The sequence below is a fragment of the Streptomyces sp. NBC_00376 genome (genome assembly GCF_036077095.1).
GTDB lineage: Bacteria > Actinomycetota > Actinomycetes > Streptomycetales > Streptomycetaceae > Streptomyces.
In genome coordinates, this window is sequence record NZ_CP107962.1 from 170,649 (window position 1) to 401,334 (window position 230,686).

Sequence of the window (230,686 nt, forward strand, 5' to 3'; positions counted from 1 at the left end):
GTGCGCAGGTGCGAATTTGCGATAGATGTGGGGGCCTCGCGTCGGTTCCGATACCGGCGCGCCTCAAGGGGGTTGTTCATGCCGAAGGTGCTTGATTACCGCGCATGGCGCGGACGTGCTTGGGTCGCATTGGCGACCGCGGCCATGATTTCGGCCGGCTTGCCATCTGCGGCAGCAGCCGACTCTGACAGTAGCGTTGAAGTGATCTCCTCCACGCTTCCCGCAGGTATGCCGGTTCCGTCGCTCGGTGCGCTGCAGGCTCTGGGCAGCGGATGGAAGGCCGGGCTGCCGGTACAGGAGACGGCGGCGGGCAAGCTGCCGCGTGAGGCCATCGTCCCTGCCGGTTCCGGTCTGCCGAGGGCGTCCGCGTCGTCGTTCCTCTCGGACGAGATGGCCGGCAGGATGCCGTTCGCGGCCACTTATCCGGAGCCGCCGCGGACGATGACGAAGGACGACTGCAAGAAGGGCCTTCAGGGCGGCCGGCTCTTCGCGGTCAAGTCCCGGTACGCGATGTGCACGGGGACCCAGTTCGTACAGACCTGGATGCAGCGTTGCCGGCCTGTGGGGCAGAGCTCGTTCACGCTGTGGGTGATCGACACGGTTCCGAAGAAAAACGACCGCACGATTCAGATCCGGTACTTGTTCACGGACTTCGCCAAGACCGGCACTACGCGAACGAGCGGCCTGAAGATCGACACCGACGGTGATGTGACGACGTGGCCGAAGCAAGCAGCGAGGAAGTACGGCGGGCAGGTACCGCCCACGCAGAGCTTTGACACGCTGAAGGCCAAGCCCGAGTACGTCCACACGATGCTGGTCGAGCCCGGGCAGGGCACCGGCAAGGACGACCTGGTACAGATGGCGTACGAGCCCTTTGTGAAGCTCACCTTCCCCTCCCCGTACGCCTCGCCCAACACCGGCCGTGTCAGCGTCGGTTTCCTCGCCGGCCGCTGGGACACCGCCTCCTACCTCTTCAACAAGACCGGCGGCGGAAACCCTAAGAAGAAAGGCGGCGCGGCCCTGCCGGTCGTGCCCACCCTGCCTTACAGTTCCAAGACCGGGGCTCCCGAGCGCGCAGTGGCCCAGCACCTGCAAGACGCCCACACCAAGCCCGGCGTCACCAAGCCGGTGAATACCCGCAAGGCGGTACCGGGGTTCGACCTGAAGCACACGCTGCACCGGCTCCAGAACGACGGCGACCGCGTGAAGGCCAATCGCCGCGCGGCCATCGCCACCTGCGTCAAGTACTGGGGGGCCAACTACGCCACGAGCGTTCCAGGAGTCTCGCGGGAATGCGACGAGTATCCCTTCGCCAGCACCTACGAAGGCGCAGCTCAGAGCAAGTACGACAAAGCGAAGCCGAAGGACAACTTCTCTGCCAGGCCTCTGCCCAAGGCTGACAACGGGGCCGGCGGGAGCATTCTGAAGATTTTCATGGACCGGAACCGCATTCTGGACGGGTTCAGTAGCGGGGCCGACGTCGACGCCTACGTCGTCTCGATCTCCTGATGCGCCCTGTGGGCAGAGCCCGGTGCTCTGCCCACAGGTTCTCAGGTGCCAGCCGGCCAGAACTGCACCAGGTACCGCTCCACCCCGACGGGCACGTCCACCGCCGCAAGCCTGGCAACCTCGGCCCGGCCCGAACAGGAGGCGCGGACCTTGCACAGCGTGTCGGGGCGCCCGAGCTCCACCCGGCCTTCGCCGACCCCTGACATCGTCTCAACCGACAGGTTCCCAGTAGTCGAAAAAATCTCTGCCTCGCCCTGGACTTCCCAGCGGACATCGCCGGTCACGGACGGCTCGCTGCTCCACACCTCGGCCGTCAGGACTGCCTCGTGGGTGTGCCCGGCGCTCTCGAAGTCGAGACGCTTGTCGTAGGCGGTCAAGAAAACCGCCCCTGGAGCCTCTGCCCGCTCTTCGGGGAAGGGAGCGGCGACCTCCATGTCGTCCTCCTCCTGAAGGGCGAACGCATGGAACTCCACAGACACCCGAATCTCTTCGCGCATCACCAACTCGGCCACAGAGAACTCCCGTATCTCCCGCTACCGTCACAGAAACTCTATCCGGCGGCGACGGCCGCGCTGCCATCTCCGCCTCACGCAGGACCGCGCCTGCCTGCCTGCAGACAGGCTGCGGCCTACGACCTGCAGCACCTGACCGTCACTGCTGGATACCGGGCCCGGGCTATGGGGGCGAGGCAGCGCGAGGACACGTGAGGTCTCCAGCTGGTCGAGGCCGATGAGCCCTCATGATCGCAGCAGGAAACCAGAACCTGACATCCAGTCATGTGCGCTGGTCATAGCCCCGCAGCCAACAGGCGAGACCACGTTCAGCACAGGAAAACCCGCGATGCGCCGGATCACCGTAGCCGAGGCCCGGGTGAACACATATGCAGCAGCTCACCAAGCGGCGAACCGCCGCAGCTCGTACGGTCGGACATGGGTGCCCTGACACGACGGCGCTCACGGGCGCCCCGCGGTCCCTTCCCCCCTGTGCGGTCACATGCCCGGGCGCAAACCCCTCGGGCGCGCAGCGGCGGCGCGCTGCCGTGGCCGGTCCCCGCACGCCGCTGATCTGCGGCGGGAGTACTGACCGCCTCAGCTTGTCGCGCGGTTCTGCCTATGCTGCCGCTATGGGTCTGGACATCACTCTGCTCATGGCGGACTGGGAGCAGTTGAGCGCTATACCTGTCGAGAGCCGGGTCCGCGCACTGGATGACACGACCTGGCCACCAGAGACCGACGGTGAGCACCCCCAGCGGTACGGACTGGCCGGCGGCTGGCTGTGGCCCCCGGATCGGGAGTCTGCATGGTGCGCCGAGTACGACTTTTCCACCACCACCGGCTCCTATAGCCCGCACGCCCGCGCGGGCGATGCATGGGACGACATACGGCTCCTCGTCGACGCATCCGTGCGTGAGGCGATCGATGCCTTTCTCGTCGGTCTGATCTGGGATGCGGACCCGGCCGACGATCCTGCGCTGACGGGCGGCGGAGGGTTCTTCCCGCCGGCCACCGACCGCGGGCTTGTACGCGTCCTCCTGGTGTGCCCGCCTGAGGCAGTAGCCGGCAAGGCCCGCGCCTGGAAGCGAGCGTCGTCCCACCTCGATGTGTTGCGCGAGCCGTTCGCCACCGAGTGTGAGGGCTGGGCAGGACGCCCGGACACCTTCGAGGACTTCACCGCGCTTCTGCGTGAATGGGGCGACGTGATCACAGCGGCCGCCCGCCGCAGTTGGGGACTGGTGGGTCTGCCCTAGCGGTCCGGGACAGGAACGGTTGAACAACCCCGTCTGACGCCGCATCGGCACCCGCACGATACTCACCAGGCCCTGAGTAGCGGACGTGCGGGTATAGGCGTAATGCGCTTTCGAGCAGTACCCAAGCGCACTAGTACTGCAACGGTGTTTGCTGTGACGGGTAGGCAGGTCGATCGTTGGTGTTGTCATGGGTGGGGATCTTGCTGAGGTCAGGTCGTGGGCCGGTGAGTTGGGTGCGGTGCAAGGGCGGTTTCTTCACCGATTCGGCAGATCGGAGCCTCGTGAGTCAGCTCTTGCCTATATGCGGGGACTCGTAGCCCCGTTGCAGCGGAAGAACGGCTGGACGCTGGCCGAAGAAGCCGGCCACGCAGGTCCGGACCGCATCCACCGGCTGTTGAACCGGATCGAGTGGGACGCCGACGAGGTTCTGGACGATGTGCGTGACTACGTGGTCGAGCATCTCGGCGATCCTGGTGCGGTGCTGATCGTGGACGACACCGGCTTCCTGAAGAAGGGCACCGGTTCGGCCGGGGTGCAACGGCAGTACTCCGGCACCGCGGGCCGCACGGAGAACTGCCAGGTCGGTGTCTTCCTCGCCTATGCGGCCCCGCTCGGACGAACGCTGATCGACCGCCGTCTGTATCTGCCTGCCTCCTGGACGGACGACCGAGAGCGGTGCCGCCGGGCCGGCATTGACGACGAGGTCGGCTTCGCGACGAAGGTGGCGATGGCCAAGGTGATGGTCCGCCGCGCGATCGCCGGCAAGATCCCGTTCCGCTGGGTGACCGCAGATGCCGGCTACGGCTACAGCAAGGGCTGGCGCTCTGAGCTGGAACAGGCGGACGTCTTCCACGTCATGGCCACCACCCGCCACGACACGGTCGTCACCCGCTGGGCCATCGACCACCCCGTGAGCGATCTATTTCCCGCCCTGCCCCGGCAGAAATGGAAACGCCGCTCGTGCGGCCAGGGCTCCCACGGGCCCCGCGTCTATGACTGGGCACGCGTCGAAGTCCGCCCCTGGCACCGGCCCGACCGCCGGCATTGGGTGATCGCCCGTCGCAGCGTTGCCCGTCCCCAAGAGCTCTCCTACTACATCGCCTACGGCCCGGCCGACGCCACCCTGGACGAGCTGATCCACATCGCCGGGAGCCGCTGGGCGATCGAGGAATGCTTCCAGACCGCGAAGCAGGAGTGCGGCCTGGACGACTACCAGGTCCGCCGCTACCCCGGCTGGCACCGCCACATCACCCTGGCCATGGCCGCCCACGCCTGCCTCACCGTCCTGCGGGCCCGCCAGCTCGACACCGGGAAAGCAGAAACGGATCCTCCCAGCTCATCCACCTCAGCCTCGCCGAGATCAGACGCCTGATCCACCGCCTCACCAACCGACGGCACGCACCCGTCGACCACATCCTGCACTGGTCGACCTGGCGCCGAAAACGACAACACCAAGCCCGAACCAGCCACTACAAACAACGAGGCCACGCCCCACCGACTGACCACCCGTCACGACAAACACCGTTGCAGTACTAGGTTGTAAATGGTTGCCGCCGCACCCGGAGCCACGGGGGTCTTCCGGGGGAAATGCGGTGGTCAGGAAGGACCGGAATGACTGAACGGTCCATTGCGGGCGGTCACGCCTGCGCCTACCGCCGGATGGGCGCCGATCCGGTACGGGGTCTATGGAAGCTCAGAAGGCTGACGGACCGCGAACGGGAAGTGTTCCTTCTGGTGGGCACGGGTGCAGGAAACCGGCATCTTGCGCGGGAGCTGGGGATTACGGAGCGCACAGTGAAGGCGCATATTGCGCGGATCGTGGAGAAGCTGGAGCAGCAGACGCGGCTTCAGGTTGCGGTGCTGGCTGTGCTTGCCCACGAGCAGCTGTGCTCTGATCTGCGGTGCGAGTGCCGTGAGACTGGTGTCCCACCGGGGTTCTCGGTGACGGCGGCTGCCTGATGAGGGTGTCCGTGCCCGTGCGGAACGGGTACGGACACCGCTGTGTCAGTACTGTCAGTAGTGCTCTTCCCGGTAGACGCCGTCGGCGTCGACACTGCGGCCCCAGTCACCAAAGCTCGTGTTCGCCAGCTCCAGGTTGACGAGGAGGGATCCGGCGGCTGCGAGCGTGATCCTGAACGGATCGTCGTCTTCGTCGGGGAGGTTGTTCACGGCCAGCAGCGGGAAGTCTGCGGAGGTCAGGGTTCGCTCGTCGGCGATGAGGACGAGCGTGCTGTTGGGCCAGTCCTCGTCATCTCGCCCGATCCGTGCCTGGATCTGATTTGCCGTGATGCCCGCGTGGGCGGGGTTGTCGATGACGGTGATCGGCTTGTAGTGCTCCGAGGCTTCTTCGAGGGCCTGGAGCAGGCGTGCCCACTCGTCTGGTTGCTCGAAAGATGTCCGCACCAGGAGCGGGCCGGCGGACTCCTCGATCGTGGGGGAGGGCGGCTCGGGCTCGGCTCCCGTACGTTCGCCGGGGATGATCTGGATGAGGAAGCGGGGCTTCTTGCCGTCCGACGACCGGTCACTGGCATGTACGCGGATCAGGTAGGGGCCGGCTCCCGCGGTGGCGAGATTCTCTTTGCGTAGTGGCTCGTATCCGCTGTCGCACAGGGCGAGGAAGCCGGTCGTGGAGATCACGGTGATCTCTTCGACCTCGTCCCAGCCGCTTTCGGTTCCCGGGTCGTCTCCGGTGTAGAGGGTGACGATGGGGTTCTCCAGGGCGTTTCCGGCGTCAATGTGCAGCCAGTCCTTTTCGGCCGCCAGGAACCCGCGTCCGCGCGGCTGCTTGCCGGCGTCGGGGTCCATGATGGCCAGGTCGCCCCATTCCTTCATCTTGAGCGGCCGGGTGCGGCCGTCGAGGAGCGGCCAGTTGGAACGCTGCATGGAGAACCCCCATCGTGCTTACTGTGCCTTCCGGTTACGTCCTGGAAGGGTAGACGGGACCTGTGGCAGGCGCGTTGCGCGTTCTACTTGATGTTGACGTAGTAGCCGTCGCCGTTGAGGACGCGCTGGGCCTTGTAGAAGCCGCCGAGGCGGGCTCCGGCGCTGCGGTTGTCACCGGCGGAGATGATGCGGGTGCTGCCGCGGGCCGGGTTGCCGCCCTCCTTGCTCGCGGCGAACGGGTACTCGTCGCAGTCGTACTTCGTGGGGTCGGGGTTGTGCACCTTCGCGCACATGGCCTTGCGGTGGGCGTTGATGGTCTTCTCGTCGGTGATGCGGTGCAGCGGGGTGGCGGCGCCCGGGTGACCGGTGATCTTGCGCTGGGCATCGAGGATGTGGTTGGCGGACTGCTTCACCTTCGCATCGCTGCGGGAGAGGGAGAAGACCGGGGAGTAGGACGGGAAGACGCAGCCAGGGTTCTTGGTGCGCTTCTTGGGACCCCAGAACGTGTCCCTCCCCTCGTAGCGTGGAGTCCGTGATTGCAGGGGAAGTTGAGGTTCATGGGAACCGACAAGCGGACGTACGACGCCGAGTTCCGTGAGGGTGCTGTACGCATCGTGATCGAGACGGGGAAGCCGATCCCGCAGGTCGCTGAGGAGCTCGGTGTCCATCCGGGCACGCTGCACAGCTGGGTCTCGCGGTGGCGCCGCAACGGGTCGGCATCGTCCGACCGGCCCGCGGCCGCGGAGAGTGGCGGGCGGGTGCGGGAGAGCGAGCGCGCGGAACTGGAGCGGCTGCGGCGGGAGATGGGCGAGAAGAACAAGCGCATCCGGGAGCTGGAGATGGAGCGTGATGTCTTCAAGCGATGCATGGCCCTCTGGGTGAAATGACCGAGTCCGATCCCGCGGCACTGGCCGCGTTCATCGGTAACCAGAGGGCCGAGCACCACGTCCCGCACCGCCTGGCCTGCCGGGTTCTTGGGGTGTCGGAGTCCTGGTTCTACAAGTGGCGCGGCAAGCCCATGACAACCCGCGAGGTCCGGCGCGGGAAGCTGGCCGAGGCCATCAAGCAGATCTTCGAGGGCTCGGGCGGCACCTATGGCTCACCGAAGGTCTGGATCAGGCTCCTGCGGGAAGGATGGCGCGTCTCGGTGAACACCGTCGCCAAGATCATGGCCGAGCTCGGCCTGGCCGGACGCAAGATCCGTCGGCGCCGCGGGCTGACCAGGCCCGGCAAACGGGCCGCGGCTCCGGACTTCGTGCGCCGGGACTTCACCGCGGACGCACCCGACCAGGTGTGGGCCGGCGACATGACGGAGATCGTCACCGGTGAGGGCAAGCTGTATCTGGCCACCGTGATCGATCTGTTCTCGCGGCGCCTGCTCGGCTATGCGATGGGCGAACGACACGACGCCGAGCTCGTCGTCGCGTCCATGAACATGGCTGCCGCCACCCGCGGTGGCGACGTGAAGGGCGTGCTCTTCCACTCGGATCGCGGCAGCGAATATGTGTCCCGGCGGTTCAAGCGCGCCTGCCGGCGCCTGGGCGTGACGCAGTCCATGGGCCGGGTCGGGTCATGTTTCGACAACGCCGTCAGCGAGGCGTTCAACAGCGTGCTCAAGGTTGAGTACGTCTACCGGCACACCTTCGCTACCCGGGCCGAGGCCCGGCTGAGGATCGCCGCCTGGATCACCGGCTTCTACAACACCCACCGACTACACAGCGTGTGCTGATACCACAGCCCGATCGACTACGAACACGACCACCGAGCCAACTCCGCCTTGGGGCTGGCCGCATAGAAGATCTCCACAGAACGAGGGGATTGACAACAGCGCGCTGATCAGGATCAACCAGATCCAGCGTGGCTGGGCCAACTACTTCAAGCACGCGGTCGCCAAGCACACCCTGTCGCGCCTTGCCACCTTCGTCTGGTGGAGGGTCGTGCACTGGGTGATGCACCGCAACCGCATGACGTGGAAGGCCATCCGGCGATGGCTCCACACTCCGCAAGGATGGGGAGCGATCCGCTTGGACGGGATCGAACTGTTCAACCTCGCCACGGTGCCGGTCACCCGCTACCGCTACCGAGGCAACAGCATCCCAACACCCTGGCCGGAACTCTGACCGAGCCGATCCTAACGGCATGATCTCGTGGAGAGCCCGGTGCGGTGAAAGTCGCACGCCGGGTTCGGCGGGCGGGTCCGGGAAACGGTCCTGGAGCGATCCAGGAACCGCGCCCGGGCCCGACCCGACAATCTGGCCGAAGCAGTCGAACGCGTCGTGGGCCGGCACCGCGCCGTACTGCGAGAACGCCTCACGTCCTACGACGACCGGACCGAAGACGGCCAGACTCAGGAGAACCCAGGCCGCGCGGAGCTGGACATCCATGGACGGCCGCGGCCTCTGGTCGCCCGCACTCGTGAACGCCACCAACAGGTCCACGAACGCATCGAACGCGGCGACAGCCTCCGTGCCATCGCACGCGATCTCCACCTCAGCCGCGGCACGGTCGACCGCTTCGCACGGGCCGCCGACGTCACGGAACTCCTCTTTGCCGCCACCCACCGCCCCACGCTGATCGACGATTACCGCCTCTACTTGCACCACCGCTGGATGGAGGGCTGCACCAACGCCTCCGCTCTTGCCCGGGAGATCCAGCAGCTCGGCTATCGCGGCGACGTCAACACCGTCCGCCGGCACTTGAAGCCTTACCGCCACGGAACGATCCCACAAACCGCCCCCTTGCCTCACATGACCGTCCGTCGGGTCACCGGCTGGATCATGAGACGCCCCGAGCACCTCACGGACACCGAGCGCAAATGCCTCACCGAACTGTGCGAGCACAGTCCTGCGCTGGCCACGACCACCACATACGCTCGCCGTCTGGCACTCATGGTGCGCGAACGACGCAGCGAACACCTGGCCCTCGATGTCTGGATCGCCGACGTCCGCCTCGACGGCCAACACGAACTCCGCACCCTGGCCAACGGCATACGACGCGACCACGCAGCTGTCCAGGCTGCCCTCACCACCACCTACACATCGGGAGCAGTCGAAGGAAACGTCACCAGGATCAAGCTGCTGAAGAGACAGATGTACGGCCGAGCCAACTTCGATCTCCTACGACGCCGCATCCTGCTCTCACCGTGATCAACCAGCCGCCGCCACCCCCAAAATAGCGACAGAGCCCGGAAAGTGGACCAGAACCGCAACTCGTGAACAAAGCCATGTGGCCGAAGGGCTGCTTACGCAAACGGGAACGAGGGCGCACTCGGCCTGGACATCCCGGACGGCGACGAAGACCTGCGGGACGTCGTCGAGGCCGACGCCGAGCAGGTCTTCACCGACTGGCGCTTCCGCCGAAGCCGGCCGAACGGAGCGCACGAGCTCACCGACTGGTACATCGAGGCCGTCGTCGAGGTTGTCCGAGCGAAGGCCGAGTTCCGGGCGCCCGCGCTCGACCCGGGCGAGGCGCAGGCGGCGCGGGACCGTGATCGCGGCCAGCGCCTCGCGGACCTCGGGGTCGACCTCGGCGAGCGCGGCGGTCAGGGTGCCGATGGCGACCAGGGCGTTGTCGGCGGCGGTCGCGCTTCGGGCGTGCCCGGTTGTGGCGTCCGCGAGCTCGAACGCCACGGTGGTGCCCATGACGACGGCGCAGTGGCGGGCGCGGGCTGCCTCCAGGGCGCCGAAGTCGACGACGTCAGGATCGCCGGGCAGCCTCTCCTGGGCGATCTGCAGGAGCCAGACCAGGTCCACGGTCAGGTTCACGCGGCCTGGTCCCCGGCGGCGGGGTGGGGGCCGAAGTGCTCGGCGAAGCCGAGGGCGTGCTCGGTGACGAACTGCTCGGCGCCGGCAAGGAACCGGGCGCGGGTCACGTCGTCGGTGAGCATCCGCGCCGCGTACTCCTCGGCCGGGACGCGGCTGTCGGCCGCGAGCGCCTGGAGCTGCTCGTAGACCTCGTCGGTGCGTGGTGCAGGGCGAGCGCGTGCCGGAAGCCTGCGGAGACGGTCTCGCGGGTCTTCACCGGACCGGCGGGCTCGTTGCGCGGCCGGGGGGGCGGGCAGCGGAGACCGGTGTGTCGGAAGGGCGCCGGGGCGGCGGCCGGTACGCCGACCCGGGCTTCGTACGCTCCGCGTGGTTCCCGTGGCTGTTCACGACTATGCAGGGCGTCGCCTACAGCTCCCCGTGAAGCAGGAGAAACCTCAGCGCGGCGCCCTGCCATGACCGGAGCACGCCTCCCTGGCCAAGAGGGCAGGGAATCCGGCCCCGGACGGCACCGGATGCTGCCCGCGGGTCTGCCCTGACGATCATGCCGGTCACTCCGGAGCGCAGGGCAGATTGTGTGCCGTCGACGGCCGCCCTGCGGAGGCTACGAGCGTCCGACTTCGTTGCCTCGCCTCATTCGACAAGGAGTAGCGGTACAGCCGACCGGTTCGGCACGAACGGTTTCGCACCCACCTGTGCCGTGCCCGGCGAACGATCGACTCGTTCCGGTGCCGACCAGATCCCGATGGGCCCGCAGATCGTCCGGCCGATACGCCTGAACCCCAACGATCAGCACAGGAGTCCACCGATGCTCAACGGTCTGTCCGAGATCCCGGCCAAGCGCGCCGCCGCCCTGCTCGCACTCGGCGCTGGGTTGGCCGTCGCCACCGCCGTGGCCGTCACCCCGGCACCCGAGACGACGACGGAGGCGCTCTGCCGTGCCGTCGCCGTGTACCCGGCCGAGGTCGCCCCGCAGCAGGCGGGCGAACTGTTCGTCACGCCCACCTGCCGCTGACCCGTCCACGGCGGTGCGCCGTGGACGGTGAGCCCCCGGCACAGCGGGCCGTACATCGCCCCGACGGAGCGTGTACGGCCCGCATCCGACCACCCATCTCCCAGGAGACGATCCCGTGCAGCCCACCCTCACCGAGCAGCGCCTGATCGGCCTGGCCCGGACACTGACCCACGTCCGGGAGCACAGCCCCTTCTACCGCGGACTGATCTCAGCCGGGGAGATCGGCCCCGCCGACGCTCCGGCCCTTCTGCGCGCGCTGCCCCGGCTCGACCCGCACAGTTGGGCGTCGAACCGCGCGCGGTTGCGCACTACCTCTCCCGGCAGCGTCGTCACCGGATTCACGAACGGTACGTCCGGTGTCCCCAAGGCGTTCTGCTCGACCGAGACGGAGCGGGCGGCCCTGAGAGCGAGCCGAAGGGACGACGGCCGTCGCCGACTGCACCTGGCGGGCGTCAGCCACGGTGCCGTGGTCGGGCTCGACCTCGCGGAGGAGGGCGACTTCGTCCCGCTGCTGTCGATGCGCTACGCCGACATGGCGGCCGACCTCATCGCCCACGGCGCCGCCGACGGCACGCGCATACGCGTCCTGGTGGGCACGACACGGCACATCAAGATTCTGACCCTGCACATGCTGCGACGCTTCGGCGACCTCTCCGGCTTCGGCATCGAGACCGTCGAGATCGGACGCGACTTCCTCTCTCCCGCCTGGGAGACCCGGCTGCGGACGTGGTGGGGAGCGGACGTCGAGAACGTCTACGGCTTCTCGGAGCTCCGCATGTGCAACGCGCGCAAGTGCCGCACCTGCGCGCACCACCACTTCCCGCCCTCCTGCGTCGCGGAGGTCGTCGACCCTACCGATCCCGACCGGTACGTCCCGCTCGGCGGGCGTGGCAGCCTGCTGGTGACGGCCCTGCACCCGTACGTGGAGTTCGAACCCCGGATCCGCTACCGGCCGGGGGACATGGTCCAACTCGCCCCCCACCCCTGCCCGCAGTGGGGCGAACCCGGCTTCCTCCCCCTGGGCCGGGAAGCGCACTGCGTGACGGCCGACGAGAACGGGGGATACCTCACCCCCGCCGACTGCGTGTCCGTCCTGGCCGACCTGCCCCAGGTCGCGGTCGCCTTCGACCACCTGTACCCCGACACCGACCGACACCACTACGAGGCGGGCAACCCCCGCTTCAGACTCGTCGACAACGGCTCCGGACCCGAGGTGCACGTAGAGCTCCGTTTCGACCCGCTGGTCTGGCCGGACCGGGCCGACGGCGTCTCCGCCACGATCCGTGACGCGCTCACGGTTGACGCCCGAGTCGTCCTGTACGGCCCGGACCGACTCGACGACCCCATCCTCGTCTGACGCCCGCCGAAACGGGGCCCACCGGACGGGGGTACTGCGTCGGATGACGCGGCGGCCGGACCTTGCGGATCGCGGATGGTGCGGATCTCGTACGACCACAGGGCCCGCTGCACCTGGTGGCTCTGCCGGTCGTGGCCAAGGAGGTCCGCCAGCTGCGCGGGCGCACGCGTGGACGTCGCGCCGGTAGGTACGAACAGCAGACGCGGCTTCAGGTTGCGGTGCTGGCTGTGCTCGCCCACGAGCAGCTGTGTTCCGATCCGCGGTGCGAGGACCACGAGACCGGTGTCCCACCGGGGTTCTCGGAGACGGCGGCTGCCTGATGGGGGTGTCCGTGCCCGTGCGGAACGGGTACGGACACCACCGGGTCGGCACTGTCAGTAGTGCTCTTCCCGGTAGACGCCGTCGGCATCTACGCCACGGCCCCAATCGCCAAAGCCCGTGTTCGCCAGTTCCAGGTTGACGACGAAGGATCCGGCCGCTGCGAGGGTGATCCTGAAAGGATCGTCGTTCTCGTCGGTGAGGTTGTTCACGGCCAGCAACGGGAAGTCCGCTGAGGCCAGCGTCCGCTCGTCGGCGATGAGGACGACAGTACTGTTGGGCCAGTCCTCGTCATCTCGCCCGATCCGTGCCTGGATCTGCTCCGCCGTGAAGCCCGTGTAGGCCGGGTTGTCAATGACGGTGATCGAATCGTAGTGCTCCGAGCCTGCTTCGAGGCACTGGAGCAAGTGTGCCCATTCGTCTCGCCGCTCGAAGGACGTCCGTACCAGGAGCGGACCGGCGGACTCCTCGATCGTGGAGGAGGACGGCCCGGTCTCGGCCCCCGTACGCTCGCCGGGGATGACCTGGATGAGGAAGCGGGGCTTCTTGCCGTCCGAGGACCGGTCACTGGCATGGACGCGGATCAGGTAAGGGCCGGCTCCCGCGGTGGCGAGGTTCTCTTTACGCAGTGGTTCGTATCCGCTGTCGCACAGGGCGCCGGCAGCCTCAGGCGTGCGCGTTGCGTCCCGTCACGTGGAACGCACTACGCACCTCGACCGCGCAGGCCGCGGCGACGCACAGGGCGACCGCCACCATGCCCGAGCCGATCACGGTGTCCGGGCCGGGATTCTGGCCGAGGACGGTGACCAGCGCCTTCGCGGCGATGGCGACCTGTCCCAGCCCGACGACCGTCAGCCAGGCGACGCGCAGGGCCCGCGGGCTGCGGGTGCGTGCCTTCTCCAGCCCCAGCAGCGCCGCCGCACCCGCCAGCGCGACCACGACTCCTAGCGTGACGGCGACGGAGAGCATCGCGTCTACGGCCGGGGCGTCGGTGTGGTCGAGTTCCGCCGTGTTTGGCGGGAGAACGGTGAACGCTGCGGTCATCAGGGCGAGGTAGGTGACCTGGAGGAGGAGAAGGACGGGCACCACTCGCCGGCAGAGCGTGGATGTCATGCGTTGCTCCTCACGAGCTTGCCTGATGAGAATTGCCTACTTGTACCAGTAGCGGACACCGCCGTGGTGGCTGCAGGTGCCGCGAAACGTCTTCGAGGAGCTGGCGGTCCCGTCCTTGCATTCGGCGGTAACGCCCGCCGGGTGCGCGCTGCCTGCCCTGCACACCCCGGTCGTGTGGGGCGCGCACGCGGCCGTCGCCTCGGCCTGGAAGGCCGGAACGAAAAGTGCAGCGGCGACGGCGAACGCGGTAAAGGTGGCTCGGACGAGTCCGCGGCGGACGGGGGCTGTCATGGTGCGGGTCACGATGCGGTGCCCTTCCTGGGGCGAGCCCTGTGCTACTGCACGGGGTTCGGGTCTGGGTGGCGGGGCGCTGCGAGGGAAGACGGCTGGGGCAGGGTGTCCTGCTCTCTTCCCCCACGGCGGGTCGGACCCGGACAAGATTTTGTCCGGAGTACTCGGGCGGTTCCCCGGAACGATTCACGATTCCGGCTCACAGCCGCCCGGATGACCTGTCCGGGGTCAGGTGCCGCAGGTGTCGAGCATCTCGGACAGGGCAGCGGTCTCGGCCGGGTTGGCGGTGAGCTGGTAGGTGGCCTTCACGGCGGAACGTGATGCGGTCGGCGATGGCCGCGCAGAGCCGGCGGTCGCCAAAGCTCTTGTCCCACTCGGCGAACGGGGAGTTCGTGGCGACCGCGGTGGCCTTGCGTTCCTCGCGGTCGGTGAAAATCTGGAACAGCAGCTTGGCGCCCTTCTAGTCCAGGTTCGCGTAGCCGAACTCGTCCAGGCAGAGCAGGTCGACCTTGGTGTAGCGGGCCATGAGCGAGGACAGCCGCCTGGCCGCCTCGGCTTCGGCGAGCTCGTTCACCAGGGCCTGGGTGGTGATGTAACGGACGGTCAGTCCGGCCTCCGCGATCGCGGTACCGACCCCGATCAGCAGGTGGGACTTGCCGGTGCCCCCGGCCACCGCACGCTGCGCCGCGTTGTGTTTGCCGACGAGGCCGTCGAACCCTCCGCCGGAGAAGCAGGCGATTCCGAAGCCGGAGCCGAGCCGTGCGAGTTGCGGCACCATGCCGGCTGTCTCGCACCACAGCTCCAGCCGGACCGGCTGCCCCGCCTGCCGGTCGGCCCGGTAGCCGTCCGCAGCCGCTTTCACGGCAGTCCAGAAGTCGGGCGGGCCGGTGAACGATTGTGGGGCCTGGACCGCAACCTGGGTGTCGTCCCGGATCGCTTCCCAGCCGATCCGGCCCGAGCGGCGGGTCCGGCCCGCCCTCCGGAGATCTCTTGCGCATGTACCCATGGAAAATGCCAGAACCGCCACCTGGGGCAAGCACGTTGCGTAGCCTCTGGGTCACAGCCGTACGCCACGTCGGGAGGGGATTGCGCGTGCCCGGAATCGACGAGTGCCTGCTCGAAGTCATGAGGCTGCCCGGCGCCCGCGGCGCCGCGGTGGTCGACTGGACGAGCGGCCTCGCCCTCGGCACCATCGGCGAATCGCCCAACGGCGACCACGAGGCGACCGCCGCGGAGACGGCCGAGGTCGCGCGGATGGCGGCCGAGCAGCCCGCCTTCGCACGGGAGGCCACCGAACCGCCCACCGCGTTACCCGAAGGGGCAGTCGAGGGAGCGCCGCCCCCGGTCGAAGACGTCATCGTCACCACCCGGGCCGGGTACCACATCCTCCGTTTCGTCGAGACGGCCTTCGACAGCAGCGTCTTCGTCCATCTCTGGCTCGACCGCGCGGAGGGCAATCTGGCCCTCGCCCGGATACGGCTGGGCGAGATGGCCCAGCGTCTGGTCCTGGCATGAGAACCGCCCCCGCCCCGGTCGCGCCCCTCTCCCCCATGCTGCAGCGCCTCGCCGCCGAACGCGCCACCGGCGCCCTGATGCGCGACCGTGGCACCCTGTACCTCGCCGAGGGCCAGGTGGTGCACGCCGAAAGCCCCGCGACACCCGGTATCGACGTCCTGCTCACCACGGGCGGCGCCCTGCACCGCGACGGCTGGTGGGAGGCGGTCGCCAGGGCGGGCGCCGGGCAACGGGTCGGCCGCTATCTGGTGGACAGCGGGCGGGTGCCGGGCGGGGCGCTGGAGCTGTGCCACCTGGGCGCGCTGTACGACGCGGCGTTCTTCGCACTCGCCCCCACCCGGACCCCGGCCCGATTCCGCTACGGGGTCTCCCACTGGATCGGCCCCGTCCGCCCCGTCCCCGTCGATGCCGTGCAGCGCGAGACGCTCCGGCGCCGGGAGCTGCTGGAACGGATCTGGCCCGACGCGGTGACCGACAGCGCACCGCTCGTACGGACGGGCCGCTCCGTCGACGCACCCGTTCCGCCGGGCCGGCGCCGCGTGCTCGATCTCGTGGACGGGGCACGCACCGCATCGGACATCGCCCAGGAGCTGGGCAGGCCAGCGTTCCATGTCCTGGTCGATCTGCACCGCCTGGCCGCGGCCGGACTGGTCGAAGCGGTACGGGAGCTGTCGGCCGCGGCCGCCCCCGGCCGGATCGCGCTTCCGGAGGTCACGGCCGACCCCGACGTCGCGCTGCTGCGCCAGCTCCGAGACGCATTGGAGGCCCTGTGATACGCGCGCTCAGACAGCGTGCCGGGAGGAGACAGCTGATGGTGCCCGAGGCCGAAGCGCAGGATGTGCTGGCCGAACTCCAGAGACTACGGGCCCGGGTCCCGCTCCTCTCCGGCGCTCTGGCGGCCAGCACCGATGGTCTCGTCCTGGCCCATGACACGCCGGGCGTGGAGGCGGAGGGCGTCGCCGCACTGACCGCGGCCGCGCTCGGCGTCGCGATCCGGATGACGGACGCGACCGGCCGGAGCGGCTTCCGCGAACTTCTCGTACGGGGCGGGACCGGCTACATCGCGACGTACGCCGCAGGCTCCTCGGCCGTCCTCACGCTGCTGGCCGAGGACCGGATCAACGTCGGCAGGCTCCATCTGGAGGGCCGCCGGGCAGGCACCCGCATCGGCGAACTGATAGACGCCGCGCTGGAACGCGCCGCACACCCGGCACCCCCGGCCCACGCCCCCGAGCCGCCCACCCCGCGGCCCGGCCCGCTGCCGCGCCGCACGTAACACCACATGCCCCGCAGACAACCCAAGGATCCGGTCGACCCGGCCGGCCAGGAAAGGAAACGAGCACGCATGTCGAACACCGAAGCGTCACTCAAGGAAGCGATGACGTCGATCGAGGGCACCCTCGGTGTCGCCCTCGTCGACTACACCAGCGGAATGGCGCTGGGCACCCTCGGCGGCGGCAAGGACTTCAATCTGGAGGTCGCGGCCGCGGGCAACACCGATGTCGTACGCGCCAAGCTCCGCACCATGGAACACCTCGGCCTCCAGGACGAGATCGAGGACATCCTGATCACACTCGGCGGCCAGTACCACCTGATCCGGCTGCTCAAGGCCCGAGGCAGCAACGGCCTTTTCCTGTACCTGGTGCTGGACAAGGGCCGCGCCAACCTGGCGATGGCCCGCCACCAGCTGAAGCGGATCGAGGCCGAACTGGAGGTCTGACCCGGCGGCCTCAGCGCCGACGCCGCGCCCCGCCGGGCGCGGCGTCCCCCGCCATCGGCCCGGTCGTCCGATACCCGGGCCTGGACATCGGCCGACCGCCTGAACACGATCTGCGCCGGTGGGCGAAGAACGCCCGAGCGGCAGCCCGGAGAGGTCGGGAGAACGAGGAGCTGCGCGCGGACGGCGAACGCGCCGATCACTCTCTTGATCTCAACCATACTTGAGGTTGCACCATGGTCCACATGACTACGGAACCCACGGCGTACGCCGCAGACATCGAAGCCGTCAAGCAGGTCGTTGCCACCGTCGAGCACTCCCAGCAGCACAAGGACCCCGACGAATTCCTCGCCCTCTTCCACCCCGACGCGGTCTGGACGACGGCCCACGGCAAGGTTCTCATCGGCCTCGACGCGATATCGGAGTTCACCCGCCAGGTGCTCCCTGCGGCCAACTGGGACGGCAAGGTCAGCTACGAGGTGGTTCACGTGCTCTTCATCCGCCCCGATGTCGCGGCGGTCAAGGTCCGTCAGCGCTACCTGAGCCCGGACGACGAGAGCGAGGGGGCCCCTCTGTATGTGATGACCAAGCAGGACGACGGCCGCTGGCTGCTGACCGCCTGCCAGAACACGGGGGTCGTCGCCGACTGATCGATTCGGACGGATTCGCTGCGCGCACGCGGCAATGGTGTCCAACGTCAGTGTGTGATGAGAGTTGGACACCCGCTCACTGACCGTCTATGACCACTGACCCTTGGAATCGATCATCTAGGGCGGCAGCGCTTCACCTGCCTCGCCCTCTTCATGCTGTTTTCTCCTCCCCCGCAGCGGGCCGACCGCTGATGGGCCGTCCGGCACGGCTCATCAGGCCGGCGTACCAGTCAGCGCCGCCCGTCAGTGGGATCAGCTGGCGCAGGTGTCGAGCATCTCGGAGAGGGAAGCGGCCTCGGCGGGGTTGGCGGTGAGCTGGTAGGTGGCCTTCACGCTGATCCAGGCCCGGCTGTAGGTGCACCAGTACGACTTGAGCGGGGGCTTCCAGTTCCTGGGGTCCTTGTCGCCCCTGGCCCGGTTGCTGCCGGCCGACACCGAGATCAGCTGCGAGTCGGTCAGGTCGTTGGCGAAGGCGCGCCGTTCGGACGTTGTCCACTGCGATGCGCCGGAGCGCCAGGCTTCCTTGAGGGGGACGATGTGGTCGATGTCGATACCGGAGGCGGAGGCGACCGTCTTCCCGTCGCACTCGGAGTACCAGGTGCCGGACACGGCCCGGCACTGGTCGTCCTGGACCACGTCCTGGCCGTCCCGCTGGAGCGTGACCTCGCGGGTGTCGCAGGTGCCGTACTGAGTGATCCAGTGCGGGAACTTCGCCCGGGAGTAGCCGGGGACGTCGTCCTCGTCGGCCACGACCAGGTCCGCGAGCAGCTCGCGGGCCTTGACCGCGTCGGGAGGTTCGGGGAGTTCACGCAGGGATGGGGCCTGGCCGGTGGAAGCTCGGGGGCCGGTGTCCGGGGTGGCGGTGGCGGGGGCGGCGGTCAGCGCGAGCCCGGCGAGAGCCGAAACGGTTGTGAGGAGCGCGGTTCGGTGCAGATGACGAATCACGCCGATCATGCTCCGGCCCCTGATCGGCGAAGAATCGTTGCTGCCTGGCGGGTGTCACCCGCGTGGGTGGGAAGTCGTACCGGGTGTGTGGCGGCGGGCTGCGGGCGGTTCCGGTCCACCCGGCCCCCCTTGGTCCCTGCTCGTACACAAGGCCGCCCACGGCCCCGGCCGGCGTCTTCGTGATGCGATCACTCCCGCCCCGCACAAGGATCGGACTACGGGCGGTGGCCCGGCCGCGCGCTGCCCCCGGTCTCGACCGGAAGCAGCCTTTCTCCTGGCGCGCCGGTCCGCTTCCCGGCCATGCCCGTCAGGGGGGCCTGGAGGTGCGTATGCCGCGGCCCTTGTGGACCGGAGCTATCAGTTTTGGCCTGGTCACGATCCCGATCAAGGTCGTCAGCGCGACCGAGGACCGATCGGTCCACTTCCGGCAGGTCCATCTGGAGGACATGGGCCGGGTCCGCACCCGCAAGATCTGCTCGATCGATGACGAGGTCGTGCCGCAGGAGGAGATCGGCAGGGGCTACGAGCTCACCAAGGACGACGTCGTCGCGGTCACCGACGAAGAGCTCGACGAGATGCCGCTGCCCACCGCGAAAGCGATCGAGATCGTCGCGTTCGTCGACGCCGACAGCATCGACCCGATCCGGATCAGCGACAGCTACTACCTCGCGATCGACGGGCAGGTCGCGGCCAAGCCCTACACCCTGCTCCGCAAGGCGCTGGAGCGGTCCGACAAGGTCGCCGTCGCCAAGTTCGCGTGGCACAACCGCGAAAGGCTGGGGCTGCTCCGGGTGCGGGAGGGCGCGATCGTGCTGCACGCGATGCGGTGGCCCGACGAGATCCGCAGTCCCGAGTCCCTCAGGCCGAAGGACGTCGACCTGGACGAGGAGGAGATCGAGCGGGCCGTCCAGCTCACCGACACCATGGCCCTCGACGACATCACTGGTTTCCGGGACGAGTACCGCGACGCCCTGGAGGAGCTGATCGAGGCGAAGTCCGGGGGCGCCGAGCTCCCGGAGCCTGCTGAGGGCGAGGAGCGGAAGGCCGGGAAGGTCGTCGACCTGATGGCCGCCCTGAACGCCTCCGTCAAGGCGGCCAAGGAGAGCCGCGGCGAGCACGACCAGGACGCCACCGTCCACACGATGCAGCCCCGCAAGAAGACCACGAAGAAGAAGACCACCGCGGCCAGGAAGACCACGAAGAAGACCACGGCGAAGAAGAGCGCCACGAAGACCGCGGCCGCGAAGAAGCGCAGCGCGTCCTGAAGGCGCGGAGCAGGACGGTCATGGTGCGCTTGCCGCGGATCGCTCCGATGCTCGCCACACCGGGCGCCCTGCCGGCTGCGGCCACCGAGGACCACTTCGCGTTCGAGGTCAAACAGGACGGTCAGCGGGCCATGATCTATCTGCCGGGCGACGGGACGACGGTCCTGCGGTCCCGGTCCGGGGCGGACATCACCGCCGTCTACCCGGAGCTTGCCGGGCTCGGGTCCGTGCTCGGCCGGCCCGCGGTCCTGGACGGCGAGATCGTCGCACTCGACGAGGAGGGGCGCAGTGACTTCGAGCGGCTGCAGTCCCGCATGGGCCTGACCTCGGCGGCGAAGACTGCCCGGATGGCGCGGCTGGTGCCAGCGCATCTGGTCCTGTTCGATGCGGTGTATCTGGACGGGCGCGGCCTGACCGGGCTTCCGTACACCGAGCGTCGCGCCCTCCTGGAGGGCCTGGGGCTCGACGGGGAGTACTGGTCGACGCCTGCGGCGGTCGTCGGGCACGGGGCGCAGGCCCTGGAGATGACCCGGGCCGCGGGGCTGGAGGGTGTGGTCGCGAAGCGGCTTGCGTCGGTGTACGAACCGGGTGTCCGTTCCCGCTCGTGGGTCAAGGTCCGGAACGTGCGGACCGTTGATGTGGTCGTGGGCGGGTGGGTACCCGGCCGCGGCCGGTCCGCTACGCGACCAGGACCCGGGCGGGGCTGCTGCGACACCCTTCATGGCACCGGCTGCGCCCCGACCTCGCACCGGACGACATCACCTGACCCTGGGCGCGTCCTCTGCCGAGGTTGCAGTCCCATCTGCGGATCGCATGCTCAGGGCCGTCACCATGCCCAGCACCGTGCCGATGCCCACAGCGGTGCCCAGCGGTTCCCGCACGGCCGGGTTGGCGTAGACGAGGAACGCTCCGAATCCGCATGCCGCTGGCGGCGAGCGGAGCAGCACCGGATGGCACCTGCGGCACCGGGGCTCAGGTGCGGGCTGGCCCCACCGTCTTCGGCCCGTCCTCAAGGTTGGGAGGACCCTGTTCAGGTCCTGGTGGGTTGCTTTTTCGGGTGCCAGTCCGCCTCGCCCCAGTCGTAGCCCACAAAGCCGTCGGGAACCTTCCCGCAGGGCGCGTAGACGCTGATGAACAGAGTGGTGGTCAAGTCGTTCCACCGCACGTCGATCTGGTCGCCGCCTTCCGGGTCCTCGAATCGGAAGCCCAGTTCGTGGAAGCTCGCGCCTGCGCGATCGCCTTCGAGGGTGAGTGTCCAGCCTTTCCGTGCCAGTTGCCGGCGCACGCGCCGCTGCGCGTCCCGGGCAGCAGCTTCGGGGACGCCGGGCACGCTCCAGTCGAGACCGAAGCTGCGGACGTCCCTTCGTCCCCTGTCAATGTGGGCGATGCCCCTCAGCCCACGGTAGTAGCAGGCGCCGGTATCGAACCTGCCGCTGTCGGCTGCGTACTTCTCAGGAAGCCCGAAGCCGCCGTACACCTCGTCGGACCGTGCCTTGAGCCGTTGGGCAACCACGTCGGGGTCGGCCGTAGGGTACGGAGCGCCGTTCCACACGGCGTTTCCCGCCACCACGGAGGCGGCCAGCAGCGCCACCGTCACAAGCCCTATAACGGCATACAGGACGGACCGCCCGGAGACTCGTGTTCTGCGTACAGGGCTCTTGGACATGCGTGTGACGGTAGATGTCGACGTTGCGTGCCGCATGAGTAGCCGTACCCAGGCACCATGAAGCGCTACTCAACCGTGCGGGGTACGGCACGAAGTCCTTCGCCTGCGGCGTCGCGGGTTCAGTCGAGCAGGTCGTACTCTCCGGGCGTCCAGTCGGCAAAGAGAGCGGTGGGCGTCGACAAGGACGGATTCGCGGTACCCGCCGAAATCGCCGGGGTCTTCGGCGACACCGATGTGAATGGGGGTGTCGCCGGGCAGGCCCTCGAGTGCTGCGCGGAGCTGCGCGGCGTTCCATACCTGCGGGGCGTGGTCAAAGACGTCGGTCATGCGCACAGAGTGCCGAGCCAGGCGGTGTTGCTGGTGGAGACACGGCTGTACCCCGGGCCAGAGCGCTGATCCGGGGTACAGGGGTCTGGGTCGAAAAGCTGATCACCAGTGGTGAAGCAGGCCCAGCCGGTGGATACCGTACCGGGCGCCCGCGCGGTCAGTCAGCGTCAGGGACGGCCCAGCCCTCACCATGTGCCCGGCCAGCATTCTGCTGGCCGGGCACATGGTGGTCTCGTCGTGTTCGCCTCGGATGTTCAGCCACAGTCGTTGCGGTTGATCTTCAAGGAGCGGGTCTGGTCGTTGAGGTTGTAGCCGCGCAGGTGCCCGGTGCCGGGACAACACGCGGCTGCGAGGCTGTGCCGGGCCTGGGCCGCGGGTAGGTCGGTGCGGGCACGCCGCTGCCGTCGGCCAGGTCGAGCAGGTGCTGGTCGTGCCGGGTGGGCGGCACTCTGGAGGAAGAGAAGGCGTGAGGGCGGGAGAGGAGGCGTGATGCGAACCAGCGGCGAGATCTATCACCGGGTCCGCTGGGACCTGCGGTTCGACCCGGCTCGGTTCGTGCTGGGGATCAGCCAGCGCGGGGATGCCTTCAAACGCATCTCGCTGGCTTCCTTCGTGCCCGGGGGCGACATCCCGTGGCACCGGGTGGTGTTCATCGAGGCGGACGGCGAGGTGGTCTGGGACCGGGCCACGGGCGTGAACCGCATCGACGCGTCAGGCGTCGGCCGGGTGCCGGACCCGCAAGCGGACCCGAGCTTCGACATGAGCTCCGGCAGGTCGGCGGCCTCGACGTGTCCCCCGACAGCCCGCACGGCGGTGGCGTGGATCCCGCCTGCCGAGCTGTGGCCGCCGATCCAGGACATCCGCCGGGATCACGATCCGCAGATCCACCGGTGGCCGCCGCACGTCAATGTGCTCTTCGGCTTCGTGCCGGAGTCCGGCTTCGTGCGGACACGGCCGCCAGCCAGACGGCATCGTCTTGCCAAAGACCGGACCCATCCCCTGATCTGACGATCTCTTCGAAAGGCAACCCTGTGAGCGTGCAGAACTGGAACCCTGCCCGGATGGCCTCGCACCCCGATCACCCCTGTGTGCTGCCTGCCATTCCGTCGTGGCTTCACGACGTGCACGTACTCGACACCATGGTGCTGCCCCAGCTCGCCGACGCCGTCGAGGACGAAACCGAGACCGGCAGTGCGGCCGGACTGCCCGATGCCCCGTACCGGGCCGCGGCCGACGCCATCAACAACCTCGCCACGGCCCTCCCCCAGCCACCCGCCAGCCCTTCTGCCGCCGGCATCGGGGTCACTTCCGACGCGGTGTTCCTCCGAGCGGTACCCGCGTGGGAGACCGAGGCCCTGTGGCAGGTCCACACAGCCTGGGCCACAGCCGGCATCCACTGACCGGCACCATGTGCTCCGCCCGGCCCCTGGCGGGGGCGATCCGCGTGAACGGGCAGGGGCTGGAAGTCGGCCGGCGCCGGGACGAGCCTCAACCAGAGGGTGAGGCGGAGTATCAGCGGCTGCTGACGCTCGTCCGCTCGCCGGTACTGCGCAGCGGAGCCTGGGCCCGGGCGCGGATGCAGCAGCTCACCGGGCGGTGACCCACCGCGGCTCGTACGGTCGGACATGAGTGCCCTGACAGGACGGTGCTCCTGGGGTGGCCCCTCGGTCGCTTCGCATGTTCCGCAGGGCTACCCCGCCCCGTCAGGTCAGAGCATCCAGCCGTGAGCGCCGGTCACCCTGGCGGCGACAGCCCCCGCCAGCAGGACGAGGCCCGTCCACGGGACCTTGTCCATGCTGATTTCGCAGGGCTGCGAGGACGGCATCCTCGTCCTTGCGGCCTGGGCACTCGCCCGTTCACCACCCTGATCAGCTCACCGGAGGCGTCGGCTTTCGGCCGAGTGGGGCTACGCGGCGAAGCCGATGTTGGTGACGTACTCGTACTGGCCCCACTGGGAGCCGAGGTCGGGCAGAACGTCGGTGGTCCACTCGTCGTCAAGGCCCTGGACGTCGCCTGCGGCCCAGGCCTCGACGATGCGGTCCCAGCGGCGGACGTTCATCGTGCGGTACTCCACCATCCGCTGCAGGGGCCTGGCCACCTGCGACTGGTTCAGCGGGTGGATCTCCACCCTGGTCCCGCGCCCTTCGCGGTTGAGACGGGCCAGGAGATGCCGGGCCACGTTGCGGCGGCGCACAGCCTGGTAGGCGGCGTCGCGCTCGGTGGGGACTGTCTGGCCGATGTCGGGATGCTGCGGGCCGAGCCGGCAGTGTTCGGTCCGGTGGCCTCCGATCCGACCGTCTCCCGACTCGTCGACACCCTCGCCGCGGCCGGACTGAACGCTCTGGCCGCGATCCGGGCGGACCGGGGTGTCGGCGGTGAAGCTGTTGTGCGCGAGGCAGCTCCCGGCGCGCAGGGAACTTCTGGCGGCCATGAAGGCGCTCAGGGCTTCGCCGGCCATGCCGAGCATGCAGCCGGTCAGGGCGGCGTTGCCGACCTGATGGTCGCGTTGGCCGCCACCGTCCGGCGCATCTCCCGTGACATCACCGTGACGTCCGTCGTACCGAACGTCGTCATACCGACAGGGCGAAGTACACGTAGTCGGCCCAGGCCGGCGCCCGGCCACCCGGGAAGTCCAGCGCCGCCTCTCGACGAGGCGATCGGCGCCTGGCTCGCCGCCCGCGACCCCGACCGCCCGCCACCCGACCATGAACTGGGCAGACGCGCCCGCCGCTCGCTGGCTGTGGACGGCAAGACCGTTCGCGGCGCGCGCCGCGCCGACGGCACCCGGGTCCACCTTCTGGCCGCGATGACCGGGACCGGCCTGGTCACGGCCCAGCGTGAGGTCGGCCCCAAGACCAACGAGATCACCGTCTTCCGGCCCATGCTCGCCGACCTCGACCTGGCCGACACCGTGGTCACTTTCGACGCCCTGCACTCCCAGACAGCCCATGCCCGCTTCCTGGTGGAGGAGAGGAAGGCCCACTACATCGCCGTGATCAAGGGGAATCAGCCGCTGCCTGCACCAGCACCTCAAGCAGCTGCCCCGGCGGGAGGTTCCGCTGCTGGACAAGACCCGCGCCACGGAGCACGGCCGTGACGAGATCCGCCGCGTCAAGACCTGCACCGTCACCCGCGGCCTCGACTTTTCCCACGCCGCCGTCACCCTGGAACGCGTCTACGCGGTCACCGACCTGACGGCCGAGCAGGCCGATGCTCCCGAGATCGCGCACCGTGTACGCGAACACTGGGGCATCGAGAACAAGATCCACCACGTGCGCGACACCACCTTCGCCGAAGATGCCTCCCGGGTGCGGACCGGGACCGCGCCCCGGGCCATGGCGGCACTGCGCAACCTGGCCATCGGCGCCCTCCGTCTGACCGGCTGCGACAACATCGCCGCCGGCCTGCGCAAACACAGCCGAAACGCCACCCGGCTGCTGGCCACCCTCGGCATCACGTGATCAAACCGGACAGAACCCCTGAACGACGCCGCCCTGGGCCTCCTGCTGCGTCTCCCGGCATAGCGTGGAACCCGCGGTATTTCTGGGCTTGGCCTTTCAGCGACGGGTCCGCCGCTTTGCGGCGGCGGACCCGTTGTTCTTCTAGAGCTGGCGCCATTCGTCGCCGACCTGGTCGGTCTGGCGGATGATCCGTTCTCCGGCCGCGGGAGCGGGCCACACCTGAAGCAGGTACACCTCGACCGGGTCGTCGTCGGGGCCGAGACTGTCCTTGGCGCGTCCCTCGTCACGGCCGCGGGCATGGACACGCACGCGGTAGGTTCCCGGTCCGTTGGGGGCAAGGTCGGGCAGGTCCTCGGCTTCGCCGTCCTCCCAGGAGGTGACAAGAGCCGAGCCGGTGGTGGAGATGAACGACGTCTCCACCGCCTCGTCCCAGCCACCCTCGTGGAGCGATGGCTCGGACACGTGCGTGGTGACGGTGACCTCGACCGGTCCGACGGTCAGTCCGGTCAGAATGCTGGCCCCGTCCTCCTCGACGGCGATCAGCCCATTGCCGGCGTCCGCGATGTCCGGTGCCTGGTCGGTACCGAGGTCCGGGTCGACGATGTAGAACTGACGGGCATACACCCACACACGGGTACTCCCGCGTTCTTCCGGCATACCGGGTGCCTCCTCGGCGTCAGGAGATGGCGACCCAGAAGGCGTCGCCGTTCAGGATCCTATTGTCCTTGTACACCTTGAGCAGGTACTTGGATCCACCGGCGGTGCTGTTGTGCTTCTCGTTGATCATCCTGCGGCTGAAGACACCCGTCGCTCCGCCTTCCTTGGTCGAAGCGAAGGGGTACTCGTCGCAACTCTTGCCCGTCGGGCGGGGCAGACTGCTCGGGCAGGCCTTGCCACGATTCTTCTTAATCAGCGCCTTGTCAGTGGTGCGGTGCAGGGGCTTGCCCACGCCGGGCAGCCCCGGATGCCCCTTCAGCTTGCGCTGCGCGTCCCAGACATGCTGCGCCGCTTCCTTGACGTTCTTGTCGGTGCGGGACATCGCGAAGACAGGAACATACCCGGGGTGAACACACCCGCCTGCCTTGGTCGTGATCCCCTTGACAGAGTCACAGCGCACGGTGGCGGCCTGCGCGAGGCTGCCGGTGGCAGGTGACCCGACGGCCGCCTTCAGGGTGACGACGGGTGTTTCCTTGTGCTTGAGCGTCTTCGACCCGGGTGATTTCAGGGCGAACGGGAAGCTGGTTTCCTTCTTGACCGACAGCCCCTTGGCACCGGGAGCGGAGGTCACCGTGCACTTGGTCTTCGCGGACTTGCCGCAATTCAGCTTCAGGCTTGCGACCACGCCCCGCGCCGCCCCGCTGGCGCTGGTCGGGTAGAGACCGATGGTGTGCTTCCAGGTCCGTGAGTCCCTGGCCGCCAGCGACGTGCGCTGAGTGACCCGGATGTTCATCGTGCCCAGAAGCTTCCCGCTGGGCACCTCAATGATGTCGAACCGCAGGCTGCTCACCGAGCACGCCTTGTGCCGGTCATAGGTGAGGTAGCCCGCCCTGCAAGTCAGCCCGGCCGCCGCTGACATCGCGGTAGACGTGACGGCCGTTGTCCCGGTCGCCTGGGTACAGGTGACGGTGTGCTCGCCGCGCGCGGCGGCGGACTGAACGGCCTTGTGGCAATCGGCATTCAGTGCTTGGGCGGTTGGCTGCGCATGGGCGGGTGCTGTGCCGGTCATGAGGGCAGCTGTGATGCCTGCCGCGCCGATGCCCGCCGCGATCCGTTGACGTGTGATGCTCAATTGATTCCCCCTCCTGACGGCCCGGAACGCAGCAGGGCAGGGCTGGAGGTGTCAACTGGCTCCCCCGAGCGATGCGCTGTGCTGCGGCCAGGCACACGTACGACCGACGCAACAACCTTGGCTGCTGCAACGTGAGCAAACGTATAGACAGACCCCCTCCCCATCAAGCGAATTGCAAGTTTCCAGACAATAGGCTTATCGAGCCGACCGAAAGTCACCTGAGGAGCCAGGTCGCAATCGAACTCTAGAAGCACTATTGCAAAGTTGCTGGCGACTCGAACGGCATCGCGGGGTAGGCGGCGAAAGCCTGCTGACGCCGGGCGCCGTGGGCTGCAGAGCGCCGTGCGAGGAGGGCCCTTCCGTACCGCGCCTCGTGTGCCTGGTGCAGATCCACGCACAGGATCCGCCCACCATCCCCAGAGGGCGGAAGGCGGGCGCGGTCTACTTGGAGGCCGCCGCGCGTGGCGGGTACGGCCCCGCCGTACCGTCGGCCGGTGAACCTACTTGAACCAGTAGCGGACGCCGCCGTGGCCGCTGCACGTGCCGCGGAAGGTCTTCGAGTAGCTGGGGGTGCCGTCCTTGCATTCCGCGGTCGCGCCTGCCGGGTGGGGGCTGCCGGCCCTGCACACACCGGTGGTGTGCGGTGCGCATCCGGCGGTCGCCCCGGCACGGGCGGCCGGGACGAGGAACGCGGCGGCGACGGCGAGCACGGTGACCGCGACGCGGGCGATGCCGCCGCGGTCGGGTGCTGTGAAGGTGAGGGACACGGTGTGATGTCTTTCGGGGTCGATTCCCGCGCCCGCTGTCACATGGTCCGGGCCCGGGGACGGGTGGGCGCCGCGGGGGAAACGGGCCGGGGAGCGGGTTCCTGCGTCGCCTCCCCCGCGGCGGGTCAAGCGCGGGCGGGCGCGGCTGGGTCCGTCCGGCGCTTCGGCGGCGGTTCACCGTGGGCCAGGTGCCCGGTCGGTGCCGCCCGGTGTGCGGCCTGGTGGGGTCAGGTGGCGCAGGTGTCGAGCATCTCGGCCAGGGCAGCAGCCTCGGCGGGGTTGGCGGTGAGCTGGTAGGTGGCCTTCACGCTGATCCAGGCCCGGCTGTAGGTGCAGTGGTACGACTGCAGCGGCGGCTTCCAGCTCCCCGGATCCTTGTCGCCCTTCGACCGGTTGCTGGCGGCCGACACCGCGATCAGCTGCGAGTCGGTCAGGTCGTTGGCGAAGGCGCGGCGTTCGGGCGTCGACCACTCGGACGCCCCGGAACGCCAGGCTTCCTTCAACGGGACGACGTGGTCGATGTCGATACCAGAGGCGGACTCAATCGTGCGGCCGTCGTACTCCGAGTACCAGGTGCCGCTGGTGGCGCGGCACTGGTCGTCCTGGACGACGTCCTGGCCGTCGCGCTGGAGCACGACCTCGCGGGTCTCGCAGGTGCCGGACTGGGTGATCCAGTGCGGGAACTTCGCCCGGGAGTACCCGGGGACATCGTCTTCGTCGGCCACCACCAGGTCCGCGAGCAGCTCGCGGGCCTTGACCGCGTCCGGCGGTTCGGGGAGTTCACGCAGGGACGGGGCCTGGCCGGTGGAGGCTTGGGGGCCGGCGTCCGGGGTGGCGGTGGCGGGGGCGGCGGTCAGCGCGAGCCCAGCGAGAGCCGAGAGGGCTGTGAGGAGCGCGGTTCGGCGCAGATGACGAATCACGCTGATCATGCTCCGGCCCCTGATCAGCGCAGAATCGTTGCTGCCTGGCGGGTGTCACCCGCGTGGGTGGGAAGTCGTACCGGGTGCGTGCATGGCGGGCCGCGGGCGGTTCTGGTCCACCCGGCCCCCCTTGGTCCCTGCTCGTACACAAGGCCGCCCACGGCCCCGGCCGGCGTCTTCGTGATGCGATCACTCCCGCCCCGCACAAGGATCGGACTACGGGCGGTGGCCCGGCCGCGCGCTGCCCCCGGTCTCGATCGGAGGCAGCCTTCTCCTGGCGCGCCGGTCCGCTTCCCGGCCATGCCCGTCAGGGGGGCCTGGAGGTGCGTATGCCGCGGCCCTTGTGGACCGGTGCCATTTCGTTTGGCCTGGTCACGATCCCGATCAAGGTCGTCAGCGCGACCGAGGACCGCTCGGTCCGCTTCCACCAGGTCCATCTGGAGGACATGGGCCGGGTCCGCACCCGCAAGGTCTGCTCGATCGACGACGAGGTCGTGCCGCAGGAAGAGATCGGCAAGGGCTACGAGCTCACCAAGGACGACATCGTCGCGGTCACCGACGAAGAGCTCGACGAGATGCCGCTGCCCACCGCGAAAGCGATCGAGATCGTCGCGTTCGTCGACGCCGACAGCATCGATCCGATCCGGATCAGCGACAGCTACTACCTCGCGATCGACGGGCAGGTCGCGGCCAAGCCCTACACCCTGCTCCGCAAGGCGCTGGAACGCTCCGACAAAGTCGCGGTCGCCAAATTCGCGTGGCACAACCGCCACCAGCCCACCCGCCAGCGCGAACGCGCCATGAAAGGCTTCCGTAGCGTCGGCGGAGCCCAGCAGTTCCTGTCCGCGTTCAGCGGCATCTCACCCCACTTCCGACCACGCCGCCACCTGATGACCGCCCCCGAATACCGCACCGAGATGACCACCCGCTTCGCCATCTGGGACCAGATCACCGGCGCTGCAAGCCGGCCCACCACGGCCTGAGCACGGAGCCGGAACCCGACCCCACCACACCCGACACACCATCAGGCACTCACACACCCAACAACGTGACAGCGCCGTCGGCTGGGCTGCGGTCGGCCAAGGACCGTATAGGTGACGAAGACCCGCATACCTGCAAAGCTGCGGGAACCGGCCGTCGCGGGGGGTGGCAGGCGCCGCCGATACGACGTATAGGGCGGACACCCAGCTTCATTGGTGGCCACCCCCACGCGACGTCCCGGTGGCCAGCCCAGGGAATGTTCGGCCGCGCAGGGTTCCAACTTCTCCGCAAACGGGTCCTGCTGTCGTGACGCAGAGTTGCCGCTGCACGGAAGCTGAGCCAGAACCCCAGAAGATGAACGAAGCCAGTCTGTGCTCCTGTGCCGTGGCCGTATGCGCGAGGGGTGGGATCCGGTGCCGCGGGGCGGTGGCCGAGCACTCCGCGGGCCCGCATGTCGGCGAGCGAGCGAGGTCGGGGCAGTACAGCGTGCCCCTGTCCAGATCCGCGTCGGCCGCCTGGACCCGGGGATGAACGGGGCCGGTGACGGTGGTGTCCGCCGCGGCGGAGGAGCGGTGTTCGGTGGGGGCGGGGCCGGAGCCCGGTCGGCGGCGGGTCGTCATGGTCCCCGATCGTACGGACCACTGCCTCGTACGGCACCAGCCGCTCAACAGTGGTGCATCGGTGCCCCGAGCACCCGCCCGGTCAGGGGGAAACAGCGCGTCCGCGCAACGCTCTCCCCGTGATCGACGGCTCCTGATCTCAAGATCCCCGACAGCAGCGCGTGCTGAACGGCGGGCTCAGGGGCCGGTGTGGGTGTAGGGCGCCCAGAGCACCGGGGATTCTGGACGGGCGGCACGGAGGCCGAGGACTGCGGTGCGCAGGGCCGCGGCGGCAGGAAGCCGGCAGTCACCGGAGGGTGGTTGGTGCTGGAGGGCACGATAGAAGTGCCGTGCGACCTGCGGGGCGCGCAGGTCGCTGATGGACCACTGGGTCGCAATCACATGACTGAAGCCGGCGATGTTGAGTCCACCGGCCAGGTGAACGAATTCGTCGGCCAGGTCTGCGATGCCTCGGGCCGTCTCGCATGCGGAGAGGAAGGCGAGTTCGGCGCCGGAGAGCCGGAGGGCGGTCACGTCGCGCAGGCTGATCGACGCATCCGTGCAGTGCAGTGCGCCACCGGTGAGCGAGTACTGCGAGCCGTGGCCGGCGAAATGAAGTCGGCTGTGGCACTGGAGCTGTTCGAGGACCGACGCACGGGTGGCCAGGGGGCCGACCAATGCGGTCATGGTGGGAAACTCCTCGCGCAGTGAGCCGACTTCTGGCACCGCGTGACTCAGCACGGTCATGCCCGGGGCGCTCGGCACGGCGACTCCGAGCAGTCTGCCGACATCGGGGGCCAGGTGGTCCCGCGCGGCCACGAGGGCGCGCAGGGTCGGAGCGTACGAGCAGACGGCACGGTCGAGGAGGCTGGAGGCATCCGGGGCAGGGCCGGCCTGGCCGCCCCCGGCAGTCGGGTATTCGCCTGCGGCATGGAGCGGGAGCAGGGTGAGTGCGCCGGTCGGGCACCACCACAGGCGAGGTTCCTGTCCTCGCTCCGGGTGTGTCGGCCAGTCGAGCGCGGTGAGGACCGGCTCGACGATGTCCGTCCAGAGCCACGCGAGAACTGCTCCCAGAACCTCGTTCTGCTCCTGCGCGGCGGTGTCCGCATCACTACTGAAGACGTTGATCAGTTCCCGGGCCCGGCTGTCGACCGCTTCGCGCGTGATCCTCTTCAGCGGGACGAGTCGGGGTGGCGCTTCCTCCTCGGCGGTCACGATCAGGGCGTCGCAGCGGTGCCGTCCGATGTTGACGATCACGACCGGGCCGTCGCACGCGGCCTCCCGCAGACGGTGGTAAGGGGGTGGCAGCAGGAACTCCGGGATCAGCGCCCTGGCCCGTACCAGCAGACGGTCCCATTCGGCGGCGGCTTCGCTTCTCCCCTGCGCCCTCAACGCCTGCGCAACTGCGGGAACCTCCCGCATGTCGGTGGTCGTGCTCGTCCGGTCGAGCAGATGCCGGACCTCCTCCATGCGGTCGGCGAGATCGGTGTCCAGTTCGCGGAGTTCGTCGAGTTCGGTGCGGGCGTCGAGGGCCTGGGCCAGCAGGACGCCACGCCCCAGTTCCAGCAGTTCCACCGCGGAGACGAGGTCGCCCTGCTCGATGGCGATGGCTGCGGCATCCGAGGCGAGGCCGTTGGCATCCGCCAGAAACTGGGCCCGGTCGTCTCGGTCCAGACCGTGCCAGGCCGCCTGGGGCAGCAGTTCGACGGCGTATCCGTAGCCCTGCCGGGCCTCGGTCCACCGCCGGTCCGCTGCGGCGAGCCCGCCCAAGCGCAGGGCTGCCCACAGCCGTACCGACATCGGTCCGGTCAGAAGCCGGGCAGCCTCGCGGAAGGCGTCCAGCGCCTCGGCCGTCAGTCCCGCCTCGCGAAGCGTGTGCCCCAGGTCGAACAGGCACCCGGCCCTGCTCGCATGGTCGGCGGGGCAGCGCGCGACCGCGTCGCGGCCCCGGTCCAGTGCCTCGCGCAGGTCGTGTTCCCGGCCGGGGAGCCGGGAACGGCGGCGGAGCATCCCGGTCAGGTTCGACAGGAACTTCACCTGGTCGGGATGGTCGTTCGAGGCCGCATCCGACGCCTCCCTCATGGTCCGGATCGCGGTGTTCAGGTCCTCCTCGTCCCCCGCCTCGTCGAAGCGGTTCAGCAGGGCGACGCCGAGGTTGGACAGGTTCATCGACCGCCGGTGCGAACCGGGCGGGGTCGCGGCGATTGCGCGCCGGGCGGCCTCGACGGCCCGGTCCAGGTCACCGGGCCGCCGGCGGTGCTGGTGGGCGCTCAGCAGCGCCAGGCTCAGATTGGCCAGATACCGGTCCTGAAGGGGGTGGTCGGGCGGGACGATCCGCACCGCCTCGTCGCAGACGTCCACCGCGGCCGCCAGGTCGGTGCCGTCCCCGGTGCGCTCGAACCGGGCCAGCAGAGCGAACCCGAGTCCATTGAGACACATGGCCCGGAGTGCCGTGTGGTCTCCGCTCATCCGCGCTGCCTCGCGTTTGGCGTCCACCGCGGCCTGTAGGTCCTCAAAACTTCCGCGGTGTTCATACCTCGCGTGCAGCGCGCTGCCCAGACCGATCAGTGCGTCGGCTCTTTCCCGGCCCTCGCCGGGCGTGATCGCGACGCATTCGGTGATGGCGTCGACGGCGCTGTCGAAATCTGTCCGATCGCCCGTGTACAGGGCGCGCGTCCGCAGAACGCTACCCATCGTGCGCAGGAAGAACGGGCGGTGGAAACTCCCTGTGGGTGCGCCCCGCTCGGCCCGGAGACAGGCCTTCAGCGCCTCGTCCAGGTCGTTGCGGTCCCCGAAGTCGTCGAAACGGCGGCACAGCAGCTCGCCGAGCATCGCCAGGGCGAAGCTGCCCTCAGCACCGCCGCCGCTCAGGGCCTCGCCCCGCCGCACGGCCCTGATCGCCTCGTCCAGGTCCGTGACGTTCCCGGTGTGGTCGTCGTAGAGCGTGTAGAGGCTCGGCCCGAGGAGCAGCAGTGCATTCGTCTGTTCGTCCGTGCCGGACAAGTCCTGGACGGCGAGCCGGAGGAGGTTGACGGAGGCTTGGGCATCATGGATGTCACCGGTCCGGTGGTGGCGCAGTACGAAGCACGTGGCGAGCTCCACCCGCACCGATGCCTCCTGGCCGGTCCCGAAGGACTCCACCAGAAGCTGCTCGTACAAGGCCGTCGCCTCGTCCAGGTCTGCTCGGGCCAGGGTGGGTTCGGCGCGGAAGTGCAGGCTCTGGGCGAGCAGCAGCCGACAGCTTCCGGACTCCGGGTCATCGGGGGCGCCCAGTTCGACGGCTCGGCGTGCCGCCCGAACCGCGTCGTCCATGTCGTCCGCCGGGACGTCGTCCCCGGAGCGCCGCTGCAACTGCATCCTGATCAGCAGCGTCCGGGCCAGTCCCGCCCAGGCCAGAGGGTGGCGGGGTTCCTCCGGGCGGGTCAGGCCGATCACGTGGCGGGCCGCCTCGATCGACAGGTCGAGATCGCCGGGGTCGTGCGTCTTCCCGTAGCCGACCCTCGCGAGTTCGCTGAGGTGGAAGTAGGTCACCTGAGCCTGCGGGTGTCCTGGTGGCATGGCTGCGGCGGCGTCACGGGTCGCGGCGAACGCCTCCTCGTAGTGCGCGGCCGACCCGGTGCGGTCGAAGCGGTTCAGGAGCATCTGGGCGAGGTTGTCGAGGCGGCTGGGGCGCCGCTCCGCATCGGGGGCGGTGAGGGTGATGCTGCGCCGGGCCGCGGTGATCGCCTCCTCCACGTCGGACATGCGGTCGGCGACCTGGAACCTCTCCCAGAGAGCGAGGGCCAAGTTGGACAGTTGCTCGTTCAAGTAGGGGTGGTCCTGTTCCTCGCCCTCCCGCACCGCGTCGGTGCTCGCCTCCACGGCTGAGTCGAGCCATCTCCGGTCGCCGGTGAGCCGGGCCCAGCCGCGCAGCGCCCGGCCGAACTCGGTGAGGAGCGGGGGGCGGAGGGCCGATCCGCGCGGTACGACCTCGTTGAGCGTCGACCACGCTCGTAGCGAGGTCCGCAACGCTTCGGGGTCTTGGTGGTCCTGCCAGTTGCGGTAGTTCGCAAGGCCGGTCTCGAACAACTGACGTATCGTCATCGGAGTGTCCGCCACGCCCGCCATGAACACTTCCCGTCACTGGTGGATGAGTGCACGATCGACCGTAACTTCCTTATGATGGCATGCCGTTACAGTTCGGAAGAATGACTGGGAGTTGCGTGAACGGCTGGTTGGACGCCTTGGAGGAAGCGGACCCGCTGCTGGCTGCCTTGGGTGCGATCGAGTCGGTGGGTCCTCGCGTCTGGGACCGGGTGGGTCTGGCCCTCGACGAGGTGGACACCGCCCTGGACGCCGGGGACACCGCCGCCCTGCGGCGCGCGTTGTACGCGTTGGAGGACTCCCTGCCGTCGAAGCGCATGCGGATGCTCGGCGGGGCCCATGCTCCGGTCCCGCCGCCGACCGGGCTCGCCGACCGGGTCGAGCGGCTCGTGAGCCGTATCCGGGGAGCTGCCGCGGACGACGAGGACGCCCCGATTCCGGTCGATTCTGCCGAGTCGCCGAACGGCCATGCCACGTAGCCGCTTCGAGGGCCGCGCCCTGATCGTCCACGTTTTCGTTCCGCTGGCCGCGGCGGTACGGGACGAGGAGAGCGGTCACTTCTCCGTGCGTCGGTTGTGGGAGCGGCTGGGCAACCGGTTGGGCGTGACCGATCCGGTCCCCGGCTTCGGCCCCTCCCGACTGCCCGCCCTGGCACCGCCGACCGTGACGGGCAGCGCCATCGGCCACACGCTGCTCGCGGCGGCCCAGCGCACGGGGCCGTCGCCCGCGCAGGCCTTCGCGTACCGTCGTGGCGATGCCATCGGCATCGCGGTCGTGCTGTTTCCGGGCCCCGGCGTCTCCTGGGAGGACCTGCGCCGCCGCTGGGACAGGGTGGCGCCATTGCCCGAGCGGCTGGGTTCCTCGACCACGTACGTCCACCGCGTGCTCGACAGTGGGCGGACGCCACCCGGCACAGGTCGGCTGAGCCGCCTGCTCACCTCGGTGCCGGCGGTCGGAACGCCTGTGCCGCCGGAGGGAAGTTGGCGGCGGTCGCCCGACGGGTACCTGGTCCGGTTCACACGTTCTGCGGGGCCGGGGGCGGTCGGTACGGCCGCGGTAGTGGGGCCGGTATCGCGCGAGGCGGAATTCGATGCCTGGCTGTGGCACATCGACCCCTCGGGTGCTGTCGCCCCCTTCCTCCGCTGTCTGGAAGGGATGGCCAGGCTGCGGCACCACGCGTCCGTGCACCGCACGCACCAACCAGCCCTCCACTCCCTGTGCGAGCGCCTTTCGGCCGCGTCGGAACGGTTGGCCGGGCTGTGCGGCAGCGTACTGGCCACCGGTTCCGGGCCGGACGAGCTGATCGCCGCAGACGCGTCCATCGCCGCTCTGTACGTCGGCGACCAAGGGCTCAACCAATCGCTGAGGGACCTCCGCGACATGCGCCAGTCGGTGCGGATCACCTCGGATTCCCTGGCGGAGCTGCTGCCGCCTCCGGCCGGAGCGGGCGCCGACCCGGACCAGGACCTGGCCCGCTCGCTCCTCGCCCTGATCGACGACGACATCGCCCATGCCGAATCCGTCAAGCGCGAGGCCGACGAGATCTCCCGGACGACCGAGTCGATCGTGCGGCAGCGACTGGCGCTGCTCCAACAACGCACGACCGTCGTACAGGGAGCAGTGCTCGGGTCGCTGCTGACGGCGCTGGCCGCAGTGCAGTCCCTCTCCTACAAACTGCCGTTGCCGGGTGCGCTGCACGCGCCATTGATCACCTGGCTGTCCGTGCTCGCCCTGCTGCTGCCCGTTCAGTTGATGCGCTGGCGGCGGGCCGACGGAAGGGCCCGTCGGCCCGCCGGGTTCGACCGCCTGTCCGTCCTGTGCATGGGCACGGCAACGGGCTGGCTCGGCGCTTCGGTGCTCTCCGTCACCGCCCTGCACGTTCCGGCGCGTCCGGTGGTGAGCGTGGGCTGCGCGATGGTCTGCGCTCTCGGCTTCGTGCTGGCGGACCGGCGATGGGTGTCACGCGCAGTCTGAGAACCTGTCAGACGGCCTGTGATCAGTCGTGGATGAGGCTCCACGATCGGCCCCTGCGGACCGCGTCCGCGCCCTGGCGCCGCAGAACCGTCACCGGCTTCCCGAAGACGCAAGGGCTCGGCCCGGAGAACGGAGCTGTCCGGGACTGCTCCGGCGCCGTGATCACACCAGCCACACCGTTGAGCGAGCTGGTGCCGTGCGGGCCCAAGGCACGGGCGAACGCCGTCAAGAAGTTGGGGGTACGGGTGGCCGAGGCGGTGGGCCCGGTGGCGGAGGGACCGATGGCGGGGGCGGGAACCGCGGCCGGGCCAGGGCCCCGGTTGCGGGCGGTGGGGGCGATGAACTACGAGGCCGCCAAGCAGTTCTTCGAGCGCGGGGGCACGTTCGGGTGCCGAGGAAGCACGTCGAACGGATCGTTGGCGAGGACCAGGAGGAGCGGGAGCTCCGGCTCGGGGCGTGGATCGGGAACCAGCGGGAGCAGGGCCGCGACGCTGTCCCCGGAGCGGGTGGAGCTGCTGTCCGCGATTGGCATGCGGTGGGTGTAGGCGGCGAGCAGGGGGCCGTGCAAGGTGATCTGCACGGTCCCAGAGCCGGACGGTGGTGCGACGGGGGCGGAGATCAGGACTCTGTCTGCGACGGCTTCCGGCGGCCAAGGTGATGCGTGTGAGGGCTCCGAACCCTATGTTCTGGGGCTGATAGTGATGGTGAGATCGACCCGGTCGTAGCCAGCCATCTGGTTGGTGCCCCTGGTGTCGGCGAAGGACCGGGTGTCGGTGTGCAGGACGGCTGTGACCAAGGGGGCGGGCCGGTCGTCGAGGGCCAGCGCGAGCGGCCGGGCTGTGCCCTTGGCGATCCAGCCGAGAGGGAGGCCGTTGTGCTCGACCCGGATGGCGTTTGGGTCGTCGGGTTGTCGTAATCGCGGACGAGGGGGGCTCACACCGGACCTTCGCCGGTCGACCGCGCGAGGCTTGGCAGCAAGCACCACCTGATCACCGACCGCCACGGAACACCCCTTGCCGTCTCGCTGACCAGCGGAAACCGGCACGACGTCACCCAGCTCATGCCCCTGCTGGACACCATCCCCCGCATCCGCGGCCTGATCGGCCGGCCCCGTCACCGGCCACGGCGGCTGTTCGCCGACCGCGGCTATGACTACGACAAGTATCGACGCCTGCTCCGCGCTCGCGGCATCACACCGAAGATCGCCCGCAAGGGCACCGCCCACGGATCCGGCCTGGGCAAGACCAGGTGGGTCGTCGAGCGCACCTTCGCCTGGCTCCACCAGTTCAAACGCCTCCGGATCCGCTACGAGATACGAGCCGACCTCCACCTCGGACTACTCCAACTCGAATGCAGCATCATCTGCTTGCGACGACTCCGAACCTCATTCTGAAATGATCAGTAAGGGCCTGCTGGGAAATAACTTGTGTGTTCTGGCTCTTGACATCCCAGCGCAGTCAGGGTGTTCGACAGCAAGTTATTTTCCGGCAGGCCCTAAGGCGGTGCCCGGTAGGGCGGGCGCGCCTCGGCCGCGCAACCAGGACACCACGAGGCTAGGGCCCCGGTCGACACGCCCGGGGCCCTGGGCGCTTGGGGTTCGGGCGAGGAAATGCCCCTGATCAGCGGCGGTCAGGGGCATCGGGTACAAACAGGTCCGAAGCCGGGCCCAGGGCCGGGGGCTGCAGCCGTTGTTGGGGCCATGGACGACGAGGACGACGGTGCCTTCCCCGGTGGCGTGGGCGGCGCCGCGGAGGGCGCTGGAAGGCACGACGCTGTTGCTCGGCAGCGAGCCGCTTGGCCTGGACTGACGACGCAACAGGGCTGCGACGAACTGGGTGCCCTCCAGGTGTCGGTGCCGCCGACCGGTTGTCTCAGGGGCGCTGCTGGAGCCAGAGTGCGATGAGGCTGGCGGCCAGGGTGCCGGCGCCGTAGCACAGGCCGCCTACGAAGTGGCTTGCGGCAGGGCGCCGCTGAGCGAGGGCCCATCTGCGCAGGCGCGACAGGCTTGGGGGTCTTTCCGGGCAGGGCTTTGCAGTGCTCATTTCGGGATCCTTGGTTCGGGGCAGGCCGGTTGGGCCCTGTGGCTGGTTGCCGGACAGGGCGGGACGGGGATCGGCAGGGTCGTCAGCGGCGGACGAGTGCGGTCTTGGGCAGTCCTTCGGGCAGGCGGTCGTTCAGGACGAAGGAGGCCATGGCCTCATTGGTCGGCGTTGGTGCGGAGCTTGCGATGTCGCGGTCCGGGGGGGTGGCTCGGGCGAGGTGTAGGGGGAGGGGCAGGTGCTTGTCGGCGGTGAATCCGAGGAGTCGGGAGTGCGCGCACCAGACTCTGGCTTCCGGGACGGTTCCGTTGGCGGCGTGGTAGAGGGCCAGGACGTGGGCGGCGAGGGCGTTTTCGGCACCGGCTGCGAAACGCCACCAGTAGAGGGCGCTGTCGCGCCGGCCGAGGATGTAGAGCAGGCAGGCGAAGGCGCAGGCTCCGGTTGCGTCGTAGTCGAGGTCGAAGGCCGCCATGAGGGTGGCGGCGTTCTCGGCGCTGAGGATGGTTTCGCACAGCTGCCGGAGGTGGGCGAGCGTGACCGCCGGCTGGTCCGCTGGGTTGCGCGTGACGACCGGAAGAGGGCGGCGTCGGAGGCCGCGCCGGATGGCGGGGCGGGTGAAGCGCTGACGCTGCGGGGTGAAGGAGGGGGGCGTGCAGGTGTCCGCGGAGAAGGAGCGTGTGGGGTCGTCCTGGACTCTGGGAGGGCGGGTCGCGTGTTCTTCGATGCGTGTGGAGAGTCGGTTCATGAAGTCGTCGGTGTCGTGGGTGCTGAGCATGTCGTGCAGGACCTGTGCTTCGGCGCGCAGTGTCTCTTCGAGCATCAGGAATCTCCTCCGTTCCTCGGTTCGGGGGAAGTCATGAGGGCTTGCAGGGCTTTGAGCCCGAGATGGACGTTGGTCTTGGCGGCATTGGGCGTGATGCTGAGCTGGTGGGCGATCTCGACGAACTCCATCTCCTCGATGTAGCGGAGCCGGACGCATTCCGCCTGCTTCGGTGCCCGGTCCTGAAGGATGGCGCGGGCCCGGTCAAGCCGGTCGTATCCGCGAAGCTCCAGCAGGTCGTCCGCGGTTGGGGCGTGCAGGAGCCCGGAGTGGGGGATCTCCCGGCTGACGAGACGGGCGCGACGTCGGTAGAAGTCGATGCTCGTGGCGTGCACGATTCTCCGGGCCAGGGCCAGAGGGTTGTTGTGAGCCTTGATCTTGGGCCACTTGTTGTAGATCTTCAGTGCTGCGTCGAGGACTGCTTCGTCCGCGTCGAACAGGTCGCGAAGGTGGCTGATAGCGATGCGCAAGAACTCGTCCTTGTGCCGGATGAGGAAGTCGCGGAAAGCGGCGTCCATCGGCTGCTGTTCCGGGGCGAGTTCGTGGCTCTCGTGGGGGCCGCCGTTCACAGTGCCCCCTTGTGGGCAGGCGGGTGGGACGGCCGTGGGCACGCGGTGCGGTAGGACGCGCGAGCCTGCGAGGCGGTCATCTGGTAGGCGCCGGGTTGTACCAGCGGCGTGTACCAGGCCCTGAAAAGCCTCACGGACTCCTCCTCTTCTTCCAGTTCGAGACCCGGCGTGCGCCGTTGCGCGCCGGGGGCTTTTTGCACCCCTACACCGATCGGGAGCCCCCTCAGAGTTAGGCGTGGGACGCACGTTCGCTCATGTTGTGTGATCAACCAGTTACTTAAAGGCATCTGACCTGCGTATCTACTCACGTGGCATGACCTATCTCACACGCTCCGTAGGTGTAGCGGGAGGTCTCGGCGTCATTCACCGTGCGCACCGGTCAGGGAAGCCAGGCATCTCCGGACAGGCCACCAAGGCTGCTGGCTGAGCACCGGGGTCTCCATCCAGGGGGCCGGTGACCGGCTTCATGGTGACGTCGAAGACGCCGGCCTTCTCGAACGCGCGCATCCCCGTGCGCCACCGCAGCGTCAGCCGTCCCGTCGCTGAATGCCGTGCTGTGGCAGCAGGGCTTACCACCTGCACATTTGATCGTCTGTCACCAGCTGTCCACTCCTGCCATCATGAGGGCGCACCAGCCCCTGACCTGCCGGAGTACCGCTGTGACAGCACGTCGCCTCGCCCCGATCGCCATCGCCCTTCTCATCGCGGCCCTCGCCGGATGCAATCCCAGCGCGGCCAAGTCCGAGTCGGACTCCAAGCCCTCGGCCCCTGCCGCCTCCCAGCCGGGCAAGGAGTCCCCAGCACCCGGCGCACCTGCGGGCGGCAGCGACCTGTCCCTGGCCGAGGCCATCGCAAAGATCCCGGCCGGTGTCGAGGACCGCACCGGGTACGAGCGCGATTCCTTCCGCCTGTGGGTCGACGCCGACAAGGACGGCTGCGACACCCGGAAGGAAGTCCTGATCTCCGAGGCGGTCAAGGCTCCCGAGCAGGGGGCCCGGTGCGCGCTGAGCGGGGGCGAGTGGCTGAGCTACTACGACGAGGTCACCGTGAACGCGGCCACCAAGCTCGACATCGACCACGTCGTCCCGCTCGCCGAAGCCTGGGACTCCGGAGCCTCGAAGTGGGACGCGGACCGGCGCGAGCAGTACGCCAACGACCTCACCGCCGACCGGTCATTGGTCGCCGTCACCGCGAAGACCAACAGGAGCAAGGCCGACCGGGACCCGTCCGAATGGCTTCCCCCGGCCGCGTCCGCACAGTGCACCTACGGTGCCGACTGGGTGGGCACCAAGCTCCGCTGGAAGCTCACCGCGGACGACAAGGAGCGCACGGCCCTGGAGAAGCTGGCCAAGAACTGCGCGGACACCGTCGTGAAGTACGAAACCGCCCCCTGACCAGCAGTCAGGCACGGCGTCCTCACCGTATCCGGACCACGGTGAGGGTGCCGTGCCGGCCGGACCCGGCCAGTACCTCCACGACCAGATCCGTCTCCACCCGTGTGTACGGCTCGCCCTCCGCCCGCCGCTCCCCCACCACCGCCGCGCCGCTCAAGGCCTCACCGACACGAGCCGCGAGGACCGGCTCCAGGCGGGCGGACACCCGGGCCGGCCCGCCCTCGTCCCCCACCGCCAGGACCAGATGGTGCGGCCTGAGCCGGGGGCCGGTGACTCCCAGCGCCAGGGCGTCCACGGTGTCCGCGTGCCGGCGCTGTCACGTTGTTGGGTGTGTGAGTGCCTGATGGTGTGTCGGGTGTGGTGGGGTCGGGTTCCGGCTCCGTGCTCAGGCCGTGGTGGGCCGGCTTGCAGCGCCGGTGATCTGGTCCCAGATGGCGAAGCGGGTGGTCATCTCGGTGCGGTATTCGGGGGCGGTCATCAGGTGGCGGCGTGGTCGGAAGTGGGGTGAGATGCCGCTGAACGCGGACAGGAACTGCTGGGCTCCGCCGACGCTACGGAAGCCTTTCATGGCGCGTTCGCGCTGGCGGGTGGGCTGGTGGCTGTTCTCCGCCCGGTTGTTGAGGCCCTTGTGGGCGCGGTGTTCTACGGAGGGCATGACCTCGCGGTGGGCCGCGCCGTAGGAGCGGAGCTTGTCGGTGACGATCACCCTCGGCACCGAGCAGGTTCTCTTGAGCAGTTTGCGGAAGAAGCGCCGGGCCGCGGCCTTGTCCCGGCGGGACCGGACCAGGATGTCGAGCACGTTGCCGTCGGCGTCAACGGCCCGCCACAGGTACTTCTGCTCTCCGTTGATCTTCACGAAGACCTCGTCCAGGTGCTTCCCAATGCCGATGTCAAGCCGCCGTCGTCACTGAGGGTATGACCTGGTAGCACCGTCGGTCACGGATCAGAGCCCACAGGACGTTGACGCGACGGCGTGCGAGCGCGAGGACGGCCTGGACGTGCCGTTTCCCCTCGGCGCGCTTGCGGTCGTAAAACTTCCGTGAGTTGGGGTCTCGTTGGACGCTGACCAGCGCGGAGATGTAGAAGACGCGCTGCAGGCGACGGTGGTATCTCGTCGGTCGGTGGTCGTTACCGCTGACCTGGCCGGAGTCGCGTGGGGCGGGGACCACGCCGGCGAAGGCCGCGAGCCGGTCGGCCGTGGGGAAGGCGTCCAGGCTGCCGCCGACGGCGACGAGGAACTCGGCACCGAGGATCGTGCCGATGCCGGGCATGGACTGGATCACGTCGGCCAGTTCGTGTTCGCGAAACCGGCCCTCGATGAGTTTGTCGGTCTCGGTGATCTTCTCGTTGAGGACCATCACCTCCTTGGCGAGGGTGTGCACCATCTTCGCGATGGCCTTCTCACCCACGACGGCGGTGTGCTGGCGCTCGGCGGCCTCAACCACCTTCTCGGCGAGGGCAGCAGCGTTGCAGACCTTGCGGTTGCGCAGCCAGGCGGTCAGCCGCCGACTGCCCGCGCGGCGGATCGCTGCCGGTGTCTGGTAACCGGTTAGCAGCACCAGCGGGCCGACGTTACCCAGGTCGAGGGCCCGTTCCAGGGCCGGAAACATGCTGTTCAGCAGGGCCTTGAGCCGGTTGGTGGTGCGGGTGCGGTCGGCGACCAGATCGACGCGGTGGTCGGTCAGCAGCCGCAGCTCGAGCGTGGCTTCGTCGCCGGGGCGGATCGGCTGGAGGTCGCGGCGCATCCGGGCCTGGTCGGCGATCACGCGGGCGTCACGGGCGTCCGTCTTGCCCTGGCCGCGGTAGCTGTCGGTGGCCCGGTTGACCGCGATACCGGGGATGTAGACGAGCTCCTGGCCATGGTTGACCAGAAGGGCGATCAGCAGGCCGGGCTCGCCGCCGGTCATGTCAAGCGCCCAGGTCGTCTTGCCGCCGTCGGCGAGGTCCAGGACGTCACCGATCAGCTTCAGCAGTTCCGGCTCGTCGTTGGCCACCCGACGCGACAGCAGCGTGTCGCCCTCGCTGTCCAGGACCAGGCAGTGGTGGTGGGTCTTGCCGCAGTCGGTTCCCGCCCATATCCGGCTCATCGTGCTCCATTCGGTCGTACATGCCTTGCGTACCACGGACGACCTCGCCGGCATTGCTCTACACAGCGACTTGTTCGCACTTCCCAATCGGCGGCCGAGTCGTCGTGGGGAGCCAGGCGGCCAAGCACCTGAAGCCACGAACGGCAGCCACTTGTCAGCCACACCCAGCTCCCCTGGGTGTCCTCACCCTACGAACGGGAGGACCAACCCGTTCAAGAAGGTAGAGCCACTTGTCGCCGGGCCGGGGCCGCCTCCGGCGCAGGCCGTTGGCGTAGGCCTGCCCGAACTTCGCACACCAGCGGCGGACCGTCTCGTGGGAGACGACCACGCCGCGCTCGAGCATCAGCTCCTCGACCTCGCGGAACGACAGCGGGAAGCGGTGGTACAGCCACACACAGTGGGCAATGACCTCGACCGGGTACCGGTGCCCCTTGTACGACGGCGATGCGCTGTCCACGGACGACCCCTCCCAGCATGACCAACCAGAAGATCATCCCACCCGGTCAGTCAACGTGACAGTGCCTCCCGCAGGAGCTGGTGCCGCACTGCCTGCGGCATTCGTACGTCACCCACAACATCGAAGACGGCGTCGACCCGAAGTTCATCCAGGAACAGGTCGGCCACCTCTATGCATCCACCACCGCCCTCTACACCGCGGTCAGCGACGACTTCGCCAACGCGATGATACTCAAGGCCATCGACCTGGCCTTCGAAAGCGATCCCGGCCCCAAGGCCCCAGAACGGAGCGGACGATCATGACGGCCAAGCTCGACTACAAGTGGCTCTACCTTCTTGAACGGGTTGGTCCTCCCGTTCGTAGGGTGAGGACACCCAGGGGAGCTGGGTGTGGCTGACAAGTGGCTGCCGTTCGTGGCTTCAGGTGCTTGGCCGCCTGGCTCCCCACGACGACTCGGCCGCCGATTGGGAAGTGCGAACAAGTCGCTGTGTAGAGCAATGCCGGCGAGGTCGTCCGTGGTACGCAAGGCATGTACGACCGAATGGAGCACGATGAGCCGGATATGGGCGGGAACCGACTGCGGCAAGACCCACCACCACTGCCTGGTCCTGGACAGCGAGGGCGACACGCTGCTGTCGCGTCGGGTGGCCAACGACGAGCCGGAACTGCTGAAGCTGATCGGTGACGTCCTGGACCTCGCCGACGGCGGCAAGACGACCTGGGCGCTTGACATGACCGGCGGCGAGCCCGGCCTGCTGATCGCCCTTCTGGTCAACCATGGCCAGGAGCTCGTCTACATCCCCGGTATCGCGGTCAACCGGGCCACCGACAGCTACCGCGGCCAGGGCAAGACGGACGCCCGTGACGCCCGCGTGATCGCCGACCAGGCCCGGATGCGCCGCGACCTCCAGCCGATCCGCCCCGGCGACGAAGCCACGCTCGAGCTGCGGCTGCTGACCGACCACCGCGTCGATCTGGTCGCCGACCGCACCCGCACCACCAACCGGCTCAAGGCCCTGCTGAACAGCATGTTTCCGGCCCTGGAACGGGCCCTCGACCTGGGTAACGTCGGCCCGCTGGTGCTGCTAACCGGTTACCAGACACCGGCAGCGATCCGCCGCGCGGGCAGTCGGCGGCTGACCGCCTGGCTGCGCAACCGCAAGGTCTGCAACGCTGCTGCCCTCGCCGAGAAGGTGGTTGAGGCCGCCGAGCGCCAGCACACCGCCGTCGTGGGTGAGAAGGCCATCGCGAAGATGGTGCACACCCTCGCCAAGGAGGTGATGGTCCTCAACGAGAAGATCACCGAGACCGACAAACTCATCGAGGGCCGGTTTCGCGAACACGAACTGGCCGACGTGATCCAGTCCATGCCCGGCATCGGCACGATCCTCGGTGCCGAGTTCCTCGTCGCCGTCGGCGGCAGCCTGGACGCCTTCCCCACGGCCGACCGGCTCGCGGCCTTCGCCGGCGTGGTCCCCGCCCCACGCGACTCCGGCCAGGTCAGCGGTAACGACCACCGACCGACGAGATACCACCGTCGCCTGCAGCGCGTCTTCTACATCTCCGCGCTGGTCAGCGTCCAACGAGACCCCAACTCACGGAAGTTTTACGACCGCAAGCGCGCCGAGGGGAAACGGCACGTCCAGGCCGTCCTCGCGCTCGCACGCCGTCGCGTCAACGTCCTGTGGGCTCTGATCCGTGACCGACGGTGCTACCAGGTCATACCCTCAGTGACGACGGCGGCTTGACATCGGCATTGGGAAGCACCTGCGCGAAGTCATGGCCACCAAGGGGATGTTTTCCACGACTGACCTGCGGCCGCAGCTTGCCGAGCGGGGCATCAACCTGTCCCCCAGCCAGATCTACCGGTTGGTGGTCGAGGTGCCGGAACGGCTCAACCTCAAGGTGCTGATGGCTCTGCTGGACATTCTCGAATGCTCCATGGACGACCTGATCGAGCCGGTCGCCGCGGGCAGGCCCCGGGCCAAGAAGGCCGCGGACGGCACCGAGACCACAGGGGTGGGAGACTTCCGGCCCAAGCGGGCCCGGATCGTTCGGCCGTCATGACCACCGTCCCGAGGGCCGAAGCGGACCCGAACGCGGTGATCGTCGATCTGATCGCTGCGATCGAGCCCGGCTTGCCGCCGGATACGGTCCAGCGCGCGATTGCACAGGCCGTACACGCCAAGCCGCGTGCTGTCCTCTTGGCCCGGACACTGGAGCGCGATCCCGGGCTCCTCACCTCGGGCCGGGCCGAAGGCCCGGCTTCGGTTGAGCGTCTGATCCGCTCTCTCGCCCAGGTCGGCGCCACCAACGTCGTTCGGCCGCCGTGCTCGCGCTGCGGCAGGTTGGAGCCGCTCACGAACACCGATGGATCCGGCCTGCGGACGTGTGCCTCATGCGGTCGCGCGCGCCCGAATGGGGGATGGACCTGCAGCGTCTGCGGCAAGCGCAACACTCCGCGCTACGGGCTGGACCGCTCTGGTCGTGAAGCCTGCCGCTCCTGCTACAGGGCCGAGTGCACCGAGGACCCGACCGCGGACCTCCTGAACTACCTCAACACCCTTGCCTTCGGACTCGACGAGTCCGTGCTCCAGGACGTAGTCGCCGAGGTCACCAAGGGCAGCAGTCCGATCACCCGGCGCCTGCTCTGGGACATTCAGAACCAGCCGGGTCTGCTGGCCGGGCAGGCCCACCACTACGGGCCCCGAACCCTCCTTCTGGCCGAGCGCCTGCACCAGGCCGGAGCCGACGGCGTCCCGGCGCCCAAGTGCCCGCACTGCGACCGCGCGATCCGACTCAGCCACTCCATCAAGCGGTTGCGGGTCTGCGGCACGTGCTACAACCGCTCGACTGCCCAGCCCTGCACGCACTGCGGTCGCACCCGGCCCGTCGCTGGCCGCACCACCGAGGGCGCCCCCTTCTGCAGCGACTGCCGCAACAAGGACGTGACCTGCCAAGAGACCTGCGTCAACTGCGGCCGCCATCGGGCCGTCTCCGCCCGGACCGGGAACGGCCCGCTCTGCTCGTCCTGCCGTAAGCCACCCAGGATGCAGTGCAGCACCTGCGGCAAGGTTCGCCCCTGCTTCCACAGCGCCGCCGGCACACCACGCTGCCGGGCCTGCCTGACAAAACTGGAGCCCTGCACCGACTGTGGACGTCCCTCCCGCGTTGTCGCCCGCACCCCTCGGGGACCGTTCTGCGAAAACTGCTGGGAGGTCGCTCCCGAGGCCCGCAAGCCGTGCCAACAGTGCGGCACCGTCGAGAAGCTCTTTCACTTCGGCCTCTGCCAGCGATGCGCTGGCGAACGTCACTTGCGACAGCTGCTGACCTCGCCGAACGGCGAGCTCCGTCCGGAGCTCGACCGGGTCGCAACCGCCCTCCTGGACTTCAATTCCCGCCGAACCCTGCTCTATCTGCGCGAATCGGCTACGGCCAAGGAACTGGTCACTGACCTCGGCACCGGAGCCTGCGACCTCACCCACGAGGACCTCGACGCACGGATGTCCGGCCCGAAGGATCTGTCCGTCGACTACTTCCGCTCCGTCCTGGTCTCGGCCGGCGTCCTGCCCGTCCGTGATGAGTACCTGGCCCGGCTGGAGCGGTGGGTCCAGTTCAAGATCGAGGCTTTGGACGATCCGGAAGACCGCCAGCTGATCACCGCGTTCGCCCGCTGGGACCGTGTCGTCCGCATCAGGCGCCGGGCCCGGGGCAAACCGATCTCACCAGCGGCAGTCGATGTCGCCCAGAGCCAGATCGCCAAGGCCGTCACCTTCCTGACCTGGCTCAAGAAGCACGATGCGACCTTGGCGATCTGCGATCAAACGCTCATCGATCTCTGGCTCACCTCGGAGAACCACCAAGGCCCCTATATCGCGCGCGCATTCGTTGCCTGGGCTGTTCGCAGCAAGTACGCCTCCGGCATCAGCATCCCCAACCGGCCCCAGAGATCCTTCTACCGGCCGCTCGACGCCGACGAACGCTGGACGATCGCCCGCCAGCTCCTCAACGACGACTCCTTCGAAACCAGAGACCGCGTCACCGGGCTCATGGTCCTGCTCTACGGACAGACTCCCGCCAAGATCAGCCAGCTGACTACCTCGCACGTCATCCACGACGACAAGGGGGTCGCCATACAGCTTCACAAGACACCACTGAGGCTCCCGCCACCCCTGGACGAACTCGTGCTTCAGCTCGTCGAGATCGCCCGCAGCCACGAACACATGGTTATGTCCAACGAGCAGAACACGCCCTGGCTCTTCCCGACCCAGCGACCCGGGAAGCCGCTGACGAACCGACGGCTCACAAGAAGACTCCACAACATCGGGCTTCCCTCCGAAGCCGCACGATGCGCCGCCCTGCTCGACCTCTGCATCCAGATGCCCCCGGCCGTGTTGCAACGGCTCCTCGGAGTCAGCTCCTTCGCCGCCGAACGGTGGGCGGCAGGAGCCGTCAGAACCGCCTACGCGGCCGAGGTGGCCCGTCGCTCAGATACGTGAGAGTCATGCAGGAAGGAGCTGGACGACCCCCACCCACGGAAAGTCGCCCGTCTTATGAGTCGCGCGAACGCTCCAGCGTCCTGCGGGCACAGGAATCTGGGCCTGCTCCGGAAGACCTCCCTGGTCCGGGTACTCCACAGCGAGGTCCGCTCCGGCTACGGCGGAGTCCAGGAGAACCGCCGATCCATCGGTCTCCCACACCCCACAGTCCTCCCAGCCGGTGGCGGGATCGTCCAAGACGGTCCTCGCGGCCTCAAGGAGCTCGGCATCTGAATCAGCGGCGAGCCACCGCACGAAGACGTTCTGCTCGGAGAGGTAGCAGGTCGTGGCTGGTTCGTCCGCCAGCACCAACCCCGAGGCTTCGGCACCAACGCCGACGATCCCGGCCCAGCCCTCTACGTCGCATGCGCGGTCGTAATCGTCGGCAACTTCAGTCCCGCCGACGATGATCCCGTCCTCCGTGCAGCCACCCCACTGGTCCACAGCAGAGGTCGGGATAACGATCAATGGGCCACCCATCGACCGCACCCAAGCGAGGTCGGCGTGGAGGTACCGAGAGCTGTTGCGAGACGTCGTCATGCGATCAGTCTGCACACTCCCACCGACAGCGGCTGGGGAGCTATTCCGCACCAGCCAATATCCGAACCTACCGACACTCGCGAACAAGGCAGGCAAGAGCGGCTACATCAAGCACGCCACCGTCGTCCGCAAGGCCGGCGGCGAGGACACCGAGTACCCCAAGGCCGTCCAGGACGCCTCCGGCCCCGGCACCGCGCTGATGGAGCTGGACCTTCTCTGCACCAACTCAGCGGGTAGGAAGTGAAAGCCCGGTTCGCTTCTCAGGTGATCACTTGCACGCCATCCGGCTTGGGAAACGGCATCATGTCCCAGTCGGAGGGCCAACCCCGTTCGCGGCGTTCTCCGGCTTCAGCCTCAAGCAGTCGAGGGATGCGCCACTTCCACCACTGGCTCTCTCCCTCCCCCCGGCCGGGCCACTGGATCGTTGCCGCGCGGAACCGCTCGTCGAGTTCATGCAGTGCTGATTGCTGGATGAACTGGACGCGTGGGGGCAACAGGGGCCAGACGCGCGCCAGCGCACTCCGACACCAGATGTCGTTGTTGAGCTCTGGCGCGCACTTTGAATAGCCCTCTTCCAGCTCTGCCACAACATCACTCCACCGCGTGAGCAATGAGTTGAGCGTGCATGGCTGTCCGCCAGCCCAGCGGCCAGCACCAGCAGATACCGCGGCATGCACTGCCTCGTACTCCTCCTGAGACATGCGCATCCCGTCGCTGTGCTGGGGCGTTCGATCCATTCGTCGACTATCCCAGGGATGTCAATGTCGTTGAGGCGGGATAGAGGGAATGCCCAGGTGTCAATCCCCTCGTTCTGTGGAGATCTTCTATGCGGCCAGCCCCAAGGCGGAGTTGGCTCGGTGGTCGTGTTCGTAGTCGATCGGGCTGTGGTATCAGCACACGCTGTGTAGTCGGTGGGTGTTGTAGAAGCCGGTGATCCAGGCGGCGATCCTCAGCCGGGCCTCGGCCCGGGTAGCGAAGGTGTGCCGGTAGACGTACTCAACCTTGAGCACGCTGTTGAACGCCTCGCTGACGGCGTTGTCGAAACATGACCCGACCCGGCCCATGGACTGCGTCACGCCCAGGCGCCGGCAGGCGCGCTTGAACCGCCGGGACACATATTCGCTGCCGCGATCCGAGTGGAAGAGCACGCCCTTCACGTCGCCACCGCGGGTGGCGGCAGCCATGTTCATGGACGCGACGACGAGCTCGGCGTCGTGTCGTTCGCCCATCGCATAGCCGAGCAGGCGCCGCGAGAACAGATCGATCACGGTGGCCAGATACAGCTTGCCCTCACCGGTGACGATCTCCGTCATGTCGCCGGCCCACACCTGGTCGGGTGCGTCCGCGGTGAAGTCCCGGCGCACGAAGTCCGGAGCCGCGGCCCGTTTGCCGGGCCTGGTCAGCCCGCGGCGCCGACGGATCTTGCGTCCGGCCAGGCCGAGCTCGGCCATGATCTTGGCGACGGTGTTCACCGAGACGCGCCATCCTTCCCGCAGGAGCCTGATCCAGACCTTCGGTGAGCCATAGGTGCCGCCCGAGCCCTCGAAGATCTGCTTGATGGCCTCGGCCAGCTTCCCGCGCCGGACCTCGCGGGTTGTCATGGGCTTGCCGCGCCACTTGTAGAACCAGGACTCCGACACCCCAAGAACCCGGCAGGCCAGGCGGTGCGGGACGTGGTGCTCGGCCCTCTGGTTACCGATGAACGCGGCCAGTGCCGCGGGATCGGACTCGGTCATTTCACCCAGAGGGCCATGCATCGCTTGAAGACATCACGCTCCATCTCCAGCTCCCGGATGCGCTTGTTCTTCTCGCCCATCTCCCGCCGCAGCCGCTCCAGTTCCGCGCGCTCGCTCTCCCGCACCCGCCCGCCACTCTCCGCGGCCGCGGGCCGGTCGGACGATGCCGACCCGTTGCGGCGCCACCGCGAGACCCAGCTGTGCAGCGTGCCCGGATGGACACCGAGCTCCTCAGCGACCTGCGGGATCGGCTTCCCCGTCTCGATCACGATGCGTACAGCACCCTCACGGAACTCGGCGTCGTACGTCCGCTTGTCGGTTCCCATGAACCTCAACTTCCCCTGCAATCACGGACTCCACGCTACGAGGGGAGGGACATCAGCGGGATCGACTCGATTCGCGTGGGCGGCGACTACGCGGGATGGGGGCGCCGCCCCGAGGGTGAGCGGCGCCCGGCCGCCGGTGCGGATCCGGTCAGGACGCCGGGGTCTTCCACAGGTACACGACACCGTCGGAGCTCGTCGTGGCGACCTGCGTGCCGTCGGGGCTGAACGCCAAGGTCCGGACGTTCCAGTGGTTGCCGACCAGCCGGTACGTCAGCTTGTGTTCGGCCGTGTCCCAGAGCCGCACCGCATCCCCGTCGAACACGGCGAGGGTGGAGCCGCGAGGGCTGTACTCCACGCTCTGGACCGGCACGCCGGTCGTCTCGTCGACGCTGCCCGTGGAACGGCCGTCGGTCGCGTTCCACAGCCGGACCGTCCGGTCCTTGGCGGCCGTGACGATCCTTGCCCTTTGGCGCGTACCTCGGTCACACCCCGAGAACGCGCCGCCGTGGATGCGCAGGGCGAGACGGTCGCGGTGCAGGACATCAAGCACGTCAAGGATGTGCCCGGTGCCGCGCACGAGGCGGAACATCTCGGAGATGTGCACGGAGTCGCCCGGCCGCGCGTAGGTGAGCAGGTCGCCGAACTTCGGGCGCTCAAGCGGGTGGAGGCGACTGGAGGTGCCGGCCTCCTCCTCGAAGACGACCGGGTCCTCGATCCCGGCCTCGTCGAGGACGAGGTTCTGACGGTCGGTCGACTGCTGGTCGGTCGACACCCGCTTGTAGACCAGGTTGGCCATGCCGCTCCCCGTTGTGGCGGTCGCATTCGACCCTAGCTGTCAGCAAACCCTGTCATCAGCCGCCATCGGATCTGATTGGGACCGAGCCGCCGTCAGGCCCCTGAAAGTCCGGGTTCATTGGACGCCAGTCGCGCCTGTCGTCATTCGTTCGTTTAACGACAGGCGAGCAGGCTTCGATCCTCGGTCGCAGGGTTGAACCCTGGTGAGGGTGTCCAGCCTGCCCGCTTCCCACCACCCCGTTCGGCCCTACGCCCTCGCGGCCGCCAGAGGCCGACGACGGCGCCGGCCTCGGTACAGCGGCTATCGGTGAGATTGATCATGGCCCGGGCGGTACGAGCGTAGTGCCGCGGTTCTCGTACTTGCGGCGGGCTTTGTGCTGAGCCGGGACCGCCGGGGCGAGTGCTGATCTGATCCCTCAGCCCGAACCGGCGACCAGTGCCTCGCCGAGCGGGGTGCGCCGGTAAAGCACCGACCGTCCGGACCGGGCGCGGACGAGCAGCCCCGCGCCTCGCAGGATGGCGAGGTGGTCTCCTACCGCGCCGGGTGCCATGGCGAGGCTTCGGGCGAGGTGGCTGGTACTGGCCGGGGCGTCCAGCGCTAACAGCAGCCGGGCTCGGGCCCGGCCGACCAGAGCGGTCAGCGTGTCCGGTTGGGGGACGGTTTCCTTTTCGCCCCACAGAGCAGCGGTGCCGCGGGCACGATAGACCAAGGTCCTGGGCCAGGGGTCTTCCAGGTGGGCTGCGATATGCCCGACAAAGACCGAAGGGATCAGCAGGAGCCCGTCGCCGGTGAGGCGGACTGTTCCGCCTCGGAAGAAGTCGATCTCGATACCGCCTGCGTGCCAGGCGATGCCCGGGTGCAGGCTCTCGATGGTCGTGGCCCATCCGTGTTCGCCGATCACACCCACCCGGTGCACGACATCGCGCTCACAGATCGCGCGCAGTTGCGGCCAGTCGGCGGCGAGCAGTTCGTGCCATGCCTGGTCCATCGCCTCGGCGATCCTGGAGACGGCGTCCGGCGAGTCCAGCACTGCGCGTACGCGGGGATCGCGGGCGGACGGGCCGGTCGCGGTGGTGGCGAATTCGTGGCGGGCCGCTTCCAGCGGCGTGGCCCTGATCATGGCCAGGTCGTCCGCCCAGGTCTGGTTGAGACCGCGCGGGGGCGGGGCGACGAAGTTCGGTCCGCCGTGCGGGGCCTGCAGAGCGAGGGCGGCGTCCAGTTCGGTGTCGCGGCGCAGCCGTTCAAAGGCCGGCAGGAGCCGGGCGGCCCAAGCTCGCGGCAGCGGCTGGCCCTGGCCGATGAGCGAGCGCAGCAGCAAGCAGAGGTCCAGCGCGGGCGACAGCGCGAAGCGGCTGCGCAGCAGGTCCTCGACGGAGACTTCGAAGCGCAGCACCCTGCCAGGCTACCGCGGGACGTCGTTCCGATTCGTCGAGCGACGAATCATTGGTGAGTGGCGTGGGCGCACGGCGAGGCTGCGCGTCATGACTCCAACCGCCGAACCCGCGCAGGGCAACCACCGTGCCACCTACCGGGAGGTCCTGGCCGAGCCGCGATTCCGGCTGCTCTTCTCAACCCGCGCCGTCGCGATCACTGCGGACGCGCTGCGGATCACCACGTTCTCGGTTCTGGTCTTCTCGTCCACCGGCTCCGCGCTGCTGAGCGCAGTGGCCTTCGGCATCGGCTTCATCCCGCAGCTGTTCGGTTCGCTGTTGCTGGGCTCACTGGCCGACCGACTGCCGCCACGCGCGCTCATTACCGGCGGCTACGCCTTGACGGGCGCCACCGCCCTGCTGCTCGCCCTGGTGCGAATGCCGGTCGCGGCAAGCCTCGGTGTCGTGGCGCTGGTCTCCCTCGTAACACCGGTGTTTCACGGCGCGTCGAGTCGGCTGGTCGCGCAGTCGCTGGAGGGCGACGCCTATGTACTGGGCCGGTCACTGAACAACATCGCTGGCGCCGGCGCGCAATTGTTCGGCCTGGCGCTGGGAGGTACGGCCGTCGCGGCACTTGGCCCGCGCCGGGCGCTCGCGGTCAGCGCTGTCCTTTACCTCGGCTGCGCGCTTGCTATCCGCATCCGGCTACCCCGGCTGCAGCCGGGAGAGTTCGGCGGCATACCCGGCAGCGATGGGGGCGATAGCGGGGCCGTCCGTGCAAGCCTGCAGGGTGCATGCCTGCTGCTGCGCGGACGCAGGGTGCGACGACTGATGCTGGCCCAGTGGCTACCCGTCGCGTTCGTAGCGGGCGCGGAGGGCCTCATCGTCGCCTACGCGGGAGAACGCCACTTCGCGCCCGGCTGGTACGCGGTGCTGATGGGCTGTCTGCCGGTTGGCATGCTTGTCGGTGACCTGCTGGTGGGTCGACTGCTACGGCCACGCGCCCGGGAGCGACTGGTAGTCCCGTTGGTTGTGCTGGCGGGGCTGCCGCTGGTCGGCTTCGCTGCCGAGCCCGGAGTGGGCGTCTCGTCCTGTCTGCTGCTGGTCAGCGGCCTCGGATACGCCTACGCTCTCGGCCTGCAACGCCCGTTTCTGGACGCCCTGCCGCAGGATGGCCATGGTCAGGCCTTCGGCTTGCTCGGCTCCGGCAGCATGACGCTGCAGGGCGTCGGGCCGGTTTGCTTGGGCTTGGCGGCCGCAGGCATTGGAACAGGCGGCGCAATTGCCCTGGCAGGCGGCGCGGTGGCGCTCACCGCCGGCTGGATTCTCACCTGGCACCTGCCCACATCCCCGGCCCCCGTCCCGAACTACTCAACGGGACCTGGGCGGCAGGCTTGAGCATCTCCAGCATCGGCGTCTCCCCGCGACACGGCCCACCGGCCGCACCTATTGACCCGGATTCAGCCAGCATATGCTGCCGTCCTCGCCCCCGAGCCGGAACTGCCTGGCAGGGGCGGCCAGTTCGGCGGGATGAGGCGGAGGCTCAGGGCGCGGTGTCGGGGATCGCCACCAGTCGAGCCCCCTCGTCCGGCCGCCTACCAGATGCGGTGATGGTCCGGACCGGAATGGAAGATCACCGAACAAACGGCCGGAGGGGCTGGGAACGTCACGCGCGAGTCACGTTAACGATCAAGGAGCGCGCGGTGCCCACCAACTTTCTGAGCGAGGACCAACGACGGCGCTTCGGCCGGTTCGCGGAGGACCCAGACGAGGACAGCTCGCCGGTTCCTTCCTGCTCGATCAGACCGCGCGGCGCCGGGCGATGGCCGCCAAGGGCGTGCGGAACCGGATCGGCTGGGCGGTCCAGCTCGGGACCGTCCGCTATCTGGGGACGTTCCTGAACAACCCTGAGGACGTACCCGCCGTGGTGGTCGACTACGTCGCCGAGCACCTGGGACTGGACCCCGCGGAGTTCGCTGGCTACGGCACGAAAGAGGCCCGCTGGGGCCACCAGGACCAGATACGCGAGGGGTACGGGTACACGAAGTTCGAATTCGACCAGTGGTTCGCGCTGGCCCGCTGGATTTACCAGCGGGCGTGGATCGGCTCCGAGCGCCCCACCCTGCTGTTCGACCTGGCCACCAAGCGGCTGGTCGACAAGAAGGTGGTGCTGCCCGGCGTGACTGTGCTGGAACGCCTTGTCTCCGGCTCGCGCGAGCGCGCCGAGGAACGCCTGTGGGCCACACTCGCCGCCGCCTCCACCAAGGTGCAGGCCGCCGGGTTGCAGGGCCTGGTCGTCGTCCCCGCGGGCCAGGACCTCGCCGGGCAGGTCCGCCTCCTGAAGAAGGCCGGCTGCGTACGCATCTACGTCGAGAAGATCGGCACCCGCGAGAAGATCCACCCCGAGTGCAACGCGGCGCTCGCCGACCTGCGCCCGGCCGACACCCTGACCGTCACGATGCTCGACCGGCTCGGCCGCAACATGATCGAGCTCATCACCTCCGCACAGGACCTCGCCGAATGCGACCACCGCCTGGAGATCCTCAGCGGCCCGCTCGCCGGGATGTACGACCCGCAGGGCGCGGGCAAGGTCCTCTTCGTGGTATTCGCCGCCATGGCGGAAGTCGAGCGGGAGTTCATCCACGAACGGACCCTGATCGGCTTGGACACCGCGGCCGCGAACGGCAACCACGGCGGCCGCCCGCCGGCCGTCGACGGCGACATGCTGGCCGTCGCCCTGCGGCGCCGCGACGCAGGCGAACCTGTCACCTCGATCGCCCGGCACCTCGGCATCGGCCGCTCCACCCTCTACCGGACGCTGGCCGCGTACGACGAAGCCGTAGCCGCTCGCTCCGCTCCATAGCAAGGCTGGCCTGAGCTGCGGCAAAGCCGTTTGGCACACTCACCGGATATGACCAACTCCGACACCACCTTCCAGCAGCTCAGCACCCCGGGCGACCTCACCCCAGAACTCAGAAGGTCACTGGTCGACTGTTGGGTCGAGGTCAGCAATGCGGGCGGCGCAGCTGGGTTTCCTTTCCTGCCGGTCGACCCGGAGGTCGTCGACGCGGCAGCCGACCGGATCGGCCGAAGCCTTGATCCGCAGCACAGCCGCCTGCTGCTCGTCCATGTCGGAGACTCTCTCGTCGGCTGGATGAATCTCCGCCGCAGTAATGACCTTCTCACCGCGCACTGGGGCACCGTTCACCATGTGCAGACCCGACCCGCCGTACGCGGACAGGGACTCGGCGCCTCCTTGATGCACCGCGCCCGCGAGATCGCCCGTGACGAGATGGGGCTGGAACAACTGCACCTCGCCGCCCGGGGAGGCGTCGGACTCGAAGGCTTCTACGGCCGACTCGGCTGGAAAGAGATAGGTCGCTGGCCAGGCGCCCTGCGACTGACACCCGGAGATGACCGCGACGAAGTCCTCATGCTCCTGGCACCTCTGTAGCTCCCCGCGCTCAGAGGCAAGCCGAACGCCGACGCCCCCGCTCACTGACAACGCTCATGTCGCCGGGCACTGACACTCGTGTCGTCCGACACCGCTGGCAGTACAACCCTGACGAGGGGCGTCGTCCCGGTCACCACCGGGACGACGCCCCTCGTCATGCTCTCCGGTGACTGGGCCCAGCCGCCGCGACTGTGCGTTCAGTGGCGCCACATCAGCCCGACCAGCTTCCGTGACGTCTACCGAACCGCCCCCTTTTCGATAAGCGCCCTACGGTGCGGGCACTTCAGGGCAGTGGTGCGCCGGCTCCCATGGCGACGGGACGTCGACGGTCGCCGTCAACGGCGAACTGGGCCGGTTCACCACCGGCTGTGCCAGTACAGCGCGTTCATCGCCACTCGCAGGGGCGCGGCACCATTCCTCTGGCCTCCCCAGGCGCCACCGTTGTTGGTGTATCGGAGTGGGAACGCGCCGGCCCGGCGGATCGTACGCAGCTGGCTGTGGCCAAGGTCCGCTCGCTCCGAGTACCGCACGAGGTGCTGCGCCCCGACGTCGGTGGGGGCGCCGTTCCCCGCGCTGACGGAGAAGTCGGCATTCGAGCTGACAAGAGTCCAGTCCGTTCCGCCCTGCGCTTGGGAGAGCTTCGGTCCGAGCCAGCTCCGGAAGGCTCCGCGCGGGTAGTACATCTCCCGGCATTGCAGGTTGGGGAGGCAGACTGCGCCCAACCAAGCAGCCTTGTGCGGAGTGCCCAGGGTGACGACATCCTCCACGTACAGCGTGTCCGGCCAGGTGGGGTCGCCCTTCGCGTATCCAGCCAGCGCGGCACGGATGATGAGCCCTCCCATGGAATGCCCGACGAGGTCGACGGTCTGCCCCTTGGCGGAGTACATGTCGTGGATCTTCCACGCCAGCCCGCGCCCCAGATCCTTCAGGGACGTGTCGACGGTGCCCTTCCCTTCCGGGTCGATGCGAACGTCGCACTCCGGATCGTCTTCTTCGTAGAAGCCGACACGGTGTAACGGGCCCTCCCAGCCCGACCTGTTGAACAGCTTGGCCGCGGAGTTCCACTTACTGCCGCACGCGGCGCCGGGTGTGTATCCCTTGACGAAGAAGACGGGACGCTGCGTGCTGTTCTTGCGTGGAGGCGGTCCGGCCTCGATCGCGGCCTGGCTGGGTGCAGTTGCTTCTACCACTGGCGCCGCAGTGCACCGCTGCGGGCAGCCCGCCAGGCTGCCGACGCCCAGCTCGCCGCCCGGATACGCGTGATCCACCGGGCCTCGGACGGCACCTACGGCGCCCCCAGGATCACCGCTGAACTCCGCGAGGACGGCGAGCGCGTGAACCACAAGCGGGTCGCCCGCATCATGCAGGCGATCGGGCTGGCCGGCCTCCGCCTGCGCAGGAAGCATCGCACCACCATCCCGGACCCCGCCGCGGCGAAGGTGCCGGACCTGATCGGCCGTAACTTCACCGCGGACGAGGTCAACCGAAAGTACGTCGGCGACATCACATACCTGCCGCTGGCCGGCGGGACGTTCCGCTATCTCGCGACCGTGATCGATCTCTGCTCACGGCGCCTGGCCGGGTGGGCGATCGCCGACCATATGCGCGCCGACCTCGTCGTCGACGCCCTGAAAGCAGCCGAGCGGACCCGCGGCAGCCTCGCCGGCGCCGTGATGCACACCGATCACGGGGCCCAGTACTGCAGCCGGGCCTTCGCCAACGCCTGCCGCCAGGCTGGCGTGACCCAGTCCATGAGCGCCATCGGCAGCTCGGCGGATAACGCCCTGGCGGAGTCGTTCAACGCGACCTGCAAACGCGAGACCCTCCAGGGCCGCAGGGCCTGGAACGACGAACGCGAAGCCCGCCTGGACCTCTTCCGCTGGCTCCACCGCTACAACACCGTCCGACGCCACTCCCGCCTCGGACACCGCAGCCCCATCGCCTACGAACAAACACTCCAAACAACATCAACTACGCTGGCCGAAGCCACATAACCCGTGTTCAGAATCAGGGGTCAAGGCCCGTCGTTGACCGCGCGGGGAAAGCCGCGTGCAGTGGTGTGGACGAGCGTGATGGCGTCCTCGGTGAACAGTTGGTCGGCCCGGCCGGCGAGTCCGTGGTGGTGCTTGATGTAGCTGGCGGTCTCGGTCGCGGTCATGCCGGGCATCGTGTAGCGAAGGGCTGTCCGCTGTTCGAGGGCCGCAAGGACAGCGAGTTTCATCGTCCGTCGCAGGGTGGGCTGACCCACGAGCAGACAGGACAGCGGCGAGTCCTGGTCCATCGCGGTGTTGGTAAGCATGCGGATGGCTTCGAGCTGTTCGTAGCTGAGTAGGTGGGCCTCGTCCAGGACCAGGACAGGAGTGCGTCCGCGTTCCTCACGTTCGGCTGTGAGGGCATGGCCGGTCTGGGCGGTGAGCCGGGAGCCGAGGTGAGAGGGCTACTGGCCGAAGGCAGTGACGATCGCTTCATGGATGCCACGGACCCCGATCACCGGGTTGGGCAGGTAGATCACTGTGTGTTTCGACGGGTCGAGGCTGTGCAGGACGGTGCGGACGGAGACGATTTTGCCGGCGCCGACCTCGCCGGTAACGACACCGATGGAGCGTTCCGCGATGCACCAGCCGATCCGGGCGACGGCTTCGTTGTGGGACGCGTGGCGGTGGAGCATGCCGGGGGCGAGGTCGCGGCCGAAGGGCATGCGGCTGAATCCGTAGTGGGCCTGGAGCTTGTCAATCACGGTGTTTCTCCTGGTCAGCGGCTGGACATGTTGGATCGATCACTGCTCGGGCTCCGTGTCGGATTCCAGATCGACCGCGAAGGCCGCGTAGTTGACTTTCTCGGCGACAGTGCGGGTATGGGCAGTGTCGATGAGGCCGAGGTAGTCGATCCCGGTCGTGGGACGGGGAAGTTCGGCCGGTATCTCGGGCCGTGCTTTCGGATGGGAATGGCGGCTGATCTGGTAGGGCAGAGCGGTCCCGGCGTCCTGGCCGTTCGCTCTGACCCGCAGGAAGGACAGGTCAAAGGGGTCGAAGACGAGCTCGACTCGTTGGCCGCTCAGCAGCGGGTCGACCTGGTAGCGGTTGCCGTGCAGGGAGACCAGCGCGGTCTTGGTCACGGTGCGGTGTTCGGACCAGCGGAAGGCTTCGGCCAGGTCGGACGGGTTGGGAACTGCGAAACCGGTCATCCACCGCCCGAGCGGGGCGGCGCCGGTCTCGGAGTGAACGCGCCGGTGGGCAGTGGTGCCGCGAGACGAACCCGCAGAAAAGCTGTTTGCAGACTTGGCGAGGTAGTCGGCGATCTCGTCGCCGCAGTGGTGCTGCGGGACGAACCCGCAGAGACGCCTGGATGGCCGACGGAGCTTGCCAGACCTGTGATCGCTAGGAGGGCGCCGTCTCTCAGTGTCCGCCCGACGGCGAGGTGGCGGCATCGTTCAGGCAGCGGTCGAGCAGTGCGTGCATGCGGGGCACGGGGAGAGACGGGTTGGCCACGGCGCCCTCTGCGGTGCGCGAGTCAGCGAGGAGAGCATCCAGGGCTTCCGGCGTCAAGCTCGGGTTGGCAGCGGCTGCCAGGCACACCAACTCGTCGGGGTCTTCCACCTGGGCCTCGGCCAGGGTGGGATCGGCTGCGGCCAGGGCCCGTACGTCGGGATCCGGGTGGCCGATGAGGTGGGCCCAGCCGGTGCGGGGGAACGCGGGCAGGGTCAGCAGGTGCGGTCGGTGGGCCGGGCGGGTGACGAAGACGTCCAGGAGGAGGCCTGGCGGAGCCAGCGGGTGGTGGCAGGCCAGCAGGATCCGTACCTCCTCGTCGTCGTCCTGCGCGAGTGTCGCAGCAAGTTCCGCGGGCAGGCCGGGGAAGCGCGCCGCGACCCGGCGAAGCACTGGTTCCTCGGACGCCGCGCAGGCGGCGAACCAGTCGGGCGACGGCTCGCCAGTCGGCTCGGTGATCGGACAGGTGCAGTCCGGGCCGTGCCCGATGACCCTGTCGATCGCCCAGCACTCGGCCCAGGTACGGGGGAAGGGGTGGAGGCTCGCGCGCATCCGCACGTCCTCGTCCGGGTCCTCCCTCAGCTCCGCCACCAGGTCCAGTCCCAGGTCGGGCCGGGCGGCGACCAACTCGCGGATCCCCGCCTCGGGGTGGCGGGCGAGCCGGGCGACGGCGTCGGCCGGGATGTGGGGATTCCCGGTCAGGGGGTGCACCGTGCCGTCCGCGAAGCACTGCTCGACGAGCGCGGGGGACAGGGCACACCTGCCGAACACGAACGGCTTGCCGCGGGAGCCGTAGGACGGCAGCCTGGCCTCCACCCGTTCCGGATCCAGCACCCAGCTGTGCTCCTGCGCCGCGTTCCGTACCGCAGGGTCGGGGTCGTCGAGCAGTGCCTCCCGCTGCGCGGCGGTGAGCGACTGCCACTCCCAGGTGGCGCGTTCACGGAGCCCGGGGTGCTCGTGCCCGGCCATGGAGCGGTGGAAGGACAGAGGGATCTGCCGGGAGGAAATGAGCTCCCCCACGATCTCGTTCGCGGTGAGCGTGCCGTCTTCGCCCCCGTCCCGGGCGGTCAGGAGGGTGACGAGGATGTCGTCCGGCAGTGGTCGGACCCATCGCGGGCGGAGATGAGCAGGGGCGCCGCCGGCGAGCCACCCGCGGACGATCCCCGACGGGTCCGTCGCCAAGGGGGCTAGTCGTGCGGGGTCGATGTGCCGGTTCTGCGCGAGCGCGCGGCGGATCACTCTGTCCGGGTGGTTCAGGGCCGCGTCGATGACGGCGTCGGGCAGGTCACGACCCGCGCACATCAGCAGGCCGGCCTCACCGGCCGCTGGATCCACCAGGCGTATCAGGACGTCGGAGGGCGCCGCCGGATTGAAGGCGATGCCGCGCAGCCACGGTTCGTGCAGAGAGTCGGACACCGCGTCATCCTCCCACCTCGCCTCCTGAACCGGGCCGCCCGACGGCTACCTCGCTGGCGCTTACCGGCGTCTCCGTCCGCAGGACTTTTGGACCACGTGGCGCGGGCCTTGCTCATCATGCGCACGCTGACCGTACGCGGCACAACGCCAGGCTCCGCATCCACCCCCGCCGGGGTACGCACGACATCCGGGGCAAGTCAAGCAACCGGGCGTTGCTGAAACTCGGCTACATCGTCTTCCGTGCTCACAGGGTGTTCTCGCTCTTGGGCAACAACCGCTCTCGCTACTGCGCTACTGACCGACAAAGCCACTTGGTCAAGAAGGATCACAAGCGTGCACTTGCGGTCATGCCGAAGGGCGGTCTCGCCCCGGCGCTTAGAGTGCGATCGCGTGGTGTCCCGCTTCGTGGGATTCCCTCCGGACCGATCGGCCGGAGGGAGGAAGTGCCTCTCCCGGCCTTGTCGAGGAGGCAGATCATGAAGTGGGACGATGCGCCGGACTACGCCGCGTGGAGCTTCTACCTGAGTGCAGTCGAGTTGCTTCTCGACTTACTCAGTCGGCTCCCGCTGTAGCCCGGCGACCGCTCCACGGGGCCGTTCCCTTCGGGGACGGCCCCGTTCCTGCGTCTTGCGACGACACCGCCGATGCTACGCACGCCCCACGAGTCAAGAAACCGAATCCTCGCAAACGGGATATGCCAGTGGCATATCTCGTTCATTCGACTTGGCCTGCGAACCGGGCCGTTCCCCAAGCAGAAACAGGGTCAGGGGCGGGTGGCGGGCCCGAACGGGTGAACCCAAGGGCTCGCGTACGCGGGCGGGGATCTAGTCGAGTACGTCCAACTGTTTCCGCAATAAGGGGAGTTGACATGTTTTGTAGTAGTCTGTCACGGTGCGGTGCGTCGAGTCGGGCCGGCCGGGCGCCCGGCCGTTCAGTCCCTGCTGGAGAGAGGGGTCCGCAGCTCGACGCGAAGCCGGATGGAAGTGTCGATGGGCAACCCGAGGCTGGAGTGCCGGAGCTCCTTCGCACGCTGCGCGATGAGGTCAAGATCCCGCAACTGGCGCCGGAGCTCGGCGACCAGTGCTTCGTCCGGGTCGGGAAGGTCTTCCTCTTCCTGCTCGGCCAGGTATTCAAGACGCTGATCAACAGCTTCGACGGCCCGGCCGCTGGTCCAGACAGCGAACTCGCTGACCCCGAAGAGATACGCGTGCGCCGCATGCAGCACAGCAGCCGCAGCGGACTCGTCCGCGTCGTCCGGCCCGTCCTGGCCATCGTTGTGGCAGTAGTCGCTGAGCATGTACTCGGCCACCCCGCGATTGACGGCGGTGAAAGCCGTCGAATCACCAAGTACGCCCTCCCAGACGGAGTTCAGCAGAGGGCGCAGGCTCAGGGTGAACGACGCCTGCTCATCTTCCGGCAGCGTCTCGTGCCAGCTCATAAGCCGTTCCGCGACGCCGGCGGCGAACACCTTCAGCTCACTGGATGACGCGGCTACCAGACGCTCCTGCACCAGCGTCGAAAGCTCCTGCCACGTTTCCATTCGAGCCCCACCCCTGAATCAAGATTTCGACGTGCTCCTGCCCGCCTCGGGGATCATCGCACCCACCGCCGACAACGCTTGAAGCGGTGGCCAACAGGACGGGCCAGCCATCAGCGAGGAGGGCCCTTCCGCACCGCGCCTCGTGTGCCTGGTGCAGATCCACGCACAGGATCCGCCCACCATCCCCAGAGGGCGGAAGGCGGGCGCGGTCTACTTGGAGGCCGCCGCGCGTGGCGGGTACGGCCCCGCCGTACCGTCGGCCGGTGAACCTACTTGAACCAGTAGCGGACGCCGCCGTGGCCGCTGCACGTGCCGCGGAAGGTCTTCGAGTAGCTGGGGGTGCCGTCCTTGCATTCCGCGGTCGCGCCTGCCGGGTGGGGGCTGCCGGCCCTGCACACACCGGTGGTGTGCGGTGCGCATCCGGCGGTCGCCCCGGCACGGGCGGCCGGGACGAGGAACGCGGCGGCGACGGCGAGCACGGTGACCGCGACGCGGGCGATGCCGCCGCGGTCGGGTGCTGTGAAGGTGAGGGACACGGTGTGATGTCTTTCGGGGTCGATTCCCGCGCCCGCTGTCACATGGTCCGGGCCCGGGGACGGGTGGGCGCCGCGGGGGAAACGGGCCGGGGAGCGGGTTCCTGCGTCGCCTCCCCCGCGGCGGGTCAAGCGCGGGCGGGCGCGGCTGGGTCCGTCCGGCGCTTCGGCGGCGGTTCACCGCGGGCCAGGTGCCCGGTCGGTGCCGCCCGGTGTGCGGCCTGGTGGGGTCAGGTGGCGCAGGTGTCGAGCATCTCGGCCAGGGCAGCAGCCTCGGCAGGGTTGGCGGTGAGCTGGTAGGTGGCCTTCACGCTGATCCAGGCCCGGCTGTAGGTGCAGTGGTACGACTGCAGCGGCGGCTTCCAGCTCCCCGGATCCTTGTCGCCCTTCGACCGGTTGCTGGCGGCCGACACCGCGATCAGCTGCGAGTCGGTCAGGTCGTTGGCGAAGGCGCGGCGTTCGGGCGTCGACCACTCGGACGCCCCGGAACGCCAGGCTTCCTTCAACGGGACGACGTGGTCGATGTCGATACCAGAGGCGGACTCGACCGTCTTCCCGTCGTACTCCGAGTACCAGGTGCCGCTGGTGGCGCGGCACTGGTCGTCCTGGACGACGCCTTGGCCGTCGCGCTGGAGCACGACCTCGCGGGTCTCGCAGGTGCCGGACTGGGTGATCCAGTGCGGGAACTTCGCCCGGGAGTACCCGGGGACATCGTCCTCGTCGGCGATGACCAGGTCCGCGAGGAGCTCGCGAGCCTTGACCGCATCCGGCGGCTCGGGCAGCTCGCGGAAAGTCGGTACCTGCGTGGTAGTGGTACGGGGGGCCGCTGCCGCGGTGGCGGTGGTGGGGGCGGCAGTGAGCGCAAGACCGACGAAAGCCGAACCGGCCATGAACAGCGCGGTACGGCGCAGATGACGAATCATGCCGCTCATGCTCCGTGGCCCTGCCGGGCGCAGAATCGTTGTTCCTGTCTCCGGGTCACTCTGGCGGGTGGGAAGTCGTACCGGGGTGGCGGGGCGTGGCAGTGCGTGAGGCGGGTCTCGCGCAGGCGGTGCTGGTCTTGCTCGGCGCGCTCAGCTCGCAGGTCGCCTGCCATGTCACCCTTGTCCAGCGGGGTGACGGCGCGACGGTCGGCGTCGTAGTCCAGGATCAGCATGTTGGCCGTGGCCTGCGGTGGTCGGGCCTGTGGTCGGCCTACGTCGGCACTCGCTGGCTTCCCCTGCAGCACCGAAGCACGAACGAGGTCCGATCGGCCGTCAGGGCGGCTCTTGCGAGCGGCCGTTGCCTGCGCAGCTCGTTGAGTCGGCTGCGCATTAGCAGAGGTCCGGGGCCGACGACATGCTCGGCTGGCGGTCAGGATGCGACGCGCTGCTCTCCTGCTGGAGGCACGGTGTGTAGCAGTTCCAGGCGGCGCTGAGCAGCTGCGACCGCTCCGGGACGTCGGCCGGGAACATGGCGGCGCAGCGCGACCAGAGAGGGGCCGAGGTCGCGGGAGCGCTGCGGGTCCTGGGTCTTTAGCCACTGATGGTGTGCTCGGTCGACAGCGCCCTCTACTCCGGGGTCGTCCGGTGCCTGCTGGCGGGCGAGCCGCGCATCGGCGGCCGTCATCCACAGCTCGCAGCTGCGGCCTGGGTCACCGGCCAGGTGGGCCAGGTCGGCCCGCACTTCCAGCCAGTGCACGGCCTCGCGGGAGCCGGATCCGTAGGTGCGCAGCGCCCATCCTTCCCACATGGAGGCGAGCGAGGCGGCTTCGCTGTGCCGCCCGGCGTGCGCGGCGGCGAGGATCGCGGGCAGCGGGTTTTCCACCGTGGCGGCCTGGGTGGTCTGAGCACGTTGTGGTGACGGGGCTGAAGTAGGCGAGGGGTGGAAGGCCTGGGATGCCGGGGGCGTGGTGTCGGTGGCGAGGAGCACCGCATCGACGTTTTCGTCCTGGGCGGTGGCCTGCTCGTGGAGTCGAGCGAGGGGCGGGTTGAGGCCGCTGCGCCAGGTGGTGGCGAGGGCCTTCAGGTAGGTCGGCTCGGCAACTCGCCGGCGGGGAGGCGGTGGGGTGATGCGGCCGTACAGGCGGATCCCGGGCGCGAGGGAAAGACCGTTGGCACGGATCTGCTGCCAGGCGTCCGGGGCGGCGACCAGGTCGGCGATGACGGTGGTCGTGCCCGGGGCCCGCGTCTTGAGCTCGCCGGCCAGCCAGTGCCAGGGCAGAGCGGTGTAGCGCAGGGTGCTCGGCGTGGTCCGGGCCAGAGCGAGGTGGGGCAGGTGCTGCTTGGTGTCGCAGTGGAGCTGTCCGGCGAGGAGGAGGGTGAGGGGTCCGGGGGCGGCGGCCGCGGCGCGGATGCGCGTGAGGACGGTCTGCGGGTCGGTGGGGTCGGCGAGTTCGACGATGGTCGCCGCGTTAGTGCCGGTCAGGATGCTGGGTGCCACGGCCGCGAGGGTGGGCAGGACGCTGGTGGCGTCGATGAGCCGGCCTTTCGCGGCCGGGGCCGCCGCGAGCAGCAATGCGATTCCGGTTGCCGTGTCTTCCCCCTTGATCACCACGAGAGCACCGTAGCGCGTGGCCGGGCACGGATCTCAGCGGGCCGCTGTCCCGCCTCAACTGACGGCGTCCGGGGCTCTTGCCCCTGTCAGTCCTCTTCTCCGTAGGTGAGCGCGAGCTGCGCGAACTCGTGGCAGCGTTGCACCTGGAGTTCTCCTTCAACGCGGTGTCGGCTCGGGACGGTTGACGGCAAGGTTCATCGCCCCAGGCCCTTGCCCAGCGGGACTTCGGCGAGGACGTCCCACCGGATTTCGCGGCGGTCGTGCCACTGGGAGACCAGCGTGAGCGTGGTGACCGGCAGGGTGACCGGGTCGCCGGGCAGATCGGAGAGCACGACCTTGAGCGCGCCGCGGTCGGCGAGGTGTCCTTCGGTGCCTAACTGACTTCGGCTCGTCAGGGTGAGGCTGGGTGGTCGAGGGTGAGGCCGGTGCCGGCTATGAAGCCGTCGAGGGTGTCGGGCCGGTACTGAAGTCGTTTGAGCCGGTTGCGTACGAGGGCCTCGAGTCGGTCGAGGGCGACCACGGCGAGGTTGGCCAGGCTGCGCTTGACGTGTGCCCAGACCCACTCCACGGGGTTGAGGTCGGGCGAGTAGGCGGGGAGCAGGAACACTGTCAGCCAGGCACGCTCGGCGATCAGCCCGCGCATGGCGTGGGAGACGTGGGTGTTCAGGCGGTCCCAGACCAGCACGATCGGTGCCTTGACGAGCTGGTGGACACCGTCGATCAGTGCGATGAAGTCGCGCTCGCCCATGCTACGGCGCTTGCCCTTGCCGGAGGGGTGGGTGCGCAGGCGGTGGCACAGCCGGGTGCGGGAGCCGGGCCGCATGGCGATCAGTCCTGCCACCGACAAACGTCCCGAGCGGCGGCCGCTGACTGTCACGACAGGGGTGCGGCCGCGCCGGCCCCAGGTGCGTCCTTTGGGCGGCCGGCGGGTGAAGCCTGCCTCGTCCTCGAAGCAGATGCAGCCCCCGCAGGCCGCCCGGGCTCTTTTACCTCCGCCCAGGTCGCCTCCTTCCGTGCGGTGACGGCCTGCTCGTCACGCTCGGCCACCCGCCGCGCAGGGACCTGCGGGCTGAAACCGAGCCGGTGCATCAGCCTCGTCGCCCCCGAGACGCTGTAGGAGACGTGGAACTTCCGGCCGATCAGCATGGCCACCCTCGCCGCGGTCCACACATGGTCCTCCACCCAGCCATGCGCGGCCGGGCCCTGGTCCAGATACGCAGCGAGTTTCTCCAGACAGCGTGGGGACAGTCGGCACCGCGAACCGCTCGGGCCACGGGAGGCCAGCGCCGGCGCACCGCCCTCCCGCCACAACTGCTGCCACTGGTAGGCCGACTTCCCGCTCACCCGCAGGCGCCGTGCCACCTCCAACGGCTTAGTTCCCTGCTCGAACAACTCGGCCGCCTGCATCCGCACCGACTCACGACGCAGCCGACCCGCAGCGGTCAGCCCGCCCCCATCCGCATACCTCACACAACAGGGAATACAGCCACCACGGCGAACGCGTCAGGGACTTCGAAAAGGTTCACCCCAACGAGCCGAAGTCAGTTAATGGTGGAGTCGGGTATTGGAACCGCCCGAATGCCCTGACGGGATGGTCATGCTCCGCATGTCTGGATCAGAGAGGCAAGGACTCCTGCCGGATCATGCAGAAGGCGAGCGCCATCGGTGACGACGCGACGTGTGCCAGGGTCGACGGGGTCCGTCTTTGCCCACTCCGGAGACCCGATGCCGATCTCAACTTCCAAGCCTGAGGTCGTGGCATAGCGTCGTTCGGTGATGGGCCCCCACGCTTGCGTTCGGACGAGTTCGCCGAGGGCGAGCTCGTCGGCCCAGGTGTTGTTGAAGTACTGGGTCTGGTCTGTCGTGAGCAGGACGATGTCGATATCGGAGTCAGGCCGCGCGGCATTGCGGGCGTATGAGCCGACCAGCAGCAGGCCGACGATGTCCTGGCGGGTCGTGGCCCAGCGTGTGATGCGGTCGATGACCTCCTGCACTTCGGCGACTCGTTCCTGGGAGATCTCGTTCTGGTGTGCTGATTGTTCGGTGCGATGTGTCATGTGGGCTCCTGAGTCTTTTGGCGGCGACTGATCTCGGCTGCGTAGGCGCCCTAGTCACCGGCTGCGGCTCGTGGCCATTTGACGGCGACGGTGATGTGGATGCCGAGGGTGCTGTCGGCGTACAAGTGAACGTGGCTCTGGCAAGATTTTCGTAGCCGGAGATCATCCCGGTGTGAGGGTCGGCCGGTCCGCGTAGCGGCGGCGGAGGTGGGCGATCAGGACGACGCGGTGGCGGAGAAGTGGGATGCCGGCGCGTCCGCCCATCAGGCGTTTTTGCAGCTTGACGTCGGTGATGCGGCCTTCGTTGACGCCGGAGTTGTAAGGGGTGGTGATTCCCTGGGCGACGGCATGGCGGTCTTCGCGCAGGGCTCCGGCGAGGCCGGCGAGAGGGGCCAGTCCGCTGTTTGCGAGGTCATCCAGCCAGCCTGGTATGGGTGTGGCGTCCCGGTTGTCGAGCATGCTGGCGAACCGGCGGACCAGGTCGTGGGTGTGCCTGAGTTCGGGGCAGTGGTCGAGGAGCCGGGGCAGGCGATCGTTGATGTGTGGGCTGCGGCGGCCCGGATGTGTGGTGATCCAGCGGGCGGCTTCGCGTGGGGAGGGCGGTCGCTCGCGTGGCTCGTCCAGCGGCAGGCCCCGTCGGAGGGGTGCGACGGCCATTTTCACCCGCTGGTAGTGGCCGGGGTAGCCCTTGGTCCGGAGTTCCTCGTGCAGGATCTTCGCACTGTGCTGTCCCTCGTCCCAGCGTTGTTGCAGGTAGTCGAGGTAGGGGTCCAGGGTGGAGGGCTTGCGGGGCGGGCGGCGCATCACTTCCTGCCAGGTGCGGGCCCGGGCGTACTTGCGCACGGTGCGGCGGTCCAGGCCGAGCTCCCGGGCCACGGAACTGTGGCTCCGGCCGGCGCGGGTCAGATCATGCACGGCCTCGAACAGCCTGCGGGCATGGCGCCCGGCCCGGGTGTCCGCCGCGGTGTTTCCGGCGGCCTCTTCGACCGGTGCGGGATCGGTCGCACTGACCGGGGGCAGTACTGCGGCCAGACAACCGCGGTGGGCGGAGGCGATGTCCTGAACGCGGCGGGAGAGGCCCTGCCAGAGGTGAAAGCGGTCGCTGACCTGCACGGCGTCGGGTGCGCCGGCGGTAATTCCCAGCCGGTAGGTGAGGGAGCCGTCGCGACAGGCGACCTCGACACCAGGGTGCTTGCGGAGCCACTGGCTGAGCTGCTCCGCGTCGCGCCCTTCCCAGAGTGTGAGCGGGAGCCGGGTGGTGGCGTCGACCAGGAGGGTGCCGTAGGTGCCGCCGTAGACCGCGAAGTCGTCCACCCCCAGCACCCGGGGTGTCTCCAGTGGTGGAAGCGGCACCCGCATCAGCTGGGACAGGACCGTGCACCGCGAGAGCGTGACGTTCAGGATCCGCAGCATTCGGGCACCGCCGCGGCCGGCCAGCACCACGCCGACGGCCTCCACCAGGCCCTGCAACTGTGGGGTGCGCCGCTGGTAGCGCACGGTCAGCCCCGGCACTTGCTCGGCGAAGGTCACCTTCGGGCAGGCCAGGCTCTCGCAGTACAGGCGGCGTACGGACAACTCGATGAGCAGAGGCCGGCCTCCGAGAGTGACATCGGCGAGGCGCCGTACATAACGGCTGTGACACCACGCGCTGAGCTGGCCGCATCCCGTACATCCCGCTGGAGTACCGGATCTCGTGCGGGCGCGGACCTCACGACAGCATCGGAGACATCGGCCGAGACCACCAGCACATCGGCCAACTGTGGTAACAGACTTGTCAGTTCATCAGAGCACAGTCACAGGCTGCCCACTACGCGGACCGGCCGACCCTCACATCGGGATGATCTCCGGCTACGAAAATCTTGCCAGAGCCGTGAACGTGCACCACCACGTACGGATGAGAATGCACCGTTGTTGATGTACTGCGTGGCTGGGGCCGGGAGTCTGCTGTCGTCTGGTCGGGGTCGGCGGAGGGCGGCTTGCAGTGGTGTTGGACCCGCATCGGTGGCTGGAGCTGAGGCGGTTTCGCGGTCTGTACGAGTCCGGTGCGATGAGCCTGCGGGAGATCGCGAAGGAGACCGGGCTGAACCGTCGCACGGTCGCCAAGTACCTGTCGGGCGAGGTGCCGGTTGCGCCGCCGAAGAGGGCGGCGAACGGTCAGCCGCGCCAGCGGGTGGTGGACGAGGTCGCGCCGCTGATCGATGCGATGCTGCGGGCGGAGATCCTGCTCAAGGGGGCGGTGATCCACGAGCGGCTGGTGGCGGAGTACGGGTTCACCGGCAATTACCAGCGCGTGAAGATGTACTTGCAGGAGGCCAGGCCGCGGGTCGCGGAGGAGCTGGGCATCAGCCCGGGTGAGCTGGCCGGGCTGCACCGCCGGTTCGAGGTGGTGCCCGGAGCTCAAGCCCAAGTCGACTGAGGTGACGAGGGCAGGATTCTCGCCCATGTCGGGATCCCGAAGGTCTACTCGTTCCACATGACGCTGTCGTACTCGCGGGACCCGTTCTGCTGCTTCACCACCAGCCAGGACCTGGCCACGCTCTTCGACTGCCATCGTCAGGCGTTTGTCCACTTCGGTGGTGTCCCGATGTCGATCGTCTACGACCGGACCAAGACCGTGGTCCGTCGGCATGTCGCCCCTGGTGAGGCCGTTCCTCTGCATCCGGAGGCGGTCGCATTCGCCGGTCACTACGACTTCGATCCCGATGTCCTGGCCGCATACAGGCCCACTGGAAAGGGCCGGGTCGAGCGCCAGGTCCTGATCGTCCGCGACCACGTCCTGGCCGGACGCGCCTTCTCCTCCACCGAGGAACTGGACTCCGCGTTCACTGCCTGGGTTCCGCTGCGGCGGGCCAAGGTCCACGGCACCCACGGCGAGGTCATCGGTCTGCGAGCGGTCCGTGATCACATGGCTCTCCGCCCACTGCCGGCTACTCCATATGTGGTCGCCCAGCGGCATCTCCGCTACGTCGGCAAGGACTGCCTCGTCGCTTTCGAAGCGAACCTCTACTCGGTGCCAGCTCTACGGATCCGCCCGCGGCAGCTGGTCGAGGTCAGGGCCACGAAGTCCCAGGTCACCCTCCATGCCACCGAGCTGGGCGCTCTCCTCCGGCCAGCGGGACCAGAGCATCCCTGGTGGGGCCGGCACTTCTCAGCCGGGTGGGGAACGAAGGAGCCGTTGGTCTTCCAGCCCGTGGTGCCCGACCTCGTCGCCGAAGTCGACACCGATACGCTCTCGACCTGGGCAGGCACCGGCATCCGGTGCGCTACCTGCGGATCCGTGAGGACATGGCCCCGGCGACGTCCGGGAATGACCGTCTCTCACCAGGCCAGCCTTGCGCAAATGAGAGCTGGTCATAGTCCTAGCCCCGGCCTTTCAGGCGGCCTGATCGAAGCCGGCCGCGGCCGGGTCTTGCCCGCGCAGAGGAGTGAAGTCCACGTCCAGCTTCTGGTCGTATGCCTCGGGCTGGATGCGTGCTGTATCGCCGAACCGGTTGATGTGCCCAGTCAGATACGGCGAGATGTGCGCCAGGTCCTCCGGCTCGATCTCCCAGCCCTCCTCCCGCAGCGAGCATTACCGCAAGGTGTATGCCTTGCTCCAGCGGGCCCTGGTGGAGTCGGACAAGGCGGGCATCACGACCTTCGTGATGCGCGGGCGCGAGTACCTCGTCGCAAGGGGCTCGCCGGAGTTCACCTCGCCACCGACATCCCGGTCTACCTCTGCGACCTTGCCAGCCCACGCCGACCAGCTCAAGGCCGTCCTCGCGAAACGCTCGGCTGGGAAACCCCAGCCGAACGCCTGTATAAACTGCTCACGGCCTGATCAACACGACCACGTGTTGCGACGACCCCTGAAACCGCCGCGTGCGGTTCCGGGGCCCTTCGCGGTGTGCGGGCGACGCGGTCACTCGGCCTTGATGGCCGCCAGCATGTTCAGCTTCGCCGCGCGGCGGGCCGGCCAGACCGCGGCCAGCATGCCGACCACGGCGGACAGGGCGAAGAAGATGCCAATCCGGCCCCACGGCACGACCAGCTCGTACGTCGTGAGCGAGGCGCTGATCAGCTCACCGGCGGCCCAGCCGAAGAACACGCCGAGCCCGATGCCGAGCACCCCGCCGAACAGGGAGATCACCAGTGACTCCAGACGCACCATGCGCTTGACGCCGGAGCGGTCCAGGCCGATGGCACGCAGCATGCCGATCTCCTGGGAGCGCTCGAAGACCGACATCGCCAGCGTGTTGACGACACCCAGGACGGCGACGATCACGGCCATGGCCAGCAACGCGTACATCATGTTCAGGAGCAGGTTGACCGACTGGGAGATGCCCTCGGAGATATCGTCCTGGTCCTGGACGGAGATCGCGGGGTTCTTGCCCAGCGCGTCGATCAGCTGGTCCTTGGTGGCCTCGGTGGCGCCGCCCTTCGTCGTGACCATCACCTGCAGGTCGCTGACGTGCTTCTGGTGCGTGCCGAGGACGCTGTTGTCGACGAGGATCTGCCGGATCATCTCGTTGCCCTTGTAGACACCCGAGACGGTCACAGTTTCCTTCTTGCCGTCCTCGAACGTCACGGGGAGACGGGAGCCGACCTTCCAGCCCTTCTCCTGGGCCGTGCCGCTGTCGATGACCGCCTTGCCGCCGGCCAGGCCGTCCAGGGAGCCGGAGGAGAAGTCGAGACGGGTCAGCTCACCGAAGGCCGCGCCGCTGACGCCGGCCAGGTATGTGGTCTTGCCGCCGATGCGGACGGCGGAGCTGCGCAGCGCGCTGGAGGCGGTGACCTCGTCGAGAGAGGAGAGCTTCTTCTCCACCTCGGGGGAGAGCGGCGTCATACCGACCATGGACACCACGTAGTCGGCCTTGAGGGAATCCCTCGCCATCTTGTCGAGGCCCTTCTGAACGCTGTTCCCGATCACCGTCAGACCGGTGATGAGGGTCAGGCCCACCATCAGGGCGGAGGCGGTGGCCGCCGTACGGCGGGGGTTGCGTACCGCGTTCTGCCGGGCGATGGTGCCCGCGATGCCGAACGCGCGGAGCACGGGCCCGGCGAGAGCGATCAGCGGACGGGACAGCAGCGGCGTCAGGACGAACACACCGATCAGCAGCAGCACCGCGCCCAGGCCCATCACGGCCTTGCCGTCCTTCATGCCGGTGGCGACCAGCACGGCGGCGACACCGGCGCCCGCGATGAGCGCGCCGACGGTGTTGCGGACGATCAGCGACTTGGTGGTGGCGGTGGCGTGCACGCTGTTCATCGCGGCGACCGGCGGGGTCTTCGCGGCGCGGCGGCCAGGCAGCCAGGCGGCGAGGACGGTCACGCCGACGCCGACCAGCAGCGCGGTGAGGACGGTGGAGACGGAGACGACCAGCGGGCCGTCGGGAACGATCGCGCCGGTGCTGCTCATCAGGGCGCGCATCCCGGCTCCGATGCCGACGCCGATGGCCAGACCCGTGACGGCGGCGACCGCGCCGACGACCACGGCCTCGATGAGCACGGAGCGGGTGACCTGGCGGCGGCTCGCGCCGATCGCGCGCATCAGCGCCAGTTCCTTGGTGCGCTGGGCGACCAGCATGGTGAAGGTGTTGGCGATGAGGAAGACGCCGACGAACAGCGCGATGCCGGCGAAGCCCAGGAGGCCCGTCTTCACGCTGTCCATGCTCTTCTCGGTCTGCTCGGCGTCGTCTTCGGCGAGCTTCTTGCCGGTGGCGGCGTCGGCACCCTTGGCGGGCAGGACCTTCTCGATCTCCGAGAGCAGCGCGGTCTGCGAGGTGCCCGGAGCGGCCTTGACGTGGATCTCGCTGTAGCGGCCGGGGCCGGTGAACAGCTTCTGGGCAGTGGCGTTGTCGAACAGCGCGAGGCTGCCGCCGGCCGTGACCGCGCCGTCGTCGGTGGTGAAGACGCCGGTCAGCGTGGTCTTGCGGACCGGTCCGTCGACGGAGACGCGGACGGTGTCGCCGACCTTGTAGCCGGCCTCGTCGGCGGTCCGGGAGTCCAGGGCGATCTGGCCGGTGCCGTGCGGGGCGCTGCCGTCGCGCATCGGATAGCGGGGGTCCTTGCCGTCGGCGCCGGGGTAGTAGTTGCCGCCGCGGGTGGAGAATCCGTGGCCGATCAGCTTACCGTTCTTGTCGGCGATGGCGGTGAACCCGGTGACCGTGCCGGAGACCGATTCGGCGCCGGGCACCTTGGCGGCCTGGTCGAGCAGCTTCCGGTCGAGGGAGGGCCGGGCGCCGGGGCCGGTCTGGGAGCTGTCCGGCTGGATGGCGACGTCGACGCCGGCGTAGCCCTTGAGGGCGCTGTCGCGGAGGGCTTCGGAGATGGTCGAGGTGAAGACCAGGGTGCCGGAGACGAAGGCCACGCCGAGCATCACGGCGAGGACGGTCATCAGCAGCCGGGTCTTGTGCGCGAGCACATTGCGCAAGGCGGTACGGAACATGGGTGAGTCAGTCCTGGAGAAGAGGGGCGAAGTACGGTCGGCTGTCGGGGTCAGCTGGTGCGTCCCTTGGCGTCGAAGCCCTTCATCCGCTCCAGCACCTTGCCAGCGGTCGGGTCGGGCATGTCGTCGACGATCCGGCCGTCCGCGAGGAAGACGACACGGTCCGCGTAGGAGGCGGCGACGGGGTCATGGGTAACCATGACGACGGTCTGGCCCAGCTCGCGTACGGAGTCGCGGAGGAAGCCGAGGACCTCGGTGCCGGAGCGGGAGTCGAGGTTGCCGGTGGGCTCGTCCGCGAAGTTGATCTCGGGCCGGGAGGCCAGTGCGCGGGCGACCGCGACGCGCTGCTGCTGGCCGCCGGAGAGCTGGCCCGGGCGGTGATTGAGGCGGCCGGAGAGGCCGACGGTAGCTACGACGCGGTCCAGCCAGGCGCGGTCCGGCTTACGGCCCGCGATGTCCATGGGCAGGGTGATGTTCTCCAGAGCGGACAGCGTCGGCAGCAGGTTGAACGCCTGGAAGACGAAGCCGATCTTGTCGCGGCGCAGCTGGGTGAGCTTCTTGTCCTTCAGACCGATCAGCTCGGTTTCCCCTATGCGGGCGGAGTCCCCGGATATCGTGTCCAGCCCGGCCATGCAGTGCATCAGCGTCGACTTGCCGGACCCGGAGGGGCCCATGATCGCGGTGAACTGGGCCTGGTGGAACTCGACGGACACGGCGTCGAGCGCGACGACTTGAGTGTCTCCCTCCCCGTAGACCTTGGTGAGTTCCGTGGCGCGGGCGGCCGCCGTCGTGGCGTAACTGGCAGAGGGACGCCGAAGTGAATGGTGGTCACCGGGAGGACTCCTGTTGGGACATACGGGCCGCCGGAGGCGGCACGAGGCCGGAGAGGCACGGGGTCGGATTTCGACGGTGGCTCAATCGGCCGTGTCATGAGGACCCCTCCATCGTCGCCACGGAAACCGGCCCGGACGTCAACCCGTGTGACCGTCCCAGGGACAGTCCTGGGGCGCAGCCGTAACCTGCACAGTCATCCCTGGGGATGATTAGGCGCCCTGACGAAAGTCGCGTGCGGGTGCGGTGCAGGCGATCGAGCAGGCCCACGCCCAGTGTCGCCGCCAGGCCGCGGCGACCGAGGCCGCCGTGCTGCGTCAGGCCCGCGCAGCGCGCCGTCCGCGTACAAAGGGCGGCAGCGTGACTCACCCAGGCTCATCGGCCCCTGGTGCACCGTACGGAGGGCCCGCAGCGCGGCCCGGGCGCACATCGGCTGTTTTCACGGGGATCTCCCGGCATCATGTCGCTTGCTTGGTCGAGGAGTTGGCCAGGCCGTGGCAGGCTGTTGTCGAAGGATGCCGTTACGGAGCACGCGGTGGGGCCAGGAAGCGGACTGCGGGGGCCGGTCCACGGCACCAACTGGTTTTCGTCGACCGGTTGACGGCTACATTGATTCACCTGCGGCACGATCTTCCGCACTCGGTGCTCGGGCTGCTGTTCGGCGTCGACCGTTCCACGACCACTCGCGCGATCGACGAGATACGTACCCTGCTGGCCGAGCGGGGATGTGCGGTCCCCAATCGTTCCGGCCTGCGGCTGCGGTTCTTGGCGGATGCCGTTGTGCCTCCGAGCGGCAGCACTGTTCCGGGACCGTGAACCGCCTGAGCATCAGCTGGTAAAGTGCGCGTCTTCGCTGCCCGCCGTCCTCGCTGCCCCGTGCAGCAGGGACAGACGGTTTGGCCACTCGCCGCCGATTGTCAGACCCCGGCGGGCACCGTGGCCTGCATGACAACGGACTACCCCCGCTCCGCTCGGTGCCCAGCCTACGGCACGTACACCACGTTCGGATCAGTGCTGGCCGGCGCGGGACCGGTGCGCGGGTCGTGGCTGGGCTTGGCTGCGGTGAGCTGGGCCTGGGTCAGGCGGGGGCCGGTGGGTGAGGCATCGCGGACGAGGCCCTGACGGATCGCCTCCTTCGCGCTGATCTTCGGCGCGGGGGCGGGCTTGGACGCGGCGAAGGTCGGCGCGAACAGCCAGTGGTTGCCGGACGGGGCCCAACCACCTTGCCACTGGGTGCCGTCCCAGGCGAAGGCCCCCGCGTTGGTGGCGTACCAGCGATCGCCGCAGGCGAGGTTGGGCCGTAGGTACCATCGCGGATCCCAGGCGCTACTCGTGTTGAAATTCCAACCAGTGAGCAGGTTGTTGCAGCGGAACCAGACGTTCGAAGGCGCGTCGTAGGCCAGGACTTCGAACTGGACCGCGATATATCCGGCGGGCAGCTCCTTCTGCGTCTTGCACCAGCCTTCGTAGTATCCCCACACCTCGATCCCGCCGACGGAGTAGCCGCGGTTGTCGTAGCCGTTGGAGATTTCGGCGTAGGTCTTCGTGCAGAGGCTGGCGCTCTGGTAGCGCCACGGTTTTTCGTACACGACGTGGGCGTTCGCGGAGCCGGTGAAACCAAGCAGCATGATGCTGGCTGCCATGGTGGCGGTCAGGGCGCGGGCGAGCGATCTTGGCTTCAAGCTACTTCCCCCTGGAGTCGGTGGTACCGCCTTCGGACGGGCGCCCACTGTGCGCTCAGCGGTTGCCCGAGGCAGGGTGACAGTGACCGTTTCGGGTCGGCGCCTCGAATGGCGCCGGGGCCACGTGCTCCCCGTTCCCTCACAGTGTGGCGCGCTGTACTGGCTACGAATTGGCAATGCGTGCAGCGCTATTTGTGACTCAGCACATGACGCTGAAGCCTCCCGGTCATCAATAACCTCGGGCATCGCGAACTGGTCGTCGATACCGCTGCATATCGGTCAGTCGGCCGGCGAGCACTCTCTACGCTCGGCGGCGGTGGCAGCCGTCGGGGACCAGACCAGTCAGGCCCCCGCCGTGAGCCAGGCCAGGAGGCGGTGGAGGGTGAGGGTCTAGTGGCTCCGGCCCCTTCGCGTGACTGTAGCCGCGGACTCCGATCAGGTCCGGACGGCCGTCTCCCAGGGCGGCACCTGCCCGGGCCTGGCCGATCCGCCTGCAATTCCTTTCTGGAGATTCCCCGCCCCCGACCTGAACATCGCTAGGGCCTGGGGACATCGAGGTCGTCATGGTTGAGCACCGCGTGCGCGCGGCCTCGATGCGGCACTAGCGTCTCGGGTTCCACAGGGGGCGACCCGGCGCAGGCGCGACCAGGTCGTTGAGGAACGGGTCTGTCCCTGTGAGGGCGCGGATCAGCAGGGCGACCATTCCCATGTCGTAGCGGCGCCAGTCCGCCTTGTCCCACACAACGACCGACCAATCATCCGGGTCCGAGGCTTCGGTCAGCCAGAAGCACTGCTCTCCGCCGACACCGCCGGCCCAGCTGAGCAGACCGCCGGGCTCGGGATGGAAGGCGTACGGGAACAAGGCCGGGAAGTCCTCACGCAAACCGCGCAGGAGAACGCCGATTTCGGCGGCCCTGTCCAGCATCACCCTCAGAGTGGTGACTCCGGCTTCGGCAATGTGCAGGGGCCACGGGGTGGACAGCGTGAGTCGGCTGCCCACCGTCCCGGCCCCGAAGCTGTCGACAAACGCTCTGTAGTCGGCGGGCAGTTCGAGACCGAACACGGTCAGGGACTCGCACCAGGGCAGCGCCGAACACGCCCCGGGCACGACCCCGGCGACTCGCGCGAAGGCGGCGATGTCGTCCCGCACCACTACTGCCTCACCACTCCTCAGGGATTGAGGTAATGCCCGTCCTTGACGTTCTGCACCGTGCCACCACCGGGGACCGCGAGCGGATACGGATTGCCGCGGGAGTCCCAGGCCGTGAAGCTGAACGTGAACGCGTACGGGATCACTGCATCGTCGTCTTTGTACTTGGCCAGCGCCGTCATCCTCACGATGCCTTTCTTCTTGGCGAGAAAGATGCGGACTGTGGACTCGATGCGTGTCATGGCGCCAACGTTCACGGGTGTGGCCCAGCACGGCGTGAGGTTGCGCTGGTAGCCGTGGCCTCCGAGTGACTTGGCTACCAGGTGACAGCTGTTGACCAGCACCTCGTCATCGTCCGCGTTCGGGTACAGGGCTTTCGCCCGTTGACGGGCTTCCTTCATGCCGGGGCTGTTGCTGTCGGAGGCGGTGCCGTCGCCCACGGGGCTCTTCAGGCACGCTGTGACCGCGGTAGCACGCTTGTGCGACCCGGTCGGGGCGTAGTAGATCCAGCCAGCCCCGTTGGACTCGACGACACCGTCTGGCGGGCGCTGCGTCAGGCAGGTCGGCTTATCGGGCTTGTCACTGCTCGACGTGCTGGGAGAAGCCGGAGCTCCGCCGGAGCCTGTGCAGCGCGCGCCGACCCTGCGCAGGTCCGTCCACTGGTGGGTGCCCGACTCGTTGACGATGACGAGGCGGTCGACTCGGGGGCCGCCGCCGTTCGGCTGGCACAGGCTCTCCCGCGCCTGTCGGAACTGCTGTCCCGTCGAGAGGAGTTGTTCCAGGCCGGTCGTGGTGGCCAGTGCCAGGACCGGGCCCACGCCCGGCTCGAGGTTGATCTGCAGCATCCGTTCGAAGCCGGGCGGTGCTTTCTTGTTCCCGGCGTTCGTGGATCCTTCCTGTTCACCGTTGAGCTGCTCGGCGCCGAGACTCATCTGTGGCCCGAGCTGTCCCGGGATCCGCACGGTCTTCGCCCGCACGGCGCGCTTGGTCTCCTGGCCCTGACGGGTGGTCGTGTAGAAGTAGTCGGCCTGGTAGGTCTTGCCGTCGGTCTTGTACGGTCCGGCCCACGTGACCTTCGCCTTCGGATCGGCACGCAGCAGCTGCGCGATCTGCTGCAGGACACGTCGGTTCTCGACCTTGTCGGTGGTGGGGAGGATCTCGCGCAGATCCTCTGGGTTCTTCAGGCGGCGGGATTCGGCGATTGCCCCCAGAGCAGGCATCACGCCCTGGCTGAGGGCCTCTTCGAGCGCGTCGACTGCCTTGTCACTGGCTGCCGTATCGCTGGTCGGTTTGTCCTTCGTCATCAAGTCCAGCAGCTTCGCCACAGTGGGCTTCAGCGGAGTGGCGACCGAAAGGTCGTCCGGCCGCAGGTTGCGTGCGTGCAGACGGCTGCCCACCTTGGGGTCCGATCCGTACTCGGCTGACGAGTACACCCAGGCGTAGTCCGTGTGCTTCACGGTCCGCCCGGTGCCCCACGCGATGTTGGGCCGGCTGCCGCTGACGTTCTTGGACTGCTTGGGCTTCAGGGTGCCCAGGGGATGGGGCTGGTCCGGCACGCGCGGGAGGCTGAGATAGAGGGTGGCCGCGCCCGCCGCGTCCCCGATGTTCGTGACCGTGAAGGAGTACTCGCACGGATTGCTCGTGCACAGGTACTCGCTGTCGTTGGTGATGGTGAAGTCCGGTCCCATGGACTTGGAGACCACCTCCGACGACGTGGCGGGCGCGACAGCGGTGGCCGCAGCGGAAGTGGCGGCCGACCGGACCGCGGCCGCCTGCTCGGCGGTCGCCGGCTTCGGCACCATCAGGAGGTACGCGCTGTAGCGACTGTCCGCGTAGTCGGCGGGTGTGACCGTGGTGTGGGAGTCGGACTGCTCCGCCCTGCCCATGGTGCGCTGGGGCGAGTGCCAGGCAGCTGGCTTGACCGGGCTTTGGTGGCTGGGATCCCCGCCGATGGCAAGCACGGTGTAGGGAGAGTTGTCTGCGAGGACGACGGTCCAGCCCTGTGCCGTGTACGAGGTTGCCTTGTGCCCCTCGATTGTTCCCGCGTTCTGCTCCACGGCTTCGGGATCGGAGGTGACTCGCGTGACCACCGAAGCAAGTGACTTCGGCGTCAGAGAACCGGCGTTCACGGCGAAGTTGTTGAGCATGTAGTAGCCCGAGCGCTTCTCCGGCGCAACCCAGTGGCCGGTGCTGGTCAGATCCCTACCGTACGAAGGGCCCTGCTGCGCCCAGAACTCCGAGTCGCCCTTCAGGTAGAGCTGGTCACCGGACCACGCCATGGTGGATTTGCCGGCCACAGGTTGGCTCAGGGTTCCCGATGCCTGTCCCTGCGCGGTCACCATCAGGTCTGCGTGAGTCACTGACCCGTCCTCGACGGGGGCATAGGCTATCGACATGTTCGCGGCCGGTAAGGAACGCAGCGCCCGGGCTGCCATCACCCCTCGCTGGGCTGGTGGTACATGAGAGGTGGAGGCTTCCCCGCGGGAGCCGGGTTCGCTCGGCCACAGCACGTACACCAGGCTCGCGAGCACGGCCAGCGCGACGCCCACGGCGAGGACCGGCAGGGTGCGCCCTCGTTGGAGCAATGAGCTGGCCGACCGCGGCGGCTGGACCGGAGCAGGCACCTCAGGCGGACGGCTCGGCAGCGGGGGTACGGCAGGTGGTTGGGTCGGCGGAGGAGACGCCGTCAGGGGTTTAGGCGGCACCGTGGTGGGCTGGCCCGACAGAAAGGGGGGTGCCTTCGGTGCCGGCGGGACGGCGCCCGAGGGCCGCGGCGTCGGGGGTGCCGGCCGGTCGGGGCCGGACCGTCCGTCGGCTCCGTCCTGGTCACCAGATCCCGACTGCCTTTGTTGGTCCCCCACAGCAACTCCCCCAAGTGGCTTCTACTGGTCTTGGCGTCTGGAAGATACGGCACCCTGCGTAGACGTTACAGAGCATGAACGTGCCTTGTGTGCCAAGGACTTGGCGATATTGCAGAGAGACGGTGATAGACACCCAGCCGAACGTCGCTGAGACCCCGTGTACGCGAGCTGGCAGCTCCTGCGTTACCAGCACGACCCTGACGAACGGAACTGACTTGCGGCCCGACCACTGCCGAACGCGCGGATCGCTGGGCAGGGTGGGAGAGCACGTGGGCACCGTGCGCACTTGGCGGGGCTGCTTCGCTGAACTGGGCCTGCCCGGGCTGGCCGAACGCAAGCTCCAGGCCGGCCTGCCCCTTCACTGCATTGCAAGCCGCCCAGACGCAGACGGGCGTGCTGCATGCCTGGCGGGCACCGCTCGCGGGGGGGGTGCCTCTATGTTTGAACCGCCCCGGGTTTGATGGAGATCATCAAGACCCGGAAGGATGCCGATCATGGCTGCTCCCCGTAAGTACCCCGACGAACTGCGTGAACGCGCGACGCGTCTGGCCATCGAGGCCCGCAAGGACCCGGCCGGCCGGGTCGGAGCGATCAAGCGGATCGCCGACCAGCTGGACGTGCACCCCGAGTCCCTGCGCGGCTGGGTGAAACGGGCCGAGATCGACGAGGGAGTCGTGCCCGGGACTACTAGTTCGGAGGCTGCCCGGATCGCGGAGCTGGAGCGGGAGGTGAAGGAACTGCGGCGGGCGAACGCGATATTGAAGTCCGCCTCGGCTTTCTTCGCCGCGGAGCTGGACCGTCCACTGCGATGAAGGTCGCCTACATCGACCAGTACAAGGAGACGTTCGGCGTCCAGCCGATCTGCGACGTCCTCGCCGAGACGGACGCGCCGATCGCGCCGAGCACCTACTACGCTGCTCACACCCGTCCGCCGTCGGCCCGCAGCCTGCGCGACGAGCAACTCACCCAGGAGATACGCCGGATCCACGCCGACAACTACGGTGTCTACGGAGCCCGCAAGGTCCACGCCGCCCTGGTCCGCGAGGGAGTCGAGGTGGCCCGCTGCACGGTCGAACGCCTCATGCGTCAGGCGGGGCTTCGCGGCATGATCCGGGCCAAGGGCCCGCGCACCACCCGCCCTGCTCCGGAGACCGACCGTCCGGCCGATCTGGTCGAGCGGCAGTTCACCGCAACTACTTCGAACCAGTTGTGGGTTGCCGACATCACCTACATCAGAACGTTCTCCGGCTGGGTCTACGCGGCCTTCGTCATCGACGTCTTCTCCCGCATGGTCGTCGGCTGGCAGGTCGCCACCAGCCTCTACACCGACCTCGCCCTTCACGCGCTGGAGATGGCGATCTGGCGCCGTCGGCACACCGGCGCCGACCTCACCGGCCTCACGCACCACTCCGACCGCGGCGTTCAATACCGTGCCATTCGCTACACCGAACGCCTCGCCGACGAGGCGGCCGTGGCCTCGGTCGGTTCCAAGGGCGACTCGTATGACAACGCCCTCGCCGAGGCGTTCAACAGCCTCTTCAAGGCCGAACTGATCCGCAACAAGGGCCCCTGGACGTCCATCAACGACGTCGAGATCGCCGTCGCCGAGTACATCGACTGGTTCAACCAGAGGCGCCTGCACGGCGAACTCGGTCACGTCACCCCCGCCGAGCACGAAGCCGCCCACTACGCGGCCCAACCCCCAGCATCACTCCAGAAAACCAGCTAATGCCGTGACCGGCAACGTTTGCCCTGTTGTGATGTGACGCGCCGTCCGGGTGCTGTGGTGGACGGAGCGTGGGCGTCATTCTGTCCGGGTGGCAGAACGAGTGCGTGTCCGAGAGATCGATGACGATGACGGGCGGCGGCTGCTGCGGATTATCCGCAGAGGCACCGGGTCGGTGGTGACCTGGCGGCGGGCCCAGATGGTGCTGCTCTCCGCGCAGGGCATGCCGGTGGCGAAGATCGCCGAGGTGTCGTTCACCAGCGACGACCGGGTCCGGGACGTGATCCACAACTTCAACGCCGACGGCTTCGACTCTCTGTATCCGAAGTACGCCGGTGGTCGGCCGAAGACGTTCACGCTGCCGGAGCGCCGTGAGATCAAGAAGATCGCGAAGTCCAAGCCCACCGAGCACGACCTGCCGTTCTCGACCTGGAGCCTGTCCAAGCTGGCGGACTTCCTGGTCGCCGAGGGGGTGGTCGACGACATCAGCCACGAGGGCCTGCGCATCCTGCTCCGCGAGGAGGGAGTCTCCTTTCAACGCCTGAAGACCTGGAAGACCTCCCGTGATCCGGACTACGCGGCCAAGAAAGCGCGCGTCGAGCACCTGTACGCCATCGCCGACGGCGAGGTCATACCCGAGGACGGCGAACCCGAAGTCATCTTCTGCATGGACGAGTTCGGGCCGCTCAACCTGATGCCCCACCCGGGCCGGCAGTGGGCCGAACGCGGCGGCAAGCACAAGAGCCCCGACCGTGAACCACGCCGGCGGCGACGGGCGACCTACAACCGCTACGGCGGAGTGCGGCACCTGTTCGCCGCCCTGGACCTGGCCAAGGACAAGCTCTACGGCCACATCAAGCCGATCAAGAGGCGGACGCAGTTCCTCGAGTTCTGCCGCTACCTGCGCACTCTGTACCCGTCGACGGTGCGGATCGCGATCGTCTGCGACAACTTTTCCCCGCATCTGACCACGAAGAGGTGCCAACGGGTCGGCACCTGGGCCGCGGCTAACAACGTCGAGATCGCCTACACCCCGACGAACTCCTCATGGCTCAACCGGATCGAGGCCCAGTTCACGGCCCTGCGCTACTTCACCCTCGACGGCACCGACCATGCCGCCCACAAGGAACAGGGCAGCATGATCCGCCGCTACATCATCTGGCGAAACCGTCACGCCGACGACCAACGCCTACGCGCCGTCGTCAACAGGGCAAACGTTGCCTGATCCGGCACTAACTCACCCTCCACGAAACCCGGGGCTTGACACAAGGACGTGGGACGTAGTTCTTCCACAGCTCAGCCGGGCATGGCGGAGTCTCCAACACCTTCCCGACCAAGCCCGCCTTTCGCCATTGGACATGCGGAACGATCCAACGATGGCCGCTGTGCTTCCGTGGGCACCACAGAACTTGGAGTAGATCGCACCCTTCGGGAAACGGGACGGTGCCAGGAACGCTGGTGCGGTAGATCTGCACGACAGGCACCATCGGCGACCCCTCGCGCTCGGAGCACAACGGCCAGGCCACCTCGGCCGGCCACAGCAGCGGGCCTCCGACCGAGCTGTCCCGGCACGTCGGCTCACCCACACGTGGGTGAAGCCGCAGGGTCTCTTTCCCAAGGGGCGCCACCTCGGGAAACAGCATTGTCGGGCGGAGTTCGTGCCCGCACCACGATCCGCTCGCCCTCGTCGACCACATCCTCGATGGCCAACGAGGACAACCCCGAAAACACCGTCTTCACGAGCTCGTTGACATCCTTCACGCGAATGCCAACGACCCTCACGACTCTCCGTTACCACCGAAAGTGAGACAGGGCCTTTGATTAGACACTCCCCCGCCCGACCACCGAGTACGATCACGGCGAGTAGCGGCTGCCAGATCGCGGCACGTCCCCGCCCCCTCGCCCCAACCCGCGCCTATTCGCGCGAGTTGTAAGTGGTGATGTGGACGGGACCCCCGGTGTAGGAAATCCCGTCGAGGACCGAGGACGGGATACGGAAGACCCGGCCCGGGGCCGCAGGCCAGGCGAGGGTCCGGCGGGCGACGATACGGCCGTCCTGGCGGACCGTCACCTTGGGGAAGCGGACGAACTCGTCCGTCCAGAGCAGGAGCCGGTCGCGGGCCGGAGCCGGATCGCCGGGGCGGAGGATCTGCGGTGCGATCCAGCGGAACGGGGCGTCGGCGATCAGACGGACCCCCTCGGCCGGCTCATGCCTTCCGTCCAGGTGGTTGATGACCTGCTGGGCGACGTGCCTACCGTCGAGGGCGGCCACGTCGGCGGTGTCAACGGGATGGAGCATGTTGCCGGCGGCGAAGACTCCGGGTCGGCTGGTCCGCAGCGCGGTGTCTGTGAGGGGGCCGAGGGTGTGTTCGTCGAGGGTGATGCCCGCGGAGCGCACGAGTTCGTGGTCGGGGATCCAGTCGCCGCTGAAGACGACGGTGTCGCATTCGACGGTTCGGCGCTTGCCTGTCTCGAGATTCTCGATCTCGACAGCCTCGCAGCGGCCCTTGCCCATGACCTGGGTGACACGGCTGCGGGTGGCAACCGGAACGCGGAGGATGGTGCGGCCGGCAGCGTTGAAGGCGCCGTAGGACTCTACCTTCGGGTACTTGCTGATCATGAGCGCGGGGGTACAGCCGGCTTCGCGGAGGGTCATGGCCGCGGACCAACTGACTAGTTCGCCACCGACGATGACGGCCCGCTTGCCGACGGGCTGATGGTGGAGGTGGACGAGGTTTTGAAGTTGTCCGGTGGTATAGACCCCGTGGGGGCGATCTCCAGGGATGCGGCGTGCGGTGCGGGGCCTTTCGCGGGCGCCGGTCGCCAGGACGATGGCCCGGGCACGAATCTGGTAGCGGCCTTCGGGGCTGGTGACGTCAACGGTGTGCTGATCGGACCAGTCGGTGACCATGGTGCTGGTGCGGATCTCCGCTCCGGACCGTGCGGCCCGGTCGGCCAAGTGGCGGGCGTAGGCGGGGCCGGTCATCACACGGCGTAGGTCTCGCAGGCCGTATCCGGTGTGGTCGCTGTGCCGGGGAATGCCGCCGGCCTGCTTCTCCCGGTCGACGACCAGGACCCGCCCGGCGCCGCGGTCGGCGATTTCGGCGGCTGCGGTGAGCCCTGCGGGGCCGCCTCCGATGATGAGGACATCGGGCTCGATGAGGGGCAGCTGGTGGGTCATCGGTTGTCCTTGTGCTGGCTGCAGCAGCCGTCGTTGGTCTGGTGCCGGGTGCGCAGGGCCGCGACGGCCGCGCCGCAGAAGAAGCCCTGGCAGCGGCCGTTCATGGCCCGGGTGCGTCTGCGCAGCCCTTCCAGACTGCGCGCGGGCACCGGGGCGTGGCAGGCGTCGCGGATCTCACCCTCGGTGACCCGTTCGCAGAAGCAGACGATGGTGCCGTAGGCGGTGTCCGCGGCAATCAGGTCGGCGTCCTGGTAGGGGCGTGTAGTGGCTTCGCCGATGTTCGGCATCCGGGGCGGAGCGGGCAGGTTGCTGCGGCTGCGGAGCCCGGCACCGGCTTCCGACAGGAGCCCGGCGACGTGTTCGGCGATGGCGATGCCCGCTGTCAGTCCGGTGGAGCGAATGCCGCCCACGAGGAGGTACCTCTGCTCGGGGGTGGCTTCGATGAGGTAGTCGTCGCGGTCGATCGCGGCGCGCAGTCCGGCGTAGCTGGCGGTGACCTCCTCGGTGAGCAGGCTCGGCATGAGCCGCGCGCCCTTGCTGAGGAGGAAGTCGTAGCCGTCCTCGGACGTGGAGGTGTCGGTGCGGTCGGTGAGGTCCTCGGCGGTGGGGCCGAGCATGACGTTGCCGTAGATCGTCGGGGAGATGAGCACTCCCTTGCCGCGGGAGGAGGGAACCGGCAGGACGATCTTGTCGGCCTTGGGCCGTGCCAGCTTGTCGAACACGAACAGCTCGCCGCGACGGGGGGTAACCGTGAAGCGGTCATGGCCGAAGAGCCGGTCGATCGTGTCGGCGCCGAGGCCTGCCGCGTTGACGACCCAGCGGGCTCGCACGTCGCCCTGGGCGGTGTGCAAGGTCGTCGCGTCGTCGCGCACGTCGATGCCGGTCACGGCGTGTTCGAGCAAGATCGTCGTCCCGCGTTGCCTGGCGTCGGTGGCCAGGGCGAGGTTGGTGGTCCATGTGCAGATGATGGACTCGTCGGGAACCGTCAGGCCTCCGAGCACGCCTTCGCCCAGATCGGGCAGGACCTGGTACACCTCGTCCGCGTCCACGATGTGGCAGTGCTCGTACCCGTTGGCCTCGGCCTTTTCCTTCAGGCCAGGCAGGGCGTCGAGCTCTTCCTGGTTCCAGGCCACCAGCACGGCGCCGGTGTGCTCGACGGGGATGCCGGTGGCCTTGGCGTAGTCGCTCAGCAGGTGGTAGCCGCGAGCCACGAGCCGGGACTCCAAGGTGCCCGGTTTCGCGTCGAAGCCTGTGTGCAGGATGGCGGTGTTTGCCTTGCTGGTTCCGTCTCCGACGTCGTCGCGGGCTTCGAGCAGCGCCACGGAGACGTCGTAGCCGGACAGTTCGCGTGCGATGGCCGAGCCGACAATGCCTCCTCCGATCACCACGATGTCGAAGACCTCGGGGTGGGGACGGTGGGGGGTGGGGGTCATGAGTGGTCTCCCTTGGTGGCACACGCCTCGGCGGCCTGTGCCCATGTGGTGCGGAACTCCTGGGCCCGGTCTTCGGACCAGCGGGGTTCGTAGACGGTCGCCGGCTGCCAGTCGCCGACGGCCTCTTCGAGGCTGATGGCGGGGTCGAGGGCGCAGCGGGCGAGCGCGGCAGCGCCGAGGGGTGTGGCGTGCGCGTTGGGGTAGATGTCGACGGGGAGCTGGGCGATGTCGGCCTGGGCCTGCATGAGGGCGGCGGAGTTGGTCAATCCGCCGTCGACGCGCAGCCGGTTCAGGGGCCGGCCGAGGTCTCGGCCGACAAGGGCCGTCAGCTCGGTGACCTGGGCGGCTATGCCCTGGAGCACGGCCAGGATGAGGTGCTCGCGGCGGGTGGCCAGCGTGATGCCGGTGAGGGAGGCCGTGGCCTCGGAAGCCCACCACGGAGCGGCGAGTCCTGCGAATGCCGGGACGCACATGACGCCGTTGCTGTCTTTCGCGACCAGCACGTCGATTTCGGTGGCGGACTGAAGAAGACCGAGGTCCTGCAGCCAGCGCACGGCCGATGCCACGGTGTAGACCTGGCCGTCCACGCAATACAGGGTCTGCCCCGCGGCCTGCCAGGCCACCGACGTCGTTAGGCCCGCGCTGGAGCGCACGGGGTCCGATCCTGTGTTTGCCAGCAGGAACGCGCCCGTGCCATAGGTGCACTTGGCCGTGCCCTGCTCCAGGCATGCCTCGGCGACCAGAGCGGCCTGCTGGTCGACGATCAGGCCGGCCACGGGCATCTCCTGTCCGAAGGCGCGCGTGGTGCCGACCACCTCGTCGCTGCCGACGATGCGGGGCAGCCGCTCGTCGCCGAGGGAGAACAGATCAGCGAGACGCCCGTCCCACGCCGCACCGTCCAGGTCGAAGATCAGAGAACGGCTGGCGGTGGAGGCGTCGGTGACGAACTCTCCTGTCAGGTGGTGCACGAGCCAGGTGTCGGTGGTGGTCACCACCCCGTCACGGGTGAGGTTGCGGCGCAGCCACGCCATCTTGGGCGCGGAGAAGTAGGGGTCGAGAACGAGACCGGTGCGCTGCGCGATGGCCTCGCGGTGCTCGGCCAGCTCGGCACAAATGCTCTCCGCACGGCTGTCCTGCCAGACGATCGCCGGGGACAGCGGCGTTCCCGTGGCTTCGTCCCAGGCCAGGACGGTCTCTCCCTGGTTGGCCAGGGCCACGCCGTCAATGGGCCGGCCGGCCATGCTCACGGCCCGGCGGCCGGCGGTGAGGACGGAATCGAGCAGTTCGTGCGGATTCTGCTCGACACCCCCTCCGGGCAGGTAGGCGGGGCGGATGGTCTCCTCGGCTATGGCGACCGTTCCGTCCTCGGCGTCGACAACGATGGCTTTGGTGCCCGAGGTGCCCTGGTCGATGGCGAGGATCGTGGTCATCGCAGGGCCCCTTCCGTGTCGGCCGCGGAGGGTGCGGTGGCGTTGTCCAGGGCACGGTCGACGTCGGCCATGTCAGGCATGGTCAGGGCGGCGCGGCCGCGCCGGACGAGGAGCGCCGCCAGGTAGACGGCGCCGATCCCGCACAGCACCAGGACGTAGGCCCAGGGGCCGCGGAAGGAAGCGTCCCGGAAGATGAGCAGTTCGTACACCAGCCAGACCCCGGCCAGAAGCAGGACCGGGACCTCCCACCGCCCCAGGGAGAAGCCGCGCGACGGCGGCAGGGAGGAGCGCTTGGCCGCGTACATCGCGACCGTGCCGGCGTAGATGACGGCGGGCAGCAGGGTGGCGGCGGAGAACAGCTGGAACAGGGCGTCGGTGGAACGGGAGAAGACCGCGAGAACGATCTGCGCGATGAGCATCATGAACACCGTGGCGTTCAGCGGCGTCGCCGTCCGCGGGTGGATGCGCTTGAGCAGGCGCCATCCGGGGAAGCGCTCGTCCCTGGACATCGCGTAGACCAGGCGGGTTCCGCTGAGGGTGATCACCAGCCCGCAGGAGAAGATCGAGACCACGACGAGGACCAGGAGGCTCTTCCCCACCACAGACCCGAGCACGGCGGTGATCACGGTGGCCACCGGGGTGGCCGACTCGGCGGCGCCGTCGACCCGGCCGACGGCGGCGGTCACGGCGACCAGGAAGAGAAAGCCGAGAACGCCCAGGGAGAGGACGGCCTGGACCATCGCCTTGGGGATGACGCGGGCGGGGTTCTTGGTCTCCTCCGCCAGGTTTGCCGCGGACTCGAATCCGACGATGGTGAAGGCGCCGAGCAGGAACGCCAGGGCGAAGGGGCCGGCGTGGGTTCCGCCGCCCAGACCGTAGTAGCCACTCTCCGGGATCGTCGCGGTGTCGAACAGGTGGGCGAAGTCGAGCTTGCCGGTGAAGTAGCCCACCGCGAACAGGAGCGCCGTCAGCGTGATCATGCCGATGAGCTGCGCTGTCACTGCCGCGCTGTTGACCTTGTGCGTGATACGCGTGGACGCGGCGACCAGCAGGGCCTGCAGCAACACCACGCCGGCCGTGATGACCCAGGCGTTCTGTGTCGTGCCGACGTACTGGAACAGCTCGGGGAGAATCGTGGAGGCGATCGTGTAGTCCACTGCGACCACGACGACCCCGAGGAAGGCGAACGAGATCCAGCCCATGATCCAGCCCCACACGGGCCCGACGATGCGCGACACCCACTGGTAGGAGTAGCCGCTGATCGGGATGCGCGCCGCCAGCGCTCCGAAGACGAGGGCGACGCAGAGCTGGCCGATCACGGAGATCGGCCAGGCCCAGATGCCGCGCGGGCCCGAGGTGGCGAGCACCGAGCCGTAGGCCGTGAAGATCCCTGTCGCGATCGACACGAACCCGAACGCCACGGAGAACGAGGCGTACCAGCCCAGCTCCCGCGCCATCACCTGGTTCGCCCCGCCCTGCTGTCCCTCAGCCGTTCTTGGCGCCTGAGCACCTGCTTCTGATTTGGCCATGACCTCGTTCCCTGCTTCAGAGTGCCCCGCCGTCGCTGCGGAAGCCAGTGGGTGATCGAAGAACCGAATGCGGTCGGCATCAAGGCCCTCCTCGCAGGAATGCGCTGGAGCCTGTTCGTGGGGATGGCCGCGAGGACCCGCGGTCCGCGCCACCTCGACGCCGGTCGACAGCCCACTCGTGACCGCTTATGTGGACTATTGACTGCTGAGAGTGTGGACCCCTGCCCGTTTTCCGTCAAGGGTTAGCGCTCCCGACCTGATGAACGATCGCTGATCGCCTAGCAGAAGATGCCTTGAGCTGCGGAGAAGAATAAGTTTTTGAGGCCGTCGGCGATGTGCTCCGCACGTCACATGAGCCCTAGAATGCAGTCAGGGTTCCACAGAAACAGTCAATCAGAGAGGGCTGGATGTGCTAGCAGCCGAGCGTCACCGCAGGATCGTCGCCGAGATCGCTCGGCTCGAGTTCATCACGACGGACGACCTGACCAGCCTGCTGAGCGTCTCCCACGAGACGATCCGCAGAGACCTCGCCCTCCTCGAGCGCCGCGGCGAGCTGGCGCGTGTCCACGGAGGGGCCACCGCCGTCCGGTCACCTGTCGGGGAGGAGGCCTCCTTCAACGAGCGCAGAGGCGCTTTCCTCGCCGCGAAGCAGGCCATCGGCCGAGCCGCAGCAGCCCTGATCGAACCCAACCAGACGGTCGTCATCGATGTCGGTACCACGGCCCTGGAGGTGGCCCGTGCTCTGCCCGCCGATCACGCCGGCGTCATCGCCACCCCTTCCCTGCTCGTGGCCGCCGAAGTCAGCTCCCGCCCACAGGTCGTGGTCCTGGTAAGCGGCGGGCGGCTGCGCGGTGGCGACCTGGCCTGCTCCAATGCCCAGGCCGTCGAGTTCTTCGACAATCTGCGCGCGGACGCGGTCTTCCTGGGCTCCGGAGGCATCGCCTCCTACGGACTGACCGATTTCCACCTCGACGAAGTCGCGACGAAGCGCACCATGCTCGCCAACGCGTCCCACCGCTACGTGCTCGCCGATTCCAGCAAGTTCGGACGCACGGCCGCCCACCGCGTCTGCGAACTCGACGGCTTCGACACCCTCATCACCGACAGTCCTTGCCCGGACGGCCTGAGCGACGCCCTCGCCGCGGCGGGCAACAACATCGTCGTGGCCTGAAGGCGATACAGCCAACCGCTCCCTTCGGCGCCGACAGTCCCCCTCGCCTCCGGCGCGGCAGGGGTTCTGCCCCTCTGAAGAGCGTCGCGCGGAATCCGGCCGTTGCACCACAGTCGTACAGACGATCCATCGGCACCCCCGCCTGGACCTCCCCTTGACTCCCACCGGCCACCGCATCCACAATCGCAGACAAAAACGGTCAACTTTCCACACGCCCGGGCAATCGGAGTGGCAGCGCATCATGGCAGGACCGAAACCGACGCGCCGCAACCGGCCTTCCGCAGCCAAAGGCGCCGACGCAGCAGCGCAGGCGCCCGAGATCTTCGGCCGTACCGACGTCGGCCTCGCCTCGGTGGGCGCTGTCCACGGCGAGAGCTCCGCTGTCACGATGGTCGCCGAGGTAAGCGCGCTCGCTGCCGTAGACCTTCTCGTCCAGATGAAAGCCGACGCCTTCCCACAGTGAACCCAGCCAACGAAATCACTTCGATCTTCGACCTCGACGGCGTCCTGACCAGTGAGGACACGATGTCCTCACTGGTCAGAGCTCGTCTGGCAGCCCGTCCCCTCCGGTTCGCCGCGGCAATCCCACCGTTCTTGCTCGCCTCGGCAGCACCGCCCGATGGCGCGCTGAAGCCCGCGATGAACCGGGCGATCGTGGCCTTGACGCTGCGCGGAATGACCCGCAGCCAGTACGAGGAACTGGCAGCCGAGACGGGCCGGGCCATGGCAGCCCGGACAGCGGTCAGACAAGCTGTGGCAAGGTGCCAATGCGCCCGCGGTCGTGGTCCGACCGTCGTGGCGACAGCCTCGGAGGAGAACCTGGCTCGTGCATTTCTGGACGGCGTCGGGTTGCACGGCATCCCTCTGGCCGCTTCCCGGCTCGACTTCACCCCACGGGGGCCCCGACTCATCGCCCACAACGTGGGCGAAGCAAAGATCGATGCCGTCCGGGCGCTGGGGTTCGCCCCGGAGGACGCACTCCTTTACACCGACTCGGCCAGCGACCTCCCGCTCGCCTGTATCGCCCGCCGGACCGTCACTGTCAACGCCGCCCGCCGCTCGATCGCGAAGCTCACCGACGCTTCCGCAGACATCCGCCACGAGCGCTGGCGCTGAGGCGACACAAGCTGTCCCAGGTTTCCCTTTCCATGACCACCACTGCCGCATCCAGCAGCGAGATGGCCATACAACCGCCGCCCGGCCCACCAGGAAACCGAGATGCGTTGCTGGATGCGACGGCCCCGGCCGGCTGCGGAATGGCGCCTCTCCTGCGCGCCGGAGCCGATCACGCGGCAGTCCGGGCCTGTCAATGCGGCGGTCCTGCCCTTCCGAACAGCGGCAGTCGACGTCATCGCCGATGGCCGCATGGGGCCCGGAACGGCGCCTTTCTCCTGCCCCGGTGCCGGGCGTCGAGCCGATGTCCGCCGGCGTGCAGGCCAGTGGCTTCAGGGAAGGGTTTGTAAAGTTAACGGCCCTGTCTCCCTTTCGGTGGTAACGGATGGTGGCGCTACCCGAGGAGGATGCGGTGGTGAAGCAGGGTGAAGCCTGCTCGTCCGTGCATCTGGCGTGCGATCCGCTTGGTCTTGGTGTTGACGCCCTCGGTGGGGCCGTTGCTGTACGGGAGCGTGAGCGCGGCGATCACGGCGTCGCGCTCTCGCTCCAGTCCCCAGGTGAAGACGTGGATATGCGGCAGGTCGGCTGCGCGGGCTGGGTGATCCAGAGTTCGAGTGTCGGCGACGGCGCGGCGCCCGGGCGCCGCCGGGACGCCGAGCTGACCGCCGACCTCGACGTCCTGCGCTGCTATGCCCTGCGCCCCTGACCCGCCCCGGCTACCCGATGGAGAACCCTGATGAACACCGAGTCGGACACCGCCGAGACCTGGAACCTCTACGGCGCCCACCAAATTGCCCGGAAACTGCAGCTGCCGGAACTGGACCGGTGGGACTGGGGAATCCCGGGCACCGGCCCCGGCACCACGCCACTCGGCGAGGTAACAGGACTTCGCGTCCTTGACCTCGGCAGCGGGCTCGGCCGACACGCCGCCCACCTCGCCGCCCTGGGTGCCGACGTCACCGCCGTGGACGCCTCCCCCACCCAGCACCAGCGCGCCCTCGCCCGCTACCCGCACACCCCCGGCCTGCGCCTGGTGTGCGCAGACGCCGTGGCCCACTTGCGCGACGCCAACCCGTACGACCTCATCTACTCCGTCGGCTCCATGCCGTACCTGGACCCCGACCGCCTTCTGCCCGCCCTGGCCAACGGCCTCAAACCGGGCGGACGCCTGGTCTTCTCCGCGCTGTACACCAACTCGAACGGCACCGGGCCGTCAGCCGATGTGGCCCCGCGGCCCGAGATCCTGCGGCTGCCCGGCACCACCGAAGACCATCCCGTGAACATGTGGGTCCTCACGCCCCGGCTGTGGAAGGATCTCCTGGCCCAGCACGGCCTCACTATGGAGGCGGTCACCGCGATCAACTCCCCGAAGCCGGACAACGCCGTCTCCTACCGGCTGTATGCCGCCCGCCGCCCGCTGAACCACAAGACCTACCTCCAGGCCCTGCAGTCCGTCGCCGCGGCCGACGAAGCCGATCTGCTGGCTGCTGTTCTGCGCGATGAGGACACCAGCATGGCCGTCAGCGCGGTGAGCCGACACCTGGACCGCCGGGCCACCGAACTGATCACCGACCCGGCATTCACGGCATGGGCCCAGGCCATGTCCAGGGTGATCGACCAGCACGACTTTCTCACCACCCGACTCCACGAATGGCGCTTGCTCAGGACCCTCGCTCTGAGAGAGCCGTGGGCCGCCGAGGAGCTCACCGATGCCTCCGACTGGCTCCAGCGCACAGCCGTGACCACACAGATCGTCACCGCACCCGACGTCCTGCGACTACTCGCAGAACGCGGGCGGACCCGCCGAGTCCGCAATGCGGCACACCATCGACTCCATCACCTCAAGAAACCAGGCTGACTTAATCCACAAGTCTTGACTATTGCTCGTTCCCCCTCCCTCCGTGCCTCACGGGAGCAGGGGGCACCCCTCCCGTGCGGCCCTGATGTGCTCAGGCTTCAGCGCGTCCTCGCCGTACCGGGCGGTGAACGCACGCACGCGGCCGAGGGGCGAATCTGGCGGAGGCGGCTCCTCACTCAACGTGCCGCCGAGGAGCAAGGCGCCGAACGCTGCGCCTACGTCTTGCGGGTTGTCCATGTCCATGCAGGGACGGTAGGCCGAGGGTCTGACAGTCGGGTGACCAGCGTCACGGGCGGGACGTCCGGACTGGCAGCGCGCTCGCTCCGTATCAGTAAGTGAGGGCGCCTCGCTCCCGACGCTCGTCGAGTGGTCGACGTCACAGCCGATTCGTCCGGACTTACGGCCCGCTCGATGGCTCTTTGTGGGTAGAGGCTCGTCGCTCATCGAGTGACCGGGGTCACGCCGAGGCGACCCTGACAAGCGGTGTCGGCGTGCTTTGAACCGTGACCCCCTATCGGTCGATGAAAAGTGACCCCTTCCGTGATCAAGTGATCAGTCTGGCTCCATGGGAGTCAGGTGGAAGAGGTGATCGGTGTGGAGGACTGGGCTGAGATCCGGCGGCTTCACCGTGCGGAGGGAATGTCGATCAAGGGGATCGCGCGGCATCTGGGGATCGCCCGGAACACTGTGCGGCGGGCCGTGGCCAGCGACGATCCGCCGAAGTACCGGCGGGCACCGAAGGGCTCGATCGTGGACGTGGTGGAGCCGGCGATCCGCGAGTTGCTGGCGGAGTACCCGCGGATGCCCGCCACGGTGATCGCCGAGCGGATCGGATGGGAACGGTCGTTGTCAGTGCTGAAGCGGCGGGTGCGGGAACTGCGGCCGGTCTACCTTCCGGCGGACCCGGTCTCGCGGACGGCGTATCAGCCCGGCGAGCTGGCCCAGTGCGATCTGTGGTTCCCGCCGGTGGACATCCCGCTGGGCTTCGGGCAGACCGGGCGCCCGCCGGTGCTGGTGATGGTGGCCGGATATTCCCGGGTGATCACCGCGAGGATGCTGCCGTCGAGACAGGCCGCCGACCTGGTGAGCGGCCACTGGGACCTGCTGTCCGGCTGGAACGCGGTGCCCCGGGCACTGGTCTGGGACAACGAAGCGGCCATCGCACGCCGCCGGGAGGGACGGGTCGTGCTCGGTCATGAGTTCGCCGCGCTGGCCGGGCTGCTGGCCTGCAAGGTGATCCTGTGCCGGCCCCGCGACCCGGAGGCCAAGGGTCTGGTCGAGCGGGCCAACGGCTATCTGGAGACGTCGTTCCTGCCCGGCAGGGTGTTCACTTCCCCGGCCGACTTCAACACGCAGCTGGCCGCGTGGCTTGAGGTCGCCAACCGACGGGTGCACCGCACTCTGGAGGCGCGTCCGGCCGAGCGGTGGGAGGCCGACCGGGCCGCGATGCTGCCACTGCCGCCGACCGCGCCGCCGCGCTGGTGGCAGACCTCGGTGCGGATCGGCCGGGACCACTACATCCGCCTGGACACCTGCGACTACTCCGTCCACCCGGCCGCGATCGGGCGGATCGTGCGGATCGAGGCGGACACCGAAACGGTGCGGGCTCATCTGGACGGCCGCCTGGTCGCCGAGCATGCGCGCTGCTGGGCCCGCCACCAGACGCTGACCGACCCGGACCACGCCGATGCCGCCACGGCGATGCGGCGCCAGTACCGCCAGAGCGGGGCCGTCGCCGCGGCGGTGGAGGTCGCACAGCCGGATCTGCCGGCCTACGACCGCGTCTTCCATCTGATCGAGGGCGGAGGAGGAGAGGAGTGAAGCCATGGCCACCCGCCCCACCACGTCCCGGGACATCGCCGCCGAACTGGCCTTCCTCAGCCGTGCGTTGAAGGCACCGGCCCTGCTGGACGCTGCCGACCGGCTCGCCGAACGCGCCACCGCCGAGTCCTGGACGCATCAGGAGTACCTGGCCGCCTGCCTGCAGCGCGAGGTCGCCGCCCGAGAGGCCCACGGCGGAGAAGGCCGCATCCGCGCGGCCCGTTTCCCCGCCCGCAAGACCCTGGAGGACTTCGACTTCCATCACCTGCGCGGGCTGAAACGGGAGGCGGTGGCCCATCTGGGCACCCTGGACTTCATCACGGGCAAGGAGAACGTGGTCTTCCTCGGCCCGCCCGGCACCGGCAAGACTCACCTGGCCATCGCGCTGGGCATCCGCGCCTGCCAGGCCGGTCACCGCGTCGCGTTCGCCACCGCCTCTCAGTGGGTCGACCGCCTGGCTGCCGCCCATACCACCGGAAAACTCCAGGACGAGCTCTTGCGCCTCGCGCGCGTCCCCGTTCTGGTGATCGATGAGGTCGGCTACATCCCGTTCGAACCGGAAGCAGCGAACCTGTTCTTCCAGCTGATCTCCGGCCGCTACGAACGCGCGTCCGTAATCGTGACCAGCAACAAGCCCTTCGGACGCTGGGGAGAGGTCTTCGGCGACGACACCGTCGCCGCCGCCATGATCGACCGTCTCGTCCACCACGCCGATGTGCTCTCCTTGAAAGGAGACTCCTACCGGCTGAAAGACCGCGACATCGGCCGCACCCCGAACGCGGCAACCGGCTGAACAACTGCACACGGGGTCAAAAATCACCGACCCCAAAGGGGTCCAGGTTCGAAGACCGCCGACAAGCGGTCCGCTCATCCGATCCTTGTAAGTAGGGGCGCTCGCTCCTTACCCATCGAGTGACCAGCATTACGCCTCGGACACCGCAACAGAGCCTTGACCAACTCCTACCAGTAAGTGTGGGGGTAGCTCTCCGCTCGCCTGACCTACACAGCAAGGTCCTCCCCTCGAACCTCACGGGTGCGTCTCTCCTGCGCGCCTCCCCTGGGTCGAGCCGGGCTCCCTGTCTGCCCGCGCTCCCCACACGTCGCCTCTGCCTCACCGGTTCCGCTCACTGGCCGGTGAGGCGGGGGTGACGCACGCACACTCGTCCGCCCCTCGCGCGTGGGGGCGGAACGGCCCCGAGCCGCCTACTCCCGTAGGCGGCTCGGGGCCTCTTTTCTTCGGCCTCACCCGTGATGACGAGTAACAACAGCCTCTCCCGAGGCAGGAAGGAGACCCTTCGTGTTCCAGATCGAGGGCACCAACTACATGACCGTCCGAGAGACAGCGCGTCGTCTCGGGCTCCACCCCGGCAGCGTCCGCAACTGGCGAGCCGACGGCGTCGAACCGATCGAAAGCGTCAAGCTCGGGGCGTCTGTGCTGTACCGAGCGCGTGACGTCGAGCGCCTCGCCGAGGAGCGTCGCAAGTGAGCCGACGCGACAACGATGGAGTCTGGGCAAGCACGACACAGGCCGCTCGATGGCTCAGCCAGCCCAACACCCTGCTCCGTACCTTCCTCTTCCACTTGAAGGAGACGGGCGAACTGGCAGGCGCACGGGACTACGACGACACCGCGAGTCCGAAGCTGGCGGTCGACCAACAGTTCATCTACGACAACTGGGCCGAGTGGTCGAAAGCCTGGGATCGCTGGTACGCCCCGGAGCGCGATCGCGAGGCTGGCCGATGAGCTACTTCGTCACCCTCGAACAAGGCGCCGTCCATCTGGGTGTGACCCCAAAGGTGCTACTCCGCGCCCTCCGACACCCCGGCACGGACTTCCCGTATCTGACCATCCGGCGCCGCGTCTACATCGATCCCGACGACATGCCGCGCCTCGCCGAGGAGTATGCCTCGGCCCACGAAGAGCAGGGCTGACGGCCCCTCGATGGCCGAAGGGGCTTTCTCACGCCCGCACGCAGCCACGTCGCGCCGCTCGGACGCGGCGGGTCCCGGCGACGCGCTGCGCTTGTTCTCTGCGCCAGCGGTGGCGGTCGAGGAACGCTGTTGCTGCAGTGGCGATGACGGCTCCGACGATGGCGCTTATGAGCGATATCCATTGCATGGGTCGCACGGTAGAGCAGCCAGGGCTGGGTGGCGATGGGGCGTCCATCTCTTCCTATACCGGACTATTTACATCAGCCTGGACAGGCTCTGAGCGCCTCGGCGCCCGAGTACCTCACGCGGGGTCTGACCTTAGGATCGTTCCTGACGAAGAATTGGAGGGCGGCTCCGCTTCTGCCGTCTGGGCGCCACATCGCGTTGCGCGGCGGGATCATCCAGCGGGCCGAACAGCTCAGCGAGGCAGCGTGCACGGCGCTGAGGGAGGACCGCTTCGCGGAGGCGTCGGCCCTCGCGGCCGTCAGCCAGTCCTTCTCCTCCATCGCGGCCACCGGGTCGAGGACGAGCAGATGCGATTCGACCTGAAGAAGGCGGCGCGCGAAGCTCAGATCCGGAGCTTGGAGAACCCCTTCGTCCGCGAGGTGGCGGAGTACCTCCTTCACCATGCCCACCGGCTGGTCACCAACAAGGAGATCAAGAAGGCCCTCAACATGTCGGACACGCACACCAGCGCGGCTCTCAACGGTGCCGCGAGCCGAGGAGTCGCACGCAAGATCGGGCACGGACTGTGGCAAGCAAACTGACGACCACCCCCGGAACCGTGCAGCAGTCAGGGCCTCTGCTGCCTCACGAGTTCGACGACGCCCTGCGCGCAAGGCTTGCCGAGCTCGACGCAAAGGCCGCGAACCACGCCCAGGACCAGCGGCCCGAGAACACCCGCAACGCCTACAAGGCCGACTGGAAGACGTGGGAAGCGTTCTGCCAACAGTTCCAGGTCTCGACCACCGCCGCCACGTCCGGCACGCTGTGCGCGTTCGTCGACTACCTATGGCACCGAGAGAAGCGGGCGTACAGCACCATCGACCGAAAGCTCGCCGGAGTTGCGGTGACGCTGCGCCTGGAGCCGTACCGGGTCATCGTCGACCCCGAAGCGACGAAGGCCGCCCGCAAGCTCCTCAAGGACTACCGGCGCGAGTCCGAGTCGAACGAGGAACCCACCCGCGGCCGAGGGAAGGCGCCCGCGATGCGGATCGTTGACCTCCAGCGCATCGTCTCCCTGTGCGACACGGACGTCTTCGGGCTCCGCAACCGGGCCATGCTGCTCCTAGGGTTCGCCATCGCCGCACGCCGCGCCGAACTCGCCGGCCTGCGGCTGCGGAACATCCGGGACGACGACAACGGGCTCCTCATCGACGTCCGCGTGTCCAAGACCCACCCGCGCACCGTGCCGGTCCCGTTCGCTACGAATCCTGACGTCTGCCCGGTCCGCGCGTGGAAGGCGTGGCAGCAGGAGGCACAGATCACCGAACCGAACCTCCACGCGTTTCGCCGAATCCACCACACCGGCAGCGTCCAATCTCAGGGAATCACCCCGCAGCGCGCCGGCGACCTCATCACCGCTGCCGGGCTCCGTGCCGGATTCGAGGACCTGCTCACCGGGCACTCGGTCCGCTCCGGGATGGCCACAGAGGCGCGGCGTGCTGGCAAGGACCGCAAGGCCATCGCGGCGATCACCGGCCACAAGGACGGATCCAAGGTGCTGGACGGATACATGCGAATCGTTGACCAGTGGGACGAGAACGACAACGCCTTGATCGGGCTGCTGTGAACGGGAAGCAGTACAGCGCCCCGTCCGTCCGGCAGTTGGCTGCGGTGGTCTACGGGATGGCAGGCTCGGTGTCGGAGGGCCGGCTGCGGCAGCTGCGCATGGTGGTCGGGATGTTCGACCGGGCGGTGGGCCGGGACGAGATGCCGGGCCGGGCGTCCCGGACCGCGGCCCAGTTGTTCACGTGAGCTGCGCTGCGCCCGTTCTGGGAGCTCGCGGCGGACGGGCAGTTGCGGCATGCTTCACCTGCGGTCTGGCAGTCGACAAGCTCGTGGCCTGCTCCAACGGGTGTGGGCAGATGCTGTACCCAGGTGCGGATGATGACGGATTCGAGATGTGCAGCGGGTGCCGCGAGATCGTTTACGGTTCTCTGGGGGTGCGGTGAGCATGGTGTGACGTCGTACAGCGCCCCTTCGTTGGGCCTTGTGCGACGGTTCTCAGGGGGTGCGGCTCTGCGGTGGATCGTTGCGATCTACTCGTGGAGGGGTACACGTGCAGGCTTTCCGCGTACGGCTGCCTTCGGGCACCTGTTACTGGACCGTGGTGGACGATGACTTCAGGGTCTTCGGACCTGCGGACAGCTTCCTGAGGGAAGTGCGTCTGGCCATGGGCCGGGCGGAGTCGACGACGAAGGCGTACGCCCACGCCGTCGTTCTGTTTCTTCTGTGGTGCACGAGCACGCGCCGTGACTGGCGGACAGCTGCCCAGGACATGGGGCTCTTCATGCTCTGGCTGCGGTGGACCCCGGGACGGGGCGGCCAGCGGCAAGTTGTCGTGCCCGGCCCAGGCTCGAAGCCGGTACGCGGTGACAGGCGGATCAACAAGGTGCTGACCGGGGTGCGGCTGTTCCTGGTCCACGCCATGAACCGCAAGGAGGCTCCGGCCTGGGTGCTGAACCACCTCTACGAGCTGGGCGACGCACTCGACCTGCCGTTGGCCGCCCAGGGAGAGCCCGGCGGGATGCGCGTCCGGCTCCGCGCCCGGCATCAGCTCCAGGAGCCGGAGACCGACATCGACCGGGCCAGCGACGAGGAAGTCGTCGCCATGCTCCTCGTCTGCCGGTCGGCCCGCGATCGGCTGACCCTGCTGCTGCTCTCCCGCGTCGGCCTCCGCCCGGGCCAGACCGCGGGCCTGCGCCGGAGCGACCCTCACCTGATGACGGACTCACGGGCCCTGGGCTGCGACGTCGAAGGCCCGCACATCCACGTCATCCGTCGGCAGAACGAGAACGATGCCTGGTCGAAGTCGAAGAAGTCGTGGGTCATGCCGGTGGACTTCCTCGTGGTCCAAGCCTTCGATCAGTACGCGGTCGAACGGCACGAGATCCTCGGCGACGACGGCAGTGACTTCCTGCTGGTCAACCTGTTCCGACCGCCCTTCGGGTCTCCGATCACCACCGACGCAATCGGCGAGCTCTGCGAAGCTCTCTCCCGCCGAGCTGGCCTGGACCGGATCGTCACGCCGCGGATGTGTCGGCACGCGATGGCCAGCAACGTCGCCGACGCCGGCGGCAAGCTCGACGAGATCCAGGCCCTGCTCGGCCAGAAACATCCCGAGTCCCCGCGGCCCTACCTTCACCCGAAGGCATCGCGGCTGCGGGAGGCAGTCGAGCGGGTCCCATCGCCCCGCCTGCTCACCTCGACCGGACAGGAGCCGCGATGACCACCGCGATGATGCCGGCCGAGCCGTTCCCGCAGACCGCAGACCGGACCGCGGAGCTGATGGCCGCGGTCGAGCCCGGCTTTCTCCAGCTCATGCAGTGGGACGACGCCGTCCGCGTGCTCACCTTCCCCGTCGATCACCTTCTGCTCGGCGGCCAGAGGTGTCTGGTCATCCGCTGCCATCAGCTCGTGACCAGCAAGACCGCGCAGGGCCTCTGCCGCGGCTGTGCTCGGAGGATGGAACTCAAGGGCGAGACGCTGGAGGAGTTCCTGGCCGAGGTGAAGACGTGGCGGTCCATCGGAGTCACGCCTTGCAGCGTCGAGGACTGCGGCCGGGCCCGGAAGACCTACCGGACAGCCTTGTGTTCTGCCCACGCCTACCAGCAGCAGAAGATGCTCCGCCTGCCGTTGGAGGAGTTCCTGCGGCATCCCGACGTCCGGCCCCTGCCGTCGTTCGGCCCCTGCCTGGCGGCCTCCTGCCCGAGAGACCGGGACGGAGCAACCCACTCCTACTGCAAGGCCCACCAGCAGCGGCGCCTCTATGAGCTGCGGAGGGGAAGCACGCTGGACGAGGAGACGTGGCGGCTGACCACGGCGGCAATCTCCGAGTCGGGAACGGTGAGCCTGCGCGGCCTGCACGACCAGGTGGTCGCTGAAGTCCTCTACGGCATGCAGCAGTGCAACAAGGCCGGCGTCCGCCAGCGGGACTACCTCATGCGACCGCTCTGCGACGTCGCCCGCGCCCGCCAGGTCCGCTCGCTGGCCGAACTGGACCGGGACACCCTGACCGCCAGCTCCGCGCGGTGGGCCGGGAACTTCCTCAAGCACGCCGAGCTGCTCGGGCTCTCACCCGAGACCGAGCGCCACAAGGACATCTGGAAGGGAGTCGTCTTCGGCCTGCCCGGCGGCCACCTCTACTTCGACAAGATCCATCAGCCGTGGCTCCGCCAAGCAGCCAAGGACTGGGCGGCCGAAGATGTCCCCCGTCGCCGGGGCGGCAACAGCACCCGCAGCGTCGTCCAGGAACGGATCAACGCCATCGCCCGCATGTCCGACAGCCTGCGGATCAACCGGGCCGACCACGGCATGGACCTTCACGTCCTGGGCCGCGACGACATCCTCACGCTTCTGACCCGGCTGCTGTTCCTCCAGGAACAAGGAGAGATCAGCGCCAGGAAACGGGGCAAGATCGTCCGCGATCTGCGCCGCGTCCTGAACAGCATGCGGTCCCTGGGCATGACCCGACCGAACCGCACCCTTCACGGGCTCGCCGACGACTTCGTGATCCGCGAGGAGGACATCCCCGACGACCCGGAAGACGAGGAAGCCGGCAAAGACCTGCCACCCGAGGTGATGCGTCAGCTCTGCGAGCACCTGGACGCACTCGGCGCCGGCGACACGCCGGAGGCCCGCACCATCACCGAGCTCCTGATGGACACCGGACGACGACCCGACGAGGCATGCCAGCTGCCCTACGACTGCCTCGACCGGGCCGAGGACGGCACTCCCGTGCTGGTCTATGACAACCGCAAGGCCCTCCGACTCGGCAGACGGCTGCCGATCGCGCAGGCCACGGCCTCACTGATCATTCAGCAGCAGACCCGTGTCCGGACCAGGTTCCCGGACACCCCGGTGAAAGACCTGAGCCTGTTCCCGTCACCGGTGACCAACCCGGACGGATCGAAGCCGATCAGCGTCGGCTGGGTCTCCACCCTTCACCGGAACTGGGTGGACTCCCTGCCCGACCTGCTCGTCCCGATCGTGGTCGAGGAAGACGGCGAACGCGTCACCAGGATGCTGCCGTTCGACAAGGCGAAAATCTTCCTCTACGCCTACCGGCACAGCTATGCCCAGCGGCACGCAGACGCAGGCGTCCAGCCCGACGTCCTCCAGGGCTTGATGGACCATCGCCAACTCAGCACTACTCAGCGTTACTACCGGGTCAGTGAGCAACGCAAGCGCGAGGCCGTCGACCGGGTCTCCGCCTTGCAGTTCGACCGCCACGGCAACCGCATCTGGCGGCAGGCGAAGGAACTACTGGACGACGAGTATGCCCGCCGGGCCGTCGGAGAGGTCCAGGCCCCCTACGGCGTCTGCGTCGAGCCCTCGAACGTCGCGGCCGGCGGACACGCCTGCCCCGTCCGCTTCCGCTGCGTCGGCTGCGATCACTTCCGCACCGACGCCTCTTACCTCCCGGACCTGGAGGCATATCTCGCGGATCTCCTCCGCAACCGAGAACGCCTGGCCGCGTTCACGACGGCCGACGACTGGGCCAAGGCCGAGGCCATGCCCTCCGACCAGGAGATCACCCGTGTCCGCCGCCTCATCCGACGTGTTCGGGAGGACCTCGATGCACTCACGGCCGAGGACCGCGCGCAGATCGAGGAAGCCACCACCATCCTCCCCCGAAGCCGACGCCAGACCGTGTCCCTCGGAATGCCGCGCGTCGGCCCGCCCATGCCCGACTTCCACCCCGGCACGACAGCATGACCAGCATGATCGACGGGCGCCGGGCCGACTCAGCCCGCCGCCGGGAACGCGTCCTCAAGGCGCTCGACACGATGTTGCGGAGCAATGCCGACATCACCGTCTCGGCCCTTGCCAGAGCGGCGCGAGTGGACCGCACCTTCCTCTATCGGCACCGCGACCTGCTCGAACGCGTCCACGCAGCCGCATCTGCCCCTCCTCAGGAGGGGAAAGTCGCCGCTGTCAGCCGGGCGTCGCTCAAGGCCGACCTATCCAACGCGCTCGCGCGCAACACGCGCCTGACGGCGCGTGTCCGGCAGCTGGAGAGCCGCCTGTCCGAGGCCCTTGGTGAGCGCGTCTGGTCCGAATCGGGTCTCGGCGCACCGGCTGACGTCGATCAGCTTCAACAGCGCATCTCCATGCTCGAACAGCACCTCGCCGACAAGCAGCGCGAACTCGACGAACGGACCGAGGAACTCGAAGCCGCACGGGCCGCCAACCGAGAGCTGACCCGAGCCCTGAACCACGGTCCCGCCAGTCCCGCACGCAGGCCCTGAACCGGTCGCGATACTGGTGGGCTCGCATATTCAACTGTCTCCAGTTCTCCGCGTGGCCCAGCTCTCTGGTGACCGTGCGTGGTAGCCGGCGCGGAGTCGCTGACTCAAGGACTTATCACCCGCGCTCGATTCCGGTGGTGTCCTGCAGGACACCACGGCAGCCGTCCATCGTCTGGGTCACTAAGCCTTCTCCCGCTCTGTCCACGGCGAGGTACCAGGTGCCTGGCGTCAGTCCCAGAATCGGTGCGGAACCGCCATCTTCGCTGACCAGTGAACGCGCGGTGGGCACGGCAAACCAGAATGGCTGGAACTCCTGGGCACTCGAATCGCTCGCGACAGCAAAAGGCTGGCCCGGTTGAGGGTACCCAAAGCCCGAAGGCAGGGCGCTGCCCCTCAAGTGTTCCGTCTGCCGGACCAGCAGAAGGTTCATTGCCTCAGCTGCCTTTCTGGTTCTGGCGAGTAGTTCCGTCGGGTCGCACTCCAGGGGGCGGTCGCCAAGTCTCTGCAACAGCACCTTGCGGATTAAAGTGCTGGTCTCGGTGAGCGAGGACCGGGCGCTCGTTGTGGGTTCGCCGTCGACGAGTTCCACCCCGTCTATGGCTGTGAGTCGGTAGAGCGCCGTGGTGAGAACGTCGAGCAGCTCTCGGACTGTCGTGTCGTAGGAGTCGACGTCGACAGGGCGGTCCGATTCGAGGTTCTGAACCACGAGCTCCACGTGGAGAGCCCAAGACCTTGTGGCGACGCGGGCTGCAGCCGTCGCCTCCAGGGCGAGTTGCTTGGTTTGAATCGACTGCGCTCGTGCCGCACTGAATTCGTTTGCCTTGCGCGAGGATCTCTGGATGAGCCCGGCGCTGAGAGCTCCGATCGTCGCGCCGCCCAGCACTCCAACCAGCCCGTAGATCGCCTCAAGGGTCGCCATCCCGGCAGTTTCTACGATCAGTCTTTCCCGCAGCAAGACCGTCACACTGGCGGTTGCTGCCACACAGGGTGGCAGCAACGTACTCCCCTGGGACACGCAGCCCCATGCAATTGGCGGCAGTTGTAGCAGCGGTACAGCGGTTAGCGCTAAGGAATGATCTTCGCTGCCGGGGGCGGCCCGGCCAGAACGGGCGCACGCTGGAGGTGTGGCTGAGGACCGGAACGCCGAGCTTGCCGCTCTCGCCCGCCAGGCCGTGGCAGCCGCGGGCGGCCTGCGGCTGCTGGTCGAGCGGATGGGCGATCTCGGCTGGCGGATGCAGGACTACCGCGACGAGGACCTGCTGAACGTCGCCTCCGCCCTGCGCGGCACCGCGATCCTGATCGCCCTCGACACCGAGGACATGGACCTGCACGAGGAAGTCACCGGGCGCCGGGTGCACGAGGTGCACGATGTCGCCGAGTGGCTCCGAGAGCACGGCGAAGGCGACGGCCGGCCGTTACCCTGCCGACCCGGGCCGGTTGTCCCGGCCGCCGGGGATGACCCGCAGGACGGGGCCGGCGGGGGCGAACTCGCCGAGGTCGAGAGCGGCGTCGCGTCCGCCCGCGCGGGACGCCGGGCCCCGCCCCCACCCCGGGCGGCAGCGGCGCGAGGTCCTGGGACACCCTTCCGTCCCAGCTGTGATTCACGTCACTGCCGGCGGCTCGGTGCAGCACCCGGCCCCGTTCCGCCGTCATGGGGGCAGTGATCGGGACGGGACGAGGAGAGGAGGTCGGCGGGTGAGGTTTCGCAGGAGCGGTCCGGGCAACGGATTCACGGAGTTCGTCGCACAGCGGTCGGGAGCGTTGTTCCGCACCGCGTATGCGCTGACCGGTGACGTGCACGTGGCCGAGGATCTGGTGCAGGAGGCGCTGGAGCGGGCGTGCCGACACTGGCGGAAGGTCGAGGTGGCGGACTCGCCGGAGGCGTACGTGCGCAAAGTGCTGGTCAACCTGGCCAACGACCGCTGGCGGCGGCTGTCGCGCCTGGGCGAGCGCCCCGGGCTGTCGGGGGTGCCCGAGACGGCCGACCCCCGGGACCGGTTCGGGCAGGTGGATCTGCGCGCGGAACTGATCGAGGCACTGCTCGGGCTGCCGATGGGCATGCGCAGCGTGGTGGTCCTGTACTACCTGCACGATCTGGACGCCCAGCAGGTCGCCGGCGTCCTGGACATCTCTTCGAGTGCGGTGAGGTCCCAGCTCGCCCGCGGCCTGGCCAAGCTGCGCGATTCCGTATCGGGCGCCCAGGCGCCGCACACCCCGTCGGCCGCTTTCGGAGGTACGAAGTGAGGAACACGTCGTCCGGACCCGCCCCGTTCGAGCCGGGCCTCGAAGCCGAGCTGCGTGCCGCGGTGGCCTCCTTCGCCGACGGGCCGACGGCGCCGGTCGTCGACGCGGCCGCGATCGAGCGAGTCGTCAGCCGCAGCCGCACCCGCCGGGCGCTCCTCGGCACCGCTGCGGCGTGCTGCGTGCTGGCGTGCGCCACGGTGGGGTTCTTCGCGCTGAAGCCCATGCCGCCCGCGCCCGGCGCCTCCCCGTCCCTGTCCCCACCGGCGAACGGGGCGTGCACCCCGCTCGCCACCGGCACCCCCAAGAGCGGAAGCGCCGATGCGACTCCGACACAGGAGCAGGAGCAGACCGCGGGAGCGGGCATCGCGCTGCCGGACCTGGCCGGCATGCCGGTCGAACAGGCCGGAAGCCTGCTGCGCGGACTCGGACTGAGCTGCACGATCATGCGGCACACGGACTGGAACGCTCCCGCCGGGCAGGTGATCAGCAGTGACCCCCGGGGCGGCGCAGAACCGGTGGCACCGGGCTCGTCCGTCCTCCTGCTGGTCTCGACGGGCAAACCCGGCAGAACCTGAGCGACCGGGCCCTTCGGCCCGCGCACCGGCAGGACGGCGCCCCGTCCTGCCGGGCAGAGGAGCCACCCGGAGCGGGGGAACGGCGGGCCAGAGGGTAGCCGGGCCGCCGCTGGCTCAGTTAGCCGTCACTCGAACCCCTGCGCGGAAGATCCCTTCCGTGATATCGGGCCCCCGAGCGTGATCACCCTCAGCGCCAATCACGGCCGCTGACCTGCCCCGGAGGCTTAGCGCTAACCGCTGTACCGCTGCTACTCACGACCGTGAACTCACCCGATCCAGCGATAGCACCACACCTGTTGCGATGACTACGCTCAACCGCACCGCCGTTGAGCTGCATCAACACGCGTGACCCGCCACCGCAACACGCCGAACCCCCAGAGAAGCGGCGATGAACGGCGAGCATCTGCGCTAGTACTCCAGTCAGATTTCGCGTCCTGAGCTGGCTCTTTTTAGGTAGTGGCATCGTTGGGCGATGGCTTGGTGGCGTCTGCGCCAGTGGGACCATCTCAAGGCATGCTGGCGCTGGTTGAGTTCGGGTCTGGGGTGGGGGCAGAGGCAGACGGCTGCGTAACAGTGACGGGCGGGGGCGGAAACGACCGTTTCCGCCCCCAACGGAATGGATGAATGGCCAGTACGACCTCGCTGCTCGTGGGTAACGTCTCAACACATGCGTGAGCTGATCTATTTGTCCGAGCGCAAACTCACCCAGTTCCGTGAGAACGGAAGCCCCCGCCGCCGCCGATGGAAGCGACGCGTCAGCGAACTAGGCGCTACTGCTCCCCTTGGATTTGGGGAACTGCAGTTCACACTGGCCGATGCCCCGCAGGGCCATCCGAACCTGGAACGAGTGCTTCGGCACCTCGAATCCTTGACCCCGAAGCCTGCTGAGTATTCCGAGGGGGCACCTGATGCTGGCCAGTGGGTCAAGTTCAAGACGCGCATGAACTATCAGCTTGTACGGCCTACAACCGACGATTGGGGCGACAACGGCGAACCCATCGAGCAGCCAGCTGGACCGCCGGCTGTCGTGTTCTGGGAGCCTCACTCGCGGCTGGAACCCTGGTCCGGCTCCAAGCCACGACTCGTGCTTCATGGTTCCCCTGAGCATCTTCTGGGCCTAGCAGCCCCGCCCCCCGAGCCCACGGACCTCTCCGTGTCCCGCAGCTATTCCCCCGGCTTCATGGACCTGCTGTACGGCAACCGGCCCCGCAACGGTGAGGATCCGGGTGGGGCACTCGGCGATCTGCTGCACCAGCTCGATGGACAACGTCTCCCGCTTCATGCTGCTGGTCTTTTCACCGGCTACGCGAGAGTCACGTTCGGGCTGCAGGTGCCATTCTCCGTAGGCGGGCGTTCGGCAACAGTGCGGGCTGTGGTAGCCAGCCCTCTTTACGTTGAACATGCAGCCGCCTGACCTGAGGGTGACGACAGAGATAGAGCTATCGGGGCGTCCTGTTGGGACCCTTTTCCCGGCGCGGGCCGGTGGCACCATCACCGGTCCTCGATCCGTAACGCTTGCCTGCTCTGTCGCGTCTGCACCGCGATGACGAGAGCGTTCTGCTCTGGCTCGTCGACGAAGACCGCCAGAAGGACGAACCTCTGCGCTTATCTCTCGTCACGGTTGGCGATCGTCTGATGCATCCGCATTTCCCTCAGATCGCTGACCAACGCGGCCTGTCTACCGGCCGAAGCCGGAGCGAGCAGCGCACCGCGTGGAGTTACGAGGTGCTGAAGGTGCACCAGTACTGGCGTCACCGGCGCTGACGAGGGCAGCCCGGTTGAACACCTAAGACACCGAGGGCCGGTGGCGGGTGGCTCGTCACAGACGCCGGGTCTGGCAGCGCTCGACCAGGCGTCGGCGCCCTTCGATGGGACCTGATGCTTCGGAGGCCAAAGGAGCCTGGTTCAAAACCCGGTTTTGAACCAGAGGCAGCCTGCTGAGGAGCGACCTCGTGCGCCCTTGACTCGGAACAGGCGTGCCAAAGCCCCGCCCCCTCATATCTGTATGGGAGAGCGGGGCGCTGTGTCCTATGGGCTACTCGTGCTTTGTCATGAGGGTGGAGACCTGCTGAAGGATGGCTGCCAGGGCCAAGCAGTCCTCAGGGCGAAGTTGGCTCGTCATATCAGCAGCTACCTGCTCCACTCCTTGGCTTCGCTGGAAGTAGCGCTGGATGAAGAGGCTCCGCTGACGGTCATCGAGTCGCGTGAAAGCCAGGTCCATGAGGCTGGCTCCGTTGTGCCACGGCACTGGGGGAGATGATGCCCCTCCGGCTGCGAGGTGAGACTGATCGGTTCCTGGACGGGGCTCAGGGACAGGGCTCTGTACCAACTGCCCTTGGTTCTCGCTGGAGACCATGGTCGCAGTGGCATTCTGGGATGCCTCAGCCGGTCCCTGGTTCAAAACCGGGTTTTGAACCAGGCTGAGGGCTGGGCTTGTCCGCGGTCTCCGAGGTTTCCGTTCCTTCGGCTGGGCAGCTTTCTGGATCTCCTCTGCTGCCCTGGCCTTCTGTTCCTCTGGATCTTTGATCTTGGCGATCTGCTCGGCTGTCTTCACCTTGATCTGCTTGGTGTCGACGACGTCCCTCAGCTCCGGCGTCAGGTTGAGCAGTGCCAGGCGGTTGGAGACGTACATCTGAGACTTACCGATGCGTTCGGCGACCTTCTCCTGGGACCCGTGACGATCCACCATCCGCTGAAGGAACTCCGCCTCCTTGTACGGCGGGATGTTCTTGCGGTGGATGTTCTCGATGACGACTGCTTCGTCGACCTTGTCATCTTCCGCGCTACCGAGACGGTCTCGGACCCGGATCTCGAACTTGGTCCACCCAAGCTGCTTGGCCGCGTGGTACCGCCTGTTCCCAAGGATCACGACCCATTCTGCGTCGCCGATGGCATCGGCGTGCTCGGGCTTGGCACGCCGAAACGCATCACTCGACATCGCGACAGCGGGCTGCAGCTGGCCCACTGATCGCATCGAGTCCTTCAGCTCGCGGAACTCCGCGTCCTCGTCGGTGTAGTCGAGCTCAGTGCGCGGGTTGCCGGGGTTGCCGATGACTGTGTGCATGTACACGGTGTTCGGCGGTGTCTCCGGCTTGGCGGGCTGGTCAGCGCTGTCCGTGCTCTTCTTCGCGGCCTTGCCAGGGCCATCGATCAGATCCGCCCAGGGCTTCTTGGCGGCGGCCATCAGCGACGGTCCTTCTTCCCGGCACCGAGCTCCAGGGCGAGCTGGTAGAAGTCCTCGCGTGCTTCCATTGCGACGCGGTTCTTCTTGTACTGCGTGACGACGGTGCCTTCGAGGGCTGCTCGGGTGTGGACCTTGTAGTGCCGGATGACCGTGTTCGCCAGCTTCCATCCCTGGGCCTTGACGAAGTCTTTCGTCTGCTCAAGGTCAGCATCCCCGTCACGAGGGTCCCAGTTGTTGATGACGACCAGGTAGGGAATGCCGAGCGGCTTGACGACCTCTTCAATCGTGTCCCGAGTAGGCATAAAGCCGAGAGGCTCGGGCTCGACGGGGATGATGATGTCGTCGGCGTTGGACAGAACGGCGCGCATCGCGTCGGCTGCGGTGCTTTTACCGAACGGGTCGCCGGCTTCTTCCTTCTCGTCCTCGGGGAGGTCCATCCAGCCGGGGGTATCAATAAAGGCGTGCCTGACCTTGCGCGACTTCTTCAGATGCGAGAACAGCTCGAGGTCGTCCCTGGAGTTGATCTGCTGGAAGGAGAAGGGCAGATCCTCGCCGACTCGCTCTGACCACCAAGTGGTGGAGCCCTGGGGGTCGGCGGAGACCGCGGCGACGTAGTGGGGGTCGCCTTCGGGGGCTTGACCCAGCACATGGGCGGTGATGGCCGCTGTGTTCACGGTGATAGTCGACTTTCCGACTCCACCTTTGCGGTTGATGAGCGCGGTAATCCGTGCCATGGGTGGTACTCCTGATGCTCCGTGTGCTTCCCGGCCCGGGTGGGTCGGTACTAGCGGACCAAAACAGGATGCCACGCGGGCATCCACCAGCGGCGCCCGGCTTGCCGGTTCCAAAACCGGGTTTTGAAACCGGCAGGCCGCCTCCCTGAAAGAGCAACTCGCCCAGATACCCAGGTCAACGGGCGTTCTGTGACGGGAAGGTGGATACGGGGAGGCATGGAGCAGGGGATGGGGCCGCCGGGCATGAGGCTCGGCTTGCCCCCGGAACGGAAGAAGGCCCGGCTCCCGCCGCAGATGATCGCGGGGGAGTCGGGCCTTCGGCCGTCAGGCCGCCCAGGCCGCGGGCGCGCCCTCTCACCGGGGTTGGGGCCAGCGCCAGGTTCGGTGGCGCGGCCCAGACCATCACCAGGTTGCATCCCACTCGCCCCACAGCCATGGTGCGAGTGCGGGTGCGAGTGCCGTAAGAAGACGCCGTGGGTGTGAGTGCAAGCCGCTGCGCCGGCTACGACCACTTCCGCACCGCCCCGTCCATCCTTCTGAAAGTCACTGACGGAGCAGGTCCAATCCACGCCTTTCAGGCGGTCCTGTCGCTGGCCGTGGCTTTTAGCGGCGGGCTGCCCCATGGAGGTGCCGGCGCAGCTGTGCGCGCAGTTGCGGCAGAGGGGCGCTCGCGCCGAGCCGCCGCAGGAAGTCGGCGGCGTCCCAGGTGATCAGGCCGCCCTGGCGGGAGAGGTACAGGCCCACTTGGTCGATGCCGAACTGGTTGTCGTAGTCGAGCAGGAGGTATCCGGCGAGCTGGTAGATCTCCTCGCGGCCGGGGCGGCGGGGGTCCTTGGTGGCTTTGCAGTCCAGCAGGAGGCCGCCGAGGATGTAGTCGGCGTCGGCGCCGCCGATGTCGCCGCTGCCGGGGAAGACCGGACCGCACACGCGGGCCCTTTGCGGTAGGGCCCGGAAAGCGGCGAACAGGCTGTCGGCGAGCCGCATCTGATGGTCGATGTCGGTCACGACGTACTCGGGGACCACTGCGGTGAGGTCGTCCAGGGTCGTGGCGGAGGTGGCAGAGCTGAGCATGCTGAAGCGGCGGATTTCACCGGTGCGGGCGATGTCCTCGAAGAAGCCGGCAACGAAGCACAGCCGGATGAGCGCGTTCTCGTCCAGGCTGCCGGGGTCGGCGAGGTAGGCGTCAACGGTGGCCAGCAGCTCCCGGCCCGCGGTGTGCAAGGCATTGCGGGCCCCATGAGCCGGTGCGCTGCGCAGCGGTCCGGTCTCGTCAAGGAGCATGACACCGGCGACAGCAGCCAGTCCGAGCTGCCCTCCGAGGCTGAGGCGGAGGCGGTAGTCGATGGCGTGCCCGAGGGCCGACCAGTTCGGGTACTGCACGTCGATCGGCTGCACCGGGTGCGGGAGGCCGACGGTACGTGCCTGATAGTCGCCCACCAGGTTCTGGCTGTAGGGCAGGTGGGCGGCCATGAACTGCGAGATCGGTGAGGAGTCGTACTTCAGCTGTCCGGTCAAGCTCAGCTCGATCATCGGTCGCCCGGCCACCGTGCCGTCCCGGCCGGCGTCGGCCGTGGTCTTTTCGTACTCGTCGATCCAGGTGATGCCCTCGGTGTCCAGCAGATGGCGGGCGCGGGTGACCGCGACGTAGATCAGGCGGGCTTCGCTGGCATTCAGCGCGCGCTGTAGGCCCAGGTCGTCGACTGACGGGGCCATGAAGCCCTTGCCGATGCGTACCGACGGCCACTCCCGCCCCTTGGCCTTGTGCGCGGTGGAGACGGTGACCTGCGCCTTCTCCTCCGGGGAGAGGCGGTCCACTGCGGCGATGATCTGGTCGGGGCCGTAGGTATCGACCAGTTGCACGATCGCTTTGAGGTCCTGGCCGGCCTTGTCCTGCTCGGCGTATTCCTGTACTTCGCCCCAGGAGGAGAACAAGAACAGCTCGGGGTGGCTGGTGCGCTGGCCCGCTTTGAGCTCGAGTGCGGCCTTGGCGATGCGCTGCAGCGCGCTGCCTCCGCCGGTCAGCGCTACCGGGATGCCGAGCTCCAGGTAGGACAGGACTTCGCTCATCGCGTCCACGTTGCCCCGGCACAGCACCGCCTCGGGCTGCGCCACCTCGCCCGAGATCGGTGGCACCGTCAAGCTCCTCACGGGCATGCACGGGCAGGAGCACGGCGCTCCATCCCTGGTCGAGGCCCCTGGTGACCAGCGTCATCAGGCACAGGCCCAGCAGCAGCGGCGTCGCCGCCACGAAGCGATAGCCTTCCCCGAGTTCACGACGGTAGGCCCGCAGCGACGTCGGCTCGGCCCGTCGTTTGGCCTGCGCCTCGGGCAGGCCGCGCACTCCGAACGCGAACAGTGGCGCGGCCACGGCGAAGGTTGCGGCATCCAGCAACAGGACGTTCTCGGCTCCGAGTACGGCGATCAGCACACCTCCGAGAGCGGATGCCATCAGTGCCGCACAGCGTGCCGCTCCGTCGTACAGCCCGGCAGCCCTGGTCAGCGGCATTCCGGCGCGTTCGGCGAGCGTGGGCAACAGCACGCCGCGAGCGGTTGCACCCGGCGCACGGATCAGCCCTGTCAGCGCCATCAGCACGCACAGCATCCAGAACTGCAGGATGCCGGCGAACTGCAGCAGCGGGATCGTCGCGACGGCGACTCCGCAGGCGAGATCCGAGGCGACACTCACCCGCCGTCGCCCCATCCGGTCGATGACCGGACCGGTGACGAGCGCGGCGAGCACTGCGGGCAGCAGTGTGCAGAACGCGACGATCCCCGCCCTGGCGGCGCTGCCCGTGCTTTGCAGCACGAACCACGGCACGCCCATGTATGTGAGGCAATTCCCTGCGATCGAAACGAGGTTGGCGGCAAGAACCGTTGCCAGAGGACGGCGATCAACCGTCCCGGAGTTTTCGGACACTACGGTGGTCTCCCATAGGGGAAGCGCCCACCGTGAACGAAGTAGGTCAGCCGGTGGGCGAAGCGAAGTGGTCAGCGTCTGGCGCGCATGGCGAGGCGCACCGCGGTGCGGTGTTCACAAGCAGCGCCTCCAACACTTCGCCGGGATGACCACCCGGCACCTCCACACATTGTGACGTCGGGTACCGGCCCTCCGCAACGACGATCCGCCGCAATGAGCGAGCTCGCACAGGGAATTGAAGCCTCCAAACAGGTCGGAAAGCTGGAGAGAGTAGCGGCCGAGCATGTTGGTGGGGTGCCGTACGACTGGCGAGAGACGAGCCACGTCCTCGTAGCGTTCGTAGAGCTGCCCCGATCGGTCCTCCCCCGGCCCCGTCACGTCAGCGACGACTAGTATTCGGACCAGTTCTCGCCGGCGAGCGTGGCCCAGCGTTCGGCAGTCTTGGGGTGGATGCCGAGCAGGTCGGCGATGACCATGGGCGGCAGGGTCGGCCAGGGCGTCCATCATGGCGGTGTTCCGAGCTGCACGGGCGGGCAGACCGTGGTGTCTCAGGGTGTCGGCGAGGCCGAGGGGGTTACGCGGGCGTCCAGGGCTTTGTCCGGGCAAGAGGTATCTTCGTTCAGCCGTGGTGTTATGCCGGGGCGTGCTGTGGCGGAGCTGATCGTCGATCAGCGAGCGAGCAACGGCACGATGTCACTTGTCCTCTACCGCGCCGATGCCGACTTACGGCGTCCCGGCCGAGCGGGGCTACGCGGCGAAGCCTATGTTGGTGACGTACTCGTACTGGCCCCACTGGGAACCGAGGTCGGGCAGGACGTCGGTGGTCCACTGCTCGTCAAGGCGCTGGACATCGCCCGCGGCCCAGGCCTCGACGATCCGGTCCCAGCGGCGGACGTTCATCGTCCGGTACTCCACCACCCGCTGCAGGGGCCTGGCCACCTGCGACTGGTTCAGCGGGTGGATCTCCACCCTGGTCCCGCGTCCTTCATGGTTCAGGCGGGCCAGGAGATGCCGGGCCACATTGCGGCGGCGCACCGTCCGATAGGCGGCGTCGATGCGTTCGAGGTTGGCCTTCGACGGCCGGCGTGTGCCCTCCAGCCAGGCCTGCAGTGTCCGGTCGGTCACCGTCAGGCCGGCGTCCTTGGCCGCGGCGAGGCTGTGGTCGGTCTTCGTCAGGTAGTGCAGGCGGGCCAGCAGGCCGCGCTTCGCGGTGACCGGGGTGACGATGCCGCCCGCGAGGTCGTCGAGCTGCTGGATGACGGCGTCGCTCCCCTTGATGCCCCGGGCGCCGAACTTCCCGAAGTCGAGGGTCCTCTCCGGCACTTCACTCCCCCTCCGAACTCGCGGACGCTGCCTTCCCGATTCTCACCGTATCCGGCTGTCCTCCTGGTCGACTGCGCCGTCGTTCCACTGTCCGACGAAATCGGGCTCCTCGCCAGGCCGAGAATGGCGGGACGGCGCTTCCGACGGTGCGCCCGGTATCGCCAGGGTTCAGGTGTTGGGGGCTGCTATTGCTGCGGCGGGGCCGCGTTGGGAGCGGGGGGTTTTGTCGCCGACGCGCTTGGGTTCGATGGTGCGGGGATCGACGGCTTCGCCCGGGGCGCCTTCGTGGTAGGGCCCGTCGGGGCTGGCGTCGCGGTCGTGCGGGAGGAGGAAGAAGACGCGGCGGAGCTGGAGGCCGCTGTCGGGGTCGGCTTCGGCGTGGGCGTCGAGTTCGGTGTAGCCGACCATGCGTCCGTCGCGTTCGTAGCGGGGCTTGCCGCGACGGCGGGCGGTCTTGTCGAGCGCCTGGCGTACGTAGTCGAGGTCGTCGGGGTTCTCCAGCCACACCACGGCGCTCTCGTGGCGGAGGTCGCTCTCGGTCAGCAGCGAGCTCATGGTTGCAGCCCCTTTTCGTTGTCGGTGGCCGGTTGCGGGCCTGGGTGGATGCGGTGAGCACGATCCCTGGTGGGGGCACCGTGCTCATGGTAGGCCGGGTTGGCGGAGGTGTGTCGGGCGCTCTGGTCAGGCATGGCCGGCCCGGGGTTCGTCGTCGGTGAGAAGGCCGAGGCCGGGGTAGTACTTCTTGCCGCTGGACTTCATCATGTCGGCGGGTGAGGCGAGGGAGAGTTCCTGGCGCACGCGGGTGGCGAAGGCGCGGGCGGTGGCGGGGCGGATGCCTTCACCGGCGTTGCACCAGCTGCTGTAGGTGGCATACAGCAGGCCCTGCTCGACGCGGAGGTCGCCGCTGTCGGTGGTGCAGCACTCGGTGAGGAAGCGGCCGATGTGGTCTTCGGTGGTGGCGTAGGCCGCGGTGGCGATGCGGACGGTTGCGGGGCCGGCGAGAGGGTCGCGGGTGTCGAGGTAGCGCTGGGCGCCTTCGATGAGCCACTGGAGAATGCCGGGGCCTTCGCTCTGGACTAGTTCCTTGGCCAGGTTGTCGATCTTGCGAGCGGCGGGGACGACGCGTTCGAAGGGGATGAGGCGGATGCGGCGCCAGAAGGCGTGGCCGCCGGTACCGACTTCGGGTCGGTGGTTGCCGAGCAGCCAGAGTTTGTGGGTGGGGTTGAAGCTGAAGTAGTCCTGGCGCATGCGGCGGGCCATGATGCGGTCGCCGCCGGTCAGGAGCTTGACCCGGGATTCGTCGAACTTGTCGTTTGGTCTCAGTTCGGAGCAGACGACGATGCGTCGGCCGTGGAGTTCGGTGAGTTCGGTGGAGTGCTCGGAGAACTTGCCCTTCTCCATGAGGAAGCCTGGCGGGGCGGCCTGGGCGTAGTCGCCGAGGATCTGTGTCATGACGTCGAGGAGCACGGACTTGCCGTTGGCGCCGGTGCCGTAGAGGAAGGGCAGAACCTGGGCGCCGACGTCGCCGGTGACGGAGTAGCCGAGGAGCAGGTGGAGGAAGTGGATGGTCTCCTCGCCCTTGGCGTCGTCGCCGAAGGTGTCGTGGAGGAAGCGGTGCCAGCGGGGGGTGGGCATCGTCTCGGGGGCGACGCTGGTGGCCCGGGAGTGCATGTCGGCTTCGGGGTCGGGCTTGTGGAGGTGGCCGGTGTGGAGGTCGACGACGCCGGCCGGGGTGCACAGGGCGTAGGGGTCGCCGTCCAGGACGTCGGGGTCCAGAGCGAGTGCCGGGGAGGCTTTGGCCTGAGTGAGCATGGCCTTGATTCCCGGGGTCGACATGGAGCGCCGGCGGTGGGAGGCCAGGTCGCGGTCGGTGAACTGGCCGGTCGGGTCGGTGTCGGGCATCTGTTCGGCCAGATCACCTGCCGCCCATACGGCGGCCTTCTCGCCTCCGGTGCGCTTCCAGCGGTACTGGTCCCAGTGGTACCAGCCAAGGCCTTCGACGTGGCGGAACTGGTCGCCGAACATCACCGCGAACAGTTTGGCGTTGCCGCGGTCGGTGAGCAGTCCGGGGAGCTGGCCCGGCTGGGTTGGTGGCTCGTGGACGACCGCGATGGCGGCTCTCTGCTGGGCAGGCAGGCTGGGCTGCTCCGCCTGGGCTTCGAGATCGAGCATCTGCTGCGCGGCGGCAGTGGCGTCGAAGCGCGGGCTGTCGGCGCTGCTCATGGGCGTCCTTTGAGATGGAGCGGCCGGCTTGCGCCGGCGGTCAGGGCAGAGGTGATGACGGCGAGGCTGTGGCGGCTGCGATGGGGCCGGGCGGCGTCGGCGGCCGCGGTGAGCAGGTCGCGTGCCTGGCTGTCGGTGAGGTGGCCGGAGGCGATCAGGCCGCCGGCGGTGTAGGCGGCTCGGTTGAGTTTCTCGGTGAAGGCGGTGCCTTCTGGGACTGCTGCGCAGTCTTTCACCTGGTCGATCAGCGGTTCCAGGAGCCGGTGGGCGCGCTTGCGGGCTGGGCGCAGGGAGTCGGTACGTGGTGGCGGAAGCCGGGTGGGTTGCTGGTTGACCGGGTGGCCTGTGCGCTGGAGTTCGGTGGCGAGCCAGTCGGGCAGGACGGCGGGGGTTCGGGCTGTACCGACCGGGGTGTAGGTGCCGGCGGAAGTGCGGGTCGTGGGGGTCACGATGTAGCCGCCGGTGGATCGGACATCGACTTGCCAGGCGAGGGCGGTCTTCGGGCTGGAGCCCACCGAGGAGCGGTAGCGGGGGCCTTCAGGGGGTGTCTGGTACCAGATGTGCAGTCCCCCTGAGGGTGTTCGCACGCGCAGGGTGAAGTCGTCGTCGGCCGGGTTTTGCTGTTTACGGAGGGCGGCCAGCAGGGCGAGGGTGTCGAATCCGGAGGCTAGGCCTGCCAGGTTGACGCTTTCGTGGATCGGGATGCCGGGCAGGAGCCGGTTCCGGTCGGGGACTTCGGCGCTGTGAGCATCGATGTCGAGGACGACGAGGTCTGCCGGACCGCAGGAGACTCCGACTCCGAGCGTGGGGTGGCTGCCCCACCAGGCGTCGAGGAGCGCGGGGTTCGTGGTCGCTGCGTGGAAGCCGTGGCACCACCGGCCCGCGGGATGGCAGAGGCAGTCCTGAGGGCTGTGGGGTTCGTTTCGGCAAGCCGGGCAGTTGGCGGCTGGAGTCTTGCGGCCCGGGGCCAGCGGGTGGACGGGCCAGCCGTTCCCGGCGCACCAGCGGGCGACGTCGTAGGGACTGGCGGTTCCTGCGGGGCGGGGAACGCTGGTCTCACGTTGACGCGGCACGCTGATCGTCCTTGCAGAGGGGCCAATAGCCTGTTCAGTCTCTTTCAGTCCCTACGACATAAGGCCAGGTCACAGCGTTGCTAGCGTCTGAAAAGGGACTGAAGGGACCGAGTTTTCCAATGAGGTCAGAGCCTACAACAGCTGCTTGGGCCGGGGGGGTGGCTGTTCTCCGGTTTTAGGTCCCTTCAGTCCCTTCACGGCCTGGGGAGTTGGGCGGTTGCTCCTTGGACAAGCAGCTGATCGGGTCGGTCGACCGGGCGTGTCGGTCCTGACGGAGGCGCGAGGGACTGAAGGACAGGGCCTGGTTGGCTCCCTGTTCAGTCCCTCATGGAAAAGTGCAGGTCACAGGGCCTTTAACGCCGGAGTGAGGGACTGAAGGGACTGAAAGTCTCTGTTATGAGCCGCTCAGGACAGAAGGCCTTTGTACTCGCGTGTACGCATACACGCACACGCGTAATGACTGGAACAGGGATATTGAGTCCCTTCAGTCCCTCCAGTCCCCTGGCAAAGCTGAGCAGACGCCCCTGAACTGCACTTTTGCCAAGGACCGAACCAGGGACTCAACAGGACTACCCGGAGCCCGGACAATCTCAGTCAGTGGAGCCGTGCCACTCGGCCGTGGCGTTGATGTTGAGGTCAGCCTGGCGGGCGGCTGCGGCCGGGTCGTGGCCGCGCAGGGCGGCCAGCAGGTCCTCGTGCCCGGCAGGGGCCGCGCCGTCGAATCCAGGCAGTTCCCAGAAGCTGGACATTGACGTGCGCAGCGGTTCGGCGAGGTTGCGGTACAGCTCGGCGAGCAACGCGTTGCCCGAGGCGTCGACGACGCGGGTGTGGAACTCCCAGTCGGCGCTGACCCAGCCTTCGAAGTCCCTGGCCGCCCAGGCTTGACCGCGGCGCTCCAGTGCCGCGGTCATTGCGGCGAGGTCTGCGTCGGTGGCGTGGGTGGCGGCCAGGTGGGCGGCCTTGCCTTCGAGGGCGGCGCGGACGTCGAGGAGCTCGGTGGAGGCCCGGTCGGCGTAGAGGCGCTGGACGGCGCCGGAGAGCTCGCTGGCCGCCCGCACGTAGGTGCCGTCGCCCTGACGGACCTCAAGAAGGCCGGCGTGGGCGAGGGCGCGGACGGCTTCGCGGAGGGTGCCGCGCGCGACCCCGAGCTGGCGCATCAGCTCAGGCTCCGGCGGGATCCGAGTGCCCACGGGCCACGCACCGTCCGTGATCTGCCGGCGGAGCGTGCCGAGCACTTCGGCGGACAGTGAGGGGCGGCGTACCCGGTCCAGGCTCATACAGCCATCATACATCCGATGATTTGACCTCTAAACATCAAACGTCTTACGTTTGATGAATGACGACGACCACTCCCACCACCGGCAGGCCCTTCGGCCGCCCACGCGCCGCCTGGCTCGCCGGAGCTGGCGTGGTGCTCATCGCGCTGAACCTCCGCCTCAGCATCAGCAGCGCCTCCGCCCTGCTCGACGCCCTACAGACCGACCTCGGATTCGGTGCGGCGGCCGCCGCCGCACTGCCTGCTCTGCCGACCCTGAGCTTCGCCGCCGCCGGCTTCTTCACGGGCCGCATCACCAGACGTCTCGGAGCCGAGCGGACCGTGCTGCTCGCACTCGCGGCCCTCACGGCCGGGCTCACTCTCCGCGGCATCCCCGCCACCTGGGCTCTGCTCGGCGGAACCGTCCTCGGCATGTCCGGCCTCGCCCTGTGCAATGTCCTGCTGCCGACCCTGCTGCGGGCCCACTTCCCGGCCAGGATCACGCTGCTCACCGGCGTGTACACCACCGTGATGGCCCTCGGTTCGACTCTGGGCGCGGCCGTCGCCATACCGCTCGCCGCGTGGGCGGGTTCCCCATCCCTGGGACTGGCCGTGTGGGCGATGCCCGCGCTGCTCGCCACGCTGATGTGGGCGCTCGTCCGGGCACCCGAGGCCCGGCCTGCGTCCTCCTCTGACGCCAACGGGACGTACATCTCGCACCCGGCGAGCGCAAGCGGTTCTCCTCGGTGATCCTGCCGCCGTGGTGCCGCAAGTCCCCGAAGATCAGCGAGGTGCTGCCGCTCTTCTACCTCCACGGCCTGTCCAGCGGGGACTTCGTGCCCGCGCTCGAGCAGTTCCTCGGCTCCTCGGCTGGCCTGTCGCCGGCCACCGTCATCCGGCTGACCGCCCAGTGGCAGGCCGACCACAAGGCGTTCAGCGAGCGCGACCTGTCCACCACGGACTACGTCTACGTCTGGGCCGACGGTATCCACCTGCGCATACGGCTGGAGGAGGCGAAGGCCGCGGTCCTGGTCGTCATGGGCGTGCGCGCTGACGGAACCAAGGAGCTGATCGCGATGGCCGACGGCTACCGCGAGTCCTCGGAGTCCTGGGCGAGCCTGCTGCGGGACTGCCAGCGGCGCGGCATGCGCGCTCCCGTCCTCGCCGTCGGCGACGGAGCCCTGGGCTTCTGGAACGCGTTGAACGAGGTCTTCCCCGAAACCCGCCACCAAAGGTGCTGGGTTCACAAGACGGCCAACTGCCTCGACAGCCTCCCGAAGTCAGCTCAGCCCGCGGCAAAGAAGGCCATCCAGGACATCTACAACGCCGAGGACAAGGAGCACGCGGCCGCCGCGGTCAAGGCGTTCGCCAAGCAGTACAGCGCGAAGCTCCCCAAGGCCGTCAAGAAGATCGTCGATGACGAGGATGAGCTGCTGGCGTTCTACGACTTCCCCGCCGAGCACTGGATCCACCTGCGGACAACCAACCCCATCGGGTCGACCTTCGCGACCGTCCGTCTGCGAACCAAGGTCACCAAGGGCGCCGGATCCCGGGCCGCCGCCCTGGCGATGGTCTTCAAGCTCGTCGAGTCCGCCCAGGCCCGCTGGCGAGCCGTGAATGCACCCCACCTCGTTGCCCTCGTCCGTGCTGGGGCCCGCTTTGAATGCGGCCAGCTCGCAGACGACCGCGGCGTGAATAGGGTGGCGGACCTGCCTCGAAGTTCGAGAACATCCGGTCATGTTGGATGGCACGGCAGGACAGGACCTTCCGGTCGGCCTCGGGTTCCGGCCGTATCGCGGCGACGAAGACCACGGCGCCATGGCCGCGGTGCGGCTGGGGTGTGTTGAACGGGACCGGGTCGATGTCCATTCGGTAGTGGAAGGGCTCCCGACAGCGGCCGAGATCGCCGAAGCTTCTGCCAAGTTGGAGGAGCCGTCCAAGAACCAGATCCTGGTGGTGCTCGACGAGAGCGTCGTCGGCTACGCGACGATCCGGTGGTGGCAAGAGCGGGACGATACGTGGCTGTACCTGCACCGCGGCTACCTCTTGCCCGAGCATCGCGGCCAGGGCATCGGCTCAGCCATGCTGAGCTGGGCCGAAGAGCGGATCCGCCAGCTCGTCAAACAGCATGGAACGGCGCGGACGGCAGTGATCGGCGCGAACGCCATGGCCTCCGAGCAGGATGCCACGGCACTTCTGCGCGCAGCCGGCTACCGACATGTCTTCAGCCTGGTCGAGCTGGAGCTGGGCGATCTGCAGCAGGTGCCCGAGCCGGGCAGCGAGCTGCCAGCCGGGATACGGACAGGGCCGATCGGGACAAGCCACTACCGTGCAGCCTGGAGGACGGTCGTCGATTCGTACGCGGACCGCGGTTTCACTCAGAGATGGCCTTTCCAGGACTTCGTCGACACCGCTGACCCGGCATGCTGGAGGGCTGCCTGGAACGGGCAGGACATGGTCGGCGTCGCCCTGTGCTCCATCCGCCGTCACGACCACACCGTGGGCGAGGTGGAAGAGCTGAGTGTCCGGACGGACCAGCGACGCCTCGGAATCGGCCGGGTCCTGCTGCTGGACGGGCTGCGGAGCCTTCGCGAGCAGGGTGCAACGACCGCTCGGCTGTTCAGAGGGCGTTAAGTCCCGTTCCTGATGGTGTGGTGTCACCCGTTCGTGGGTGATGGGACAGTTCCGCCCTCGCGTCATGTCGTGTGCATGATGGGGTCGCGGGCATGGAACGGATGCCGTACTCGACTGACTTGTCCGACGGGCAATGGGCGTTGATCGAGCCGCTGGTCACCGCGTGGAAGCAGGAGCGGGTGGCGCGGTCGGCGACCGGGGACCCGGGCTCCTGTGACCTGCGCGAGGTCGTGAACGCGCTGCTCTACCAGAACCGGACGGGTTGTCAGTGGCGGCTCCTGCCGCACGACCTCCCGGCCTGGTCGGCGGTGTTCTACTACTTCACCCTGTGGCGCCAGGATGGCCTTGACCAGCGGATCCAGGAGATCCTGCGCTGCCAGGTGCGGGAGCGGTCCAGACGATTAGAGGACCCGTCCCTGGTGATCATCGACACCCAGTCCGTCCGCGTGGCGGCCGGGGTGCCGAGGGAGACGACGGGATTGGACGCGAACAAGAAGACGCCCGGCAGGAAGCGGGGACTCGCCGTGGACGTGCTGGGCCTGATCATCGGTGTGGTGATTTTCGCCGCGAGCGCGCACGACAACGAGGCCGGCATCGCCCTGCTGGACCAGGCAGCCGAACGATGCGGGATGCGCCTGGAAAAAGTCCTCGTCGACCAGGGCTTCAAAGACGCCGTGATCATCCACGGGGCGGTGAAGGACATCACCGTCGAGGTGGTCCGACGCAACCCCGACGACAAGGGCAAAGGCTTCGTCCCGCAACCGAAGCGGTGGGTGGTCGAGCAGGTCAACGGCACCCTCATGCTGCACCGGCGCCTGGCCCGCGACTACGATCACCGGCCCGACAACGCGGCCTCCCGCGTCTACTGGGCCTCCACCGCCGGCATGCTCCGGCGCCTCACCGTCCCGAGCCCCGTCTGGCGGGACGAGATCGAGCTGGCCGCGTGAACATCAGCGAACTCCTGCGGCTGCTGCAGACCGAACACGACGAGACCGCCGCACGAGCCGACAACCTACGCGAGCAGATCGAGCGGCTCACCACCGCCCTCGCCGAGACCGAAGCCCGCGTGGCCGAGCTCGCCGCCACCCGCAAGGTCATCGACGGCCTCATCCCTCCCGACCACGCAGCGGCCCCCGCGGAAACCGCCACCGCCACCGTCTACCAGCGCATCGTGACCACATTCAACGAGCACCCCGGGAAGGTGTTCCGCGTCCGCGATCTGCACGAGCACCTCGGCCTGCCCACCGACGAGCCCTCGATCAACGTCACCCGCTCCCGCCTGGGCCGACTCGTCCGCCAGGGACTCCTCGAACAACCCGGACGCGGCCGCTACCAGAAACGGACTTAACACCCTCTCACGGGCACGGCAAATCCACACCGGTCCTACGACCTTTACGAGAGTGTGGGGTTCCAGCGGCAGAACGAGTACGTCCGTTACCGCAAGCCGCTTGCTTGATCGACCGGCCATTGGGCTGTCGGGTCAGTCCACAGGATTTGACAATACCTCCTCGTACGGGCTGAGGGCGGGCTAGTAGTGCTTGGTCATGTTGGTGCGGGGTCTGGCATGTTGCGGTGACAGGTGGGGCAGGCGCCGGTCCAGATCGCGAGGAGTATCTGCAGCTCGTGGACGACTCGGTAGAGGCTCAGGCCGACGCCGTCTCTTTTGGGGATCGGCTCAGTCGCTGCAGGGTGCAGAAGGCGTGGGCGACCGAGACGAGGGTGACGTGGTGGTGCCAGCCTGGCCAGGTTCGGCCTTCGAAGTGGGCCAGGCCCAGGGCCTGTTTCATCTCGCGGCAGTCGTTCTCGATGCGCCAGCGGAGCTTCGCGGTGCGCACGAGGACGGGCAACGGGGTGGTTGCGGGCAGGTTGGAGAGCCAGAACTGCACGGGCTCGTCCTGGTCGGCGGGCCATTCGGCCAGCAACCAGCGGACCGGAAGCTCGGTGGTGGCCGTGGCCTTGCGGATCTCGCGTCCGGCGGGCCGGATCCGCAGGGCCACGAAGCGCGAGTACATGCGTTTGTGCCCGCTGCGGCCACTGCCCGGCCGTGATCCCTCCCTCCACTGCACCGGCCGCGCGGAAGACTTTCCGGCCGCGATGACCAGGCTCTTCACCCTCCGGGCCGGCTCGGGGTAGGCAGGAACCGGCCGTCTGCCCCGGCCTGTGCAGGCCGGGGCAGACGGCTGTGCGTCCTCGGGCTGTGCGGTGGTCGGGGTCGAGATGCCCACCACGTAATCGAGACCGCGTTCTTCCAGGCCGAGCCGGAAGGCGGCGGTGTCACCGTAGCCGCCGTCGGCGATGACCTGGGGCACCTCGATGCCCCAGGACCGCGTCTCGTCGATCATGTCGAGGGCCAGCTGCCACTTCTCGACATGGCCCACCTGGGCAGGGATGGCGCACTTGCCACGGCGGGCCACTTTGGCCTGATCGGCCTTCGGCGAGGCGGGATCCCAGCTCCCGGGCAGGAACAGACGCCAGTTCACCGCCGCCGAGGCGCCGTTGGAAGCCAGGTGCAGCGACACCCCGGCCTGGCAGTTGGTGACCTTGCCCGCAGTGCCGGTGTACTGCCGGGTCACACACGCCGACGCATCCCCGTCCTTGAGGAACCCGGTGTCATCGATGATCAACGCGGTGGGCTTGACGACCGGCTGCATACGCCAGGCCAGACGGGCCCGCACATGCGCCGCATCCCACGGGCTGGAGGTGATGAAGTGGGCCAGCGCCTGCCGGTTCCCGTCTTCGCCCAGGCGGGCGGCCATCGGTTCCACCGACTTGCGCCCGCCGTCCAGCAGCAGGCCCCGCAGATAGACCCCACCCCACCGACGCTGATCCGCTCGCGCGAACGGCTCGAACATCTCCGCCGCGAAGTCCTCCAGATCACACCGGACCGCAGCCAACTCCCCACTCAGCACGTCCTGTCAACGACACGACCCATCAAGAAGACACGCCATCGCAGACCGCACATGACCAAGCACTACTAGGGAGTGTGTTGAAAGTGGATCAAGCAGTCGCCGACTCGGCGAATCAGGGGCAGCACGTACCCTCAAGGCCCTGATCATTTGCGCTTGGAGGAGTCGTATGAGCTTGGATCTGGTGCCCGTCGACCGCGAGCCGGCCGCCGGGGCTGTCCTGCTGACCGGCATCCCCGGGAGTGGGAAGTCGACGGTGGCCGCTGCGCTGGCCGGCCGGTTCCGGATGTCGGCCCATATCGAGGTGGACGCACTTCAGCAGATGATCGTCAGCGGTGGGCAATGGCCCTCGCCGACCGCGAACGCGGAAGCCGACCGGCAGATTTTCCTGCGGGCCCGCAACGCGTGCCTTCTGGCGGACAGTTTCGTGCGGGCCGGTTTCATCCCGGTGCTCGATGATGTCGTGGTCCGTCGTTCCCACCTTGACTTCTACCGCACGACGCTGGCGGCCGTGCCACTCCACATCGTCATCCTGGCTCCCGGCCCGGCAGAGGCATGGCGGCGCAACCAGGCTCGGGAGAAGGCCCTGGCCACGGACTGGTCGCCACTGGATGGGGCGATGCGCTCCGAGCTCGGGCAGCAGGGAACCTGGATCGACAACGCTGCGCAGACGGTTGAAGAGACAGTCGAAGCGATCCTGACTGCGACCAGTCTGGCCTCCAGTTCTGAAGTCGATCAGCCTCTGCGATGATCGCCAGGTGGCGCGTGGAGATCTGACGGATACCCAGTGGGACCGGCTGGCGCCGTTGCTGCCCGGGGGCAAGAAGCCGGGACGTCCACCGATATGGACAAGACGGCAGCTGATCGACGGCATACGGTTTCGGACCCGCACTGGCGTCCCATGGCGAGATGTCCCGGAGAGGTACGGCCCCTGGGGCCGGGTGTACGACTTGTTCCGCCGCTGGCAGCGGGACGGGACCTGGCAGAGCATCCTTGTCGAACTGCAGGCCCAGTCGGACGCCAAGGAACTCATAACCTGGGACATCAACGTCGACTCCACCGTGTGCCGGGCCCACCAGCACGCCGCCGGGGCGCGGAAAAGGGGGATCTACAAAAGGAGCCGCCCGGCGGTGTCGGCACGGCGGAGCCGGACGACCACGGCCTTGGACGCTCGCGCGGCGGTCTGACGACCAAGCTGCATCTGGCCGTCGAGCAGGGCCAGAAGCCGATGTCGATCGTGATCACTGCCGGACAGCGAGGGGACTCTCCGCAGTTCGAACCCGTCCTGGAGAAGATCCGCGTCTCCCGTCCCGGTCCGGGCAGGCCACGCACCCGTCCGAATCGGGTCCGCGCCGACAAGGCGTACGCCTCCCGAAAGAACCGCGCCTACCTGCGCAGGCGCGGTATCCTCTGCACGATTCCAGACAAGGCGGACCAGGCCCGGAACCGCAAGAACCTCGGCTCGCACGGTGGACGGCCGCCGAAGTTCGACAAGATCGACTACCGCGAACGCCACGCGGTTGAGTGCGGCATCAATCGCCTCAAGCGACACCGGGCCGTGGCCACGAGGTACGACAAGCTTGCGATCCGATACGAAGCGACCGTCCTCATCGCAGTCATCAATGAGTGGCTGTGACCAGCACATTCGATACACGCCCTAGGTGTAAAACTGGCGACCACCGGGGAATGCCGGTGTCTGCTTGCCACGTGTTCAGTCCGGCCGGGGCAGTGAGTGGATCTTGAAGCCCTGAAGTGTATCCGGGGCACGGCGCCCGGCCTCGCTTCAATAAATCACCCGGCTTCGTACTCGCGCGGGCTGGCTGACGGCACGATCCGCGGCGATGTCGGGCACCCTTCTGTTCCAGCAGTCGACCGGTGGCTCCGACTTCGGACAAGAGGCTGACCAGGCCGGACAACGGCCGGGCTGTCCGGGACAGCCGAGTGCCATTGAACCGGCTGACGCGAATCAGCAAGCTGTGAGCAGTCCCGCCGAACGCGCCGGGCATCCCGTCCCGAACGCGTCAAGCACTTCGACAGGCCGGAACAGGCGATGCTGCTGCGTCGGATCCGACCACCGCTCAACAAACTTGTGTCTGCCGCGATAGTTCAGCGAATCCCGGCGGGAGCTGAGAGATTCCCTACTCGAACCGACAGGGAGCAGCCCTTCATGCGAATCCGCACGCCCAGGTGACTGCGACTCTCGGTGCGGTGCTCGCGCTCGGCACTCTGTCCGATACCCGAAAGGAGTCCGCATGAGAATCCGCTCGTCCTTCGCGACGCTCATACTGAGCGCCACCTTCATGCTCGCTACGACCACTACGGCGATCGCTCTCGACCGTTCCGATGCAACTGCACCCAGCCAGGCCGCGATCGAGGCCGGACCGCCTCCGCGCAAGAACAGCACGCAGCGTCCCGTCTTCTTCGTCAAGGGATACACACCCGGCGACACGTGCGGCAGTAAGTGGAACTCCGCGGCCAAGCTGTTCAACAGGTCGGGCTGGGAGGGCCCGTTACACCGTGTCGGCTTCTACGAAGAAGACGATCCGGAGTGCGACGTTCGCATCGACCCGGAAGGCAAGGGCACCGTCGACACGTCCCTGAAGGATCTGGGGCGCGGGCTGGCGTGGAAGATCCACGACATGTACTCCGCCAAGGGGCAGACCGTCGACCTCGTCGGGCATTCCATGGGAGGGCTCATCATCCGTGCCGCGCTGGCCGGATACGCGAAGGGCGACCCCACCTGGCCGGACACGCTGTACGTGGAGGATGTCGTCACCCTGGGCACTCCGCACAAGGCTGCTTGGTTGGGCGCAGGCTGCCTCCCCAACCTGCAATGCCGGGAGATGTACTACCCGCGCGGAGCCTTCCGGAGCTGGCTCGGACCGAAGCTCTCCCAGGCGCAGGGCGGAACGGACTGGACTCTTGTCAGCTCGAATGCCGACTTCTCCGTCAGCGCGGGGAACGGCGCCCCCACCGACGTCGGGGCGCAGCACCTCGTGCGGTACTCGGAGCGAGCGGACCTTGGCCACAGCCAGTTGCGTACGATCCGCCGGGCCGGCGCGTTCCCACTCCGATACACCAACAACGGTGGCGCCTGGGGAGGCCAGAGGAATGGTGCCGCGCCCCTGCGAGTGGCGATGAACGCGCTGTACTGGCACAGCCGGTGGTGAACCGGCCCAGTTCGCCGTTGACGGCGACCGTCGACGTCCCGTCGCCATGGGAGCCGGCGCACCACTGCCCTGAAGTGCCCGCACCGTAGGGCGCTTATCGAAAGGAGGCGGTTCGGCAGACGTCACGGAAGCTGGTCGGGCTGATGTGGCGCCACTGAACGCACAGTCGCGGCGGCTGGGCCCAGTCACCGGAGAGCATGACGAGGGGCGTCGTCCCGGTGGTGACCGGGACGACGCCCCTCGTCAGGGTTGTACTGCCAGCGGCAGGGTGCATGCCAGAACAGCCAGGGGCGTCGGGATTCTGGTCACCCTGTCCGACGACGTCCTGTACAGCCTTCGTGTTGGGCGCAGGGTAGATGTCAGTGCTGCGCAGAGTAGGTGTCAGTGATCCGCTGCCGTACGATGCGCCGAACGACTGGTGTGGGTTGCGCGAGGTACTGCTGGGTGTCCAGCCAGCGACCCAGGAGCTGTGGGGACGGCACGTAGCGTCGGGGCTCGGCCAGCAACCAGCCCCTGGCACCTGGCCGTCCTTTTGGTATGACTGCCTCCACCTCAGCACCTGAATGGCCGTTCTGCGGACACGGCGCGGACCCGGCCGGAGATCCGGTCGGCTGCCGCGGCCATGCCGTGGCCCCGCACGGGCAGTGCTTGCAGCACTTGGCCCCTGAGGCCCGTTCTAACTATCTGGCGGGGCTGGCCCCCGGCAGCGACCTCAACCACAGTGGCACTACCTTCACGGAGGATCTGCTTAACGAGTTGCTCACTGTGTTTCGGCAGCCCGCCGACGGACCGCCCCGCATCGGGCGCGCCTGGTTCGTCGAAGCGACGTTCACCGGCAATGCCCGATTCGACGGGGCGACGTTCACCGGCGATGCCCGATTCGACGGGGCGACGTTCACTGGCCCCGTTGTGTTCGGCGCGGTGACGTTCACTGACGACGCCGGGTTCCGCAGAGCGACATTCACCGACGACGCCTGGTTCATGAAGGCGACGTTCACCGGTCCGACCGACTTCAACAGGGCGACCTTCCACCGCAACGCCTGGTTCACCGAAGCCACTTTTGAGGCGACGTCGGAACTCGGACCACTGATCAGCGCGGAGTTTGTGCAGTTATCGGGGGCCGTGTTCAGCGGTCCGGTGACGATTTTGGTCGCAGCGAAACGGCTGGGATGCCATCGGACCCGATGGACCTCCACCGCCACCCTGCGGCTGCGCTATGCCACGGTGGACCTCACCGACGCGGTCTTCGAGTACCCGCTGAGCGTCGCAACCCACCCCCAAGCCTTCGATTCTCACCTAAGTGTCCCTTGCGACGAGGCGCCACTGACGGGCTTGCAACTCCAGGTTCGGCTGGCCTCGATCAGCGGGACCGACGCCGCGCATCTGGTGCTGAGCGACCTCGACCTGTCCGGGTGCCGGTTCACCGGCACCTTCCACCTTGATCAGATTCGCCTGGAGGGCGATTGCCGCTTCCCCCTCGCTCCGGAAGGCGTCCAGCGCCGCGGGACGCGTCTGGCCAGATGGACGCCGCGCCAGACGCTGGCCGAAGAACACCACTGGCGCGCCTGGCGCGGGGAGCCCGGCTGGACCGCCGACCCCGGCGCGGGAGCGGCGGCAACCGGGCCGGCGGACCTGGCGCGGGTGTACCGGCAGCTCCGCAAGTCGCTGGAAGACGGTAAAAGTGAGCCGGACGCGGCGGACTTCTATTACGGCGAGATGGAGATGCGCCGCCTGGACCGTTCCCGCCCGTCCGGCGAGCGCGGGCTGCTGGCCGCGTACTGGGCTGTGTCTGGTTACGGACTGCGGGCCTCGCGCGCGCTTGGCTGGCTGTTTGCTGCCATGACCGCAACCGTGCTCGCGATCATGCTGTGGGGTTTGCCGGAGGACGACCCCAAACCCCGGAGCACTGGGGTGCTCACCGATCGGCGTATCACCCTGACCACCGACACCCCCGCCCCGGTCAACCCCGGCGGCCCTCTCCGGGAGCGCCTCACCTCCGAGCGGTTCGAAAAGTCCCTGCGGGTGGTGGTCAACTCGGTGGTGTTCCGCTCCTCGGGGCAGAATCTGACCACGGCTGGCACCTACACCGAGATGGCCTCCCGCGTTGCCGAGCCGGTCCTACTCGGTCTCGCCGTCCTCGCCGTCCGCAGCCGCGTCAAGCGGTGACGTCACCACGCCAGACGAGGTGCAAGAGCGGCAGCAGATCCTCCGTTTGTGGCGGTGACACTGTTGTTTGCACCCCTGGTCGGGTCCGCCCATGAGCTTGTGGTCACTGGTGGCTCGTGGTGGCGGTGGCTTCGTCGTACGCGGCGAGGGTGCGGTAGAGGGTGGAGCGGCCGATGCCGAGGTGCGCGGCGATGGCGGTGACGGACTCCTTCGCGTCGCGGCGGCGCAGGGCGACGGCGAGCATGTCGCCGTCGACGGCCGGCGGGCGGCCGCCGTGCTTGCCGTTCGCCGCGGCGGTGTCCAGGCCGACCAGGGTCCGCTCGTGGATGAACTCCCGTTCGACCTCGGCCATCGCGGCGAAGACGACGAAGAGGACCTTGCCGGCGCCGTGCGGGTCGTAGGTGCCGGCAAGGGGCCCGGTGCGGATCTCCAGGCGGTGGCCGCGCTCGGCGAGGTCCTGCGCGCTGGTGATCAGCTCGACCATGTTGCGGCCGAGGCGGTCGAGCATGGTGACGGTGAGGGTGTCTGCCGGGCGCAGGTCGGCGAGGGCGACGTTGTACTCGGGCCGGATCTTCTCCCGGGTGCCGACCTTCTCGACGTAGATGCGTACGCACTCGGCTTCCTTGAGGGCGCGGACCTGTCCGGCGAGGTCCTGGCCCTTGCTGGATACGCGGGCGTAGCCGATCCGGTCGCCGGTGCGCTCCAGCGCGGCGAGCAGCCCGGGTCGGGCTCGGGGCCGGGCTGCCAGGGCCGGCCGGGGCCGCGGGCTGCGGGGATTCGGATCGCGGGGCCGGACTTCAGTCCGGGGATCTTCGCGTACCGGCCGGTGTGGTAGTCGACGGCGACGACGCCGGAGTTGGCCCGGCACGCCGATCCGGGCGCCGCCCCGCAGCGCGGGCACGGTTCGCGCTCGACGAGCTCGGCGCGGGCGATCTCGTCCAGGTCGCCGTTCACGTGTTCCCCTCTCGTCCGTCCGCTCGACACGGCCGTCCCGAATACCCGTCCCGCTTCTCCGCCGCGCCCGCCGGTTTCGGGACGCCTTTCGGGACGTCTCCCGCGCTCCCGCCGCGTCGGCGGGCGACCGTCCCGGAAACGACCGTTTGCGGGACGGGCAAGAGAGGTCAGGTCCTCAGGGGATTCGAGTTGTTCAACGGCGCCCGCCACTGCGCAATCAGCTCCCACGGGCCTGAGTTCGGCGCCTTCGGCTTGTGCATGATCTGTTCCACCATCCCGTCGTCCAGTCCGGACGCGGCCTTGGCATCGGCCATCGACAGGACTCCGGTCCGAGCAGCGGAAGTGACGGAACTCTTTACGTCCTCCAAAAGCCGCCCCAGGTGGTCGGGCAGCCCCCTCAGCGCCGACGGTCTCGCTGCCGCCCTGTCCTGGACCCGCCACCGGACCGACGCCGCCCTCGACCACGCCCGCACCCACCCGGACACCGGCGGCGCGCTCGCCCTGCAGCACGTCCCGCCCAAGGCGTACACCGTCGCTCCGCGCCTCGACGTCCTCGCCCCGCACCAGGTCGACGCCCTCTCGGGACGGAAGAACCCCCGCCCCGGCATCCGCGGCCCGATCCAGCCCGCCGAGGCGGAGGTCCTCCTGCGCGTCTGGGTCGACGGCGGCATCGACACCGGCGACGCCGCCCAGCGTCAGGCTCTCGCCGACCTCGCCGCCGCCGACATGGTCACCCGCGGCGGATCATCGACCGCTTCCACGACAACGTGGCGTACAGCCTGCGGATGCTCTCCGAGCCGCCAGCCCCTACTGACATGGACTCTGCGATCGCACTGTCATAACTCTGCGCATCCCGCTGACATCCACCCTGCGCACGACACTTCGCACCACGGCGGCCGGCTCGCGGCCACCCTCCCACCGGGCCTCACCGGCCCTGCCACCCCGGCCGCAGCCGTCCGGCAGAGTGCACCGAGCCCCGCGGCGGCGGCCCCGGGACCGGCGGCCCGTCCGGGGGCGCATCGTCTGTCGGCCTGAGCCCGTGATTTCAGTGCAGCACACAACCGCTGCAGGAGACACCGGACGTCCTGCGGGCCGCCGGGCCGGCAACGGACAAACGGCGATGCGAGGGCGGTGCCACGAACAACCAGGAAGAAGGGCAGCCGGACTGGAGGGTTGCTTCAGGCGGGACCGAGGGACCGACGAGGGCGACACCTTGCCCCGCATCCGCCCGATGTGGGTGGGGGGCAAGGTGCCGTGCTGTGTTTCGAATAAGCTTGTGGCTTACTTGTCGGCTTTGTCCAGCCGCCAGGCCACCATTCCCGTGGACCCAGGAATCGCCTCGGAGTCGATCCTGATCTTGGCCGCTGAGGCTGTGAGACGCTGGCGAAGCGGGACGCCATCACAGTCCACTTTCTGGCGGACGGGGTCCTTCCCAGCTATGGACAGAACGATCTGTCCCTTCCCGGCGCAGGCGACTGTCAGTCTGTACGAGCGTCCTCGTGTCAGTTCCGGTTCGGTGTGGAATCCGTCGCTGACACGCTCAAGTCCCGCCTCGATGAAAAGCGGATCGGAGTCGCTGACCTCTTCTGTGCCGAGAGCTTCCTGAACCTGCCTACCGAGCCGCTCCTCGGTACGGACGGACGTTCCGGAAGGGTGCTTCTGCTGTTCTGGACTGCTCGCGGGGGCGCTTGGCTCCCTCGGATCGCTGCCCTCGCCCGTGCAGCCTGAGGCCAGGGCAATGACCAGCATGGAAGCGCAGACGGCGAGGGTGGGATGCGAGAGCCGCAGTCGTGGCGTCATGAATTCGTCGCCCAGAATCGCCAACCGATCTCCTCGGTAGGAAGCTTCGCGGTGCCTGAGCCGATCTTCACTCTGCTGCACCGGTCGGAACTGGTTTTGTATTTCACCCAGTTCACCTTGTATCCCCAAGAACCGTACTGCATGTGCCCGTACTTCTTTGCGGGGATTGCGTGTGTGTACGTGTGCCCCACGCTGACCCCTACCTTCCCAACCACCTTGACTCCGTACTCCGCCTTGACCTCGGCGACGAGGACACTGGCACTGGCCGAACCGGTGCCACTGATCTCGACCCCGATCTCGCCCGACTTCTCGACACTGACCCGCATCGATCCGCCCGGTCCGTCCTTGTAGCTGGTGCCGTTCCATGTGGACGGGACGTGGTAGTTCGTCTTGCTGCTCACCTGAACCCATTGTCTGACCGGGTTGTCACAGCGCATTGGCCCGACATCACTGTCGGCCCCTATCTCGGGCAGAGCGCCGAGGGCGCGATCGACGGCGGCTTCGGCTGCTGACTTGCTCGGACCCTCCATCACGCTGGCAGCTGACTCCCGGGTAGCGATCTGGTCGGAAGAGACCGCTTCAGGTGCCACATCAGCCGACTCCTCAATTGCGCCAGCTGCAGTAGCCAGTGTCGCAGTGAGAGCGAAGGCTGTGACTGGAGTGAGTACGTACCGCATCATTGCTTTTCGCACGCAAATTCCCCCTATGTGAGGCAAGTTGACTGGTCAGGTCTGTGCACAACCTATGCAACTTCTGCGATTTCTTCGCGCACTTATCGGACTGTCTGAGCAAGACTTGAGCTTGCGGAGGCGTTGGCCATCAAGGCGACGGGCGCAGGGCGATGGAGAAGGGTTCTGGAGTGCCGAAGCGGATGGCCGCGTGCTTCATAGGCCAGCGCACCGCGCGTCACCCACTGCGACACCTGCGGGCCTCGTCGGCGCTGCCGTCGGTGGTGGCGGTCACGGCCGGGGCGGCGTAGGGCGGAGCGGGTTGCTGCCTGCAGTGTCGCCGTTGGCCGTCAGGCATACCGGTGACCATCCGGGGACTGCTGCGGTCACACCTGCGAAGCGAGGAAGCGGCCGCTCGGTTCCTCGCGGAGGTGTCCTGGGGGATCGGTCGGCCGTATGCGAGCAGGAGGAGGTCCTGTGCGGCGCTGGACAGAGGTGTTCGGGTGCTGAACGACCAGTCGAGGTCGTCGGCGCGGAGTTCGATGCCACTCAGGTCGGCTCCGAAGAACTTGAGGGTCCTGGCGTCGGTGCTCTCGAGGAGGATGCGTACGCGGTCTTCGGGAACCCTGCGGTCGAGGCCGAGCGCGACCGTGATGTCCGGGCCGTGACCAATCCGGGCGGACATCCGAACTCAGAGGTTCTGCCTCCGGAGGGCCGTCTGTCATGGAGAGCACGGGGAGGCGAAGGGGCCCCTCACCACCGGGTGCCGCGTGGCCGTCGGACAGGTGGCTGCACGCGCTGTGCCTCGACCCGTCTCTGACGAGCTGTCGGGCCGTTCTCCTGCCGCTGCCGTGCCCATCCCTGCTGATCGGCGAGGAGACGGTGCGCGCCGGCATCCAGCAGTGCGCGCGGAACATCGGTACGTGCGTGCTTCGCGAGGTTCAGCAGGGCGCCGGCCGCGGCCTGTTCGGCCGTCATCACCTGCGTGTACGCGCCGATCAGATTCTCGACCTGCCGCGGGTGCACGGAGTGGAAGCGCATCTCTCCCGGCAGCCGCTGCGGGCGGTGGTCGACGGAGTCGGTGACCAGAGCGCCCCGGGCCCGACGCACGGCCATCGGGGCGGCCAAGGCGAGCTGCCACCCCGATGCCGGCAGACGGTACAGCGCTGCCGCCAGAGGGCCTTCTCCCCCGGCGTCGGCGAGAATCGCGGTACGGGACCGGGGATCACCGGGCCGCTCCTCCGGCTTCCAGTGCACACCGAACAGCAACTGCCCCACCCGTACGACCACCGTGTGGGAGACGACCGCACCGGGGTGCGGCGTGACCTGGGGCAGCCGGACCACCTTGCCCTGGCGGACGATCTCGTAGCTCGGAGGAGGAAGCCGGGGATGGGCCCGGGGGTCCGCGAGGTCGACCACCCGGTGCCACGCCGTTGCGGCCTGCTGCCACGCCTGCGCCGAGCCCCGCAATGCGCCTGCGGTCTCCTTCAAGGCCGAGGCGACAGCCACGTCCTCGTGGCCCTCGGCGATCCGCAGCAGCACCCTCCCCGACAGCAGCCGTGCCATCGCGGTCCACCGGGACATCTGCTGCAGGTCCGAGCCGCTCAGCCGGTGGCCGGACCGGTCGTGCAGGGTCTCGAAGGCCACCCGCCCCAGCCGCTCGCAGTCCTCGCCGAGGCGTGCGGTCACTTCCCGGGTCGGGCCCGACGGGGATGCCTGGACCGGCTCGGCCGGCAGCGCGAGGGGGAAGGTGGCGATGCCCTCGTCGGCGTCCCACGTTCCCGTCCGTCCGAAGACGCTGCCCTGGTCGAGACAGCCGCGCGCTTCGGCGAAGGCAGCCTCGACACCCGGATCCCGGACCCCTGAGGACAGCGCATGGGCGACCCTCCCCGCCTCCCAGGCGAGTTCGGCCGTGCGGCGGGTGATGTACCCGCGGGCGGCCCTGGTGCCGAGCAGGTAGGCGTACGCAGTCACCGGGACCTGGTCCGGTCCGCGATGGCTCTCGACCAGGTCCCCCACTGCCGCAACGGCCTGCCCGGCACTCGTCAGCTCGTTCGGCAGGGGCATGCCGCCGTCCTCGGCGGAAAGCAGGCGCCGAGCCGTTCGCAGCGCCCCGCGGGCCCTGTCCAACTGCGCGGCCAGGTCAATCTCGACCGGCGACTACGCCTCCTCCGCGCCCGCTTCCAGCCGGTCCCGCATCCGCCCGATGACTTGCTCCAGCTGCAGCGCCGCGGCGGATCGGAACGCCGGATCGGCCGAGGACGGTAACGCCTCGGCTGCCGCACGCAGATGTTCGCCCGCGATGTCGTAGAGATCGCCCAGGGTGGCCATGGCTACCGGTCCCGTACGGCGGCAAGGGCGTCGGCGCCGGATCTCGCATGCCCGGCGGCCCGCTCCAGAACAGCCCGCCCCTCCCCCGACTCCGCCGCTGCCACTCGGTCCAGTGCGGCCTGCACGAGACGTAGCAGCCGGACATGAGGTACGAGAGCGGCCGCTCCCGGAGGCACGAGCGGCAGGTCGTACGGCCGGCCGTGCTCGGGCAGGGGCAGCAACTGGCGGCCTGCCGAACAGGCATGGGCCGCGACCATCGCCTCCAGCTCGTCCCCGCCGCCGTCCCAGGTGACCGCGTCGGCCACGCGCCCGACCAGGTCGAAGGCGTCCCAGGCGGCGGCCAGAACACCGGAGAGCTCGGCCGGCTCCGGAGCCGGCCCGAGAGCAGCCTCCAGCTCCTCGATCGGTGTGGGTGTCGTCATGCGCCTTCCCCCGTGGTCGTCTTGCAGTGATCGTTCCACCGCGTACCGAAGCCGACCAAATGAGCTGTGGACATGAGTTGACCTGTGGACAGCCGGCGCCGTCGGGTTCTGGTAGTGACAGTTCGTCGTTGATCGCCTTGAGCTGCGTCGGCGTCAGCCGCAGATTTCTCCAGCCGGAGATGGTGCCGGCACGCGCCGCCTTCGCCGCCGCTCCCCTCAGGGCCGACTTCTTGCCGGGCGGCCGGACACCACTGCGGGCTCTTGGAGGTGGTGCTGCTCACACCACTCTGGGGGAATCCAGCCATCCTGGCCCCTCAGTCCGCTCAGGACTCCCCGCACCCCTGCCGACTGCGGAATAAGCCGGTTAGGGCGTGCAGGGAAGCAACATCTTGTTTCCCTGCACGCCCTTAGCAACGGACCTACTTGCTGAGGCAACTCGTGGAAGCTGCACCCGACCGGTCCTCTCATCTGGGCCCCTGAAGGCCGGGAAGCACAGTCGTCTGCTCTGAGGCTATGAAAGCTCGCGAAACATACCATCGATCGTAATCCGTTCGGAAGCCGATGTAGAGGCTGGGAACCCGTATCCTGCCTCAGCGTCAGACTCGCGGTAGGAATACTCGCGGTCTGCGTAATATTGTTCGACCGAGTCTCGGGCGGACTCGATTTCCGATCTCATGTCGTCGATTACACCGACTCTGGTTGCCACGCTTTCAACTTCGTCGACCCATTGGTGATCGGAATCGCGATCGTGTTCATTGCCGGACAGGCTATCTAGATCCTGCCGCAGCCCAGAGCAGGCGCTCTCGTGAAACTTTTCGGCAGGGTCGAAATGCCGCCTTAGAGTTGAAGCGTATGATCCAAAGAACTCTTCGAAAGCAATCACATCATCTCTGGTGTATAGCAATTCGCCCCAGCTCTCAAATGCCCATTTCAACTCGTCTTGGACATGATCTGGATCCTCGGCGTAACGCATCATCAACGCGCTATTGAAGAGTCTCCAATCGTCAGGATCCATGTACCCAGAGGCCGTGCTCTTGAGTAGTTCGATCGCCACCGCAATGAGCTCACCGAATGATTTCCCCATCAGTCGATGTGTCGGCTTCAGCGAGTCGAGGAGGGGCCTAATTGTTCGCGTGTACACCCTACGGGATTCGTGCGGATCGGATCTGCTGGCTTCTCTCTCTTCGGCGATCAACTCCATCATTTTCCTGGCAATGGAGATTGAGTGAAGGGTTACGGTATCGGCACAGTGCTGAAATCGGAGCTTTCCGCCATGCCCGGATACTGCGTACCCCAGAAGTGTGCTTACTTGAGTCAGATGTATCGCGTCCCTGATGATGGTCATCAGGTAGTCCGGTTCTTCGTCAAGGAAAGCGAGGGTGAAGTCGCGTACGCTCGGGTTTGCGTAGGCGATCATCGTGACCCCGTTGTCTTTCTCGATGCGGACGAAGGTGCCTTCCAGTACTCGAAGTGCGCTAGTGTAATCCGTTGGCTTCGCACCTTTTTGAACCAAAGCCTTGAGGCCGCCAGAGCTGACGCCATGGATGGGAAATGAGGAAAGTGTAAGCGTTATCCATTGGGCGAGGTCAGACAGTCCGTTATTGAAGACAATTCTCCAAAGGTCCAATGGGTGGTCAAGCGTGTGGTTAAGAGTGCGTGCGAATTCATCCGCTGAAGAGTGAGCCCGCTTGATGACCAGTTCGAGGATCCGCGGGGAGAAGTTCTTGTGGTTTACGACTGCCCAGTAGGATGAATTTTCCACGTACTCTCTGACAACCTCTCGTGAGAGAGTGGAGAAGTAGATGTGGTTGTACAGCATGCGCGCCCGCTGGATTGGCCCGTAGTCAGCTATATTGATTACACACTCGACCACTCGAAAGTCGGCTTGCGCGATGGGCTCGCTGATCAGTCGAGTTTGCTGAAGGATCTGGGATCTCGTTGTCATGACAAGTCGCTTGTCTGGGTTCCGTGCCACACGGTCCATCAGGCGGATTATCCAACTGTCCTTCGTGCGTCTTTCGCTGATGTCCGTCTGTCCGAGGAAATCGTCATACAGAAAAACCTGTTTGCGGCCAGACTTATATGCGCTCCATGCGTCATCAACGTCGGTTCCCACCGACACGATTTGCCACCCGTCGTACCAGTGCCTCAGGGCGAGCATTTCGGCAAGCATGCTCTTTCCGACTCCGGGTGAACCCGTTAGGACGACGACATGCTTCTCGTTGAGTAGTTCGTGCGCTGATTTGTAGCTGCTGGTGGGAACGTACAGCTTGACTCGGTCCCTGATATCCTCAAGCAATGCCTCGCTGCGCTCCCAGATACCGCTTTGAACAATGCGTTCCAGGATCGTCGTCGAGGCGAGCCAAAGCTTGAAATGTTGCTGCTCCACCCTGGGGTGCCGCGTGATTAGGTCATTAATGTCGACTTGGGAAATTATGTCAGCGGTGTCGGAAAGCCATGGGTAGAGATCCTCTGCGAGGGTGTCTTTCTGGGTTCTGCTCAAGGTTTGAGATGTGACGAAGAGATAGCGGTCGGGTTTCTCTTTGTCCATCTTTGGGACTTCGCGGCGCGCCGACGCGCGGAGATCTTTGAACGACGAGCCGAGATAGTGCTTGCACTGGACGATGACCTTCCCCTCTAGTGCTTTCGCCCGTAGGTCAATGCCTCCGTCGCGGCCACGCCCGAATGCCTCCAAGCGCCAGTGGTACTCGGCTGCGAGGAGATCACGAATCAGGATCTCGAAGTCGTTGGGCGAGAGGGTGCGGAAGTCGTAGTCGGCCAAACCGTGTGCTCCAGAAGAGTGATTGGGCCATCAGCTCGCACGCTGAGACGGGGCCTCAACTTTACCGGCTAGAGGTCGCCCGGCTCGGTGTTTCGGAAGAGGTCGGCCGGCTTGACCCCAAGGGCCTGGGCGAGTGCGGGGATGCGGTCGACGGAAACGCTGTGAACCGCCGCTTCGACCTCGGCGTAGAAGGACCGGTTCTGCTCCTCCACTACCTGCATATGGACCTCAACCGCTGGGGATTCGTGCCCGCCGAGGAGTGCCTGCTCGGCGTCCTCGCCTCAGCCAACTAACGTGCCTCACTCGGTAGTTCTCCATCAAGCATCCACTTGCCAACTTGGAAAGTGGATGTCAAGGTGGCAATGAATACGGCACAGCAGCACCACGGCGAGACCTCAGCGGTATCCGATGAGAGGCAGACGCGGAATGGCTGAACACAACCCGTCCCATGACGCAGCAATCCTGCTCGAGAACGTCACCAAGCGTTACCCGGGCCCAAATGGGGATGTCGTCGCCATGCGGGGTGTCGACTTGTCCGTGCAACGGGGAGAGATCTTCGGACTGCTCGGCCCCAACGGAGCGGGCAAGACCACCACCATTGAGACGCTGGTCGGCCTACGTCGTCCTACCGCGGGCAGGATCCGGGTCCTTGGGTACGACCCCATGGAACAGCGCGACGAATTACGCAAGCACGTTGCGATCCAGCCGCAGCAGGCCGCCGTGTTCGAGCAACAGACGGTGGTGGAGCTGCTGCGGGTCTGGGCTTCCTTCTACCCCGACCCCGACACCCCCGACGCCGTCATCGAGAGGATGGGCCTGACGGGCTCGCGCGACGTCCGGGTGGCAAAACTCTCGGGCGGCCAGCGCCAGCGTTTGCTCGTGGGTACGGCGCTCATCTCCCGCCCGCGCCTGCTGGTGCTCGACGAGCCGTCGACCGGCATGGATCCCAACGCCCGGCAGGAGCTGTGGGACGCGGTCCGCGATCACCGCAGTGCCGGTGGCACCGTACTGCTGTCGACGCATTCCATGGAGGAGGCCGAGACGCTCTGCGACCGGGTGGCTGTGCTGCATAAGGGCGCGATCGCCGCCTGCGGCGCTCCCCAGGACCTCATCGCGGCCCACGCGCCTGAACGCGAGCTGCACTTCACCGTTCCTGCCGGCACCGACCTGGGACAGCTGCGCGACACGGTGGGCGTGTCCCACATCGAAAGCCACGATGCCGGCAGCGAAACACGGGTGGTGGCGCGAACGAGAGACTCCGACGCGGCGTTCACGCTGCTTGCCGGCCCGCTCGGCGCTCGGCGGATCCAGATCAAGGAAGCCGGCCTGGAGACGGTGTTCCGCCTCCTCACCGGGGTCTTCTTCCACAAGGCGGCCGTCGGAACGGAAGCGGACGAGGCCGGCCTCGGGAAGGAGCCCAGAAAGACGGAAGGCGTAGACGCATGATCTCTCCAGCCTCTCGTGAACTCGCGCTGCTGCACGCGCGCGAACTCACACGCGACCCGAAGTACTTCTACTTCGCCTTCTTCTTCCCCTTCGGCATGCTTGCCATCTTTCTCGGTATCGGCTCGGTCGTGCCGCAGGAGTCCGGGGCACCGGACTTTCTCCAGCTCGTCTTCCCGATGACGATCTTCCTGGCCGTCACCAGCGCGGCGCTGACCGTCACTGCGGGCCCGCTGGCAAACCTGCGCGCCAAGGGCACGCTCCGGTTGCTCGGCACTACCCCCGTGGGCCGGGCACGGCTGGTGTTCACACACATGTTCGCCAGGATCCTCATGGTCACCGCCCAGACGATCGTCCTGCTGGCGCTGGCGGTCACCCTCGGCAAGGTGGAGCCGAGCCGGCTTCCTGCTCTCTTCGGGATCGCGCTGCTCGGCCTGACCATGTTCGGGGGATCGGCTACCTGATCGGCGGCCGTCTGGCCTCTCCGGACACCGCCACCAACGTGGGTACGCTCGTCCAGCTCGCGGCGCTGTTCCTGAGCGGCCTCGCGTTCCCGGTCGAGTTCATGCCCGATGCCGTCCGTACCACGCTGGGCCTGCTGCCCACGTCCTTCTTCGCGGACCTGATGCTCACACAGATGTCGCAGGGCGACCCGGTCCACCCCGCATGGCTCTCGATCCTGGTCGTCGCCGCCACTGCGGTCGTGGCCGTCTCCGTCGCCGTCCGCACATTCAAGTGGGACCAAGGGGAAACGCGATAGGCACGAGCATCCAGACCGTACCCTCCACTCTCACACACCAGGGAAGGCTCCATGATGAACAAGAAGGAAGCGCGTGAAGCCCTTGCTTCTGCAGATGCGCTGGCTTCGCAGATGCGCCGGGGAACCCGGCAGCACAACCGCCTGGTTTTCCTTCTGGGCCTCGTGATGATGGTGATGACAGCCGTCTACGGGCTGATGATCCAGCCCTCTGTGCGCTATGCCGTCCCGGTCGTACTGCTGATTCCCTTCTTCATCCTGGTGATCTACACGGCGACGCGTCCGGTCCTCCCGCGCCACTACCGTGCGCTGTACGCCGTCATCACGGCAACAGGAGCGGGTATCTACTCGCTCACCGTCACCCTCGGCACGACCTACTTCTCCGGCGAACCGCTGTGGTGGATCCCGGGGGCCGTCCTCTGCGCCGTGCCGTTCTTCCTGGTCGGCATGCTGGACCGCAAGGCCGTTCGCGCCGCAGAGGGCAGGCCGTGACGCACCCGCGCAAATCTCTCGACAGCGTCATCCACGCACCGGTGCGCTTCTCCATCGCTGCTGCGCTGGCCTCGGTCGACGAGGCCGACTTCAAGACTCTCCGCAACATCATCGAGATCACGGACTCGGCCCTGTCCAAACAGATCTCCTTGCTGGAACAAGCCGGCTACGTGAAAGTCCGCAAAGCCTTCGTCGGCAAGCGCGCCCGCACCTGGCTCTCCCTGACCGGCAAGGGCCGCACCGCCCTCGGCCGTCACCTGAACGCCCTCCGTGAGATCGCAGCCTGGGACTCCCAGGCAAGCCCAGGAGACGAATCCGAGACTTGAGCGACGTCGTGTGCCAGACGGCCCTGGCATCCGCACGCCCGCTGTTTCCGGCCTCGGTACCGGTGGGCTCGCGTGTTCAACTGTCACCAATTCTCTGAGTGGTCCAGCCCTGGTGGTGCTTCAGGCCCCTCCCGCCGACGGCGAGCCGTCAGCCGTCCACCAGGGACGACGAGGGCTTTGCCGCTGGTTTTCGTTCCGATGTTCCTCGCCCCCGCCATGACGGCAGGTGACCGTCTCGGGGAACAGGTCGCCGGACGGGACGTGTCCAGCGCACCCCGGGCCGGTGCGTCCCACGATCACCAACGTTGTCCCGAGTTGATCAGTGTTACGGCCCGATCTTGCCGAACACGTCGGCAGGATCGGGCACCCGCCCGGCAGTCACTGGGGCGTCAACACAGCGTGGCCCGGTTCAACGTCCGACGAACCTCCGCGATCACCGCCGCGTCCTCCGGACGATCGGCAACCGTCAGAGCCCGGTAGACCTCGGCAAGCTCGCTGGTGCCGTGCTGATCGCCCTGGTCGAGAAGCAGCTGGCCGACGTGGAATCGGACGTCTAGCAGCAGGCGGTCATCAGGTGGCCGGCATGGTCGCAGTGCATCCGCGAGGGCCAGGAGGCCCTTCAGAGCCTCTTCTTGATACCCGAGAAGTGTCTGGCAGCGCGCAAGCCCGAAACGGCACCGTGCGGCGTTATCGGCGTGTTCCGGGCCAAGACCTGCCAGATCTTGTACGAGGCCAGCGAACCTGGGCGTGGCATGAACGATCAGGCCTTCGTCGAAGAGAGCTTGCGCCTGCGTGATCCGCACGCGGATAGGGAGAGGACCGGCTGTCAATCCCCTCGTTCTGTGGAGATCTTCTATGCGGCCAGCCCCAAGGCGGAGTTGGCTCGGTGGTCGTGTTCGTAGTCGATCGGGCTGTGGTATCCGCACACGCTGTGTAGTCGGTGGGTGTTGTAGAAGCCGGTGATCCAGGCGGCGATCCTCAGCCGGGCCTCGGCCCGGGTAGCGAAGGTGTGCCGGTAGACGTACTCAACCTTGAGCACGCTGTTGAACGCCTCGCTGACGGCGTTGTCGAAACATGACCCGACCCGGCCCATGGACTGCGTCACGCCCAGGCGCCGGCAGGCGCGCTTGAACCGCCGGGACACATATTCGCTGCCGCGATCCGAGTGGAAGAGCACGCCCTTCACGTCGCCACCGCGGGTGGCGGCAGCCATGTTCATGGACGCGACGACGAGCTCGGCGTCGTGTCGTTCGCCCATCGCATAGCCGAGCAGGCGCCGCGAGAACAGATCGATCACGGTGGCCAGATACAGCTTGCCCTCACCGGTGACGATCTCCGTCATGTCGCCGGCCCACACCTGGTCGGGTGCGTCCGCGGTGAAGTCCCGGCGCACGAAGTCCGGAGCCGCGGCCCGTTTGCCGGGCCTGGTCAGCCCGCGGCGCCGACGGATCTTGCGTCCGGCCAGGCCGAGCTCGGCCATGATCTTGGCGACGGTGTTCACCGAGACGCGCCATCCTTCCCGCAGGAGCCTGATCCAGACCTTCGGTGAGCCATAGGTGCCGCCCGAGCCCTCGAAGATCTGCTTGATGGCCTCGGCCAGCTTCCCGCGCCGGACCTCGCGGGTTGTCATGGGCTTGCCGCGCCACTTGTAGAACCAGGACTCCGACACCCCAAGAACCCGGCAGGCCAGGCGGTGCGGGACGTGGTGCTCGGCCCTCTGGTTACCGATGAACGCGGCCAGTGCCGCGGGATCGGACTCGGTCATTTCACCCAGAGGGCCATGCATCGCTTGAAGACATCACGCTCCATCTCCAGCTCCCGGATGCGCTTGTTCTTCTCGCCCATCTCCCGCCGCAGCCGCTCCAGTTCCGCGCGCTCGCTCTCCCGCACCCGCCCGCCACTCTCCGCGGCCGCGGGCCGGTCGGACGATGCCGACCCGTTGCGGCGCCACCGCGAGACCCAGCTGTGCAGCGTGCCCGGATGGACACCGAGCTCCTCAGCGACCTGCGGGATCGGCTTCCCCGTCTCGATCACGATGCGTACAGCACCCTCACGGAACTCGGCGTCGTACGTCCGCTTGTCGGTTCCCATGAACCTCAACTTCCCCTGCAATCACGGACTCCACGCTACGAGGGGAGGGACATGCAAGTGATCACCTGAGAAGCGAACCGGGCTTTCACTTCCTACCCGCTGAGTTGGTGCAGAGAAGGTCCAGCTCCATCAGCGCGGTGCCGGGGCCGGAGGCGTCCTGGACGGCCTTGGGGTACTCGGTGTCCTCGCCGCCGGCCTTGCGGACGACGGTGGCGTGCTTGATGTAGCCGCTCTTGCCTGCCTTGTTCGCGAGCCAGAGCAACGGTTCGCGCCTGTCCAGGATTCCGTGGGTGATCGCGTTGATCGCGGCGCCGGTGAGCAGGGCGCTGGCGGGGACGCGGTAGCCGAGGGTGCGGGTGACTGCGAGGGTGGAAGCGAGCTGGATGGCGCTGTAGCTGGCGACGTGTCGGCTCACCGAGCGGCGGCCGTAGGCGCTGGCGGTGCAGGTGCGGCTGCCAGGCCAGCGCCCGGGCTCAGAGCGGGCGCCCGTGCCTTTGGGATCGTGAATGTCTGCGTAGGTGTCGGTGAGGCGGGATTGGATTCGGGTGACGAGGTCGAGGTCGGCGTACCAGCGGCCCGCGCGGTCGACTTCGCCGACTCTTTCGCCGTCGGGGTGGTGGCCGCCGTGGAGCGCCTGGCGGTGGTGGGTGCGCTCGGCGGTGAGGGCGGCGGGGGTGTGGGTGAGGGGGCTGGTGGTCCGACAGACTGGGCAGCGGTAGAGGTAGCGGCGCAAGGGGTGGTCTCCTGACCTTCGGAGCAGGGCGCCGCACCCCCGCCGATCGCGCCCTGGGGGCGTTCGTGGGCCGGATCGGGGGTGTGCGGTGGTTGATTGGATTGATTGATTTTCGCTGGTCAGCATTGGTTTTCTGATCGGTTGGCGATCGGCTGCTGATCGGCTGAGGTCTGCCGATCAGCGCCAATCGGCAGCCGATCGAAATCCAATGGAAAGCCGATCAGGATCCGGTCGGCGGATGCCCTACTCGCTCTCGCCCAGGGCCTGCTGGATGGCTTCGAGGTAGTAGCCGCGGGGCTGCCCGTCGAGCTCGGTGATGCGCTCGGAGGAGAGGTCCACGCCCGCGTCGCGCAGCGCGCGGGAGAGGGCTTTGCCGAGCTCCCGCAGACGGCTGCGGTCGTCGCGGTCGTCCCACTTCGCCCATTGCCCGGGGTCGTCCTCGCGGAGATGACCGTGGAGCTGGTCCATGGTCAGGTAATTCGGTTCGCTTTCGTGAACGAAGGCGTCGCGGATTGCCTGCAGGATTGGGGGCAGGTCGGCCGGATCGTCGTCCTCCGGCTCGTCCTCGTGGTCGTCGGGTTCGGCAACCATGGCGAGGAGGTCGGGCCACGGTACGTAGTGCAGGTACTCCTCTTCCTCGTCGGCGAACTTGAGACCGGGCGGGTTCGGGGCCTTGAGTGCGGCGTCGATCGATGCCTGGTCGACGTCGACGAGACCGGCGGTGAGGCGTTCGGCAGCGCGTCGGCCGCCCTCGTCGTCGGGGATGTAGTGCCACTTGTGGAGCATCGGGTCCTCGGACAGGCCCGGCGCTCCGACGATGTAGGTCTGGGCGCAGTGGTTGAGCTCCTTGCCGGACTTCGGGTGGAGCCGGTGCGGCAGGTAGCCGAAGTCGGCCGCGCCGCTGCCGAGGGCGCCGGTGGTGTCGACGTCCCGGCACGCGCCGATGATCTTGAGTGCGGGGTGCTGGGCGATGTTGCTGCCCAGGAGCTCCTTGGTGGAGCCCTGGGCAGCGAAGATCACCCAGACGCCTTCCTTCCGGCCGACCAGCATCAGCTCGGCGATGATCTGCTTGCTGCGCTTGGTGAGCTTGGGAAACTCGTCGACGAAGACGATGACCGCCGGGTGCTCCCGAGTGCATTCCCAGGCGTCGCCCATGCCGAGCTTGCGGCGAATCCGGGCGCGGCCGGCGGCGAGCCGGTAGAGCGAGAGCAGGATGAACTCGATCTGGATCGGACCCGTGGCGGTGAGTTTCACCGCGTCGGTGAACTGCCCCGGCCCGTCGCCGGACGGGTCGAGGAACACAGTGGTCGCGTTGTGGGCGGCGGTGGTCCAGTCGAGCAGATCCCGCATGATGGTGGACTTGCCTCCGCCGGAGCGGGCGATGATCTCGCCCATCAGCTCGGCGAGGGAGAAGGACAGATCGGTTCCGTCCGCGCTCATCCCGAAGACACCGGCCTGGGTGACGTCGACCGAGTGCGGTGCCCGGTACGGGGGCGGTTTCATCTCGCCGAACAGGTCGCCGGTGACCACGCGCAGCAGGGCCTCGGCGGTGCGCTTGCGGTTGGGCTGGAGAATCACGTCCCCGTCACCGACGTCGAACCGGGTCTCCAGGTCCCCGAGCTTGTCAGCGATGACGCCCGGGGTTCCCTCGGACACCCGCGCCACCGACTCCCATCCCCACGAGTACGAGACAGCGTCGCCGACGTGCGCGACCGGAACGCGTTCGGCGAGCAGGGCCCGCCGGACGCACTCGGTGGCCATGGCCGGCGTGGTCGCCTCGTGGATGGTGAACGGCTTGCCGGTGTCGCCGGGAGTCTGCGTTCCCGGAGCGGCCGCACCAGCCTGCCCGGCCGACGACGACTGGTCCGTGCCGGTCGTGCCGGCAAGGTGGCCGGTGCCGAGTTCGTAGGCGAGCGGGGGGACTTCAGGGAGCTCGCGGCGCCAGCCGGGGAACCGGCCCTTGGCCCACGCAGTCGTCGTGATCCCGGACGCGGTAAGGACGGGGAGCAGGGCGCCGCCGATACGGATCTCGGCCCAGCCGATAGCCAGCCCGAGGGCTGCGGTGGCTGCCCAGCGGCGTGTGGCGGTCCGGTGGCGGTGACGCCTCAAGTCCGCCTCCGCAGGCTCCAGATGGGCTGTGTAGGGCCTCTGGGAGGCCTCTGTGGCCTGCTTCCGCCACCCCGCCGCTTCCTTCCGCAGCGAGGCAGCCTGCCGCCGCAGGGCAGTGGCCTGCTTGCCAGCGTCCTCGGGATCGGCAGAGGCGGCGGCGAGCAACTGCCCGGCCTGGCGGTCGAGCTTGTCGGCCTGTTTCGCCAGCCCGGCCGCCTTCTCCTCCAGGTTCTTCGCCTCGGACTGCTGGCGGGACGTCCAGGTGCTGTAGCGGTGGTTGAGGAGCCCGGCGCGCAGGTGGGCGGGGGTTTCGTCGGAGGCGTTGAGCCATGCGGCGCGCTCGGCACGCAAGACCTTCGCGCCCGTACGGACCGCGGTGATCTCCCTGCGTGCCAGGGCGATCATGCCTGCGGTCAGGCGGGACGCTGCACCGTGTGCGGCACTGCTCTTGCCCTCGCTGGTCCTGGCGTTGTTGGTGGTGTCGGCGGTCGGTGCGTCGTGGGTGGGTCCGGGCTGGTCGTCGGTGAGGAACTCGCCTTCCGTTTCGAGGTCGAGGACGAAGGGTTCGGGCAGGGTGGTCAAGGGGGTTCCTCCATGCGGAATGGGTGGGCGGGTCCGGGCGGTGACGGCCGTCCGCGCACCACGGCCGCACGCGGCACGAAGGGCGCCGGGTGCGGTGCGGGGACGGCCGATAGCGTTCGGGCACAAAAAAAGGGGGCTGCTGGTCAGGCGATGGAGCCGACCAGGGAAGCGCCCAGGTCGTTGGCCATGGGGATGACGAACGCGGCGAACCAGCCGCCGAGGGTCGCGGACAGGCCGAGGAGGATTCCGGCGAAGATGCCCTGTCCCATCTCCGGCTTGACGCTGTCGGGGATCGCCTTCCAGCCGCCGAGGATCACCACGGTGATCAGCAGCAGGATCAGGTTGCCCATGCCGGTCAGCTCAACGACGTTGCTGCGGGCGGCGAGGGTGGTCTCCCCGCCGGTGGCGCCCCACATGGCCAGTGACCCGACGCCGTTGCCGAGCCAGGTGAAGAGGCCGGTCATGAAGCCGATCAGCCCGCTGGTGGTGGCGGTGGCCAGGCCGCCGTAGCTGATGCCCGCGAGCAGCGGGATCAGTTCCGTGGCGTCCCGCAGGATCTGTCCGCGGTTTTTGATGTGGGCGATCGCGAATCGCGCGACGTGCCAGGTCGGGATCGCGAGACCGATGAAGAGGCCGCCGATCGTCAGCGTGCCAGTGGGAATGTTCATGGGTGGTGACCTCCGGGCCACGTGAAAGGGAGGAAACAGCGGTTACTGGAAGGGCAGGGCGGCGACGATCTGGTCGCCGAGACGGTTGACGGCGGGGATGAGGGTGAGGGCGGCCAGGCCGGACACCGCACCGATCAGCCCAGCCGCCGAACCGACCAGGGCACCGGCCGCGATCCGGGCGCGCAGATAGTTGTCGCAGCAGCGCCAGACGAATACGAGGACGGCCAGGAGCGCGGTCGTGGCGACGGCGCCGCCGGGGCTCATGCCGGACGGCGCGGTCTGGGGCAGCAGCCAGTTGCCGCCCTTGCCCGAGACCGCGTTGCCCAGGGGGTTGGTGACGCTGGTGACGGTGCGGCGGGCGGCCCAGCCGAGCAGGCCGCCGGAGCACAGGGCGCTGAGCAAACCGATCAGCAGGCCACCCGTGATGGCGGCCGCCGACGGCATCTCGCGCCCGCCCCGCCACCACCGCACGAACGTGAACACCAGGACCGCGGCCGCCAGGGCAAGGCCACCGAGGGACAGCTGAGCCGGGGTCACGCTCACGGCAGCACCGCCACGACAGACGGCATGAGGCTGCCCAGGTGCCCGAGCAGGCCCCCGGTGCCGAGCAGGGTGATGACGCTCATGACCACACCCCGGTGAGGAGGTAGCCGTACAGGTACAGGCCGGCCGGAGTGACCACGCTGGACGCGAGGAGATTGAAGGTCAGAACCCGCACCAGCCAGGACCGGATGCGGTTGTACGGGTTGCTGCGCAGCTCCAGGAGTCCGGCGACGGCCAGGGCGGCCATCATCACCCCGGGCTCGTCCCCGAAGACGTGGAAGACCTTGCCGGACGCCGGGAGCAGGAGCAGGCCGGCGACGAGGGCGGTGCCGTTCCGTACCGGGCTGAGCCGGGAGACGCTGAACCGGGGCGGGCGGTCCTGCTGTGCGGGCTGGGTGGGGTAGTAGTGGTGGTGATGCACGGGTGCGGGTGCGGGTGCGGGGGGCGCCATCACACCGCCCCCGTTCCGGGGCGGCGGAGGGCCGACCGGAGGCCTGGCCGGGGGGCCGGCCGGGGGCGGAGTGGGCGGAGTCCTGCGCCGGGGCGGCGGGACCGGCTCCGGGCTCGCGGACGGCGGAGCGGGCGGCGCGGATGGCGGCGGAGGGGGCGTTGCGCCTCTGTCGGTGCGCTCGCCGGACAGCTCGACGGTGGTCGGCTCGATCGGCTGGTCGCGACGGATGTGCGTGGTGTCGGTCATCGCCGGGCCTCTGCCTCATCGGGGCTGGTCACGGCGTCGGTGCTGCCGTGCTGGTCGTGGTGGAGCCAGGCCCGCACCTGCAACTCGGCCGGGTCCGCGGCGGTCGGGTCGGTGGGTGCGGGGGTGGGGGTGGTGGTGGGCTGGAACCCGTCGGGCAGCCGCGGCAGCACCGTGGCGGGATGCGGGGCGGCGAGGAGCGGGCCGGGCAGGCGGGTGACGGTGAGCGGGGTCTCGGCGAGGCGCCTCAGGTGGTTCAGGCGGCGCGGACGGCGGATATGCAGGCAGGCGAACAGCACGAGCGCTCCAAGGAGATGAGGCCGTAGGGCCGCACCGGATGCCGGTGCGGCCCTACGGGAATGCGCGGATAGGTTGTGGTGCGGGCTGGTCAGCGGGAGCGCCGCCACCAGCCGCCGCCGTCCTGGCGGGCGCGCTCGGAGGCCTCCCACGCCTGGCCCTGCCGGTCCGCCTTCGCCGCGTTGCGGTGGTGGCTCTCGCGGCGCTTGCGGGCCGCCTTGTCGCTCGCGGACTCGCCGCCGTACTGCCGTGCGAGGTCCCGGTCGTTGCCGACCAGGCCGAAAAAGGCCATGGTGAACACACTCCTGACTGGTGGTTGGGGGTAAAGGGCCGCCCCTGGCCAGGCCCTGGAAAGCGGGCCGGGAGCGGCGCGGTCCGCCGGTCTTGCCGGCGGACCGTGTGCTGATGGCGGTGCTCGCCGGGTCTGCGAAGCCGTGGCTCCGCTCGCCGGGTCGCTCACCGGGTCTGCGCCGGGTCGACTGCGTGCTGCTTCCGGCAGTCGCAGCGAGGGCCAGCCCGCACGGATGCGGGCTGGCCCTCACTGGTGATGCCGGACGGTGGTCAGGCGCTCGTGTCCTCGGACTCCTCCTCGTCCTCGAAGGTCTCCCCGCCGCCGTCCTCCTGGGCCAGCAGGGAACCGAACGCGATGCGCACCCGCGCCTCACTGCCGACGAAGCCAGCGCGGCGGAACGCGTCGCGGGCCTGCCGGTAGGAGCGCGGCGGGTCATCCGCGTAGCGCAGGTGCCGCAGGACCACGTCGAGCTGCTCGTCGGTCAGCGGCCGGCCGGGCTCGGGGACCGGCACACCCGACACGGCCGCGAGGTCGGCGAGCGTGACGGTAGGTGTGCCGGTCGGGTGTGCCGGTGTGCCGGACGGCGGCACACCCGGCGTGCCGGTTCCGGTCGGCAGCGCGTTGACCTGCGTGCCGCTGCCGTGCCGGTCGCCGTCGGGTGTGCTGGGCAGTGCCGGGGCGACCGCCGACCACTGTCCGAGCTCCGGCAACCCGATCGCCGCCACGGACGCCGGCAGAACCTTCTCGGCAACCGTGGCCGCGGTGGTCTCGGCCTGGCCGTGCAGCTCCTTGGTCATCGTGTGCTGCGCCTTGAGGACGCCCTTGCGGTAGGCGGTCTCGGCCTTGGCCACCTTCTCCTCCAGGGCGGTGGCCAGCTCCAGGAGCTCGATGCGGTGCGCGGCCTCCGCCTCCATCTCCTCCAGCTTGTCCGCCACCGTCTGCCGCTTGGACTCCAGGGACTGCCGCGTCCCGGCAGACACCCGCCGGCCGAGCGACGGGAGGGCGATCCACCACGCGAGCTTGGTGAAGACGATCGCGATCGGCGTGAGGACCACGGCCAGGTCGATGCCCGGCTGGGACCGGGACAGGATCAGGTCGGCCGTAGGGATGGCCGCGTTGACGACCGTGAGAGCCAGCCCGGCGTACTGCACCCGCCAGGCCCGGCGGCGGTTGTTCCCAGCCAGGATCTCCGTGGCCTGGAATACCACCCACAGAGCGTCCAGCGCGCCCACGGTCGGCACGGCCCACCCGCCGAAGCGGGGTTCGAGAATGTCGTAGGACACGGCCACGCTCAGGACGGCCACGCCCAGCGTGACCACCCCCAGGACGGCGAGCACGACCCCGCGCGCGGTGATCCTCCCGCCCCAGCCCTTGCTGTTCTCCTTCACCGGTTTCTCCCTTCTGGTATGTGTGATCGCGGCCGGTATCAGGCGGCCGTTCCGGAGAGACGCCCGACCTTGGTGACGTGGGCGTCCTGCTGCTCGATGAGGCGACGGACCTGCTCCTCCAGCGGGGCGTAGTTCTCGCAGGTGCCGTAGTAGCTCTGGCGGTAGCGGTCGGTGGAGGCGATGACCCAGTCCTTGGCCTCGGGGTATCCGGCCGCCGTCAGGGCGGCGTTGTGCCTCAGGTCGGCGTACAGGTGCTTGTCGTGGACCTCGGCGATCTCCTCGGCCCGCTGGTCGAAGGCGTGCGCGGCGGCCTTGGTGCGGTCCTGCGCGTCGACCAGGCGGGAGACCGCGGGCGCCCATTCCTGGGCGGCTTCCGGGGCGCGGAGGTAGCCGTACGCCGCATCCAGGGCCTTGGCCTCGTGCTGGTACGTCTTCCACAGAGCCGGGGCGTCCCGGACCACGTCCTTGAGGTCCGCGACGTAGGCGGCGTCCCGCCACTTCTGCTGGGCCTGCTCGTAGACCTGGGACAGGACCGTCCAGGCCTTCTCCCGGAGCTGGTGCTCGGCCTCGTCCTCCGACTCACTGACGTAGCGGAGCTTGGGGTCGGTGTGGGTGGCGGGCTCGCACGGCTCCTGCTCCCGGCCCGTGAACCGCTCGAACTCGAACCGGAGCCAGTGGGAGGAGGTGTCGACCTTCGTCAGTTCCTTCGGGAGGTACGGCTGGAGACGAGCGAAGATCTCCTTCAGCTCGTCGGAGGAGATCTGGAAGGTGGAACCGAGCATGATCAGTTTCCTTTCGGAGAGTGAGGCCGGTGGTCAGGTGTTCGGAGTGGTCAGGCGCCGGGTGTGTCCGCGGCGGACGAGTCCGGCGTTGAGGTAGTCGACGGCTTCGCCTTCGTCGATACGGAACTGGTATCGGCCGAAGGCGAGGGCGATCAGGTCGCCGGCAGCGAGCGCCTCGGTGTCCTGTCCGAAGATCAGGGAGTCAGCGGCGCGCATCAGGCGGGCGTGGCGCAGGCTGGTACGAAAGTTCTTGAGCATCAGGTCGGTGCCCTTCCTGGTCGTAGTCGTCCGGGCTGCCCGGGCTCCCCTCACCGCCCACCCCTGCCGCCGCGATTTCGGCGGTCCGGGGCGGGCGGATCAGGCAAGGCAGGCCGTCAGCCGCGGGGAAGTTCCGGGCGCCGGGACGCGGTCGCGGTCTGCGCGGTGAGCCAGGCGACGGCTGCCGGGGCCATGTCGGCCGCGCCCGTGTCGGTGCCGAGCGGGGCGGTGTCGATGTCCCGCATCGCGTCGGCCGGCGGCAGCAGCCGCATGTACGGGGAGCGGGCCAGCTTGATCAGGCCGCCGGTGCTGTCCAGGCGGGCCAGGGTGTAGCGGATCTCGCCGCTGGCGAAGGGGACGACCCCGTCGACCCGGCAGACCACCGTGTGGCCCGCCTTGCCGAGCCAGAACTTCTCGGGGTCGCGGTAGAGGACGTAGTCGTCGCACCGGTACGTAACCGGCGCGGCCACCCTGGATACGGAAGAGCTGGCGTTCATTTGTCTCCTTCGGATCGGCTCGGGCCTGTGCCCGGAGCGGGGCTTCGCAAAAGGCTGGTTGCCCGTCGGGCGGGCAGCCGGCCAGGGAAAGAAGCACGGGACGGACAGCGAATTCGCCGCCCGTCCCGTGTCACGGGTCAGCGCGAGCGCAGACCACGGAGGTAGGCGTCCTGAAGGTCGGCGAACCGCTGGTACAGCGGGGCCCCAGTGGAGCAGTGCTGCTCGGATCGGCAGGGCTCGCAGGTCTCGTAGTCGGCGCGCCAGGTTTCGCGTGCGTGCTGGTAGCGAATGTGCAGGTCGTCAGCCACGGTGAATGGCCTGGGAGTTACGCATGTGGGGTGGAGCCTGCCGGCGGGGTTGTGGTGCGGGATGGATGTCAGTAACGGGGTGGCCGGCGTCCCATGCCGTGGCGGCCGCCGTGACAGCGGCCGCGAGCAGGGCGAGGGTGATCGGGTGGGCCAGGCCACATACGAGCCGCCCGGACCGCGCGGTGCTGAGCGGTCCGGGCGGCTCGTATGTGATGCACCGGGAGTTACTTGCCGCCGCCCCCGCACTGGCAGGGCTCGTGCACCACGGTCTGGTACGGCTTGCCGTCGGCACCTACGTGATTGACCGTCACCAGGCGCGGCGGGTGTCCGCAGCTGCTCATCGGGCCACCGCCGTCCGGGCAGAGACCGCGGCCGTCGGGGCGGGCGCGAAGCCGGGCGGGCAATTGCTGGGGTCGCACTTCCACCGGGTGCACAACGGGCAGACGTCGTTCATCGACGGCCGGTGCAGGACGAGCACGGGCTGGCGCACGTACCCGGGCGCCATCTCGGCGAGCGAGCGGCGTGCGTGGCGGCCGGCGGACCGGGCGCGGTGGTCGCCGCCGGCCATCAGCTGGCGGACGAGCCGGTGGAACGAAGTGTCGGTCTCGTCTCGCTCGTAGCCGCTGCCGTTGTGCCCGCTGCCGTCGTCCTCGCGGCCGATCTCACGGCCGACCTCGTCAGCCTCTCCGGCGCGGAGTGCGGGGGCGGTGCCCGTGCTACCGACATGGGTGGGCGTGAAGGTCATAATGCTCATGCGGATCAGGTCTCCTTGCTCGGAGGATCCGTGCTGGCCCCCGGCACGTATGGCGTGTGGAGCGCCGTGTCGGGGGTCGCCCCGTTCCGGGGCTGCGCACAGTGGGGTTGTCCTGTAGCCCCACGCCGACACCAGCCCGTGATGCGGCGGGCTGGGAACGACGTGCAGAACAGGCGCAGGGTTAGGCCGCGACCGGACCGGACTCCATGACGTAGGCGAGTGAGATCCGCTCGCGGGCCGCGGCGTTGAGCTCCAGGAGGTGCTGCCAGTCGGCAGCAGTCGCGGCGGCGAGACGGCTGGGCTGGCGGATCTCCCGATCGACCGCCAGCTCCTGCCCGGTACGGCCGCCGCGGACCAGATCGTCGCTCGCCCGATCACCGGCCCCGTCGCGCAGCGCGAGCTCCTCGCAGGCCGCCCGAACCGGGCACCGCCCACAAACCTGTCGGGCACTGGCCTGCTGCGCCGCCCAGATCGCGGGCGGCACGTCGTTGCGGTTGAACAAGACGTTCCGGCCACTGCAGCGGGCGCCGGCGTCGATGGCGGCCTGGAGCACGGGGCGACGCGTCCGGCGGGCGACCTCGGGCGAAATCCTGTTGAGCGTCATGACAGTCCTTCCGTGGTGGGCTGGTGTGCGGGCAGCGTGATGAGCCCCCAGGCCGGGGTGCCTGGGGGCTCATCACGCGTGAGTTGTCAGATGTGGAGGGGCTTGAGAGGCAGGCCGGGGCCGCCGTGCGTCGGAGCGGGCCAGGCGGCGGCGCGGCGGATGAGCTCGTGCTCATCGACGAGGGTCGTCGGCCGGACTTTGGGGAGTGGGACGTTGTGACGGTCGCGGGTCGCCTGGCCCACGCTTGGAAGAGCCTGCCGCAGCGACCGCTGTCGCGCTCGGGCCTCGCCCCGCCGCTCAACACGGCGCTGCTCATTCGCGATCCGGTCACGGTGGGCCTGCTGCTCGCGGGAGAGTACGGCGGTGGCCTCGGTCTCGCGGAGCGCGATCTCCAGTTCGCGGCCTGCAGCGCACCGGCCGTCGGCCCGACACGTCGTGCATGTGGCGCGATGCGCGATGACGGTGCGGCGGGCCCGCGCCAGCAGCGGGAGCAATCGGATCCCGATGGGGTCTACCTGCCGTTCGCGGGTGGCCGCGATCCTGTACACCGGGGTGCCCGGTGCCGGGAGTGGCTTGAAGTGCTGGCGGGCGGGACGGAGATAGGACGCGGTCGCTTCCGCGACCTGGAGCTGCTCGCGCCACATGTCAGCCGTGATGTCGATGTTCAGGAGCTGGTTGCTCCCTCCACATCGGCGTGTACTGCGGGGCCGGTGATGCGGCGCGACCTTGGGTGTCTGCAGGCCGGTGATAGGACACCAGGAGTCGCAGTCTCTGCAGACCAGAGAAGTCTCGTCCGGCAGCAGGTTGATCTCCTGTACAGGCAAGGTGCTGAGTGCCAGGGCTGGGCGGTGGTTCGTGCGGGCGGTGCGGGTTCGGGACGGACGCTTTGCGCTGGCAGCGGGCATTAAGGCTCCTTGAGTTATGGAAGCAAGGCGGCGAGGCTGCTCTCTCTGGGCAACAGGCACATGCCCTGTTGCCCAGACAGCGCATCAGGGCCGCGAGATAACAGTTGTCGCCCGTTCCAGGGGATTTGGTGGAGCTATCAACCCCGGGACCACGCATGTAAGCGTTGCGGCGACAAAGTCTTGCGGTAGTGCCGACAGCAGAAACTTCGCTAGCGACGTCACCAGAAAAGCAGTACCTCGCTAGCGATGTCAACACTTCGATAGCGAGGTATGCTCGTGTCGATATGATCAGTGACGCCGACCAGAAGTACGATCGCTAGCGAGGCAGGGAGAGGGGATGACTGGCGGATCCAGCAAGCAGCCGAAGTACCGACAGATTGCTGACACGTTGCGTGCGGCGATCGACGCGGGCGAGTACCAGCCGGGTGACCGACTCCCCGGCGAGAATCCATTGGCGGCAGAACATGATGTTGCAGTCATGACTGCACGTCAGGCCCTGAACGCCCTCAAGGCCGAAGGACTCGTCGAATCCCGCAGGGGTGCGGGATTTTTCGTGCGCTCGTTCCGCCCGATCCGCCGCCGTAGCATCAGCCGTTTGGCCCGTGAGCAGTGGAAATCTGGAGTGTCCATCTTTTCGGCAGACGACGAGCGTTCACTGACCGCAGAAACCGAGCTTCTCGGCGCCATCACGCCACCTGAGCCGATCGGCAGGGTCCTCAACCTCGATGCTGACGCGGAGGTCTTCGCCCGCTTTCGTCGGCATATCGTCGACGGCAGGCCTGTCCTACTCTCGACGTCATACCTCCCAAATGACCTTGTAGCTGGCTCACGTATCACCGAGAACGACACAGGGCCAGGGGGCATCTACGCCAGGCTGGCGGAGTTGGGCGCTGAGCCGAACCACTTTCGTGAAGAGCTGCGTGTTCGCACACCGTCCGCTGAGGATGCGAAGCGCCTCCACCTGGCGGTCGACACGCCTGTGATCAAAATCTGCCGTACCGCGTACACAGCTGAGGGGCGCGCTGTAGAGGTCAACGAGATGACACTCGATTCTGCGGCTTACGTCCTCGAATACGACTTTCCTGCCTGATCGCAACCCCTGCCCGCACCAAGGCTGCCCCACAGGAGCTCGATCGAAATGACGTTTGATCGTCCGCCATAGAAAAGACGAAGCCGCCCCGTCCCGGCAAGGACGAAGCGGCTTCTTCAGTCCGACTCGCAGGAACTTCCAGGAACCCGAGTCGTGCCGGTGAGGTGACCTCGCCGGGGTGATGCCCGTGGACCAGTGGGTCCGCGTCAGTCACCTGTACCCAGATTATGCGATGCGCGTCGCGCGACGCCACCACCTGGGTCACCTGTAAGGTCACGCCGCTGGTCGCGGCTCCCCTAAACAGGGGAGAACCACCACAAATGCATCGCCCCTACTACCACCGTGAGCTTTCAGCCGTAGTCTCGGCAACTTTTGCCAGCCTGGGTGTCACGCCGGACTCCGAATCCGGCCTTGGAACAGGTATGACACCCACCCTGACCCTCGCCAACCAAACCGTTGACGCTGTGCCTTGCCCGTCCGGCGAGGCGCGAGGCAAGGCCTTCTCCCGTCGTGCGTGCAGCAGCGGGAGAAGGGCTTGCGGGGCTAACCCTCGCATCGGCCACCGTGCCGCCATGACCTCAACTTCTCCTCTTCTTGCCCATGTGCCCGCCCTGATTCAGGTAGCCCGGTGAGCGCCATGGTGACGTCGGCCGCCACGCTCGCGCGTCCCCAGACGAAGTTCGTCGGCGGGTCATCGCGCCGTCGGCTGCGGTCGGTCCCGGCGCAGGCCGGTCCGGTCGTTCCGCTAGAGCTGGGCAACCCGCTCCAGCTGTCGAAGACGATGCGGACCCGGCTGCTCGCCGCAGTGCGGGCGCTGGTGTCGTCCACGGCGCTGGCCGGTGCGTCGGACGGCGCGCGGCTGGCCTCGGTGGTATTAGCAGCGAAGGCGAGGGTCCGTGACGACTACCAGGCGTCAATCTGGGCTGCGGAGCTCGGTCGGTGGCTGGGGGTGTCTGAGTCGACGGTCGCGCACACAGTGCTACCGCAGCTGCGGGGGGCGGGGTTCCTCGAGTCGAACGTCGCGACGAACGCCATCGGGCACGTGACAGGCCTGAAGTGCTCGGTGATCCCGATGTACCGGGCGCAGAAGGCCGGCGACCGGCGGCACGCGCTGGCACTGTCCCGCTCGGAGCTGGCGGTGCTGCTCCGTTTGATCGAGGTGTTGTTCGGTCCGGGGTGGGCGCCGAAGGGCAAGGCGCCTGTCCCGGCCGGGCTGCTCGCCGGGCGTACGGGGCGGGGTGCGGCCACCGATCGGCTCGGGCTGCTGTTGATGGTGCTGACGACGGGTCCGGCAGGGTGGCTGCGGATGTGCCCCGGGTCGGTGGACACCGACCGCGGGCGTCCGGCGGCAACAGTCGGGCGGCTACTGGGTTGCACGGCTGCCGCCGGTGCAAAGGTGCTCAAGCGCCTCCAAGAGCACGGCGTCGCGGACGTGGTGCGACAGGAGACCAGCTCGGGCCTGAACGCGCGCTCGCGTGTGCGCCTGGTGCCGGTGGCCAAGGCCCACGGTCTGGCCGTTCGGGAGGCCCCCCGGGCGGCACAGGCCGTGTTCTCAGACCTCGCCGATACTGCATCCGGAGATCTCGAGCCCAGCAAGACGGACAAGTCCCTTGTGATTACTGGGGCGGAGAGCCCCGGACAGGCCGAGAGGGCCGGATCGGCAGACCTCGCCGCAACTGCACAGCACCACGCTCTCCACGCTCCTGTGGTTACTGCCCGTGGGTCTCTTACGCTATCTGGTGGCTTTTCCGGCGAAGGCCGTCGTGGGTCCGGTGATCTCCCGGACCACGCGCGTGCGCGCGAGGACGGCCCACTGCGTGGGGAACAGCCGAAGGAGTACTCGGTCGTCGACGGCGCGAAGTGCGGACACGGGCCGGTGGCCAGAGCTTCGGTGCAGGTCGTGAACAGTGCGGGGCAGGGCAGGCAGCAGCCAGGGAGGGTGCCTCTGCCGCCGGAGGATCTGCGGGCCATCCTGGCGCCAGTCGACCTGGTCTGGGCGCGGCTGGAACGCCCAGCCGCCCGCCGCCTGGTGGAAGCCGCGACCCGCAGAGAGCTAGCCCGGGCGGTCGGGTTTGCCGGTCGCACGGATGCGCCGCAGGTCCTCGCAGACCGGCTCGCCCGGCGCCTGACTGACCAGATGCGACTGGCCGGGCCGATCAAGGACCCGGTGGGCTGGCTGATCGGCCTAGGCCTGCCACAGCGTCAGGAGTGCGGCGACGTACGGTGCGACGACCGCGTGCTGCTCAGCTCCGGCCAGGACTGCCCGCGCTGCGAAGACCGGCAGGCCGACCGCGGTGCCCAGCGCCGCACGGTCGCGGCCGCCGTCGACACCGCCATGCCCGGGGCCTCGGAGACCGAGCGCCGAGCAGCAACCGAGCAGCAACTGCACCAGGCCGTGACGGCCAGGGCGTGGACGAAAGCGCACGAGTGGGAGCAGCACCGCGCTCGCCAGGCCGGCGCAGTTCAGGCCCGTGCTGAAGCGGCGGCCGCGCAGCCGCCTGCGGATGTCCCGTCCGCACCGATGGCCCGGATCATGCTGCCTGCGCCGCGTCCGGTCGCCGTGCCTGACCCGGTCGTCGACGACGTCGACCAGGAGCAGGAGCTCGTCCTGGAGGAGCTGACCCGCGAGCAGGTCCGCGACTGGCGGGTGTGGGCGATGAGGGACCACCAGGTGGTGTTCGATCACATTGATCAGCATGGCGAGACGTCGGCCAGACGACTGTTCAGCCACCAGCTGGTCGATGAAGCGCAGCGCCTGGCGGGTACCCACCACCTGGTTCTCGGGCACACCACCTGGAGCCATGCATGAGCGGCGGCGAGGTGACCGGCGTTGGGTCGTACTGCGGTCGGCGATGCGCGTCGCGCGGAAGAAGGGCAGCGGCCAGAAGCCGAAGCAGAAGTCCTGGGTCGTCCGTATCCTGCGGTGCAACGGGCGCGAGTCGATGAGCCTCAGTGCCGCGATCGGCGCGCTGGTTACCGAGTTAGTCTGGGAACTCCCGGCCGTCGGGCCGCGCCCTCACTCAAGTACGACGGCTCACCTCCGCTCGCGCGGAGAGGACGCCGGAACCCTCTACCAGGTCTCCTCACCCAGGAGAAACTTGCGGACCGTGCCGGGGTCAGTCGTGACACGGTACAGCGCATCGAGCATGCCACCACCAACCTCCGGCAGGCCGACCTCCTACGGATCGCCCGCGCCCTGGATACCCGGCTCGCCGACCTCCTCCAGGAGCAAGCCAGGCTTGACTAGTACTTCTGGCCGCATCAATCAAACTTCGACCTTTTGGGCCAAGTGGATTGCGCCACCGCAGTAGCAGAACATGATGCGGCTGGTTGCCAGGCATCGGACGGCATTCCTGGTGGTCATGTAGTCCTCGTGTGATGTGGAACGGATGGCCCCCGCCCGACCCCGGCCGCCGACGGCTTCGGGGTCGAGCGGGAGTAGGGCCCGCCCGCGACTGATCGGCGCGAGCAGCAGCCGCGAGCGGGAGATCAGGGTCGGGTGCTCGGCTTTGGCTTGGCGGGCCACTGCGTGCCGGGGCGATCCCACGACGGCCGGTGGTACGGGTCGTAGTGGTCGCCCGTATGCCCAGGCTCCCGCGTGCACCGGGCACTCGTCTGCTGGTGCACGTCCCAGCAGTAGCACGGGATGATGTCCGACGACTCGTCCCTCATCGGCGTGCCTCCCGCCACGCGCGGCCGAGCCGTACCACCGTGGCACAGGCGGACCCTGCTCGGCAGGCAGCGCAGGTCAAGGTGTGCCCGAGTAGCGTGCGGTAAGCCCTTTCGCCGTGTGGCCGGGCGGGTTTCGTCAGGGTGATCATTGGTGGGCCTTCCAGCATGTGGGGCAGCAGCGGGGGAACCATCTGGCCGGCGTGCCGTGGGCGTCCACCAGGCGGGGGCTGAGGTCGTGCGCCGTGCCGCTGGCCAGCGCGACGGAGCACCAGAGGCAGTGCGCGCCGCGCTGTTGGGCGCCGGACAGGTCCGCTGGGTCTGGTAGAGCGACCTCGTTCACCTTGGTTGTCATCGCCATGGGCAGCCCTGTCGCAGTCGGTGAGGAATGCCGTCGACCGTAGAGCTCGTCTGTGCGCGCACACCAGCAATGTGCAGATGTGTGCGCAGAACATCTCTGCAAGGGGGATTCCTGGTCGCGCGCTCTTGACGGTAACGGGCAACTGGCTGACGGTGATGCACACAACTGCACACCACGTGGACGGAGACCAGCATGTCGTTACTGTTCATCGGGATCGACCAAAACACTGGGGACCACGAAAGCCCCACAGTGTGGGTCGACCAGGAAAAGAAGGAACTCATCTTCCAGGGGTGGAAGCCGGGCCCGGAACTCGAAGCCGAATGTGCTGCGCTCGAACTACCTGGCCATGCCGTAGGCATCCCGGACAGTGAGGCTGTGATCCGTATCCCCGCCAGGATGGTGCACGTGATCAGGGAGGCGTGCGATGCCGTCGAACGTGCCGCTCAGCTTCCGTGACCTCCTCGCGGACTGCACCCAGTCCGCAGTGCACCTGGAGATGCGCGACGCCTACGCAGTCGACTACGAGACCGGCCCCTTCGCCGACTGGCGCGCCGGCCACCGATACGATCCGGCAGATCGTGCGTCATGGTGGCGGCCCTGGCTCGACCTCGTCGCCGAGACTGTAGGACGCGGCGTCACCATGCGGCGGGCCCGGATCGTGTCCGAGCCAGTCAGCGAGTACATCCAGTACGAGCACTCGGGCACTTTCACCAACGTGGCAGCAGGGGAGAATGTGCGGTGGCTGCCCCGGCGCCGGGCGTCAGACATTGCGCTACCAGGAAACGACTTCTGGCTGTTCGATGGCCAACTGGTTCAGTGGAACCACTTTGCTGGGGATGGGTCATCTCAAGGGCCTGAAATCACCGAGGACCCAGCGGCGGTGAAGCTCTGCGCGGACGCCTTCGAGACCGTGTGGGAGCGTGCTGTGCCGCACAACCAGTACACGATCCGCTGAACCGAAGCACCGGATAGGCCACATGACGATCCCCTCCTCTTCCGCGCAATCCGCACGCGAGGTCGTGGCGCAGCGTCTGCGCCATCTGCGGAAGGGGGCGGGACTCACCGTAGTTGAGCTTGCGAGCGGGTGCGGGTGGCACCACGCCAAGACGTCCCGGATCGAGAACGGCCGCACCGCTCCGACCGCCACGGACATTCGGCTGTGGTGCCGTACCGTCGACGCGGAGGACCAGGCCGAGGACCTGATCGCGCAGTCACTCCACGCTGAGTCGATGTACACCGAGTGGCGCAGCCGGGTCCGCAACGGGCTGAAGTCCCTTCAGGACAGCGCCGTTGCATTCTTCAACGAGACCGAGCTGTTCCGCGTCTACTCCTCCTCGCTCGTCCCCGGCTTCCTCCAGACTGAGGGGTACGCGGCGGGAGTTCTCGGCATGTCAGCCCGGTTCCGTGAGCTGCCCGTGGACGACAGCGCGGAAGCGGCGAGGGCCCGAGTGAACCGCTCGCAGATCATCCACGAACGCAGCCACCGGTTCGTCTTCCTCATCGAAGAAGCAGTGCTGTACTACCGGATCGGCGACATCGAGGCGATGGCGGCGCAGCTCGGCTACCTGCTGAGCGCCGGCGCCCTGCCCGCGGTGTCACTCGGCGTCATTCCGGCCAGCAGTCCGCGGGGGCAGTGGCCGCGAGAAACGTTCCATGTGTATGACGACTCACTGGTGTCGGTTGAATTGGTGTCGGCGCAGGTGCGCATTACACAGCCCACGGAGATCGGGTTGTACGTTCGGGCATTCGAGGAGCTGCGGCGCACGGCGGTCTACGGAGCTGAGGCGAGGGCTTTGATCACGAAGGCGATTGACGCGCTGGGCTGAGCCGTTCAACGCCCAGAGAATCCGCAACGAATCTGCCCGGAGAAATTCTCCACGCTGAATGCACATGTCTTGTGCGCTCGCTGCCAACTCTGCGTCTCCCCTGCGCCCCATGATGACCAGCGAGTCAGTAACCGGCGCGCAGACCAGACACGTCGGCAATCTCGCAGGCTGACGCCCATCACCGGAGGTTTTGATGCGCAGAGTGAGGCACGTGTACCTGGTCTTAGCTGCAGCCTTTGCCGTGGTGTTCACGTTCGGATCGTCTTCGGCGAACGCACTGGACATTCCCGGAAGTTCCGGCGTAGGCGGTTACGCACACATCACGAACGGCCGGTCGGACCTCTGTCTCGCCGTACCAGGCGGCAGCATGGAACCCGCCGCGCAGCTGAACCAGTTCACCTGCGGGGAGTGGGACGATCACTTCTGGGTCCTCCAGCTTGCCTTCACGACCGACAACGGCAGCCGCGATTGGTACACGATCCAGAACCAGAACAGCGGAATGTGCCTGTCGGTGGATGCCGCCCGGAAGGACAACTTCGCTCCCGTCACCCAGTACCCCTGCGGATGGCCCGCGGCATACGTCGACCAGTATTGGGCCCTCAATGGCAAGGGCATGATCGAGAACGGCAAGGCGATCGAAGGCTGGGGCCTTGAGAACTACAACAGCCGAAAGTGCCTTGCGATCAAGGACGGCAGCACGGCCAGCACCGCACCCGCCGTCCAGTACGACTGCGGGTGGTACGGCGATCAAATCTGGTACTAGGCCGTGGCCGTAAAGCCCCGTCGTACGCCGGGAGGGCGTCACGAGCCTGACCTGGGCCTCCTCTGCTGCACTACGAAGGCCACCGCTTCTTCTTTCGTTGCCGTATCCGTGGAGGCTTGCACGTAGTCAGGAGTCATGGCCGGGAAACTCCAACGGGGTGCGTTGGCCGAGGTCTGGACGACGGCTGACCCCGGACGCACGAAACCGCCCCTGCCCGGCTGCGGCCGGAGCAGGGGCGTCGTCATGAGCGGCGGCGATCCGGCGGGAGTCCGGCCGCGCTGGGGCTGTTCGGCAAGGGATCCGGGCTGCTCGGCGTAGTCCGGCGGCACACCAGGGCATTCGGATCACCTGGTGGCGCCTGGAGGCTGTACCCGTCCGGGCACGTCTGCCCGGACGGCTCACCTCCGCTCGCGCGGAGAGGACACCAGCATGTTCCGCTGCGAGTTCCCAGGGTCCGGCTCACCTCCGCTCGCGCGGAGAGGACGTTGTCGGCGGTCTTCGAACCTGGACCCCTTTGGGGTCGGTGATTTTTGACCCCGTGTGCAGTTGTTCAGCCGGTTGCCGCGTTCGGGGTGCGGCCGATGTCGCGGTCTTTCAGCCGGTAGGAGTCTCCTTTCAAGGAGAGCACATCGGCGTGGTGGACGAGACGGTCGATCATGGCGGCGGCGACGGTGTCGTCGCCGAAGACCTCTCCCCAGCGTCCGAAGGGCTTGTTGCTGGTCACGATTACGGACGCGCGTACCTCCGCTCGCGCGGAGAGCACGTCAGCTCACCGTACCCGGACTCAAAGAGGATCGGCTCACCTCCGCTCGCGCGGAGAGCACTCGCGACGGTCCTGCTCGGCCTTGCGCTCAGCCGGCTCACCTCCGCTCGCGCGGAGAGCACTGCTGCGCGGTCATCACGCGGGCCCGGTCCCACGGCTCACCTCCGCTCGCGCGGAGAGCACTACGGCATGGCCCCGGACTTCACGTTCGGGGCCGGCTCACCTCCGCTCGCGCGGAGAGCACAACTGGAGTGTGGCCAAGGGGAAGCGCCGCAACGGCTCACCTCCGCTCGCGCGGAGAGCACGGATGTCACCCGGCTCTGGTGGATGCGGTGGGCGGCTCACCTCCGCTCGCGCGGAGAGCACTCGGCGACGACCCGGAGCGGGGTGCGGAGGCCCGCTCGCGCGGAGAGCACTTCGCCGTGGGCGGGAGTCGGTCTCACGCTGGCGGCTCACCTCCGCTCGCGCGGAGAGCACAAGTTGCAGGTCAGAGCCCCGTGGCTGGGCGCCGGCTCACCTCCGCTCGCACAACTGGGGCGCCGACCTGCTGCCCGGCGGCAACGGCTCACCTCCGCTCGCGCGGAGAGCACCGTGGGTCGCGGACCGGACCGGCAGATCACGGCGGCTCACCTCCGCTCGCGCGGAGAGCACGACCGGGCCGACGCCCGGTGAGTCCGCGCCGCCGGCTCACCTCCGCTCGCGCGGAGAGCACGACCGGGCCGACGCCCGGTGAGTCCGCGCCGCCGGCTCACCTCCGCTCGCGCGGAGAGCACGTCAGCGTGTCATTCATCCCGGCAGTCTCCCCCGGCTCACCTCCGCTCGCGCGGAGAGCACCCGTGGATGACGCGGGCGTACTCCGGGTCGACCGGCTCACCTCCGCTCGCGCGGAGAGCACGCGGGGTGCGCGGGGGCGACGGACAGTACCTACGGCTCACCTCCGCTCGCGCGGAGAGCACGTGATCAAGGGCGACTTCGACGGGATGAACTGCGGCTCACCTCCGCTCGCGCGGAGAGCACTCAGCGTCGCAAAAGCCGCCGACGGAGAAACCCGGCTCACCTCCGCTCGTGCGGAGAGCACGCTCCGCCGGATTATGAGTCCGTCGTTCACGACGGCTCACCTCCGCTCGCGCGGAGAGCACTCGATCGCGTCGACCAGGGCCTCGCGGGCGGCCGGCTCACCTCCGCTCGCGCGGAGAGCACGCGGCCGGTGCCCGAGACGCGGGCGGGATTGACGGCTCACCTCCGCTCGCGCGGAGAGCACCGGTGGCAGTGCCATGGCGGCCTCCCGTCATTCGGCTCACCTCCGCTCGCGCGGAGAGCACGTCTGGTGCCGGCCGCCGACGGGGAAGGTGAACGGCTCACCTCCGCTCGCGCGGAGAGCACCCGATCGGCACCGGGGCCCCGACTCCCACGTCCGGCTCACCTCCGCTCGCGCGGAGAGCACTGAGCCTCCGCTCGCTCCGCGACGGCCTGAGCCGGCTCACCTCCGCTCGCGCGGAGAGCACGGGGTATTGCTCGTTCATCCTGATGCCCCCATCGGCTCACCTCCGCTCGCGCGGAGAGCACTTCGCCGCGAGATTCGCGGGCTTTGGTCGCCTCGGCTCACCTCCGCTCGCGCGGAGAGCACGAGGCCAAGGGCGTGCACGGTACGGAGATTGACGGCTCACCTCCGCTCGCGCGGAGAGCACGAGCCCATGGGGCCTTGACCGGGGGTACGAACCGGCTCACCTCCGCTCGCGCGGAGAGCACGACACCTTGAGGTGCGCCGAGACCAGCCGCGCCGGCTCACCTCCGCTCGCGCGGAGAGCACCGTGCACGCTCAACGTCCGCCACGGATGGCGCCGGCTCACCTCCGCTCGCGCGGAGAGCACCGTGCACGCTCAACGTCCGCCACGGATGGCGCCGGCTCACCTCCGCTCGCGCGGAGAGCACGCGATCAGGTGGTCAATCTGCTCGCACATGACGGCTCACCTCCGCTCGCGCGGAGAGCACGCTGTCGTTCCTCATGACCGGCTCCCCCGCTTCGGCTCACCTCCGCTCGCGCGGAGAGCACGGAAGTCCGGACGGGGACCGCTGTCCCCCTTACGGCTCACCTCCGCTCGCGCGGAGAGCACCGCGCCGAAGTCGGCAAGGCTCTGACAGAAACCGGCTCACCTCCGCTCGCGCGGAGAGCACCACGCGTCGATTGTCGAGGTCCGGTTGAGCACCGGCTCACCTCCGCTCGCGCGGAGAGCACCCATACCTGAGACGCCACGCCCTCGGCGTTCGCGGCTCACCTCCGCTCGCGCGGAGAGCACTGGAAAGCCTGCGGCCGCAGCTGGCAGACCGGCGGCTCACCTCCGCTCGCGCGGAGAGCACGCGGCGTACCCGGCCGCCGTCTTGTGCAGAGACGGCTCACCTCCGCTCGCGCGGAGAGCACCGGACTACAAGTCCCCCTACCTTCTAAGTCACCGGCTCACCTCCGCTCGCGCGGAGAGCACCGCATCGCGTCGTCCGGCCGGTGGTTGTCCAGCGGCTCACCTCCGCTCGCGCGGAGAGCACATTCGGGCTTCAGTGCCATTGGGTCCTCACTTCGGCTCACCTCCGCTCGCGCGGAGAGCACCCGACACCTCTCCCCAGACTGGGGAGAGGTCACGGCTCACCTCCGCTCGCGCGGAGAGCACCCTTCGCGACCTGCGCTTACCCAGCCCCTTTGCAGCTTCTTTGCCAAGTCTCGTGGTGCATGTATCTCGATTCGCCGTAGTCGCGCAGCGAGTGTAAGGCCCGGTCCTCATATCGCAAGCACATCGGGCTATTTGGGGCTGTTGTCAGTGCGGGGTGCTATCTCTGAGCACATGGTGAAGCACGAGGGGGCTGTCTCCTCAGAGAACTGCTTTCTGGATACTCGTATGTGGGGGAAGGAGCACGGGCTGTCGCGGCCGTATCCGGTGATGTGTCATCTCCTGGACACCGGGGCGGTGTTCCAGGAGCTTTGGGACGTCGTTCTGAGCGACAAGACCCAGGCTGCCATAGCGGATGCACTCGGTCTGAACGCGGTGGAGGCGCGCACGCTGGTCTCGTTCTGGGCCGGATTGCATGACATCGGCAAGATCACGCCCCCGTTCCAGGCCCAGGTTCCCGCCTGTTACAGCCCGGTTCGTAGCGATCCCGCCTACGTCAGTGCGCCGGGTGCCGAGACCGAGAAGAGCTTCCGCCATGAGATCGCATCTCACTGGGCCCTTTCCGAGCTGTTCGCGGCGGCAGGCTATCCCGGCGACAGACGCCTGCCCCGGAAGTCTGTAGGTCAGCAGGTCGCACAGTTGTTAGGCGGGCATCACGGCCTTTTCGGGGCGGTGTTGAAGGCGAAGGAGGCGGCGCAGGCCAGCAGCTACAACCCTGGTCTGGGGGCACAAGGCTGGGCCGGCCAAAGGCGAGCGCACTTCGAGGAGCTTCGACGTGCCATGGGGGCGTTCGCGGTTCCTGTGGGTGGGTTACCCGCCGGACTGGCCGTGGTGGTGGCTGGTTTGGTCGTGGTGGCGGACTGGCTGGCGAGCCAGACATCCGCGATCGAGCCGCGTATCCCTGAGCCTGGCTGGTCGGGCACGGCAGAGGAGGTCGATGTGTACTGGCAGGCAGCGGTGAAGGCCGCGCCGGGGCTGGTGCAGGCTGCGCGGCTGGGCCGGGCCCGGTTCTCGGCCGAGGAGTTCGATGCGATGTTCCCCTTTGCCCCCAACAGCCTGCAGCGGGATCTGGCGGAGCATCTTCCCGGGTTGGTCGGTGAGCACGGGGCTGGGCTGGTGCTGGTGACGGCCCCCACCGGTGACGGGAAGACAGAGGCAGCGTTGTTCGCGTCTTCGTTGCTGGGGCGGGCAGCGGGGGCTCGGGGTTTGTACTTCGCATTGCCGACTATGGGTACGGCGGACGCGATGCTGCCGCGGGTAGAGGCGTTCGCCTCTCGGTCCCTGTCCGGTGAGCGTGCGTTGATGCTGCTGCATTCGATGGCGTGGCTGAGTTCCGCAGACGCTGGGGGTAAAGCAGCCGCTTTCGAAGTCCCGGTCGGCGAAGGCTTGATGAGTGCCGGGAGGGGGACGGTCGTCGAGGCAGACGGGTGGCTGCGGGGCCCGAAGCGTGGGCTGCTCGCCCCCTTGAGTGTGGGCACGATCGACCAGGCCCTGAGTGCTGTGCTGCCTCTGCGGTACAACGCGCTGCGGCTATTCGGGTTGTCGGACAAGGTGCTCGTGGTCGATGAGGCGCATGCCTACGGTCCGTGGATGCATCAGCTCCTCGTACGGCTTCTGGAGTGGCTGGGCGCTATGGGTGCCCCGGTCGTGCTGCTGTCGGCCACAATGACGGGCCGTTCGGCCGGCTCACTGGTCGACGCGTATCGGCGTGGTGCCGGGTTCCGCGAGCCGTCCCGTGTGGTTCCGCGGTATCCGGGCTGGCTGTTCTTGAGCGGGGTCTCGGGGGAGGTGTCGGCTGCGCGGAGTACCGCGAGCAACCGTGCCCGGACGCTGAAGGTGTCACGGCGGCCGGTGGTGTGGGACGCCGCGGAGCCGGCTGGTGCGCCGGTCCGGGAGGACGGTCGGCGTGCGGCGCTGCGGGAGGTGCTGGCTCCCGTCGTCGCGGAAGGCGGAACAGCCCTGGTGTGCTGCACGACTGTGGCAGAGGCCCAGCAGACGTACCGGGATGTGCGGGCGGCATTCCCTGGTCTCGTGGCCCGTCCGGATGGGTTGCGGTTGCTGCACTCCCGATTTCCGGCAGATATGCGGGCCTCGATCACGGCCCGCTGCGAAAGTATGTACGGCAAACCCCTCTCCGGGGAAGCGGTTACGGCACGTGCAGCGTCGGTGCTGGTGGCGACGCAGGTCGTGGAGCAGTCCCTGGACTTCGATTTCGACTTGGTGGTGAGCGACCTTGCCCCGTTGGCGCAGCTGTTGCAGCGTGCCGGACGCGGGCGGCGGCATGAACGCGGCCCTCTCGGCCGTCCGCGGTGGGCGGCGGCGGAGGACGAACCAGAGCTGGTCGTACTCGATCCGCTGCCCGTGCCCGACGGCTCCGTCCCGCGTTCATGGGGAAAGGTCTACGACACGGGACTGCTCAGACGCACTTCCCAGATTCTGTTGAAGTGCGCCGGGGAGGGCATCGCGGTTCCCGCTGGTGTGCAGCAGTTGGTGGACGAGGTGTACGAGGAGGACTTCGTCGACCGGCTGGAGGGCGCAGCCCGTGAGGAGCTGGCCCGGCTGGATGAGGAGCGAGCAGCGGTGGAGGCGGCCGAGCGTCATCTCGCGGCGTGGACCGGTATCTGCGCGCCGGCGGATGTGAAGGGCGATCTCAGCAAGCTCTCCCGGCGGGAAGTGGGGGTGACCGAGGAGTTGCTGACGACCCGTCTCGGTGCTGACACCGGGCGGGTGCTCTGCCTGTACGAACAGGCAGACGGGGTGGTGACGCTCGACCCCGAGGGGAAGGCTCCCGTTCCTGCCGGGGGCAGGTACGGGCTCAAAGCGGCGGAGCTGGCCGATGTTGCGCGGCGGGTGGCACCGGTGCCAGGGCGATGGCTGCGCGGCGGCGAGCCCGCCGGTGCTGTTCTTCAGAGGTGGGGAACGCACCCCTCGCTCCGCGACCTCGTTCTGCTGACCATGAGCCCCATGGGGGACGGCACCTGGAGGTGCCGGCACGGGCGCTACACGATCTCCATGTCCGAGGTCGGCCTCGAAGCCGAATGAATTATGCATGCTTTCTCCACTTGGCCCAGATATTTCCGCTACGTTCCAAGTTCGGCCTCCCGTAGTCGAGTTGTCGCCGCTCGCCACTTTGCCCCATACATCCCGGTGCTCAGAGCGGCGACACTGGCAGCGCGCGACGGGGGCCATCGGCTTCCGACCAGGCCCAGCATCTTCTGAATGACGACAGGACACGTCCATGCCAACCGGCACATACAACCTGATCGACCAGCCGTGTGTCCCCGTGCGCTGGAAACCAGGCAGTGTTCCCGCTGTCGCAGGCGGGTTCCCGGACCGGGTTGGGCTGCGCGAACTCCTGCTGCGCAGCCACGACATCGAGTGTCTCGCCGTCGCCGACGCGCCCGCGCACTCTGCGCTGCTTCGGATCCTTTACGCACTCACTGCCTGGGTGGCTGGCCTGACCGAGCAGGGCTCTGAAGGCGACTGGGACGAACGCCGACTGGACGTTATCGATGCCGGCCAGCTTCCGCCCGGGGAGGTCGACGCGTATTTCAGGAGGTTCGAGGACCGGTTTTTCCTGTTCGCCCCTGGCGGTCGCCCGTGGATGCAGGATCCCCGGCTGGCGGACCAGTGCGACGCAGCGAAGACCGCTGGTGTCAACAAGCTCATCGTTACCCGGCCTTCGGGCAACAACCACTCGTGGTTCCGGCACGACTCGGACACCGCAGCCGAGCCGCCCACTGCGTCTGAGGCCTTCCTCAGTCTCCTTGTGTGGCACTACTACGGGCCGTCCGGTCGCTGTTCCTCCCGGGAAGTGAACGGGGTGAAGAGCGCGAGCGCCACCGCCGGCCCGCTGCGGACCGCTTTGTCCTACCACCCCGAAGGCACGTCTCTCTTCGAGACATTGCTCGCCGGACTGGTGCCGCCGGAGGACAACGTGCGCGAGGGTGAGGATCTGTGTCCGTGGGAGCAGGATGAACTGCCCGACCCTGACTGTCCTCCGAGGGTGTCCCACGGGCCGCGTTCCCGGCACACCTGCCGCTCTCAACACGCGCTGCTTCTGGTTCCGGACGAGGACAGCACCCATGTGCGGGACGCGTTCATCACCTGGGCGTACCGGGGTGAACGGATGCCGCGGGAGGACGACTACCTGATCTGGCAGGTCAGCCAGCAGGGCAACCTCTATCCGCGCCCTGCCGACGCAGGCCGGGCGCTGTGGCGTGACTTGGACGCCCTGCTGCTCCAGCATCCCCCCGCGGGCAGCGCCCACCCGCGACAGCCGCGGGTGTTCCGCAGTGCGGTCGAGGTGTCCGAGGACCTGCGGGTGCGGGCGCTCGGGTTCGATCAGGAAGGGCAGGCCAAGGACACGCAGTTCATCGACGCCGGCACGCCGGCCGTCCTCGGATTTGCTGAGCGCAACGACGCCCGTACTGTCCCGGCGGTGGGCCGCCTGCGGCAGTTCGGCGAACTGTACGGACGCCGCCTGGACCGGGCGGTCAAACGCGCCTGGGCCGCCTACGTCAGAGATGCCAAAGCGGATGGCGCGGCCTGGGCTGCGGAGGCCGGCGCCCGGTACTGGCCTCGCGCCGAGGCCGAGTTCTGGGCACGTTTTCGTCTTCTGGACCGCACTGGCGACGTCGCCGACGGCGGTTTCGACCCGGCAGCCACCCGTCGGGCGTTTCTGCGCCTGGCCGAGGAGGCGTACGACGCGGTGACCGACCCCGTCACGCGCACCCTGCGCGGCGCGAAAGCCGTCTCGCAGGCCCGCATCGAGCTCTACGGCGGAACCCCGAAGAGCCGGCAGACCACGCCCGGCCCCCGTGCAAAGACCAAGGAGCCCACTGGATGACGACCACTCCCCCACCGGCCGCCAGCGACATCACCAGCCCACCGGATACGGCGACCGGGAAGATCCCGCAGCAGACCAGCATGCCGCAGGCCGGCCGCTCACGCGCGTACACCAACTGGGTCGAGCGGGTCTGCCGCGAAGACGCTGGCGCCCGCAGCGCGCTGCGCAGCGGGCTGCGGAAGGATCTCGACGCGGTGCAGCGCATGCACCGACTGGTTGCGCCCTGGCTTCCCGAGCGGTGCTCCGCGGACATGGAGCGGGCGTACTACGCGGTCGCCGCGATGATCGCGGCCCAGCCCCGCAGCGCGCTGGCGGCACCGGAACTCTCGGCCGCAGGTTCCCTGCAGTCCGACGGGCAGAAGTCCTCCCGCGGCGCACGGCGGCGACGTCCCAGTCTCGGCACGGCATTCGCCACCGCCGTCACCGAGGGGCCCGCCAGGGAGAAGGAAATGCGGGCAGGCACCGCCGAGAGCCGCCTCAACCTCCTCACCCGCCAGAGCGTTAATGGCTTGCATCGGCACCTTCCGGCCTCTGTCGGATACCTGCGCTCGCTGGGCGTGGAGGTCGACTGGGCACAGTTGCTCGACGACATCAGTGACTGGCGCCTTCGCTCCGGGCGGATCTCGCGCACGTGGCTCCAGGACTTCTACCGGCTGCGGGACAAGGCCGCTGCGCAGCAGGCCGACGACGCCGAGGAGAGGGAACTTGCAGCGGATCAGGCTTCGGCTCCCGCCTCCCCCTGACCGCTCCCCCGCCGACTACGTGACCACGTATCCCATCCATTGAGCACAATCCGCACGAAGGGGTAAGCAGCATGACCATGGCCGCCCGTTTCCTCGACATCCACATCATCCAGAGCGTCCCGTTCGCCAATTTGAACCGGGACGATACGAACTCCGTCAAAACGGTCCAGTACGGCAATGTGCTGCGTACCCGGGTCAGCAGCCAGTCCTGGAAGCGGGCCGTCCGCGGCATGTTCGAGGAACGCATCGGCCAGGCTGCTCTGCGTACCCGCCGTATCGGCGAGCGCGTCACCCGTCTTCTCGCCGAGGATCGGGAATGGCCGCTGGATCTCGCCGGGAAGGCGGGGGCGCACACGGCCGCGGCCAGCAGCATCAAGTTCGAACTTGCGAAGAACCCGGCAGACCCCAAGCAGAGCGTCCCCAACAAGGTCCTCACCAACGCCATGGTCTACGTCCCCCAGAGCGCCGTTACCGAACTCGCCGACCTGGCCGAGGAACACCGCGAGGCATTGCAAGCGGCGAAGGACATCAAGAAGCCGTCGGACAAGAGCATCCTGCCCGTCGACCGGGTCGAGGCGGTCCTCCGCTCCCGCAACGGCGTCATCAATCTCTTCGGCCGCATGCTCGCCGAGGTCGACAACGCCGGTGTCGACGGCGCCGTCCAGGTCGCCCACGCCCTCACCACCCACGAGACCGACGTCGAACTCGACTACTTCTCAGCCGTCGACGACATCACCGCCGCCTGGGGCGACCAGTCCGGCAGCGGCCACATGGGCCACAGCGAATTCAGCGCCGGTACCTTCTACCGGTACGCCACCATCGACCTCCGCGACCTCGCCGCCAACATCGGCGAGAACCCCACCGAGCTCCGCGAACTCGCTGCCGCCTTCCTCAGCGCGTTCATCCTGTCCCTGCCCCAGGCGAAGAAGAACTCCACAGCCCCCCACACCATCCCCGACCTCGTCCACATCTCCGTACGCGCCGACCGGCCCCTCTCCTACGCCGCAGCCTTCGAAAGCCCCATCACCGCATCCGGGCAGGGAGGCTTCGCCGCCACCTCCCGCACCGCCCTCTTCGAATACGCCGAGGCCGCCAACCGCCTCCTGGGCACCAGCGGCATCCTCACCTCCGGCTGGGCCGGAATCGACACCAAGGGCCCCGACGGGCTCGGCACCCACCACGCCAGCTTTGACACGCTCATCGATGCCACTCTCGCCAGCGCTCTGACCGCACGCCCCGCCGGTGACGCAGCATGAGCGCCGCCCTCCCCGACCCCGAACCGGGGCTCCTCCTCCGCCTGGCCGGTCCCCTCCAGTCCTGGGGCCTGCACAGCCACTTCAACGAACGCGACACCGCCACCTTCCCCACCCGCTCCGGCATCATCGGCCTCCTCGCCTCAGCCCTCGGACGACGCCGGGACCAGCCCATCAACGACCTCGCAGCACTGCACATGACCGTGCGCACCGACCGGCCCGGCGTGATGCTGCGCGACCTGCACACCGTCGGCGGCGGTCTCCCCGCCAAAGCCACCGTGACCACAGCCGAAGGCAAGAAACGCACCGGCGACACCGGCACCCTTCTCACCCACCGCTACTACCTCGCCGACGCCGCCTTCACCCTCGCCCTCACCACACCCCACCCCACCGGCGAGGACCGCGCACTCCTCAACCGCTGCGCCAACGCTCTGCGCAGCCCCCACTGGCCCCTGCACCTCGGGCGACGCTCCTGCCCGCCCGAAGGCCCCATCCTGCTCGGACAGAGCGACGACGCACTGCACCACCTCGTCCACCTGCCCCTCGCCGCCCGCCCGGCCGTCGGCTCCGGTCCGGGAGGCAGGCCGGTGGAATTCCTGGCCGACCGCCCACTGAACCACCTCCCCGCCCCAGCCCACACGATCTGCGACACGAACGAGGACGGTTCCCACCCCTCCGGCGAACTCAACGACCAGCCGCTCAGCTACCACCCCCGCCAACGCGCCTACCGCGCCCGGCCGCTGTACCGCCGCACCCTGCTCCTCCTGCCCTCCCAGTTCGCCGGACTCGGGAGAGAGCAGCTCACCGCGCTGGGCCACTACCTAGAGACCCGGCTGAACACCACCGAAGGGAGCCCACGATGACCCTCTGGCTCACCCGGATCGTCCCCGACACCCGCTCCCGCGACGCCCGCCGCGACCTCAGCGGCGCCATCGGCATGCACCGCCGCATCATGAGCCTCTTCCCACCCGATGCCGGCCCCGACCCCCGCGCCCGCTTCGGAGTCCTCTTCCGCACCGAAGACACCCCCACCGGGCCGAACCTGCTCATCCAGTCCACCCACGAACCCGACACCAGCCGCCTGCCCGACGGCTACGGAACCACCCTCACCCGCCCACTCGACGCGCTCATCGACGCCATCCGCCCCGGCCTCACCATCCGCTACCGCTGCGTCGCCAGCCCCGTCCGCAAACCCGGCGCCACCACCCGCGCCCTCTACAACCTCCCACCCGTCGTCCCCCTCACCGGCACGGCAGCCGACGATTGGTGGCTCCGCCAAGCCGACCTCAGCGGCCTCAAACCCCTCACCCACCACTCCCACCCCCTGGACGCCGCACGAGGAGAACGCCACCCCGACGGCGCCCCGCCCCAACGCATCCGCCACGCCCGCACCCAGTTCGACGGCACCGCAGCCATCATCGACACCGACCTGCTCAGGACAAAAATCCTCAACGGGATTGGCCGAGGAAAGGCTTACGGCTGCGGCCTGCTCAGCATCGCCCCTGCGAGGCAGCCCCAGTGAGCCCACGCCCCGCACCCAAACCACTCACCACCAGCAACGCCCGGCGCAAACTCGCCGCACCCACCGTCGCCATGCTCCCCCGCATCGCCGACTCCCTCTCCTTCCTCTACCTCGACATCGTCCGCATCCACCAGGACGACACCGGGGTCTGCGCAGAAGTCACCAGCGAACAACGAGGAACAGAAACCGTCTACCTCCCAACCGCAGCGCTTGGCTGCGTCCTTCTGGGCCCCGGCACCTCCATCACCGCACGCGCCCTCGCCACATTCGCCAGAAACGGCACCACTGTCGTAACCACCGGATCAGGCGGCGTCCGCTGCTACTCCGCTGCCGTCCCCGAATCCCTCAGCACTCTCTGGCTCGAACGCCAAACCCGCGCCTGGGCCAACGACACCCACCGCCTCGCCGTCGCCCAGGCCATGTACGAACTCCGATTCGGAGACGGCACCGCAACCGACGGAACCAACCTCGACAAACTCCGCGGCATGGAAGGCCAACGCGTCAAAGCCCACTACCAACTCCTCGCCCGCCAATACAAGATCGGCCGCTTCCGCCGCTCCTACGACCCCGACACCTGGGACAGCCAAGACCCCGTCAACCTCGCCCTCTCCTCAGCCAACACCTGCCTCTACGGCATCGTGCACGCCGCAATCACCGCACTCGGCTGCTCACCCGCCCTCGGCTTCGTCCACAGCGGCAACCAACAAGCCTTCGTGTACGACATCGCGGACCTCTACAAAGCCGAACTCACCATCCCCCTCGCCTTCTCCCTCCACGCCTCCCCCAACCCCGAAGGCGAAGCACGCCGCTCATTCCGCCACGAACTCCGCCTCTTCCAGCTGCTCCCCCGCATCGTCACCGACATTCAGCAGCTCCTCGACCCGAACCACACCTACGAATGCCCCGACCCCGAAGAACAACTGGTCGACCTGTGGGATCCGGTCACCGGTTCCGTACCCGCCGGCGTCAACCACGGGAAACCCCTGTGACCCTTCCACCGGAAGAGCACGGCCCATGTCCTCAATGATCGTCATCTCGGCCACCGCCGTCCCCGACCATCTACGCGGCGCCCTCACCCGCTGGCTCCTCGAAGTCACACCCGGGTTGTACGTCGGTACCGTCTCGGCCAAGGTCCGCGACGAACTCTGGGCAGCCGTTGCCGCCTGCACCGACGATGGAATGGCAGTCCTTGCCCACCCGGCCGACAACGAGCAAGGTTTCCAACTACGAACAGCGGGCACCCGCCGCCGCGAACCCCTCGACTTCGACGGCCTCACCCTGATCGCCTTCCAGCGAGAAAGTCAAGAAATGGCAAACCCTCTCTAACGTGCCAGGTCAAAGAGGGTGCTCTCCGCGCGAGCGGAGGTGAGCCGACGTACGGGCGGGACACGGGGCGGCTCCAGTTGTGCTCTCCGCGCGAGCGGAGGTGAGCCGCTGCTCGAGCTCCTCGCCTACGCCGACCCGGCGTGCTCTCCGCGCGAGCGGAGGTGAGCCGCCCTGTACCTACGTCACGATCAGACCTTGACGGTGCTCTCCGCGCGAGCGGAGGTGAGCCGGTCATGTACCCGGCGGAGGTCGAGGAGCGGCGGTGCTCTCCGCGCGAGCGGAGGTGAGCCGGCCATGGACATGGCCGGGGACGAACTGGAGCAGTGCTCTCCGCGCGAGCGGAGGTGAGCCGGTCGAGAAGCTCCTGCAGGGCCAGGGCTGGACGTGCTCTCCGCGCGAGCGGAGGTGAGCCGTAGTTGGTAGAGATCATCACGGAGTGCGTGGAGTGCTCTCCGCGCGAGCGGAGGTGAGCCGGACTCAGGAGCCAAGGTCCACGTCATCGCCAAGTGCTCTCCGCGCGAGCGGAGGTGAGCCGTTCCGATCAGCGACCAGGGGAAACGCGCCCGCGTGCTCTCCGCGCGAGCGGAGGTGAGCCGGTCAGGATGGTGAGGGCGAGGGCGATGCCGCCGTGCTCTCCGCGCGAGCGGAGGTGAGCCGCCGACACGGTCACGACGACGGCGACCGGCAAGGTGCTCTCCGCGCGAGCGGAGGTGAGCCGTGCCCGGGCGATGAAGACCAGCCTCCAAGACCGTGCTCTCCGCGCGAGCGGAGGTGAGCCGCCCTGCACTGCCGCCCTCTGCCGCACCGTCCCGTGCTCTCCGCGCGAGCGGAGGTGAGCCGCGGTCCGCGGCCGCGTCGGCAACACCCCCGCCGTGCTCTCCGCGCGAGCGGAGGTGAGCCGCACTCGCCTGGATCTCCGCCGTGCTCCCCACCGTGCTCTCCGCGCGAGCGGAGGTGAGCCGGCGCGGCCCCGGGGGTCAGACCCGGGGCCACAGTGCTCTCCGCGCGAGCGGAGGTGAGCCGGCTGCCGAGCCACGCAGATGGTCCTCCAGACGGTGCTCTCCGCGCGAGCGGAGGTGAGCCGAAGGCCGCCGTTGCCGAGCAGCTCGCAGCCCCGTGCTCTCCGCGCGAGCGGAGGTGAGCCGCGGCTCATCACGTTGACGGATTTCACCGGGACGTGCTCTCCGCGCGAGCGGAGGTGAGCCGGCAGCGCCGAGTGAGAACAGCTCACGAAGCGTGTGTTCTCCGCGCGAGCGGAGGTGAGCCGGCGCCTGAACGCGGGTGCGCCGCCGACCCGCCGTGCTCTCCGCGCGAGCGGAGGTGAGCCGATCCGACAGCATTCGGCGGCCGTGTAGTTGTTGTGCTCTCCGCGCGAGCGGAGGTGAGCCGGGGGAATCATGGGCGACCCGTATCCGGGCAAGGTGCTCTCCGCGCGAGCGGAGGTGAGCCGCGACGATCACGGACTGCGTGGACTCCAGCACCGTGCTCTCCGCGCGAGCGGAGGTGAGCCGTCCGCAGGAGTGCCGGCCGGGTGCGCGGCGAGGTGCTCTCCGCGCGAGCGGAGGTGAGCCGAGGTGTCGGCGGTGGGTCAGCGCTGACACAGCGTGCTCTCCGCGCGAGCGGAGGTGAGCCGTCCATCGACCAGCCGTCCCTATCGGTGCAGGCGTGCTCTCCGCGCGAGCGGAGGTGAGCCGCGCCCTATGGGCGACGCGTGGGCATGGGCCCGGTGCTCTCCGCGCGAGCGGAGGTGAGCCGCTGACGCCGTACGTCACGCAGCGGCCCGCTCCGTGCTCTCCGCGCGAGCGGAGGTGAGCCGTCGGCTGACGACAAGGCGCTGATCGAGTACCTGTGCTCTCCGCGCGAGCGGAGGTGAGCCGGCGACCCAGAACCCTTTCCGTGCGGACCGCCGGTGCTCTCCGCGCGAGCGGAGGTGAGCCGATCACCGCGCAGATCGTTCACCTCACCGATGAGTGCTCTCCGCGCGAGCGGAGGTGAGCCGGGGGCCCGGCGGGACGGAAACGGCGCTCAGAGGTGCTCTCCGCGCGAGCGGAGGTGAGCCGGTGGGCGACGACGTAGGGCCGATCGTCGGATAGTGCTCTCCGCGCGAGCGGAGGTGAGCCGCGCCGCTTCCCCCGAAAAAGAACACCAGGGAAGTGCTCTCCGCGCGAGCGGAGGTGAGCCGTCGTCAAGGCCCTCGGATCTGAGTACGGGGCCGTGCTCTCCGCGCGAGCGGAGGTGAGCCGACCAGTGGGCGGGCCTCTGCCGGAGGGCATGCGTGCTCTCCGCGCGAGCGGAGGTGAGCCGACTGCCGGTACAGGTCGTCGTGAAAGGGGATCGTGCTCTCCGCGCGAGCGGAGGTGAGCCGAAGGCCCGGCTCCCGGCCAGGGGAACCGAGCCGTGCTCTCCGCGCGAGCGGAGGTGAGCCGCAGCTGGCGTACCTGGCGGCCCGGCCGGAGACGTGCTCTCCGCGCGAGCGGAGGTGAGCCGTCCAGTGGACCGCGGGCATCGTCGAGGAGCAGTGCTCTCCGCGCGAGCGGAGGTGAGCCGTCGGTCGAACAGTCCGCCGTCATGTCGCTGGCGTGCTCTATCACGGGCAAGGAGAACGTGGTCTTCCTCGGCCCGCCCGGCACCGGCAAGACTCACCTGGCCATCGCGCTGGGCATCCGCGCCTGCCAGGCCGGTCACCGCGTCGCGTTCGCCACCGCCTCTCAGTGGGTCGACCGCCTGGCTGCCGCCCATACCACCGGAAAACTCCAGGACGAGCTCTTGCGCCTCGCGCGCGTCCCCGTTCTGGTGATCGATGAGGTCGGCTACATCCCGTTCGAACCGGAAGCAGCGAACCTGTTCTTCCAGCTGATCTCCGGCCGCTACGAACGCGCGTCCGTAATCGTGACCAGCAACAAGCCCTTCGGACGCTGGGGAGAGGTCTTCGGCGACGACACCGTCGCCGCCGCCATGATCGACCGTCTCGTCCACCACGCCGATGTGCTCTCCTTGAAAGGAGACTCCTACCGGCTGAAAGACCGCGACATCGGCCGCACCCCGAACGCGGCAACCGGCTGAACAACTGCACACGGGGTCAAAAATCACCGACCCCAAAGGGGTCCAGGTTCGAAGACCGCCGACACCCCAGACCTGGGTGACGCCGGTGCTCTCCGCGCGAGCGGAGGTGAGCCGGAACAGGGCCAGGACTCCGCCACCGACCAGGAGTGCTCTCCGCGCGAGCGGAGGTGAGCCGCGCGGCCGAGGCGCGGAAGGCGAAAGCGACGGGTGCTCTCCGCGCGAGCGGAGGTGAGCCGATCGCCGCCGTCGTCCTGGGCGACCCCGAGCGGTGCTCTCCGCGCGAGCGGAGGTGAGCCGGTCCGCGTCAAGGACGCCAAGGGGTCCGGGAAGTGCTCTCCGCGCGAGCGGAGGTGAGCCGGGGAACCGGGTTGGGCCGCAGCCGCTCAAGACGTGCTCTCCGCGCGAGCGGAGGTGAGCCGGCCCAGTCAGGCACAGGAGGTACGACCAGTATGTGCTCTCCGCGCGAGCGGAGGTGAGCCGGCGCCGCGGTCGTCCCAGGCGTGCGTGCCCTCGTGCTCTCCGCGCGAGCGGAGGTGAGCCGTCACACCAGCCCCAGACGCCCTCACGGCGCGTGTGCTCTCCGCGCGAGCGGAGGTGAGCCGGCTCTGCATACCAACCTCCTGGCGATCGGAGAGTGCTCTCCGCGCGAGCGGAGGTGAGCCGGTCCCGCAGGGGGTGGCGTGATGGCCACTTCCGTGCTCTCCGCGCGAGCGGAGGTGAGCCGTCCCCGTCGACGTTCGGGCCGACGTCCGCGTCGTGCTCTCCGCGCGAGCGGAGGTGAGCCGGCTTTTCCACCCACTCCGGCGCCGAAGACGCCGTGCTCTCCGCACGGAGGTGAGCTGCTTGGGGGATCAATGCCGGAGCGTGAGTTGTTGTGCTCTCCGCGCGAGCGGAGGCGAGCCGTGCTAACGCCGTTAGCACCTGACTCTGCGGCCGTGTTCTCCGCGCGAGCGGAGGTGAGCCGATGAGGCGGACCGGCACGGCACTGCGGTCTCGGCCATGGCCTTGGCCACGGACGTACGGACGCTCCGGTCGTAGATCAAGGCGAAGAGCGAGACTCCGGCCACGCCGGATCCCGAGCAGGCGATCGCCGATCTGCCGAGCCGAGGTGTCTGTACGGAACCCTGGGCCACCGGGGCCGGTTGGTGCGCGGTGACCGCAGCCCGACCGGGCCCACCGGCCCGGCAGCATCACCGGGCCCGACCGGTGCGGCCGGACCGGCCGGGCTCGCGGGCCCGACTGGCCCTGCGGGAGCGGACGTGTCGGACGGGACGGCGGGGCCGATGGCCGGAACGGACAGACGTGCCTCGATGGGTACAGCCTCCAGCCGCTGACGTCCGATTCGGATGCGCTGGTGTGCCGCCGTGACAGTGCGCCGAGCAGCCCCGGCTCCAGTCCGAGCCCGCACCTCGCCGTAGACAGCTGCCTCGACGTGATCCCGGTGCTGCCACCGGCTGGGACACTGCCTGCTTCGACCTGATCCACTCCCCCGCTACGGACGCCGTCGTGCCCGATGCTCCGGCAACGTGAACGACGTCTACCCTCCCCGACACGGTTCACCGTCTACACCCTGTAGGTCCGTTGGACCTGACGTCGGTGACTGATCGTTCGTTCCGGCCAGCAGGCGCCCTTGTGGGTCGGATCGTGCGGCTTGTAGAGCAGGGGTCTGTTCTCATCGAACCCGGTTGGCCCCGAGCTTTTGACCAGGGCGGACTAACTTCGCTGAGACGCCGTTCCTTGGGCGTTGCGTCCCTCACGACTGGTCGATGTGTGGCGACTAGGTTCGATGAGACAAGTCGCGGTCGACTCGGTTCATTGAGACAGGACACCAGGGAGTTGGCGTCTTCGGCGGTCCAGGCGGTCGTCTGGGAGAGGTGCTAACGCCGTTAGCACCTCCAACAGCTAACGCAAGATCAGTTAAAATCGTGCGATTCATTGTCGGGCAAGCAGCTTTCGCGGCAGTAAGCTGCCGTCATGTCATCTCTCAACGCAGGAGGTGAGCGGGAGAAGCTGGTCTCCAAGCTGCCCGCATCCCTCCGACAGGCCCTCAAGGTCCGAGCGGCCCAGCTCTCCGTCGATGTCCAGGACGCTGTCACCGCTGGTGTGCAGCTCTGGCAGTCCCAGAGTGCTCCACTCCCCCACATTGAGACCGCAGGCGCAGAATCCTTCGGTACCTGGCTTCCTGAAGGTCTCTATGACTCCTTCAAAGGCGACTGCCGCCAACGAGGCGTCTCCTACATCCAAGGCCTTGCCCAGGCAGTGGCTCTGTGGCTGGAGCGGAACCCCGCCGACAACGACACCGTCTCTGTGCGCCGAATCGTGGTGTGCAACCAGAAGGGGGGTGTCGGTAAGACTGCAGTGTCCGCCGGTACCGCCCAGGCATTCGCCGAACGCGGATTGCGCGTCCTTCTCGTTGACTACGACCCACAAGGCCACCTCTCGCACCAGCTCGGCCTCAAGGCCATCCCGGCCGGCCAGGAAAGCCTCGTCACTCACATGCTCAACCGTGACGAAACCAAGCAGTCCCTGATCGACCTCACCGTCGTCATAGAGGGCGCCAAGTTCGGAGACCGGCTCCGTGTCCTGCCGGCGGCCTTCGATGCGTTCCTCCTCGACTCCGGACTCACTGTCTTCCGAGGCCCCCGACACGCCGCTCTGGAGCGGGCCCTGGCTCCCATCGAGGAGCACTTCGACGTCATCGTCGTCGACTCCCCGCCCAGCCTCGGCCTCGCCATGGACGCCGGCCTCGTGTACGGCCGACAGCGTGATGGCGAGAAGCCCGGGGCCTCAGGACTCCTCATCCCCGTCGAAGCCGAAGACACCTCCGCCCAGGCCTACGGCATGCTCATCAACCAGGTCGTATCGCTGACACGGGACTACGACATCACCGTGGACCAACTCGGACTCGTCGTGAACAAATACGACTCCCGACGCGGTTTCATCGCCACCTCCTCACTCGACAAGTGGAAGGCGCTCGGCACTCCGCCCGTGCTGTCGGTCATCCCGGACGTCAAGGAGCAGCGCGAAGCCGTTCGCATGCAACGGCCGCTCCTCGACTACGCCCCCGAGTCCGACCAGTCCCACAGCATGCGGCAGATCGTCCGAGGGCTGGCATGAAGAAGTCAGACGCTCTCGGAGCATCCGCCACCTTCGATGCCGTCAGCCAGCCCATCAGCAGCCGCGCCGCATCCTTCGCCCGATACGCCGGACAAGGTGACGACCCCACCCCGGCGCCCAGCACCGAAGCCCAGACCGCTTCACCGCGACTGGACGTCACACAGCTAGCTCACAACCCATTCAATCCCAGGGAAGAGCTCAAAGCCGTCGAGGACATGGCAGACAGTCTCACCGCGCGAGGCGTCATCCAGCCCCTCACCGTCGTGACCCGTGTCGCGTTCCTCAGCGCACACCCCGGACACGACACCGAACTCGGATCTGCCACGCACGTCGTCGTCGACGGAAACCGTCGCCTGGCCGGCGCCAACCTGGCAGGCCTGGACGACGTGCCTGTCCACATCGACAACTCGCTCGCGGAAAGCGCCGACACTCTTCTGGAAACGGCCCTCACAGCAGCTATCCAGCACGAGAGCCTTGATCCGCTAGACGAAGCCAAAGCGCTGGAACGCCTTGTGGAAGTCCACGGCTCGCAGCGTGCGGTCGCCCGTGCCCTTGGAAAGTCCAGCCCCTGGGTGACCCAGCGACTCGCTCTTCTGAAGCTCACTCCCGACCTTCAGCAAGCGGTCGAGAACAAAAGCCTGCCCGTCGAGGTCGCCCGTAATATCGGACAGCTGCCGCCACAGCAGCAACACCACGCTGCCGAAGAGGCCCTGAGTGCCCGAGCCGAACGCAAGCAGCGACGACGGGGTCGGGGTGCTAACGCCGTTAGCACCCCGACCAAGAACACAGCTGCAGAACCATGTGCTAACGGCGGCGTTAGCACCCCAGCTACCAGGGAACCGGATACTGGTACTCCCCCAGCCGCGGACGAAACTAAGCGGTCAGACGAGGCAGGGATGACAACCACCGACGTCGACCTCCCTGCGCCTCGCAAGGCCGTAGTGAAGATGCCGTGGCAGGACGGGGAAAAGGTTGCAGACATCGTGATCGAGAAGATGGGGGAGGAGCAGCGAGAAGTCCTCCTGCAGAGACTGATCGCAGCGCGCACGGTGTCTGGGGCGTAGCTGGAGTGCGTGAATCGCAGATGGGCGTGGCCGAACTCGTTCGGCCACGCCCATCTGCTGTTACCACCCGCACTGTGGGCGGAGCTAGTCGGAATCTGAGGGCCGATTCTTGGCCGCGACGGTGACAGGTCTTCTGGCTCGATCCCTTGGACTGTGTACAGAGCGCGGTTTTCTTGGCCAGCTTTGACTTACTGGACTGGCCACGACGTTCTTCACAGGGCGTCTACCGCGGCACCGGAGGCTCGCCCGTTCCGCGACCCCTTTTTGGCGACGGCCGTTGCACGGCAGTGTTCCGACCTCTTGTAGATCCATCGCGCCCAGTAGGCATGGCGCGTTGCCTGGTTGATGTGGCGTGAGCCGTGATGGCCGATTCGTGCTCTATCGACGCCTGCTGTGAGGTGGTGGGCTGGGTGTTGTGTCGGGGATCATCGCGGCCGCTATTGCCGTTATCGGAACGCTGCTCGGGGCAGTCGTTGCACACCGTTATCAGGAGAAGACTGCAGCTCTGTCTGCTCTTCGCGCCAAATGCGAGCGGAGTCACCAGCATCTCCTCGATGCATGTGCCGATTTCCTTGCCTTGGCGGAGGACTATCGGCGGGCCCGGGCCCAGTACGACCGGTGGACAAGCCAGCATGCAGTGGAATCCGAGGCGGTTCTTGCGACCCGGGCTGAGTCGTATCGCCTCTACGTGGAAGTTCGCAGTAGTGCCTTCCGTCTCCGTCTCGTCGCCCATGGTTTGCAGGCGCAGGACCTGGCTGAGCACGCCACTTATATCCAGGTGCGGACACGAGAGATCATCTTGGCTGAGACCAAGGCCGACATGCTCGCCCGAGGCGAGGTTGCAGAGCATGCATGTGATGCCTTCGTGGTCCGTGCCAGAGAGGCCCTGGCTGAAATGACGTAGGCAGTCTCCCGGTATTCACCGGCGACTCCGCGGCCAGTCGCGGAGGAGCAACCGGCTCGCTGAAGAGAGGGCGTTGGTCCGGCCAACGGACAGAGACCGGATCAGGCGGACGGCTTCGCGGCCGACCTTGTCGTTGATCTGGTCCCTTGACAGGCTGCCTGCGATGGAGACGCAACTGGGCAGGGGAGGAAATCAGTACGCGGCATTCGGGTCCGGTGTCATCCCGGCCAGAACAGGGTTGTCAGGCGCTGAACGCTGCGACTGCCCTCACGACGTACGCCCAGGGGGATCAGGGCAGCACGGGCCGGCAGGCGCACACCACCAGTGAACGCCACCCGAGTGCCCGCGCCTTCTGGCGCCGCCGCTACGCCGAGCAGGGGCGAGGGAGAGCGGGGCGAGCTCTACCGGGACGCTACTGCCGCTGCGTCCCTCGCGTCCTTTCGACTGGTGCCGGAGCTTTGCGGCCCGGCCTGCTGGTGTTGCGCTTCTTACTGTTCATGGGGTTCTTCTGTCAGAAGGCGAGGACGGGTTCCATCTCGGTCAGGCGGAGTGCAGCGAGGGCCTGGTCGACGAGGTTGCTGGTGAGGAGCTGACGGACTGCGGTGTCGGTCATGGTGTGAAGCAGTGACCGGACGTAAGTAGGGTCGGCGGTTGCGTAGGCGCGGTGGATGCCGATTTCCTGCGGAGTGAGCGCGCGCAGGTCGAGGTCACCAGCCGCGTACATGGGCTCGTTCTCTTCGTCGGAGCGGGTAGGGCGAGGGGCGTTCGCTGCCTGCAACGCGGCCCTGATGGCGCCCTGTGCTTCACGAACCCTGCTGCTGGCCGGAACACGGTGCGGGGCGCGCTGGTCGTATCCGGCGTGCCGGAAGTGCTCCTGTGCCCGGGACTCTTGCCATTCAAGAACCATGAGGCGGCGGCTGTTGGGGTCGGCGTACAGCAGGTGGGAGCCCTTGATCCGGTGGGCGAGGAGACCGGACGGCCGGCGGGTGTCCGCCGGGTCGATGGGGCTGTGCTCCTCGGCGGCGGCCTGGACCTCGCGCCATGTCCATCCTTCGTCGGCGCAGTGCCGAGCGATCCACGAGATGCGGGGGACGGAAGCGCGCTGTAGCCAGGGCACGTTGGTGACGAGCTCGTGGCCGAGCTGGTAGCGGCGACCGGTCTTGTTCAGCTTCTGCGGCCTGTGGCCGGCTTTCTTCTGAGGGGGGTGACTGGTGCTCCCGCTGGCGAGTTTTGTCTCAGAGGGAGAGGTGGAGATTGCTGTGGGAGAAGACGTTGAGGTACCACCCTCCATTGGGGTGCAACGTGACCTGCCCCAATTGGGGGTGCGGGTCCGGCGGCGGCGTACCTTTCGGGCGGCCTTCTTCGCGAGCCTTCCGATGAGCTTCCGCCCCTCTTCGGCGATCCCGACCGGGACACGGGTGTGCGCGGGGGCGGTTTCGTCGTGCTGCACCGTGCGGATGCCGAGGGCCTCGTCGAACTCGGCAGGGATGACCCGCTCATACACGGATGCCTGGCGGATGCTGCCGGTGATGCGGGTGCCTTTGGTGCGGTACACGAGGAGGCCGGCCTCGCGGAGCATGTCGAGGTGGTACTGCACGGTCCGCCTGGACAGCTTCAGCTTACGGGTGAGGTAGTTGACTCCGGGCCGGCACTCGGTGAGCGCGGACAGCTCCTGGGCGACGAGCACAGTAGTGGGCCCCCACTTCGGTCCGTGGATGCGGGACGGGGTGTACAGGCCGGAGCCGCCTACCCAGTGGACGGCTTGCATCCAGGAGTAGGGGCAGGTCGTGAGGCGGCCGGTCGTGGTGGAGACCCACTGGGCGGTTGCGGGTACTCGCAGGGCTTCCTGACGCCTGGGCTTGCCATTGCACTCGTGCACGCGTTCGGACGTGTTGTGGGGGATGTCCGTGTCGTGAGGGGTTTGCTGGCACGGGATGCCTTCGGAGGCGGGTGACTTTTGCCATGAATCGGGCGTCCGGGCGTGCGGAAGCTGACAAACGGCAGCCGCGTACGGCACTATGTACCTGCTTTCACTATCGAGAACGCCAAAGGGAGCTCTCACTCACTACGTGAAGGTGAAGTGGTTCGTGGAGAACCTGAAAGTCGCTCGACCTGCTCGGACCTGGTCGCCAAACCGGATCCGGAAGTTCGGGCCTTAGCTCGGTCGCCAAACCGAGCCGTGTGAAGAGGCCGCGCATGGTGCGCCAACACCAGCGGCCAGCGGTAGAGGTAGTGCCCCCGCCAAGGGGCCCAGGGCCTCCCGCTCAGAACGTCGCTACGTCACCTGATCTCCCTTACTGGGTGAGGTCTGCCCCTGTGCCTCTCCGGCCAGGAAGTCATTGCGGAACCCGCCCCGGGCGGCGACACGGAGCATGTCCTGCAACCGGTCACTCAGGCCGCTGGGGCTGCCCAGGGTTTCGTTCCACCTCGACCGGTGGCCGGGGTGGCGGCGCCACGTGCGGGTGAAGTACCGCATAATGCTGCACGGGAAGCCGTCCGAACCATGGCGGGTGAAGCAGCGTGCCCAGCTCTTGCCGTCGCTACCCATGCAGGTGGCGCGCTGAGTGACGGCAAGGCCGGGGGAGACGAGCCGGTCGACAGCATGGTCCGGCTCCGGACCCGCCGGCCGGGTCTCGGCTGCGGTCAGCTCTTCGGCCAGGCGCGCGTACACAAGTCCCTCGGCGAGGAACTCCCGCTCGAAGTCGGGGTTGCCGGGGGAGAGGCAGACAAGGAGAGCCTCGCCTTGCGCGGTCATGCGATGACGCGGGCAGTGGTGACAGGGCCCGAGCGGTGCGTCGCCGGTGTGATCTTCACGGCGGACTGCTGGGTCCCACTGTCTGTATCCCCGGTAATCCGGGTACTCTTTGCCATAGAACTGGCACCTTCTTCTCGAGAGGTTGGGTGTCGGTCCGGCCCCGCTCCTGGGTGTGCAACCACCCGGGACTCCAGCGGGGCCTTTCCTCTGCCTTGGTGACTCCTTCCGGCACATCTCAATTCTGAGTGGTCGTCTGGCGTCAGGCCCAGCCTATCTGTTCGGCTCACCACTTGTTCACGGCTTGCTAATCGTGTCGTTGGTCGGACTTGTCATCAGACACGCAGCTCATCGCACAACTGTGGGGGCAGGCCGCCGACCCGGACCGGATGCCGGCTTTAACCTGCCGGGCACACCTGTCACGTGTCAGTGACTGCAGTCCGCTAGTACTCGCCACCGCGCCACCGATTCCAGGACACTGGCTCCTTGGACCGAGACGATCGGGGCCAGCAACAAGCCCTCATCGGAGCACCAGAGAGCAGCTGCCAGCATCAGTGCTGCCGTAAGTGCCACCTTCTCACCGCCCATGATTCCCAACACACCGGATACGGACACGAATGCGACCCCACCCGCCGGCTACGCCGCGCCATCGAGCACTACTTCGGGCAGGAAGCAGCTCTCGAAACAAGAATCGTTTCCGTGTCAAGAGTGACGCTCTAGTCGAGCGCATCGAGACGGGCTCCGAGTGAAGGAACTGCTCACGGTCCTGGAGGCGCTGACCGACCGCAGTCCAGACAAACGAGACGTCGCCGCCGCAGCACTCGGAGATCTCCTGCGTGGCACCGCGCTCGACGCCGAATCCGCCTGCCTGATTGTCGGACGCCTCGTCGGCGTGGCCGTCAACGACCCCGTGACCAACGTCCGTGAGTCCGCCTTGAACTCGATCAGTGAAGCGTTCAATCGCCACAACCTGCCCTTGGGCCTTGTCGAACCGCTGGCCCAGGCCATGCCGACGATGGAACGTGAACTCCTTGCGCACACTCTCTAAATCTTCGGCGCCACGCATGACCTGCGGGCCTACCCGCTCATCGAGTCCTTCCTTCACCACCTTGACCCGGATGTACGCGAGGAAGCACGCCTTGCAGCAGCTGAGATCGCCACATCTGAGCCGGAAGACCGCATCAACAGCAGATGACAATGGTTCTTCACGGCTGGCGGCCGCAGTCGATGACCGTTGAGGGGAGTCACCACCGTGCAGGTCGATTTGATGTGATGCGTCGACCTCAGATCCCCTTACTCGGTGGCCCGTGCACCGTATGCGGCCAGCGTGTCTCGAGAGACCCTGATGGTGGCAAGTGCTACGTGGCGCAGGGCGGTCTTGTTCCGCTCTATCGGGCCCTCTGCCGGGCCAGGTACATCTCTGTCGCAGTCAAACCTCCGGAACTGTGTCCGCTATCCCGTCGACGAGTGCATGTTCCAGTTTGGTCGCCTTCCGGCGATCTTTGGCAGAGCGTCGTTCTTGTCGATGTGGCCGATGAGAAGGCTGGTGCCCTGGTGGGTCAAAATTGGAGGGTAGCTCCGGAACTTCGTCAGGAGCGATCCTAAGGATGGGCCAAACGCAGTCGGTCGGAATCCAGTGCCATTGGCGTTATGGGAGATGCCCGACACAGCCCTCGCGAGCGTAGACACCCGCTCTGCGGGCTCACGCGGCGGATGGCCACCCGGCTTCGACAAGGAGCGGCACAAGAAGCGGAACACTGTCGAACGCGCGCCGAGCTGCTGCTCGACGCCGGGTACGGCGACGAGGCGATGACGGAAGCGAGAGTGGGCGCGGCGGGCCGAGGTACAGCGTGTGTACGGTGGAGGCCGCGGGGCGCCGATGGAAGCAGACAAGGGAAGGCTGCGAGCGGCGGGACGGCGGACGAGTGCGGAGCTGGGTACAGCTGACGTGGCATCAGATCCCTCGGGGCGGCGGAGAGAGGAATGCCGCCGTGCTCTCGAGCAACGTAGAAGCCCCGCACGTTGGTGTACGAGGCTCTACGACTCTGCTGTTATCCCTTACCGGGAGGATGAAAACGGAGCCAAGACTCCACTCCAAACGATACAGAGGTTGCGATTCTCGCCCTGGATGCCTGCCCGCACTCGAGTAACGGCGGATTCGGGTTCGTCGGATTTCCCAGGGTTCCTGTGAGTGGACGCTACCGGTTGTGCCTGACAGGTATACACACCGGCTGCCCTGCGGGGGAGTGGATCAGTGAGTGGTGAAAGCGGCGTTCACGGGGACGCCGTGCCAGAGAAGCAGAGTCGGCTGGCCAGAAGCAGGTCGTCGAGGACATCGCGGAAGTGTTCACGGCGGTCGAAGCCGATCAGCCAGGCGGCTGTGAGGCGGGAGCGCCATTCGCTCTCCAGCAGGATCTCGAGTTCTTCGTCGGTGATCGTGTGGGCGGCAGCACTCAGGGCCTGAAGAAAGGGGGTGCGCTTGCTCTCGTCTTCTCGCGTGTAGTTGGCGTGGATGAGGTGCAGGTAGCGCCTGGCTCCCTGCGTTTCGCCCCGACTCGTGAGAGTGGTAGATCGAGGGCCGGTTTCGGAGAAATCCGCGACCGGCCCTCGACCGTTCGGCCATGAGCTACCTCTGAGCCCGGCGGGTCCACGCCTCGATGCCGGGCGGTTCCTCGAATCCGGCGACCGAGATCCAGGCTCGTACGAGGTCCTCTTTCGTCGTCACGTGGATGGGGCGAAACATATTGGCCAGGGGCCCCCCTTCGGGGAAGGCAATGGCGAACAGCTCCTCCGACACCACCGCGGCCACCGGCGATCGGCCCCCCGCGTCGAGAGCGGCACGCAGAGCCGGTGAGTCCGCCAGCCGGGTAGCCGTCACGAACGCTCGACCGCGCCACACCTGCTCGTCCCTGCCGATCTCCGCACTGTGCAGAGCGACGCGCAGTCTCAGCTCTCCGGATACGGCGTGGTCGTGCAGAGCGCTTTCCACGTGCCGGAGCAGATCCCGGACGAGACTGGCGCGACGGGTCTCGTGGGGGAAGAACAGGAGCATCTCGCCGTCCCCTGTGCGGCGCCTTTCGCAGTGCACGTCGGACACGTTGGTGAGCACGATGCCAAGGACAGCGTGCAGCGCGTGTTGCCGGTCGACCTGGACGGCCGTCTCGGCGTCGGAGAAGCCCGAGATCTCGGCTACGAGCACGACATATCTCCGCACGGGGCCCGGTGCATCGGCGTGCTGACTCAGCGGCTGCTGGACACCCGCGTCCGATTCCCCATTGTTGAGACGGGCGCGACTCCACTCCGTTCCGGCCTCCACTGCCAGCGTGGTCAGTACCCGCCCCAGGTCGCTGCGCTCCAGCAGGGGGCGCAGCACGTACCGGGCCGAAGGATCGCTGCTGTGTGCACGCAACCAGTTGAGCGCCATCTCCCCGGCTTCCCGTGCCTCTTTCTGGGCGAGGTCCTCCCTGTACAGCAGGGCGTTGAAGACGAACTGGGCGTCGCGGGTGGTGCCGTGACGTCGCAGCCAGCGCATCGCCGGAATCACGGTCCCACGCGCCTCCTCGGGGGTGAGGTCGGTGCGCTGCAACAAGGGGCGCAGGACGAACTTGGCCGACGAGTCGATGCCGACCGCCCGGAGCCAGTCGATGCCCAGGGTGACGAACCGGGTCAGCAGCTCCGGCGGCAGGTCGTCCCTGCGCAGTGCGGCACTCAGGACGAACTGGTTGGTGCGGTGGCCGCCATGCAGGTCCAGCCAGTTCAACGCGCGGTCTGCGACGCTGTGGATCTGTTCCTCTGACAGCTCGCGGTGCCGGAGCAGGGGGCGTAGCACGAACTGCGCCGACAGACTCCCGCCATGGACGTCGAGCCACCCCATGGCGTACTCCAGAACCTGTCGTGCCTCGCTTTCGCCCAGTCCGGTGACCGCGAGGAGGGGGGCGACCACGAACGCCCCGGCCTGGATGCCTCCGTGTACGCTCAGCCAGCCCAGCGCGTGGTGCACAACCTCTGCAGTCTGTTCCCGGGACAGGCCGGTACGTGGCAGTAGACCGTTGAGCACGTACTGGGAGCTCTCGGTGCCTTGGTCGGCGCGCAGCCAGGCCAGGGCCTGGTCGGCGGCGGCCCGTGCCTCTGCTGGTGTGAGATCGGTGCGCCGGAGCAGCTTGCGCAGCGCGGGAGCGGCATTCGCGTGGACGACGGACGGCTCACGTCCCCCCTGAGCGAAATCCGCGAGAACGCGGAAGCGCTCGGCATGCTCCGTGTCGCCGCGTTCGCGCGCGGCCCGGGCGATGGCCTCCAGGTCCGGTGCGGACGCGTGCTCGGCCAAGGCGTTCCACAGGCTTTCGGGCGGGGCGAGACGGCGGCGGAGCTCACGTCGGTGCCGCACGATGTCGTCCGAGAGCCGGAAGTGCGGCCGCGAGCCGCCCGCGTCGTGCGCCGCCGGCGGCACGGGGGACAGGCCCATGCCGATCAGGGCGTCGACAGGGACATCCCCCGGAATGGACGGGGCCGACCCGGTGCCGAGGTAGTCCACGGCGCCCTCCGCGAGGAGTGTGCCGGACATCAGAGGGCCGTGTCCGCAACGGCGGGCATCGATCGCGGCATCCACGACGGCGTCCATGACGGCGCGTTCGACGCCCGTCCCGGAGAGATACCGCTCGACCGCGCTGTCACCCGTCGGCAGGGTCTCGAAGACCAGGCTCTCTTCGTACAGGGTGCGCGCCTGCACGTGAGGATCGTCGTCGGTGGCTCCGGGGACGTTCGCCAGGGTGTTCCCGTCCTCGGTCCTCAGCGATCCCAGTACGAGTACGGGACCGCGATCGACCGTGAGCAGAAGGGACCGCAATCCGGACGCGATGCGCTCACCCCGGCCGCCGTCCGACCGGTCCAGGAGGTAGCGTTCCGCCTTGTCCAGCCATATCACCGTGCACGGGCCGATCGTGGACGGGGCATCCAGGGCCGCTTCCAGCTCGGCACCGGAGGAAGGCTCCCACAGCCACCAGTCGCGCGGCAGCAGGCGCGCGGCCTCAACGCTCGCCCGGCTCTTGCCGGAGCCGGGCGGCCCCACGAGCAGAGCCATCACGCTGGCCCCGGCGGCGCAGTCCCGCACGACGGCCTGTAGCCGTAGGTCGCTGTCGCGCACCTGGTACGGGGCCAGTTCCAGCCTCTCGGCGTCCTCGACGAGTTCTGCGACGGGACGGCCGAGTCGTGAGTGTCGTCCGGACGGTCTGCGGCCTCGCCGTTTCTCCGCCGCGGCAGCGTGATGGCGCAGCGCGGCGAGCCGGAACAGCGTCCGGCCGCCGTCGCCTTCCGGCTCCGCCTGTCGGACGAGATGGCGTGTCAGCCAGTCGAAGGCCTTTCCGTCGGTCGGAACGCTCCCTCCGGCGAACCACTCGTACAAGGTGGTGGACCGGAGGGACACCGGAGGCGACTCCTGGGCGGCCCGCCCGATCATCTCCGAGTGCGTCGGACTGCCGGCCCGCCTGTGCAGTGTCCGCAGGGCGGCGGCGAGCGCGGCCGGGCTGTCGGGTGGAGCCGCGCCGTACCGGGTCTGGAGGAGGAAGACAACGGCCACGCCCGCTTGAGGAGCCTCCCGCTCGACCACGGTCACGGACCGGTCCAGAGGCGCGAGACCGTCGGGCTTGTCCGACTCGTCGAGAAGCATCCTGAACTCGATGAGGGAGGAGGCTGCCGCGCCGCTCCCGAGCGCGTCCTCCACCGTGACATGCAGGGGGCCGCCGGGGGCGTGCCACACCAGGCCTTGCCCGGTCGCGTCGTCCTCCTGGGGCCGCCTTCGCAGGTCGACACCCTCGGTGGAGGGGTACCTGCTGAGATCGTCGACCACATCGACAGGCTTGAGCGGGCCTTCCGCCGTGCGGAGACCGTCGAGGTAGGTGTCCCGCCCCGGCCAGCCGCCCAGGGGAGACGACAGCGCAGAGCGCGTGTATGCGATCAGGTGCCGCAAAAGGATTCTGGCATCCCGGAGCGTGTCGACGGCAGGGCCCATGAGGCTCTGCACCGCATCCCCAATGTCACTTGCGACGATCGACGCCTCGTCGTCCGGACCGGCCGCCCCACCCGCACGTCCTTTGCCGGGGATCGGGCGCTCTGTTGTCTGCCCGCGACCGACCGAGCGCGCAGGCACGGTGACGGAGTCCGCCAACGGCGAATCCGCCACGGGGAGTTCGTCCGCTGCCCACGCGTCGTGCAGGACGGCCGCGATGCCCTGCGGAGCATACGGATGCGCGGCGGCGTGCCGGCTGAAGGCGGCTCGGGTCTGCCACTCGTCGTGGGTCGTCAGGTGCGTGCGCAAATACGTCCGGGCGGCAGCGTGCAGGACCAACACCGGATCACCGCCGGGGTCGCGCCGTATCACGAACAGGCCGCTGGTCAGGACCTCGGCCAGATCGGAATACGTGGCCGCGGGGACCGCCTGGTCGCGCAGCACGTGCAGGAGGGGAAGGGGCAGCTCCCGCAGGCCGGAGCAGAGGACGGCCAGGCGCACGGCGGGGGCCGGCGCCGTATGGGCGAACGCCTCGGCCAGCAGGGCGGGATCGGGCTGCCGGGCCGGAGCCGATCCCGCGCGCCCCTCGGGGAGGCGGCCGGTGGCGGGGACGAGGACGGCGCCGCATCCAGCGGGGTCGCTGCGCATGAGGGTGTTCGCCCAGGCGCCCAAGGAGTGCGGGGTGCACGACACGACGGGCAGGGCGGACCACGACCCGGCGGTCTTGTCATCCTCTTCGTACGCTCGAGGTCTCAGCCGCGGCGGCACCGTGAAGCGGAGGGAACCGTTGGGACTGCCTGCCCGACCACCCGTCACGCTTACGGCGGTCAAGTTCAGGGCGGAGCGGCGCCACAGACGCGGGGGCAGCGGGTCGAGCAGCGCCACCGGGATCTGCTCGCCCCACTCGCGCAGGAGCAGCCAGGGCGCCGGGGTGTGCCAGCCGCGGGCGGCGCAGTCGGAGACCACCACGACCAGGCGCCTGCCCTGGGTGCCGCTGCCGTGGTGGGGGACGCGCGCGCCGCGAACCTCGCGCCCGTGGTGGTCGAGTACACGCGGCTCGGGTCCCTGCCACTCCAGCCGCCAGGTGTGGACAGCGCGGAATCCTCCCAGAGCGGTCAGGAGCCGGATCACCGCGCGTGAGGTCTCCTCCCACACGCTCATGCTCAGGGAGGAGTCCACGAGGACGACCGCCTCGAACCAGGGCTCCGGAGCAGGGCGGAACAGCGGGACCAGGGGGCCTCCGCGTGCGTAGTGCTCCACGGTGGCTTCGATGTCCAGCCGACTGCGCCCACCACGCCGCCACGGCCTGCGGAACGGCTGGATCGCACGGCCGACGGCCAAGGCGTCCGGCAGCGGATCGGCGCGCCCCAGGGACAGGGGGACACCGCGCACTGTCGTACCCGTCCCGGAGCGGCGCAGGGACAGCTCCGCGCTTCCCCTGCTCGGTGCACCGGCGGCCCTCACGTTCTCGGGCGCGTCCCCGTCGGCACCCGCCACCACGTCGGGCGCCGGGTCCGGTGTCATCTCGTCGGCATGGACGGCCGTCGACGGTACGCCGCCTTCTCCGACGACACCGGAGGCCGCCAGCCACACCGCGTCGGCGAGGGTGCCCGCGTCTGCCCCGGCAGGCAGCGACACCCGGCTCAGCGCCTGGAGAAGGCGGGCCAGAGCGTCAGGCACGGGAGAGTTCACGCAGGATCAGCTTGCGCAGCTCCTTGTACTGGTCCGGTGCGGGTGCGTGGTCGCCGGTGAGCAGGGCCACGGCGTTCAGCAACTGGTCGATGGCCAGATGCTCGCCCGCACCGACACGCCCGGCGAACGCTGTGACGAGCTTCTCGACACTGTCAGGCACATCGTCGAAGTGAGCCTGGACGATCCCTTTCAGTAGTCCTTCGTCCAGCGGCGGCATGGCGTAGCGGATGCAGCGCCGCAGGAAGGCCGGTGAGAAATCCCGCTCGCCGTTGCTGGTCAGGAGGATGAACGGGAACTGCGTGCACCGCACGCGACCGCGCTCGACGGAGTGCTCCTCGTCGCTGTGCCACTGCCGGACCAGGACGCGGGGGCGGCGGTACCGTACGAGTTCGGGGATCTCGAACTCACCGCGCTCCAGCACTTCCAGCAGATCGCTGGGCAGGTCCAGGTCGCTCTTGTCGATCTCGTCGATGAGCAGGGCGCGCGGCCGCTCCCCGGGCAGCAGAGCGGTACCCAGCGGACCCAGTTGGAGGAAGGGGGAAATGTCGTCCCGGCTGCGCCCGTGCCCCGCCGCCCTGCCCGCCCGTCCGTGCGGCGTCGCGGCGCGCAGGCTCTGGGCATGGATGCGCCCCAAAGCGTCGTAACGGTACAGGGCTTCGGTCAGCGAGCTACGGGACGTGATGTGCCAGCGCAGCACAGGGCCGAGGTCCAGCTCGTGAGCGACCTGCTCGATCACGGTGGACTTGCCCGATCCCGCCGGTCCGCTGACGAGGAGTGGCCGGCGCAGGTGTAGGGCCGTGTTGACCGCGTCCACGAGACCAGGCGGTGGCTGGTACTGCCGGTGCTGCGGCGTACGGGGGAACGTGCGCCACGGGGGCGGATCGGCCAGCGGAGTGTCCCGCTGCTTGCCGTCGCCGCGGTAATAGGGATTCCAGCTCACCATTCCTCCTCGGGGCCGACCACGACGCGTTGTTCGAAGGGTCGGCAGAATTCCAGCCAGGCTTCGTCGTGCCAGACCGCGCGAACGTCCCCCAGACACGTCCCGCAGTCCTTGTGTTCCGCGGACCACCGCTGCCGGTAGGCGGCGGCCAGGCCGTCAGGAAGGCTGTGCCAGCTCTGCTGAACCAGGGCCCGCAGGGCATCGGTCGCCCGGGTGTCCGAGCGCGGCCACAGGATGATCGGAGCGTAGGGCAGCAGCTGCTCCAGGGTGTCCTGCAGGCTGTCGGGATGATGGTCGAGCCCGACCACGGTGTCATACCGGCCGGTCATGAGGCCCCGTTCGAGCCCTTGCCGGTCGTCCAGGACAGACACCCCGATCCACTCCACCGCCACGGCGGCGGTCATGCCGCGCAGGGTCTTACGGGCAGCGTCGTTCATCTCGGCATTCTCTTCGGCCGGATCCATACGGCCGCTCCACCGGACCACGACGTCGTGGTTGACCCCGAGGAGGCGATGGCCGACCTTCGCCTCCTCGGGCTGCCAGCGCGCCAGCAGGTGAGCGGGGGCTGCGACGTCCACGTTGACCAGCTGTTCCGGCGAGGGGAGCCGGTCGCGCGCCCACGCGAGCACGGCACCGATCGCCCGGCCCGTGCCCAGGCGGTCCGCGGACCCACACCGGAAGCGCTGATGTACCGGCAGCCGCTCCCCGGTACCGACGAGCCAGGCATCCACTTCCTCCGGCCAGCCGGTCAACGCGCCGGCCAGGCTGACGACGAGGCGCAGCTCCCCCTGCTGCCGCTTCCGCGCGAGCTCAGTCCTGGCATCGTTAAACTCGGTGACCGCCCCGAGGCCACGCGCCCACTGCCGCAGCTGTGCGTCGACCTCGGCCTCACCACACAGTTCGGCGAGGGCTGCGACGAACCGGGCAGGCGCCTTCCACCGGGGCTCATCGACGCCCTCCACACGCAGCGCCGCGTACTCGACCAGGTCGCGCAGCAGCTCGGCGCCCTCCGCGTCGGGAGGAAGCCCCGCCAACTGGCGTGCGTCACGCAGCAGTTCGCTGGTCAGGACGTCGGCGAGCACCGTGTTGAGGAGCGCCACCGTATCGGCACACGTGAGGAGCGTGGCCACCACCTGGATGACCCGGGCGCGCCACCGTGGGTCGGCCACGTCGTCCACCTGGCCCTCCTGGGCGAATGTGTGCAGACCATCGAGCTCCCCGCGCGTCAGAGGCGTCGGCAGCCGCATGTCGGCCCGCCACATCGACACGGCTTCTTCGAGGTCCCGCAGGCCCACCGGCCCCACCGGGCCGCCTGCTGCACCGGGGGCGGAGCCCACGTTGCGGGCCAGCCACAGCCCCTCGGCGACGAAGGGGTCGTTGTCGTACTCGAACCGTCCCACGGCCTGCCCGACGACACGGCTGCGCAGCTTCCTGGTGAGCTGCCTGTCCGCGTACACCTTGGTGCCCGCTCCGGCGAGACCCTCCCGCAGTACTTCGACCAGCGCGAAGGACAGGCGCATGCCCCGGGCGGCCTGGTCGGCGGCCGCGGCGGTGAGGACGGACAGTCTCGTACGGCCGGCCCTGACCCCGCCCGCGATCCGCCCCGCGTCCGGCATCGCGCCGGCCGCGTGACAGGTGTCGACGAGGGCGATCACGCCCTCGACCCCGGGCTCGTCGACGGCGTCTGTGAGCAACTGGCCCACGTGCAACGCGGACATGGTGCTTCCGGTCGTGGACCCGGCGACCATGTAGTACAGGTCGGCCTGTTGCGGCGGGGTGAAGCCGTGTCCGAGCAGCGCCACCACCAGGACGGCGTTGTCCTCCCGCGCGCACCGGACCGCCTCGTGCACGGCCTTGAGGACATCCTCGGTGGTGAGCGTCGAGCCGACCAGGAGGGAACCGTGCTCGCCAGCGCGAGGGGCACAGGCCCCGAGCGCCGGGTCCGTCAGCACGGCATGCAGATCCTGGGCGGCCTTCCTCAGCCGGGACAGCTTGCCCATGGCCGTGCACTGCGCACCCACAACGACAACGTGCCGGCGTCGCTCGTCGGTCACCTCTTCAGCGCTTCGATCAAGGGCCCGGCGACGCCCGGCTGTCGGAGGTACTTCGTTGCCGTGTGGACCCACAGACCGTCGGAATTCACGCGACTGGTCACCGGTAGGACCCCCGCCGCGTTGGGCAGCATCCAATTCTCCAGGCGAGGTCGGCCCACCACGATGTCGTCGCGGTCCCAGAAGTTCAGCCACCGCTCGACGCGGTCGGGGGTGCGGGGCGGCTGCGGCACCAGCCGTTGCAGCACCGCCGCCCCGGTGGCCAGCGGGGATCCCAGCGTCATCAGCAACGGAACCGGCCCCTTGTGGTCGCGCAGCGCTTCGAACGCGACCACGGTGCCCAGCGAGTGGCTCACCATGATCAGCGGCCGGCCGGGATCGGTCCCCTTCAGTACCCGCTCGCGGATCCGAGCGTCCAGAGTGCGCCGGGTGCCGTCGGCTTCCCGCCTGCGGAGGTAGCGCCCGACCTGGGCCAGGTGCCACAGCAGCGGTATGCCGCTCGCCCACTGCGCGGACCCCCGCAGCCCCGGTACCTGCAACAGGGTCGTCAGAACCCTCCCGAGAACACGGAACGGCTCTCCGGCGCCCTGCTCCTCGTCCTCGTTGTCGCCCGGCAACTGCGCGCGGGCGTCTTCGGCCACGGCTGCCGTCCGCCGGTCCCCCCGCTCCAGGGCCTGCCGGGCGAGTTCGTCGACCAGCGCCTCGACGAACTCGGTCATGAAGGCGGCGTCCTCCTGTTCGCCGAGCGTCCTGGCTCCGTCTCCCTGGGACTCGGCGTCGGTGAACAGGTCGCTGTAGTCGGCGAAGCGCACCTCTGCCAGCCAGCCCTGCGTCAGCCCGGAGACCGCGTCGGCGTGTCCAGCTCCGCGTGCTCCCTCGGCCAGGGCCGCGAGCCACTCACGTCGTTCACGCGCGGCGTCCCGGAGGCCGCCGATCCCGTGGACGAACACCAGTTGAGGAGTGCCCGAAACGCTCACTCGTGCCCCCGAAGTACCTTGCTCCGACAATCAGGTGAACCCTAGCGACAACTCATGGCCCCGGGGCGTGAATCAGCCATGTGACGGGCGGAGGGCGGCGCCGGGGCGAGATTGGTCCGCCCGGTCAGGGCTGCGGCGAAACGTACCTCGGGGTGTTGCGCGAGGGCCCGGCCCGTGTGCGCGAGTGCGTGAGGAGCGACGGTAAGCCAGCACAAGGCCTCGACGCCCTGTCCGAGAGGCTCGTGGTCGTACTAGACGGCCAGATGGAGGACACCGGTGGCGCGCAGCCGCTCCTGGCGCCGCTTGGCCGCGGTCTCCGACAGGCCGCCGACGGTCTGCAGTTCGGTGAGGGAGGCCCGGCCGTCGAGTTGCAGCACGTTCAGCATGGCCAGGTCGGCGGGTCGGGGGCGACGGGCGCTGGGAGGGGTGCGGCGGCAGGGATACGCAGGGCGTTCTCCTCGTCGGGATCGAGCGCGCTGATCTTGCGCAGCCAGCTGAGGGGGCGAAGCGGGACGTGGTCTCGTACGTGGGCACGACGAACTCCTCCTGGAAGCACGACCTCGGCCGGTGGTCGGGGCGGTGGTGGTTGTTCGTGTGAAGGGGCCGGTGACGTGGTGCTGTCTGGGCCGCTCAGCGGGAGCCAGTTGGAGGTGCGACTTCTGGAGATAGTGGGGATTGCGCGATTTGCTGCGGGGTCTGGACAGGTCTCGTAGAAGGCGTGCATCACCCCTGGCAGCCGCGTCCCGTCTGCCGCCGTTACGAACGGCCTGGCGCGGTCACGGTTGGTGCACGGTGTGCCGCATGAAGCGCCATAACCGGGTGATAGGACTGGTGTGCATGGGAGGGTGAAGAACATTCAGGTGAGCAGGTGAGTAAGGAGACGTGGCTGACGTGGCCGAGGGGACGGGGCCGAGCCCGAAGCTGACCCGTACACACCGGGCACTCATCGGAGTGGTAATGGCCGGAGCGGTGCTCATCGCCGCGATCGGGTTCGCGGGTTCGTACGCGGCGGTGCGCGAACTCGCCCTCCAGAAGGGCTTCGGGGACTTCTCGCTGGTCTTCCCGATCGGTATCGACGCGGGTATCTGTGTCCTGCTCGCCCTGGACCTGCTGCTGACCTGGCTGCGCATCCCGTTCCCGCTGCTGCGCCAGACCGCCTGGCTGCTGACCGCCGCGACGATCGCCTTCAACGGAGCCGCGGCCTGGCCCGACCCGCTCGGCGTCGGCATGCACGCCGTCATCCCGGTGCTGTTCGTGGTCTCCGTCGAGGCCGCCCGCCACGCGGTGGGCCGGATCGCCGACATCACGGCCGACAAGCACATGGAGGGCGTCCGCCTCACCCGCTGGCTGCTCTCCCCCGTACCGACGTTCAAGCTGTGGCGCCGCATGAAGCTCTGGGAGCTGCGCAGTTACGAGCAGGTCATCAAGCTCGAACAGGACCGGCTGATCTACCAGGCCCGCCTCCAGGCCCGCTTCGGCCGCAACTGGCGCCGCAAGGCCCCCGTCGAGTCCCTGATGCCGCTGCGCCTGGCGAAGTACGGCGTCCCGCTGGCCGAGACCGCCCAGGCCGGCCTCGCCGCCGCGGGCATCGAACCCGCCCTGCTCCCCCCGGCCCCGGCCCAGGCCGCCCGGGTCCCGAAGCAGAGGCAGAGCCCCGCCGGTGAGACCTCTGCCGCGCAGAAGATGGAATTTACGCAGCTGCGTGCCGGAGAACTGCATCCGTCATTCCAGGTGCCTTCAGTAGCCGCTGTACGGCAGCCCGAACCGGCACCGGACGATGCCAGGGCCGGCGGACGTCTCGCGGATGCCTACCGGGCCTGGATTGGCGCCTATGGTTCCGAGCCGACGAGTGCGCAGTTCGCACTCTGGCTCCAGGACCGGTACGGCATCGCCACAGCAGCCGGAGACCCGCTGTCCGACGAGCAGATCAGGCCCCTGCTGCAGGTGCTCAAGCAGCGCGGCGCGCCCGCACCCGACGGCGGGTCCGGCCCCGGTGCTTCCCAGGACGCATCCGAAGAAGAGACATGGACCGACTACTTCTACAACGCCTGGCTCACGTACGCGGCGGAACGAGGCTCGTATCCTGACGCCGGCGCCCTCGCTGAGTACGTGTACCAGCGCGACGGCATCCTCGGCGCCACCGGGCAGCCCGTCACCGCAGACGAACTTCGGGATTACGTCGTCCTGTTCCAGGAGCATGAACAGGGCAACGACGGGACTGGGCCTGCTCCGCAACACCGAGCTCGGTACAACGGCGACGACAACCTCGGCGAGGCCGGTCCGGCACGGGCGGAAGCGGACCAGACCGTCGAGACGGCCCCCGATCACGAGGGTGAGGAGAGCGACGATCAGGGCTCTCTCCCGAGCGGACCCGATGACGACCCGGAGGAGCAGCTCGGTGCACCGCCATGGTTCGTTGCTGGCCAGCAGGATCAAACGCGGCCGATGGAACAGCGCGCCGTACACGCGTCCGGGCGGGAGAGTAGCGGCCGCAGCGTTGTTCAGGTGCGGGTCCCGAAGCCCCGTGATGAGGGCGAGCCCGACACCGAGGAGTCGGCCCCGGACATCCGTGAGAGCGAGGTCGAGCAGCAGGACGGCTCTCACCTGACCTGCCCGGCACGGGTGGAATTCCACTACAGGCAGTTGTCACCGGAGGAGCAGAAGCGTTCGGCGAAGGCTCTTGCTCCAGTCCTGGCGGAGCGCTGCGGCTACCAGGAGGGCACGGTGCGGAAGTACCTCGGGCCGATCAAACGGGCCGCCGGTGTGTGACGTTCCACCACCGTGGAATGCGGGCGAGCTGCCCGGAGCGCTGCACGGGGGTGGGGGTGGAATCCACGGATTTCACCCCCACCCCCGTCTGCTGTCCCGGCCCCGCAGGCGCATCCGGGGCCATTGCTTTCCGGCATTGGAGCAGCGGGTGTGCGGCCGGGGAGTGCTGGGGTGAGGCCTGGCGTCGGCTCAGGGGGTGGAATGCTGTGACCTGCAATTTTCCAGTGTGGGTCAGCATTTGGGTCATACCCTGCTCGCGTCTTCCGCGCTGCTGTCACTGCTCGTCGAGAGGGCGGGCGGTGCTGTCGGCAGGCCGTGGCCAGCAGTGGGGGACAGGTCGTTCTGTGTGGGAGCGGCCAGGTGGAAAACGGGCACGGCGTCGCTGCGACGGGCGCGGTCGGGGGTGGAATTTTCCACGTTCCTTGTGGCCTTGCGGTCGGCGCGGTGGCTGGGTTGGTGAGCGGGTTTTCCACCCTGCTGCGGGAGCCTTCGGCGGTCGGGGATCTGGGCGGCGAGGGGTGGAACGTAGCCGCGTCTCCGGTTGTGCTGTGTGACGGTCTGTCATTGTGCCGGGCACTTGTGGCCGGCGCTGTGGGCGTGGCGGGCCGCCGCTCAGGGCGGGCGCCGGCAGAGGTGGCCGCCAGCAGGAGGCCGGTCTCCCGGATGTGGCCGGGGCGGTTCTGGTCCATTCGGTGGCAGCGGGTGCCGCGTCAGGGGGGGGGGCGGGCGGTCTCCTCTCCACGACGGCAAAACTTTCAGTGAAACTTGAAGTGTGGTGGTGGGTGTGTCACGCTCGCCCCATGAGCGAACCGGATTTTGCCGCACTGCGGAAGCGAGTCGAGAAGGCGGAAAAGGTCGCCGACAGCTACAGGACCGAGCTGTACGAAGCTGCCGTCACTGAAGCCATGAAATCGACCGTGTACGGCCACGTCTCCGCCGTTGCCCGGGAGTCAGGCATCAACGTTCAGCACCTTCGTGACCTCATCAACAAGGTCGACCCCGGATGGCTCGCCAAAGCGTCCGAGGAACGCCAGGCCGCCAAGTCCAAGCGCAAGGAAACGGCGTGACGTGACATAAGCGCAGCCCCGGCCGGATCCTACGGCCCCTGCTGCGCACAGCCATATGCCGGCACGTGCTGACCTGCAGTTTTCCAACTGGGTCAGCATTTGGGTCAGCGCGCTTTCCCTGTAACTGGCCGATGCGCCGAAGGCTCTGCACTTCGCTCGGAAGTGCAGAGCCTTCGGCGTTCACCGGCACCCGAGCAGCCTCGGGTGAGGCATCCTGCGGCCGTCCCCGCGCAGGGGGAGCCGACGGTCCGGCCTGCGGCCTGCTACAGCAGGCGGAGGACCTGCTCCGTCTCCTCGTCCATGGAGGAGCCCAGCTCCAGGAGGAGTTCGTCGAGCTGCCGGACCGACGATTCGAGCGCGGCTTCTTCACCAAGCAGTGACAGCGCCCGGAACTTGTGGCGCCACAGGCATTCCATTTCCCGCGCGACGTCCAGGCCTCGGGTGGCTGCCCACAGGGCGTTGCGTGCGTCCCCGCGGGCGAGGTACCGCTCCGCGAGGTCGTCGGCCGCGTCCACGATCGCGGAGATCATTTCCTGGGCCAGGGATTCCGCCCACGCGTACCGGCGGGACGGGATGCCGGAGAACGGCCGGCCGTGGACGAGTTCCAGAGCCTGGCGCAGCAGCTGATCGCCGGCCGGGCCGTCGGTGGTTCGGCCGGAGTGGGCCAGCTGCTGGAAGCGGTCCCAGTCGCAGCCGACACCGGCCAGCCGGTAGAGCTTGTCGGGCTGGGTGCTCACGTGGGGGAGGTGCTTGTTGCCCTGTGCGTCGGCGCCCAGCCATCTGCGGACGTCTCCGAGGCGGGTGTTGCGTGTGTCGCGGGTGACGATTCCGCCGGGTGCGAGGACCTCGTCGAGCTGGTGGTGGTTCGCCCCGGGGTGAAGCACCAGCCAGGCCGTCATTTCCAGCGCGAGGGTGCGCCGGTTGGACTTGATGGTGCCGTTGGCGCCGAGGAGATCGACTGTCCCGAGGACCTGCACCAGCGGGCGGTCCGGGCTGCTGTCGGCGCCGGCTCCGGCGGGCTGCTCGGGAAGAGGGACGGCCTCGTCGCGGGCGGGTGTGGCCTCTTCCGGGCCGGCAGGTGCGGGGATCCGGGAGCTGACCCGGGGGGCGGGGCTGGACAGCGACGGCAGGACGGGAGTTCCGGGGGACGGCGATGCGGTGGGCAGCGGCTCCGGTCCGGCGGGCGGGGCGGCAGGGTCTTCCTCGTCGTCGGTGCCCTCGTCCTCCAAATCGGCGAAAGCGGCCATCAGCCCCGGCTTGCTCACCGGCTCTGCAGCCTCACGTGCGGAAGGTGCCCCTGCCTCCGAAGGGACAACGGGGGAGGGCTGCTGACTCCCCACCGACTCCGTGGCCGGCTCCTGTGCAGGGGCGGGGACGTCGCCGGGTGCGTCCGCGGTGAGCGCGACGTCCAGGATGCTGGCGTATTCGGCGTCGGAGCACACCGACAGTGCGACGCTGACCGAGGTGCCCGGAACGGTGACGTACGGCAGATCGGTGTCCACCGACCACGCTGCGCCCGCTGCTTCCAGTACGGCGGTGCTGCTCGTAACCACGGCCACCGCCGACCGAGGCTGCCGCCCCAGCACCTCCCACAGCACATCCAGGGTTCCCTCGGGCGCCGGGCAGGAATCCAGATCCGCGACGACGACCAGCGGCCACAGCCCGCCCACCTCCGCCACCGAAAGATCCGGCGCCCCGCTGGCCCCGTCACCGAGACCGTCCAGGGCCTGCTGCTGCTCCGCGTGATGGGCCTGCAGGACCTGTACCGCGTCGGCCAGGTCCGGATACGGAGTGACCCGGTCGCTGTCCACCATCGCCAGTCCGGGAGCGGTGTCCTCTCCGGCGACCGCGATGTCGAGCTGCTCGGCGAGCGGTGAGAGCGCGAGCGTCAGCGCGAGGGTCCGCAGGACCTCGCCGCGCAGGCCGCCGGTGAGGTGGAGCGCGCCGGTGTGCTCCAGGTCGACGAGCACGATCGCGCCCTGGTCGTCCTTACCCAGCGCGATCAGCCCCGGATAGGGCGGATCAACCTCCTGGCTTTCCTGCGGGGGCAGCAGTTCACCGGAGTCCGCCGGGCACCACCACACCGTGCTCTGCGACGGATCGGTGGTGAACGGGGCGACCGCCGGGGCGGGCGCGTCCAGGTGCAGCCGGACCCCCTCGGTGCCGAGCTGCACAGCGGCCAGGGCGGGAAGCTGCCGGCCCTCCTCGGCAAGGGTCGCCGCTGCTGTACGCAGCGCCCGGTCCAGCAAGGTCAGTTCCTCGCTGGCGTCCGCGCTGCGCAGCGCGATTTCCGTGAGGGCGGCCTGGCCGGAGGGCATCGGGATGCGGTGGCCGCGGCGTCGGCGGCGCTGCTGCAGGATCCGCCGGGTGGCCAGGGTGCCCACGAGTCCGGCGGCCAGGACTCCGGTGGCTCCCAGGCCGACCATGCCGGCCCGCATCCCGGTCGTAGTCTGTCCGTCCTTGGCGGCGGCGGTGGCTTCCGGCGCCGGTTTGCCGGGCGACGGCGTCTTTGCGGCGGGGGAGGGCGTCACCGTGGCAGACGGGTCCGCAGTCCGGCTCTGGTCGGGGGAAGGGGTGGCGGGCGCCGACGGCTCGGTATCCGGGGTTGGCTGTGTCGGCGGTGCAGGGTCCTTCTTGGCCGGCTTCGACGATTCGTGGTCGTCCCGGGCGGGGGGCTTGGTACCGGAGTCGGAGCTGTGGCCGGGCAGGGCGAGTTTCTGGCCCGGATAGATCCGGTCGGGATCGTCGAAGACCTGCCCGTTCGGCTGCTCCTCGCCCTTGTTCGCTTTGTACAGCTCGGGCCACCGGTCTCCGTCGCCGAGCTGTTCGTCGGCGATCTTTGACAGGTAGTCGCCCGGTCGGACGGTGTACGGCTTCGGGGAATCTGCGCCCTCTTCCTGTGTGTTGGCCGAGGTCTTTGCCGCCTGGGTGGCGGTGGGGGAGCCGGGCCCGGTCTCGGGCGTGGCGGGAGGCCGGGCATCGGCGGGCAGCGTGATGACCGCGCCCTTGGGTAGGTACTGGTCGCCGGCGGCGAGTTCGGGGATGCCGGGGTTGAGAGCCGCGATGTCCTTCCACCGGGGCCCGCTGCCCAGATACGTCTCGGCGAGCTCCCACGGTGACTCCGTGGTGGAGGTGACGGTGTGCCGCAGCCCGGCCTGGTTGGTCCGCGTGGTGTCGTGCTTCGCCGACGGGCTGCCGGTGTCCTGCCCGACGGTGTGGGTCGCGGTCGCGGCGACCGCGGGAGTGACTGTGGCCGCGGACGCGGCGGTCGGGGCGAGCAGCACGATGCCGCCGATCAGGAAACTGGCGAGCGACTGCATTCCGCCCAGGCCCCGGATGCGGGGGGCGGAGCGGCGGCGCAGCACGGCCACGAGCTCCACCAGGACGGAGAACCCGAATGCCGCCCACGCGACCCAGCCGATGCAGGTCAGGACGACAAGGAACAGTGACCCGTCGTCCTGCTGGGTCAGCAGGTCCAGCCCGCCGGAGAGCTCGGTCGGCTGGTGGCCCACCCTGAGAAGCAGGTACGGCACGCCGCCGACCAGGGCCACCAGGAGGGCCAGGCCGAGCAGCGCCCGCAACAGGGCTGCGGCGGCGCGCAGCGGGGCGGGGATGCGGTGGGCCATGGTGGGGCTCAGCCTCCAGCTTGGGTCTGCAGATGGGCTTTCGCGGTGCCGGTCACGTTGATCGTGCCTACGCCGACGAACTGTGCGAAGTAGGTGTCGTAGGTGTCGTGGACGGTGACGGTGAGGCTCTGTCCACCTTCGGTGACCTGCACGTCGCCCTGGATGCCGGCGGCGGTGAGGTAGTCCTGGACAGCCCCGACGGCGGCGTCGGGGTCGATCGTGATGGCGGTTCCCTCGATGGCCTGGGCGGGGTCGAGTTGCTGGCCGGCGGTGCGGGCGGCCTCCTGGGCGAGCGAGGTCGCGCGGTTCCCGGCGTTCAGAGCGCCGCCTCCGTCGACGAGCAGCCCCATCACCATCAGGATCGCGAGCGAGGCCAGGGCGAAGAACAGGGACATCGATCCGCGGTCGCGGCGGCGTGCGGTCAGTGCCGCATGCCGCTGGTCCATGAAGCGGCGGACTGCGGTGGTCACTGGCGCCCCCGGTAGGTGTCGATGGGGCTGGTCCACGACGCGGTCAGCGTCTTGGCCCCGGGCAGGCCCGGCAGCCCGATGTCGGAAAGGTTCGCCGTGCAGGCGACCGTGGCCGTCACATTCGCCTCCACCCCGATATCGAGGGCGTAGCCGGCGGTGTCGACCACGACACTGGAGGTCCGGCACGTGATGCCCTCGCCCTGGAGGCTGCGGGCGGCCGCGGCCTGGGCCTGCGCCTGGGCGCTGCCGGCGTCGCGTTCCAGGGACGCGGCGCGGGCAGCGGCGCGGGCGGCGGAGTCCACGGCACCGTCGGCGTCCGTCACCCGCCCGAACGCGATCATGAGCAGGAGCAGGGCGATCATCACGGGTGCCAGAACCGCGGTCTCCACCGCGTAGGAGCCCCGGTCACGGCGCAGCCCCTGCGCCAGTCGGTGACCGTAGGCGCGGGCCGTCACGGGGTGGTCCAGCGCTCGACCGGCGCGTCGGCTTGCTGGACGACGTCCAGCGTCAAGCCGGGCACCAGTGTGGCGACGCTGCCGCGCACGGTGATGCGGATCTCCTGCGCGCTGCTGCCGGCCGATGACACGCTCGCCCCCTGGACGCTCCCGCCGAAACGGCTCAGAAAGTCCTGCGCCTGGGCGACGCCGTCACCTTCGCCGGCACCGAACTGCCGCCCGGCCTCCACACCCTGACGGGCGGCGGACTGGGCGACCTTGCGCGCGTGGTAGTACAGGCCGACCTGGACGGCAGTGAAGATCAGCGCGAGCACGACGACGGCCAGAACCGCGAACTCCACGCTTCCGAATCCGCGGTCGCCCCGCAGCCGGCGCGCGGCTGCGCGCCTTCGCCGACGGGGTACTGCCGCGCCGCCTCTTAGAGGATCGTGTGTGTGGTTCATCGGGCCGATGCCGTGGGCGGCTTGCCGGCCTGTGCCTGCTGAATGCGCTGGACGACCATGTCGGTGAGGGAGAGGAGCCTGTCGGACGGCAGGTCCGTGCCAGCCTTCCAGCTGTACTCGATCTTCGCGATGACGGCACCCTGCCGCACGTTGATTCCCTTGCCAATCCAGACCGGTGAGCTGCTTGACGGCTCGAGCTCGAAGCCGTCGATCTCGTCACCTGGCGGGTTCTCGCCCACTTCGTCGACCGTGCCTTCGCCTTTGAACAGACGGGCAGCAGTTGGGACATTGGAGAAGGAGATGAGACGGATCGCCAGTTCCTGATCCTCAAGATTCGTGAACCCTGCCAGTCCGAACGTGAGCGCCTCACCGCACCACTCGTCCGGCCAGCCCTCGGACTGGCAGTACGTGGCGTCGTCGGTGTTGTCCCACGCCTTGCGGGTGCGGGACTCGTCAAAGTCGACCGGGATACTGAACTCGTTCGGCAGGGCCGCTTCCAGCTGGCTGGTGAGCAGCACGCGGGCTGCGGGCGCGCTCGCTTTGCCGTCGCCGGGGGTGGCCAGCCCCTTCCCTGCGGGAGGCGGGGTGTCGCTCTGGGTGTCGCATCCGCTGCCCAGGACAGCCGTCAGCACGATGACCGACGCGTATGCGGCCAGGCTGGTGGTACGGGACCGCGGGACTTGGGTCACTACGTCTTTCTCCTCTTCGACGTGATGGCGGTACGGGGGCGTGTCAGCCGCCGTTGATGATGCCGATCTTCTCCATGAGCTTGGTGCGGATCGCCAGGACCAGCAGGCCGGCGCCGACGAGCAGCGCACCGGCGATCAGCGCCAGTTCGGTGCTGGTCTGTCCGGCGTCCTTGCCGGCTCTCAGAGCCTCGTACCGGCCGCGGATCCATACGGTCAGGGTCTGGATGTCCATGAGCGTTCTTCTTTCAGCTTCCGAGGATGGTGATCGTGACGGGGATCATCACGAAGGTGAGCATGAGGATGACGCCGAAGGTGACCGGCAGGATCATTGCCGCGCTCGCCGCGTTGGCCTGGGCCTTCGCGTCCGACAGCAGCGCGATGCGCAGCTGCCGGGCCTGGGCCTGCAGGGTGGTGTAGACGGCCGCGCCGTCACCGGCGAGGGCGAGGGTGTCGGCGGGGCGGGTCAGTTCGGGGATGTCGAGTTCGTCGCCGAGCTGCTTGAGGGCGTCCCAGACGGTGACGCCGGCGAGGTCGGCCTGGTGGAAGACCTGCCGCATGCGCACGAAGATGAAGCCGTCGCCGACCTCCGCGGTCTGGGTCAGGGCCTGGGCCGCGCCGGAGTTGGCGATGCGGGCCAGCGCGACGCGCTCCAGGTAGGAGGCGGCGGCGTGGCGGACGACGAGCCGGGCCGCTGCCGCGTCGCGGGCGACTTCCTTGCCGGGCCAGAACCAGAACAGGCCGGCCAGGGCGAGGGAGACGGCTGCGGGAACCGCGAACGGGAAGGCCGCGCCGGCTGCGGCGAGGAGAGCCTGGAGGAGCTGTGGAAGCACCAGGCCGTACAGGGCGAACAGGAACCTCTTGCCCAGGTGCTCGGCCGGACTGATCCTCAGCAGGTTCAGGTCCTTTACGGGCAGCGTGATGCGCCCGCCGAACTCGTCGAGCAGCCGGGCACCGACGCGTTCGGGCAGCGTGCCCGTGGACGTGGGCGCCGTGGTCGGCAGGAGAGGGCTGCTGGTCTTGGAGACGTCCAGCCGGTCCAGCACGGAGGCGAGATCGCGGCGGGCCGGCATGGCGGCGCGGACGGCCAGGCCGATCAGGGCGCCGGCCGCGGCTGCGGGAAGTACGGCTTCCATGGGGATCACCGGGCGCCTCCCGCGGTGGTGGTGAGCTGTGCGGCGGTGGCCGGGAGAGGGGTGATCAGGCGGGGGTCGGGCTGGGTCCGCGCGATCTTCCGCAGCCATCGCAGGGTGTAGGCGAAGAGGCCGCCGAGGGCGGCGAGGACGATCTGTCCGACCGGGGACTGATACCAGCCGGACCAGGCGTCGTTGAGCATGCAGCCGACCACGACGATGCAGATGACGAGCGAGACCATGCGCGAGCTCTTGCGGACCTTCGCCCGGTCGGCCTCGATGTCGCGGGCGTCGGCGGCCTGCTGATGGATCGTGACCGCCAGGGCTTCCAGCGCGTCGGACAGCCCGGGGCCCTTGTAGACGGCGTGGGACTGGAACAGCAGGACGACGTGGTCGGACACGCCGTCGGCGAGCTCGTCGGCGAAGAGCGCGAACGCGTCGTGCGCCTCCATGCCGGAGCGCAGCCGTTCGGCCAGGGCCCGCACGTTCGGGGCGATCGGTGCGGGCGCGGCCTTCGCGGACGTCCGGATCGTCTGGGGGAGGCTGATGCCGGCCTGGTGGACACCGGCGAGGTGGTTGAGCCACTGGCCGAGCGCCTCCAGGCGCTCGATTCTCTGGGTCGCCGCGGTGCCGGGGTTGAGGACGTAGGGCAGGCCGAGGACGGCGGCGCCGGCGAGGAGGCCGTGGACGGGCCAGCCGGTCCAGGCCCACACGACCAGCGCGACGACGCCCGCCGTGGTGAGCAGGTGGCGCCAGCGCCGTTGCCACTTCTCCGGCAGCTCGGCTTTCGCACGCTGGATCCGGCCGGTCATACGGGAGGTGGGCTTGGACGGGTCGGGGACGCGGCCCCGGATCTCGCGGACGGCGGCGAAGACCGCGAGCAGGGTGAGCACGGCGCAGCAGGCCGCGACGAGTGCGAGCTGGGAGGTACTCATCGCGTCCCCACTGTCTGCAGCGGCCCGAGCCACGCACCGTACGGGTTCTCGGTCAGCCACTGCCGGTTGAACAGGCCGGTGCGTTCCAGGTCGCCGATGAAGGTGGGCATGTTCGTGTAGACGGCGCGGAGCTCGCCGCCCTGGGGTGCGAAGAGGTCGGTGGTGACGGGTCGGCCGCCCTCGCCGACGACGTCGTGGACCTCGTGGATGCTGCTCACGAACCTGTGCTTCTTGCCGCCGATCGCCGTCTCGTCCAGGTAGGTCAGGTAGACGACGACGTCGATGGATGAGGCGATGAGGTGGTGGGCGGCCTCGGTCTGCATGCCGGCCTCGGTGCACAGCTGGACCAGGCGGCTGATGATGGCGTGCGGCCGGCGGACGTGGAGCGTGCACATGGAGCCGGAGCCGCCGGAGGACATGGCGTTCAGCATCGGCACGATCTCGGTGGAGCGGACCTCGCCGACGATGACCCGGGTGGCGTTGTAGCGCAGCGCGGTGGTGAACATGTCGGAGATGGTGACCTCGCCGGCCCGGTCACCGCCGCGGACCTCGCCGTTGGACTGCCTCGCCTCGAACGCGAATGTCACCGGTCCCGGCTTCGGGCCGGGCTCGTCCAGGTAGAGCTCGCGGTCGGACTCCAGGGTGACCAGCCGCTCCGCGGCCGGGATTTCACGGCCAAGCGCACGCAGCAGCGACGTCTTTCCCGCACCCATGTCCCCGACCACCAGGATGTTCATCTTGGCGTGCACGCACGCGGTCAGGAACCGTTCCAGGATCGGGTTGATCGAGCCCCACCGGACGAGTTCGGCGATGCCGTGCTGCCGGATGCGGTGGCGCCGGATGACGACGGACGGCCGGGTGGTGAGCAAGGATGCGGTGACCCGGGATCCGTCGGGCATACGGAAGCCGACCATGGGGTTGGCCTGGGTCAGTGACCGCTCGCCGTGCCCGGACAGCCGCGCCATCCGGTTGACCCAGGTGATCAGTTCGTCATGGCTGTCGGCGACCTTCTCGATCGTGCGGCGCGGACGGTCGTGGTACTCGACATGGGCGCGCAGCCCGTCGACCATCACGTCCTCCACACCGGGCTCGTCCAGGAGGGACTGCAGCCGGCCGCCTCGGTACATGGAGTCGAAGACCGCGGTGCCGATCGCGCTCTCCTGCTCGGCAGTCAGCGGAGTGTTGCCGTGGGCGTGCTTGGTCGACCAGTCCGCCACAGCGGTGGTCACCAGAGCCCGTGCGAGAGCCCGCCGGTCCGATTCCTCCAAGTGCTTGTCGGGGTCCTGCTCGCTGAGTGCCTTGGACACCTCGCCCTGCAGCGCCTCGATCACCTCCCAGCCCACCGGGAGCTCGCCGGGCAGCCCGGCCAGACGCGGCACAGCGGCCGGCCCCGCACTCGCCACCGGGGGAGAGGCGGGTGCCTGCGGTGACTGGGCAGGCGCGGAAGCGGGAGCACGGCGCTGACCGAGATGCCCGGACAGCAACGATGCGAGCTCCTGGCGCCCCATCGGTTCCGGATGCCCGTTGGCACCGGACCGCTGGTGGGTATCAGCCACGGCTGCCTCCGCGCTGCTCGGCCAGGCGCTGCAGCACACCGGACAGTTGCGGGTTCGCGGGCCGGGCCGGGTACTCCTGCTGGATCCGCCGGCGCGAGGTGGCCGCCTCGAACTGCTCGGTCGCCGTGCGCGCGTGGCGGAGCAGGGGGCTGCGGGCGTAGCCGCGCGGAGGCCGGCCCCCGGTGGTGAGGTACTGGGCGGTGTCCGTGTCCCAGGGCAGGGCACCGAGCACCGGCACCCCCTTGAGGGCTTCGCTGACCTGGTGGGCCCGGTAGGTGCCGCCCTCGATGAGCAGCAGACCCAGGGCGTCGGCGCCTGATCCCCGTTCCTGCAGTTCGGTGCGCAGCGGGTCGATGACGTGCCGGGCCAGGGTGAGGGACTGCTCGGTGCTGCGGACCACGAGCAGGACCAGGTCGGCCCGGTGGAGCAGCGGAGCCGGAGTCAGGACGGGGTGGAGGTGCCCGGACTCCAGCGCGAGACGCCCGGCATCTACGAACACGTCGTACCCGGCCTCACCGGCCAGGACGTGCAGCACGTCCGACAGGGCCGGCCACGTCCGGCCCAGCGCCGCGGCCTGGGCGGGATCGGTCAGGCCGGGCAGCAGCTTGCGGTGCCCGCCCTCGTCCAGCGGCCACAGGTGATTGGCGAACGCGTTCGCGAGCGCGTCCGGGCCCGTCCGTTCCGCGGCGGCGAGGTGGTAGAGGCCGAACCCCGCGGCGGCGCGCCCGTCCAGGAGCCCGGCTCGGATCGTGCCGCCCGCCGGGTCGCACTCGGCGAGCAGCGAAGGGCGCTTCGAGGCCAGGGTCAGGGCGAGCGCCGAGGCGGTGACCCCGCAGGACTTGGCGGAGACAAGAGCGGTCACGGGCATGTCAGCTGCTCCGCGGTTCGCGGACCAGGGCGATCCGCCCCGTCGAAGCACGGGTCGCCAGCAGCGGCCCGTCGGTGGGGGACACCGCGAGGTTGACCACGATCGTGCCCGAGGCGTCCGGGCGGGACACGGAGACCACGACACCGTTGACCGACGACGGCGGCGCCTCGGCACCCTTGGCGTCGGTCTGCTCCCCCTGGGCCGGGGTGGTGACGGCGAGCACCTTGTCACCCGGGGCCAGGGCACCGGCGGGGGCCTGGCCCCGCTTGACCTGCACACCCACCTGCTGCTTGTCGTCACCCAGCCCGGTGCCCGCGGACAGCTGCGAAGCCGTCAGCAGCCCGCCCTTGCGCAGGTCGACGGCAGGACGCTTCCCGACCATGCCGGCCCGCTCCGAAGCGGGGACCGGGCTCAGGTGCGCGTCGGCCGACACCTCCGCCACGACGAGATCACCATCCGTCAGCGCCTGCCCGGCCGGAACATCACGGGCAACGGCAAGGACCTGGGCGCGGTCGCCGGCCGACGTGACCGCCGCCGCCGCACCGAGCCCGGCGACGGCCGCCAGAACGACGCAGAGCGCGGCCACCGACCAGCGGCGCTCCCGCTTGACCGGGGCCGTCGTGGTGATGGGGATGTCGGGGCGGGCCGTGCCGGCGGCGCGGGGCGCCGGCGGCACGGCAACGGGGGACTCCATGCGCTGCTGCCTCTCGGGAAATTCTACAAAGAAGAGAAAGAAGAGAAGAACGGCCTCAGTTGAGGACCTGGACCTCTGCCACGGTGATGTCGGCGGCGCTGGCGCGGGTCTCGGTGAGCTGACCGGTCTCCCCACCACCCGCCCAGTCGATCGTCCAGGTCGACGTCGCGGTCACGTGGTACTTGCCGGACTCCAGGACGGAAGAGGGCTGGGTGTAGCGGTGGCCGCAGTCCGGAGACGGCTTCTTGCCGAACTCCGCCCGGTACGGCGTGCCCGCGGTCGTACAGGTGACGGCCGAGCCGTCCCCCATAGCCCACACGATCTTGCTGACCCTCGCGGTCGCCGTGACCGTCACCGAACCGGCCGTCGCCGAAGCCATGTTCGGCCCATACGTCTCCGCACCCTTCGCGGTCCACATGTACACCGGCATACCGACCACACCCTTGCCGCCAGGCTTCGGCGTGATACCGATCCGCGGACCCCGCAGCAGCATCTTGTCCACGGCCTGCTGCGCCACGACGGCAGGATCGACCCGGGCCGCGGGGGGATCGGCCGCCCACACCAGCTGAGTAATGGCGGCGTCGGTCTTCCCGGGGGCGCAGGTCTTCTCGTAGACCGCACCGTCACCGGGCTCGTGTCCGCCCCACTCCATGCTCCCGGCCGGGGGCTGCGGGTCTGCCAGCTTGTACGTGCACGGCATCCCGCTGACCGGGCCCTTACCGGGGCCCTTGCCATTACTTCCTGCCTTGCCTCCCAGATGAGGGCGGCCGGCGGGCTTGGTGCCTCCGGACGTGCCGGGGTCGTCCGCTTCCACGCACACGAAGAATCCGCAGCTGTCGACTCCAGTGCCAGGACCGTCTGCAGCGTGGGCGACGGAAGGGACCGTGAGAGCCGCCAGGACCAGGGCCGCGGAAACTGCCGCGTTCCGGCGGCTCAGCACTTCTGCCCCTGCGGTTCGTCTTTGATGACCCTCCAGCCCTCCGGCCAGCGCTCGACCGTGGACACGATGACGTACTTGGTCAGTCGCGTCGAGGGAAGAGCCGCCGGCTTCTTGGTGGCGCTGTCGATGACCTGCCAGTGCGAGATGTCCAGGCAGCTGGAGATCGTCGCGTTGGGGATCTTGCGGTTGATGTCGGCGCTGGTCACCGTGGGGCTGCCAACGGCGACTTGGCCGGTGATGATCCGGCCCTTGCCGTGCATGTTCTTGGCGTCCGCCTCGGCGTTCTTTAGCGCTGCGCCGGCGGCGTAGTCCTTCAGGGCGTTGTCTTTTCCGCTGCTGTCCGCGTAGAGGCGTTCCATTGCCTGCCAGTACTGCTTGTATGTGGCGACGGCTTCGTTCTTGGCGGTCTCGTTCGGGTCTGCGGGCTTGCTCGGTGTTTGCTTCGCCGAAGCGGACGGTGAGGGGGTCTCTTTCGGGTCGTCTGTTTTACCGGAACTGCATCCGGTCGCCGTTGCGAGTACGCAAGCGGTGGTGAGCAGGGTTGCCGACCACGCACGATTTCGTTCGCGAACGCCTGAGTGTTCCGGTCGCACCGGCTGCGTCACTGTGCCTCCCCATGCATATGCCACGTTGCCCCGACCTGCGGCTCGGGCCGTGACTGGCCACCTGCGCGCGACGAGTCTGAAAGCCGACCGTGCGGTCTGGTCTCATACATTACGCAAACTTTTGTCAACAGCCCATCCTGTTTTTGTAGTTCGGATCTATGGCATCCGTCGTAAATCGGCACAATCCTGCGTGGCGGGATCCCGGCATACGGGATTGCGCGTTCCGGGTCCGCATGGAATGGCGGAAGGGCCGCAGGCCGGTGTGAATGCGGGAACCGGTTTTGTCGACTCGTCGGCATTGGTGCGGCATTCCGGTTCACGTGATCGTTCCGGGCTCGGAATGCGCCGTCAGCAGCACGTTGGTGCGTTCTGCGTCGCCGAGTACCGGCATCACGATAGGAGCGAAAGGGCCGTGCCCGTCCAGGAGTTCGGCCGTGGTGACTCCCGCGCGGAGCCGGGTTGTCTCTGTGATGCGGGGGTTGGCGGAGGCCAGTGCCCGCAGGTCCTCGGTACGGCGCCGTAGCACGCGTTCGGATGCCCCCGAAAGGATGATCAGGAGGCGCGGGAACACGGGATACCGCTCGCGCCATGCCTCCCGGGTGCTCAACGGCCTGCGGCGGCCAGGCGGCTGCGGGATGTAGGAGGCGTAGCGGGCGTAGGTGTCGAGCTTCTGACCCAGCCGGGCCACCTGCATCGTGGAGCGGTCGATCTCCAGGAAGAACGTCAACAGCTGACGCCGCTTCCCAGTTGTGCGGGTGTAGCGCAGCACTGCGTCGGGGACGAGGAACGCGTCGTCGCCGAGACGGCTGTCGCCCTCCCGGACACGGTGGGCGAGCTCCGGATCCCAGTCCAGCGGCCCGCACTCGTCGCCGAGGCGGCCGGCCCACTCCGTGAACGCGATGCCGGAGTCGACCACGGCGAGGGTGTGCTCCTGGAGCTGGGAGGCGGCGGCTTTCGGGCTCATGCGGTACGCGCGCGTCGTGACCTCTCCGGCGGCTTCGACGATCTCGCAGCCCAGCGCGGTGATGTACCAGAGCTGTTCGCAGCGGCCCATCCGGTCGGTGAGCCGGTCGGTGGACTCCACAAGGCCCATGGTGCGCAGGTGCCCGAGGTGGCGCAGCAGATACACCGGGCGCTTCGTGTGCGGGGTCAGGAGCCGGTGAAGCTGGCTGGTGGCCACAAGGCGGTGCTGGTACAGGATCGGCAGCAGCTTCTGCCCGAGGCGGGACAGGTGGGCAGTCCGGGGCCCGGCAATGCTGGGGGACATCAGCCCACCTCGCTTCGGCCGGCTGCCTCGGCGGGCCCGGCCGTCTCGGCGGGCCCGGCGGCCGGGGTGCGGCCGGTGAGATGGGTGAGCAGCATGTCGTCCAGGCCCGGGAGCCGCTCGTCGTCCCCGTCCAGCGCTTTGAGGATTTCGCCGACCGGCCGGCGCCCGAGGTTGCGGTCGATCGCGGCGACCAGGCCGGGCAGGAGGTCGGGGCGGTGGTAGTCGGCCAGCACCTGGTGCACTGCGACACCCCGTACCCGGAAGGGGGTGCTGCGCTCTCCGTGCAGCATCGTCGACATGACGTACTGGTATTTCGCGAGCTGCTCCAGCACCGTGGACGCGACGCCGGCCAGGCGCCTGGAGATGAACGCGGCCTCGTCGCTGTCCGCCCCGGCCGCGGAGAGCAGGGACTGGTTCTGCATCAGGGCCTGCCGGGTCTCCTCGGACAGCCGCATCACCATCTGCGTGAGCCCCATCAGCCGCACCTCGTACTTCCGCAGCTGCTCCAGGATCGCCGCCACGTACCCGCGCGAAGCGCCGTCGATCGCGGTCAGTTCGTCCGCGAACGCGAACATCGTTTCCAGGTCCTCGGGCCGCACGCCCTCGCGCGACAGCCCGGCCAGGAACAGATCGAACAGCAGCAACGACGTGATGATCTGGTCACCGCCCCCGGTGCCCGAGCACCGCAGCAGCACGATCTTGTTCCCGTCCATCGCCTGCCGCACGTTGTAGCTGGACCGCGGCTGGCCGAGGAACGCCCGCAGCGAATCCGACGTCTCCAGCTGCTCCAGCAGCTGCGTCACGACCGGCACCGCGTTCCCCTCGTACCTCGGGAACGTGTGCCGCCAGAACCGGGACAGCCGCCGCGGCAGTTGCTCCAGCACCTGCATCCGCCACCGTTCGTCCGTCAGCAGCCGCGTGATCGAGAACAGCGTCGGCTGCAGGTCGGGACGGCCCCGCTCACACATCACCAGCGCCAGATGGGCCAGGACCTGCACCGCGTGGGACAGGATGGCCCGCGCCCGCGGCGCCCGGTCGCGCCACCCCTGCGCCGAGGCGAGACCACCGACGACAGCACCCACCACGTCCTGGACCTGCGCCCGGTCCCGCCCCTCCATCGACAACGGGTTCCACGACGCGATCCGCGCCCCCGGATCCTTCACGCTCAGATCGATCAGCTGCACCCGGTCGACGACCGCCGGATGCGTCAGGTACGGCAGCGCCCGCTGGACCGCCGCACCGTGCGGATCCAGAAACCACACCCCGCACCCGCCATACCCCAGCGTCAGCGCCTGGAGCAGAGCGAGCTCCGACTTCCCGAACCCCGACCGCCCCAGACTCGCCCCGAACAGCACGTCCTGCTGCGGGACAGCCCCCAGCCGTGCACGCCCGTCCGCACCGGTCACCATGCCCAGCGGCACCACACCCCGCTGCCCGGTCCACTCCGGCAGCCGCGACGGCGCCGCAGGCACCACACCCCCGGTCCGCACCACGTTCGTCGGCGTGCAGTGAACCGACGGCGGCTTGAGCAGCGCGGCGATCTCCCGCGAAGTCACCCACTGCCGCTTCGAGGGCGCGAACTCACCCATCTCGAAACGCCGCTCGAAGTTCCGGCGGCGCCACCACACGTTGCTGTACGGCCGCCACATACCCGTCCCAGGCCCGACCGGGCGCCACCAGTTCTCCCCCGACCAGGCATCCATCACCGCCATCACCTGATGCAACAGCGCCTGCGCTTTTACCGGGTGAGCGGCAACCGTCTGCACCATCACCTGCACCGCGAACACTTGCGTGTCCGCCGTCGGCAGGAACTTGCCCACCCCTTCGGCCAGATCCGAGGTCCGGGGAACCCGGCCCCTCCTCTGCCCCGGGCGGCCACGCGAGGCGCCTCCGTTCAACCCCGCGAGAGCCTGCGACCACAGCGAACCGCCCACCCCCGCCCGCTCCCCGCCGCCCAGCTGCTCACCGAATGCCGACGGGCCCCGCTGCTGTGCACGCCGCACCAGCCGGCGCCGCCACCGCGCTACTCGCCGCCCGGCCACCGGCACCAGGTCCACCACGAGCTCGACCCGTTCACCGCGCTCGCTGTCCGCGTGCGCGCACGCCGCGGCCATCAGCTGCAGGGGATCCGGGTCCAGACCGGCGGCGGTCAGCTGACGGTGATCGGGCCGGGCCAGCACCAACTCCGCCCGCGCCACATACAACCAGTCCCCGGCCGCTGCCTCACCGGCGTCCGCGAGGTCGTCTACGTCGATGTCCTTGCTGCACAGCTTCTCCAGCTGAACCGTCACGCGTCCTCATCTCCATCATGGTCTTCCTTGCCGAGTGGGGGCACGCCGTCGAACCAGATCAGGGGCACCTCGTCGTGGCCTCCGGGATCTACGACGTCCAGGACGTCCACATCGGGAAAGGACCGCAGCCTCAGCAGCGCCGCCGCCCGAGCCGGACCCTCCAGCCGGTACGACAGCCGGCTCTCATCACTGGAAAGCCGGATCCTCACCCCCAGCGCCCGCTCCGGCGCCCACCCCACAACCGCCGGAACCCGCGCGAGGCGCGCTGCGTGCCGCTCGATCTCCTCCAGCGACGGGTCAAAGCCCGCGGCCGGCACCAGAGAAACCGCCGCCCGCTCCCGCAACATGGTCCGAGCACGCCGCAGCCACCACCACCGCACCCACAAGCAGATGCACACGGAAGCAGCGGCAGCGGCCGCCACCCACCACCGGGCACCCCAGAACGTGCTGATCAGCGAACCCGCGTCGAACCGGCCGCCGGCCGGGAGCCACCCCATCACAGCCGCCACCCACGCCGCCGGATCCGGGGATCGATTCCGCACACCAGATCAGCCAGCGCGAGCCACACCCAGCGCGCACCCAACCCGCCCAGCCCCGACGCCAGGATGGGCACCCACGGCCATCCCCGCCGCTCCTCGACCGCTTCCGCAGCCGGGTCTCCCAGTCCCCAGGGGAGGTTGTGCAGATCCCCGCCCCACCACCATCCGCGTACGAACCCGACCACGAACACCACCGCGACCAGCCACCCGCACAGACTGACCAGCGCCTCGACATCCGTATCCAGCCGACTGCGTCCTGCTGCCCTCCGGAGCTCAGCAGCGTGCCGTGCCATGTGCAACGCACCTCCCGCAGACGGCCCGGTGCCGTCCTTACCTACGCAAGGAACCCGCAGACCGAAAACGTGACAGGCAAACGGGAGGCAATCAGGTTTCTGATTTCCGGTGCAGAGTGCCGGGATGCGCGCGGTGCCCCGACCTTCTTGACACCGGCCCCGCATACGCGGGCCCGGTGTGTGGCTCGTGGGCCACACGGGCCGCATGCGGGGACCGGGCGGGTGGCTGGTAGAAAGAGTGACGTGCCGACAAGTGGTCGGCCATGGGGGAGGAACCACGTGTCTCAACCGCCCGGCGAGCAGCCGCAGCAGCAGCCCTGGTCGCCGCCACAGCAGCCGTTCGGCATGCCGCCGCCTCCGCCGGTCCCTCCAACCGCACCGCCGCAGACCGGTTACGGGCAGCCGCAGGTGCCGCACCCCGGTATGCCCGTGGCCGGGAACCCGTACGCCCAGCCGGGCCCGCCGTACGGCGCCTACCCGTCGCCGCACGGCCCCCTTCCCGGCGCCCTGGGGCAGGCACCGGGGCCAAGGAAGCGGCAGACCGGGCTCATCGTGACGGCCGCCGTGGTGGCTCTCGTCGTGGTGGCCGGCGGGGTGTGGTTCGCGGTCGGCCGGGGCGGCGACGACACCGAGTCGCCCAAGGCCAAGGCGAGCCCGAGCACCTCGGCGCCCAGCGTGAGCCCGACCGACAAGTCCCCGATCGTCCAGCCACCGCCCGAGGAGTCGGAGACCCCCGACAACCCGCTCGTCCCCGAGCCCACCGGGACCGGCCTCCAGGCCGTGTGGAAGGCATCCGACTCCACCATGCTGGCGATCGGCGACGCGTACCTCGACGAGCCTGCCCGGATCAACGCGATCCTCAGCGACGGCTCCGGGTTCGAATGCAAGGGGCGTTGGCAGGAGGACGAGAGCGGCGACTTCCTGGAGGTCGCGCTGTTGTGCGAGCAGGACGGCGTCCGGGTCGCGGACAAGGACCGGGCCGGCAATCTCAGCCAGAACGGCGACACCCTGACAGTCAAGTGGAACAAGGGCGCCACCGGCTCGGAGTCCTTCGAGCGCTTCCGCGACATGGACCCCGCCTGACCGCCAGGTGTGCCCAAGCCCAGAGCAGGACTGGCGTTTCCCAAAGAGCCCCATCAGCGTCGCGACGCCGAGCCAAATGCCTCCCCAGGCCGATAGCCGCTGCAGGTCAGCTGCTTGACTGCAGCGACCGCCTGCACTCCTTCCTCAGGATCTGGATGCGCTCATGGAAGGTCTGCAGGATGGCCTCTGTTGGCCCGGGAGCGTGGTGACCTACTGCGATCACGCTCTCAGCCGCCGCGGCCCTAACCTGCCTCGCCGCCTCGCGAACCTCCAGAGGAGCCTCAAGCTGAAGTACCAGCTCCAGGCCGAACAACCGCGTTGCCTTGGCGGCATCAAACGCAGCTTGGCGTTCCACAGCACTGAGCTGCTCGGAAGCCACTGAAGCTGCTCTCTGGAACACTTCCTCAGCAGCACTGAGGTAGGAGGTGTAGGCATCTCGGCGGATCTGCCTTAGCTACTGCTGATGAGCGCTCAGCCTCTGTTGATCTGCCTGGTAGCGGGCCCCACGGAAAGCGATCAACGCGGCCACCCATGCCCCAGTGGCTCCGATAATGCCCCCGCCCAGGGCCCCAACGAGCCCTGCGATGCCAGCGTCCACAGCCCGATTCTAGATCGGTGATTGCACGTCTCCACGTGTCAGGACGGAAAACTAATCAGAGCACTCGGCGTACGTCCCAGTCATACCGTTCCCAGTACCCGGCTGTGGAGGTGGTCTCGACGGTCTTTCCGGGCCGGGGTGCGTGGATCATGGTGTTGTTGCCGGCGTAGAGGCCGACGTGTCCCCAGTTTCCGGCGTTGTTGATGACGATGAGGTCGCTGGGCTGGATCTGAGAGCGGGGGACTCGGGTGCCGGAGTGCCGCATTTGCTGGGAGGTGCGGGGGAGCGTGATCCGAGCGCCCTGATAGAAGGCGTAGAGCATCAGGGCTGGGCAGTCGTAGCCGCCTTTTGGTCGGGCCCGTGGACTGCCTGGAGGACCGGCGGCGCGGAAGCGGGTCGGTGAGCTTGGCTCGGCCGCTTGTCCGGCCGCCGGGACTTTGAAGATAGCAGCTGGTGGACTGGCGGAAGATCGCTTGCCGTCACTTTGGGCCGCTGGGATACTCGTCCAACTCTTTGACATCAAGCGTCGTTTCGTATGACTGCTGGTGTCTCCTATGTGTGAGATCGGGAGCGTGAGCGGAGTGGCTAGCGGGGGCACGTGGTCGGATCTGGAGGCGTTCTGGCCTGCTGAGGAGATGGTGCGTAACAGAGGGCGGCTCAGCAACAAGATTGCTGAGATCTATGAAGCCGCGCATCCCAACCATGCCAAGGCCTCTACTGCCGACAAGAAGGCGTGGCGCGAGAGCCTCTACGAGGTCGCGACAGCCCTCAAGGACGTTGACCTCGGGCAGGTCTATGTCTTCGTCGAGTACAGAGTTCACCCCACTATGAACCCGATCGATGTGGTCCTTGCCGGACAGCACCCCGACGGCGGACTAAGCTTCGCCGCCATTGAGCTGAAGCAGTGGGGCACCATCGAGCGCCCCGATCCAGCCAAGGGGACGGCCAAGCTGTGCGCTGAGTGCAAGCAGTCCACCACTGGGGAGCTTTGCGAAGACTGCGCCATTGGCTGCGTCTACGCGCCGTTCTACCAGCGGCACACAAAGCACCCCGCAGTGCAGGTGAGAGACAACCTGGAGGCGCTGAAGCGCCATCACAGCATGTTCGACGATCGGTACGTGCACCTCGCCGGCGCAGCCTACTTGCACAACCTGAAGGATCCCGACAGCCAGTGGATCAGCATGGTGCGACCGGTGCCGGGAGTTCCGACCTTCACGGCGCGGCAACCAGCCGATCTCCGCAAGTTCCTCACCACGCGCTTCAGTCCTGTCAAGGATGCCGAGGCCGCGCAGGCACTTCTGGGCCGTCGCCGTGCCAGCTCTCTTCTCACGGACGAGATCGGGGCGATCGTCAACGGGCACACACAATTCAGCCTGACGGGGAAGCAGCTTGAAGCTGTGGGTCAGGTCATGGAATCGGTCCGCAAACCGTTGCCTGGCGCGAAAAAGGTGTACGTCATCAGCGGGCGACCGGGCACGGGGAAGTCGCTCCTGGCCCTGACGGCACTCGGCGAGGCGCTCAACAAAGGTTACCAAGCGCGATTTGTGTCGGGTGGTATCGCATCCCGCGAGAACCTCAAGCGCGGTGCCAAGGGAAAGAAGAAGCACTTCACGACCTTGAACCAGGTCGCGAACAAGGTGGCGCCCAACGGGCTTGACTTGCTGGTGTGCGACGAAGCGCACCGACTTACCGAGCGCCCGCAGTCGGGCTCGTTCGCGTTGCGGCGCGACGATGAGTCGTCGGTGTCGGTGATCGTGACACGGGCCAGAGTCCCTGTCTTCTTCGTGGACGGTGACCAGCGACTCTTCGCCGAGGACGCCTGGTCCGAAACGGATCTCATCGAGGCTATTCAGGACCTCAAGGCAGAAGTTGTGCCCATCAGGCTTGACAGGTCTCTTCGAGCGGTCGGGAGCTCCACCTACGACACGTGGGTACGGAATCTCCTGGCGGGCCGCCCTGTGCCGTGGAGCGCGGACGGTGACGAGAATCCGGAGCCTTTCGAGCTCTACTACACCGACAAGGCGGCCCGGATGGAGGAGTTCCTCCAGTCCAAGCTCGATGCGGGGCACAGCGCCCGGATGACTGCTGGCATGTGCTGGGAGTGGACCGACACGTCCGGCACCTTCCCGGACGTCGCCCCGGAACAGGGGTGGGCTCGCCCATGGAACGCGGAGGACACGCACAACACGCCGGGTGTCCCATCACGCCGGTTCTGGGCTACAGACGACGGCGGCTTCGGCCAGATCGGCTGCGTCCACACGGCCCAAGGCCTGGAATACGAGTGGGGCGGAGTCATCATGGGCCCTGACCTCACCTGGGCCGAAGGCTCATGGGCTCTGGACCGGGACTGGGTGAAGAGCAAAGCAATCCGAATCGACTCCGACGAAATCTTGACGGAGCGACTTCGTAACGCCTACGGAGTACTGATGACTCGATCCATCCGCGGCACAGTGCTCTACTCGATGGACCCAGACACCAGACAACTCTTCGCTGAACTTGGCATTCCGAAGCTCTGATCGTGGGCGAGAGCTGCCAAGGTTCGCATCCGAGGAATTCGCCGCACAGGAAAGGCTGCGGGGGCGTTGTGCCGGCCCAACCCTGGGCGTCTGTGGAGCTGAAAAGTGAAATATTGCGCCCAGCCCGTGCGGCCGGGCCGAAGGGGGATGGCCCGTGTCGGCAACGGAATCCGCTTCAGGCTGGCCCGAAGTCCGGCTCGCCAGCGTCCTCGGCAGTCGATTGATCAGCGGCGGCTCCAAGACCACCACTGTCGGAGGATGGCCTCCCACGTCCGCAAACCATTCACTCGAGACAGTGGCGAGAAGAGGAAACCAGGACTCAGCAGCGGACAGGGCAGGCCTCGGTGGGCCTCCTCCAGTGGACGTTCGTGCAGGAGATTTTCTCGTCTGCCGCAACGCCGGAACACTGGACCGCCTCGGACGGGGAGTGCTGATCGAGAAAGGGACGCCACTGCTGAATTTCTCGAGCGGTATGGCGCGAGTTCGCGTGCGCCCCACACTCCTGTATCCCGCGTACCTGGAACAGTTGTGGCAGTCCTCCCCTGTCCGAGAACAGATCGAGGCCGCAGCACGCAGCGGCCGTATGTACTCGCTCACGATCAAGGCACTGTTGAACATCAGGTTCTCCCTGCCGCCACTTGCATTACAGGAACGCATCCTGGCGGCACTTCAGGTACGGATCAAACGACTCGATCGTGCAGAAACAGCCCTTCGTCGGGCCGCAGCGGGAGTTATCGCGCTGCAGGACGTCGCGCACCATGCACTGACGCCGCAGTACGACGCCGCCACCCAAACGCTTCCCCACGGCTGGCGTTGGGGGCGCCTGGGCGAGGTCATCAAGCGGATCGAGTCAGGGCACTCACCACGGTGCCTCAAGCGGCCTGCCGAAAGCGACGAGAAAGCAGTGATCAAGACCAGTGCCATTACCGGAGGGAGGTTCCTCGAGGACGAGAACAAGGCGGTGCCCGCGGGAACGCTCCTCAATGAACACCACGAGATCACGGCTGGCGACATCCTGCTGTGCCGTGCCAACAGCCTCGCTCACGTCGGTGCGACTGTCCATGTCACCGAATGCCGGTCTGGTCTGTATCTGAGCGACAAAAGCCTGCGAATGGTGCCGAATACTGGCATCGATGACCGATGGCTGGTGTCGCTTCTGGCAACCCCCTACGTACGTGCGGAGATCGCGCGACGGAGCAACGGCACTCTGTCGTCGATGCGCAATATCACGCAACCTAATCTGCAAGAAATCCCGATACCCATTGCCCCGCTGCACGACCAAGTGCGGCTGGGCCGACAAGCCACGCAGTGCAGAAACGCAGCAGACCAACTGCATCTGCGGATACAGAAAACCCTGAAGTCATCGGCCTTGCTGCGCCGGGCACTGGCTGATGCGGCGTCAGTCGGCCGGATCGTGGGTCCTGCGAACATTGGTTCGCCGCAGGAGCCGACCGTCCTGCATGTCCCACCGGAGCCGTCTATCCGTAACGAAGGTGACTGGATTGCCCGCCCGGTGCAAACCCCGTGGGCAGTGGCTGATCACCACAGCCGGAGCGTTGTCCCGGAACAGCTGGAGTTTGAGCTATGAACGATGCCTCTGCCCTCTCAACGGACCGAGGATTGCATGGCGCGAAGTCACACATGACCGAGCGGCTTTTAAACTACTACAACCTTCTGTATGACCGCGGGCTGTCTGCCGTGGAAGCCGTCGAGCAGCTCACGTTTCTGCTCGTGCTCAAACTTGAGGACGAAGGGCGGCAGACCGCAATAGACGGCGAACCGCCCGCGCCACCCACACCACACGGTTGGGCGTCGCTGACGGGGAAGCGGGCAGAGCCGCTTGTCGCCCAGTACACCAAGACACTTGCCCAGCGTTCGTCCAGTGCCTCTGGCACTGCAGTGGACGCTGTCTTCGTCGGCGCACAGAACCACGTACCCGATCCAGCACTGCTGGAGCGACTCATTCTCGACCTCTTCGATGTGGAGCAATGGAGTGCGTATGGGATGAGTCTGCTGGGCGAGGCATATGGCGAGCTCTTGCAAAGAACGATGAATGAGAGAAGATCCGGGGCCGGTCAGTTCTTTACGCCCCGCCCGCTCATCGATGCCGTCGTCGAAGTGCTTCAACCAGCGCTCACCGACACCATCAGCGATCCAGCCTGCGGCATGGGTGGTTTCCTCCTGGGGGCGCACGACTATCTCGCACGGCATTTGACCAACCCCACCTCGGACGAACTGCAGCAGTACCGCAACCATCAGCACTGGGGAGACGAGCTGGTCCATAGCACGGCCCGGTTGGCGACGGCGAGACTGCTTCTGAGCGGAGTCGTCTTCGCCGGGCAACCGGCACCGATCGCCGTGAGGGACGCGCTTGCTCAGCAGCCCGATAGCCAAGCCTCGCTGGTGCTCACCCATCCACCGTTCGGCAAGCATGCAGAGATCTCCGGGGAGGGGTCCCGCCACACGTATGGGCGGTCAGACTTCGTGGCCGTGTCGACCGACAAGCAGATCAATTTCCTGCAGCATGCCATGTCGCTGACGGCCGAGCAGGGGCGCGCAGCCGTTGTCGTCCCCGACAACATCCTCTTTGCCCTGGGCACGGCAGAGACCGTGCGACGAGACATGCTGAACAGGTTTGACGTCCACACCATGCTTAGGCTGCCTACGGGTACCTTTCCCTCTGCCAGCGGCGTCAGGGCGAGTGTCATCTTCTTCGATCAGCATCCCAATCCTGCGGGCGAGTATCCTCAAACATCCAGAATCTGGGTCTACGACCTGCGCTCAGGACGACGATTCGACGCCCGCGATAATCCACTCAGCCAACGGGACCTGAACGCCTTCGTGTCCGCGTACGGTCCGGGTCTCCCCCGAGTGGAGCGCCGGGAGACAGAACACTTCCGATGCTTCGACATCCACGATGTGCTCGACCATGGTCACGCAAGCCTTGATCTCACACTGCCGAACGAAGCCCCAGGGGAGGGTGCCCTTGCTGCTCCCGAAGAGATCGCCCAAGGTGTTCTTGAGAATCTGAGAATAGCACTGCAGGAGTTCGAGGAGCTGACTGCGGAACTGTTGCTCGACGACGCGGAATGAGCCGCATATCGCCAGCGGCGCTGGCCGCCGACGATCACGTACATCCCCAGGTGGTGGTTGCGGCGGCGGTCGGGCACGGAACCCACGCAATCAGCAGGCTAACTGGTCAAGCAGTGTAGGTTCCGATTTGTTTTGTCGTCCGGCATTCATGTGGCCTTGCGTTTCGAGGCTGTGTCCAGACGATTTGGCGGTGGATCTGTCCGGACGATCTGTCAGATCCCTGGCCATGGTGGGCGGGTTCTGGTCGGCGGCAGTCGGCACTTGCGGCATTTCAGGGCTCGGCCTCATTGCGGGCCGCGCGATGGCCAGCGGGTGAGAACGCAGAGAAGATGAGGCTCCTTCCAAAACCATGGCCAGGGGTACGCTTTCGGAGTTGATCGCTGCTCGCTGGAGGGGGAATCTTGCTGGGGGCCAGAAGGGCGTTCGCCGAGGGCGCGTGCTTGGTCGCGGTGGCTGCGTGCTTGGCGGGGTGTGGGGTCGGGGCTGACCCCGGACAAGACGAGCCGAACCAGGTTTCTAAACCCTCCTTCCAGGGGCCAAGGGTCCTGAGAAAGGAGCAGATGCGATTGGTGTTGCCCGATCTGAGCGACGTGCCCCCTGGCTGGAAGAGGAGCGGCGCGACTAGCCTGGACGGATCGGCTTCCAAGGACGCGATCGTGGCCAGCGGGAGAGGTGCCTACTTGGCAACCGATCTTGGCGGCTACGTCGGTTTTCATGTCACTTCGTTCGAAAGCCTGGCAAATGCCACCGAGGCGTACGCGAAGTTGAAGTCGAAGTATCCGGCCACCACGCTGGGATCGGTACAGATCCCGTTTGCGGATGCGGCGTTTTCAGCCTCGAACTGTCCTGTCAAGAGCTCCTGCAGTGCCTTGATCAGCGTGCGCGTGGCCATGGTCGATGCATACGTGAACATCAACACGGATGGACCGGTCGCTGCCGACCCTAGGATCCTGAATTCGGTCACTCGGATGCTTGTTCAGCGCATTCGCCAAGCCCAGCGGGGACAGCAACCTTCCGCGAAGGCTACGTGAGTGTGCGACAACGCGTTTCATCGCGTTACTCACCTGAAAGCCACCAACAATGTCGTTTTGTTCAGGGTGTGATGCGCTGTTGCGAAAGACTGGTCCGCAGACGGCCAGAGTGACGCTGGCGCCGTACCGAGTGGAGAATCAGCCGGACGAGTCGAGCGACAAGTTGATGACAAGTCACTTGGATAAAGACATCTCTAATCGGAACCTACAAACAGATCACAGCACACGGCGTACGTCCCAGTCGTACCGTTCCCAGTACCCGGCTGTGGAGGTGGTCTCGACGGTCTTTTCGGGCCGGGGTGCGTGGATCATGGTGTTGTTGCCGGCGTAGAGGCCGACGTGTCCCCAGTTCCCGTCGTTGTTGATGACGATGAGGTCGCCGGGCCGGATCTGAGAGCGGGGGACTCGGGTGCCGGAGTGCCGCATCTGCTGGGAGGTGCGGGGGAGCGTGACCCGGGCGCCCTGATAGAAGGCGTAGAGCATCAGGCCCGAGCAGTCGTAACCGCCCTTGGTGGGGCCCGTGGTGCTGCCGCCGCCCCACACATAGGGGGTGCCGCGCTGCGCCATCGCGGCGTTGACGACGGCGCCGGCCCGGCCGGTCGCCGTACCGCCTGTGCTGTCTCCGGTGGCGGGCAGGCGGTCGTACTCGGCGACGTGGCCGGTGACGTCGTCCACGTAGGCGTTGGAGTGGTTGTAGCGGTAGACCGCCTTGCGCAGCTGGTCGGTTCGGGACAGGTCGGTGGTCCCGGTGCCGCACAGGTACACGGCCGTCCCGAGGGCGGCGTCGAACGCGTTGTGCGGGTCCTTCACGCCGTCACCGTTCCCGTCCTGGCCGCTGGGGCCGTTCCAGGTGGAGGGCAGGAACTGCATGGGGCCCACGGCCCGGTCGTATGCGGTGTCGCCGTCGAGCCGGCCGTGATCGGTGTCGGAGAAGGTGCTGGTGTTCCCTCCGGCTCCGGAGCCGTTGAGCCGGACACCGAGGATCCGCGGGCTGATGTCGCCGCTGGCCGTGATGCTGTGCCCGGCGGCGTGGTTGGACTCGATCTTTCCGATTCCGGCGATGACGGACCACCGCATGCCCTTGCACTTCGGGCGCACGGTAGGGATTTTGGCGGCGGCGCGGGTGTAGGCGGACAGCATCACCGGACTGATGCCGGCCACCGACCCCGGGGCCGCCCCGGAGGCGGCCGGCGGGGCCGTGGTCTCTTTCTCGTGTCCGGCCGCCCCGTTCGCGACGGCGGCGATGAACAGCACCAGGACACCGACGACGCCCACGGCCGCGGCCAGCACGGGGGAGGCGATCAGCACCGTTTTCCGCAGGCCGCTCACGGGCGACCGCCGGGGCGGGGCGCAGTCCGCGGCCTGCGCGCAGGCACGAGGGGTGCAGGTGCCGGCGCGGACGGGGCGCTGTTCCCGGTGGTCCTCTGCTGGCGCATGCGATGCAGGCGCTGCTGGAGCATGGCCTGCGCCGCGCTGGAGGGCGGTTGGGCGACGCG

General features: G+C 68.3%; 207 protein-coding genes, 25 pseudogenes, 4 CRISPR repeat arrays and 1 other annotated feature (1 of these 237 running past the window's edge). Of the genes and pseudogenes, 104 read left to right on the top strand and 128 right to left on the bottom strand.

All coding sequences use genetic code 11. The features are described from left to right. Positions 1-78 precede the first annotated feature (78 nt). Positions 79-1,509: a NucA/NucB deoxyribonuclease domain-containing protein gene (locus OG842_RS43780; protein WP_266738415.1), complete on the top strand. Its 1,431-nt coding sequence runs from the start codon at positions 79-81 to the stop codon at positions 1,507-1,509. Positions 1,510-1,550: 41 nt separating this feature from the next. On the opposite strand, the gene OG842_RS43785 is transcribed toward OG842_RS43780, so the two are convergent. Continuing rightward, positions 1,551-2,021: a hypothetical protein gene (locus OG842_RS43785; RefSeq protein ID WP_328512779.1), complete on the bottom strand. Its 471-nt coding sequence runs from the start codon at positions 2,019-2,021 to the stop codon at positions 1,551-1,553. A gap of 611 nt (positions 2,022-2,632) precedes the next feature. Between OG842_RS43785 and OG842_RS43790 the strand changes: the two genes are divergently transcribed. The 3 genes from OG842_RS43790 to OG842_RS43800 all read left to right on the top strand — a co-directional run bounded on the left by OG842_RS43790 (position 2,633) and on the right by OG842_RS43800 (position 5,215). After that, complete coding sequence (locus OG842_RS43790; protein WP_266738411.1) at positions 2,633-3,256, top strand: hypothetical protein; 624 nt, start codon at positions 2,633-2,635, stop codon at positions 3,254-3,256. A gap of 187 nt (positions 3,257-3,443) precedes the next feature. After that, entirely contained in the window at positions 3,444-4,628 is a 1,185-nt protein-coding gene (locus OG842_RS43795) for an IS701 family transposase (protein WP_266738409.1), read from the top strand. A gap of 239 nt (positions 4,629-4,867) precedes the next feature. Beyond that, a complete protein-coding gene (locus OG842_RS43800) occupies positions 4,868-5,215 on the top strand; it encodes a response regulator transcription factor (RefSeq protein ID WP_328512780.1) in 348 nt (115 codons plus the stop codon). Between the two features lie 54 nt (positions 5,216-5,269). Here OG842_RS43800 and OG842_RS43805 read toward each other — a convergent pair whose 3' ends face one another. Next, positions 5,270-6,139: a DUF6924 domain-containing protein gene (locus tag OG842_RS43805; protein WP_266738407.1), complete on the bottom strand. Its 870-nt coding sequence runs from the start codon at positions 6,137-6,139 to the stop codon at positions 5,270-5,272. 83 nt (positions 6,140-6,222) lie between these two features. Next, complete coding sequence (locus OG842_RS43810) at positions 6,223-6,552, bottom strand: NucA/NucB deoxyribonuclease domain-containing protein (protein ID WP_266738405.1); 330 nt, start codon at positions 6,550-6,552, stop codon at positions 6,223-6,225. A gap of 144 nt (positions 6,553-6,696) precedes the next feature. Between OG842_RS43810 and OG842_RS43815 the strand changes: the two genes are divergently transcribed. From OG842_RS43815 to OG842_RS45570, 4 genes and pseudogenes are all read left to right on the top strand, one after another. Next, the gene (locus tag OG842_RS43815; RefSeq protein WP_266693273.1) at positions 6,697-7,026 is read left to right on the top strand and encodes a transposase; all 330 of its coding nucleotides are present in this window, start codon (positions 6,697-6,699) and stop codon (positions 7,024-7,026) included. Next, positions 7,023-7,868, top strand: a complete 846-nt coding sequence (locus tag OG842_RS43820; protein ID WP_266738365.1) for an IS3 family transposase — start codon at positions 7,023-7,025, stop codon at positions 7,866-7,868. The genes OG842_RS43815 and OG842_RS43820 overlap by 4 nt, the downstream gene beginning before the upstream one ends. A gap of 121 nt (positions 7,869-7,989) precedes the next feature. After that, a pseudogene (locus OG842_RS43825) lies at positions 7,990-8,109 on the top strand (group II intron maturase-specific domain-containing protein); the annotation flags it as partial. Between the two features lie 777 nt (positions 8,110-8,886). Continuing rightward, positions 8,887-9,285, top strand: a complete 399-nt coding sequence (locus OG842_RS45570) for a transposase (protein ID WP_401879051.1) — start codon at positions 8,887-8,889, stop codon at positions 9,283-9,285. On the opposite strand, the gene OG842_RS43835 is transcribed toward OG842_RS45570, so the two are convergent. Both OG842_RS43835 and OG842_RS43840 read right to left on the bottom strand, forming a co-directional pair. Further along, positions 9,286-9,903, bottom strand: coding sequence for a hypothetical protein (locus OG842_RS43835; RefSeq protein ID WP_266738401.1), 618 nt, complete (start codon positions 9,901-9,903; stop codon positions 9,286-9,288). Further along, positions 9,900-10,025: a hypothetical protein gene (locus OG842_RS43840; RefSeq protein ID WP_266738399.1), complete on the bottom strand. Its 126-nt coding sequence runs from the start codon at positions 10,023-10,025 to the stop codon at positions 9,900-9,902. The genes OG842_RS43835 and OG842_RS43840 overlap by 4 nt, the downstream gene beginning before the upstream one ends. Positions 10,026-10,708: 683 nt before the next feature. Here OG842_RS43840 and OG842_RS43845 point away from each other — a divergent pair. Further along, complete coding sequence (locus tag OG842_RS43845; protein WP_266738398.1) at positions 10,709-10,915, top strand: hypothetical protein; 207 nt, start codon at positions 10,709-10,711, stop codon at positions 10,913-10,915. A gap of 115 nt (positions 10,916-11,030) precedes the next feature. Beyond that, positions 11,031-12,272, top strand: coding sequence for a hypothetical protein (locus OG842_RS43850; protein WP_266738397.1), 1,242 nt, complete (start codon positions 11,031-11,033; stop codon positions 12,270-12,272). Positions 12,273-12,646: 374 nt separating this feature from the next. Here OG842_RS43850 and OG842_RS45575 read toward each other — a convergent pair whose 3' ends face one another. From OG842_RS45575 to OG842_RS45580, 4 genes and pseudogenes are all read right to left on the bottom strand, one after another. Further along, the gene (locus OG842_RS45575) at positions 12,647-13,243 is read right to left on the bottom strand and encodes a DUF6924 domain-containing protein (RefSeq protein ID WP_401879073.1); all 597 of its coding nucleotides are present in this window, start codon (positions 13,241-13,243) and stop codon (positions 12,647-12,649) included. 13 nt (positions 13,244-13,256) lie between these two features. Further along, positions 13,257-13,703 (bottom strand): hypothetical protein, encoded by a 447-nt coding sequence (locus OG842_RS43860; protein ID WP_266738395.1) that lies wholly within the window; start codon positions 13,701-13,703, stop codon positions 13,257-13,259. A gap of 36 nt (positions 13,704-13,739) precedes the next feature. After that, positions 13,740-13,994, bottom strand: coding sequence for a DUF3761 domain-containing protein (locus OG842_RS43865; RefSeq protein ID WP_266738394.1), 255 nt, complete (start codon positions 13,992-13,994; stop codon positions 13,740-13,742). Positions 13,995-14,307: 313 nt separating this feature from the next. Continuing rightward, a pseudogene (locus tag OG842_RS45580) lies at positions 14,308-14,658 on the bottom strand (ATP-binding protein); the annotation flags it as partial. A 428-nt stretch (positions 14,659-15,086) separates the two neighbouring features. On the opposite strand from OG842_RS45580, the gene OG842_RS43875 reads away from it, so the two are divergent. The 5 genes from OG842_RS43875 to OG842_RS43895 all read left to right on the top strand — a co-directional run bounded on the left by OG842_RS43875 (position 15,087) and on the right by OG842_RS43895 (position 17,876). Continuing rightward, the gene (locus OG842_RS43875; protein ID WP_266501908.1) at positions 15,087-15,509 is read left to right on the top strand and encodes a hypothetical protein; all 423 of its coding nucleotides are present in this window, start codon (positions 15,087-15,089) and stop codon (positions 15,507-15,509) included. Next, complete coding sequence (locus tag OG842_RS43880) at positions 15,506-16,282, top strand: transcriptional regulator (protein ID WP_266501905.1); 777 nt, start codon at positions 15,506-15,508, stop codon at positions 16,280-16,282. The genes OG842_RS43875 and OG842_RS43880 overlap by 4 nt, the downstream gene beginning before the upstream one ends. Positions 16,283-16,320: 38 nt before the next feature. Next, positions 16,321-16,785, top strand: a complete 465-nt coding sequence (locus tag OG842_RS43885) for a roadblock/LC7 domain-containing protein (protein WP_266501902.1) — start codon at positions 16,321-16,323, stop codon at positions 16,783-16,785. Positions 16,786-16,854: 69 nt separating this feature from the next. Beyond that, complete coding sequence (locus OG842_RS43890; protein WP_266501900.1) at positions 16,855-17,229, top strand: hypothetical protein; 375 nt, start codon at positions 16,855-16,857, stop codon at positions 17,227-17,229. A gap of 233 nt (positions 17,230-17,462) precedes the next feature. Continuing rightward, positions 17,463-17,876: an SgcJ/EcaC family oxidoreductase gene (locus OG842_RS43895; RefSeq protein WP_266738392.1), complete on the top strand. Its 414-nt coding sequence runs from the start codon at positions 17,463-17,465 to the stop codon at positions 17,874-17,876. Positions 17,877-18,128: 252 nt separating this feature from the next. On the opposite strand, the gene OG842_RS43900 is transcribed toward OG842_RS43895, so the two are convergent. Further along, complete coding sequence (locus tag OG842_RS43900; protein ID WP_266738391.1) at positions 18,129-18,830, bottom strand: HNH endonuclease family protein; 702 nt, start codon at positions 18,828-18,830, stop codon at positions 18,129-18,131. 320 nt (positions 18,831-19,150) lie between these two features. Between OG842_RS43900 and ku (OG842_RS43905) the strand changes: the two genes are divergently transcribed. Together ku (OG842_RS43905) and OG842_RS43910 are read left to right on the top strand one after the other, a co-directional pair. Next, positions 19,151-20,086, top strand: a complete 936-nt coding sequence (ku, locus tag OG842_RS43905) for a non-homologous end joining protein Ku (RefSeq protein WP_266738390.1) — start codon at positions 19,151-19,153, stop codon at positions 20,084-20,086. 20 nt (positions 20,087-20,106) lie between these two features. Then, positions 20,107-20,852, top strand: a pseudogene (locus tag OG842_RS43910) (ATP-dependent DNA ligase). Positions 20,853-21,116: 264 nt separating this feature from the next. On the opposite strand, the gene OG842_RS43915 reads toward OG842_RS43910, so the two are convergent. Both OG842_RS43915 and OG842_RS43920 read right to left on the bottom strand, forming a co-directional pair. Continuing rightward, positions 21,117-21,752, bottom strand: a complete 636-nt coding sequence (locus OG842_RS43915) for a hypothetical protein (RefSeq protein WP_266738389.1) — start codon at positions 21,750-21,752, stop codon at positions 21,117-21,119. Positions 21,753-21,821: 69 nt separating this feature from the next. After that, positions 21,822-22,079 (bottom strand): DUF6225 family protein, encoded by a 258-nt coding sequence (locus tag OG842_RS43920; RefSeq protein ID WP_266738387.1) that lies wholly within the window; start codon positions 22,077-22,079, stop codon positions 21,822-21,824. Positions 22,080-22,568: 489 nt separating this feature from the next. Here OG842_RS43920 and OG842_RS45585 point away from each other — a divergent pair, with 489 nt between their 5' ends. Genes OG842_RS45585 through OG842_RS43940 form a run of 3 tightly spaced genes read left to right on the top strand, consistent with a single transcriptional unit; the run spans position 22,569 to position 23,679 of the window. Then, positions 22,569-23,087, top strand: coding sequence for an RNA repair domain-containing protein (locus OG842_RS45585; protein ID WP_401879062.1), 519 nt, complete (start codon positions 22,569-22,571; stop codon positions 23,085-23,087). A gap of 29 nt (positions 23,088-23,116) precedes the next feature. Beyond that, the gene (locus OG842_RS43935) at positions 23,117-23,479 is read left to right on the top strand and encodes a hypothetical protein (RefSeq protein ID WP_266738386.1); all 363 of its coding nucleotides are present in this window, start codon (positions 23,117-23,119) and stop codon (positions 23,477-23,479) included. 44 nt (positions 23,480-23,523) lie between these two features. Beyond that, positions 23,524-23,679 (top strand): hypothetical protein, encoded by a 156-nt coding sequence (locus OG842_RS43940; RefSeq protein ID WP_266738385.1) that lies wholly within the window; start codon positions 23,524-23,526, stop codon positions 23,677-23,679. Between the two features lie 306 nt (positions 23,680-23,985). On the opposite strand, the gene OG842_RS45590 is transcribed toward OG842_RS43940, so the two are convergent. Beyond that, positions 23,986-24,537, bottom strand: coding sequence for a hypothetical protein (locus OG842_RS45590; RefSeq protein WP_401879066.1), 552 nt, complete (start codon positions 24,535-24,537; stop codon positions 23,986-23,988). A 48-nt stretch (positions 24,538-24,585) separates the two neighbouring features. On the opposite strand from OG842_RS45590, the gene OG842_RS45595 reads away from it, so the two are divergent. Further along, on the top strand, positions 24,586-25,176 hold the full coding sequence (locus tag OG842_RS45595) for an ISAs1 family transposase (RefSeq protein ID WP_443064101.1): 591 nt from the start codon (positions 24,586-24,588) through the stop codon (positions 25,174-25,176). A gap of 4 nt (positions 25,177-25,180) precedes the next feature. Next, the gene (locus OG842_RS43960; RefSeq protein ID WP_266738494.1) at positions 25,181-25,540 is read left to right on the top strand and encodes a transposase; all 360 of its coding nucleotides are present in this window, start codon (positions 25,181-25,183) and stop codon (positions 25,538-25,540) included. Positions 25,541-25,681: 141 nt separating this feature from the next. Here the strand turns inward: OG842_RS43960 and OG842_RS43965 are convergent, their stop codons facing one another. From OG842_RS43965 to OG842_RS43980, 4 genes are all read right to left on the bottom strand, one after another. Further along, positions 25,682-26,164 carry a hypothetical protein gene (locus tag OG842_RS43965; RefSeq protein ID WP_266738383.1) on the bottom strand — a complete coding sequence of 161 codons (483 nt, stop codon included), beginning with the start codon at positions 26,162-26,164 and terminating at the stop codon, positions 25,682-25,684. A 52-nt stretch (positions 26,165-26,216) separates the two neighbouring features. Further along, complete coding sequence (locus OG842_RS43970; RefSeq protein ID WP_266738381.1) at positions 26,217-27,329, bottom strand: NucA/NucB deoxyribonuclease domain-containing protein; 1,113 nt, start codon at positions 27,327-27,329, stop codon at positions 26,217-26,219. Positions 27,330-27,829: 500 nt separating this feature from the next. Beyond that, positions 27,830-28,096 (bottom strand): DUF3761 domain-containing protein, encoded by a 267-nt coding sequence (locus OG842_RS43975; RefSeq protein WP_266738355.1) that lies wholly within the window; start codon positions 28,094-28,096, stop codon positions 27,830-27,832. 227 nt (positions 28,097-28,323) lie between these two features. After that, entirely contained in the window at positions 28,324-29,025 is a 702-nt protein-coding gene (locus tag OG842_RS43980; protein ID WP_266738379.1) for an HNH endonuclease family protein, read from the bottom strand. Positions 29,026-29,345: 320 nt separating this feature from the next. On the opposite strand from OG842_RS43980, the pseudogene ku (OG842_RS43985) reads away from it, so the two are divergent. Beyond that, positions 29,346-29,792: pseudogene (gene ku / locus OG842_RS43985) on the top strand (non-homologous end joining protein Ku); the annotation flags it as partial. Between the two features lie 1,002 nt (positions 29,793-30,794). Here the strand turns inward: ku (OG842_RS43985) and OG842_RS43990 are convergent. Then, a complete protein-coding gene (locus tag OG842_RS43990; RefSeq protein ID WP_266738377.1) occupies positions 30,795-34,679 on the bottom strand; it encodes a CHAT domain-containing protein in 3,885 nt (1,294 codons plus the stop codon). 119 nt (positions 34,680-34,798) lie between these two features. Here OG842_RS43990 and OG842_RS43995 point away from each other — a divergent pair, with 119 nt between their 5' ends. Next, entirely contained in the window at positions 34,799-35,158 is a 360-nt protein-coding gene (locus tag OG842_RS43995; protein WP_266738375.1) for a CATRA system-associated protein, read from the top strand. Further along, a complete protein-coding gene (locus OG842_RS44000; RefSeq protein ID WP_266738374.1) occupies positions 35,148-36,653 on the top strand; it encodes a CATRA conflict system CASPASE/TPR repeat-associated protein in 1,506 nt (501 codons plus the stop codon). Before OG842_RS43995 ends, OG842_RS44000 begins: the two co-directional genes overlap by 11 nt. Positions 36,654-36,687: 34 nt before the next feature. On the opposite strand, the pseudogene OG842_RS44005 reads toward OG842_RS44000, so the two are convergent. The 3 genes and pseudogenes from OG842_RS44005 to OG842_RS44015 all read right to left on the bottom strand — a co-directional run. Continuing rightward, positions 36,688-36,828 (bottom strand): annotated as a pseudogene (locus OG842_RS44005) (IS5/IS1182 family transposase); the annotation flags it as partial. 168 nt (positions 36,829-36,996) lie between these two features. Further along, entirely contained in the window at positions 36,997-37,233 is a 237-nt protein-coding gene (locus OG842_RS45600) for a hypothetical protein (protein ID WP_401879575.1), read from the bottom strand. A 99-nt stretch (positions 37,234-37,332) separates the two neighbouring features. Continuing rightward, positions 37,333-37,590: a hypothetical protein gene (locus OG842_RS44015; RefSeq protein WP_328512781.1), complete on the bottom strand. Its 258-nt coding sequence runs from the start codon at positions 37,588-37,590 to the stop codon at positions 37,333-37,335. Between OG842_RS44015 and OG842_RS44020 the strand changes: the two are divergent. Beyond that, positions 37,582-38,046: pseudogene (locus OG842_RS44020) on the top strand (IS5 family transposase); the annotation flags it as partial. The gene OG842_RS44015 and the pseudogene OG842_RS44020 sit on opposite strands and share 9 nt — an antisense overlap. A gap of 731 nt (positions 38,047-38,777) precedes the next feature. On the opposite strand, the gene OG842_RS44025 reads toward OG842_RS44020, so the two are convergent. Next, complete coding sequence (locus tag OG842_RS44025) at positions 38,778-39,512, bottom strand: hypothetical protein (protein ID WP_266738373.1); 735 nt, start codon at positions 39,510-39,512, stop codon at positions 38,778-38,780. Continuing rightward, positions 39,512-40,081, bottom strand: a complete 570-nt coding sequence (locus tag OG842_RS44030; protein ID WP_266738372.1) for an RNA polymerase sigma factor — start codon at positions 40,079-40,081, stop codon at positions 39,512-39,514. Before OG842_RS44030 ends, OG842_RS44025 begins: the two co-directional genes overlap by 1 nt. 659 nt (positions 40,082-40,740) lie before the next feature. On the opposite strand from OG842_RS44030, the gene OG842_RS44035 reads away from it, so the two are divergent. After that, positions 40,741-41,475: an HNH endonuclease family protein gene (locus OG842_RS44035; protein ID WP_266738371.1), complete on the top strand. Its 735-nt coding sequence runs from the start codon at positions 40,741-40,743 to the stop codon at positions 41,473-41,475. A gap of 22 nt (positions 41,476-41,497) precedes the next feature. On the opposite strand, the gene OG842_RS44040 is transcribed toward OG842_RS44035, so the two are convergent. The 4 genes and pseudogenes from OG842_RS44040 to OG842_RS44055 all read right to left on the bottom strand — a co-directional run. Beyond that, positions 41,498-41,770 carry a hypothetical protein gene (locus OG842_RS44040; protein ID WP_266738370.1) on the bottom strand — a complete coding sequence of 91 codons (273 nt, stop codon included), beginning with the start codon at positions 41,768-41,770 and terminating at the stop codon, positions 41,498-41,500. 90 nt (positions 41,771-41,860) lie between these two features. After that, a pseudogene (locus OG842_RS44045) lies at positions 41,861-42,379 on the bottom strand (IS6 family transposase); the annotation flags it as partial. Continuing rightward, positions 42,366-43,562 carry an IS110 family transposase gene (locus OG842_RS44050; RefSeq protein WP_266726579.1) on the bottom strand — a complete coding sequence of 399 codons (1,197 nt, stop codon included), beginning with the start codon at positions 43,560-43,562 and terminating at the stop codon, positions 42,366-42,368. The gene OG842_RS44050 and the pseudogene OG842_RS44045, both read right to left, overlap by 14 nt. 226 nt (positions 43,563-43,788) lie before the next feature. After that, a pseudogene (locus tag OG842_RS44055) lies at positions 43,789-44,019 on the bottom strand (IS6 family transposase); the annotation flags it as partial. Positions 44,020-44,084: 65 nt separating this feature from the next. Between OG842_RS44055 and OG842_RS44060 the strand changes: the two are divergent. From OG842_RS44060 to OG842_RS44075, 4 genes and pseudogenes are all read left to right on the top strand, one after another. Next, positions 44,085-44,321 (top strand): annotated as a pseudogene (locus OG842_RS44060) (tyrosine-type recombinase/integrase); the annotation flags it as partial. A gap of 249 nt (positions 44,322-44,570) precedes the next feature. Next, positions 44,571-45,767, top strand: coding sequence for an IS110 family transposase (locus OG842_RS44065; protein WP_266726579.1), 1,197 nt, complete (start codon positions 44,571-44,573; stop codon positions 45,765-45,767). A gap of 1 nt (position 45,768) precedes the next feature. Next, a complete protein-coding gene (locus OG842_RS44070) occupies positions 45,769-46,086 on the top strand; it encodes a helix-turn-helix domain-containing protein (protein ID WP_266738493.1) in 318 nt (105 codons plus the stop codon). Further along, positions 46,083-48,518: a hypothetical protein gene (locus tag OG842_RS44075; RefSeq protein WP_266738369.1), complete on the top strand. Its 2,436-nt coding sequence runs from the start codon at positions 46,083-46,085 to the stop codon at positions 48,516-48,518. Before OG842_RS44070 ends, OG842_RS44075 begins: the two co-directional genes overlap by 4 nt. 3 nt (positions 48,519-48,521) lie before the next feature. Here the strand turns inward: OG842_RS44075 and OG842_RS44080 are convergent, their stop codons facing one another. After that, positions 48,522-49,097, bottom strand: coding sequence for an Imm21 family immunity protein (locus OG842_RS44080; protein ID WP_266738368.1), 576 nt, complete (start codon positions 49,095-49,097; stop codon positions 48,522-48,524). Here OG842_RS44080 and OG842_RS44085 point away from each other — a divergent pair. After that, positions 49,096-49,341, top strand: a complete 246-nt coding sequence (locus OG842_RS44085; protein ID WP_266738367.1) for a hypothetical protein — start codon at positions 49,096-49,098, stop codon at positions 49,339-49,341. The genes OG842_RS44080 and OG842_RS44085 overlap by 2 nt on opposite strands. A gap of 16 nt (positions 49,342-49,357) precedes the next feature. Here the strand turns inward: OG842_RS44085 and OG842_RS44090 are convergent, their stop codons facing one another. From OG842_RS44090 to OG842_RS44115, 6 genes and pseudogenes are all read right to left on the bottom strand, one after another. Further along, complete coding sequence (locus OG842_RS44090) at positions 49,358-49,684, bottom strand: hypothetical protein (RefSeq protein ID WP_266738366.1); 327 nt, start codon at positions 49,682-49,684, stop codon at positions 49,358-49,360. A gap of 303 nt (positions 49,685-49,987) precedes the next feature. After that, positions 49,988-50,833, bottom strand: a complete 846-nt coding sequence (locus tag OG842_RS44095) for an IS3 family transposase (RefSeq protein WP_266738365.1) — start codon at positions 50,831-50,833, stop codon at positions 49,988-49,990. Beyond that, positions 50,830-51,159: a transposase gene (locus OG842_RS44100; protein ID WP_266693273.1), complete on the bottom strand. Its 330-nt coding sequence runs from the start codon at positions 51,157-51,159 to the stop codon at positions 50,830-50,832. Before OG842_RS44100 ends, OG842_RS44095 begins: the two co-directional genes overlap by 4 nt. A 148-nt stretch (positions 51,160-51,307) precedes the next feature. Then, positions 51,308-51,529, bottom strand: coding sequence for a WD40 repeat domain-containing protein (locus tag OG842_RS44105; protein ID WP_328512809.1), 222 nt, complete (start codon positions 51,527-51,529; stop codon positions 51,308-51,310). A 99-nt stretch (positions 51,530-51,628) separates the two neighbouring features. Then, positions 51,629-51,955: pseudogene (locus OG842_RS44110) on the bottom strand (recombinase family protein); the annotation flags it as partial. 415 nt (positions 51,956-52,370) lie between these two features. Beyond that, positions 52,371-53,348: a winged helix-turn-helix domain-containing protein gene (locus OG842_RS44115; protein ID WP_266738363.1), complete on the bottom strand. Its 978-nt coding sequence runs from the start codon at positions 53,346-53,348 to the stop codon at positions 52,371-52,373. Positions 53,349-53,436: 88 nt separating this feature from the next. Here OG842_RS44115 and OG842_RS44120 point away from each other — a divergent pair, with 88 nt between their 5' ends. The 3 genes from OG842_RS44120 to OG842_RS44130 all read left to right on the top strand — a co-directional run bounded on the left by OG842_RS44120 (position 53,437) and on the right by OG842_RS44130 (position 56,779). Beyond that, on the top strand, positions 53,437-54,723 hold the full coding sequence (locus OG842_RS44120; RefSeq protein ID WP_266738362.1) for an MFS transporter: 1,287 nt from the start codon (positions 53,437-53,439) through the stop codon (positions 54,721-54,723). A gap of 259 nt (positions 54,724-54,982) precedes the next feature. After that, positions 54,983-56,188 (top strand): DUF4158 domain-containing protein, encoded by a 1,206-nt coding sequence (locus OG842_RS44125; RefSeq protein ID WP_266738492.1) that lies wholly within the window; start codon positions 54,983-54,985, stop codon positions 56,186-56,188. Positions 56,189-56,236: 48 nt separating this feature from the next. After that, complete coding sequence (locus tag OG842_RS44130) at positions 56,237-56,779, top strand: GNAT family N-acetyltransferase (protein WP_266738361.1); 543 nt, start codon at positions 56,237-56,239, stop codon at positions 56,777-56,779. 356 nt (positions 56,780-57,135) lie between these two features. Here OG842_RS44130 and OG842_RS44135 read toward each other — a convergent pair whose 3' ends face one another. Further along, positions 57,136-58,047, bottom strand: a complete 912-nt coding sequence (locus OG842_RS44135) for an esterase/lipase family protein (protein WP_328512782.1) — start codon at positions 58,045-58,047, stop codon at positions 57,136-57,138. On the opposite strand from OG842_RS44135, the pseudogene OG842_RS44140 reads away from it, so the two are divergent. After that, positions 57,955-58,773 (top strand): annotated as a pseudogene (locus OG842_RS44140) (IS3 family transposase); the annotation flags it as partial. The gene OG842_RS44135 and the pseudogene OG842_RS44140 overlap by 93 nt on opposite strands. 29 nt (positions 58,774-58,802) lie before the next feature. Here OG842_RS44140 and OG842_RS44145 read toward each other — a convergent pair. The 12 genes and pseudogenes from OG842_RS44145 to OG842_RS44205 form a co-directional block, all read right to left on the bottom strand. After that, positions 58,803-59,516 (bottom strand): annotated as a pseudogene (locus tag OG842_RS44145) (ExeA family protein); the annotation flags it as partial. A gap of 39 nt (positions 59,517-59,555) precedes the next feature. After that, positions 59,556-60,020, bottom strand: a pseudogene (locus OG842_RS44150) (Mu transposase C-terminal domain-containing protein); the annotation flags it as partial. A 154-nt stretch (positions 60,021-60,174) separates the two neighbouring features. After that, a complete protein-coding gene (locus tag OG842_RS44155) occupies positions 60,175-61,680 on the bottom strand; it encodes a hypothetical protein (RefSeq protein ID WP_266738357.1) in 1,506 nt (501 codons plus the stop codon). Positions 61,681-62,611: 931 nt separating this feature from the next. Then, a complete protein-coding gene (locus OG842_RS44160; RefSeq protein WP_266738356.1) occupies positions 62,612-63,220 on the bottom strand; it encodes a hypothetical protein in 609 nt (202 codons plus the stop codon). 269 nt (positions 63,221-63,489) lie between these two features. Beyond that, a complete protein-coding gene (locus OG842_RS44165) occupies positions 63,490-63,756 on the bottom strand; it encodes a DUF3761 domain-containing protein (protein ID WP_266738355.1) in 267 nt (88 codons plus the stop codon). Positions 63,757-63,983: 227 nt separating this feature from the next. Next, positions 63,984-64,685 carry an HNH endonuclease family protein gene (locus tag OG842_RS44170; protein WP_266738354.1) on the bottom strand — a complete coding sequence of 234 codons (702 nt, stop codon included), beginning with the start codon at positions 64,683-64,685 and terminating at the stop codon, positions 63,984-63,986. After that, positions 64,682-64,909: a hypothetical protein gene (locus OG842_RS44175; protein WP_266738353.1), complete on the bottom strand. Its 228-nt coding sequence runs from the start codon at positions 64,907-64,909 to the stop codon at positions 64,682-64,684. The genes OG842_RS44170 and OG842_RS44175 overlap by 4 nt, the downstream gene beginning before the upstream one ends. A 197-nt stretch (positions 64,910-65,106) precedes the next feature. Continuing rightward, a complete protein-coding gene (locus tag OG842_RS44180) occupies positions 65,107-66,288 on the bottom strand; it encodes a hypothetical protein (protein WP_266738352.1) in 1,182 nt (393 codons plus the stop codon). Positions 66,289-66,482: 194 nt separating this feature from the next. Beyond that, a complete protein-coding gene (locus tag OG842_RS44185) occupies positions 66,483-66,620 on the bottom strand; it encodes a hypothetical protein (RefSeq protein ID WP_266738351.1) in 138 nt (45 codons plus the stop codon). Positions 66,621-66,679: 59 nt separating this feature from the next. Then, positions 66,680-67,758 (bottom strand): IS630 family transposase gene (locus OG842_RS45605; RefSeq protein ID WP_443064102.1). Its coding sequence is split into 2 segments (ribosomal slippage): positions 66,680-67,257 and positions 67,257-67,758, totalling 1,080 coding nucleotides; the frame shifts between segments, so codons are not numbered across the junction. Positions 67,759-67,883: 125 nt separating this feature from the next. Further along, positions 67,884-68,345 (bottom strand): nucleotidyltransferase domain-containing protein, encoded by a 462-nt coding sequence (locus OG842_RS44200; RefSeq protein ID WP_266738350.1) that lies wholly within the window; start codon positions 68,343-68,345, stop codon positions 67,884-67,886. A 162-nt stretch (positions 68,346-68,507) separates the two neighbouring features. Further along, positions 68,508-69,992, bottom strand: a pseudogene (locus OG842_RS44205) (ISL3 family transposase); the annotation flags it as partial. 334 nt (positions 69,993-70,326) lie between these two features. On the opposite strand from OG842_RS44205, the pseudogene istA (OG842_RS44210) reads away from it, so the two are divergent. After that, positions 70,327-71,433: pseudogene (istA, locus tag OG842_RS44210) on the top strand (IS21 family transposase); the annotation flags it as partial. Positions 71,434-71,718: 285 nt separating this feature from the next. Here the strand turns inward: istA (OG842_RS44210) and OG842_RS45610 are convergent. Next, a pseudogene (locus OG842_RS45610) lies at positions 71,719-71,910 on the bottom strand (hypothetical protein); the annotation flags it as partial. Between OG842_RS45610 and OG842_RS44215 the strand changes: the two are divergent. Then, a pseudogene (locus OG842_RS44215) lies at positions 71,897-72,016 on the top strand (Ku protein); the annotation flags it as partial. The pseudogenes OG842_RS45610 and OG842_RS44215 sit on opposite strands and share 14 nt — an antisense overlap. 230 nt (positions 72,017-72,246) lie before the next feature. Here the strand turns inward: OG842_RS44215 and OG842_RS44220 are convergent. Together OG842_RS44220 and OG842_RS44225 are read right to left on the bottom strand one after the other, a co-directional pair. Then, entirely contained in the window at positions 72,247-74,772 is a 2,526-nt protein-coding gene (locus tag OG842_RS44220) for an ABC transporter permease (RefSeq protein WP_266738349.1), read from the bottom strand. A 50-nt stretch (positions 74,773-74,822) separates the two neighbouring features. Next, positions 74,823-75,674: an ABC transporter ATP-binding protein gene (locus OG842_RS44225; protein ID WP_401878979.1), complete on the bottom strand. Its 852-nt coding sequence runs from the start codon at positions 75,672-75,674 to the stop codon at positions 74,823-74,825. 376 nt (positions 75,675-76,050) lie between these two features. On the opposite strand from OG842_RS44225, the pseudogene OG842_RS44230 reads away from it, so the two are divergent. Further along, positions 76,051-76,377 (top strand): annotated as a pseudogene (locus OG842_RS44230) (helix-turn-helix domain-containing protein); the annotation flags it as partial. 209 nt (positions 76,378-76,586) lie between these two features. Here OG842_RS44230 and OG842_RS44235 read toward each other — a convergent pair. The 3 genes from OG842_RS44235 to OG842_RS44245 all read right to left on the bottom strand — a co-directional run bounded on the left by OG842_RS44235 (position 76,587) and on the right by OG842_RS44245 (position 80,984). Continuing rightward, positions 76,587-77,246: a hypothetical protein gene (locus OG842_RS44235; RefSeq protein ID WP_328512783.1), complete on the bottom strand. Its 660-nt coding sequence runs from the start codon at positions 77,244-77,246 to the stop codon at positions 76,587-76,589. Positions 77,247-77,886: 640 nt separating this feature from the next. Beyond that, positions 77,887-78,438 (bottom strand): hypothetical protein, encoded by a 552-nt coding sequence (locus OG842_RS44240; protein WP_328512784.1) that lies wholly within the window; start codon positions 78,436-78,438, stop codon positions 77,887-77,889. A 17-nt stretch (positions 78,439-78,455) separates the two neighbouring features. Further along, positions 78,456-80,984 (bottom strand): DNA/RNA non-specific endonuclease, encoded by a 2,529-nt coding sequence (locus OG842_RS44245; RefSeq protein ID WP_266738345.1) that lies wholly within the window; start codon positions 80,982-80,984, stop codon positions 78,456-78,458. A gap of 806 nt (positions 80,985-81,790) precedes the next feature. Here OG842_RS44245 and OG842_RS44250 point away from each other — a divergent pair. Then, positions 81,791-83,025 (top strand): IS3 family transposase gene (locus tag OG842_RS44250; protein ID WP_266738344.1). Its coding sequence is split into 2 segments (ribosomal slippage): positions 81,791-82,070 and positions 82,070-83,025, totalling 1,236 coding nucleotides; the frame shifts between segments, so codons are not numbered across the junction. Then, positions 82,069-82,197 (top strand) — a sequence feature (AL1L pseudoknot). (Overlaps the previous gene by 129 nt.) Before the next feature lie 88 nt (positions 83,026-83,113). Beyond that, on the top strand, positions 83,114-84,247 hold the full coding sequence (locus tag OG842_RS44255) for an IS630 family transposase (RefSeq protein ID WP_328512621.1): 1,134 nt from the start codon (positions 83,114-83,116) through the stop codon (positions 84,245-84,247). 690 nt (positions 84,248-84,937) lie between these two features. Here the strand turns inward: OG842_RS44255 and OG842_RS44260 are convergent. From OG842_RS44260 to OG842_RS44275, 4 genes are read right to left on the bottom strand one after another with little or no spacing between them, the layout of a single operon-like run. Then, entirely contained in the window at positions 84,938-86,203 is a 1,266-nt protein-coding gene (locus OG842_RS44260; protein WP_266738343.1) for an NAD(P)/FAD-dependent oxidoreductase, read from the bottom strand. Continuing rightward, positions 86,200-87,636, bottom strand: a complete 1,437-nt coding sequence (locus OG842_RS44265; RefSeq protein ID WP_266738342.1) for an NAD(P)/FAD-dependent oxidoreductase — start codon at positions 87,634-87,636, stop codon at positions 86,200-86,202. The genes OG842_RS44260 and OG842_RS44265 overlap by 4 nt, the downstream gene beginning before the upstream one ends. Next, positions 87,633-89,066, bottom strand: coding sequence for an FGGY family carbohydrate kinase (locus OG842_RS44270; RefSeq protein ID WP_266738341.1), 1,434 nt, complete (start codon positions 89,064-89,066; stop codon positions 87,633-87,635). Before OG842_RS44270 ends, OG842_RS44265 begins: the two co-directional genes overlap by 4 nt. Next, positions 89,063-90,595: an APC family permease gene (locus OG842_RS44275; RefSeq protein ID WP_072489731.1), complete on the bottom strand. Its 1,533-nt coding sequence runs from the start codon at positions 90,593-90,595 to the stop codon at positions 89,063-89,065. Before OG842_RS44275 ends, OG842_RS44270 begins: the two co-directional genes overlap by 4 nt. 409 nt (positions 90,596-91,004) lie before the next feature. Here OG842_RS44275 and OG842_RS44280 point away from each other — a divergent pair, with 409 nt between their 5' ends. The 3 genes from OG842_RS44280 (at position 91,005) to OG842_RS44290 (ending at position 92,882) form a co-directional block, all read left to right on the top strand. Further along, positions 91,005-91,766 (top strand): DeoR/GlpR family DNA-binding transcription regulator, encoded by a 762-nt coding sequence (locus tag OG842_RS44280; protein ID WP_266738340.1) that lies wholly within the window; start codon positions 91,005-91,007, stop codon positions 91,764-91,766. A 154-nt stretch (positions 91,767-91,920) separates the two neighbouring features. Continuing rightward, entirely contained in the window at positions 91,921-92,229 is a 309-nt protein-coding gene (locus OG842_RS44285) for a hypothetical protein (RefSeq protein WP_266738339.1), read from the top strand. Continuing rightward, the gene (locus OG842_RS44290) at positions 92,226-92,882 is read left to right on the top strand and encodes an HAD family hydrolase (RefSeq protein ID WP_266738338.1); all 657 of its coding nucleotides are present in this window, start codon (positions 92,226-92,228) and stop codon (positions 92,880-92,882) included. The genes OG842_RS44285 and OG842_RS44290 overlap by 4 nt, the downstream gene beginning before the upstream one ends. 391 nt (positions 92,883-93,273) lie before the next feature. Here OG842_RS44290 and OG842_RS44295 read toward each other — a convergent pair. Beyond that, a pseudogene (locus OG842_RS44295) lies at positions 93,274-93,494 on the bottom strand (transposase); the annotation flags it as partial. Positions 93,495-93,615: 121 nt separating this feature from the next. Here OG842_RS44295 and OG842_RS44305 point away from each other — a divergent pair. Beyond that, complete coding sequence (locus OG842_RS44305; RefSeq protein WP_266738337.1) at positions 93,616-94,737, top strand: class I SAM-dependent methyltransferase; 1,122 nt, start codon at positions 93,616-93,618, stop codon at positions 94,735-94,737. 48 nt (positions 94,738-94,785) lie between these two features. Here the strand turns inward: OG842_RS44305 and OG842_RS44310 are convergent, their stop codons facing one another. Further along, a complete protein-coding gene (locus OG842_RS44310; RefSeq protein ID WP_266738336.1) occupies positions 94,786-94,980 on the bottom strand; it encodes a hypothetical protein in 195 nt (64 codons plus the stop codon). A gap of 342 nt (positions 94,981-95,322) precedes the next feature. Between OG842_RS44310 and istA (OG842_RS44315) the strand changes: the two genes are divergently transcribed. The 11 genes from istA (OG842_RS44315) to OG842_RS44365 all read left to right on the top strand — a co-directional run bounded on the left by istA (OG842_RS44315) (position 95,323) and on the right by OG842_RS44365 (position 104,962). Continuing rightward, positions 95,323-96,558 (top strand): IS21 family transposase, encoded by a 1,236-nt coding sequence (istA, locus tag OG842_RS44315; protein ID WP_266738486.1) that lies wholly within the window; start codon positions 95,323-95,325, stop codon positions 96,556-96,558. A 4-nt stretch (positions 96,559-96,562) separates the two neighbouring features. Continuing rightward, entirely contained in the window at positions 96,563-97,351 is a 789-nt protein-coding gene (istB, locus tag OG842_RS44320) for an IS21-like element helper ATPase IstB (protein WP_266738335.1), read from the top strand. A 504-nt stretch (positions 97,352-97,855) separates the two neighbouring features. Then, entirely contained in the window at positions 97,856-98,044 is a 189-nt protein-coding gene (locus OG842_RS44325) for a helix-turn-helix domain-containing protein (protein ID WP_266738334.1), read from the top strand. Next, positions 98,041-98,301 (top strand): hypothetical protein, encoded by a 261-nt coding sequence (locus tag OG842_RS44330; protein WP_266738333.1) that lies wholly within the window; start codon positions 98,041-98,043, stop codon positions 98,299-98,301. Before OG842_RS44325 ends, OG842_RS44330 begins: the two co-directional genes overlap by 4 nt. After that, entirely contained in the window at positions 98,298-98,489 is a 192-nt protein-coding gene (locus OG842_RS44335) for a hypothetical protein (protein WP_266738332.1), read from the top strand. The genes OG842_RS44330 and OG842_RS44335 overlap by 4 nt, the downstream gene beginning before the upstream one ends. Before the next feature lie 533 nt (positions 98,490-99,022). Continuing rightward, positions 99,023-99,256, top strand: a complete 234-nt coding sequence (locus OG842_RS44340) for a hypothetical protein (RefSeq protein ID WP_266738331.1) — start codon at positions 99,023-99,025, stop codon at positions 99,254-99,256. A gap of 17 nt (positions 99,257-99,273) precedes the next feature. Beyond that, a complete protein-coding gene (locus tag OG842_RS44345) occupies positions 99,274-100,281 on the top strand; it encodes a tyrosine-type recombinase/integrase (RefSeq protein WP_266738330.1) in 1,008 nt (335 codons plus the stop codon). After that, positions 100,278-100,466: a hypothetical protein gene (locus OG842_RS44350; protein WP_266738329.1), complete on the top strand. Its 189-nt coding sequence runs from the start codon at positions 100,278-100,280 to the stop codon at positions 100,464-100,466. Before OG842_RS44345 ends, OG842_RS44350 begins: the two co-directional genes overlap by 4 nt. Before the next feature lie 304 nt (positions 100,467-100,770). Next, positions 100,771-101,940 carry a tyrosine-type recombinase/integrase gene (locus tag OG842_RS44355; protein ID WP_266738328.1) on the top strand — a complete coding sequence of 390 codons (1,170 nt, stop codon included), beginning with the start codon at positions 100,771-100,773 and terminating at the stop codon, positions 101,938-101,940. Further along, positions 101,937-104,429, top strand: coding sequence for a tyrosine-type recombinase/integrase (locus OG842_RS44360; protein WP_328512785.1), 2,493 nt, complete (start codon positions 101,937-101,939; stop codon positions 104,427-104,429). Before OG842_RS44355 ends, OG842_RS44360 begins: the two co-directional genes overlap by 4 nt. Then, complete coding sequence (locus OG842_RS44365) at positions 104,426-104,962, top strand: DUF6262 family protein (protein WP_328512786.1); 537 nt, start codon at positions 104,426-104,428, stop codon at positions 104,960-104,962. Before OG842_RS44360 ends, OG842_RS44365 begins: the two co-directional genes overlap by 4 nt. Before the next feature lie 115 nt (positions 104,963-105,077). On the opposite strand, the gene OG842_RS44370 is transcribed toward OG842_RS44365, so the two are convergent. Next, positions 105,078-105,944: a hypothetical protein gene (locus OG842_RS44370; protein ID WP_266738325.1), complete on the bottom strand. Its 867-nt coding sequence runs from the start codon at positions 105,942-105,944 to the stop codon at positions 105,078-105,080. Positions 105,945-106,086: 142 nt separating this feature from the next. On the opposite strand from OG842_RS44370, the gene OG842_RS44375 reads away from it, so the two are divergent. The 5 genes from OG842_RS44375 to OG842_RS44395 all read left to right on the top strand — a co-directional run bounded on the left by OG842_RS44375 (position 106,087) and on the right by OG842_RS44395 (position 109,545). Continuing rightward, positions 106,087-106,626 carry a hypothetical protein gene (locus OG842_RS44375; RefSeq protein ID WP_266738324.1) on the top strand — a complete coding sequence of 180 codons (540 nt, stop codon included), beginning with the start codon at positions 106,087-106,089 and terminating at the stop codon, positions 106,624-106,626. 97 nt (positions 106,627-106,723) lie between these two features. Then, a complete protein-coding gene (locus tag OG842_RS44380) occupies positions 106,724-107,206 on the top strand; it encodes a SigE family RNA polymerase sigma factor (protein WP_443064106.1) in 483 nt (160 codons plus the stop codon). Continuing rightward, positions 107,203-107,781 (top strand): PASTA domain-containing protein, encoded by a 579-nt coding sequence (locus tag OG842_RS44385; RefSeq protein WP_266738321.1) that lies wholly within the window; start codon positions 107,203-107,205, stop codon positions 107,779-107,781. The genes OG842_RS44380 and OG842_RS44385 overlap by 4 nt, the downstream gene beginning before the upstream one ends. A gap of 667 nt (positions 107,782-108,448) precedes the next feature. Further along, positions 108,449-109,195 (top strand): SAVMC3_10250 family protein, encoded by a 747-nt coding sequence (locus OG842_RS44390; protein ID WP_266738320.1) that lies wholly within the window; start codon positions 108,449-108,451, stop codon positions 109,193-109,195. A gap of 101 nt (positions 109,196-109,296) precedes the next feature. Continuing rightward, positions 109,297-109,545, top strand: coding sequence for a hypothetical protein (locus OG842_RS44395; protein WP_266738319.1), 249 nt, complete (start codon positions 109,297-109,299; stop codon positions 109,543-109,545). A 271-nt stretch (positions 109,546-109,816) separates the two neighbouring features. On the opposite strand, the gene OG842_RS44400 is transcribed toward OG842_RS44395, so the two are convergent. The 9 genes and pseudogenes from OG842_RS44400 to OG842_RS44440 form a co-directional block, all read right to left on the bottom strand. After that, positions 109,817-110,965: a ParB/RepB/Spo0J family partition protein gene (locus OG842_RS44400; RefSeq protein WP_266738318.1), complete on the bottom strand. Its 1,149-nt coding sequence runs from the start codon at positions 110,963-110,965 to the stop codon at positions 109,817-109,819. Further along, positions 110,965-111,699 (bottom strand): ParA family protein, encoded by a 735-nt coding sequence (locus OG842_RS44405; protein WP_266738316.1) that lies wholly within the window; start codon positions 111,697-111,699, stop codon positions 110,965-110,967. Before OG842_RS44405 ends, OG842_RS44400 begins: the two co-directional genes overlap by 1 nt. Before the next feature lie 603 nt (positions 111,700-112,302). Further along, positions 112,303-113,832, bottom strand: a complete 1,530-nt coding sequence (locus OG842_RS44410) for an ATP-binding domain-containing protein (protein ID WP_401878987.1) — start codon at positions 113,830-113,832, stop codon at positions 112,303-112,305. A gap of 55 nt (positions 113,833-113,887) precedes the next feature. Further along, positions 113,888-114,523, bottom strand: a pseudogene (locus OG842_RS44415) (MFS transporter); the annotation flags it as partial. Between the two features lie 840 nt (positions 114,524-115,363). After that, on the bottom strand, positions 115,364-115,939 hold the full coding sequence (locus OG842_RS44420) for a transcriptional regulator (protein WP_266738315.1): 576 nt from the start codon (positions 115,937-115,939) through the stop codon (positions 115,364-115,366). A 168-nt stretch (positions 115,940-116,107) separates the two neighbouring features. Continuing rightward, a complete protein-coding gene (locus OG842_RS44425) occupies positions 116,108-116,494 on the bottom strand; it encodes a DUF6009 family protein (protein ID WP_266738313.1) in 387 nt (128 codons plus the stop codon). Between the two features lie 126 nt (positions 116,495-116,620). Then, complete coding sequence (locus OG842_RS44430; protein ID WP_266738312.1) at positions 116,621-118,162, bottom strand: DNA primase family protein; 1,542 nt, start codon at positions 118,160-118,162, stop codon at positions 116,621-116,623. Continuing rightward, a complete protein-coding gene (locus tag OG842_RS44435; protein ID WP_266738310.1) occupies positions 118,159-119,235 on the bottom strand; it encodes a bifunctional DNA primase/polymerase in 1,077 nt (358 codons plus the stop codon). The genes OG842_RS44430 and OG842_RS44435 overlap by 4 nt, the downstream gene beginning before the upstream one ends. A 590-nt stretch (positions 119,236-119,825) precedes the next feature. Continuing rightward, positions 119,826-120,512: a FadR/GntR family transcriptional regulator gene (locus OG842_RS44440; RefSeq protein WP_266738308.1), complete on the bottom strand. Its 687-nt coding sequence runs from the start codon at positions 120,510-120,512 to the stop codon at positions 119,826-119,828. A gap of 59 nt (positions 120,513-120,571) precedes the next feature. Between OG842_RS44440 and OG842_RS44445 the strand changes: the two genes are divergently transcribed. From OG842_RS44445 to OG842_RS44470, 6 genes and pseudogenes are all read left to right on the top strand, one after another. Further along, entirely contained in the window at positions 120,572-121,240 is a 669-nt protein-coding gene (locus OG842_RS44445; protein ID WP_328512788.1) for an MFS transporter, read from the top strand. Further along, a pseudogene (locus tag OG842_RS44450) lies at positions 121,213-122,172 on the top strand (IS256 family transposase); the annotation flags it as partial. The gene OG842_RS44445 and the pseudogene OG842_RS44450, both read left to right, overlap by 28 nt. Before the next feature lie 55 nt (positions 122,173-122,227). Further along, positions 122,228-123,124, top strand: a complete 897-nt coding sequence (locus tag OG842_RS44455; protein WP_266738304.1) for a GNAT family N-acetyltransferase — start codon at positions 122,228-122,230, stop codon at positions 123,122-123,124. Positions 123,125-123,216: 92 nt separating this feature from the next. Continuing rightward, a complete protein-coding gene (locus tag OG842_RS44460) occupies positions 123,217-124,071 on the top strand; it encodes an IS5 family transposase (protein WP_266487638.1) in 855 nt (284 codons plus the stop codon). Then, positions 124,068-124,472 (top strand): type IV toxin-antitoxin system AbiEi family antitoxin domain-containing protein, encoded by a 405-nt coding sequence (locus OG842_RS44465; protein WP_266487640.1) that lies wholly within the window; start codon positions 124,068-124,070, stop codon positions 124,470-124,472. Before OG842_RS44460 ends, OG842_RS44465 begins: the two co-directional genes overlap by 4 nt. Positions 124,473-124,481: 9 nt before the next feature. Continuing rightward, positions 124,482-124,580 (top strand): annotated as a pseudogene (locus OG842_RS44470) (GNAT family N-acetyltransferase); the annotation flags it as partial. A gap of 187 nt (positions 124,581-124,767) precedes the next feature. Here the strand turns inward: OG842_RS44470 and OG842_RS44475 are convergent. After that, complete coding sequence (locus OG842_RS44475) at positions 124,768-126,033, bottom strand: IS701 family transposase (RefSeq protein WP_443064103.1); 1,266 nt, start codon at positions 126,031-126,033, stop codon at positions 124,768-124,770. A 166-nt stretch (positions 126,034-126,199) separates the two neighbouring features. Here OG842_RS44475 and OG842_RS44480 point away from each other — a divergent pair, with 166 nt between their 5' ends. From OG842_RS44480 to OG842_RS44495, 4 genes are all read left to right on the top strand, one after another. Continuing rightward, the gene (locus tag OG842_RS44480) at positions 126,200-126,781 is read left to right on the top strand and encodes an AAA family ATPase (protein ID WP_266738302.1); all 582 of its coding nucleotides are present in this window, start codon (positions 126,200-126,202) and stop codon (positions 126,779-126,781) included. A 7-nt stretch (positions 126,782-126,788) separates the two neighbouring features. Next, a protein-coding gene (locus OG842_RS44485) for an IS5 family transposase (protein ID WP_401879834.1) occupies positions 126,789-127,666 on the top strand; the annotation gives its coding sequence in 2 pieces (ribosomal slippage) (positions 126,789-127,178 and positions 127,181-127,666; 876 coding nt in all). Between the two features lie 616 nt (positions 127,667-128,282). Continuing rightward, positions 128,283-129,200: a lipase family alpha/beta hydrolase gene (locus OG842_RS44490; RefSeq protein WP_266738299.1), complete on the top strand. Its 918-nt coding sequence runs from the start codon at positions 128,283-128,285 to the stop codon at positions 129,198-129,200. 537 nt (positions 129,201-129,737) lie between these two features. Further along, on the top strand, positions 129,738-131,366 hold the full coding sequence (locus OG842_RS44495; RefSeq protein WP_266738298.1) for a pentapeptide repeat-containing protein: 1,629 nt from the start codon (positions 129,738-129,740) through the stop codon (positions 131,364-131,366). 103 nt (positions 131,367-131,469) lie between these two features. On the opposite strand, the gene OG842_RS44500 is transcribed toward OG842_RS44495, so the two are convergent. The 3 genes and pseudogenes from OG842_RS44500 to OG842_RS44505 all read right to left on the bottom strand — a co-directional run bounded on the left by OG842_RS44500 (position 131,470) and on the right by OG842_RS44505 (position 132,634). Then, positions 131,470-132,267, bottom strand: coding sequence for a recombinase family protein (locus OG842_RS44500; RefSeq protein WP_266738297.1), 798 nt, complete (start codon positions 132,265-132,267; stop codon positions 131,470-131,472). Continuing rightward, positions 132,228-132,548 (bottom strand): annotated as a pseudogene (locus tag OG842_RS45615) (zinc finger domain-containing protein); the annotation flags it as partial. The gene OG842_RS44500 and the pseudogene OG842_RS45615, both read right to left, overlap by 40 nt. Beyond that, positions 132,488-132,634, bottom strand: a complete 147-nt coding sequence (locus OG842_RS44505) for a hypothetical protein (RefSeq protein ID WP_266738296.1) — start codon at positions 132,632-132,634, stop codon at positions 132,488-132,490. The pseudogene OG842_RS45615 and the gene OG842_RS44505, both read right to left, overlap by 61 nt. A gap of 28 nt (positions 132,635-132,662) precedes the next feature. Here OG842_RS44505 and OG842_RS44510 point away from each other — a divergent pair, with 28 nt between their 5' ends. Continuing rightward, positions 132,663-133,355 carry a hypothetical protein gene (locus tag OG842_RS44510; RefSeq protein WP_266738294.1) on the top strand — a complete coding sequence of 231 codons (693 nt, stop codon included), beginning with the start codon at positions 132,663-132,665 and terminating at the stop codon, positions 133,353-133,355. 246 nt (positions 133,356-133,601) lie between these two features. On the opposite strand, the gene OG842_RS44515 is transcribed toward OG842_RS44510, so the two are convergent. From OG842_RS44515 to OG842_RS44545, 7 genes are all read right to left on the bottom strand, one after another. Further along, complete coding sequence (locus tag OG842_RS44515) at positions 133,602-134,144, bottom strand: hypothetical protein (RefSeq protein ID WP_266738292.1); 543 nt, start codon at positions 134,142-134,144, stop codon at positions 133,602-133,604. Continuing rightward, the gene (locus OG842_RS44520; RefSeq protein WP_266738291.1) at positions 134,117-134,710 is read right to left on the bottom strand and encodes a hypothetical protein; all 594 of its coding nucleotides are present in this window, start codon (positions 134,708-134,710) and stop codon (positions 134,117-134,119) included. Before OG842_RS44520 ends, OG842_RS44515 begins: the two co-directional genes overlap by 28 nt. Before the next feature lie 316 nt (positions 134,711-135,026). Next, positions 135,027-135,473, bottom strand: a complete 447-nt coding sequence (locus OG842_RS44525) for a hypothetical protein (protein ID WP_323185942.1) — start codon at positions 135,471-135,473, stop codon at positions 135,027-135,029. A 68-nt stretch (positions 135,474-135,541) separates the two neighbouring features. Then, entirely contained in the window at positions 135,542-136,855 is a 1,314-nt protein-coding gene (locus tag OG842_RS44530) for a hypothetical protein (protein WP_266738290.1), read from the bottom strand. A 93-nt stretch (positions 136,856-136,948) separates the two neighbouring features. Beyond that, positions 136,949-137,119, bottom strand: a complete 171-nt coding sequence (locus tag OG842_RS44535; RefSeq protein WP_266738289.1) for a hypothetical protein — start codon at positions 137,117-137,119, stop codon at positions 136,949-136,951. Between the two features lie 2 nt (positions 137,120-137,121). Next, the gene (locus tag OG842_RS44540; protein ID WP_266738288.1) at positions 137,122-137,541 is read right to left on the bottom strand and encodes a hypothetical protein; all 420 of its coding nucleotides are present in this window, start codon (positions 137,539-137,541) and stop codon (positions 137,122-137,124) included. Positions 137,542-138,052: 511 nt separating this feature from the next. Further along, a complete protein-coding gene (locus tag OG842_RS44545; protein WP_266738286.1) occupies positions 138,053-140,323 on the bottom strand; it encodes a restriction endonuclease in 2,271 nt (756 codons plus the stop codon). A 161-nt stretch (positions 140,324-140,484) separates the two neighbouring features. Between OG842_RS44545 and OG842_RS44550 the strand changes: the two genes are divergently transcribed. From OG842_RS44550 to OG842_RS44575, 6 genes are all read left to right on the top strand, one after another. Next, positions 140,485-140,616, top strand: coding sequence for a hypothetical protein (locus OG842_RS44550; RefSeq protein ID WP_266738285.1), 132 nt, complete (start codon positions 140,485-140,487; stop codon positions 140,614-140,616). A 133-nt stretch (positions 140,617-140,749) separates the two neighbouring features. Further along, a complete protein-coding gene (locus tag OG842_RS44555; RefSeq protein WP_266738284.1) occupies positions 140,750-141,769 on the top strand; it encodes an ABC transporter ATP-binding protein in 1,020 nt (339 codons plus the stop codon). Next, complete coding sequence (locus tag OG842_RS44560; RefSeq protein WP_266738283.1) at positions 141,766-142,230, top strand: hypothetical protein; 465 nt, start codon at positions 141,766-141,768, stop codon at positions 142,228-142,230. The genes OG842_RS44555 and OG842_RS44560 overlap by 4 nt, the downstream gene beginning before the upstream one ends. A 38-nt stretch (positions 142,231-142,268) precedes the next feature. Further along, on the top strand, positions 142,269-142,526 hold the full coding sequence (locus OG842_RS44565) for a hypothetical protein (protein WP_266738282.1): 258 nt from the start codon (positions 142,269-142,271) through the stop codon (positions 142,524-142,526). A gap of 51 nt (positions 142,527-142,577) precedes the next feature. Beyond that, the gene (locus OG842_RS44570; RefSeq protein WP_266738280.1) at positions 142,578-143,015 is read left to right on the top strand and encodes a hypothetical protein; all 438 of its coding nucleotides are present in this window, start codon (positions 142,578-142,580) and stop codon (positions 143,013-143,015) included. Next, on the top strand, positions 143,012-143,341 hold the full coding sequence (locus OG842_RS44575) for a winged helix-turn-helix domain-containing protein (RefSeq protein WP_266738279.1): 330 nt from the start codon (positions 143,012-143,014) through the stop codon (positions 143,339-143,341). Before OG842_RS44570 ends, OG842_RS44575 begins: the two co-directional genes overlap by 4 nt. Before the next feature lie 389 nt (positions 143,342-143,730). On the opposite strand, the gene OG842_RS44580 is transcribed toward OG842_RS44575, so the two are convergent. The 18 genes from OG842_RS44580 to OG842_RS44665 all read right to left on the bottom strand — a co-directional run bounded on the left by OG842_RS44580 (position 143,731) and on the right by OG842_RS44665 (position 156,585). Continuing rightward, positions 143,731-144,144, bottom strand: coding sequence for a hypothetical protein (locus tag OG842_RS44580; RefSeq protein ID WP_266738278.1), 414 nt, complete (start codon positions 144,142-144,144; stop codon positions 143,731-143,733). A gap of 50 nt (positions 144,145-144,194) precedes the next feature. Then, positions 144,195-145,106: an IS3 family transposase gene (locus OG842_RS44585; protein WP_266738276.1), complete on the bottom strand. Its 912-nt coding sequence runs from the start codon at positions 145,104-145,106 to the stop codon at positions 144,195-144,197. Beyond that, positions 145,103-145,432 carry a transposase gene (locus tag OG842_RS44590; RefSeq protein WP_266693273.1) on the bottom strand — a complete coding sequence of 110 codons (330 nt, stop codon included), beginning with the start codon at positions 145,430-145,432 and terminating at the stop codon, positions 145,103-145,105. The genes OG842_RS44585 and OG842_RS44590 overlap by 4 nt, the downstream gene beginning before the upstream one ends. A gap of 85 nt (positions 145,433-145,517) precedes the next feature. Next, positions 145,518-146,165 (bottom strand): hypothetical protein, encoded by a 648-nt coding sequence (locus tag OG842_RS44595; protein ID WP_266738275.1) that lies wholly within the window; start codon positions 146,163-146,165, stop codon positions 145,518-145,520. A 243-nt stretch (positions 146,166-146,408) separates the two neighbouring features. Next, on the bottom strand, positions 146,409-148,856 hold the full coding sequence (locus OG842_RS44600; RefSeq protein ID WP_266738274.1) for a hypothetical protein: 2,448 nt from the start codon (positions 148,854-148,856) through the stop codon (positions 146,409-146,411). A 143-nt stretch (positions 148,857-148,999) separates the two neighbouring features. Continuing rightward, entirely contained in the window at positions 149,000-149,524 is a 525-nt protein-coding gene (locus tag OG842_RS44605; RefSeq protein WP_266738272.1) for a hypothetical protein, read from the bottom strand. A gap of 42 nt (positions 149,525-149,566) precedes the next feature. Continuing rightward, complete coding sequence (locus tag OG842_RS44610) at positions 149,567-150,067, bottom strand: hypothetical protein (RefSeq protein ID WP_266738271.1); 501 nt, start codon at positions 150,065-150,067, stop codon at positions 149,567-149,569. Between the two features lie 79 nt (positions 150,068-150,146). Continuing rightward, on the bottom strand, positions 150,147-150,518 hold the full coding sequence (locus OG842_RS44615; RefSeq protein ID WP_266738269.1) for a hypothetical protein: 372 nt from the start codon (positions 150,516-150,518) through the stop codon (positions 150,147-150,149). A gap of 242 nt (positions 150,519-150,760) precedes the next feature. Next, a complete protein-coding gene (locus tag OG842_RS44620; RefSeq protein WP_266738268.1) occupies positions 150,761-151,060 on the bottom strand; it encodes a hypothetical protein in 300 nt (99 codons plus the stop codon). An 89-nt stretch (positions 151,061-151,149) separates the two neighbouring features. Next, a complete protein-coding gene (locus tag OG842_RS44625) occupies positions 151,150-151,350 on the bottom strand; it encodes a hypothetical protein (protein ID WP_266738267.1) in 201 nt (66 codons plus the stop codon). Positions 151,351-151,619: 269 nt separating this feature from the next. Continuing rightward, on the bottom strand, positions 151,620-152,738 hold the full coding sequence (locus OG842_RS44630; RefSeq protein ID WP_266738265.1) for a hypothetical protein: 1,119 nt from the start codon (positions 152,736-152,738) through the stop codon (positions 151,620-151,622). Positions 152,739-152,776: 38 nt separating this feature from the next. Beyond that, on the bottom strand, positions 152,777-153,520 hold the full coding sequence (locus OG842_RS44635; RefSeq protein ID WP_266738264.1) for a hypothetical protein: 744 nt from the start codon (positions 153,518-153,520) through the stop codon (positions 152,777-152,779). Positions 153,521-153,553: 33 nt separating this feature from the next. After that, positions 153,554-153,778, bottom strand: coding sequence for a hypothetical protein (locus OG842_RS44640; RefSeq protein WP_266738262.1), 225 nt, complete (start codon positions 153,776-153,778; stop codon positions 153,554-153,556). A 116-nt stretch (positions 153,779-153,894) separates the two neighbouring features. Next, positions 153,895-154,275 carry a hypothetical protein gene (locus OG842_RS44645; RefSeq protein ID WP_266738260.1) on the bottom strand — a complete coding sequence of 127 codons (381 nt, stop codon included), beginning with the start codon at positions 154,273-154,275 and terminating at the stop codon, positions 153,895-153,897. A gap of 137 nt (positions 154,276-154,412) precedes the next feature. Beyond that, positions 154,413-154,583, bottom strand: a complete 171-nt coding sequence (locus OG842_RS44650) for a hypothetical protein (RefSeq protein WP_266738258.1) — start codon at positions 154,581-154,583, stop codon at positions 154,413-154,415. Positions 154,584-154,920: 337 nt separating this feature from the next. Beyond that, a complete protein-coding gene (locus tag OG842_RS44655) occupies positions 154,921-155,337 on the bottom strand; it encodes a hypothetical protein (RefSeq protein ID WP_266738256.1) in 417 nt (138 codons plus the stop codon). 181 nt (positions 155,338-155,518) lie between these two features. Continuing rightward, positions 155,519-155,941: a WhiB family transcriptional regulator gene (locus tag OG842_RS44660; RefSeq protein ID WP_266738254.1), complete on the bottom strand. Its 423-nt coding sequence runs from the start codon at positions 155,939-155,941 to the stop codon at positions 155,519-155,521. 86 nt (positions 155,942-156,027) lie between these two features. Next, entirely contained in the window at positions 156,028-156,585 is a 558-nt protein-coding gene (locus OG842_RS44665) for a hypothetical protein (protein ID WP_266738252.1), read from the bottom strand. Positions 156,586-157,183: 598 nt separating this feature from the next. On the opposite strand from OG842_RS44665, the gene OG842_RS44670 reads away from it, so the two are divergent. From OG842_RS44670 to OG842_RS44695, 7 genes are all read left to right on the top strand, one after another. Continuing rightward, positions 157,184-157,936, top strand: coding sequence for a GntR family transcriptional regulator (locus OG842_RS44670; RefSeq protein WP_266738250.1), 753 nt, complete (start codon positions 157,184-157,186; stop codon positions 157,934-157,936). A 637-nt stretch (positions 157,937-158,573) separates the two neighbouring features. Next, complete coding sequence (locus OG842_RS44675; protein WP_266738482.1) at positions 158,574-160,745, top strand: hypothetical protein; 2,172 nt, start codon at positions 158,574-158,576, stop codon at positions 160,743-160,745. Positions 160,746-160,859: 114 nt separating this feature from the next. After that, positions 160,860-161,183, top strand: coding sequence for a helix-turn-helix transcriptional regulator (locus OG842_RS45620; protein WP_353962622.1), 324 nt, complete (start codon positions 160,860-160,862; stop codon positions 161,181-161,183). 975 nt (positions 161,184-162,158) lie between these two features. Further along, positions 162,159-162,422, top strand: a complete 264-nt coding sequence (locus OG842_RS44680; RefSeq protein ID WP_266738248.1) for a hypothetical protein — start codon at positions 162,159-162,161, stop codon at positions 162,420-162,422. Further along, positions 162,391-162,921: a DUF6879 family protein gene (locus OG842_RS44685; RefSeq protein ID WP_266738247.1), complete on the top strand. Its 531-nt coding sequence runs from the start codon at positions 162,391-162,393 to the stop codon at positions 162,919-162,921. The genes OG842_RS44680 and OG842_RS44685 overlap by 32 nt, the downstream gene beginning before the upstream one ends. A 22-nt stretch (positions 162,922-162,943) precedes the next feature. Beyond that, a complete protein-coding gene (locus tag OG842_RS44690; protein WP_266738246.1) occupies positions 162,944-163,792 on the top strand; it encodes a helix-turn-helix domain-containing protein in 849 nt (282 codons plus the stop codon). 211 nt (positions 163,793-164,003) lie between these two features. Then, positions 164,004-164,555 (top strand): RICIN domain-containing protein, encoded by a 552-nt coding sequence (locus OG842_RS44695; protein WP_266738245.1) that lies wholly within the window; start codon positions 164,004-164,006, stop codon positions 164,553-164,555. Between the two features lie 550 nt (positions 164,556-165,105). Here OG842_RS44695 and OG842_RS44700 read toward each other — a convergent pair. Continuing rightward, positions 165,106-165,279: an ATP-binding protein gene (locus OG842_RS44700; RefSeq protein ID WP_266738244.1), complete on the bottom strand. Its 174-nt coding sequence runs from the start codon at positions 165,277-165,279 to the stop codon at positions 165,106-165,108. Between the two features lie 10 nt (positions 165,280-165,289). Continuing rightward, a CRISPR array of direct repeats spans positions 165,290-165,685; the repeat unit is 29 nt; unit sequence CGGCTCACCTCCGCTCGCGCGGAGAGCAC. Between the two features lie 194 nt (positions 165,686-165,879). After that, a CRISPR array of direct repeats spans positions 165,880-167,981; the repeat unit is 29 nt; unit sequence CGGCTCACCTCCGCTCGCGCGGAGAGCAC. 171 nt (positions 167,982-168,152) lie between these two features. Here OG842_RS44700 and cas3 point away from each other — a divergent pair. The 12 genes and pseudogenes from cas3 to OG842_RS44760 all read left to right on the top strand — a co-directional run bounded on the left by cas3 (position 168,153) and on the right by OG842_RS44760 (position 185,819). Then, entirely contained in the window at positions 168,153-171,020 is a 2,868-nt protein-coding gene (gene cas3, locus OG842_RS44705; protein ID WP_266738243.1) for a CRISPR-associated helicase Cas3', read from the top strand. Positions 171,021-171,216: 196 nt separating this feature from the next. Continuing rightward, positions 171,217-172,827 (top strand): type I-E CRISPR-associated protein Cse1/CasA, encoded by a 1,611-nt coding sequence (gene casA, locus OG842_RS44710; RefSeq protein ID WP_266738242.1) that lies wholly within the window; start codon positions 171,217-171,219, stop codon positions 172,825-172,827. Next, complete coding sequence (locus OG842_RS44715; protein WP_266738240.1) at positions 172,824-173,570, top strand: type I-E CRISPR-associated protein Cse2/CasB; 747 nt, start codon at positions 172,824-172,826, stop codon at positions 173,568-173,570. Before casA ends, OG842_RS44715 begins: the two co-directional genes overlap by 4 nt. A gap of 71 nt (positions 173,571-173,641) precedes the next feature. After that, positions 173,642-174,826, top strand: coding sequence for a type I-E CRISPR-associated protein Cas7/Cse4/CasC (cas7e, locus tag OG842_RS44720; protein ID WP_266738238.1), 1,185 nt, complete (start codon positions 173,642-173,644; stop codon positions 174,824-174,826). Next, positions 174,823-175,686 (top strand): type I-E CRISPR-associated protein Cas5/CasD, encoded by an 864-nt coding sequence (gene cas5e, locus OG842_RS44725; protein WP_266738237.1) that lies wholly within the window; start codon positions 174,823-174,825, stop codon positions 175,684-175,686. Before cas7e ends, cas5e begins: the two co-directional genes overlap by 4 nt. Then, complete coding sequence (gene cas6e, locus OG842_RS44730) at positions 175,683-176,345, top strand: type I-E CRISPR-associated protein Cas6/Cse3/CasE (RefSeq protein ID WP_266738235.1); 663 nt, start codon at positions 175,683-175,685, stop codon at positions 176,343-176,345. The genes cas5e and cas6e overlap by 4 nt, the downstream gene beginning before the upstream one ends. Before the next feature lie 71 nt (positions 176,346-176,416). Next, positions 176,417-177,334 carry a type I-E CRISPR-associated endonuclease Cas1e gene (gene cas1e, locus OG842_RS44735; protein ID WP_266738481.1) on the top strand — a complete coding sequence of 306 codons (918 nt, stop codon included), beginning with the start codon at positions 176,417-176,419 and terminating at the stop codon, positions 177,332-177,334. A 25-nt stretch (positions 177,335-177,359) separates the two neighbouring features. Beyond that, the gene (gene cas2e, locus OG842_RS44740; RefSeq protein WP_266738234.1) at positions 177,360-177,671 is read left to right on the top strand and encodes a type I-E CRISPR-associated endoribonuclease Cas2e; all 312 of its coding nucleotides are present in this window, start codon (positions 177,360-177,362) and stop codon (positions 177,669-177,671) included. A gap of 18 nt (positions 177,672-177,689) precedes the next feature. Continuing rightward, positions 177,690-180,219: direct repeats of the CRISPR family, unit length 29 nt; unit sequence GTGCTCTCCGCGCGAGCGGAGGTGAGCCG. A gap of 38 nt (positions 180,220-180,257) precedes the next feature. Continuing rightward, positions 180,258-180,734: pseudogene (gene istB / locus OG842_RS44745) on the top strand (IS21-like element helper ATPase IstB); the annotation flags it as partial. 85 nt (positions 180,735-180,819) lie between these two features. Beyond that, positions 180,820-181,520: direct repeats of the CRISPR family, unit length 29 nt; unit sequence GTGCTCTCCGCGCGAGCGGAGGTGAGCCG. A 1,188-nt stretch (positions 181,521-182,708) separates the two neighbouring features. After that, a complete protein-coding gene (locus OG842_RS44750) occupies positions 182,709-183,851 on the top strand; it encodes a ParA family protein (RefSeq protein ID WP_266738232.1) in 1,143 nt (380 codons plus the stop codon). Continuing rightward, complete coding sequence (locus tag OG842_RS44755; RefSeq protein WP_266738231.1) at positions 183,848-184,915, top strand: ParB/RepB/Spo0J family partition protein; 1,068 nt, start codon at positions 183,848-183,850, stop codon at positions 184,913-184,915. Before OG842_RS44750 ends, OG842_RS44755 begins: the two co-directional genes overlap by 4 nt. 415 nt (positions 184,916-185,330) lie before the next feature. Next, positions 185,331-185,819 (top strand): hypothetical protein, encoded by a 489-nt coding sequence (locus OG842_RS44760; protein ID WP_266738229.1) that lies wholly within the window; start codon positions 185,331-185,333, stop codon positions 185,817-185,819. 511 nt (positions 185,820-186,330) lie between these two features. Here OG842_RS44760 and OG842_RS44765 read toward each other — a convergent pair. Together OG842_RS44765 and OG842_RS44770 are read right to left on the bottom strand one after the other, a co-directional pair. Then, positions 186,331-187,698 (bottom strand): helix-turn-helix domain-containing protein, encoded by a 1,368-nt coding sequence (locus OG842_RS44765; protein WP_266738227.1) that lies wholly within the window; start codon positions 187,696-187,698, stop codon positions 186,331-186,333. Positions 187,699-188,094: 396 nt separating this feature from the next. After that, positions 188,095-188,574 carry a hypothetical protein gene (locus OG842_RS44770; RefSeq protein ID WP_266738225.1) on the bottom strand — a complete coding sequence of 160 codons (480 nt, stop codon included), beginning with the start codon at positions 188,572-188,574 and terminating at the stop codon, positions 188,095-188,097. A 742-nt stretch (positions 188,575-189,316) separates the two neighbouring features. Between OG842_RS44770 and OG842_RS44775 the strand changes: the two genes are divergently transcribed. Then, positions 189,317-189,619, top strand: a complete 303-nt coding sequence (locus OG842_RS44775) for a hypothetical protein (protein ID WP_266738223.1) — start codon at positions 189,317-189,319, stop codon at positions 189,617-189,619. A gap of 1,226 nt (positions 189,620-190,845) precedes the next feature. On the opposite strand, the gene OG842_RS44780 is transcribed toward OG842_RS44775, so the two are convergent. The 6 genes from OG842_RS44780 to OG842_RS44805 form a co-directional block, all read right to left on the bottom strand. After that, complete coding sequence (locus tag OG842_RS44780) at positions 190,846-191,094, bottom strand: DUF6000 family protein (protein ID WP_266738479.1); 249 nt, start codon at positions 191,092-191,094, stop codon at positions 190,846-190,848. A 103-nt stretch (positions 191,095-191,197) separates the two neighbouring features. Continuing rightward, positions 191,198-196,252 carry an SAV_2336 N-terminal domain-related protein gene (locus OG842_RS44785; protein ID WP_266738221.1) on the bottom strand — a complete coding sequence of 1,685 codons (5,055 nt, stop codon included), beginning with the start codon at positions 196,250-196,252 and terminating at the stop codon, positions 191,198-191,200. Beyond that, the gene (locus OG842_RS44790) at positions 196,245-197,204 is read right to left on the bottom strand and encodes an AAA family ATPase (protein WP_266738477.1); all 960 of its coding nucleotides are present in this window, start codon (positions 197,202-197,204) and stop codon (positions 196,245-196,247) included. Before OG842_RS44790 ends, OG842_RS44785 begins: the two co-directional genes overlap by 8 nt. Further along, positions 197,201-199,225 carry a hypothetical protein gene (locus OG842_RS44795; RefSeq protein WP_266738219.1) on the bottom strand — a complete coding sequence of 675 codons (2,025 nt, stop codon included), beginning with the start codon at positions 199,223-199,225 and terminating at the stop codon, positions 197,201-197,203. The genes OG842_RS44790 and OG842_RS44795 overlap by 4 nt, the downstream gene beginning before the upstream one ends. Before the next feature lie 29 nt (positions 199,226-199,254). After that, on the bottom strand, positions 199,255-200,232 hold the full coding sequence (locus OG842_RS44800; protein WP_266738218.1) for a hypothetical protein: 978 nt from the start codon (positions 200,230-200,232) through the stop codon (positions 199,255-199,257). A 251-nt stretch (positions 200,233-200,483) separates the two neighbouring features. Beyond that, positions 200,484-200,618: a winged helix-turn-helix transcriptional regulator gene (locus OG842_RS44805; RefSeq protein WP_266738216.1), complete on the bottom strand. Its 135-nt coding sequence runs from the start codon at positions 200,616-200,618 to the stop codon at positions 200,484-200,486. 571 nt (positions 200,619-201,189) lie between these two features. On the opposite strand from OG842_RS44805, the pseudogene OG842_RS45625 reads away from it, so the two are divergent. Together OG842_RS45625 and OG842_RS44815 are read left to right on the top strand one after the other, a co-directional pair. Next, positions 201,190-201,859, top strand: a pseudogene (locus OG842_RS45625) (DUF2637 domain-containing protein); the annotation flags it as partial. Positions 201,860-203,801: 1,942 nt separating this feature from the next. After that, entirely contained in the window at positions 203,802-204,068 is a 267-nt protein-coding gene (locus OG842_RS44815; protein WP_266738214.1) for a hypothetical protein, read from the top strand. A gap of 263 nt (positions 204,069-204,331) precedes the next feature. On the opposite strand, the gene OG842_RS44820 is transcribed toward OG842_RS44815, so the two are convergent. The 17 genes from OG842_RS44820 to OG842_RS44900 all read right to left on the bottom strand — a co-directional run bounded on the left by OG842_RS44820 (position 204,332) and on the right by OG842_RS44900 (position 220,869). Continuing rightward, positions 204,332-207,694, bottom strand: a complete 3,363-nt coding sequence (locus tag OG842_RS44820) for a LysM peptidoglycan-binding domain-containing protein (protein ID WP_266738212.1) — start codon at positions 207,692-207,694, stop codon at positions 204,332-204,334. An 8-nt stretch (positions 207,695-207,702) separates the two neighbouring features. Continuing rightward, a complete protein-coding gene (locus OG842_RS44825; RefSeq protein ID WP_266738210.1) occupies positions 207,703-208,164 on the bottom strand; it encodes a TadE/TadG family type IV pilus assembly protein in 462 nt (153 codons plus the stop codon). Then, positions 208,161-208,619, bottom strand: coding sequence for a TadE/TadG family type IV pilus assembly protein (locus OG842_RS44830; protein ID WP_266738208.1), 459 nt, complete (start codon positions 208,617-208,619; stop codon positions 208,161-208,163). The genes OG842_RS44825 and OG842_RS44830 overlap by 4 nt, the downstream gene beginning before the upstream one ends. Then, the gene (locus OG842_RS44835) at positions 208,616-208,960 is read right to left on the bottom strand and encodes a TadE/TadG family type IV pilus assembly protein (protein WP_266738206.1); all 345 of its coding nucleotides are present in this window, start codon (positions 208,958-208,960) and stop codon (positions 208,616-208,618) included. Before OG842_RS44835 ends, OG842_RS44830 begins: the two co-directional genes overlap by 4 nt. Before the next feature lie 98 nt (positions 208,961-209,058). Then, positions 209,059-209,694 (bottom strand): hypothetical protein, encoded by a 636-nt coding sequence (locus OG842_RS44840; protein ID WP_266738205.1) that lies wholly within the window; start codon positions 209,692-209,694, stop codon positions 209,059-209,061. Between the two features lie 100 nt (positions 209,695-209,794). Next, positions 209,795-209,983 (bottom strand): hypothetical protein, encoded by a 189-nt coding sequence (locus tag OG842_RS44845; RefSeq protein WP_266738203.1) that lies wholly within the window; start codon positions 209,981-209,983, stop codon positions 209,795-209,797. A 13-nt stretch (positions 209,984-209,996) separates the two neighbouring features. Then, entirely contained in the window at positions 209,997-210,884 is an 888-nt protein-coding gene (locus OG842_RS44850; RefSeq protein ID WP_266738474.1) for a type II secretion system F family protein, read from the bottom strand. A 5-nt stretch (positions 210,885-210,889) separates the two neighbouring features. Next, entirely contained in the window at positions 210,890-211,816 is a 927-nt protein-coding gene (locus OG842_RS44855; RefSeq protein ID WP_266738201.1) for a type II secretion system F family protein, read from the bottom strand. After that, positions 211,813-213,372 carry a CpaF family protein gene (locus OG842_RS44860; protein WP_266738199.1) on the bottom strand — a complete coding sequence of 520 codons (1,560 nt, stop codon included), beginning with the start codon at positions 213,370-213,372 and terminating at the stop codon, positions 211,813-211,815. The genes OG842_RS44855 and OG842_RS44860 overlap by 4 nt, the downstream gene beginning before the upstream one ends. Further along, entirely contained in the window at positions 213,365-214,240 is an 876-nt protein-coding gene (locus OG842_RS44865; protein WP_266738197.1) for a MinD/ParA family ATP-binding protein, read from the bottom strand. Before OG842_RS44865 ends, OG842_RS44860 begins: the two co-directional genes overlap by 8 nt. A gap of 1 nt (position 214,241) precedes the next feature. Beyond that, the gene (locus tag OG842_RS44870; protein ID WP_266738196.1) at positions 214,242-214,934 is read right to left on the bottom strand and encodes an SAF domain-containing protein; all 693 of its coding nucleotides are present in this window, start codon (positions 214,932-214,934) and stop codon (positions 214,242-214,244) included. Between the two features lie 55 nt (positions 214,935-214,989). Next, complete coding sequence (locus OG842_RS44875) at positions 214,990-215,748, bottom strand: ATP/GTP-binding protein (protein ID WP_328512789.1); 759 nt, start codon at positions 215,746-215,748, stop codon at positions 214,990-214,992. A gap of 119 nt (positions 215,749-215,867) precedes the next feature. Then, positions 215,868-216,479, bottom strand: coding sequence for a hypothetical protein (locus OG842_RS44880; protein ID WP_266738193.1), 612 nt, complete (start codon positions 216,477-216,479; stop codon positions 215,868-215,870). Between the two features lie 316 nt (positions 216,480-216,795). Further along, a complete protein-coding gene (locus OG842_RS44885) occupies positions 216,796-217,746 on the bottom strand; it encodes a replication-relaxation family protein (RefSeq protein ID WP_266738191.1) in 951 nt (316 codons plus the stop codon). Then, entirely contained in the window at positions 217,746-220,037 is a 2,292-nt protein-coding gene (locus OG842_RS44890) for a hypothetical protein (RefSeq protein WP_266738189.1), read from the bottom strand. Before OG842_RS44890 ends, OG842_RS44885 begins: the two co-directional genes overlap by 1 nt. Further along, positions 220,034-220,384 (bottom strand): hypothetical protein, encoded by a 351-nt coding sequence (locus OG842_RS44895; protein ID WP_266738187.1) that lies wholly within the window; start codon positions 220,382-220,384, stop codon positions 220,034-220,036. The genes OG842_RS44890 and OG842_RS44895 overlap by 4 nt, the downstream gene beginning before the upstream one ends. Before the next feature lie 149 nt (positions 220,385-220,533). Further along, positions 220,534-220,869: a hypothetical protein gene (locus OG842_RS44900; protein ID WP_266738186.1), complete on the bottom strand. Its 336-nt coding sequence runs from the start codon at positions 220,867-220,869 to the stop codon at positions 220,534-220,536. 279 nt (positions 220,870-221,148) lie between these two features. Between OG842_RS44900 and OG842_RS44905 the strand changes: the two genes are divergently transcribed. Next, positions 221,149-221,952, top strand: coding sequence for a hypothetical protein (locus tag OG842_RS44905; protein ID WP_266738184.1), 804 nt, complete (start codon positions 221,149-221,151; stop codon positions 221,950-221,952). Between the two features lie 653 nt (positions 221,953-222,605). Here OG842_RS44905 and OG842_RS44910 read toward each other — a convergent pair. Then, on the bottom strand, positions 222,606-223,070 hold the full coding sequence (locus OG842_RS44910) for a C40 family peptidase (protein WP_266738473.1): 465 nt from the start codon (positions 223,068-223,070) through the stop codon (positions 222,606-222,608). Positions 223,071-223,185: 115 nt separating this feature from the next. Between OG842_RS44910 and OG842_RS44915 the strand changes: the two genes are divergently transcribed. The 3 genes from OG842_RS44915 (at position 223,186) to OG842_RS44925 (ending at position 228,159) form a co-directional block, all read left to right on the top strand. Next, positions 223,186-225,066 carry a DNA/RNA helicase domain-containing protein gene (locus OG842_RS44915; protein ID WP_328512790.1) on the top strand — a complete coding sequence of 627 codons (1,881 nt, stop codon included), beginning with the start codon at positions 223,186-223,188 and terminating at the stop codon, positions 225,064-225,066. Positions 225,067-225,424: 358 nt separating this feature from the next. Further along, positions 225,425-226,654 (top strand): hypothetical protein, encoded by a 1,230-nt coding sequence (locus tag OG842_RS44920; RefSeq protein WP_266738182.1) that lies wholly within the window; start codon positions 225,425-225,427, stop codon positions 226,652-226,654. 53 nt (positions 226,655-226,707) lie between these two features. Next, complete coding sequence (locus OG842_RS44925) at positions 226,708-228,159, top strand: HsdM family class I SAM-dependent methyltransferase (protein WP_266738181.1); 1,452 nt, start codon at positions 226,708-226,710, stop codon at positions 228,157-228,159. Positions 228,160-228,871: 712 nt separating this feature from the next. Here OG842_RS44925 and OG842_RS44930 read toward each other — a convergent pair. The 3 genes from OG842_RS44930 to OG842_RS44940 form a co-directional block, all read right to left on the bottom strand. Continuing rightward, positions 228,872-229,051 (bottom strand): hypothetical protein, encoded by a 180-nt coding sequence (locus tag OG842_RS44930; RefSeq protein ID WP_266738180.1) that lies wholly within the window; start codon positions 229,049-229,051, stop codon positions 228,872-228,874. Between the two features lie 355 nt (positions 229,052-229,406). After that, the gene (locus OG842_RS44935; RefSeq protein ID WP_328512791.1) at positions 229,407-230,519 is read right to left on the bottom strand and encodes a C40 family peptidase; all 1,113 of its coding nucleotides are present in this window, start codon (positions 230,517-230,519) and stop codon (positions 229,407-229,409) included. Then, positions 230,516-230,686: the final stretch of a hypothetical protein gene (locus tag OG842_RS44940; protein WP_328512792.1), read on the bottom strand. The gene runs 2,433 nt beyond the window's last position; the window shows 171 of its 2,604 coding nt (coding positions 2,434-2,604); the start codon falls outside the window, past its right edge — the gene reads right to left on this strand; its stop codon occupies positions 230,516-230,518. The genes OG842_RS44935 and OG842_RS44940 overlap by 4 nt, the downstream gene beginning before the upstream one ends.

Bases quoted from the DNA above. Each gene is read 5' to 3' on its own strand.
- OG842_RS43780 (WP_266738415.1), top strand. From the start codon at position 79: ATGCCGAAGGTGCTTGATTACCGCGCATGGCGCGGACGTGCTTGGGTC.
- OG842_RS43790 (WP_266738411.1), top strand. From the start codon at position 2,633: ATGGGTCTGGACATCACTCTGCTCATGGCGGACTGGGAGCAGTTGAGC.
- OG842_RS43795 (WP_266738409.1), top strand. From the start codon at position 3,444: ATGGGTGGGGATCTTGCTGAGGTCAGGTCGTGGGCCGGTGAGTTGGGT.
- OG842_RS43800 (WP_328512780.1), top strand. From the start codon at position 4,868: ATGACTGAACGGTCCATTGCGGGCGGTCACGCCTGCGCCTACCGCCGG.
- OG842_RS43805 (WP_266738407.1), bottom strand. From the start codon at position 6,139: ATGCAGCGTTCCAACTGGCCGCTCCTCGACGGCCGCACCCGGCCGCTC.
- OG842_RS43815 (WP_266693273.1), top strand. From the start codon at position 6,697: ATGGGAACCGACAAGCGGACGTACGACGCCGAGTTCCGTGAGGGTGCT.
- OG842_RS43820 (WP_266738365.1), top strand. From the start codon at position 7,023: ATGACCGAGTCCGATCCCGCGGCACTGGCCGCGTTCATCGGTAACCAG.
- OG842_RS45570 (WP_401879051.1), top strand. From the start codon at position 8,887: ATGACCGTCCGTCGGGTCACCGGCTGGATCATGAGACGCCCCGAGCAC.
- OG842_RS43840 (WP_266738399.1), bottom strand. From the start codon at position 10,025: ATGCTCACCGACGACGTGACCCGCGCCCGGTTCCTTGCCGGCGCCGAG.
- OG842_RS43845 (WP_266738398.1), top strand. From the start codon at position 10,709: ATGCTCAACGGTCTGTCCGAGATCCCGGCCAAGCGCGCCGCCGCCCTG.
- OG842_RS43860 (WP_266738395.1), bottom strand. From the start codon at position 13,703: ATGACATCCACGCTCTGCCGGCGAGTGGTGCCCGTCCTTCTCCTCCTC.
- OG842_RS43865 (WP_266738394.1), bottom strand. From the start codon at position 13,994: ATGACAGCCCCCGTCCGCCGCGGACTCGTCCGAGCCACCTTTACCGCG.
- OG842_RS43880 (WP_266501905.1), top strand. From the start codon at position 15,506: ATGAGAACCGCCCCCGCCCCGGTCGCGCCCCTCTCCCCCATGCTGCAG.
- OG842_RS43885 (WP_266501902.1), top strand. From the start codon at position 16,321: ATGGTGCCCGAGGCCGAAGCGCAGGATGTGCTGGCCGAACTCCAGAGA.
- OG842_RS43890 (WP_266501900.1), top strand. From the start codon at position 16,855: ATGTCGAACACCGAAGCGTCACTCAAGGAAGCGATGACGTCGATCGAG.
- OG842_RS43895 (WP_266738392.1), top strand. From the start codon at position 17,463: ATGGTCCACATGACTACGGAACCCACGGCGTACGCCGCAGACATCGAA.
- OG842_RS43900 (WP_266738391.1), bottom strand. From the start codon at position 18,830: ATGATCGGCGTGATTCGTCATCTGCACCGAACCGCGCTCCTCACAACC.
- ku (WP_266738390.1), top strand. From the start codon at position 19,151: ATGCCGCGGCCCTTGTGGACCGGAGCTATCAGTTTTGGCCTGGTCACG.
- OG842_RS43915 (WP_266738389.1), bottom strand. From the start codon at position 21,752: ATGTCCAAGAGCCCTGTACGCAGAACACGAGTCTCCGGGCGGTCCGTC.
- OG842_RS43920 (WP_266738387.1), bottom strand. From the start codon at position 22,079: ATGACCGACGTCTTTGACCACGCCCCGCAGGTATGGAACGCCGCGCAG.
- OG842_RS45585 (WP_401879062.1), top strand. From the start codon at position 22,569: ATGCGAACCAGCGGCGAGATCTATCACCGGGTCCGCTGGGACCTGCGG.
- OG842_RS45590 (WP_401879066.1), bottom strand. From the start codon at position 24,537: ATGGCCGGCGAAGCCCTGAGCGCCTTCATGGCCGCCAGAAGTTCCCTG.
- OG842_RS43980 (WP_266738379.1), bottom strand. From the start codon at position 29,025: ATGATCAGCGTGATTCGTCATCTGCGCCGAACCGCGCTCCTCACAGCC.
- OG842_RS43990 (WP_266738377.1), bottom strand. From the start codon at position 34,679: ATGACGATACGTCAGTTGTTCGAGACCGGCCTTGCGAACTACCGCAAC.
- OG842_RS44000 (WP_266738374.1), top strand. From the start codon at position 35,148: ATGCCACGTAGCCGCTTCGAGGGCCGCGCCCTGATCGTCCACGTTTTC.
- OG842_RS44025 (WP_266738373.1), bottom strand. From the start codon at position 39,512: ATGCTCGAAGAGACACTGCGCGCCGAAGCACAGGTCCTGCACGACATG.
- OG842_RS44050 (WP_266726579.1), bottom strand. From the start codon at position 43,562: ATGAGCCGGATATGGGCGGGAACCGACTGCGGCAAGACCCACCACCAC.
- OG842_RS44065 (WP_266726579.1), top strand. From the start codon at position 44,571: ATGAGCCGGATATGGGCGGGAACCGACTGCGGCAAGACCCACCACCAC.
- OG842_RS44075 (WP_266738369.1), top strand. From the start codon at position 46,083: ATGACCACCGTCCCGAGGGCCGAAGCGGACCCGAACGCGGTGATCGTC.
- OG842_RS44085 (WP_266738367.1), top strand. From the start codon at position 49,096: ATGCGATCAGTCTGCACACTCCCACCGACAGCGGCTGGGGAGCTATTC.
- OG842_RS44080 (WP_266738368.1), bottom strand. From the start codon at position 49,097: ATGACGACGTCTCGCAACAGCTCTCGGTACCTCCACGCCGACCTCGCT.
- OG842_RS44095 (WP_266738365.1), bottom strand. From the start codon at position 50,833: ATGACCGAGTCCGATCCCGCGGCACTGGCCGCGTTCATCGGTAACCAG.
- OG842_RS44100 (WP_266693273.1), bottom strand. From the start codon at position 51,159: ATGGGAACCGACAAGCGGACGTACGACGCCGAGTTCCGTGAGGGTGCT.
- OG842_RS44120 (WP_266738362.1), top strand. From the start codon at position 53,437: ATGACTCCAACCGCCGAACCCGCGCAGGGCAACCACCGTGCCACCTAC.
- OG842_RS44130 (WP_266738361.1), top strand. From the start codon at position 56,237: ATGACCAACTCCGACACCACCTTCCAGCAGCTCAGCACCCCGGGCGAC.
- OG842_RS44160 (WP_266738356.1), bottom strand. From the start codon at position 63,220: ATGGAAACGTGGCAGGAGCTTTCGACGCTGGTGCAGGAGCGTCTGGTA.
- OG842_RS44170 (WP_266738354.1), bottom strand. From the start codon at position 64,685: ATGAGCGGCATGATTCGTCATCTGCGCCGTACCGCGCTGTTCATGGCC.
- OG842_RS44175 (WP_266738353.1), bottom strand. From the start codon at position 64,909: ATGCTGATCCTGGACTACGACGCCGACCGTCGCGCCGTCACCCCGCTG.
- OG842_RS44200 (WP_266738350.1), bottom strand. From the start codon at position 68,345: ATGACACATCGCACCGAACAATCAGCACACCAGAACGAGATCTCCCAG.
- OG842_RS44220 (WP_266738349.1), bottom strand. From the start codon at position 74,772: ATGTTCCGTACCGCCTTGCGCAATGTGCTCGCGCACAAGACCCGGCTG.
- OG842_RS44235 (WP_328512783.1), bottom strand. From the start codon at position 77,246: ATGGCAGCCAGCATCATGCTGCTTGGTTTCACCGGCTCCGCGAACGCC.
- OG842_RS44260 (WP_266738343.1), bottom strand. From the start codon at position 86,203: ATGACCCACCAGCTGCCCCTCATCGAGCCCGATGTCCTCATCATCGGA.
- OG842_RS44265 (WP_266738342.1), bottom strand. From the start codon at position 87,636: ATGACCCCCACCCCCCACCGTCCCCACCCCGAGGTCTTCGACATCGTG.
- OG842_RS44270 (WP_266738341.1), bottom strand. From the start codon at position 89,066: ATGACCACGATCCTCGCCATCGACCAGGGCACCTCGGGCACCAAAGCC.
- OG842_RS44275 (WP_072489731.1), bottom strand. From the start codon at position 90,595: ATGGCCAAATCAGAAGCAGGTGCTCAGGCGCCAAGAACGGCTGAGGGA.
- OG842_RS44305 (WP_266738337.1), top strand. From the start codon at position 93,616: ATGAACACCGAGTCGGACACCGCCGAGACCTGGAACCTCTACGGCGCC.
- OG842_RS44310 (WP_266738336.1), bottom strand. From the start codon at position 94,980: ATGGACATGGACAACCCGCAAGACGTAGGCGCAGCGTTCGGCGCCTTG.
- istB (WP_266738335.1), top strand. From the start codon at position 96,563: ATGGCCACCCGCCCCACCACGTCCCGGGACATCGCCGCCGAACTGGCC.
- OG842_RS44335 (WP_266738332.1), top strand. From the start codon at position 98,298: ATGAGCTACTTCGTCACCCTCGAACAAGGCGCCGTCCATCTGGGTGTG.
- OG842_RS44340 (WP_266738331.1), top strand. From the start codon at position 99,023: ATGCGATTCGACCTGAAGAAGGCGGCGCGCGAAGCTCAGATCCGGAGC.
- OG842_RS44360 (WP_328512785.1), top strand. From the start codon at position 101,937: ATGACCACCGCGATGATGCCGGCCGAGCCGTTCCCGCAGACCGCAGAC.
- OG842_RS44365 (WP_328512786.1), top strand. From the start codon at position 104,426: ATGACCAGCATGATCGACGGGCGCCGGGCCGACTCAGCCCGCCGCCGG.
- OG842_RS44390 (WP_266738320.1), top strand. From the start codon at position 108,449: ATGCGTGAGCTGATCTATTTGTCCGAGCGCAAACTCACCCAGTTCCGT.
- OG842_RS44400 (WP_266738318.1), bottom strand. From the start codon at position 110,965: ATGGCCGCCGCCAAGAAGCCCTGGGCGGATCTGATCGATGGCCCTGGC.
- OG842_RS44405 (WP_266738316.1), bottom strand. From the start codon at position 111,699: ATGGCACGGATTACCGCGCTCATCAACCGCAAAGGTGGAGTCGGAAAG.
- OG842_RS44425 (WP_266738313.1), bottom strand. From the start codon at position 116,494: ATGAGCTCGCTGCTGACCGAGAGCGACCTCCGCCACGAGAGCGCCGTG.
- OG842_RS44430 (WP_266738312.1), bottom strand. From the start codon at position 118,162: ATGAGCAGCGCCGACAGCCCGCGCTTCGACGCCACTGCCGCCGCGCAG.
- OG842_RS44440 (WP_266738308.1), bottom strand. From the start codon at position 120,512: ATGAGCCTGGACCGGGTACGCCGCCCCTCACTGTCCGCCGAAGTGCTC.
- OG842_RS44445 (WP_328512788.1), top strand. From the start codon at position 120,572: ATGACGACGACCACTCCCACCACCGGCAGGCCCTTCGGCCGCCCACGC.
- OG842_RS44455 (WP_266738304.1), top strand. From the start codon at position 122,228: ATGTTGGATGGCACGGCAGGACAGGACCTTCCGGTCGGCCTCGGGTTC.
- OG842_RS44460 (WP_266487638.1), top strand. From the start codon at position 123,217: ATGGAACGGATGCCGTACTCGACTGACTTGTCCGACGGGCAATGGGCG.
- OG842_RS44480 (WP_266738302.1), top strand. From the start codon at position 126,200: ATGAGCTTGGATCTGGTGCCCGTCGACCGCGAGCCGGCCGCCGGGGCT.
- OG842_RS44490 (WP_266738299.1), top strand. From the start codon at position 128,283: ATGAGAATCCGCTCGTCCTTCGCGACGCTCATACTGAGCGCCACCTTC.
- OG842_RS44495 (WP_266738298.1), top strand. From the start codon at position 129,738: ATGACTGCCTCCACCTCAGCACCTGAATGGCCGTTCTGCGGACACGGC.
- OG842_RS44505 (WP_266738296.1), bottom strand. From the start codon at position 132,634: ATGGCCGATGCCAAGGCCGCGTCCGGACTGGACGACGGGATGGTGGAA.
- OG842_RS44525 (WP_323185942.1), bottom strand. From the start codon at position 135,473: ATGTCCGCCCGGATTGGTCACGGCCCGGACATCACGGTCGCGCTCGGC.
- OG842_RS44530 (WP_266738290.1), bottom strand. From the start codon at position 136,855: ATGCCCCTGCCGAACGAGCTGACGAGTGCCGGGCAGGCCGTTGCGGCA.
- OG842_RS44535 (WP_266738289.1), bottom strand. From the start codon at position 137,119: ATGGCCACCCTGGGCGATCTCTACGACATCGCGGGCGAACATCTGCGT.
- OG842_RS44540 (WP_266738288.1), bottom strand. From the start codon at position 137,541: ATGACGACACCCACACCGATCGAGGAGCTGGAGGCTGCTCTCGGGCCG.
- OG842_RS44555 (WP_266738284.1), top strand. From the start codon at position 140,750: ATGGCTGAACACAACCCGTCCCATGACGCAGCAATCCTGCTCGAGAAC.
- OG842_RS44560 (WP_266738283.1), top strand. From the start codon at position 141,766: ATGATCTCTCCAGCCTCTCGTGAACTCGCGCTGCTGCACGCGCGCGAA.
- OG842_RS44570 (WP_266738280.1), top strand. From the start codon at position 142,578: ATGATGAACAAGAAGGAAGCGCGTGAAGCCCTTGCTTCTGCAGATGCG.
- OG842_RS44585 (WP_266738276.1), bottom strand. From the start codon at position 145,106: ATGACCGAGTCCGATCCCGCGGCACTGGCCGCGTTCATCGGTAACCAG.
- OG842_RS44590 (WP_266693273.1), bottom strand. From the start codon at position 145,432: ATGGGAACCGACAAGCGGACGTACGACGCCGAGTTCCGTGAGGGTGCT.
- OG842_RS44605 (WP_266738272.1), bottom strand. From the start codon at position 149,524: ATGAACATTCCCACTGGCACGCTGACGATCGGCGGCCTCTTCATCGGT.
- OG842_RS44615 (WP_266738269.1), bottom strand. From the start codon at position 150,518: ATGGCGCCCCCCGCACCCGCACCCGCACCCGTGCATCACCACCACTAC.
- OG842_RS44625 (WP_266738267.1), bottom strand. From the start codon at position 151,350: ATGGCCTTTTTCGGCCTGGTCGGCAACGACCGGGACCTCGCACGGCAG.
- OG842_RS44635 (WP_266738264.1), bottom strand. From the start codon at position 153,520: ATGCTCGGTTCCACCTTCCAGATCTCCTCCGACGAGCTGAAGGAGATC.
- OG842_RS44640 (WP_266738262.1), bottom strand. From the start codon at position 153,778: ATGCTCAAGAACTTTCGTACCAGCCTGCGCCACGCCCGCCTGATGCGC.
- OG842_RS44645 (WP_266738260.1), bottom strand. From the start codon at position 154,275: ATGAACGCCAGCTCTTCCGTATCCAGGGTGGCCGCGCCGGTTACGTAC.
- OG842_RS44655 (WP_266738256.1), bottom strand. From the start codon at position 155,337: ATGAGCATTATGACCTTCACGCCCACCCATGTCGGTAGCACGGGCACC.
- OG842_RS44660 (WP_266738254.1), bottom strand. From the start codon at position 155,941: ATGACGCTCAACAGGATTTCGCCCGAGGTCGCCCGCCGGACGCGTCGC.
- OG842_RS44665 (WP_266738252.1), bottom strand. From the start codon at position 156,585: ATGTGGCGCGAGCAGCTCCAGGTCGCGGAAGCGACCGCGTCCTATCTC.
- OG842_RS44670 (WP_266738250.1), top strand. From the start codon at position 157,184: ATGACTGGCGGATCCAGCAAGCAGCCGAAGTACCGACAGATTGCTGAC.
- OG842_RS44675 (WP_266738482.1), top strand. From the start codon at position 158,574: ATGGTGACGTCGGCCGCCACGCTCGCGCGTCCCCAGACGAAGTTCGTC.
- OG842_RS44680 (WP_266738248.1), top strand. From the start codon at position 162,159: ATGTCGTTACTGTTCATCGGGATCGACCAAAACACTGGGGACCACGAA.
- OG842_RS44685 (WP_266738247.1), top strand. From the start codon at position 162,391: ATGCCGTCGAACGTGCCGCTCAGCTTCCGTGACCTCCTCGCGGACTGC.
- OG842_RS44690 (WP_266738246.1), top strand. From the start codon at position 162,944: ATGACGATCCCCTCCTCTTCCGCGCAATCCGCACGCGAGGTCGTGGCG.
- cas3 (WP_266738243.1), top strand. From the start codon at position 168,153: ATGGTGAAGCACGAGGGGGCTGTCTCCTCAGAGAACTGCTTTCTGGAT.
- casA (WP_266738242.1), top strand. From the start codon at position 171,217: ATGCCAACCGGCACATACAACCTGATCGACCAGCCGTGTGTCCCCGTG.
- OG842_RS44715 (WP_266738240.1), top strand. From the start codon at position 172,824: ATGACGACCACTCCCCCACCGGCCGCCAGCGACATCACCAGCCCACCG.
- cas7e (WP_266738238.1), top strand. From the start codon at position 173,642: ATGACCATGGCCGCCCGTTTCCTCGACATCCACATCATCCAGAGCGTC.
- cas5e (WP_266738237.1), top strand. From the start codon at position 174,823: ATGAGCGCCGCCCTCCCCGACCCCGAACCGGGGCTCCTCCTCCGCCTG.
- cas6e (WP_266738235.1), top strand. From the start codon at position 175,683: ATGACCCTCTGGCTCACCCGGATCGTCCCCGACACCCGCTCCCGCGAC.
- cas1e (WP_266738481.1), top strand. From the start codon at position 176,417: ATGCTCCCCCGCATCGCCGACTCCCTCTCCTTCCTCTACCTCGACATC.
- cas2e (WP_266738234.1), top strand. From the start codon at position 177,360: ATGTCCTCAATGATCGTCATCTCGGCCACCGCCGTCCCCGACCATCTA.
- OG842_RS44750 (WP_266738232.1), top strand. From the start codon at position 182,709: ATGTCATCTCTCAACGCAGGAGGTGAGCGGGAGAAGCTGGTCTCCAAG.
- OG842_RS44755 (WP_266738231.1), top strand. From the start codon at position 183,848: ATGAAGAAGTCAGACGCTCTCGGAGCATCCGCCACCTTCGATGCCGTC.
- OG842_RS44770 (WP_266738225.1), bottom strand. From the start codon at position 188,574: ATGACCGCGCAAGGCGAGGCTCTCCTTGTCTGCCTCTCCCCCGGCAAC.
- OG842_RS44805 (WP_266738216.1), bottom strand. From the start codon at position 200,618: ATGCTGAACGTGCTGCAACTCGACGGCCGGGCCTCCCTCACCGAACTG.
- OG842_RS44815 (WP_266738214.1), top strand. From the start codon at position 203,802: ATGAGCGAACCGGATTTTGCCGCACTGCGGAAGCGAGTCGAGAAGGCG.
- OG842_RS44820 (WP_266738212.1), bottom strand. From the start codon at position 207,694: ATGGCCCACCGCATCCCCGCCCCGCTGCGCGCCGCCGCAGCCCTGTTG.
- OG842_RS44845 (WP_266738203.1), bottom strand. From the start codon at position 209,983: ATGGACATCCAGACCCTGACCGTATGGATCCGCGGCCGGTACGAGGCT.
- OG842_RS44850 (WP_266738474.1), bottom strand. From the start codon at position 210,884: ATGGAAGCCGTACTTCCCGCAGCCGCGGCCGGCGCCCTGATCGGCCTG.
- OG842_RS44855 (WP_266738201.1), bottom strand. From the start codon at position 211,816: ATGAGTACCTCCCAGCTCGCACTCGTCGCGGCCTGCTGCGCCGTGCTC.
- OG842_RS44865 (WP_266738197.1), bottom strand. From the start codon at position 214,240: ATGCCCGTGACCGCTCTTGTCTCCGCCAAGTCCTGCGGGGTCACCGCC.
- OG842_RS44870 (WP_266738196.1), bottom strand. From the start codon at position 214,934: ATGGAGTCCCCCGTTGCCGTGCCGCCGGCGCCCCGCGCCGCCGGCACG.
- OG842_RS44885 (WP_266738191.1), bottom strand. From the start codon at position 217,746: ATGTCCCCCAGCATTGCCGGGCCCCGGACTGCCCACCTGTCCCGCCTC.
- OG842_RS44895 (WP_266738187.1), bottom strand. From the start codon at position 220,384: ATGTTGCGGGAGCGGGCGGCGGTTTCTCTGGTGCCGGCCGCGGGCTTT.
- OG842_RS44900 (WP_266738186.1), bottom strand. From the start codon at position 220,869: ATGGCACGGCACGCTGCTGAGCTCCGGAGGGCAGCAGGACGCAGTCGG.
- OG842_RS44910 (WP_266738473.1), bottom strand. From the start codon at position 223,070: ATGTCAAAGAGTTGGACGAGTATCCCAGCGGCCCAAAGTGACGGCAAG.
- OG842_RS44915 (WP_328512790.1), top strand. From the start codon at position 223,186: ATGGTGCGTAACAGAGGGCGGCTCAGCAACAAGATTGCTGAGATCTAT.
- OG842_RS44925 (WP_266738181.1), top strand. From the start codon at position 226,708: ATGACCGAGCGGCTTTTAAACTACTACAACCTTCTGTATGACCGCGGG.
- OG842_RS44930 (WP_266738180.1), bottom strand. From the start codon at position 229,051: ATGGCCACGCGCACGCTGATCAAGGCACTGCAGGAGCTCTTGACAGGA.